Genomic DNA, 228,896 nt, shown 5'->3' with positions numbered 1-228,896 from the left:
ACCGAGCGGCCGATGCGGTCGACGTTCGTCACGACGAAGACGTCGCCCTCGCGCAGGCTGCCGATGGCCTTGGCGAACTCGGGGCGGGACTGCCTCGTGCCGGTGGAGTGGTCGACGAAGATCTGCTCGCATCCGCCGACCCGGAGGCGCTCCGTCTGCCGGTCGGACGACGGGTCGTCTCGCGAGATGCGGGCGTACCCGACGACGGTCACGGGCGGCCTTCCGACGAGAGGGGGCGGGCAGAGAGGTGAGGCCCCGCCGACGGCGAGGCCTCGAGGACGGTCGCCCGAGGGCATCCGTCAGTGGATCGTCGTGCTCAACTGTAGGTGAGCGCGATGACCGCGACGTCGAGCGTGCGGTACGAACCCTCACGCCGGACGGCGGTGCGGACGCGACCCCGCAGGACCTCGAACAGCCCGTCGGTCTCGTGCACGAACCCGATCACTCCGGCGGTCGGCGTCGACACACGGTGGAACCCGTCGCCCAGCGGGACGACCTCCGCTCGGGACGTGCGCTCCAAGACAGCACCCATGATGTCTCCTTCATCGTTCTCCGGCCCGTCTGGTGGGCCGTGATCGCAGCGTACCCCGCGAGTGGGGTACACGACCCTGCGGAGTCGTCAGGTTCGCCGTCTCGTTCGCACCGCGGACAGCCGACGGATGCATCGCCGTGCGATCAGGCCGTCGGGGCCTCGGGCAGGGCCCCGCGACGCCGCCGACGTCCGGCCGCGATGGTCACCCCGACGCTCGCGGTGGTCACGCAGGCCAGGGCCACGACTTCGCGCACCCCGAGCGCCTCGCCCAGCACGACGAGCCCGGCCAGCGCGGCCACCGCCGGCCCCAAGCTGGACAGCACCCCGAACACCCGGGTCGGCAGTCGCCGCAGCGCCACCGATTCGAGGGCGTACGGGATCGCCGAGGTCAGCGCCGCCACCACCAGGAAGACCAGCAGGAGGCGCGGGTCGGCCCGGACGGCCACCGTCGCGTCGTGTGCTCCGAACGGCACCACGACGACCGCAGCGACGAGCATGGCGGTCGAGAGGGCACCCATCGGGTCGCGTCCCCGCCCCAAGGCCGCGTTCGCCAGGATGTAACAGGCCCAGAACGCCCCGGCACCGAGGGCGAGCAGCACACCAGCGATCGGGATCGAGCCGGTCGAATCGGAGCCGAGCAGCACGACCCCGGCGAGGGCGAGCAGGGCCCAAGCCGCGTCCCACCACCGCCTGGTCTGCACAAGGGCGACGACGAGCGGACCGAGGAACTCGAGGGTGACCGCCACCCCGAGCGGCACGACGTCGATCGCCAGGTAGATGAGAGAGTTCATCCCGGCCAGGGCGAGACCCAGCACGAGCACTCCGAGCCAGGTGCGGCGCGGCCACCGCCACGGGCGCGGGCGGAAGACCAGCACCAGGAGGGTGGCGCCGAACGCGAGGCGGAGTGCAGCGGCGCCCAGGGGCCCCAGGGCCTCGAAATGTGTCTTGGCGAGGGCCGCCCCGAACTGCACCGAGACGATCGCCGCGACGGCGAGCAGGGGCGACGGCACACGGCCGAGGGGGCTGGGGTTCACGGGGCTCCGGGTTCGTCACGGGGTGCGCGGCGGCACAGTACGATCGTGGCATGAGCGACGCCTTCTCCGTCATCTCGCCGGTGGTGGAGCTCTTCGGCTGGTTCGGGTTCATCGTCGGCACGCCCTTCCTCCTGGCCGGCTGGGTGCTGCGGCGCCGTGCGACCCGTCTCGAGAGCACCGTCGGCGTGGTCATCCCGCCGCCCGACTGGGCCCGGGCCGCGACCGCCCGGTGGATGGACGTCGACGGGCAGCTGCACGAGACGCAGTTCGGCGACGTCCCGGTGACGACGCCGCTCGAGACCGAGCTCACCGTGCACTACGACCCGGACCGCCCGCACCGTGCCCGCGTCCATCCGCCGCACGACGACGGACGGGCGCCCCGCACCGTGGGGGTCGTGCTCTACGCGGTCGGGGCGGTCTGCGCCGTCGCGTCGGTCGGTCTGCTCTTCGTCTCCTGACCCGTCCCGTGACCGGGTCGTCGCCGCCCGATCCGTGCGCACCACGACGCGGGCAGTCTGACGGGGGCCGTCGATAGACTCCCCCGCAACGAGCGAGGGGAGCGTCGTGAGCACGAGCGCAACGACCGGCCGACGATCGACGATCCGAGCGGTCACCGCCGTGACCACGGCGATCCTGACCCTGGTCGGCGCGGTCGCCCTCGGCGCGGTCCCCGCCCACGCGGTGGAACCGGTCGACCTCTCGGGCGCCTATGTGGTCGACCAGGCCGACGTGCTGTCGAGCGCGGACGAGACCGAGGTCACCGACGCACTCGACCGGCTCTCGACCGACACCGGCGTCAACCTCTTCGTCGTCTACGTCGACTCGTTCTCCTCCCCCGCCGACCGCACGGCCTGGGGTGAGGCCACGGCGTCCCTGAACCAGCTCGGCACGAACGACGTCCTACTCTCGGTGGCGGTCGACGACCAGCTCTACGACCTCTCGGCCGACACGTCCGTGATCTCGGAATCCGACCGACAGGCGCTCCAGACCGACGTCGTCGTCCCCGAGCTGCGTGACGGCGACTGGGCCGGCGCCGCCGTCGCCCTGGCCGACGGCATCCGCAGCGACGAGGCCGGCCCCGACCTCAGCTGGGTGCTCTGGGCGCTGCTCGTGCTGGTCCTCGTCGCGGTGGCCCTCGCCTTCGTGTTCGTGGTCCGCCGGGCACGACGTCGACGCCGCGAGTTCGACGCCCAGAAGGCCGATCAGGACGAACTCGACAAGCGCGCGGCACGCGTGCTGGTCGCCCTCGACGACGAGTTGACCGCGGGCGAACACGAGGTCGGCTTCGCCGCCGCACAGTTCGGCGACGACGCGGCCCGGCCGTTCGCCGAGGCACTCGACGCGGCCCGGGTGCACGCTCGCGAGGCGTTCGCCCTGCAGCAGAAGCTGGACGACTCCGTCCCCGACTCCCCCGAGCAACGCCGCGAGTGGACCACCCGCATCATCGAGTTGTGCGAGGCGGCCGACACGTCGCTCGCCGAGCAGTCCGCCGCGTTCGACGAGCTGCGCGAGGCCGAGAGTCGCGCTCCGCGCGACGTGGCGGCCCTCCCCGGCGAGATCGAGACCCGACGGGCCCGGCTCGTGAAGGCCCGCACCGTCATCGGCGAGCTGACCACGATCTACTCGGCGCGGGCGGTCGCGTCTATCGACCAGAACGACGACCAGGCCGATCGCCTGCTCGAGTTCGCCGACGAGCGGACCCGCACGGCGGCGACCGCGGTGGCGTCGTCCTCCACCTCAGAGGCCGTCATCGCCGTCCGTGAGGCCCGTCAGGCCCTGGCGCAGGTCGACCAGTTGCTGAGCGCGGTCGACGGGGCCGCCGAGTCGCTGCGGACGGCGGGCGGCACGATCTCGGCGATGACCCTCGACCTGCGGCGAGACATCGCCACCGCCGAAGGCCTGCCCGACGGCTCGGCCCCGCAGGGCGTCGACGTCGCCGGCTCCGTCTCGGCCGCACGGGCCTCCGTCGCGCGGGCCGAGACGACGACCGACGACCCGCTCGCCGTCGTCGCGTCGCTCGGTGCCGCCAACGACCGCATCGACCAGGTGCTCGCCGCCGTGCGCGAAGACACCGAGAAACAGCGACGGGCCCAGGCGGCGCTCGACCAGGCGCTGCTGACCGCCCGCAGCCAGATCAGCGCCACCCGCGACTTCATCGAGACGCGTCGTGGCGGCATCGGCCCGCAGCCGCGCACCCGGTTGTCCGAGGCCGAACGCCACCTGGCCACCGCGGTGTCGCTCGCGACGTCCGACCGCGACGCCGCCTTGTTCGAGGCCCACCAGGCCGTCCAGCTGTCGCAGGCTGCGGCGGCCGGCGCCGAGGCCGAGGTCTCGTCCTACCAGCAGGCGAGCCCGTTCGGAGGCGGCATGGGCACCCGCGGGTCGGCCGGGGCCGACCTCGGCGGCATCGTCACCGGCATGCTGCTTGGTGGACTCTTCAGCGGGGGTGGCGGCGGCTTCGGCGGTGGAGGCGGCGGCTTCGGCGGGGGCGGCGGAGGCGGCGGCTTCGGCGGTGGCGGCGGCGGAGGCGGCGGCCGCAGCTCCGGCGGCGGCCGGTTCTAGATCCGCCCGTCACGGTCCACGCCCCGCCGCGCCCCGCCCGCACGAGCAGCACCACGAGTACGACGAGCACCACCCCACGGCACCACCTCTCGAAAGGACGCACCATGGCAAAGCAGTCGATCTTCGGACGCATCGCGCAACTGACCCGCGCGAACATCAACAGCCTGCTCGACCAGGCCGAGGACCCCAGCAAGATGCTGGACCAGATGGTCCGCGACTACACCAACAGCATCGCCGAGGCAGAAGAGGCCGTCGCGACCACGATCGGCAACCTGCGCCTGCTCGAGCAGGACCACGCCGAGGACGTCGCCGCCGCCGCCGACTGGGAGCGCAAGGCACTGGCCGCGAGCAACAAGGCCGACGAACTGCGCTCGTCGGGCAACACGGTCGACGCCGACAAGTTCGACGCCCTCGCCCGCGTGGCCCTCGGCAAGCAGCTGCAGAGCGAGAAGGAGGCGAAGACCGCCGAACCGCAGATCGCCTCCCAGACCGATGTCGTCGACAAGCTCAAGACGGGGCTCACGGGCATGCGGTCCAAGCTCGACCAGCTCGCCGCCAAGCGCGACGAACTCAACGCGCGCTCGAAGACCGTCGAGGCGCAGACCAAGGTCGCCGACGCCGTCCAGAGCATCGACATCCTCGACCCGACGAGCGAGATCAGCCGCTTCGAGGACAAGGTCCGACGCGAAGAGGCCAAGATGCTCGGTCGTCAAGAGCTCGCCGCCTCGAGCCTCGACGCGCAGTTCGAGAGCCTGGACGACCTCGGCGAGCAGACCGAGGTCGACGCCCGCCTCGCCGCCCTCAAGCTCGGCGCGCTCGACAAGTGAGCCAGCCGCTGCCCCGCACGCCGGCACCGGTGGAGTTCCCGCCGGTGCCGGCGCGCCGGGCGGCACCCCGCCTGATGGGCGTCGACGTCGCCCGCGGCCTCGCTGTGATCGGCATGTTCGCGGCCCACATGTGGCCTCGGCTGCTGCTCGACGAGCGCGTCTTCGACGGGCGGTCGGCGATCCTCTTCGCCACCCTCGCGGGGGTCTCGCTCGGGCTCGTGTCGGGAGGCGCCCGGCCGACGGCCCGCGGCGGTCGAGGGCGGGTCGTCGGCGGCATCGCCATCCGGGCCGGCCTGCTCATCGTGCTGGGCCTCGCGCTGCAGGCCTGGAACCCCTACCTCCTGGTGATCCTGCCGTACTACGGCGTCATGTTCGTCCTGGCGCTGGGGCTGCTCTTCGCCCCCCGGGCCGTGCTGCTGGCGGCCGCCGCGCTGCTCGCCGTCGTGGCCCCGTGGCTGGCCTCGTCCGTCCCGGTCGACGCCTACGGCGACACCGCCCTGACCGGCGCCGCCGGGCTCGCGACCCAGGCCCTGCTGGTCGGCGCCTATCCGGCCCTGGTCTGGACGCCCTTCCTGCTCGTCGGTCTCGCCGCGGCGCGCTCCGACCTGACCCGCACCCGCACCCAGGTCACGCTGCTCGTCGTCGGGACGTCGGCCGCGATCGTGGGGTACTCGGCGCGCTTCCTGCCCGGCGCCTCCTCGGTCCCCTGGCTCGACCCGGCCGACCACGAGGGCATGCCGGCCGAGATCGTGGGCTCGGGCGGCGTCGCCGCCGCCGTGCTCGGGCTGCTGTTGCTCGCCACCACCGCGCGCCGTGCCGTGACGCCCGAGGGGCAGGGACGAGGAGGCGCGGCTGCGGTCGTCCGCACCGTTCTGCGACCCGTCGCGGCCACGGGCGCGCAACCGCTCACCGTCTACACGGCACACGTGCTGATCACCGCGCCGTTGTTCACCGTGTACCGGTTGTCCGACCCGACCGCCGCCTACGGCCTGCCCCTCGGCCACCTGGTCGTCGCCGTCGTCCTCACGCTCGTCTACGCCACCCTCTGGCAGCGGTTCGTCGGGCGCGGGCCCCTCGAGCGAGCGATCGGCGCGCTGAGTCGCCCCTGGACCTGGAGCACGGGCACCCGCCCGTGACAGACTGACGCCCGTGAGGTTCGTCGTGGTTCCACAGTGGCAGGGTTCTCCGTCGTCGCGCGCGATGCGGCTCGCCGAGGGCGCCTACGCGATCCTCGGCGACCTCCCGTCGACGGCCACCACCATGGTCGAGGTCCCGGTGGGTGCGGGTGACTCGCTCGGCACGCGGGTGCACCGGCTCTCGTCGGTGCTCACCATCGCCGAGTCGGTCGGACGCGAGCTGCGGACCGACGACTCCCCCGCGATCGTGGTGGGCGGCGACTGCGGCGTCGAGTTCGCGGCCGTCCGTCATGCCGTCACCCCTCGCACCGCCGTCGTCTGGTTCGACGCCCACCCCGATCTCCACAGCCCGCGCAGCAGCGAGAGCGGTGCCTTCAGCGGCATGGTGCTGCGGGCCCTGATCGGCGACGCCACCGAAGACCTCCCGACCATCGGCCCCGGCCCGACGCCCGAGCCGCTCGACCCTGCCCGGGTCGTGCTCGCGGGGGCGCGCAGCTACGACGACGCCGAAGACCGCTACATCGAGAGCCGTCACGTCCGCACGGTGTCGTCGCTCGACTTCGACCCCGCCGAGGTGGTCGCCGCCGTCGAGGCCTCGGGGGCCACCGAGGTCTACCTGCACGTCGACCTCGACGTGCTCGACCCGGGAGTGATCGAGGGCCTGCTCGACCCCCAGCCGTTCGGCCTCGAGCTGAGCGTCCTGATCGAGACGATCACGGCCCTGAAGGAGCGCTTCACCCTCGTCGGCGCCGGCCTGTGCTCGTTCGCGCCGGTCGACGCCGAGGCGGCCTCCGACGACCTGGGCGCGATCCTGCGCATCCTCGGGGCCCTGTCGCGATGAGCGCCGACCCGATGAGCGCCGACCGGACGAGCGCCGACCCGGTGGACCCCGCCGCCTCGGGCGACGACCGTCCGCGCGTGACGGTCGAGCGCGACGGCCACGTGCTGCTCATCGGCCTCGACCGGCCAGAGAAGCGCAACGCGGCCGACCTGCGGATGCTGCGCGAGCTGGCCCTGGCCTACGGCGAGCTCGACCACGACCCCGACCTGCGCGTCGGGCTGCTCTTCGCCCACGGCGACCACTTCACCGCCGGCCTCGACCTCGGCGACGTCGTGCCCGCGGTGACCGCCGAGGGCCTCGACGTCGTCCCCGAGGGGGGCCTCGATCCGTGGCAGGTGCACGGTCGCCAGGTGAGCAAGCCCGTGGTCATGGCCGTGCAGGGCACCTGCCTGACGCTGGGCGTCGAACTCGCCCTGGCGAGCGACGTCGTGGTGGCGAGCCGCGACGCCCGCTTCGGCCAGATCGAGGTGAGCCGGGCCATCCTGCCGTTCGGCGGCGCGACCATCCGCCTCCCCCGCCGGGTCGGCTGGGGCGACGCGATGCGCTACCTGATGACCGGCGACCTCCTCGACGCCGAGGAGGCGCGGCGAATCGGGGTCGTGCAAGACCTGGTCGACGTCGGGTCGGCTTTCGACCACGCCCTCGACCTCGCCCGGCGGATCGCGGCGCAGGCTCCCCTGGCCGTGCAGGCGACGCTGGCGAACGCCCGGCTCGCGGTGCGCGAGGGCGATGCCGCGGCCGAGGCCCGACTGCAACCCGAGCTCGTGCGGCTGCTCGCCTCGGACGACGCCCGGATCGGGTTCGAGGCCTTCGTCTCGCGGACCGCCGCCGAGTTCACGGGACGCTGACCGCGCCTCCTCGGCCGTGGGCACACGAAAGAGCCCGCCCACCCCGAAGGGTGGACGGGCTCGAGAACGAGGCGGATCGGCCTACTTGAAGACGTCTTTGACGTCTTCGCCGACCTTCTTGGCGGAGGCACCGGCCTGGTCCTTCTGACCTTCGGCCTTCAGCTCGTCGTCGCCCTTGCGGTCGCCGAGAGCTTCTTTCGCCTTGCCGGCGATGTCCTGAGCGGCGTTCTTGATCTTGTCGTCGAGTCCCATGTGTGCCTCCTCGTAGGTTGACGCGCTCCACCGCAAGGATCGCGGTGGTGCGCTGATGTGAGGGACGTTACCCGCGCCTCCCGGATCTCGCTCAGGCCGTTCAGGAAAGACCCAGGAGGGTTTCACGAAACGGCCATGTCCCCCGGGGAACCCGCCTGAGAACACAGGACCCGGGGAGACTAGCGTCGGGGCCATGACGACTTATGACCTCATCGTGATCGGAGCCGGCGCTGTCGGCGAGAACGTGGCCGACTACGCCACCCGCAACGGCCTCAAGGTGGGCCTCGTCGAAGCCGAGCTCGTCGGTGGCGAGTGCTCGTACTGGGCGTGCATGCCCTCGAAGGCGCTGCTGCGGTCCAGCGCCGTCGTCCGCGCCGCCAAGTCGCTCGACGGGGCCAAGCAGGCCGTGACCGGCGACGTCGACGTCGCCGCCGTGCTACGTCGCCGTGACTCGTTCACCAGCAACTGGGACGACTCGGGCCAGGCCGACTGGGTCGAGGGGGCCGGGATCGACCTGATCCGCGGGCACGCCACGATCACCGGCGTGAAGGAGGTCACGGTGAACGGCGAGGTGCACCAGGCGAAATACGCCGTCGCCGCGGTGACCGGATCGTCGGCGCTGCTGCCCGACATCCCCGGCCTCGCCGAGGCGAAGCCCTGGACCAGCCGCGAGGCCACCAGCGTGAAGTCGATGCCGCAGAGCGTCGTCATCGTCGGCGGCGGCGTCGTCGCGGCCGAGATGGCCACGGCGTACCAGCAGCTCGGCTCGACCGTCACCCTGATCGCGCGCAGCGGTCTGCTCGGCGGTCAGGAGCCCTTCGCCGGCGAACTCGTCGCCGACTCGCTCCGCGGCCTCGGCGTCGACGTGCGCCTCGGCGTCTCGCCCTCGAACGTGCTGCGCACCGAGCACGACACGGTCGAGGTCACCCTCGACGACGACTCGACGGTGATCGCCGACGAGATCGTCGTCGCGACCGGACGCGTGCCCCGCACCTCCGACCTCGGCCTCGAGAACGTCGGGCTGACCCCCGGCGAGTGGCTCGACGTCGACGACACCATGCTCGTCAAGGGCACCGACTGGCTCTACGGCGTGGGCGACGTCAACCACCGCGCACTGTTGACCCACCAGGGCAAGTACCAGGCCCGCGCCGCCGGCGAGGTCATCGCCGCCCGCGCGTTCGGCAAGCCCGTGCAGGCCGAGCCGTGGGGCGCCCACGTCGCCACGGCCGACGACGCGGCCGTGCCGCAGGTCACCTTCACCGACCCCGAGGTCGCGAGCGTCGGCCTCACCGCCGACGCCGCCGGCAAGCGCGGCATCGACGTCAAGGTCGTCGACTACGACCTCGCGGCCGTCGCCGGCTCGGCGATCCACTCCGACGAGTACAAGGGTCAGGCGCGCCTGGTCGTCGACGAGTCCCGCAAGGTGATCGTCGGTGCGACCTTCGTCGGCCCGGACGTCAGCGACCTGTTGCACGCCGCCACGATCGCCGTCGTCGGCGAGGTGCCGATCGACCGGCTCTGGCACGCCGTCCCCTCGTACCCCACGGTCAGCGAGGTCTGGCTGCGACTGCTGGACACCTACGGCCGTCCGTGAGGAACCCGCTGATCGACTCCCCGATCTCGAGACTCGGCTGCGCCTGGGCGACGGCCGTCGGTCTCGCGGTCGGGGTACCCCTCAGCGTCGGGCGCGTCCGCGTGGTCGGTGACCTGATCGTGTGCCGCGGACTGCCCCGCTGGGCGTTCAAGCGCGGCGGCACCTGCGTCGGTCGGGTGTACCTCACCCGGGACAACGACGGGCCGCGCGTCCTCGAACACGAGGCCGTGCACGTCCGTCAGTGGCAGACCTACGGCATGCTGATGCCCGTACTGTACTTCCTGGCCGGCAGCGACCCGCTGTCGAACAGATTCGAGATCGAGGCCGGCCTCGAGAAGGGCGGATATCGATGACCCGCACCGTGATCATCACCGGGGCGAGCAGCGGCATCGGCCGCGAAGCCGCCCGCGAACTCGCGAAGGGCGGTGCCGAGATCGGCGTCGTCGGACGCAACCCCGAGCGCACGCAGGCCGTGGCCGACGAGGTGGGCGGAACGGCCTTCCTGGTCGACTACGACCGGCTTGACGACGTCCGGTCGCTCGCCGACCGGTTGCTCGACCGCTACCCGCGGATCGACGCCCTCGCGAACAACGCCGGCGGTCTCGTCAGCGAACGGGGCGTCACGGCGGACGGCTTCGAGCGCACCCTGCAGTCGAACCACCTCGCGCCGTTCCTCCTGACCCGGTTGCTCCTGCCGCGCCTCGTCGAGAGCGGGGGCCGCGTCGTCTCGACGGCGAGCACGGCCAACCTGCTCGGCCACGTGCGGCTGGACGACCTCAACTGGTCGAAGCGTCGCTGGGGCGGTGGGTGGCGCCAGTACGGCACGACCAAGATCGAGACGGTCCTCTTCATCCGCGAGCTGGCGAAGCGCACCGGGCTCGAGGCGTTCTCGTTCCACCCGGGCATCGTGGTCACCGGGTTCGGTTCGGACTCGCGCTCCATGCGGGTCGCGAACGTGCTGACCAACGGCAACTACGGCATCTCGGCCTCGGCCGGTGCCGTGCCGCTGGTCCAGCTCGCCGGGCCCACGACGATCGCGGTCGAGAGCGGCACCTACTTCGACCAGCTGAAGCCGCACGGCCGCCTGCACCGCCAGGCGACCGACCCGCTGCTCGCCGAGGCCCTGTGGGAACGCACCTCCGAGCTCGTCGGTCTGCCCGCCGAGGTCTAGGCGCAACCCGGGGACCAGACGCAGGAGGCGCGACCGACGTGGTCGCGCCTCCTGCGTTCTCGGGGGCCTCGCGTCAGGACTCGGACTTGCCGACCCGCCAGTAGCCCATGAAGGCGACCTGGCGCCGGTCGATGCCGACCTCGCTGACGAGGAAGCGACGGAGCGTCTTGATCGCCCCCGCCTCGCCCGCGAACCAGGCGTAGAGGTCGGAGCTGACGGCGGCACCGCGCGGGTAGTCGCCCTGCGGGACGTCCCAGAGGATGTCGTGGTCGACGTCGACCTCGCTCACCTCGACGCCGTGGTGCCAGGCGGTCACGTAGCGGGCCGTCCAGCGACGGACGGCGATGACCAGGGCCTCGCCGTGGCCGGACGTGGCGTCGCGACGGGGCAGCCAGTGGACGTCGACCCCGGGAGGCGCGACGAGGTCGAGCTCGTCGGCCGCGGTCGGGATCTCGATGAAGACGCACCCCTTGGCGTCCGCCGGCAACGCCTCGACGATGGAGCAGATCGCCGGGGCCGCCGTCTCGTCGCCGGCCAACAGCACGGTGCGCGCGTCGCCAGGTGACCACTCGACCCCGCTGCCCGTGACGCCGCTCGTCGCGTCGGGACCGATCAACATGAGTTCGTCGCCGACCCGCGCACGACCGGCCCAGGCCGAGGCGGGGCCGGTGTCGCCGTGGCAGACGAAGTCGACGTCCACCTCGCGCAGCGCGGGGCGGGCGGCTCGCGCGGTGTAGGTGCGGAAGGCGTTCTGCTGCTCGGGCGGCAGGGCGCGCCACGAGGCGTACCAGTCGTTCGTGGGGAACGTGTCGTAGCCGGTGGCCTCGAGGGGCAGCACGACCTTGATGCGCTGGTCGAGGCCGTCGACGCCGAAGTCGCCCAGGTCGTCGCCGGTGAACGTGATGCGCACGAACGACGGGGCCAGGCGACGGACGGCCGCGACCCGGACGCGGTAGGGACGGTGGGCCGGCTTCGTCGAGCGTTCGACGGTGGCGGTTGCGGTGGATGTGATCGTCATCGAGGGTCGCCGCTCAGGCGTCGGCGGGGGTGCCGACGTGGAAGAGCTCGTGCAGGTCGTGCCGCAGATCGTAGGCGAACGACGGCGGGCCACCGATCCAGACGACGTGGTCACCCGTCGCGACGGTCTCGGGTTCGACGTACATCTCGCCGAGCCAGGCCCGGACCGCCCGCTCGACGGCCTGGCCGGGGGCACAGGCGGTGCTGGTGCCGGGGACGCCCGAGCGACGGTCACGGGCGAGCCAGGTGACCGTGACGCGACCCGGCGAGGTGAGCGGCACGACGTCGTCGGCGCTCTCGACCTCGACGAAGACCTGGCCCCGGGCGCAGATCGGCAGGACCGAGAGCATCTCTCGCAGGACGGGGATCGACGTCGCGTCTGCGGCGAACAGGACGCGCAGGGCGTCGTGCGGCAGGGGCGGGTTCTGGTCTACGAGAAGCATGTCCCCCTCAATATAGGTAAGGCTTGCCTCATCCGCCACACGGGTCTCTCGATTGACAGCGACCTCGCTGCCGTGATGGTAAGTTCTGTCGGGTTCGGGAGTCCGTCAGCGACGCCCGGCACAAGGGGCCGTGCCGTGTCCGACAGCAACACGGTGGCGGATCGCGTGGACCGGTTCAGCAGCGACCGGGACTCCCCCGCCGAACGACCGAGGGGCTCTCCCGCGCCCCCGGTCCCTCGTCGCCGTGGACGATCCGCCACGGCCATCCCCGGAAGGCCCCACCAGGTGCGCACCCTCCCCCTCTCCGCCGCCGTCGCCGCGCTGTTGCTCGTCGTGACGGGCTGCTCGTCCGCCTCGTCCCCCGACGGGTCGGGCACCCCCGACCCCGACGCGACCGTCACGGTCGGTCTCGTGCTCGAGCCGAGCGACCTCGACATCCGCACCACGGCCGGCATCGCCCTCGACCAGGTGCTGATCGACAACGTCTACCAGGGCCTCGTGGGCCGCACGCAGGACAACGAGATCCGCGACGTGCTGGCCGCCAGCCACACGGTCAGCGACGACGGCCTCACCTACACGTTCACGCTGCACGACGGCGTGACCTTCCACGACGGTGCCGCGATGACGGCCGACGACGTCGTCTGGTCGCTGTCGCAGGTCAAGGACGACGCCTCGCTCGCGAACCACGCCGACCTCGCCGCCGTCTCGACCGTCACGGCGCCCGCCGCCGACACCGTCGTGCTCACGCTCTCGCGACCCGACTCCTCCCTGCTGTTCAATCTCACGGGGCGGGCCGGTCTCGTGCTGCAGCAGTCGGCGACGAACGACCTGTCGACCACGGCGAACGGCACCGGTCCCTTCGAACTGACGAGCTGGCGACAGGGCGACAACCTGCAGCTCGGGCGCTTCGACGACTACTGGGGCACCCCGGCGAAGGTCGCGGGTGTCACCTTCCGCTACGTGACCGACCCGTCCGCGGCGATCAACGCCTCGATCTCGGGCGACGTCGACGTGCAGACCGCGGTCGACGCGACCCTGTCGAGCCAGCTCGACGGCGTGGACGGCATCACGCTCGAGAAGGGCAGGACGACCGACAAGTACACGCTCGCGTTCAACAACGCCGTCGCACCGTTCACCGACGCGAAGGTCCGCAAGGCCCTGCGCCTCGCGATCGACAACGACGCGCTGATCGCCGCCGTCGGCGGGTCGGCCGTCGACCAGGGCGGCCCGATCCCCGAGCTCGACCCCGGCTACGCGGACCTCACGAGCGTCGACGCCTACGACCCCGACGAGGCGAAGAGCCTGCTCGCCGAGGCCGGCCACGACGGCGACCTGTCGCTGACCCTCGAGTACCCCAACGTCTACCCGACCGCGATCGGTGACGTGCTGACGACGCAGCTCAAGGCCGTCGGCGTCACGTTGACGGTGCAGCAGGTCGACTTCAGCACCTGGCTCGACGACGTCTACGTCGACAAGGACTTCGAGCTCAGCATGGTGAACCATGCCGAGACCCACGACTTCTCGAACTGGGCGAACCCGGACTACTACTGGGGCTACGACAGTGCGCCCGTCCAGCAGCTCTACGCCGAGTCGATCGCGGCCACCGACCCGCAGGTCGCCGACGAGAAGTTGGCCGAGGCGGCGAAGATCGTCTCCGAGGACGCCCCCGCCGAGTGGCTCTACACGGCCACCACGTTGACGGCGATCCACGACGGCGTCACCGGGTTCCCGACGAGCTCGACCACGACCCGCCTCGACCTGGCTGACCTGGCCACGGCGGAGTGACCCGCTTCGTCGTCGGCCGCCTGCTCCTCTTCGTCGGGGGGCTGGCCGTCGCGAGCGTGCTGATCTTCGCGACGCTGCGGTTGCTGCCGGGCGACGTCGCCCAGGCGATCGCCGGGACGACCGGCTCTCCCGAGCAGGTGGCCGCCCTGCGTCAGCAGCTCGGCCTCGACCGGCCCGTCGTGGTGCAGTACCTCGACTGGGCCGGAGGGCTGGTGCGACTCGACCTGGGCGAGTCGCTCGTCACCGGCACGCCGGTGATCGACGAGGTGCTCGACAAGCTGGCCGTCACCCTCCCGCTGGCGGCGCTCTCCCTGGTCTTCGGGCTGCTGATCGGCATCCCGCTGGGCGTGACGAGCGCACTCCGCCGCGGCCGCGCCTCCGGGGTCGTCCTCGGCACGGGGGCCCAGCTGCTGGCGGCCGTCCCGGTCGTCTGGGCGGGGATGCTGCTGATCGGCGTCTTCGCCGTCACGCTGCGCCTCCTGCCGACGCAGGGGTTCCCGGCTGACGGGTGGAGCGAGCCCGGGCGGGCTCTGCGCTCGCTCGTGCTGCCGGCCCTGACCATCGGCATCGTCGAGGGGGCCGTGCTGCTGCGCTTCACGCGCTCGGCGGCGCTCGGGGCCCTCGACCAGGATTACGTGCGGACGGCCGCCGCCAACGGCATGACCCGGTCGCGTGCCCTCGTGAAGCACGGACTGCCGAACGTCATGCTCAGCGTGGTGTCGATCCTCGGCCTGCAGGTGGCCGGGCTGATCGTGTCGGCCGTCGTCATCGAGCAGCTCTTCACGCTGCCGGGGCTCGGCCGCATGTTGGTGACGGATGTCGGTCGCCGCGACCTGACCAAGGTGCAGGGTGAACTGATGACGCTGACCACGCTCGTGCTGTTCATCGGCCTCGTGATCGACGTCGTGCACCGGCGGCTCGACCCGCGCCTCCGCGAGGGCGACCGATGAGGCGCGGTGCGTTCGTCCGTGAGCTGTTGCGTCGACCGCAGGGCGCGTTCGGCGTCGGCTGGTTGACCCTGATCGTCGCGTCCGCCCTGGTCAGCCGGTTCTGGACCCCGCTCGACCCGTTCGACACCGACCCGTACTCGGCCTGGCTGACGCCCTCGGTCGGGCACCCCTTCGGCACCGACTCGGTCGGCCGGGACATCTTCAGCTACGTCTTCGCCGCGACCGGCACGACCGTCGTGGTCGCCGTCGCCTCGGGCGTCGTCGCCACCGTGGTCGGGGTCGGTCTGGCCGCCCTCGGCTCGTTGACGGCCCGCTGGGTGCGCGAGTCGGTCGCCGTGCTGATCGACGTGCTCGTGGCGTTCCCGACGCTCCTGATCGCCATGGCCCTCGCCGCGGCGTTCGGCGGGTCGCTCACCGTCGTGGTCGTCGCCGTGGGCGTCGGCTACGGGGTGACGATCGCCCGGGTCAGCCGGTCCGAGATCCGCCAGGTCGCGCGGACAGACTACGTGCTCGCGGCCCGGGCGAACGGGCTCGGCACCGGGGCCGTGCTGCGTCGCCACGTGCTGCCGAACATCGCACCCGTCTTCGTCGTCCAGCTCTCGCTGTCGATGGCGACGAGCGTGCTCGCCGAGGCGGGACTGTCGTTCCTCGGCTACGGCGCCCCCGCCGACACCGCCTCGTGGGGGCGTCTGCTGAGCGACCTGCAGAAGTTCATCGGCGTGCACCCCGGCTCGGTGGTCTGGCCCGGGCTGGCCATCACGCTGACCGTCCTGGCGCTCAACCTGCTGGGCGACGCCGTGCGCGACGCCTCCGACCCGCGGCTGCGGTCCCGCCGGGCGGGACGCGGCGCCCCGATCGACCCGTCGACGCCGGCCCCACCCGCCGCTCCCCCGCGCACCACCGCCGCGGGCGTCCCGACCACCCCGGGGGTCGTCTCGTGAGCCTCGTGATCGACGACCTGACCGTGGCCGTCGGCGACCGCCGCGTCGTCGACGGCCTCTCGCTCGACGTGCCCGACGGTGCGCGGGTCGGACTGATCGGCGAGTCCGGCTCGGGCAAGTCGATGACGACGCTGGCCGTCCTCGGCCTGCTGCCCGACGGTGCCCGCGCCACGGGCAGCATCCGGTTGGACGGGCGCGAACTGCTCGGGGCATCCGAGCGCGAGCTGGCCGGCCTGCGCGGCCGCGTCGTCGGCACGGTCTTCCAGGACCCCCGCACGGCCCTCGACCCCGTCGTCACCGTCGGGCGGCAGATCGCCGAGCCCCTCCGCCTGCACGGCCGCGTCGGTCGCCGCGACGCCCGCGCCCGGGCGGTGGCCGCCGCCGCCGAGGTCGGCCTGCCCGACCCCGAGACCGTCGTCGACCTCTACCCGCACCAGCTCTCGGGCGGTCAGCGGCAGCGCGTCGGCATCGCCATGGCCCTGATCAACCGCCCGGGGCTCGTGCTGGCTGACGAGCCGACCACGGCCCTCGACGTCACGACGCAGGCCGAGGTGCTCGCGCTCTTCCAGCGCCTGGTCGACGAGCAGCGGACGTCGCTGCTCTTCGTCACGCACGACCTCGCGGTGCTCTCGCGCATCACCGACCACGCGGCGGTGCTGTCGCACGGGCGCGTCGTCGAGCGCGGCCCCGTCGAGCAGCTGCTGCACCGCCCCGAGCACGAGATCACCCGCGGACTCGTCGAGGCCACGAGGGCGACGACCTGGAGAGCCTCGTGAGCGACCCGACCACCGCCCCCGCGCCTCCTCTGCTCGTCGCCCGGGGCCTCACCCGCACCTTCACGCTGCCGCGCCGGTCGCCCTTCCAACCGGGGCCGGTGCGCCACGCGCTGGTCGACGCCGACCTCGAGGTCGCGGCCGGCGAGAGCGTCGCCCTGATCGGCGAGTCGGGCTCGGGCAAGTCCACGCTCGTGCGCCTGCTGCTCGCCCTCGACCGGGCGACCTCGGGCACCGTGACGTTCGACGGCCGGACGGTCGCCCCCGACCGCGCCTCACGCCTGCGCTGGCTGAGGCGGCAGACCGGGATCGTCCTGCAGGACCCCTACAGCTCGCTCGACCCCCGCATGCGCGTGGGTGACACCGTGGCCGAGCCGCTGCGCGCCCTGGGCGTCGAGGGCGACCACGACCGCCTGGTGGCCGAGATGCTCGAACGCGTGGGTCTCGCGGCGCGCGACGCCGAGGCCTGGCCGCACGAGTTCAGCGGGGGCCAGCGGCAGCGCATCGCCCTGGCCCGGGCCCTCGTGCACCGGCCGCGGCTGCTGATCGGCGACGAGCCCATGAGCGCGCTCGACGTCACCGTGCGGGCGCAGATCCTCGACCTGCTGCGCGAGCTGCGCGACGAGCGCGGACTGTCACTGCTGCTCGTGTCGCACGACATCGGACTCGTGCAGCACCTCGCCGACCGGGTCGCCGTCCTGCGCGACGGTCGCGTCGTCGAGCAGGGGGTCACCGACGACGTGCTGCGCCGGCCCCGGCACGACTACACGCGCACGCTCGTGGACTCGGTGCCGACGCTCGACTGAGGCGCCGGCTCGTCAGCGGGTGGGAGGACGGCTCACCACATCGGCGGGTGCCGACGCTGCCACCGCAGTCGCCGCTCGAGCTGGGCGCCGATCGCGAGCAGGACGTCCTCGCGTCCGGGTCGCCCGATCAGCTGCACGCCCGCGGGCACGCCGTCCACCTCGCCCACCGGGAGGCTGATCGCGGGCAGCCCGGCCACGTTGACGAACGACGTGAACGGCGAGTAGAGGCACTGCTGCTCGAAGTTGCGTTCGGCGTCCTCGGCGTCGTACCAGCCGATCGGGCGCGGCAGCATCGCGAGCGTCGGCGTCAGGACGGCGTCGAAGGCCGAGAACCGCTCGATCACGTCGCGCTCGAACGCCGCGAGCCCGACGAGCGCCGCCGACAGCTCGCGTGCCGTGACGCGTCGCCCCTGCTCGACCAGCCACCGGGTGATCGGCTCGAGCAGTGCCAGCTCGGCCTCGCTCTCGGCCGGGATGCCCGCCGCGCCCGCCTGCCAGATCGTGCGGAAGAGCGCCGGGTAGTCCGACGACGGCAGGCCTGTCTCGTCGACCCCGTGCCCCATCGTCGCGAGCAGGTCGGCGGTCTCGCCGAGGACGCCCAGGAGGCGCGGGTCGACCCGGACGTCGAACGCGTCGTCCCAGGGGCTGGTCGTCATCACCGCGACCTGGAAGCGTCCCTCGCCCCGCACGGCCGTGCCGAGGTAGGCCCCGTCGGGTGACGGCGGAGCCCAGAGCGCCTGGTGGTGGCGCGGCTCGCGCCCGTCCGGCGACACCATCGCGTCGAGCAGCAGGGCGGCGTCGGCCACCGACCGGGCCAGCGCCCCGCCGACCGGCAGGCCCGCGAGGCTGGTCAGGCCCGACTGCGCCGGCACCCGACCCCGCGAGGGCTTGAGGCCGACGAGACCCGTGGCGGCCGCCGGGATGCGGATGCTGCCGCCGCCGTCCGACCCGGGCGCGAACGGCAGGAGCCCCGCGGCGACGGCGGCCGCGGCCCCGCCACTCGACCCGCCGGCGCCCGTCCCCGGCGACCACGGGTTGCGCGTCGGCGGACCGACGAGCGTCTCGGTGTACGCGGTCAGCCCGTACTCGGGCGTGGCCGTCTTGCCCACGCTGATCGCGCCGGCCTCGTCGAGCACCTCGGTGATCTCGGACGACGACGTGGGCACCCGCCCCCGGCTGAGGCGCGACCCCGACCAGGTCGGCACGCCCGCCCGGTCGCTGAGGTCTTTGTCGGCCAGCGGCAGCCCCCAGAGGGGAGCGACCGAGGGCCCGTCGGCGGCCAGGGCGTCGGCCTGCTCGAGGGCGGCCTCGCCGGTCACCGTGACGAACGCGCCGATGTCGCCGTCGAGGCGGGCGATGCGCTCGAGGTAGTGGGTGGTCAGCTCGCGGGGCGAGACCTCGCCGCGGCGCAGCCAGTCCCACTGCTCGTGGGCGCTCAGGTGGTGGAGTTCGAACACCCGTCGAGCCTAGGCCGCGGCCCCTGCCCTGCGCGGTCTTTTCTGGTACATTTGTCCCATTCGTGCTCCCTCGGCCGCAGGTCGCCGCCGGGACCGTCGCACGACTCGACAGGACACCGTCATGGGTTACCTCTTCCTCGCGCTCGCCATCGTCGGCGAGGTCTTCGCCACGAGCTTCCTCAAGGTCACCAGCGGCCCCGACGCCAAGTGGTGGCAGTACGCGGCGGTCGTGGTCGGCTACGTCTTCGCGTTCGCGATGCTCTCGCAGTCGCTGACCAAGGGCGTGCCGCTCGGCATCGCCTACGCGATCTGGGCCGGCGTCGGCGTCGTGCTCGTCGCCCTCATCAGCTGGATCTTCTTCAAGGAGCCCCTGACCCTCGTCCAGCTCGGCGGCATCGTCCTCGTCATCGGCGGCGTGACCATGCTCGAGCTCGGCGGTCGCCACGAGGCAGCGGCCTGACCCCGGTGACCGACACGACCTCGCCTGACGGCCGGGCCCCCGGCGGCCCGATCGTCGGCCCCGGCGGCCGGTCCGTCGGCCCCGGCGGCCAGGCCCTCACCCCCAAGGGCGAGACCAGGAGGCGCGCGCTGCTCGACGGCGTCCTGGCCGTCCTCGAGGCGGGCGGCCCCTCGGCCGTCACGCACCGGGCGGTCGCCCGCGCGGCCGGCGTCCCGGTCTCGGCGGCCACGTACTACTTCGCCGGACGAGACGACCTGCTGCGCGCGGCGCTGCGCCACGCGACCACCGACTGGGTGCGGTCGTTCGACCGACTCGAGCGCGCCTCCTTGGGTGACCTGGCCGAGACCCTCGTCCGGTACGCGATCACCGAGCGCGGGTCCGCCCGGGCGCAGTACGAGCTGCTCTTCACCGCCATGCGGGACGAGTCGCTGCGCGAGGACGCCGACCTCTGGTACTCGTCACTCGAGCACGTGCTGCGGCGGGCGGGCGTGCTGACCGAGCGGGTCGACGTCGTGGCCCTCGCGGTCGACGGGTTGATCGTCCGCATGCTCTGGCGCGGCGAGCCCGCGACCGTGGACGCGACCGAACGCGTGTTGCGCGAGATCGTCGGGCCGTCGGCCTGAGGCTCAGCCGCGGCGGCGCTTCTTGAGCGACTTCTGCATCGTGATGGTGCCGAGCCAGCGGCCGAACTTGAAGCCGACCCGGCCCATGCGACCGACCTCGGTGAAGCCGAGCCGCTCGTGCAGGCCGATCGACGCCTCGGCGTTCTTGTCGGCGATGACCGCGATCATCTCGCGGATGCCGGCGTCCCGACAGGCCTCGACGAGCGCCTCGAGCAGGGCGCGGCCGAGGCCCTTGCCCGTCGACGCGGCCCGCAGGTAGATCGAGCTCTCGACGGTGTAGCGGTAGGCCGCCTTGCCACCCCACGGGGTCGCGACCGCGTAGCCGAGCGCCTCGCCGGACGGGTTCACCGCGACGAGGAAGGGCATGCCGAGCTTCGTGACGAAGGCGTACTTGCGACGCCACTCGGCGAGGGTCATGGCGTCTTCGTCGAAGGTGACCGACGAGTTCGCCACGTAGTGGTTGTAGATCTCTCGCACGTAGGGCAGGTCGGCGGGCGTCGCGGGGCGGATCGCGAACGAGAACTCGGGCTCGACCGGGGCCGGGGGCCGCAGGGCTCGGGGAAGACGCCGTCGGGGCTGGTATTCCTCTTCGAGCACGGGGCCACTCTGCCACGCCGGGCGCGGGCTCGTCGCGAACGCGGGCGTGTTCGCCGTCGACGGGCGGTCGTGACGGCCCGCTTCCGTCGAACCCGCCCGTCGTCGGCCGGACCGGGGCCGGGCCGCCAGGCCGGGAGGGGGTCAGGCGGGCGGAAGCGTCCAGTCGACGGGTTCGCCGCCCTGGGCGACGAGCAGCTCGTTTGCCCGGCTGAACGGTCGCGAGCCGAAGAACCCGCGCGACGCCGACAGGGGGCTCGGGTGGGGCGACTCGATCGAGGGGACGTCACCGAGCATCGGCTTGAGCGCCGACGCGTCGCGGCCCCACAGGATGGCCACGAGCGGCCCGCCCCGTGCGGCCAGCACCTCGATGGCGCGTTGGGTGACCGGCTCCCAGCCCTTGCCGCGGTGCGACGCCGTCTCGCCCGGACGCACCGTGAGCACCCGGTTGAGCAGCAGCACGCCGTGGCGCGACCACGAGGTCAGGTCGCCGTGTTCGACGACGGGCACGCCGAGGTCGTCGTGCAGCTCGCGGTAGATGTTCGCCAGGCTGCGCGGGACCGGTCGGACCTGCGGGTCGACGGCGAACGACAGCCCGATCGGGTGGCCGGGCGTCGGGTAGGGGTCCTGACCGACGATCAGGACGCGCACCTCGTCGAGCGGCTGACGGAAGGCACGCAGCACGTCCTCGCCGGCGGGCAGGTAACCGCGCCCGGCGCGCACCTCGGCCCGCAGGTACTCGCCCATGTCGGCGATGCGGTCGGCCACGGGCTCGAGCGCGGTCGCCCACGAGGGGTCGATCTGCTCCGAGAGCGGTCGGCGGTGGTCGTGCATCTCGACGGGGACGTCGTCGCGGCCCGGCCCGGAGCCGGTCGCGTCGGTCACTCGACCCCGAGCGTGCCGACCGAGACGCCGACGATCTCGCCGTCGTCGTCGAGCTGCGGTTCGACCCGCCAGACGCTGCCGGTGCCGAGAACCGCGAGGGCGCCCTCGCCGACGACCAGGGCGGTGTTCTCGTCGATCGCGACGCCGCCGCGGACGAGGCCGGCCTCGGTCGCGGCGATCAGCCGGGTCAGGGTGCCCCACTGGGCGGCGTGCACGTCGATGGCGAGGTCGACGAGGCCGAGTCCGTCGGCGAGGGTGACCTCGTCCAGGTCCTCGGCGGCGTCCTCGGGGCAGACCGGGACGTCGCCGATCAACCAGCCGCCGAGCACGGCGCGGTCGGCGGCGATCATGGCACCGGCCGAGAAACCGAGGTAGGGCAGTCCGTCGGCGACGAGCAGGCGCACCTGGTCGATCAGCGGCGCGACGGCGTCGAGGTAGGCGGGGGTGAGCCCGCCCGCCACGAGCAAGCCGTCGACGTCGCTGAGCACGCGGGTGTCGAACTCGTCACCCGCGGCGACGATCGTGGTGAGGGCCTCGCAGCGGCCGCCGGCGGCCAGCATGGCCGGGTAGCCGTCGCGGAACTCGGCGGACGGCGAGTCCTCGGCGACGACGATGAGCACGGCGATGCGCGGCACGCTCCGGCCGACGGCGGCACCTCGGACGGCGGCCTCGGCCACGAAGAGGTCGTACAGCTCGGTGTCGTCGGGTGACCAGCCGCCGCCCACGAGGTGGATGCTCACTCGCCGGCCCCCGATCCGACCTCGCGTGTCACGGGCGGCAGCGCGCTCCACGGGAAGGTGATCCACTGGTCGGTGCGCTTCCAGACGAAGTCGGGTTCGAGCACGGTGCGGGGCTTGCTGTACAGGCAGACGGTGCGGACCTCGGCGGCGACCTCGGCGAGCAGGTCACGCACGAGCACGAGGGTGCGCCCCGAGTCGGACACGTCGTCGACGACGAGCACCTTCTTGCCCTCGAGCGAGGGGGCGTCGAGGGTCGGCGGCAGCAGGACGGGCTCGGGCAGTCGCTCGTCGACTCCCGTGTAGAACTCGACGTTGATCGAGCCGCACATCTTGGTGTCGAGCGCGTAGGCCACGGCCCCGGCGAGCACGAGCCCCCCGCGGGCGACGGCGACGATCACGTCGGGCGTGAACCCCGCCTGGACGACGTCCGAGGCCAGGTGGCGAGCGGCCTCACCGAACTCGAGCCAGCCCAGCACCTCCCTCTCGGGAGCCTCGACCTCGGGTCGTGCGGGGGCGGCCTGGCTGTCGTCGGGTGGGGTGACCATGCCGACAACCGTAACGCGCGCAGGCCCCCACGCGTCACGCGGGGACCCAGGCACCCCCGGGAGGCGCGAAGACGGTGTCGACGCCGTCGGACCAGAGCAGCGAGTCGGGCTCACGGTCGGTGACGCCCGGCAGTCCGCCGTCGGCCACCAGCTCGTCGTCGAGGTCGACCAGCTCGGCCCGGCGCAGCGACCAGGCGTCGTGCCGGTTCGGCCAGTACCGCGTGCGTCCGCCCCGGGCGACGTGCATGCCCCAGCGGGCCGTGAGGAACTCGGCGAGCGGGTCGCCGTCGACCACCTCGTCGGTGGGTCGGACGGACAGGCGCGACGACGGGTTCGCCCCCGGCCCGAGCCTGGTGCTGCGGTACGTCACGACCCCGTCGGCCCGGGACTCGTGCATCGACGCCCACCGGTAGGGCAGACCGAGCCCGACGTTCGCGGCGAGCACCGACACGAGGCGCTGCGCCTCGAGGGTGCGGAACACCACGCCGCGACGGCCCAGGGCGTCGACCGAGTACAGCCGCACGTTCGTCTCGAGGAAGTCCCCGGCCCAGGGCACGGCGGGCAGCGGACCGAAGGCGCTGCCGGTCAGCTTGAACGGGATCAGGCCGACCCAGGTCGATCCGTCGAACACGTCGGGCCGCGTGCCGGGCGGCAACAGCGGTGCGACGCGGTCGGGCTCGACCCTCCAGTGGGCGAAGGCCAGCCCGCCCCAGTGCTGTCGGATGAACGGCGTGCGGAGCAGAGGAGGCGCGGTGCGGGTCACCGGCGCGGGCTCGGCCCCCGGCGTGGTCTGGTCCATGGAGGCCACGGTACGGACGGCCCCCTGAACGCCCCACAGCTGGGCACGGGTGTCGTCGCCGGACCCTCCGTCGACCCTCGTCACAGGTGTCGGACGAGTTCCGGGATGCGTCCGCGGAACGGGAAGAAGCCCCGCGAGGCGGACGGCCAGGCCTCGCCGTCCCAACGCCGTCGGACGGTGACGAGGTCGATCCCCTCGACCGACAGGGCGGCGCGGACGGTCTCGAGGCGTTCCTGGACCGGGCCGACCGGCGCGTACGGCGTCAGCACCGTGTCGAGACCCTCGGACCGTGCCCACTCGACGACGGTGGCGGGCAGCGCGTCGGACAGCGTCCGGGCGGGCCGACCGTCGGCGTCGGGCGTGCGCGTCGCCGCGTCGTCCACGGCGCCCGTCGTGAAGGCCACGACGGCGGCCGAGGCCCCTCGGGGGGACCGTGACCCGGGGTAGGCGACGACGGCGGTCGCCGACAGCCGTGCCACGAGACCGGGGCGTTCGGCGAGGAGGCTCTCGGGCTCGAGGTCCTCCTCGTGCAGCAGGAGTCCGACCCGGGTGCCCGGGGAACCGACGACGTCGGCCGGTTCGACGGGCGTCCGCGGGGGCAGCGGCTCCTCGTCGAGGGCCCGGGCCGTGGTGGCGAGGCCGACGGGCGAGAACCGGCCGTCGGTGAAGCGCGAGATGTTCGAGGCCGTCGCCAGGTACGTCTTGCCGGCGGTCTGCAGGCCGGCGACCCACCGCCACGACAGCGTGTTCGAGGCCGCGTCCCCGTCCAGCAGGTGCCGGTGGAAGAAGTCGGCGCCCAGCTGCCACGGCAGACCGAGCGTGAAGATCCAGATGCTGGCGAACCACATGCGCGTGTGGTTGTGGAGGTACCCGGTGTCGACGAGCTCACGCACCCAGGCGTCCATCGCGTCGATCCCGGTGCGGCCGGCGACCGCCTCCTCGTACCCCGCGGGGACGCCGGCGTCGACGGCGCGGTCGACGTCCCGGCGGTACCGCCGCCACACCTCGGGGTTCTGCTCGAGCCAGCCCTTCCAGTAGGTGCGCCAGAACACCTCCTGCACGAACTTCTCGGCGGCACCGAGCGTGTGCCGCTCGAGGACCGCGCCGACGACCTCGCGTTCCGTCACGAGGCGGTGGCGCAGGTACGGCGACAGCCCAGAGACGTTGCGCCGCGAGATCCCCGGGTCGTGGTTCCGGTCACGGGCGTAGGCGGAGCCGGCGCGGGGCAGGAACTCGTCGAGGGCCTCGAGGCCGGCGACTCTGGTCGGGATGAGCACGCCTCCATCTTGCGACCCCGCGGTCCGTGGCGACCGGCGTCGTCCCGCGGGAGGCCTGCGGTGGACGCCGGCAGCGACGACGTGCCCACCGGACCGGAGGGCGGCGCCACGCCGGTCAGTGACGGACGGTCGCCGAACGCAGCGGCTCGAGGTCCTCGAGCGGCACGCCGATGCGCGCCCCCCGCAGCCGGCCGACCAGTCGCCCGGCGACCAGTGCGATCGAGGCCACGGCGAGCATCGAGGCACCTCGGCGACGGGCGCCGAGCAGACGAAGGGCGGCCGCGGCCGTCCGGCCCGGCGTGACGCCGCGCGTGGTCTCGGTGTCGACGTCCCGACCGAACGACCGGCGCAGGGCCGTGTGCGCGACGCCGCGGTCGAAGGCCGAGGCGGCCACGGACTGCCGACGCGTCTCGTGCGCGACGACGGTGCGCGAGACGCGGGCCGACGAGGTCGAGACGATGCGCGCCTCCGGCTCGTCCGCCGCCAGGCGCAGGCACAGCTCGACGAACTCGGCGCCACGGGGCACGGCGTCACGGGCGTCGACCCCGCTGGCCAGGCCGCCGACCTGCAGCAGGTCCCAGCGGCGGAACGCGACGGTCGCCCCCGCCACGTCGTCGAGCCCCACGAGGCCGTCGGGACGCGAGCGGGGCGTGCAGTCGACGGCCCAGAGCAGGTCGTCGGGCAGGGCGGACGCGGCCGCACCGGGCCAGGTCGGCTCGGTCCGGCCGACGACGGCGATCACGTCGACCTGGTCGAACGGCGCGGCGAGCGCCCGGGCCCAGCCGGCGTGGGCGAGGGAGTCCGCCGCGAGGAACGCGACGACGTCGCCCCGCGCGGACTCGATGCCGGTGTCGCGGCTGCCGGCGAGCCCGGGTGTGCGGGTGTTGTCGACCACGACGAGGTCGTCGTAGCGGTGGCGCAGGTGGTCGCGGAGTCGCGGCGCACGGTCGACGACGACGAGGACGTCGTGCACGTCCCCGTCCCGCAGGACGGAGTCGAGTGCGGCCGTCAGACCGTCGAACGGGGTGGATTCGTCGGCGCAGACGACGACGCTGACGCGGGGGGCGGGGCGGACGGCGGGCAGGGGCGTGCGGGCGCGGAGGGTCACGGGGGTTCCTCTGGGGTCGTCGACGGTCGCCGGTCACGTCGCAGGGCGGCGCGTTCGGGTGGCGACCCTCGTCGGAGGGTGCGTTCGGGTGACGTCGTCGAGTGGGTGGCCCGACGTCGTCGGCCGGTGGTCGATTCGGGCGACCGCGGCAGAGGCACGCCCCGGATTCGGGTTCGGAGCGTCCTGACCTCGACAACGCTACGGGGCGCCTCCTGGGAACACGAGGCACGAGGGGGTCCCCCGTTCGAGGGGGCCTCGTCCGGGTGACGTCCGGGTGGGACCCGACCCACGTCGGCTCCCCCCGGGTGAGGCCCGCCCTTTTGCGCGGTTCGGCGGCCCCGGGGGCCCCGGACGGCAGGAGGCGCGGGCACCGTCGGCGGCGTCCGCCCGGTCGTCCGCCGGGTCACCCCGCGTCGGAACCACCCGCTCGTGACCCCTGCGCCGCGTCGTCCGTCCACCCGTCGCCCGGCCCACCCACCCGGCCGCCGGCCCCCTGCACGCCGGTAGGGTCGGGGCCTCACCCGTCACACCACGAGAGGACGTCGACCCGTGCCCCACGGCCCCGGAACGCGCCGCCGCGCCGAACGCACGGCGCTCGAGCGCGCCGTCGACGAGGGCCTGCTGATCGTCCGCTCCGCCCTGGTCGTCGCCGTGACCAACCAGATCATCCGCCGCGCCCTGCAGGAGCACCTGCCGTTCGACGAAGCCGTCGCCACCCGGGTCACCCGCGACGAGATCGACCGCCTGACCGCCGAGCAGGCCGCGGCCGCGGTGCGGGTGCGCCGGCTGCGGCGGATGACCGGCCGGTCGTACGGGCAGTCCCGACACCAGTTCGACTACCGCCCCGAGGACGTCGACGCGCTCAAGCTTCGCGAGGCGGCGTCGAAGGGCGTGGCCCGGGCGCTGGCCTCGCGCCGGGACGACGCCGACTTCGTGGCCGAGGTCGTGGCGGCCGCCCGGTCACGTGCCTGGGACGACGTCGGCCAGACCGTCGTGGATCGGCTCGGTTGGGCGGCGCGCCCGGACGACGACTACGACGACGGACGTCACGAGCGGTTGCGCGACCTCGTCGAGGGCGACCTCGCGGCCTTGCGCGAGGCCCGGTCCGCGGGCCCCGCCGGCCCGGTCAGTCCTGCTTGACCTTCAGCTCGCCCTTCGCGACCTTGTAGGTCGCTGCCTGCGCCACGGGCTTGATCGTCACCAGGTCGAGGTTGACGTGGGCCGGCAGCTCGACCGAGTGGACGATCGCCTCGGCGACGTCGTCGGCCGTCAGCGGCGCCTCGACGTCGCGGTAGACGGCGTCGGCCCGGTCCCGGTCGCCGCCGAAGCGCACGAGCGAGAACTCCTCGGTGTGCACCATGCCCGGGGCGATCTCGATCACCCGGATCGGCTCCCCCGCGAGCTCGAGCCGCAGCACGGCCACGAGGGCGTGCTCGGCGAACTTCGAGGCGTTGTAGCCGCCGCCGTTCTCGTACGCGACGTGACCGGCGATCGAGGTGACCGTGACGATGTCCGCGCCCCGCGCCTCCTCGGCTCCGTGGCGCAGCGAGGGCAACAAGGCGGTGACCGCACGCTTGGTGCCGAGCACGTTGACGTCGAACATGCGCTGCCAGTCGTCGATCGAACCGTTCTCGACGCTGTCGAGGCCGAAGGCGCCGCCGGCGTTGTTGACCAGCGCGTGGAGCGGGCCGGTCGCCTCGACGTGGGCGCGCAGGGCGGCCACGTCGTCGTCGTGGGTGAGGTCGGCCCGGAACCAGGTCGCCCCCGTCTCGTCGGCGAGCGCACGGAGGCGCTCCTCGCGTCGGGCGACCGCGACGACCTCCCAGCCGCGCGAGCGGAACAACCGCACCGTCGCCGCTCCGATGCCCGAGCTGGCTCCCGTCACCACGACCCGCTTCGCCACGTGTGCCTCCTGCTGCCTCGTTCGTCGTCGTCCGTTGCGGACGCACCCGGCCCACGCTAGTGGCCCCGTTACGTCGCGTGTCCGGCGTCGTGGACGGTCGGGGGCACGGTCCGTACCGTGGCTGTCACCGCAGACCCCGCCGACCACCCCGGCCCACGCACCCCGACCGCAGGAGCAGACCATGACCGACGCCCAGCCCGCCTGGAAGTTCGAGACGCAGCAGATCCACGCCGGAGCCCAGCCCGACCCGACGACCCACGCCCGTGCGACCCCGATCTACAAGACGACGTCGTACGTCTTCCGGGACGCGCAGCACGCGCAGGACCTCTTCGCCCTGGCCGAGAACGGCAACATCTACTCGCGCATCATGAACCCCACCCACGACGTCGTGGAGAAGCGCATCGCCGCGCTCGAGGGCGGCACGGGTGCACTGTTGGTGGCGTCGGGTCAGGCCGCGTCGACCTTCGCCGTGCTGAACATCGCCGAGGCGGGCGACCACATCGTGTCGTCGTCGTCGATCTACGGCGGCACGTACAACCTCTTCAAGTACACGCTCGCGAAGCTCGGCATCGAGACGACCTTCGTCGAGAACCAGGACGACGCCGACGAGTGGCGCCGCGCCGTGCGCCCGAACACGAAGCTGTTCTTCGCCGAGACCATCGGCAACCCCAAGATCAACATCCTCGACCTCGAGAAGGTGTCGGACGTCGCGCACGCCGAGGGCGTGCCGCTGATCGTCGACAACACGATCGCCACGCCGTACCTGATCCGGCCGCTCGAGCACGGCGCCGACATCGTCGTGCACTCGGCGACGAAGTTCCTCGGCGGACACGGCACGGTCATCGGCGGCTTCATCGTCGACGGCGGCACGTTCCCGTGGTCGGCGAACGCGGAGCGCTTCCCCGGCCTGACGCAGCCCGACCCGTCGTACCACGGAGCCGTCTACACGCAGGCCGTCGGCGACGCGCTCGCGTACGTGATCAAGGCCCGGGTGCAGCTGCTGCGCGACCTGGGGGCCTCGAACAGCCCCGACACGGCGTTCTCGCTGATCCAGGGCATCGAGACGCTCAGCCTGCGCATCGAGCGGCACGTCCAGAACGCCCAGGAGATCGCCGAGTGGCTCGACTCGCGTGACGACGTGGCCGCGGTGTACTACGCGGGTCTGCCCACCAGCCCGTGGTACGCGGCGGCCAACAAGTACGCGCCCCGGGGCGTCGGGGCCGTCCTCTCGTTCGAGCTCAAGGGCGGCGTCGACGCCGGTCGGGCGCTCGTCGACGCGCTGGAGTTGTTCAGCCACCTCGCGAACATCGGCGACGTGAGGAGCCTCGTCATCCACCCCGCGTCGACGACCCACTCGCAGCTCACCCCCGAGCAGCAGCTGACGACCGGCGTCACCCCGGGGCTCGTCCGCCTCTCGGTCGGCCTCGAGAACGTCGACGACCTGAAGGCCGACCTCGACGCAGGCTTCGCGGCGGCACGCGCCGTCACCCGGGAGGCGCTCCGCAGCAGCTAGGACGACGCCGAGGCCGCACAGGTCGCGGCAGCCCCGAGGAGGCGCGGTGCGCGTAACAAACGCACCGCGCCTCCTCGGCTCGTCCAGGATGGACGTCACATGGACTGGCAGAGCACACCCGAGGACACCATCCCGTCGAGCGTCATCAGCGAGCGCACACGCCTGGCGATGCTCGGCCGCCCGCCGGTCACCGGCGCCTGGCGCGACGGCGACGACCCCGGCGGAAGGTCGTTCGAGGCCCTGGACGACCTCGTGCTCGAGAGCGGCGCCACGCTGCCCCGACCACGGATCGCCTACGAGACCTGGGGCGAGCTCGACGCCGACCGCGGCAACGCCGTGCTCGTCTCGCACGCCCTGACCGGCGACAGCCACGTCGTCGGTGCGGCCGGCCCCGGCCACCCCACGGCCGGCTGGTGGAACGGCGTCGTCGGCCCCGGGCTCGCGATCGACACCGACCGCTGGTTCGTCGTCGCACCGAACGTGCTCGGGGGCTGCCAGGGCAGCACCGGCCCCTCGTCGTTCGCGCCGGACGCCGTCGAGTGGGGGTCGAGGTTCCCCCACCTGACGATCCGCGACCAGGTCGCCGCCCAGGCGGCGCTGGCCGACCGCCTCGGCATCGAGCGGTGGGCCGCGGTCGTCGGCGGGTCGATGGGCGGCATGCACGCCCTCGAGTGGGCGATCACGCACCCGGCGCGCGTCGCCCGGCTCGCCGTGCTGGCCGCGCCGCCGGTCGTGAGCGCCGACCAGATCGCCTTGAACACGGTGCAGTACGAGGCGATCCGGATGGACGCCGCCTTCGACGGCGGCGACTACTACGACTCCGTCGACGGCCCGTACCGCGGCCTCGCGCTCGCCCGGCGGATGGCCCTGCTCAACTACCGCTCGCCCGACGAGCTGAACGCCCGGTTCGGTCGCAGCTGGCAGAGCGAGATCTCGCCGCTGGGCGGTCCGGGGCGCTTCCAGGTCGAGAGCTACCTCGACTTCCACGGCAACAAGTTCACCCGACGCTTCGACGCGGGCAGCTACGTGACCCTGCTGGGCGCGATGAACTCGCACGACGTCGGGCGCGACCGGGGTGGCGTGGCGGCGGCCCTCAACCGCATCACGGCCCGGACGCTCGTGCTCGGCGTCGACAGCGACCGGCTCTTCCCCGTGTCCGACCAGCGGGTGATCGCACGACACCTGCGGCACGGGCTGGACGGCGACGACGTGGCCGTCGTCGAGAGCCCCAACGGGCACGACGGATTCCTCATCGAGGGCGATGCCGTGGGCGCCCAGCTTCGTCGCCTGCTCGACTGACCCCAGTTCGGTGGACACCACGGGGTACAGTTCGGCGTCGCGACCGGATCGTTACCTCGCCGATCGGCGATTCGGGCCCTGCACGACCCCCTGAGAGGGGGCTGGGTGTGAAAACATGAGGAGTCACCAGCCACCCGGCAACCGTGACGCCACCGTCGGAAGCCACTCACGAATCATGGACATCTTCGCCCAAGAGCGCGATCGTCTGCTCAGCAGCACGACCAGCACCCTGGGTCTCGCCTGCGCGGCGGTCTCGATCGTGTCCCTGGCGATCCCCGGCGTGACCGACCCCCTGCACCTCGCGGCCATCGCGCCGCTCGTCGCGTTGCTCGTCGTGTCGCTGCTCTTCGTCACCGGGCCCCGCGCCCGTGTCTGGGTCCCGGTGGGGCTGGCCTCGGGCATCGCGGCGACCGTGGTGGCCCTGCTGCCCGCCGGCGGGCCGGACGACGGCCCGCTCGCCACCGCGATCATCCCCCTGGCCGGCGGTGCGACCGCCGCCTTCAGCCTGATGCTCTCGTCGAGCCGTCCGCGACTGACCACGGCGATCGTGGCCTTCGTCGTCGAACTGGCCCTGGTGGCCCTGGCCACCGGCTCGCTCTTCACCTTCCCGGTCGCGGCCGTGTTGCTCGGCTGGGTCTCCTGCTTCGTCACGGGCCTCTGGCTCGGACGCGCCGTGCCCCTGGCGGCCCGTCGCATCTACAGCATCGGCAACGCCCACCGGGCCGAACGCCAGGCCAGCGAGACCGAGGCGCAACGACGACAGGGCGCGCGCCTGCTGCACGACACCGTGCTGGCCACGTTGACCCTGCTCGCCCACTCCGGCTTCGGCGTCACGCCCCAGGCCCTGCAGGACCAGGCCGCCGAGGACGCCCGCCTGCTGCGCCACCTGCGTCTCGGCGGCACCCCCCAGCCGCAGGCCTCGGGCGACTACAGCCTCGAGACGGTCGAGGAGTCCCCGCTCGGCCAGACCCTCGAGTCGGTCAAACAGCGCTTCGGCCGCATGGGCCTCGAGGTGAGCTGGCACGGCACCGGCCAGGTGCTGCTGCCCACGCACGTGCTCGACGCCTTCCTGCTGGCCCTCGCCGAGTGCCTCGAGAACGTGCGACGTCACGCCGGGGTGACCGAGGCGCACGTCACGATCATCCACGACGACTCGATGGTGCGCGCCATGGTCACCGACGCCGGTGTCGGCTTCGACCTGGCCGGCATCAGCGAAGAACGCCTGGGCTTCAAGGAGTCCGTCGTCGGCCGGCTGCACGAGGTGGGCGGCAGCGCTCGCCTGTTCTCGTCCCCCGGCTCGGGCACCACCGTCGTCCTGGAGGCCCCGCGATGAGCATCGACGAGAACACCCTCGGAGTCCTCCGGGGCCGCCGGGCCGCCCGCGGCCTGCCGATCAGTTCGACCGGCGCGCGCTCGCTGCGCCAGGCGCGAGCGGCCGGCGCGACCCTCGGCACCGGCTACCTCGGCGTCGGCGCGGCCGTGGTCGCGGCACTCCAGGCCGTGTACGGCCTCGCGTTCTTCCTCAGCCACCTGTCGGACTATCCCGACGTCGCCCCCGTCCTGATCTCGTGGCTGCTGTACGTGGCGACCTTCATCGGCACGGCCGTGCTCGTCACCGTGCGGGGCGAGAGGCTCACGACGGGGGTGTTCGCGGTGATCGGGGTCGTCCTCGCCGTCGTCGTCGCGCTCGACTTCGTCGCCATCTGGCCGCTGCACGACGTGGGCGCGTACGCCACCTCGAGCGTGGCCGTCGGCTTCGGCCTGCTGCCGATCGTCACCCTCAGGCCCGTGCGCGAGGTCGTCATCGCCACCGCCCTGCTGTTCGTGGCGCTCGTCGTCATGGTGGCGCTCTCGACCCCCGTCACCAGCGACTCGGGCCCGCAGCAGATCACCGTCGTGGCCCTGGCCGTCCTGCCGAGCGCCATCGCCACCTTCGCGGTGCACCGCTTCCGCCGCATGGTGCAGGTCGAGCTCGACCGGGTGCTCGTGCAGAGCAACGTGTCTCAACCCCGCTTCGCGGTGGGCATGCTCGCGAGCGACGAACTGGCGCGGCTCGACCTCGCGGCCGAGAAGCTGCTCGACGGCGTCGCCAACGGCGACGTGCCGCTGCCCCTCTCGCCCAAGGTCGCCTCGCAGGCCGCGTCGCTCGCCACCGAACTGCGCCTGCACCTCATCGAGGGTCGGCGCGAGACCTGGCTGCACCACGCGGTCACCGAGTCCGAGTACCTCGGCCGGTCGGTCACGCTGGTCGACCCGTCGTCGCTGGCCGGCCTCCTCGCCCCGGCACAGCGCGACGGCTTGCTGCAGGGCGTCTGGCTGCTGCTCGGCGACTCGAAGAGCCGCGCACCGGGCACGACCATCCAGCTGGCCCTCGGCCCGGTGACCGCCGCGTCCCAGTCGTTCGCCGGTCGCAGCGTGTGCGTGCCCGTCGTGCTCTCGACGACGGGCATCCGCCGCAACCGCGTCACGCCCGCCACCTGGAACGCCCTCGAGCGCGCCGGGGAGTACGTCGTGTCGTCCCACGAATCGAGCGTCAAGATCTCGGTCAGCTGCATCGTGGACAACCCCGCCGAGGCCTGAGCCGCCGAGCATCCCGCGTGGTCCGGCCCGATCACCACCCCCGCCCGTAGCATGAACCCCACACCGTCCTGAAAGAAGGTCCCGACGTGTCAGATCACGACGACCGCATCCGCCTCGCCCTCGTAGACGACCACAAGATGCTCCTGGGCGCCCTCAGCGAGTGGATCCGTGGTGCCGCGAGCGACATCTCGATGGTCGCCGCGGTCGCGTCCTGGCCCGAGCTGCTCACGCACCCCGAGTTCCCCGTCGACGTCGTGCTGCTCGACCTCGACCTCAAGGACAACATCCCGATCTCGCTGAAGATCAACACGCTCAAGACGACGGGCGTCAAGACCGTCCTGATGAGCACCTACTCCGAGCCCAACGTGGTGCGCGAGGCCCTCGCCGCCGGCGCCCTGGGCTACCTCGTCAAGAGCGAGGACGCCGAGATGATCGTCGAGGCGATCCGCTCGGCCGCCAAGGGCGAGTCGTACATCTCGGCCGAACTCGACCTGGCCCTGAACGCCGCCGAGGTCGGCGGCGTGCCGAAGCTCAGCGCACAAGAACGTCGCGTGATGGCGCTCTACGGCGGTGGCGAGCCGGTGAAGGCCGTCGCCTACCAGCTGGGCATCAGCGAAGAGACCGCGAAGAGCTACCTGAAGCGCATCCGCGAGAAGTACCGCGTGGCCGGCTATGACGTGGGCACGAAGGTCGCCCTGCGGAAGCGCGCCATCCAGGACGGCATCCTGCTGCAGACCGACACGCCGGCCCAGACCAGCTTCTGACGCCGGGCGCCACCGCGCGCGACGGCCCGGCCCCCTCGTGGGCCGGGCCGTTCGTCTTCCACGCCACCCGCGCCTCCTGACCTGCCGCTCCCCCGCCGCTCCCGCGCCGCTCCCGCCCCGCCCTGCCCAGCCCGGCCCTGTGCTGTTCAATTCGCGACAAGTCAGCGCCCGACACGGTGTCGAGCCAGGACGTGAGCGGCGTGTCGGACACGTTCTGTCGGGTTCGGCACGCCCGACGGCCCGAGACGAGTCGGGTTCGGCACGCCCGACGGCCCGAGACGAGTCGGGTTCGGCACGCCTGACGGCCCGAGACGAGTCGGGTTCGGCACGCCCGACGGCCCGAGACGAGTCGGGTTCGGCACGCCCGACGGCCCGAGACGAGTCGGATCGGGCCGCACGAGATCGGGTTCGGCACGGCGACGGGTCCTCACTGTCACGGCGGAGCCGGCCGTCCGCCCCGCACCCGCAAGCGGACGCGCGGGACCCGAGGAGGCGCGGGCCGGCGACCCGAGGACGCCTACGCCGAGACCGACTCGCGTTCGGCGGCCGTGGCCCGGGCCGCACCGCGTCGGTCGTCGACCCGCTGCAGGCCGAAGCTGATCATGGTGAGGACGACTCCGGCGAGGGCGAGCACGACGCCGACCCAGCCGGGTGCCGAGAAGCCGAGGCCGGCCGCGATGACCGCGCCGCCCAGGTACGCGCCGAAGCTGTTGCCGAGGTTCATGGCCGAGTGGTTCAGGGCGGCGCCGATGACCTGGCTCTCGCCTGCGACCTCCATCAGGCGGGACTGCACCGACGGGCCCACACTCGACCCGACGAGGCCGACGAAGAACGTGCTGACGAAGATGCCGACGATCGAGCTCGAGGTGAGCGCGTAGGCCGAGAGGGCGGCGATGAGGCCGACGAAGCCGAGGTACATGGCGAGCTTGAGCGAGCGGTCGGCGAGCCAGCCGCCGAGCAGGTTGCCGATGGTCATGCCGACGCCGACCGTGACGAGCACCCACGGCACGATGCCCTCGGAGACGCCCGCCCCCTCGGTGACGGCGTTGGCGATGTAGCTGTAGACCGCGAAGAACCCGCCGAAGCCGATGGCCCCGATGCCCATCACGAGCCACACCTGGGGCTGCTTGAACGCCCGCAGCTCGCGCTTCATCGAGGCGGACGCGTCGCCGTCCTGGTGCGGCACGGCGAAGGCGACGGCGACGAAGGTCAGCGCGAAGATGAGTGCGACGGCGAGGTAGGCGACCCGCCAGCCGGACTGCTGGCCGAGCCAGGTGATCGACGGCACGCCGATGACGTTCGCGATCGTCAGGCCGCTGAGCACGAGCGCGACGCCCTTGCCCCGGTTGCCCGGGCCCATGATCGACGCGGCGACGATGGACGCGATGCCGAAGTAGGCGCCGTGCGGCAGGCCCGCGGCGAAGCGGGCGGCGAGCACCCAGCCGAACGACGGCAGCAGGGCCGAGGCGATCGTGCCGACCGTGAAGGCGGCGAGCAGGGCGAGCAACAGCTTCTTCTTCGGGAAGTGCGACGACATCGCGGCGATGGTCGGGGCCCCGACGACGACGCCGAGGGCGTAGGCGCTGATCAACCAGCCGGCCTGGGCGATGCCGGCGTCCGCCGACCGCGAGTAGAGGTCGGGAAGCAGGTCGCCCGCCATGTTCGGCAGCAGGCCCATGGCGACGAACTCGGTCGAGCCGATGCCGAAACCACCCAGGGCGAGGGCGATCAGGGCGGCCGTGCGACGACGGCGGGAGAGGTGGGTCACGAGCGAAAGGCCTTCGGGTTCGAGGGGTGTCAGCGAGGGAGCCTGCCACGGCTCGCCGTCGAGCTGGGAGGGGCGCGGGCCCGAGGGCGGCGTCGTCACCCGGGCAGGTGCTCGACGCCGGGTCGTATCGATTCGACCGCGCGATGCAGGGACCAGTCTACGACCCGAGAGGTCGAACTCAAGGGCCGATCGGCGTCAGGCGTCGCCGAGGGCCGCTTCGAGTCGTTCGACCTTGCCGGTGAGCTCGCCGGTGCGCCCCGGTCGGATGTCGGCCTTGAGCACGAGCGACACGCGCGAGCCGAAGGCCCCCACGGCCTCGGTGGCGGCCTTGACGACGGCCATGACCTCGTCCCATTCGCCCTCGATCTCGGTGAACATCGACGAGGTGTGGTTCGGCAGGCCGGACGCCCGCACGACCGCGACGGCGGCCGCCACGGCCGAGTGGACCGAATCGGGCTCGGAGCCGGAGGACGGCCCGCCCTCGGGGGCGGCACCACTGGGCGAGACGGAGAACGCGACGATCATGCGTCCATCCTCGCGGGTGCCGGGCGCACGCGCCAGAGCGTGACGACGGTCCACGCCAGCAGCGCGAGCTCGAGCACGGCCCGCACGGTGACCACGGCCACCAGGTCGGGTCGTGCGGCGAGCAGGGCGTCGTACTCGAGCGGGTAGACCACCTGCGTCAGCCCCGCCACCACCACGGCCAGCACCGCCGGCACGACGAACCGCGGCCCGCCCGAGCGCGCGAGTACGAGCCCGACGACGACGGGCACCGCCAGCCACGCCACGAACTGCGGCGAACCGACCTTGTTGGTCACGATCAGGGCGACGACGACGGCCAGCGACAACGGACCCAGGAGGCGCGTGGCCGTCACCCCGCGGCGCACCGCCCGCAGACCCAACAGCCCGACGCCCAGCACGACCGCGGCCATCACGAGACTCATCGCCTTCGCGGCGAACCCGACCCCGTCGCCGGCGATCTGGTAGGTGAGGATCTCACGGTCGTAGTAGACGAAGGTGCCGGGGACCCCGGCGGCGGCGCGCCAGAGCCAGAGCACCGCGGCGGGCGACTCGACCTGCAGCCCGCGACCGGCCTGCTGGCCGACGAAGCCGACCACGTTCCACCCGCTGCCGAGCACGAGCGAGATCGAGACCACGACCGCGCTCGTCACCGCGGCGGCCACGACGACCTCGACCCGACGACGCACGGCGAGGACGGCGACCACCACGAGGGCGGCGGGCCAGACCTTGACCCACGCCGCGATCGTCAGCAGGGCGGATGCCAACGAGGGCCGGGTCGAGACGAGCAGCAGCCCCACCAGCGCGACGGCGACCGTGACGGCGTCGATGCGGCCGAGGGCGATCGGCCCGAGGGCGACGAGGAACGCGAGCCACCACCAGGCAGCGACCACGGACCCGGCGCGCCGCCGCGCCACGAGCACGACGAAGGCTGCGGCGTTCAACAGCGACACGAGCACGAGCCACACCGCCCCGTAGCCCGAGTCGCCACCGAGCCGGGCGACCAGCATCGGCACCGCGGCGAGCAGCGGGTAGACCCACGGTCGGTCGACGCCCACCCAGTCGCCGCCCCCGATGCCCTGCTGCATCCAGGTGCGGTAGACGACGTCGACGTCGCCCAGCGTGCGGTTGCCGCCGACGAGGTTGAGCCGGACGAGCCAGGCGTGCACGAGCACGAAGGCGATGCAGAGCACGACGGGTGACGCCGCGAGCGACCTCGCCCGCTCGACGAGCGCGGCGCGACCGTCGGCCACGGACCGGGTGCCCGACGACCGCGCGTCGCGGACGGCCGGTGCCCCGGGGTCGGCCGACGCGGAGGGCACGGGGGTCGGCATGCCCACAGGCTAGCCGTCGGTCCCGACACCGGGCGTCATGCGTCGGCCGACGTCGGCGGTCGCGGCTACGATCCCACTCATGCGCAGACCCGCCTCCCTCCGACTCGTCGCGACCGCCGCCGCCCTCGTGCTGGCCGGATCGCTCGCCGCCTGCTCGTCCGACGGGGGCTCGGGTGCCGACGCCGCGGCCGTCGGCCCCGTCACCGAGGGCGAGCTCACGGTCGCCACGGGCGAACCGGCCTACGGCCCGTGGGTCGAGGACGACGACCCGACCTCGGGCAAGGGCTACGAGGCCGCCGTCGCCTACGCCGTCGCCGAGAAGCTCGGCTACGACGACTCCGACGTCGTCTGGGTGCGAACCACGTTCGACGAGGCCATCGCGCCGGGGCCGAAGACCTTCGACCTCAACCTGCAGCAGTTCTCGATCACCGACCAGCGCAAGAAGGCCGTCGACTTCTCGCCCGCCTACTACGAGACGCGCCAGGCGGTCGTGACCCTGCCCGGCACCGCCGCGGCCGACGCCACCTCGATCGCCGACCTGAAGGGCCTCGCGATCGGTGCCCAGAGCGGCACGACGAGCTTCACCGCCGCCGAGAACGCCATCGACCCCGAGGGCGGTGTGCAGGCCTACAACTCGAACGACGACGCCAAGGCGGCGCTCGAGGCCGGTCAGGTCGACGCCATCGTCCTCGACGTCCCGACCGCCACCTACTTCGTCGAGGACGGCGTCGTGCTCGGCCAGCTGCCCGCGACCGACGGGGCGAGCGACCAGCTCGGCATCGTCCTGCCGCTCGGCAGCTCCTTGACCGCCGACGTCACGAAGGCCGTCGACGACCTCCAGGCCGACGGCACGCTCGCCGAACTGCAGCAGCAGTGGCTGGCCGACTACGATGTGAAAGAGCTGTCGTAGCGCCTCGCACGGTCGCGGCCGACCCGCTGGCGGTCAGCGACCTCGAACTCGACCGGCGCGCGTTCCGTCGACGACAGTCGACCCGCTCCGTCGTCATCGCCGGCGTCAGCACGGTCGCCTTCGCCGCTCTCGCCTGGTGGGCGGTGACCAGCACGCCCGGCTGGTCCCGCGTCCAGTTCAGCTTCCTCGACGGGGCCACCTTCGCCTCGGCCTGGCCCCGCGTCGTCGAGGGCCTCTGGCTGAACGTGCGGGTGCTGCTGGTCGCCGCCGTCGGCGTGGCCGTCGTCAGCACCGTCCTGTCGGCGCTGCGCACCCTGAGGGGGCCGGTCTTCTTCCCCGTCCGGGCGCTGGTGCGGGGCTACACCGACCTGTTCCGCGGCATGCCGCTGATCATCGTGCTCTACCTCGTCGGCTTCGGCGTGCCGGGCCTCGGCCTCGGCATCCCGCGGCTGCCCGCCGAGTTCTGGGGCACGATCGCGCTGATCCTCACCTACTCGGCCTACGTGTCCGAGGTCATCCGTGCCGGCATCGACGCCGTCCACCCGTCGCAGCGCCTCGCCGCCCGGTCGCTCGGCCTCAGCCACGCCAAGACCCTGCGTCTCGTCGTGTTCCCGCAGGCCCTGCGGAAGGTGACGCCCGCCCTCATGAACGACTTCGTCTCGATGCAGAAGGACGTGGGGCTCATCTCGGTGCTCGGGGCGGTCGACGCCGTCCGCGCCGCACAGATCGAGACGGCGACCGCGGCGAACTTCACGCCCTACGTGCTCGCCGGGCTGCTCTTCGTGCTGCTGGCCCTGCCCACCATCTGGCTGACCGACTGGCTGTCGGCGCGCCTCCGTCGTCGGGAACAGGCGGGCAGCGTCGTATGAGCACCCCCACCCCCGAACCCACCGCCGGAGGCGCGGTGCCCGGCACCCCCGCCGCCCACGGCCCCGAGACGGTGCTGCGCCTCGAGGGCGTGCGCAAGTCGTTCGGCGACACGGTCGTGCTCGACGGCATCGACCTGGACGTCGCGCGCGACGAGGTCGTGGCGCTGATCGGGGCCAGCGGCTCGGGCAAGTCGACCCTGCTCCGCACCGTGAACCTGCTCGAACAGGTCGACGACGGCCGCATCGTGCTCGGCGACGACGACATCACCGACCCCCGGGTGCGCGTCGACGCCGTCCGTGCCCGGATCGGCGTCGTCTTCCAACACTTCAACCTGTTCCCGCACCTGACCGTGCTCGACAACGTCGCGCTCGCCAGTCGCCACGTGTTGCGCCAGCCCAAGGCCGCCGCGAACGAGCGCGCCCTCGAGGTCCTCACGCGCGTGGGCCTCGGCGACAAGGCCGGCGCCTACCCCGACCGCCTCTCGGGCGGGCAGCAGCAGCGGGTCGCCATCGCCCGAGCCCTGGCCCCGCGCCCCGCCGTGCTGCTGCTCGACGAGATCACGAGCGCACTCGACCCCGAGCTGGTGGGCGAGGTGCTCGACCTCGTGCGCACGCTGAAGGACGTCGGCACGACGATCCTCATGGCGACGCACGAGATGGCCTTCGCCCGCGACGTCGCCGACCGGGTCGTCTTCCTCGACCGGGGCCGCATCGCCGAGCAGGGCCCGCCCGCGCAGCTCTTCACGGCCCCGCGCGAGGCCCGCACCCGCGAGTTCCTGACCCGCTTCACCGCCTGACCCGAGCCGGGTCGACCCGAGCCGGGCCGCCGCCGCGCCACCCGCGCCGTCACGCGTTCCTCCGCCACCCGCGCCGTCACGCGTTCCTCCGCCACCCGCGCCCACCGTCTTCACCCGCGCCTCCCAGGTTCTTGCAAAAGAGGCACGCCACCATCGGACCCAGCCCCGTGGACTCGCCGCGCGTCACGCCGACCCCTCCGAAGGACGAAGAAACCATGAAGAAGAAGACCAAGATCGGGCTCGGCATCGCCGCAGCCGTCGTCGTCGTCCTGGGGGCCACCGCGGCCTTCGCCGGGCCGGCCTTCTACCGCGACGTGATCGTCGGTGAACCCGACGCCGCGCCCACCGCCTCGCTCACCCCCGGCTCGAGCACGCTCGACGCCAGCCAGCTGACGGGCGACTGGAGCATCGGCGACGGCAGCACGGCCGGCTACCGCGTCGACGAGGTGCTGAACGGCACCGACGTCACCGTCGTCGGCAAGACCGACCAGGTCTCCGGCACCATCACCGTCGACGGCACGACCATCTCGGCCGCGACCATCGACGTCGACGTCGCCTCGATCGCGACCGACAGCAGCAACCGCGACGACTACTTCAAGGGCACCGCCATGCAGGTGAACCAGTACCCCAAGGCCACCTTCACGCTGACCCAGCCGATCGAGGCGGCCGTCCCGTCCGACGGCGAGGTGGCCAAGGTCGAGGCGACCGGCGAGCTGACCATGCACGGCGTCACGAAGACCGTCACCGTGCCCCTGCAGGCGGCGCTCTCGGGCGACGGCGTGCAGGTGAGCGGGTCGATCCCCGTGACCTTCTCGGACTACGGCGTCGACGCGCCGAGCCTCGGCTTCGTCAAGGTCGAGGACCAGGGCACGGTCGAGTTCCTCGTGGCGGCCACCCCCGCCTCCTGACCCCCCGGGCGCTCGCGCCGGGCCCCCGCCCGTCGAGCGCCGCACCACGACCTGAGCGTCGCACCACCCACACCGGTGGCGCGACGCTCAGTTCGTGGTGCCGGGCGCCACGGCCGGGCTCGGCGCGGCAGGGCTCGGCACGGCAGGGCTCGCCACCTCCGGGCCCAGCACGTCCGGGCTCAGCTCCGGCGCAGCAGCTCCGCGATCGTGGCGGGCAGGGCGTCGACCAGGCCGAGCACGGTGAACGGTCCCCCGACACTCGCCCGGGACGCCGCGAGGCCGTGGACGACCGCAGCCGTCGCGGCCAACCGGGCCAGCGCCTCCTCGTCCGCGGCGATCTCGTCCGCGTGCGTCGCGACCAGGGCGCCCAGGACTCCCCCGAGGGCGTCGCCCGCGCCGGCGGTCGCGAGCCACGTCGGAGCGCTGGCCGCGACGAGGCGCGTGCCGCCGGGCGACGCGACGTACGTGCGGTGCCCCTTGACGAGCACCGTGCAGCCCCACTCCCCCGCCGCACGTTCGGCGGCGCCCGCCGGATCGGCGGCGACGTCGTCGACCTCACGACCGGAGGCCTTCGCGAGCTCGCGGAAGTGCGGCGTCAGCACGACCGGCCCGGTCGCCTGCTCACGCAGCGACAGCGCCCCGGCGTCGAGGACGAGCGGCACCCCCGAGGAGGCGCCGGTCGCGAACCCGTCGCGCGTCTCGTCGTCGAGGTGGTCCGGGTCGACCCCCGAGCCGAGCAACCACGCCTGCACGCGACCCGGGCTCGTCACGGCCTCGGGCCGACGGTGCAGCACGAAGTCGGACGCGCGAGCGGGGCCGAGGTAGCGCAGCATGCCGACGCCGGTGTGCAGCGCGGCCTCGACGCCGAGCACGGCGGCGCCCGGGTACGAGCTCGAGCCGGTCACGACGCCGAGCACGCCGCGGCTGTACTTGTCGTCGTCGACCGCGGGGACGGCGATCCGGTCGGCGGCGTCGGAGGGGGTCCAGTCGGTGAAGCGGGTGTCGGAGGTCACGCCCCGACGGTAGTCGGCCCTGACCGGGCCGTGTCCGCCCGGCCCGACCGTGCCCGCCCGGCCCGCGCCCGCCCGCGCCCGGCCCGGCCCGCGCCCGCCCACGCCCGACCCGACCCGCGCCCGCCGATACGGTGGGTCGATGAGCATCTCACTCCCCGGCCGCACCGTCGTCTTCGACTACGGCGAGGTGATCGCGCGGTTCCCCGACGACGCGTCGCGCCGCCGCATCGAGGAACTCGCGGGCGTCGATCCCGGCGTGCTCTGGCCCAGCTACGGCCGCCACCGCCACGCCCTCGACCGCGGCACCCTCGGTTCCGGCGCGTACTGGCGTGCGATCGAGGCCGACACCGGCGCCTCCTGGACCCGCACCCGCGTGCACGAGCTCTGGGCCGCCGACTTCCCGTCGTGGTTCGTCCCCGAGCCCGGCACCCTCGACGTCATCGCCGACCTGGCCGACGGCGGCACGCGCCTGGCCGTCCTCTCGAACGCCGGTCTCGACTTCGCGTCGCCGTTCCGGCACTCACCCCTCGGCGAGCTGTTCGAGCGCGTCTTCGTCAGCGCAGAACTCGACGACCTCAAGCCATCGGCCTCGATCTTCGAGCACGTCCTGTCCGAACTCGGAACAACGGCCGCCGACACGGTGTTCATCGACAACAGGTCCGACAACGTCGAGGCCGCCCAGGCGCTCGGCATCACCGGGCACCTCTACACCGGGCCCGAGCCGCTCCGACGCTTCGTCGACGAGCTCGCGGCCCTCCCCACCGAAAGGCGATGACCCCACTCGTGACCCAGACGGACGCAGTCCCCACGACCACCCCCGACGCCACCGCGACGCCCTCCGGCGCGAGCGTCGGCCTCTTCGACCCCATCACCCTGCGCGGCCAGGCCTTCCGCAACCGCCTCTGGGTCGCCCCCATGTGCCAGTACTCGGCCGAGCTCGAGGACGGCGTCCCCACCGACTGGCACCTCGTGCACCTGGGCTCGCTCGCCCGAGGAGGCGCGGGTGCGGTCATCGCCGAGGCCACGTCGGTCACGCCCGAGGGCCGCATCTCGCCGCAGGACCTCGGGCTCTGGAACGACGCGCAGGTCGAGGCGTTCCGCCCGATCACGGCCTTCATCCGCTCGCAGGGCTCCGTGCCCGGCGTGCAGCTCGCCCACGCGGGCCGCAAGGCCTCGACCTTCCGCCCGTGGAGCGAGACGCAGGGCACCGTCCCCGCCGAACAGGGCGGCTGGACCACCGTCGCCCCGTCGGCCGTCGCCTTCGAGGGTTACGACGAGCCCGTCGCCCTGACCACCGAGGCGGTGGGCGACCTCGTCGAGGCGTTCCGTGTCGCCGCGCGCCGCTCGGTCGACGCCGGCTTCGAACTGATCGAGCTGCACGCCGCCCACGGCTACCTGCTGCACCAGTTCCTGTCGCCGCTGAGCAACGAGCGCGACGACCGGTACGGCGGGTCGCTCGAGAACCGTGCGCGGTTCCTGCTCGAGGTCGTCGCAGCCGTCCGCGCCGAGGTCGGCGACGAGTACCCGCTGCTCGTCCGCTTCTCGGCGACCGACTGGGCCGACGGCGGCTGGAACGAGGACGACACCGCCACCGTCGCCGCCTGGGCGCACGAGGCCGGCGCCGACCTGTTCGACATCTCGACCGGCGGCCTCGTCGCCGGCGTGAGCATCCCGGTCGGCCTCGGCTACCAGGTGCGCTTCGCCGAGCACGTCCGTCGCCAGGGCCGCGTCGAGACCGGTGCCGTCGGCCTCATCGTCGGCGCCGAGCAGGCGAACGAGGTCGTGGCCAGCGGTCGCGCCGACGTCGTGCTCATGGCGCGCGAGTTCCTGCGCGACCCGCACTTCCCGCTGCGCGCCGCGGCCGAGCTCGGGGTCGAGCTCGACTACACGCCGCCGCAGTACCAGCGCGCACCGTTCCGCGTGCGCTGAGCCGCCCGGGGCCGCGGCGGTCCCGCACGACGCGACCCGCGCCTCCTCACCCTCTCGGGGTCAGGAGGCGCGGGTCGCGTCGTCCGCGCGGGCTCGCTCAGCGACGCCGGGTCGCGTCCTGCACCTCGCCGATCAGCTCTTCGAGGATGTCCTCGAGGAAGAGCACACCGCGCGTGGCGCCGGTCTCGTCGAAGGACCGCGCGACGTGGACCCCGCTGCGACGCATCGTCGCCAGGGCGTCCTCGAGCTCGGTGCCCTGGAAGATCGAGATCAGCTGGCGGATGCGCTTCGGCGGCACCGGGTCGGCGAACTCGTCCTCGTCGAGGTCGATCACGTCCTTGAGGTGCAGGTACCCCGTGGGGTCGCCGCCGTCGTCGACCAGCACGTACCGCGAGAAGCCGCGCTGGGCGACCGCCCGCTCGACGTCGTGCGGCGTGGCGTCCTCGGGCAAGGTGACGAGCTCGTCCATCGGGACGGCCGTCTGCGCGACGGTCTTCTCGGTGAACTCGAACGCCGCGCGCACCGTGCCGGTGGCGTCGGTGATCATGCCCTCGCGCTGCGACTGGGCCACGATGGTCGCGACCTCGTCGACCGTGTAGGCGCTGGTCGCCTCGTCCTTCGGCTCGACCTTGAAGGCCCGCAGCACGGCGTTGGCCGAGTGGTTGAGGGCCAGCACGACCACGTGCAGCACGCGGGCGATGGCGACGAGGGGCGGGGCCAGCAGCAGGGCGGCACGGTCCGGCAGCGAGAACGAGATGTTCTTCGGCACCATCTCGCCGAACACGACGTGCAAGAACGACACGAGCACGAGGGTGATGACGAAGCCGACGACGCTGACCAGCTCGGGGCTGAGCCCGGTCCACCCGAGCGGCCCCTCGAGCAGGTGGTGGATCGACGGCTCGGACACGTTGAGGATCAGCAACGAGCAGATCGTGATGCCGAGCTGCGTCGTCGCGAGCATCATCGTCGCGTGCTCCATGGCCCAGAGCGTGGTCTTGGCCGCACGGCTGCCGGCCTCGGCCTTGGGCTCGATCTGCGACCGGCGAGCCGAGATCACGGCGAACTCGGCCGCCACGAAGAACGCGTTGCCGGCCAGCAGCACCACGAGCCAGACGATGCCCCACCAGTCGCTGCTCATCGGGTCACCTCTTTCGTGCGGACCGCGCGACGGTCGTCCTCGACGCCCGTGCGCGCCTTCTCGGGCAGCGCCTTCTCGGGCAGCGTCTTCTCGGATCGCGCCTTCTCGGGCCGCACCTTCGGGTCGCGTCGACCGGACCGGTCGCGATCGTCGCGTCCGCGGCCGTCGCGTCGGCCCGGCTCGGTCGCCGTGACCTCGGGCACGTCGTCGGGCGTGGGCGTGAAGCGGATGCGGTCGATGCGTCGCCCGTCGAGCCGTTCGACGCGGAACACGCCGTCGTCGGTCTCGACCACGTCGCCGACCTTGGGCAGGCGGCCGAGCTCGCTCATCAGCCAGCCGCCGACGGTCTCGTAGGGGCCGTCCTCGGGCACCTTTACCGAGGCACGCTCGAGCAGCTCGTCGGGTCGCAGCAGACCGGGGAAGGTCAGCCAGTTGCGCGATCGCACGACGTCGACCCGGCTGCGGTCGTGCTCGTCGCTGACCTCGCCGACCAGCTCTTCGATGAGGTCCTCGAGTGTGACGACCCCGGCGGTCCCGCCGTACTCGTCGACGACGACGGCCATCTGGTAGCCGCGACCGCGCACCTCGCTCAGCAGGTTGTCGAGGGTCATCGTCTCGGGCACGCGGACCGCATCGGTCAGCAGCGCGGAGACGGGCACGTCGGCCCGCTTCTCACGCGGCACCGAGACGGCCTGCTTGACGTGGACGAGGCCCACGACGTCGTCGATGCCGTCGTCGGTCACCGGGAACCGCGAGTAGCCGGTGCGTCGAGCCAACTCGAGGACGGTCTCGGCCGAGTCGCCGCGCGCGACGGTCGACAGACGGGGCCGCGGGGTCATGACGTCGGAGGCGGTGTGGTCGCTGAAGACGAGCGTGCGGGCGAGCAGGGTCGCCGTGTCGCGGTCGAGGCTGCCCTCGGTCGCCGAGCGGCGCACGAGCGACGAGAGCTCTTCGGCCGTGCGGGCACCCGACAGCTCTTCCTTCGGCTCGATGCCCATGGCGCGCAGCACGGCGTTGGCCGTGTTGTTGAGCAAAGCCACCGCGGGCTTGAACACCGTGGTGAACAGCACCTGGAACGGGATGACCAGCTTCGCCGTCTTGAGGGGCAACGCCAGCGCGAAGTTCTTGGGCACGAGCTCGCCGATGATCATCGACAGCAGGGTGGCGACGACGATCGAGACGATCGGGGCACCGACCGCGACGACCCCCTCGGGCACGCCGACCGCGGTGAGCGGCGGCGAGATGAGCCGCGAGATCGCGGGCTCCATCGTGTAGCCGGTCAGCAGGGTCGTCAGCGTGATGCCGAGCTGGGCGCTCGACAGGTGGGTCGACGTGATGCGCAGAGCGCCGATTGTCGGGGCGAGCCCCTTCTCACCCCGGGACTGACGGGCCTCGAGGTCGGACCGGTCGAGGTTGACCAGCGAGAACTCGCTGGCCACGAAGAGGCCGGTGCCGACGGTGAGCAACAGGCCGAAGGCGAGCAATATCCACTCGTTCACCGGGCGGACTCACCCCGCTCGGTGGCCGAAGGGCCCGTGGTCAGGAGGCGCGGCGTGCGATGGTGCGAGGGTGCGGTCGTCTGAGACGGAGGGTCATCCATAGACGGGCGATCTTACGGCACCCGGACGATTCCCGCCGCGCGACTCCGGCCCCGTCTCACCAGCTGACGGGGAGCGCCTTGCCCTCTTCGTAACCGGCCGCGGACTGGACGCCGACGAGCGCGCGCTCGGCGAACTCGGGAACGGAAGTCGCCCCGGCGTAGGTGAACGAACTGCGGACGCCCGAGGTGATCATGTCGAGGAGGTCCTCGACACCGGGACGCAGCGGGTCGAGGTAGATCTTCGACGACGAGATGCCCTCGGCGAAGAGCGTCTTGCGGGCCAGCTCGTACGGGTCGAGGCGCTCGAAGCGACCGCGCACGGCCTTGGTCGAGGCCATGCCCCAGCTCTCTTTGTAGAGGCCGCGCTCGTCGCTCGCCAGCTCGCCCGGAGCCTCGATGGTGCCGGCGAACCAGGAGCCGATCATCACCGACGACGCACCCGCCGCGAGGGCGAGCGCCACGTCGCGCGGGTAGCGCACGCCGCCGTCGGCCCAGACGTGCGCCCCGAGGGCACGAGCGGTGGCCGCCGTCTCGAGCACGGCGGAGAACTGGGGACGACCGACGGCGGTCATCATGCGGGTGGTGCACATGGCGCCCGGTCCGACGCCCACCTTGACGATGGACGCGCCGGCCGCGACGAGGTGTCGGACGGCTTCTTCGGTGACGACGTTGCCCGCGACGATCGGCAGGCCCAGGTCGAGGGCGGACACCGCCTGGACGGCCCGGATCATGCCGTCCTGGTCGCCGTGCGCGGTGTCGATCACGAGCACGTCGACGCCCGCCGCGGCGAGGGCCTTCGCCTTGCCCGCGACGTCGCCGTTGATGCCGATCGCCGCGGCGACGCGCAGCCGACCGTCGGCGTCGACGGCGGGCTGGTAGATCGTCGACCGCAGCGCGCTCTTGCGGCTCACCGTGCCGACGACCTGACCGTGCCGCAGCACCGGGGCGAAGTGGATGTCGGCCGCCACCATGCGGTCGAACGCGTCGCGCGGGCTGTCGACGTCGTCGGCGTCGAGCGAGGTCAGGGCGCCGTGCAGCAGGTCGCCGAGCACCGCGTCCCGCGGGGCCGTGGCCAGGCGGGAGGTGGCGATGCAGCCGAGGTACGCCCCCGTGCCGTCGTGCAGCACGATGCCGTGGCCCTCGACGGCCGGGACGACGGAGAGCGCCTGCTCGACGGTCTGGCCCGCGTCGAGCGAGTAGGGCGTGTCGTAGTCGACGGGCTGGGCCTTGACCCAGCGGATGGCGGCGTCGAGGTCTTGCAGGTGCATGTCCTGCGGCAGCACGCCGAGGCCGCCGCGACGGGCCAGGGTCGCCGCCAGGCGAGGGCCCGTGACCGAGTTCATGTTGGCCGACACGATCGGGATCGTGGCCCCCGTGCCGTCGCCCGGGGCGAGGGACACGTCGAGCCTGCTGGTGATCGACGACCGGCTCGGGACGAGGAACACGTCGGAGTAGGTCAGATCGTGCGTGGGGGTCGTCTCGTAGAACCGCATGGGTCCACGGTAATCCCTGTGAGTCGTCCCGCCGAGGACCAGCCGTTTGCGCTTAAGCTGGCAGAGGTGGGCCTCGCAGCCCACGCACTGATCAACAATCAACGGAGAGTGGGCGATCGGCTGTGTCAAGCCACGTGACCGGTACAACTGACGACGGCGCTGCAGCCGAGTTCGGGGCCAACGAGTGGCTCGTCGACGAGCTCTACGAGCAGTGGGTGGTCGACAAGAACTCGGTCGACGAGTCGTGGTGGCCGATCCTCGAGGCCTACACGCCGCCCGAAGGTGGGTCCGCGCCCACGTCGCCCGCCGCACCGTCCGTCGAGACCGCACCCGCGCCTCCTTCGTCGTCCGCTGCCGTTCCGGCAGCCGAGGCCCCTGCACCAGTGGCCGCTGCATCCGCAGGCCAGAAGGCCGCCGCGCGCACGACCTCGGTCGAGCCGGCGGCGAAGCCGATCCCGGCCCAGGTGCCCGACAAGGCCAAGGCGAAGCCCGCGACGCCCGGCGAGCAGCCCACGCCCGAGGCCGAGAACGTCGTCTCGCCGCTGCGCGGCATGGCCAAGTCGCTCGCCACGAACATGGACGCCAGCCTCACCGTGCCCACCGCGACGAGCGTCCGCACGATCCCGGCGAAGCTGATGATCGACAACCGCATCGTCATCAACAACCACCTCAAGCGCGCCCGCGGCGGCAAGGTGTCGTTCACCCACCTCATCGGCTGGGCCCTGGTGCAGGCCCTCAAAGAGTTCCCCAGCCAGAACGTCTTCTACGACGAGGTCGACGGCAAGCCGTCGGTGGTCACCCCCGCGCACATCAACCTCGGCCTCGCGATCGACATCCCGAAGCCCGACGGCACCCGCGCCCTGCTCGTGCCCGGCATCAAGAAGGCCGAGGAGATGCACTTCGGCGAGTTCCTCACGGCGTACGAAGACATCGTCAAGCGGGCCCGCGACAACAAGCTCGCGGCGGCAGACTTCCAGGGCAACACGATTTCGCTGACCAACCCCGGCGGCATCGGCACCGTGCACAGCGTGCCCCGCCTGATGAAGGGCGCAGGCGCCATCATCGGCGCCGGCGCGCTCGACTACCCGGCCGAGTTCCAGGGCTCCGCCTCGAAGACACTCGTCGAGCTGGGCATCGGCAAGACCATCACGCTGACCAGCACCTACGACCACCGGGTCATCCAGGGGGCGGGCTCGGGCGAGTTCCTCAAGAAGGTGCACGAGCTGCTGATCGGGCAGCGCGGCTTCTACGAGGACATCTTCGCGGCGCTGCGCATCCCGTACGAGCCGATCCACTGGAACGCCGACATCAACGTCAACCTGGCCGAGCGCGTCAGCAAGACGGCCCGCGTCCAAGAGCTGATCAACAGCTATCGCGTGCGGGGCCACCTGATGGCCGACATCGACCCGCTCGAGTACCGCCAGCGCACGCACCCCGACCTGGCGATCGAGAGCCACGGGCTCACCTTCTGGGACCTCGACCGCGAGTTCGTCACCGGCGGTCTGGGCGGGCGCACCCACGCCCTGCTGCGCGACATCCTCGGCATCCTGCGCGACTCGTACTGCCGCACCATCGGCGTCGAGTACATGCACATCCAGGACCCGGCACAGCGCAAGTGGATCCAGGACCACCTCGAGGTGCCCTACACGAAGCCCTCGCACGACGAGCAGATGCGCATCCTCGCGAAGCTCAACGAGGCCGAGGCCTTCGAGACCTTCCTGCAGACGAAGTACGTCGGCCAGAAGCGCTTCAGCCTCGAGGGCGGCGAGTCCACCATCTCGCTGCTCGACACCGTCATGCAGCACGCCGCCCGCGAGGGCCTCGACGAGGTCGCGATCGGCATGGCCCACCGTGGCCGCCTCAACGTGCTGACGAACATCGCCGGCAAGACCTACGGCCAGATCTTCCGCGAGTTCGAGGGCACGCAAGACCCCAAGACCGTCCAGGGATCCGGCGACGTCAAGTACCACCTCGGCACCGAGGGCGAGTTCACGAGTGCCGTCGGCGAGACCATCCCTGTGTACCTGGCCGCGAACCCGTCGCACCTCGAGGCCGGTGACGGCGTGCTCGAGGGCATCGTGCGCGCCAAGCAAGACCGCGGGACGACCGGGGCCTTCAGCACGCTGCCCATCCTGATCCACGGCGACGCGGCCATGGCCGGTCAGGGCGTCGTGGTCGAGACGCTGCAGATGTCGCAGCTGCGTGGCTACCGCGTGGGCGGCACCATCCACATCGTGATCAACAACCAGGTGGGCTTCACGACACCCCCGTCCGAGTCGCGCACGTCCGTGTACTCCACCGACGTCGCCAAGACGATCCAGGCGCCGATCTTCCACGTGAACGGTGACGACCCCGAGGCCGTGGCCCGCGTCGCCGAGTTGGCGTTCTCGTACCGCCAGCAGTTCAAGCGCGACATCGTCATCGACCTCGTCTGCTACCGCCGACGCGGCCACAACGAGGGCGACGACCCCTCGATGACCCAGCCGCTGATGTACAACCTCATCGAGCAGAAGCGCTCGGTGCGCACCCTCTACACCGAGGCCCTCGTCGGTCGAGGCGACATCACGCAGGACGAGTACGACGGTGCCCACCGTGACTTCCAGGAGCGCCTCGAGCGCGCGTTCGCGGAGACGCACGCCGCGCAGACCGGGTCGATCCCGGTCGTCACGAGCGACGACGGTGACGTCGCCGACCTCGAGCGACCCGTCGCCCAGCAGGACGACGCCCGGGGCGAGCCCGAGACCACGGGGGTCTCCCTCGAGCTCGTGCACGACATCGGGGACGCACACGACAACCCGCCGGCCGGGTTCTCGGTGCACCCCAAGCTGCAGCAGCTGCTGAAGAAGCGCGTCGACATGAGCCGCAACGGCGGCATCGACTGGGCCTTCGGCGAGTTGCTCGCCTTCGGGTCGCTGTTGACCGAGGGCACACCCGTGCGCCTCGCGGGTCAGGACAGCCGACGCGGCACCTTCGTGCAGCGGCACTCGGTGCTGCACGACCGCGAGAACGGCCAGGAGTGGCTGCCGCTGCAGAACATCGCCGACAACCAGGCGAAGCTCTGGATCTACGACTCGCTGCTCAGCGAGTACGCGGCCATGGCGTTCGAGTACGGCTACTCGGTCGAGCGGGCCGACGCGCTCGTGCTGTGGGAAGCCCAGTTCGGCGACTTCAGCAACGGCGCCCAGACGGTCATCGACGAGTTCATCTCGTCGGCCGAGCAGAAGTGGGGCCAGCGCTCGAGCGTCGTGCTGTTGCTGCCGCACGGTTACGAGGGTCAGGGCCCCGACCACTCGTCCGCCCGCATGGAGCGCTTCCTGCAGCTCTGTGCCGAGGACAACATGACGATCGCCCGGCCGTCGACGCCCGCGTCGTACTTCCACCTGCTGCGCCGTCAGGCCTACGCCCGCCCTCGTCGTCCGCTCGTGGTCTTCACCCCGAAGGCCATGCTGCGGCTGCGCGGAGCGACCAGCGGGGTCGACGCGTTCACCTCGGGTCGCTTCGAGCCGGTGCTCGACTGCACGCGGGTGTCCGAGCCCGAGTCGACGAAGCGCGTCGTGCTGCACAGCGGCAAGATCCACTACGACCTCTCGACCGAGCTCGACAAGCGAGGCGTCCAGAACGACGTCGCGCTGGTCCGCCTCGAGCAGCTCTACCCGCTGCCGCTCGACGAGATCCGTCGCGTGCTCGACCGCTACCCGTCCGCCGAACTGGTCTGGGCGCAAGAAGAGCCCGAGAACCAGGGCGCCTGGCCGTTCGTCGTGCTCGAGTTGCAGAAGCACCTCGACCGACAGATCCGCGTCGCGTCACGTCCCGCGTCGGCCTCGCCGGCCGCCGGGTCGAACAAGGCGAGCGCGCTGCAGCAAGCGGCCCTGATCGCCGAGGCGCTCGACCTCTAGCCGGTCGCCTGACCGCTCGACCGTGGCCGCGCCTCCTGCCGGGGGCGCGGCCACGGTCGTCTCGCCTGTCCCGTCGTCCACCCTCGCCTCTTGCCCCCGTCGCCGGCGTCGCGCGTCGCGCGTCGCGCGTCGGCAACTCAGGACTCCTGTGGCCGCGTCGCCCGTCGACCGCCCGATTCGCGACCGTTCTCCTGAGTTGCCGACACTGGCCCGCCCACACCTCACCCTGTCGGCCCCCACCCCCGCACTCGAGTAGAACTCGGACCCCGCCGCTCCGGCCCCGGCCCGCTGTCGGCAACTCAGGAGTTTTGTCGCCTCACCGCGCGCCAGCCGCCCGATTCGCAACCGTTCTCCTGAGTTGCCGACACTGGCCCGCCCACACCTCACCCTGTCGGCCCCACCCCCGCACTCGAACAGGACTCGGACCCCGCCGCTCCGTCCCCGGCCCGCTGTCGGCAACTCAGGACTCCTGTGCGCTCAGCACCGCTCAGACCGCTGCACGACGACAGCAGCCAGGAGTTGCCGACCGCGGACGGCCGATCCAGCCCACGGTGACGCCGCCGTCGCGGCGGCAGGATGCCCCGGCGGTCAGATGAGCTTCGAGTAGCGGACGCCGGCCTCGTGGTAGCCGCGCTTGCGGTAGAAGCGGTTCGCCGAGTCGGTGGCAGCGGCCGAGACGGCGTTGAGCACGCGTGCCTGGTGGCCCCGGGCCCACGATTCGAAATGGCCGAGCAGGTACGAGCCGACGCCGTCCCGGCGAGCGTCGGCGGACACGACGAGCAACAGCAGCTCGGCGGTCGGGGCGTCGTCGTTGTAGGCCCACACGACGTGTCCTCCGGCGACCGCCGTGATGCGCCCGTCGTCGCCGCGGACGACCCAGGTCTCGTGCCCCGCGGCGGTCGTCAGGCGGGCCAGCCGGGCCGAGAGGACCTCGGAGTCGAGCGTGTAGCCGAGCAGGCCGATCAACGACACGAGGTCGTCGAGGTCGCTGGTGGTCGGGATGCCGAGGGGCTGCACCGTTGCGGTCATGCGACGACGCTAGCGCAGCCGCTCGTCGTATGACGACCGGGCCGGCCCGGGGGCCGCGACTAGCGGTGTGCGGACTGCAGCTCGCGCAACCGTGCCAGCACGGTCGCCCGCAGGTCTTCGGGTGCCGTCTCGCGGCAGGCGCGCTGGACGGCCTCGGTCAGCACGACGCCGACCTTGTGTTCACCCGAGCAGTCGCCGCAGTTCGCCATGTGCTCGCGGATGTCGGCCGCGTCCTCGCGGCACAACTCGTTGTGCAGGTAGTCCTCGAGTTCGGCCTTGGCCTTGGTGCAACCACAGTCGGTCATTTCTTTGCGCCCTTCGACGAGCCGACGGGGACGGCGATGCCACGATCGCGTGCGTAGTCGGCGAGGAGTTCACGGAGCAGGCGACGGCCACGGTGCAGGCGGCTCATCACGGTGCCCACGGGGGTCTTCATGATGTCGGCGATCTCTTGGTACGAGAAGCCTTCGACGTCCGCGAAGTACACGGCCATGCGGAAGTCTTCGGGGACCTTCTGCAGGGCGTCCTTCACGGCGCTGTCGGGGAGGTGGTCGATCGCCTCGGCCTCGGCCGAGCGGGTCGAGCCGGAGGCGCGGGTCGCCGACTCGGCGCCGCCCATCTGCCAGTCTTCCAACTCGTCGATCGTGCCCTGGTACGGGTCACGCTGCTTCTTGCGGTACGTGTTGATGAACGTGTTGGTCTGGATGCGGTAGAGCCAGGCCTTCAGGTTGGTGCCCTGCTGGAACTGCGCGAACGCCGCGTAGGCCTTGACGAACGTCTCTTGCACGAGGTCGCTGGCGTCGGCCGGGTTGCGCGTCATGCGCATGCCCGCGGCGTAGAGCTGGTCCATGAACGGAAGCGCCTGCTCTTCGAACAGGGCGCGCTTCTCGGCGTCGGCGTCGACGGCCTCGAGGGCGGCGTCGACGTCGGCCTCGGTCGGTTCGACGGCGGCAACGGTCGGTGTGGGCTCGTGGCCCTCGGGGGTGCTCATCAGGGCCGATTCTAGTTCGGCGACGGTGATTTCCCTCGGTGCTAGTGCGACAGGCACAGGTCCTCCAGGTTCTTGCTGCATTACTGTGGTGAACCGATGCAGGTGTACAGGTATTCCGGGCCCGAGTTCTCTCCCTACGGCGACGGAAAGGTTCCCGAGGTCGACGAGGGGCGCTGGGTGGCGCCCACCGCCTCCGGGCCGTTGCGCGCCTCCTCGTCCCTGCCCGGGTCGAAGTCGCTGACGAACCGCGAGCTGGTGCTCTCGGCGCTGGCGTCGTCACCGTCGACGCTGCGCCTGCCGCTGCACTCCCGTGACACGGCGCTCATGATCGAGGCACTGAAGGCGCTGGGCACGACGATCACCGAGTTCCCGAACGACTCCCCCTTCGGGCCCGACCTGGTCGTCACGCCCGCCGAGCTGCAGGGCGGGGCGACGATCGACTGCGGCCTGGCCGGCACGGTCATGCGGTTCCTGCCCCCGGTCGCGGCGCTCGCCCTCGGCCCGGTCACGTTCGACGGTGACGCCAGCGCCCGCAAGCGACCCATGCGCACGACGATCGAGGCCCTGCGCGCCCTCGGCGTCGAGGTGAACGACGACGGCCGGGGCGCCCTGCCCTTCAGCCTCTACGGCACCGGCGAGGTCGAGGGCGGCGACGTCGAGATCGACGCGTCGGCCTCCAGCCAGTTCGTCTCGGGCCTGCTGCTCTCGGCCGCCGGCTTCGAGCGCGGCCTCACCCTGACCCACACGGGCGAACGCCTGCCGAGCCTGCCGCACATCGAGATGACGATCGACGCGCTCGCCCAGCGCGGGGTCGAGGTCGAGTCGCCCGCCGTCGGCACCTGGATCGTGCCGCCGACGCCGATCGAGGGGCGCGAGGTCGTCATCGAACCCGATCTGTCGAACGCGGCACCGTTCCTCGTGGCCGCCCTGGTCGCGGGCGGAACCGTCTCGGTCGCGCACTGGCCCGCCGACACGACCCAGGTCGGGGCCGACCTGATCGACCTGCTGCCACTTTGGGGCGCGACCGTCACGCTCGACGGCGACACCCTCACCGTCGACGGCGGCGTGGGCCTCGTCGGAGGCGGCTCGCTGCCCGGCGTCGACGTCGACCTGTCCCGCGGCGGCGAACTCGCCCCCGCACTGGTCGCCCTCGCCGCCCTCGCCTCTGGCCCGAGCACGATCACCGGCATCGGCCACCTGCGCGGTCACGAGACCGACCGCCTCGCGGCCCTCGCGGCCGAGATCAACGCCCTCGGAGGCGCGGTGACCGAACTCGAGGACGGCCTGCGCATCGAGCCGTCCCCGCTCCACGCTGGCCAATGGCGCACCTATGAGGACCACCGCATGGCGACCGCCGCGGCGATCATCGGCCTGGCCGTCGAGGGCGTCGAGCTCGACGACGTCCGCGTCGTCGCCAAGACGCTGCCGCAGTTCGTCGAGCTGTGGGACGAGATGCTCGGCCGGGCCGTTCGGCAGAGCCCCGCCGACATCGACCTGCTCGGGTTCCTCTAGGCGCCGGGCCGACGACGATGAGCGGGGCACGGCACGGGACGAGCGAGGCACGGTCGACGATGAGCGAGGCACGATGAGCTGGTGGAGCGACGGCGACGACGACGCCGACGACGAGCGCGAGTACGGCCAGTACGACGAGAGCTCGGTGCGGGTGCGCCCGAACCCCAAGGGCAACAAGCCCCGCACCAAGCAGCGTCCGGCCTACGCGAACGCCGAAGAGGGGGTCGTCTGGACGGTCGACCGTGGCCGCTACGGCGTGCTCATGGACGCCGGCACCCCCGACGAACGCGAGATCACGACGGCCAGGGCTCGCGAGCTCGGCAAGAAGAGCGTCGTGACCGGTGACCGCGTCGGCGTCGTCGGCGACACGAGCGGCTCCGAGGGGTCGCTCGCCCGGATCGTCAAGGTGCACGACCGCTCGACCCTGCTGCGGCGCAGTGCCGACGACAGTGACGCCGTCGAGCGCGTCATCGTCGCCAACGCCGACCAGATGCTGATCGTCGTGGCGGCCGCCGACCCCGAGCCCCGGCCCCGTCTGGTCGACCGCTACATGGTCGCGGCGTTCGACGCCGGGGTCGAGCCGATCCTCTGCATCACCAAGACCGACCTCGCCGACCCGGCGCCGTTCGCGGCGCACTTCTCGTGCTTCGACCTGCGCATCGTCACGACCACGTCGACCTCGTTCGACGAGGTCGCGCCCGGCGGGCAGGTCTCCCCCGCGCTCGACGAGTTGCGCGGCGTCCTCGACGGCCACGTGACGGTCACGGTCGGCCACTCGGGTGTCGGCAAGTCCACCCTCGTCAACGCCCTGACCGGGTCGCGGCGCGAGGTGGGCGTGGTCAACGCCGTCACCGGACGCGGGCGGCACACGTCGTCGTCGACGGTGTCGTTCAAGGTGCCGACCGGCGGCTGGATCGTCGACACCCCCGGTGTGCGGTCGTTCGGGCTGGGCCACGTCGACCCCGAGAACATCCTCAAGTCCTTCGCGGCGCACGCGATCCCGGCCGAGGGCGAGCCGGTCGACGGCATCCCGCTGGCCGAGGCCCACGACTGGGAGATCGTCGACCGCATCGAGGCCGGCGAGCTCGGCGACGTCGGCCGCGAACGGCTCGAGTCGCTGCAGTCGCTGCTCGCGTCCAAGGGCGGCGTGAGCGCGCGTGACCTCGCGGCGGCTGCCGACGACGCGCGCAGCGACGAGCTCGGCTAGGGCACACCGCATGCCCGCGGCTGGCCGGGTTCGGCGCGAAGCGGGCGAGTCCGTGCTCGACGGGCGGCCGCGCAGGCCCGTCGTCGACGAACACGCCCGCTTCGGCGACGCCAGCCCAGGAGGCGCGGGCCGGGCCGGCGGGCAGCGCGCGGACGAGCAGGGCGGGCTGGGTACGCTGACGGGGTGACCGATGCTGCCGAGCCGACCCGCGCCTCCTCGTCCGACCGATCGACCGGGACGCCGTGGGCGGACGACCTGGCGCTCGCGCTCGAGCTGGCCGACCTGGCCGACGCGATCAGCACCGAGCGGTACCGGTCGGCCGATCTGCACGTGTCGCTCAAGCCCGACCGGTCGCACGTGACCGACGCCGACCAGGCCGTCGAGCGAGCCATCCGCGAGCGGGTCGCCGCCGCCCGCCCCGACGACACCTTCTACGGCGAGGAGTACGGCCACGACGCTCCCTCGCACCGCCAGTGGGTGGTCGACCCGATCGACGGCACGGCGAACTTCCTGCGCGGGGTGCCGGTCTGGGCGGCGCTCGTCTCGCTCGTCGTGGACGGCGTGCCCGTGGTGGGTGTGGTGAGTGCTCCGGCCCTCGGGCGGCGCTGGTGGGCGACGCAGGGCGGCGGGGCGTTCTCGTCCGAGCACGAGGGGCCGTTGCGGGTGTCGGGCGTGCGCGAGCTGGCCGACGCGTCGCTGAGCTTCAACGGGCTCGAATACTGGATCGACGCCGGGCGCCTGCCGCAACTGCTCGAGCTGACGAGCCAGGTCTGGCGGACGCGAGCGTACGGCGACTTCTGGTCGTACATGCTCGTCGCCGAGGGCGCACTCGACATTTCGGGCGAGTTCGACCTGCAGCCCTACGACATGGCCGCCGTGGCCGTCGTCGTCGAGGAGGCCGGCGGACGCTTCACCAGCGCCGACGGACGACCGGGCCCGTGGCACGGCACCGCGATGGCGACGAACGGACTGCTGCACGAGAGCGTCCTCGAGGTCGTGGCCGCGCCTCCTGCCTGAGCGCTGTGGGGCCCACGCCACCACGAAGTACACGAGCCGCCACGTTTTTGCGTGGCGGCTTGTCTACTTCGTGGCGGGATGACGGCGGCCGAGGTTCATCCCTGCGACGGAGGGCGACTCAGCCCTCCGCTCATGTTCACGCAACGTCCGGGCCGCTTGACTGGTCGCACGACGTCACCGGCTCCAGCAGGAGCACCGAGCATCTCGGGCAGGGACGTCAGGGGCTCCGCCGCCCGTCTCCCTGCACGGGCGGCCGGGCCCCGTCAACCGCCCCACCAGCCGACCGAAAGGCCCATCATGTTCGTCACGCCCGCCGTCTCCGTCTCCGCCACCACCAGCACCGCCGCCGGTTCGGTCGACCCTGCGTCGATCGCCCTGCCGGGCACGCGCCAGGTCGACGTCACGAGCTACGTCGTCGAGGCCTTCGCCCGCCTCTGACCGGCAGCGGCGGGACCACCCCAGGAGGCGCGTCCCACCCCGGAGGCGCGTCCCACCGAGGAGGCACCCCTCACCGAGGAGGCGCGTCTCACCCCGACGACGCGGGTCACCGACTACGCAGCAGCAGCAGCCTCGGCCCCGTCGCCCACGCGCCCCTTCTTGCGGGCGCGCAGGTCCATCAGCCCGAGCACGAGCGCCACGGACACCAGGGCGATCGTGACGAAGAAGCCGTTGCGGTAGGCCTCGTGGTAGATGTCGAGGTCGGCGCCCTCGGCGCCCCCGGCCCCGGCGATGACCGAGTAGAACGTCGAGACCGCGGCCGCCGTGCCGATGGCCGTGCCGGCGCGCTGACCGACCTGCCCCATCGAGCCGGCGACGCCGCCCATCTGGACGGGCACCTCGGCCAGCGTGAGCGTCTGGTTCGGCGAGATGACGAAACCACCGCCCGTGCCGGCGATCAGCATGCCGATGCCCATGGCGTACGGCGTGATGTCGCGCGGGGTGAGCACGGCCGCGAGCAGCAGGGCGACGAAGCCCACCGCGACCAGGATCAGCCCGAGCACGACCAGGCTGCGACCGAAACGGTCGACGAGGCGTCCACCGTAGAACGCCGCGACGGCGCTGGTCAGCGCGAACGGGATGGTGACCATGCCGGCGTAGACGGGCTCGAGGCCGAGCCCCTGCTGCAGGTACAGCGTCGTCAGCAGGAAGGTCGCGGGCAGGGCGCAGAAGTAGACCGTGGCGATCAGGGTGCCGTTGCGGTACGAGGCGAGCGAGAACAGGCTGAAGTGCACGACCGGTGACTTGCCTCGTGCCTTGTAGCGCTGCTCCCACCAGACGAAGGCGGCGCCGAACCCGACGAAGCCGACCAAGAAGAGCCAGCGCAGCGGGTCGTCGCCCTGGCCCGTGGTCAGCACGAACGGCAGCATGAGGGTGAAGATCGTCAGGCCGAGCAGCACGATGCCGAACAGGTCGAGCTCGTTGTGGCCGTTCGAGGCCGTGCGGGTCTTCGGCAGCAGCTTGAGGGCGAAGAAGATGGCGATCAGGCCGAGCGGGATGTTCATCCAGAACAGCAGGCGCCAGCCGTCCTCCGGGCCGCCGATCGCGATGAGCAGGCCGCCGAGGGTCGGTCCGAACGCCGTGCTGACGCCGATGATGGCGCCGAAGAAGCCGAAGGCGCGGCCGCGCTCCTTGCCCTGGAAGAGCTGCTGGATGAGTCCGAGCACCTGCGGCATCTGAATGCCGGCCGCGACGCCCTGCAGGATGCGGGCGGCGACGAGCAGCTCGATGGTCGGCGCGAGGGCGCAGAGCAGGCTGGCGACGGTGAACGAGGTCAGGCCGATGACGAACATCATGCGGCGCGACTTGAGGTCGCCGAGGCGGCCGGACGGCACGAGCGACAGGCCGAAGGCGAGTGCGTAGCCGGCGACGATCAGCTGCAGGGCGGTGGGCCCGGCGCCGAGCGACGCCTCGATGCTGGGCAGGCCGACGTTGACCTTCGACAGGTCGAGGATCGTCAGGGCGGCGACGCCGACGCACACGGCGAACGCGCGCCACTTCTGGCGTTCCTCGTCGGAGCGGGCGGCGCGGCCGTGGACGGAGGCGGGGCGGGCGGCGTCGGCGCCTCCCGGGGCAGGGGTGTCGGATGTCTTCGTCATGGGATCGTTCCGTCATACACCGTGCACAGCCTGCAACGACGCGAGTGGCTGCGGAACGCGGGGGGCCCGGTGGGCCGACCCGCGCCTCCTGGGCTCTGTCGGTCGAGGGACCGAGAGCCGAGGAGGCGCGGGTGGCGACGACCGCTAGGCCGCCTTGATCAGGTCGTTCGGGTTGAGGACGTACTTCGTGGCGGCACCCTTGTCGAACTCGGCGTAGCCGCGCGGGGCGTCCGCGAGGCTGATCGCCTGGGCGTGGACGTTCTTCGCGATGCTCGTGCGGTCGTGGAGGATCGCCATCATCAGCTGTCGGTTGTACTTCATCACCGGGCACTGGCCCGTGGTGAACGACAGCGACTTGGCCCAGCCGGTGCCGAGACTGAGCGACAGCGACCCCTTCTGGGCGGCCTCGTCGACTCCGCCCGGGTCGCCGGTGACGTAGAGCCCCGGGATGCCGAGGGCGCCGCCCGCCGCGGTGATGTCCATCAGCGAGTTGAGCACGGTGGCGGGCGCCTCGTCGCCCGATCCGCCGCCGTGACCCTTGGCCTCGAAGCCGACCGCGTCGATGCCGCAGTCGACGAGGGGCTCCCCGAGGATCTGGTCGATCTGGTCGGCCGGGTCGCCCTTGGTCAGGTCGACGGTCTCGCAACCGAAGCTGCGGGCCTGCGCGAGGCGGTCGGCGTTCATGTCGCCGACGATGACGACGCTGGCACCGAGCAGCAGGGCTCCGGTGGCGGCGGCGAGGCCGACGGGGCCGGCTCCGGCGACGTAGACGGTCGAGCCGACCTCGACGCCGGCGGTGACGGCGCCGTGGAAGCCGGTCGGGAAGATGTCGGAGAGCATCGCCAGGTCGAGGATCTTCTCCATGGCCTGGTCGGCGTCGGGGAACTTCAGGAGGTTCCAGTCGGCGTAGGGCACGAGCACGTACTCGGCCTGGCCGCCGACCCAGCCGCCCATGTCGACGTAGCCGTAGGCGCTGCCGGGGCGGTCGGGGTTGACGTTGAGGCAGATGCCGGTCTTGCGTTCCTTGCAGTTGCGGCAACGGCCGCAGGCGATGTTGAACGGCACCGAGACGATGTCGCCGACCTTGATGAACTCGACGTCGGGGCCGACCTCGACGACCTCGCCGGTGATCTCGTGACCGAGCACGAGGTTCGTCGGGGCGGTGGTGCGGCCGCGGACCATGTGCTGGTCGGAGCCGCAGATGTTGGTGGCGACCGTGCGCAGGATCGCGCCGTGGTTGACCTTGCGACCGACGTTGGCCGGGTTGACGCCGGGGCCGTCCTTCAGCTCGAAGGTCGGGTAGTCGACGTCGATGACCTCGACCTGGCCGGGGCCCTTGTAGGCGACCGCGTGATTCGTTGCCATGGTGATCCTCCTTGATCACGTGCGAGCACGGGACGTGCCCGATCTCCCGCAGGCTATTGCCCGGGTCAGACGGTGCGCCCGAATCACAGCGAGCGTTCAGGCGGACGATTCGCGACAGGTGTCGCGCATACCCCCCTTCGGGGGCCACTTCACCGGATCGGACAACATATGTACCCCATCCGGGCGTCCCGTGTGTGAGTATTGGTCACGGCGCAGAGCCGCGGGGAGCCATCAGGGTGCCGGGAGGCATGGTCCACGCGACGACTGCCCGGGTGCCTTCCACGGTGCTCGTACCCGATCAGGACAGGACCTCAGCCACGTGGAACTCCGTGACTACATCCGCATTCTCCGCAAGGGCTGGATCTTCATCGCCGCCCTCACGCTCGTCGGCCTCGCCGCCGGAGCGCTCAGCTCGATCCTGGCCACGCCGACCTACGTGTCGTCGACCCGGCTCTTCGTGTCCGTCCAAGCGCAGGATTCGTCCACAACGGGTGATGCGGTGCAGGGCAGCAGCGCAGCACAGCAGAAGGTGCAGTCCTACGTCGACGTCGTGACCAGTGACGCCGTGCTCGCCCCGGTCATCGACCAGCTCGGTCTCGACACCACGCCCGCCGGCCTCGCCTCGAAGATCGCGGCCGAGTCGCCCCTGAACACCGTGCTGATCAACATCACGGTGACCGACACCGACGCCCAGCGCGCCGCCGACATCGCCAACGCGGTGGGCGCCTCCTTGACCGACGTGGTCGTCAACGAGCTCGAGACGCCGACCGGTGGAGGCGCGAGCCTGGTCAAGATCGCCACGATCGTCCCCGGGTCGGTCGCCTCGGCACCCGCGACCCCCCGCACCGCCCTGAACCTGGGCCTAGGCCTGCTGATCGGGTTGGCCCTCGGCGTGGGTGCGGCGGTGCTGCGCAGCACCCTCGACACCCGCATCCACGGCTCGCACGACGTCGAACTCGTGACCGACGCGCCCATCGTCGGCGGCATCAGCTTCGACCCCGGGGCGAAGAAGCACCCGCTGATCGTGCACGTCGACCCGCGCAACCCGCGGTCCGAGTCGTTCCGCACCCTGCGGACCAACCTGCAGTTCGTGAACGTGGAGTCGGCGAGCCGCTGCTTCGTCGTCACCTCGTCGCTACCGGGCGAGGGCAAGACGACCACGACGGCCAACCTCGCGGTGGCCCTCGCCGAGACCGGAGCCACGGTGGCCGTGGTCGACGGCGACCTGCGCCTGCCCCGCCTGGCCGACACGCTGGGCCTCGAGGGCGTCGTCGGGCTGACCGACGTGCTGATCGGTCGCGCCGACCTGCAGGACGTCCTGCAGCCCTGGGGCCGCGGCACGATGTACGTGCTGCCGGCCGGTCGCGTTCCCCCGAACCCGAGCGAACTGCTCGGGTCGAAGGCCATGTCGGCGCTGATCGAGTCGCTGACGACGTCGTTCGACTACGTGCTCATCGACGCGCCTCCCCTGCTGCCGGTGACCGACGCGGCCATCCTCAGCAAGCTGACCGGCGGGGCCATCATCGTCTCGGCGGCGGGTCGCACGACGCGCAACGAGTTGCAATCCGCCCTGCGCAACCTCGAGCAGATCGGCAGCAAGGTGCACGGCATCGTGCTCACCATGCTGCCGACGAAGGGGCCCGACGCCTACGGCTACGGCAACTACGGCGCGTACTACGGCATGGAGCAGGACACCCCCGAGGCAGGCGTCGGCGACCTGCCGGCCGCCCCGAAGACGAGTTCCCGCTCGGCGAAGTAGGCGCGAGATGTCGTTCGTGATCCCCCAGCCCACGTCGTCCACCTTCTCGCTGCTCACCGTCTGCACCGGCAACATCTGCCGGTCGCCCCTGGCCGAGCTCTACCTGCGCCGCGGTCTCTCGCCCCTCGACGACGTCACCGTGTCGAGCGCGGGCACCATGGCCGTCGACGACGACGTGATGCCCGAACAGGCCCGGGCCCTGGCCCGGTCCTTCGACCTCGATCCCGACGAGCACCGGGCGCGCTTCCTCTTCGAACGCGACGTCCGCGGCGCCGACCTCGTCATCGCCCTGGCCCGTGAACACCGCCGTGCCGTGGTCTCGATGCACCCCCGGGCCAGCCGCTACACGTTCACCCTGCGCGAGGCCGCCCGTCTGGCCCGCGACGTGACCGACGTCCAGCTGGCCGACGCCCTGCCGACGGGCGCCTCGTCCGTGGCCGACCGGCTGCGGGCCACCGTCGCCCTCCTCGCCTCGCGGCGTGGCGCTGTCGAGGCTGCGAACGATCCGCTGGACGACGACGTGGTCGACCCGTACCGCCGGTCGGACGAGACGTTCGCCGAGTCGGGTCGCCAACTGGTGCCCGCGGCCGACGTGCTCGTCGACCTGTTGACCCGCGCCGCCGCCCTCGACGGGGGTGACCGCTGATGCCGGACGCCCGACGCAAGCGGGGCTCGCGAGCCCGGACCCGCCGCCGACTCGCCCTGATCGGCATCGGCGCCTTCGTCCTCGTCGACCTCGGTCTCGTCGCGCTCGCGCTGACCCGCGAACCGTCTGGTCTGGCTGCCGACGCCGAGCCCGCCGTCACGTCGACGCCCCTGCCCGTCGAGACCACGGCCGCGCCGGAGCCCACCGAGACGCCGACGCCCGTGGCCGAGGCCGTCACCCCGACACGGCTGCTGTCGGCGGTCGACGCCGTCACCGCGTGGCGGGCCGAGTCCGGCACGTGCACGCCCGGGACGGCGGGCCCGTCCCCCACGCTCGAATTGACGACGTCGGCCGGGGCGACCTGGTCGCCGCTGTCGGTGTCCACGAGCGGTGACCCGGCTGCCATCGACCGGGTGCAGGCCACGGACGCGGCCTCGGCGTTCGTCGTCGGCCCGGCCGGCACGACCTGCGCCACGGCGTTCGCGCAGACCTTCTCGGGCGGGGCCGAGTTCCGGGACTACCCCGAGCGACTGGCCGCCTCGTGGTTCGTCGCGCGGTCCGCCCCGGGCACCGTGCACTCCCCCGCGGGTGACCTCCCGGCTCCGTGCGCGGCGGTCGTCGACCTCGCGGTCGTCAGCGACACCGAAGCCGGCGTGCTGTGCAGCGACCGCCGGTTCTTCCGCACGCTCGACGGTGCCGGCACCTGGGACGCGGGCACCGCCGTCGACGGAGCCGTCGCCATCACGGCCGACAACGGTGAGTACCTCGTCGCCGCGCTCGGAGCGGCCGACTGCGAAGGGACGGCCCTCGAAGCGCCGTCCGCCACGCCGGGCACCGTCGCGTCCCGCGTGGGTTGCGCTCCCGTGTCGTCCGAGACGCCGGGTTCGGTCGCCCTCTCCGGTGGCGGCGGCTCGGTCTGGTTGTGGGCCGGCGACGACGTGCTCGTGTCGTCCGACGGTGGAGTGACCTGGTGATCGACCGGTTCATGGCCTCACCGGGCCGGCGCACCGGTCTGCAGGTCGTGCTCGACGCCCTGGTCTGGGTCGTCGCGATCGTCTTCGCGGTGTCGCTGCGCTACGACTTCTCGTACGAGGCGGTCGCGTGGAGCACGGTCCTCGGCGTGGCCGCCGTGACCGTCGTGCTCGGTGCAGCGCTCGGCTACGCGACCGGTCTCTACCGACGCCGGTTCGTGCCGGGCAGCTTCGCCGAGGTGCGCACCATCATGCGGGTCGTGGTCGTGACCGGGATCGCCGTGGGCGTCCCGGTGCTGGTGGTCGGCACGGAGATCATGCTGGCGCGCAGCACGATGTTGATCGCCCTGCCGGTCGCGTTCGTCTTCATGGGGGCCTTGCGCTACGTCGCGAGGCTCTACGTGGAGGGCCGGCGCCGTCCGGGCGAGGGAGCCCAGCCGACGCTGATCTTCGGCGCGGGTCGTCTCGCGAACCACCTCATCCGCCGCATGCTGACGGACCCCGACTCGCCGTACCTCCCCGTGGGCCTGATCGAAGACGACCCTACGCGGGCGGGTTTGCGCATCGAGGGGGTCCGCGTCCTGGGCACGCGTCACGACCTCGTTGCCGCGGCGGAGCGCAGTGGGGCCAAGGCGATCATCGTCGGCATCGCCAAGGCCGATGCACCCCTGCTGCAGGACGTCACCGACCGAGCCGCCGAGGCCGGCCTCCGGGTGATGGTGCTGCCGCTGCTCGACGAGATCCTCGAGGGCAAGTCGCGACTCGGGGACGTTCGCGACATCGCGATCGAGGACATCATCGGTCGGCACCCCGTCGACACGCAGGTCGAATCGATCGCGGGCTACCTGGCGGGCAAGCGCGTGCTCGTGACCGGCGCCGGCGGCTCGATCGGCAGCGAGCTGTGCCGTCAGATCGCCAAGTTCGGCCCGGCCGAGCTGATCATGCTCGACCGCGACGAGACCGGTCTGCAGCAATCGCAGCTGTCGATCTCGGGCAACGGCCTGCTCGACACGAAAGAGGTCGTGCTGGCCGACATCAGGGACCCGGAGGCGCTACGAGCGATCTTCGCGGACCGTCGACCCGAGGTGGTCTTCCATGCGGCGGCGCTGAAGCACCTGCCGATGCTCGAGCAGTACCCGGACGAGGCCTGGAAGACCAACGTGCTGGGCACGCAGAACGTGCTGGACGCGAGCAAGGCGGTCGGGGTGACGACGTTCGTCAACATCTCGACCGACAAGGCCGCGAACCCGACGAGCGTGCTGGGGCACTCCAAGCGACTGGCCGAGCGGTTGACCGCGTGGGCCGCGGACGAGACCGGTGCCCGCTACCTGTCGGTGCGGTTCGGCAACGTGCTCGGCAGCCGTGGGTCGATGCTGCCCGTGTTCACCTCGCTCATCGAGGCCGGTGGCCCGCTGACCATCACGCACCCCGACGTGACGCGGTTCTTCATGACCATCCCCGAGGCGTGCCACCTCGTGGTGCAGGCCGGCGGCATCGGGGCGCCCAGCGAGGTGCTCATCCTCGACATGGGTGAGCCCGTGCGCATCCTCGACATCGCCGAGCGGATGATCGCCATGTCGGGCAGGGACATCGGCATCGTCTACACGGGCCTACGTGACGGCGAGAAGATGCACGAAGAACTCGTCGGCCTCGGCGAGAGCGACAACCGTCCTGTCCACCCCAAGATCTCGCACACCACCGTGCCCGCCCTGCACCCGTCGCAACTGGACGGCGTTCACGCCGATACAGGTCCGTGGACGGCGGAGCTCACCCTCGACCCGAAACTGGAAGTCCCAGAGTGACCCAACGGATCTACATGAGCTCGCCCGATGTGGGCGAGCTGGAGGAGCAGGCCGTCCTCAACGCCATGCGTGGCGGGTGGATCGCCCCGCTCGGTCCCGACGTCGACGGCTTCGAGCGCGACGTCGCCGCGCGCGTGGGAGTCGACCACGGTGTCGCACTCAGCTCGGGCACCGCAGCGCTGCACGTCGCCCTGGTCGCCTGGGGTGTCGGGCCGGGCGACGTGGTCCCGACGTCCACGATGACCTTCGCGGCCACGGCCAACGCCATCGCCTACACGGGTGCGACGCCCTACTTCGTCGACTGCGACCCCGAGACCGGCAACATGGACCCCGGCCTCCTCGGTGAGGTCCTCGACGAACTCCAGGCCGAGGGGACTCGTGTTCCCGTCGTCGTGCCCGTCGACCTGCTGGGCAAAGCCGTGGACTACACGAGCATCCTCGAACTCGCGGACGCGCACGGATCGAGGGTCCTGTCCGACGCGGCAGAATCACTCGGCGCGACCCACGCCGGACATGCGGCCGGAGCGTTCGGTGACGCGTCGGTGGTGTCCTTCAACGGCAACAAGATCATGACGACCTCCGGCGGGGGCATGTTGCTCACCGACGACGAGGACCTCGCGACACGGGTGCGCTACCTGTCGACCCAGGCACGGCAGCCCGTCACCCACTACGAGCACACCGAGATCGGGTACAACTACCGCCTCAGCAACCTGCTCGCGGCACTGGGCCGGGCCCAGCTCTCCCGTCTGGATGACATGATCGCTCGCCGACGCGCGGTCCGCGACCGCTACCGGGCCTTCTTCGCCGACGTCGACGGCGTCGAGCTGTTCGGAGCCATCGACGACGCAGGTGACAACTGCTGGTTGACCTCGATCCTCGTCGACGAGTCCACGACCGGTTACAGCACCACCGAGATGTCGAGAGTCCTCGCCGAAGACCAGATCGAGTCACGACCGCTCTGGAAGCCCATGCACCTCCAGCCCGTCTTCGATGGCGCCCGGCAGCGAATCACAGGCGCGTCCGAGTCCTTGTTCCGGAGGGGGCTCACCCTTCCGAGTGGATCGGCGCTCTCCGACGCCGAGATGGATCGCGTCCTCGCCGCGCTCTCGATCGTCACGGGAACGGCCGGCGGGCGTGCCTGAGCTCGCATCCTTCGAAGTCCTCGACCGTCGCGAGCCCGATCAACTCGCGGCCTGGCTGAGCGGCTGGGCCGCGAGTGACGACGCCGACCCGTTCGCCCACCCCACTCACGTCGATCTCTTCACCGGCCAGGGCGACGCGGCACACTGCGCCGTGCTCACCTGGGACGGCGGCTCGATCTTGCTGCCCTTCGTCCTCCGTGCCATCGATGGCACCAGGCGTCACGACGTGACGTCCGCCTACGGTTACGGCGGCCCGTTCGCGAGCGGCGAGGTCACAGTGCACCGCTGGCGCGACTTCTGGGCCGCCTTCGCCGCATGGTGCGCCGGTCAGGGCGTCGTGTCGGAATTCCTTCGGTTCAGCACGTTCCCGGACCCGCACGACATCGCCTACCCCGGGCAGTTGCACCACAGGTCCACCACGATCGTCCGTTCGCTCGACCTCGAGCCCGAGGCCCTCTGGATGGACGTCGAACACAAGGTGCGGAAGAGCGTCAACAAGGCCCGTCGATCGGGAGTCGAGATCAGCGTCGACACCGAGGGAGAACGCCTCGACGAGTTTCTCGCCATCTACGAGGGCACGATGGAGCGTCGCGGCGCGCACGAGCGTTACCTTTTCGGACGGCCCTTCTTCGAACGCATCCGCGCCGAGATGCTCGGCTCCTTCGCGTTCTTCCACGCCGACGCCGACGGCGTCATGGTCTCGACCGAACTCGTGCTGACGGGACGACGCACGATGTACTCGTACCTCGGGGGCACCGACGACTCCGCATTCGCGCTCCGTCCGAACGATCTCTTGAAGCACAGCGTCATGCTGTGGGGCGCCGAGACCGGCAGGACCGCTTTCGTGCTCGGAGGCGGCGCTTCTCCCGGTGACGGCATCGAGCGCTACAAGCTGTCGTTCGCGCCCGCAGGTGCTCGTCCGTTCTCCACGGGAGAACGAGTCGTCGACGCCGGGATGTACACCGCGCTGTCCGGCGACGTCGACCCCGACAACCAGTTCTTCCCCGCCTACCGGAGGCCGCGGCCGTGAAGATCCTCATCATCTCCCAGTGGTACGACCCCGAGCCGACCTTCAAGGGCCAGCTCTTCGCCGAGGAACTCGTTCGGCGTGGCCACGACGTCCAGGTGCTGACCGGATTCCCGAACTACCCGACCGGCACGCTCTACCCCGGCTGGACGATGCGGATCTTCCACCGCGAGGTCGTGCGTGGTGTGCGCGTGCTGCGGGTACCGCTCTTCCCGAGTCACGACTCGTCGGCCCGCAATCGCGTGCTCAACTACGCGTCCTTCGCGCTCAGCGCCGCCGTGGGTGCGTTGTTCCTGCCCCGACCCGACGTGGCCTACGTCTACCACCCACCGGCGACCGCGGCACTGCCGGCTCTCGTGCTCGCCCTCGTGAAGGACGTCCCCTTCGTCTACGACGTGCAGGACCTCTGGCCCGACTCCCTCGAGGCGACCGGCATGGTGTCCGACCATCGCGTGCTCGGAGCAGTCGCCTGGGGAATGCGCCGCCTGTACGCCGCGGCGACACGCGTCGTCGTCCTCTCCCCCGGCATGCGCACCCTGCTCGGCGGGCGTGGCACCCCCGAGGGCAAGACCGACGTGATCTACAACTGGGCGTACGAGAGCGACCTCGGGACAAACCGGGACTCGACCGGCGTGGCCGTCACGACCAGACCGGCCGAACTGCCCGATGCCTTCACGGTCACGTTCGCCGGGAACCTCGGCACCGCGCAGGGGCTGGACGTCGTGCTCGACGCCGCGGAGATCCTCCGCGACGACCCCGGCGTCGCCTTCGTCATCGTCGGCACGGGCCTGGAGGAAGCGCGGCTGAAGCAGTCCGCCGTCGATCGCGGCCTCGAGGGCGTCACCTTCCTCCCCCGTCGACCGGTCACCGAGATCGGACCGATCCTCGACGCCTCAGACGCCCTCCTCGTGCACCTCGTCGACGAGCCGCTCTTCCGGGTGACCATCCCGTCCAAGACCCAGGCCTATCTCTTGACGGGGCGTCCGGTGCTGATGGGCGTCGCCGGTGACGCCTCCGAACTCGTCGAAAGGGCGGGCGCGGGCCTGACGTTCCCGTCCGGCGACGCGAGCGCCTTGGCCGACCGTGTGCGTCTGCTCCGGACGATGTCCCCGGAGGCGAGGGCGGAGTTCGGCGCCCGCGGCCGCCTCTTCTACGACGAGATGCTGTCGCTCCGCTCGGGCGCCGCGGCATTCGAGCGCACCTTCGAGCGCGCCCGTCCCCTGCGGCCCTGGCGCCTCGCCGTGAAGCGTGGAGCCGACGCAGCCGGCAGCGCCGCGGCCCTGGTCGCACTCGCGCTTCCCATCGCCGGTCTGGCCGTCGCGGCCTCCCGGGCGCTGGGCACACCCGTCCTGTTCCGCCAAGAACGCCCCGGGCGCCACGGTGAGCCTTTCGAGATGGTCAAGTTCCGGACGATGAACGACGCACGGGGCCCGGACGGTGACCTGTTGCCCGACGGCGAGCGCCTCACCCGGTTCGGCAGCTTCCTGCGCTCGACGAGCCTCGACGAGCTGCCCAGCCTCGTCAACGTGCTGCGCGGCGACATGTCGTTCGTCGGACCGCGCCCGCTGCTGATGCGGTACACACGCTGGTTCACCGCGGGAGAGAGACGTCGCCTCGACGTCCGTCCCGGGGTCACCGGGCTGGCGCAGGTCAGCGGCCGCAACACGACCCCATGGGACGACCGCCTCGCCCTCGACGTGGACTACGTCCGCGGGCTGTCCCTGCGACGCGACCTGTGCCTCCTCGTCGCCACGCTCGCCCGGGTGACGCGGCGTTCCGGCGTGGTCGTCGACGCCGAATCGATCATGCAGAACCTGGACGACGAACGTCGCGATCGCGAGGCTCGCTCGTGAGCGTCGAGGTCCGGCCTGCCGTGCTCGCCGACGTTCCTCTGCTCGCCGACCTGACCGCACGGTCGTTCGATGAGTCGCTGCACCCCTACCTCACGGTCGCGCAGGCGGGGGCGGCTCGATTCCTGGCGTTGGTCGTCACGCATCCGCACCTCCACCCCGGGCGCGAGTTGCTCGTCGCCGTCTCCGAGGAGGCGGTGGTCGGCTACGCAGACCTCCGCACCTCCCCCGAGGGCGACGCGTTCCTCAGCTACCTCTGCGTCGTCGAAGAGGCCCGCGGGCGCGGCGTCGCGACGGCCTTGCTCGACGCCTTCCGGGCCGAGCGTTCTCCCCGCAGCCTGGCCCTCGACGTCTTCACCTCGAACGGGCCCGCGAATGCTCTCTACGACCGGCTGGGTTTCGGCCGCGGGCCGTTGAGCACCTGGGTCACCCGTCCTCTGCCCGCCGCAGCGAGCGTCCCGGCACCCGTCGAGGCATTCGCCACCCAGCACGCGACCCACGAGGCCTACGGCTTCTCGCAGTTCCGGACGGGCGACCTGCCCGTCGCGGGTGGGATGCGGGCTCCGTCGACCTTCGGGCGCATCGGCGAGACCGTGCTCAAGTGCCTGACTCTCGCGGATTTCGACGACGACGACGTCCTCGCCGCTCTCCGGGCGTCGTTCCCCACCACGACGGAGGCGTTCGTCATCGTCGCCGACGACAGTCGCCCGGCTTCACCCCACCGCGTCGTCGTCACGAGTGAACGACGCACCCTCGACACCCGGCAGGACGCCACACGAACCAGGAGGCACGGCAGTGCAGCGTGACATCACCAAGAAGGCCCTCGAACGCAGCACCTACGAGCGGCCGGCGTTCTTCTACTCGTCGGCCCGCGAGGGCATGCTCGACCTGCTGAGGAACGTCCTGCAACCGGGCCGTGCCGTGGCCCTCCCGGCCTTCATCGGCTGGTCGCCGAACGAAGGCAGCGGCGTCTTCGACCCCGTCGAGGAGTCCGGCGTCGAGCGCCGCTTCTACGACCTGAACAGCGATCTCACGGTCGACCTCGCCTCGCTCGGGCAGACCTTGGCCGCGGGCCACGTCGGCGTGCTCGTGGTCATCCACTACTTCGGCCGCACCGATCCCGCCTGGCAGGAGGTCCGCCGCCTCGCCACAGAGCACGACGTGTTCCTCGTCGAGGATTTGGCGCACGGCTGGTTCTCCGCCCTCGGCAGCGGCGCCTCAGGCACCTACGGTGAGGCGCAGCTCTACTCGCTGCACAAGATGTTGCCGCTGGCGGACGGCGGCATGGTGACTTACCGCTCGCCCGGACTCGTGAGTGGCCAGGCCTCCACCGACCACGCCCTTCCGGGCCGCGTGCTCAGCTATGACACCGAGGCCATCTCTGCCCATCGCCGCCTCGTCTTCGAGCGCACCGGTGCCGCCCTGGCCGAGCTCGCCCGGGATGACGACCGCTTCGCGCTGATGTGGCCGGACATGGGTGACGACGTCCCGCAGACCCTGCCTGTGCGCATCACCGGTGCCGATCGGGACCACGTCTACCGCTACATGAACGAGCACGGCGTCGGCATGGTCAGCCTGTACCACACGCTGATCCCCCAACTCCCGGCGGGCTTCGACGAGGTCCGGTCGATCTCGCGTCAGATCATCAATTTCCCTGTCCACCAGGACGTCGACCCCGCCCGTGTCGACGGGATCGTCGCCCTGTTCCGGGAGGCGCTGGACGCCGCCGCGACCGCCTCCTCCCCTTCGTCCGACGCCACCGCAGAGAGGCACGCATGAGCATCACCGACACGAACGACTACGAGGGTCGCACCGTCCTGATCACGGGAGGCACCGGTTCGTTCGGACGGACGGTCGCACAGAAGCTGCTGTCCTCGGGTGTCGCGCAGGTCCGCATCCTCAGCCGTGACGAGGCCAAGCAGGACCAGATGAGGCACGACCTGGGAGACGGACGCGCGCGGTTCTACGTCGGCGACGTGCGCGACTACCTCAGCGTCGAACGCGCTGCGCGAGACGTCGACTACGTCTTCCACGCGGCGGCCCTCAAGCAGGTACCCTCGTGCGAGTTCTTCCCGATCGAGGCCGTGAAGACGAACGTCCTCGGCAGCGAGAACGTGGTTCGCGCGAGCGAGGAGGCGGGTGTGTCATCCCTCGTCTGTCTCAGCACCGACAAGGCCGTCTACCCGGTCAATGCCATGGGCATGAGCAAGGCGATGATGGAGAAGGTGGCGCAGTCCCACGGGCTGAACAACCCGAACGCCGTCACCACCGTGTCGTGCGTGCGGTACGGCAACGTCATGTACTCACGGGGTTCGGTCATCCCTCTCTTCATCTCGCAGCTCAAGGCCGGCAAGGATCTCACCGTGACCGACCCCGCCATGACGCGGTTCATGATGTCGCTGCCGTCGTCGGTCGACCTCGTCGAGCACGCGTTCCGCAACGCCCGTCAGGGCGACCTGTTCATCAGGAAGGCCGCGGCCTGCACGATGGGCGACCTCGCCCAGGCGGTGATCAACGTGTTCCGCAGCGACCGACGGGTGACCGTGATCGGCACCCGCCACGCCGAGAAGGTGTCCGAGGCACTGGCGAACCGCGAAGAGCTCTCCCGGGCCGAGGACATGGGCGATTACTTCCGCATCTCCGCCGACAAACGTGACCTCAACTACAGCGCCTTCTTCGAGGAGGGCGATCCGCAGCAGGTCGAGTTCACCGACTACGACTCCCACACCGTCGACCGGATGACCGTGGCCGAGGTCGAGCAGATGCTCTTGTCGCTGCCCGAGGTGCGTTCGGAGCTCGCCTTGGCCGGCATCGGGGCGCCGGAACGGTCCGCATGAAGATCGCGATGACCGGGGCGGGCGGGTTCGTCGGCTGGCACACCCGGGCTTACCTCCACTCGATCGGCGAACGCGACGTGCACGCGTTCGCGGTCGGTTCGGCCTTCGACGCCAGCGCGGCCGACGTGGCTGTGTCGGGGTCGGACCGGCTGCTGCTGATCGCCGGCGTGAACCGTGGCAGCGACGACGAAGTCCGGGACGGGAACCTGCTCTTCGCCGAGCAGGCCGCAGTGGCCCTCCGAGCCGCCGAGGCCCCACCCCACCTCGTCGTGTTCGCGAGCTCGACCCAGGTCGGCAACGGCTCGGTGTACGGACAGGCGAAGCACGAGGCGTCTGAGGTCGTACGGGTCGCCGCCGAGGCCGTCGGGGCACGCTTCGTCGACCTGCGGCTGCCCAACCTGTTCGGTGAGCACGGGCGCCCCTTCTACAACTCGGTCACGGCGACGTTCTGCCATCTGCTGAGTCGGGGTGAGAGGCCGTCGGTCGAGATCGACAACACGCTGAGTCTGATGCACGTTCAGCACGCGGTAGAGGCTCTGGTGGAGGGCAGCCCGAGCAGCGTCCTCGAGCCGCACGTCACGGTGTCGTCCGTCTCGTCGCTGCTCTCGACCCTCTCGACCTTCGCCGAGGCCTATGGGCGGGGCGACGTACCCGCCTTGAGAAGCGACTTCGAGCGGGACCTGTTCAACACCTACCGATCGTTCGCCTTCGAGGTGTCGACGAGCCTCGACCTCCGGCAGAACGCCGACGATCGGGGTAGCTTCACCGAGGTGATCAGGTCGCACGGCGGCTCGGGCCAGACGTCGTTCTCGACGACGGTGCCGGGCGTCACGCGAGGTCAGCACTACCATCGGCGCAAGATGGAGCGCTTCACGGTGCTGGCCGGCTCGGCCGACATCCGCCTCCGCCGCCTGTTCTCGGACGACGTCGTGACGGTCTCGGTCGACGGTGATCGACCGTGTTCCGTCGACATGCCGACCTTTTGGGCACACTCGATCACCAACACCGGCGACGACGTGCTCTACACGATGTTCTGGTCGAACGAGATCTTCGACCCCGCAGCCCCCGACACCATCCCGGAGACCGTATGACCACCCCCGCTCCTCGACTCAAAGTCGTGACCGTCGTCGGGACGCGCCCCGAGATCATCCGCCTCTCGGCCGTGATCAAGCGCTTGGACGAACACGTCGACCACGTGCTGGTGCACACCGGCCAGAACTACGACTACGAGCTCAACGAGGTGTTCTTCGAAGACCTCGGGCTGCGTCGGCCCGATCACTTCCTCGAAGCCGACACGTCCTCGCTCGGAGCCGTGCTGGGCAGCATCCTCGTGTCGATCGAGAAGGTGCTCGTCGACGAGCGACCCGATGCCTTCCTGGTGCTCGGTGACACGAACAGCAGCATCTCGGCGGTCATCGCCAAGCGCCTGAAGATCCCGGTCTTCCACATGGAGGCCGGCAACCGTTCGTTCGATGAGAACGTGCCCGAAGAGACGAACCGGCGCCTCGTCGACCACGTGGCCGACTACAACCTCGTCTACACCGAGCACGCCCGCCGCAACTTGCTGGCCGAGGGACTACACCCGTCCCGCATCATGCTCACTGGATCCCCGATGGCAGAAGTCATCGATCAGAATCTCAGCCTCATCGATGGCAACGACGTGCTAGCGCGAGAAGGCCTCCAGGCGCAGGGGTACATCCTGGTCAGCCTTCATCGTGAAGAGAACGTCGACGACGCACACCGTCTGACGGAGGCGCTCGTGGCGATGCGCACCCTGGGCGAGATCCACGGCGCACGAGTCTTGGTCTCGACACATCCTCGGACGCGGAAGCGACTCGATGAACTCCCCGCCATGCTGACCGAGGGGTTGCAGTTCCACATCCCGTTCGGATTCCATGACTTCCTCACGCTGCAGCTGCACGCGTTGATCGTGCTGTCCGATAGCGGAACCATCAGTGAGGAGTCCAGCCTCTTGGGTTTCCCTGCTGTCACGCTCCGAGACGACATAGAGAGACCGGAGGCCCTCGACACTGGTCACATCATCACGAGTGGGGTGACCACCGACGCGATCTTGGACAGCGTGCGAATCGCACTTGACACTTTCCCGGCCCGCGGCTCGTCGGTCCTTCCCGCGGGCTACGAGATACGCGACACGTCCCTTCGGGTCCTCTCGTTCCTGCGATCGAAGGTGCACGGTCACCACGCTCGTCTCGGCATCCGCAGGACGAACTGACATGGGTGCCAGGGTCCACCTTGTAAACCTCGTCTCCGCCGTTCTTCCTCAGACCCGGTGGTTCTCGACGAGGCGGCGTCTCTATCAGTGGGCCGGGGCAGATCTCGCGCCAGGCGTGCGGATCAACGGGGGGGTTGTTCTCCAAGGTTCGAACGTAACTATCGGCGAAGGCACTTGGGTCGGAAGGCGCACCGAAATCGTCCCCGGCAGTCACGCAAAGGTGACGATCGGAGTCAGATGTGACGTCTCGCAAGACGTACTCTTCGTGACGGGAACGCATGAGATCGGCACGTCCACTCGCCGTGCCGGACCGGGCCGAAGCGACCCGATCACGGTGGGAGACGGATGCTGGATCGGGGCTCGGGCCACTCTGCTGGGTGGAACGACTTTGGGAAACGGCGTCGTCGTCGGTGCCGGTGCCGTGGTCATGGGAACTTTCCCGGATGACGTCCTGATCGTGGGCACGCCGGCACGCGTGGTCAGGGAACTATGAGTCTCGGCTCCATGAAGGAGCGCACGGCCGCGCTTGGGGGCGCAGGTGCGGCTGTAGCAGCGGCTCGAATTGTCAGCCTCCTTGCCGCAGCCGTGCAACTTCCGATCCTGACTCGAGCCCTTCCCCCCGGCGAATACGGCACCATCGCCGTCGCCATGTCCATCGCTGCGTATTTCGCGCTCGTCACGGCGGAACCTGCCACTTTGGCTTTCCAGCGTCATCCCGGGTCATATGGGCAAAGAGGTAATTACGCTCATGCACTATCTAAAATACTGCCAACGGTCGCCATAGGTGGTGTGACCGTGGTGGTTATCGGACTGCTCTCGGGCGGAGCGGAGTCGGCAATAGGGGTGGCGACGTGGGGCCTGAGCCTCGCCCTGGCAAGGTACACAGCCACGGCCTGGCTGATGTGGCACAGAAGTTGGTCGTATGCCCTGAACCTGATGGCAAGCACCGTTGCCAGGACGGCGATGCTTGTTGGTCTCGTCGTCTCCGGCGTGACCGGTCCGGTCGCCCTTATCATGGCTGGTGCTGTGTCAGCCGCTGTGAGCCTCATCCTCGCTCCGCGAGCCTCCATACGTCGCCAAGACATGCCCACGCAGCCTTGGCCACGGAGCCTGGGCTATCTCCTCGCCGCCGCGAGTCTGGGCGTAACGGTCCTTGGCAGCGCTAACGTCATCCTGCTTGAGCACAAAGTGGGCCCTGCGCCGACCGCATCTTTCGCAGCCATGTCGCAGCTTGCCTTACTTACATCTGGCGCCGTGGCGAGTACTGTGCTCACGGTCATCTATCCTTCTCTGCGCCGACAATGGGACGCAGGGGAACAGGAGCGTGTGCTCAAGTCCGTGCGGGTTACACAGCTCCTTATGGTCACGATTGCTGGGGCAAGCGTGGCTGCCTTCACCGTCTTCGACGGTGCCATCGCCGGCTTGATCGTGGAACCATCGCTAGTCGATGTCCCTACCTTGTGCGTTTTGCTCATCGCGACGACGATAGGGGCCATAGGCCAGACCGCAGGATGGTTGCTGCAGTTCCGTCTCGAACCCCGGAAGTTGGCCACGCGAACGGCTATCGCTAGCGTCGTGGCTCTAGCTCTGCTGATCGCGTCGATCTGGACGGTGCCCACGGACCCAGCCCGCATTACAGCCATCGCGACAGCAATCGGCTTCACCCTCTACGCGAGCATGTTGCGTGGTCGGGCGGTTGTGAGGGAACCCACAGTCACCATTCTCGTAATTGCCTTGATGGGTATGGCCCTGGCGGTCCTGTTCCTTCCGGTGACGGCGATTGCTGGCGCGGCTGCGGCTGTGTCCCTTGTTGCCTTAATCGCGCTCGGCCTGCAAAAGAGGAAGAAGTCATGACGAGCGATGAAACCTTCGTTTTTTGGCAGAACGCAAAGTCAATTCATCAAGCACCACTTATCCGAGCGCTTTCCGAGAGTGGTTCACGGGTGGTTGTCGTGGCACAGCAGGAGCTGAGCGACGGTCGCGAGGCTATGGGGTGGGACACGATGGACTACGGCGCGGCGGATCTGATCACGTCACCGCGACCTGACGAGCTCGACCAAATCGTCGGCGCTCAGGGGGGGCCTGAAACACACCACGTCTTTTCAGGCCTCGACGTGTATCCCATGGTCAAGGCCGCCCGCCGCCTGGTTTCGAATGAAACGCACGGACACATCTTCATGACTACCGAATCATGGGACCCGCGAGGTGCGGCTGGTGCCTTACGGTCCCTCAGATATCGCCATCGTGCGAAATACCTCAAAGGTGTTGACACGCTCCTCACGATCGGCGTCCATGCCCGAACTCAATTCACCGGCATCCTGCCTCGTGGCGTCCGGAGGGCTGACTTCGGCTACTTCGTCGATGAGCCAAGTGAAGATGTAGGTACCGCGCCACGAACAGTCTCCCCAGAATTCGAGTTCCTCTTCGTCGGCACGATGTCGCGTCTCAAGCAAGTCGACGTGCTCGTGGACAATCTTCGAGGCCTGCCCAGACGGGACTGGCGAGCCACATTCATTGGAGATGGCCCCTTAGCGGATGACGTTCGGCTGGCACAAACGGCTCTACCGGACAACATACGAGTTCTGGGAAGCTCATCGAACGCATTCGTCCGGTCTGTGATGGCATCCGCGGACGTATTAATCCTGCCCAGTGCATACGATGGCTGGGGGGCAGTGGTCAGCGAAGCCCTCATGACTGGTACCCGAGTCCTGGTCAGTGATAGAGCGGGATCTGCTGACCTCATCACGATTCCTCTGGCCGGCAGCAAGTTCGACGCTGGCTCAAATTCCGCAATCAAGGCCGCGCTTGTGAAGGCTTTGCAGCAAGGGAAACAAGAGCAAGAGGAACGCGAACGACTTGCCAAGTGGTCGGCCGCTCACCTATCACCTCACGCCGCAGCGGATTACCTGAAAGAGCTTGTTCGAGAGCCGCATAAGGCGGTCGCCGCACCTTGGCGTGAGAACGAAAACGGAGGCCTTCAAGCCACCAAAGAGGAGCGGCGATGACGTCGACCGTGCTCAGACGAGCGCGATTCACTCAAGGTTTCGCGATCGTGGGTGGGGCGAGCCTCGTCGCATTCGCCACATGGGCAGTCACCACCGGCCCAAGAATTTTGGGCCTTCTTGCCGTCGGCGCCTTCGCCCTGATCGTCATTTTTGCGGCCAAACCAGCTTGGCGTAGGCCATCGTGTTACGCCTCAGCGATACTACTCGTAATATTTTCTGCGACGACAGCAGTCACGGCGGGAGAGCTGGGCGCCATTCTGTCCGTCGCGACCAGAATCCTTGGATTTGTCATCCTGATAGGACTCTCGGCCCTGCGTAGTCCAGTAAGGCCTGCGCCCAAGCGTCTCTCGGACCATGGACGCTGGCACATTTCCCTCACTGCGTTCCTCGCGGTCTATCTTCTCGTTGCAGCAGGCTTGCACGGCCAATTCGTGCTGCTGATCCTCTACGGTATCGGTCTCGTCTTACTCCTCGTGACTGCCCATTTCCTGCAGCGCGATGACGACCCAGCTCTCGCAAAGGGCATTCTGATCGCACTCGTCATGCTGATGATCTCGTCCGTGCTGCTCGGTCTCGTCGTGCCGTCTCTTGGCACTGAAATGGGACGCCTTCGGGGTGTTCTTGAAAACGCCAACTCGCTCGGATTCTTCGCTTTCATCTTGGGAATCTCAGCGCTAACCCTCACGAAGTCCAAGTACACACGAGTCGTGTCGCTATCGCTGACGGCCGTGGTGCTCGTCTGGACGGCGAGTCGAGCGAGCACCCTAGCGCTGGCGATCGTCGTCTTGCTCCTACTCTTTCGAGGAGGCCTCCTCCGGGTCGTCTTCTTCTTCGCTATGGCGGCTGCAGTTGCGGCGGTCGTGTGGGCGCTTCAGCCGACACTCTTCGACCCTCTCCAGGGACTCCTCCGTCTCAACGATTCGAGGTCAGGTTCAACCGAAGTCGCAGTGAACGCCTTTGTCAGTAGTCCCTTGATCGGGATCGGTCTCGGCAACGAGGAAGCCATCATCGCAAGTAGCCCATTCCGAGCCCTGGCGCAGGCCGGCATTTTTGGTCTCGCCGCAGTCGTTGGCATGTGGGCGTCAGTTCTAATTGCGGGCACCAGAAGGGCCTTTGCGCTGGGCTCATTTGCATTGGCCGCAGTCGTTCATAGTGTTTTTGAAGGTTGGCTCCTCTCGCCTGTCAGCCCCTTCCTCGGAATCTTCGTCATCACATGGATCGCAATCGACCGAGGCGACGTGGTGCGGAACACTGCACAAAAGAGAGACTTTGGTCACCTCGCTGGACGGAAGGACTCTCGGCTCGGCGCATGACGGTAAAGCTTTGGCTCACCGGCACCCGCACGCTGACTCCTAGCGTGTAGCGACGGGCAGAACGAGCCTCAGGGCCTTCTTCAGATGGCCCGCATGGCGACGTGTTTCTAGACCAGCTCAGCTGGTCGATGAACGTTGCAAGAGTTCGAAGACGTGAGGCCGTGACTGACGTCCTCTCCACTCGTCGTAGGCGTCAGCTGCCAGATATCTACGCTGAGCACGGCCCTCAGCGTTGAGAGTGGCGTAATCCAGCAGGGCGGTTCGCCAATTTTCTGCTGTCCGTTCGTCGACGACCACGCCGCCACCACTCCGAAGCACACGAGTCCAGGGCGTCCTATCCGAACAGATGACGGGGCAAGCGACCGACAGGGCTTCGGCGATGACATGCCCGAAATTTTCTCCAGCTGTCGGCATCACGAGAGCGTCATGCCCTGCGAGCAGTTCACGAACCCGGTCGTGCGGCACAGCGTCGTGAAAACGAACGGTCACGTTCTCATTCAGGCTCCTGACAACTGACTTGCAACGATCTACGTAAGCTTCGTCCTCTGCGGGGCCGTAAACATCAAGGTCAATGGGACTCGAAGCATCCGCGAGCCCCTCCAGGACGAGGTGCAACCCCTTGTGGTCTACCAACCTACCCAGACTCACGAGCGAGAGGGGGCGTTCCCCGGCCGCCGCATCGATGACGCTTCGGTCGCTCAAAGCGGGAAGTAGCGTGTCGTTCTCCCTTACGACGACCTGGGTTCCCTCGCCCCAGACATGTTCGATGTCCGCTTTTTCCGCGACGGAGGATGCGTGCCAGACAACGCCACGGTGGAGGCCGAGAGCTCGGTAGAGAGCTATGAACAGCTTCTTCTTCCTCGACTTTGAGGCATAAGCGGCGGCACCGAATTCACCCCTGGGAGCAAGAAGCACTCGCTTTGCGCGTAGGTATCCGATTCGTCTCAAGAGTTGTGGGGCGATGGATAATGCAAAGTCGAAGAATGAGTTCACGTAGATCATTTCGGGCCTGTGCTGACGGGCTGACGCCATGGCCGCAGCGAAGCTACGCAATCGTGAAACGGATACGTAACGCACGCTCACGCCGTCACGCTGCGTCCACACGTCGGCCTCTACCGGCAACGGGGGCGCGGACCCTTCATCATCGTCCCGCGTGATGACCCGCACGTCGTATTCGGACGGCACAGTTCGGGCCAACGCTTCGAGGGTGCGAATTGGTCCCCCTCCCCGGAAAGCCGGCGGATAGCGCGTAGCGAAAACAACGACAGACGAAGGCATAGATCGAGTGTGACTCACTCCTCCCCAGAGAGAGGAGTGGGCGCGCCAGCCGAAGGCCCCTGGCACCCCACCGCTCCCTGTCGTTGCCAGACCGTGCTCAGCCGACACACCGTGGGTGAGACCCGGTCCAGCCGACAACGACGACTTCCGTCATTCGAGCAGACCCTTGAGATGAGCACGACCTCTAGAGCTGCACAACTCCGGGCTGCCGCAGGACGTTGCGCGTGTCGAAGATGGGGGTCGACGTGTCCGCTAGGACGTGCAGAGGCAGCTCCGGGTGTTGGGTCAGCACAATGATCACGTCGGCGGATGCTGCAGAATCCGCCGTTAGTTCAGCTCTTCGCACATCCATCGGCCATCGGTGTTCTTCAACGTGGTCATCCACAGCGGTGATCTCGGCCCCCATGGCCTGGAGGAGATCGACAATGCGGAGAGACGGTGCCTCCCGGATGTCCCCGGTGCCCGACTTGTACGCAAGTCCGACAAGGAGGACCTGACTGCCTCGGACGGACTTGGTCTGATCGTTCAGCATGGTCATCACACGTTGGACGACGTGGTCTGGCATGTGATCGTTCACGTCATTTGCGAGCTCGACGAATCGAAAGCTCTTGCCGAGTTGCTTGCGCACCTGCCACGACAGGTAGCTCGGGTCGACCGGCAAGCAGTGGCCGCCCACGCCTGGCCCTGGGGTGAACTTCATGAAGCCGAAGGGCTTTGACGAAGCTGCCTCGATGCTCTCCCAGACATCGACGCCCAGTTGGTGCGCGAAGATGGCGAGCTCGTTGACCAACGCGATGTTGACGTGGCGGAACGTATTCTCGAGAAGTTTCGTGAGTTCGGCTTCTCTGGTGCCTGACACGGGCACGGTGGTGTCGACCATTTGCTCGTAGAAGCCTTGAACCTTCAACAGAGAGGCGGCGTTCATCCCCGACACGACCTTGGGCGTCTCACGGAAGCCCCAGGTCTTGTTACCCGGGTCGATGCGCTCAGGGCTGTAACCCACGAAGAAGTCCACGCCAGCAACAAGACCCGATCCTGCCTCGAGGATGGGTACGAGCAATTCGTCGGTGGTACCCGGATACGTCGTGGACTCGAGAACGACCGTCGCCCCGCTTCGCACGTACCGCGCCAAGGATGCAGCAGACTGCTCAATGAAACTCAGGTCGGGCAGTGAGTCCCGCAGAGGGGTCGGCACCGTGATGACCGCTACATCGAATCCCACGGCGTGGGCATAATCCATCGTCGCGAGGTACCGACCGCTATTCGTCGCGTGAGCGAGTGTGTCGTCGCTGATGTCGTCGACGTAAGACGTCCTAGCCTGCAACAGTCCAATGCGGTTGCTATCGAGGTCGATGCCGACGACATCATGCCCCACCTCGACGGCTCTCATAGCGACGGGCAGTCCGACATAACCCTGGCCAACGATGACGGTCTTCATGTAACGGCTCTCTGTAGAGGCGACTGCGCGAGCGCCGTCAGGTGCAGTGTGCGGCGGTAAGCCTGGAAAGGGCGGAGACTATTGCGAGATAGGCAGGGTGTTGAGCGAGTCGTTCGCCAACGCCGCCTTGACCGCATCGACACCCGTCTGGTCCACGTTGACGATCGACTGGCCGCCGATCGAACCGGTACCAGCCGTCGGAATCGTGAAGAAGTGCATCTTCGAGCCGTCGATCGATCGGAGGCTGACACCGAGCGAGGCGATGGTCCCGACATCGAACTCTTTATCGACGGTCAAGTACGGCGACATCGCCGTGACGAAGGCCGAGATCTTGCCCGGGTCGGTCAAGGTCGACCTACTGAGGATCGTGTTAGCCAAACCTTTGACGAAGGCCTGCTGGTTCTTCACTCGAGTGAAGTCTGCATCGGCGAATGCGTGACGTTCGCGAACAAAAGCCAACGCTGCGTCGCCTTCCAACTTGTTGAGACCTGCCACGTAGGAATACGGGCCCGTCGAGAACGCCTGCGGCGAGAACACGTCCACCCCGCCCAGGGCCGTCGTCATGCCCTTGAAACCCTCGAAGTCGATGATGGCGACGTGGTCGATGCGGACGCCGAGCAGCTGCTCGACGGTCTGGACGGTCAGGGGCGAGCCGCCGTAGGCGAAGGCCGCGTTGATCTTGTTCGAGCCGTGGCCGGGGATCGGCACGTAGAGGTCACGCATGATCGACATCACGTAGACGTTCTCGCGGTCGGCGTCGACGTGTACCAGCATCATCGAGTCGGTCCGCTGGTCCGACGACGAGGCATCGTCGATGGTCGTCGCATCGGCCCGCGAGTCCGAACCCATCAACAGGATGTTCATCGCCCCGTCGGGGGCCGGCGCGGGCCGAGTGGACTCTTCGGGGAACGCCTGCTCGATCTTCGTCGCGTTGTCGTTGAACGAGTTCGCCAGCCGCGACGCGTACACGCCACCCACGACCCCGACGATCACGATGACCCCCACCAGCACCGACGCCAGCGTGATCAGAGCGATGACCGGCTTCGATCGACGCCGCCTACGCTTCTTCTGCGGCGTCGGCTCGCCACCGTCGCCCTCGTCCGGCGTCAGCGTGAAGATGTCGCTCATGCGGCTCGCTCCCCTAGCACTCGGTCACGGATCTCGGCCACAGCGCACCTGACTATAACAAGGAGCCGACGATTCCTCGCCGGACTCCCCCGCGCCGGACGACGGCCTCCCTCACCCGACCAGCTCGTTCGCGGTACGCAACACCCGTTGCGCGACGAACTCCTCCCCCACTCCCGCCACGTCGGACGTCACCGTGAACACGGCCGTCTCGCCGGGCAGCAGGGTCACGAGCATCTCGTCCACCGTCGCTGCGGGGTCGACCTTGTCGACGAGCAGCGTCAGGTCGCGCACGAGCGAACCCGCCGTCACCTCGACTCGGTAGCCCGCGCCCGACCCTTCGCCCATCACCGTCACCGACGTCGACAGCGACGCCGCGGCGAGCGCCGAGTCCCGCGGCTCGACCGGGAACCACAGCCCGTGCGTCACCCCGTCCACCGAGGCCACGAGCAGCTCCGACTCGGGCGTCCCGAACTCCGCCACCGTCGAGGGCACCGGCACGGTCACCGTGTCGCGAGCCGCCGCCGTGAGCGACACCTGCTCCGAGGCGAGGACGCGACCGTCGTACGCGACGCGCCGCAGCGTGAGCGGGCCGACCAGCGCCTCCTCGGTGTCGTTGACCACCACGGCCGCGAGGCCGCCGTCACGCGGCTGGATCGTCACCAGCCGGTCGGCGAAGGCGTGCCGCATCGCGTAGAGCAGCGGCTTGCGCTGCCCGTCGCCGTCGACCGCGGCCCACGACGTCACCGGCCAGCAGTCGTTGATCTGCCACACCACGGCCCCCATGCACCGCGGAACGTGCGACCGGAAGTGCTCGAGCGCCACCTGCACCGCGTTCGCCTGGTTCAGCTGCATCGCCCAGTGCCACGCCTCGATCTCGTCGGGCAGCCGGTAGTGCGCCAGCAGCCCGTCGGTCAGCTTGTCGTTGCCCTGCATCGCCTTCTGGTGCACGATCATGCCCGGCGACTCGGGGGTCAGCGGCTCGTCGTGGATCGCCCGTGTCATCGCCGACCAGGTCGGCGGCCCCTGCCAGCCGAACTCGGCCACGAACCGCGGCACCACGTCGCGGTAGGTCGGGTAGTCGGTGCGGTTCCACTGCTCCCACAGGTGCACCGACCCGTGGTCGGGGTCGCTCTGCGCCACGTCCAGGCTGCCCGACCAGGGGCTGCCCGCCGCGTAGGGACGCCCAGGGTCGAGCTCGTCCACCAGCGCCGGCAGCAGGTCGAGGTAGTAGCCCAGCCCCCAGGTCGCCCCGTCGAGCCGACGCTCCCAGCCCCACTCGTCGTGACCCCAGATGTTCTCGTTGTTGCCCGTCCAGAGCACCAGGCTCGGGTGCGTCATCAGCCGTGTCACGTTGTCGCGCACCTCGGCCTCGACCTCGCCGCGCAGCGGGTCCTCTTCTGCGTAGGCCGCACAGGCGAACAGGAAGTCCTGCCAGGTGAGCATGCCCCGCTCGTCGCACAGCTCGTAGAAGTCGTCGGACTCGAAGATGCCGCCACCCCACACCCGCAGCAGGTTCACGTTGCCGAACTCGGCCTGCTCGATGCGCTCCCGGTAGCGGTCACGCCCGATGCGGTGCGGGAACGCGTCGTCGGGAATCCAGTTCGCCCCCTTGATCCACAGCGGCTCACCGTTCACCACGACCCTGAAGCTCGTGCCGACCTCGTCGGGGTCGACCTGCACCTCGACCGTGCGGAACCCGATCCGCGACGACCACTCGTCGAGCACCGGGCCTGCCGAGTCCTCGCCGGTCGGCGCTTCGGCGCCCGGCGCGTCGACAGCCGAGGAGGCGCGGGTCGCGTCGACCCCGTCGCCGTCACCCCCCGAGGAGGCGCGGCTCGCGTCCCCGCCCGCTCCCCCGGTCACCGAGACCCTCACGTCGTAGAGAGGCTGCCCGCCGTGACCCCTCGGCCACCACAGCTCGGGGTCGTCGACGACCACCTGCAGGACCGCGGAGTCCGCGCCCGGCTCGACCCGCGCCTCCTGCGTGACGTCGCCGACGGTAGCCCGGACCGTCACCGGCCCGTCCGTGCCCCCGACGCCGGGCTCGGAGCCGGCCCCGGCCGACGCGACGGCACGCTCGAGGTCGACGTGCACGTCGACGACGCCCCGCGTCCCGTCGACCGTGACGACCGGTCGCACGGCCGCCAGCCGCACCGACGACCACGACTCGAGCGTCACGGGCTTCCAGATGCCCGAGGTCGCCGTGTCGAGGCCCCAGTCCCAGCCGAAGCTGCACGCCATCTTGCGGATCGCGTTGTAGGGGTGGTGGTTCACGTGCGGTCGGTAGCCGAGCGCCAGGCTCTGCGCGTCGGCGTAGGCCACCGGCGAGCCGAACCGCACCTCGAGGTCGTTCGCCCCCTCGCGCAGGAGGCCGTCGACCCCGACCCGGTAGGTGCGGTGCTGGTTGCGCGTCTCGGCCACCACCTCGCCGTTGAGCAGCACGGTGGCGACCGTGTCGAGGCCGGCGAAGACCAGCTCGTGGCGGTCGTGCCCGTCGGGCTGCCAGTCGAAGGTCGACGTGTACGACCAGTCGGCCTGCCCGATCCAGGCGAGCAGGTGCTCGTTCGCGTCGAGGTACGGGTCGACGATCAGGTCTGCCGCCAGCAGGTCGGTGTGCACCGTGCCCGGGACGGTGGCGGGCACGTCGACGGCCGCGATCTCGGGAGGCACGGGGCCGGCGGTGCTGCGCAGGCTCCAGCCGGTGTGCAGGGTGCGGGCGGTGCGCTGCGTCGCTCGGGCCGGGGTGGTGATGGTCTCGGTGGTGGTCTCGGTGGTGGTCTCGGTGGTGCTCATGTCGCTCCCAGCGATCGAGGGTGTGGCGTGGAGTCGGGCGAGGGTCAGGTGCGGGCGGCGCGTCGCTCGGCGATGCGCTTCTCGGGATCGGGCGCGGCCTCGGCGAGCTGCTGCGTGTACGGGTGCTGCGGGTTCAGGATGACGTCGTCGGGCGTTCCCCGCTCGACCACCTGTCCCTTGTACATCACGAGGATCTCGTCCGAGAAGTGTCGGGCCGTCGCCAGGTCGTGGGTGATGTAGAGCACGCCGAGGTCCTCCTGCCGCTGCAGCTCGGCCAGCAGGTTGAGCACCCCGAGCCGGATCGACACGTCGAGCATCGACACGGGCTCGTCCGCGATCAGGATGCGCGGCTCGGGCGCCAGGGCCCGCGCGATCGCCACGCGCTGCCGCTGCCCGCCCGACAGCTCGTGCGGTCGACGCGCCGCGACGTCGGCGGCCGGGCCGAGCTGGACCCGCCCGAGCAGCTCGCGCACCTTCTCGTCGACCGTCGAACGGGTCGCCTTGCCGTGCAGCAGCAGCGGCCGCGCCAGGTGGTGCCCGATCGAGTGGAACGGGTTGAGCGAGGCGAACGGGTCCTGGAAGACCATCTGCACGTCGCTGCGGTAGCGCCGCAGCGCCTCGCCGTGTCGGGGCGCGACGGCGCCGTCGAGCACGATCGACCCGCTCGTCGGCCGTTCGAGCTGCAGCAGCATCTTGGCGATCGTCGACTTGCCGCTGCCGCTCTCACCGACCAGGGCGACCGTCTTGCCGGCCTCGAGCGTGAAGCTGACGTCGTTCACCGCGCGGAGGCGACCCTTCTCACCCCGGCCCCCGCGCACCCGGTAGTCCTTGACGACGTTGCGGAACTCGAGCGTGCTCACGCCGCGCCTCCTGTGCTCGTGGCGACGGACGTCGCCTGCTCGTGCCCCGAGGAGGCGCGGGTCGCGTCGCCCCCGGCCGTCTCGTCGACCCCGCTGCGGATGAACGCCCCGCGGTCGCCGGTCAGGCTCGGGAACGACCCGAGCAGCTTCTTCGTGTAGTCGTGCTGCGGGTTCGTGTAGAGCTCGGTGGACTCGCCGATCTCGACGATCTCGCCCGCGCGCATCACCGCGATGCGGTCGCTGATCTCGAGCAGCAGCGGCAGGTCGTGCGTGATGAAGATGACCGCGAAGCCCAGCTCGTCGCGCAACCGCTTGATCTCGCGCAGGATCTCTCGCTGCACCACGACGTCGAGGGCCGTCGTCGGCTCGTCCATGATCATCATCTGCGGGCCGAGGGCGAGCGCCATCGCGATCATCACGCGCTGGCGCATGCCGCCCGACAGCTCGTGCGGGTACGACTTCAACCGACTGCGGTCGACCCCGACGGTCTCGAGCAGCTTGCCCGCCCGCTCGACGCGGTCGGCCTTCTTCCAGTAGGGCCGATGCGTCTTGAAGACGTCCTCGAGCTGCGCCTGGATCGTCGTCACCGGGTTGAGCGCGTTCATCGCCCCCTGGAACACCATCGACAACTTGTCCCAGCGGAACGCCCGCAGCGCCTTGTCGTCGAGCTCGGGCAGCAGGATGTCGGCCCCCTCGGCGTCGTGGAAGACCACCCGCCCGCCGGTGATGACGGCCGGCGACTTGAGCAGCCGGTTGATGCCGTAGGCGAGCGTCGTCTTGCCGCAGCCCGACTCCCCCGCCAGGCCGAGGATCTCGCCACGGGCCAGCTCGAAGCTGACGTTCTTGACGGCGTGCACGGGGTGCTCGACGGCGTAGTCGACGCTGAAGTCCTCGACGGTCAGGACGGTGCTCATGCGGTGGCCCCCTCGGTGGTGCCGGCGGCGGCCTCGGCCCGCGCCAGTCGCTTGCGGTCGGCCCGGCTGACGCCGGCCCGGGTCTGGTCGCGCAGCTTCGGGTTGATGATCTCGTCGATGGCGAAGTTCATCAGCGACAACGCGCAGCCGAGCAGGGCGATCATCAGCCCCGGCGGCACGAACCACCACCAGGCGCCGAGTCGCAGCGCGAGGCCGTTCTGGGCGAAGTACAGCATCGAGCCCCAGGTGAACTGCCCCGAGACGCCGAGCCCCAGGAACGACAGGCCCGCCTCGGCGAGGATCGCGAAGATCACCGCGAACAGGAACTGGCTCGCGAGCACCGGCAGCACGTTGGGCAGGATCTCGACGGCGACGATGCGCCAGGTCTTCTCGCCCGACACCCGCGATGCCGCGACGTAGTCACGCGACCGCAGGCTCAGGGTGATGGCGCGCAGCACCCGGGCGCTGGCCGCCCAGCTCGTGATGACGATCACGAAGGCGATCACCACGAGGCCCTTCTGCGGCACGTAGCTCGAGACGATGATCGCGAGCGGCAGCCCGGGGATGACCAGCACGACGTTCGAGAACAGCGAGAACGCCTCGTCGACGAACCCGCCGACGTAGGTGCCGATCACGCCGAAGACGATGGCGAGCGCCATCGCGACGACGCCGACCAGCACCCCGATCAGCAGCGAGCCGCGGGTGGCGTAGGCGAGCTGGGCGAAGACGTCCTGCCCGGTCTGGGTGGTGCCGAGCAGGTGGTCGCCGCTCGGCCCGCTGAGCCCGACGTCGCTGATCGCCTGCGGGTTCTGCACGACGAACGGGAAGATCAGGCCGAACAGGGCGATGGCGGCGATCATGCCCGCCCCCACCCAGAGCTTGGGCGTCACGTGCGGGAAGACCCGCTTCAGGCCCTTCCGGCCGGTGCCCGCGCCGCTGTCGCCGGTGGGCGAGTTCGGGTCGGCGAGCTGGCCGAGGTCGATCGTGGACATGCTCGTCGTCCTAACGCTTGGCGCGCGTGCGCGGGTCGATGAAGCCGTACATCAGGTCGACGATGAAGTTCGTCCCCAGCACGGCGAGGGTGATGACCAGGAAGATGCCCTGCATCAGCGCGTAGTCGTTGTTCTGCGTCGCCGTGAACAGCGCGTTGCCGATGCCCGGGTACGAGAACACCTGCTCGGTGACGATCGACCCCGAGACGACGAACCCGAGTGAGATCGCGAAGCCCGCGAACTGCGGCAGCACGGCGTTGCGGGCCGCGTACGACTGGCGGATGCGCATCGGCGACAAGCCCTTGGCCTCGGCCGTGACGATGTAGTCCTCGCTGAGGGTCGACACCATCATGTTGCGCATGCCGAGCAGCCAGCCGCCGACCGACGAGATGATGATCGTCAACGCCGGCAGCGTGCCGTAGAGCACCGCGCTCTGCAGGAACGTCGCGTTGAGCCCCGGAGTCGCCTCGTACACGTTGTAGCCGCCCGACAGCGGGAACACCCGCAGGACGCTGCCGAACACGTACAACAGGATGAGCGCGAGCCAGAAGTACGGCACCGCCTGGAACATCGTCGTCACCGGAATGAAGTTGTCCAGCACCGAACCGCGCTTCCACCCGGCGAGGGTCCCGAGCCCCACCCCGAAGACGAACGACAGGATCGTCGCGATGCCGATCAGGGCGATCGTCCACGGGATGGCCTGGCCGATGATGGTCGACACCCCGGCCGGGAAGTACGACACCGAGATGCCGAGGTCCCCCCGGGCCAGGTTGCCGAGGTACTGCACGTACTGCGAGAACAGCGGTTCGTCCGAGTCGGAACCCAGAAGGAGGCGCAGGCTGGTCACGGTCGCCTCGCTGACCGGGCCCTTCTGCTGCATCTTGGCCAGCAGGATGTCCACCGGGTCACCGGGCAGCAAGCGGGGGATGAAGAAGTTCAGCGTCAGCGCCGCGAACAACGCGACCGCGTAGAAGCCGACCTTCTGGGCGACGTACCTCACCCGCGCCTCCTGACCTTCGGGGTTCCGACCACGATCACTTGAGCTTCAGGGCGAGGACGGTCTGGGCGTTGTCCCAGGTCTTCCACGTCGCCGGGAAGTTCTCGGTGTCGTCGTCGCCGGTCGGCCAGCCGGTGACCTTCGAGCTGTTGAACTCGGTCAGCGTCGACTGCAGCAGCACGGGGATGTACGGCATGTCCTTCACGATCTCCTTCTGGATCGTGAAGTACTGCTCGGTCTTCGCCGCGACGTCGTCGGTCTGCTCGGCCGCGACGATCGCCGCGTCGACGGTCGGGTTCGAGTAGCGGGCGAAGTTGTTGATCGCCTGCTCGCCCACCGGCGAGGTCGTCGTCGAGTCGAAGTTGCCGTTGTAGAGGTAGTACGGGTCGGTCGAGGGGCCCTGGCCGAGCGAGTCCATGGTCAGCTGGAACTGCCCGTTGTTGCGGGCGGCCACCCATTCGTTGTACGACTTGGCGCTCTGCGTGATGTCGATGCCGACCGCGCGCAGCTGCTCGGCCAGGGCGTCGATCGCCGCGATGTAGTCCGAGTAGCCCGTGACGACCTGGATCTCGAGCTGCAGCTTCTGCCCGTCCTTGGCGTAGATGCCGTCGGAGCCCTTCGCGTAGCCGGCGGACTGCAACAGCGCGTCGGCGCCCTCGGTGTCGGCCGTCATCGGCGTCTCCTTCTCGACGTCGGGGCTGATGTAGTCGTCGTCACGACCGAGGGTCATGAACGTCGGCGAGATCTGCTTGTTCGTGCCCGAGAAGGCGAGGTCGTTCAGCTGGTCGCGGTTCATCGCCTTGTAGATCGCCTGGCGCACGGCGGGGTCGGTCTGCGGGCCGGTGCAGCCGAGGTCGGCGTTCGAGCAGGTCATCAGCGTGATCTGCTGCAGCGGGGTCGCGACGTAGCTGACGTCGGGGTTGCTGCCGAGCACCTTGTCGGCCTCGGGGATGAAGATGCTCGACCAGTCGAGGTCGCCGCCCACGATCGCGTCGGTCGCCGAGGTGTTGTTCGCCAGGGCGATGTAGCGGATGCTCTTGACCTCGGGCTTGCCCGACTGCCAGTAGTTCGGGTTCGCCTTGTAGACGTAGCTCTGCGGGGTGAAGGTGTCGAGCATGTACGGGCCGGTGCCGATGGGCTTCTCGACCGGGTCGGTCGCGATGTCGGAGAGCTTGGAGAAGACGTGCTCGGGCACGATCGCGGCCTGACCGAGGATGTCCGGGCCCTTGACGAACGACGTGTCGGCGAAGGTGAAGACCACCGTGTCGTCGTCCGTGGCCGCGACGGTGCCCTCGAAGCCGACGCGGTTCAGCTCGGGCTTGTCGAGCATCGTCTGGAACGTGTACGCGACGTCGTCGGCCGTGAAGTCCTCGCCGTCGCTCCACTGCACGCCGGTGCGCAGGTCGACGGTCAGCTCGGTGCCGTCGTCGTTCCACTCGTACTTCTCACCCAGCATCGGCTTGGGGTCGGCACCGGTGAGCACGTTGTAGTAGAAGAGCTGCTCGTAGAGCAGCCCCTGCGAGGTGCTGTCGGCCGTGGCCGAGAACGGGTTGAAGTTGGCCGTCAGGTCACCCGCGGGGCCCGTGTTGGCGGTGATGCCGCCTTCGTCGCCGCCGCTCGAGGCGGTGCAGCCGGTGAGCGCCAGGCCCGCGGCGGTCGCGAGCGCGATCGCGCCGAACCCGGCCCGTCGGCGGTTGGTCATGGAGAGAGGCATCGTCGACCCTTCGTCTGGCCAGGCGTCGTCGCCTGGTCCCGGGGTCTTTCTTAGACGACTTACGTAAGCGAGTCAAGAAAGTCGTGAGGCCGTGTCGGGATCGTGACCCGCGCCTCCTCACGCACCACACCGCGTTTCGTGGACGGCACCTCGACCAGACGCGGTGCGCTGCACGAAACGCGGCGCAGAGGCAGGTGGGCCCGCCCGAGCCGCCGAACGGACGCGGTGCAGTGCACGAGTCCCGGTGCCGAGGAGGCGCGGGCCGGGTCCGGGCACCGGCGCGGGGTCAGCGCGAGATGGCGCGTTGCACGACGAGGGCGGCCGCACCGATCGCGGCCGCGTCGCGCGGGTCCGTCGAGACCTCGACCCGGGTGGCGTGCACGCCTCGCGAGAACGCCGTGCGGGCCAGGGCCTCGACGGCGGCACGGGCGTAGATCGAGCCGGCCACGGCGACACCGGGGCCGCTCAGGACGACGCGGTCGAGGTCGAGCAGGTTGGCGAGCGTGACGACCCCCGCGGCGAGTTGGCCGGCCGCCCGGGTGACCAGGGCGTCGGACGCGACGTGACCGGCGATCGCCGCGCGGGCGAGCAAGTCGAAGTCCCGCGCGACCCCGCCCGACGCCCAGGTCAGGCCGAGGTCGTCGAACGCGGCGGCGTCGCGGTGCGCCCGGGCGACGACGGCCCCCGGCGACGCGGCGAGCTCGAGGCAGCCGCGGTTGCCGCAGTAGCAGGGCTCGCCGTCGAGGTCGATCGAGACGTGGCCGAGCTCGCCGGCGCCCGAACTGGCACCGCGGTGCAGGGCTCCGTCGAGCACGATGCCCGAGCCCACGCCCGTGCCGAGGTACACGCAGGCGAACGTCTCGGAGCGCGGCACCTGGCGGCTCCAGAACTCGCCGAGCGCTGCGGCGGCCGCGTCGTTGTCGACGATCACGGGCAGGCCGAGACGCAGGGCCAGCGCGGCGTGCAGACCGGCGTGGAGGGCGCTCTCGGTGGAGCGCGGGCCCGTGCGGACGCCGTGCGCGAGGGTCGCCCGCGGACCGACGACGGCCAGCCCGGCGACCGCGCCGCTCGCGAGACCGAGGCTGCCGACGACGTCGTGGAAGCCGTCCACGATGCGGACCGCGGCCGCCGTGACGTCGTCGGACGTGGCGGGGCCGGCGTCGACCTGCAGGCGGCCGACGACTCCCCCGCGCATGTCGGTGACGACGTAGGTGAGGGCGTCCTCCCCGATCTGGACGCCCATGCCGTAGACGGCCCGCGGGTTGATCTCGACCATCGTGCGGGGCTTGCCGCCGGTCGACGCCGCCCGACCGGTCTCGCGGACGAGTCCCTCGTCGAGCAGCCGCCGGACGATGGTCGAGATCGACGCCTGCGTCAGCCCACTGGCCTGGGCGAGCTCGACCCGGCTGATCGGGCCCGACGACCGCACGAGGTCGACGACGAGCTCGCGGCTCGTCTGCGGAGGGGTCGGGTCGGGGTCGCGGGTCACCACGGGCGTCGCTCCGACCTGTCGGGGGCTGTAGGTTCGGGCGCATGACCGACTCGATCGTCGACACCCGGGTGGCCCCTGCCGGGCCGGGCGACCGCCGTCGCGTCGGTCTCGCCCTCGTCCGCCCCGGCGAGATCTTGGGGGCGGAGCCGTTCTACCACGAACTGATCGCCGGCATCGAACGCGTGCTGCGCCCCCGGGGCCACACGCTGCTGCTGCAGGCCCTAGCCGACCGCGACGCCGAGCTGGCGGCCTACCGACGGTGGGCGACCTCGGGCGACTTCGGTGCGGTGGTGCTCGTCGACCTCACCGACGACGACCCGCGCCCCGCCCTGCTGCGCGAGCTCGGCCTGCCCGCGGTCGTGCTCGGCGACCCCGCGCTCTCGGGCGACCTGCCGGCCGTCTGGACCGGCGACGGCGTCGCCATGCGCGACACGGTGGCCGCGCTCGTGGCGGACGGGCACCGTCGACTGGCGCACGTGTCGGGCCCGGCGGCGCTGCTGCACACGCAGGTGAGGCAGGAGGCGCTGGTCGCCGCGAGTCGCGCCTCCTCGTCCGTCGTCGAGACCATCGAGGGCGACTACTCGTGGGACGCCGGCGCGGCCGCCCTCTCGCGTCTGCTCTCGGGGCCGACGCCGCCCACGGCCGTCGTCTTCGACAACGACCAGATGGCGCTCGGCGGGCTCGCCGCAGCGCAGCGACTCGGGGTCGACGTGCCGACGCAGCTGACGCTCGTCGCCTGGGACGACTCGTCGCAGTGCCAGTTGTCGACACCGTCGCTGTCGGCGGTCAGCCACGACGTGCAGCGCATCGGCGAGGTGGCGGCCGGCATGCTGCTCGCCGTGCTGGCAGGCGAGGGCGTGGCGTCGGTCGAGGCGCCGCCCGCGTCGCTCGTGCGGCGGGGGTCGTCGGGGCCCGCATCCTCCTGACCCCCGTCCGGGTGGTTCGAGGGTGGCTCGACATTCACCCTGCGCATTCTGGACAGATCGGTGGGGTTCTCTCAGCTTCTGGATAGGTTCGACGAGCGCGGGGAACCTGATCCGTGCTGCGTGTCTCACCCGGCACCGAGCCGTGGGCGGACAAGCGATGACGCTTGCACCACCGATCAAGAAAGCACTCACCACGTGATCACCAAGTTCTCATGGCGCCGTGCGGTGGCCGTCCCGGCCGTCGTCACGCTCGCCCTCGGAGGGGCCCTCCTCTCGACCACCGCCGCACAGGCCGTCGCGGGCGACCTCGTCGTCTCGAGCCCGGCCACCGGCGCCACCACGAACAGCCGCACCGTCACCGTCACCGGCAGCGCCACCCCCGGAGCGGCCATCGAGGTCTTCACCGACTCGACGGAGACCACCTCCCTCGGAACGGCCGCCGCCGACGCCACGTCCGGCGCCTACACCGCGGCGCTGACGCCCTACGCCGACGACGCGACTCCCGCGCAGTCCGTGTTCGTCGTCGAGTCGTTCCCCGACGAAGCGGACGAGACAGCGGCCGTCGACTTCTTCCTGCCCAACCTCGACGTCACGAGCCCCGAAGCCGGAGCCACGACCGCGTCCCGCACCGTCGAGGTGACCGGCACCGGCATCCCGACCGCCACGGTCAACCTGTCCCCGTCCGTCGGCGACGCCGTCATCGGCCAGATCAGCGTCGGCGCGGACCGCACCTGGACCGGGTCGGTCACCTTCCCGGCCGACGCCACCCCGGAGCAGACCATCACGGTCGACCAGGTCCTCGGCGGCAGCGGCCGCGGCCAGGTCGTCCTGCCCGTGGTCCTCCCCGCCGTCGTGACGCCCCCGACCACGCCGACCGCGCTCGACGCCCCGGTCATCACCGCGCCCACCCAGGGCTCGACCGTCACCGGCACCGAGGTCACCTTCGAGGGCACCGGCACCCCCGGCGCCGACATCGGACTCCTCGTCACTCCGACGGACACGGTCAGCACCCTCGCCGACGACCCGGCCGCGCGCATCGTCGTCGACGAGAACGGCGACTGGACCGTCACCGCGGCCCTCCAGCCCGGTGCCTACACCGCCGTCGCGCTCCAGGTCCTGCTCGACGCCGCCGGCCAACCCGTCCTCGACGAGAACGGCCTCCCCGTGGCCTCCGACGACTCGACCCCGGTCGACTTCACCCTCGAGGCCGCGGCCGTCGCCCTCGACGCCCCGGTCATCACCTCGCCCACCCAGGGTCAGGTCGTCGTCGGTGACCAGGTCACCTTCGAGGGCACCGGCACCCCCGGCTCGAACATCCTGCTCGCCGTCGTCCCGACGGACCAGCTCGACGAGCTCGAGGCCGCCGAGAACGGCCGGGCCGCCGCTGCTGCGGTCCCCGCCGACCCCGCCGACCCGATCGTCGTCGACGCCGCCGGCAACTGGACCGTCACCCTGGCCCTGACGCCAGACGACTACACGGCCGCCGCCGTGTCGTTCCTGCTCGGCGCCGACGGCCTGCCGGTGCTCGACGCCGCCGGTCAGCCGATCGTCTCGGCCCCGTCGGCCGACGTGGCGTTCAGCCTCGTCGCCGCCGTGACGCCCGCAGCCCTGCCCGCCACCCCGATCGCCGGCACCACGGGCCTGGCCTACACGGGTAGCGAGGGTACCGAGGCCGCCATCGGCATCGGCGCCGCCGTCCTGCTGCTCGGCTCGACGCTGATGGTCCTGGCTCGTCGCCGCGCGAAGCTCGCGACCAGCGACGTGGCCGGCGAGTAGCCACCCGCACCACGAGGACGGCCCCCGGCACTGCTTCGGCAGTGACGGGGGCCGTTCCGCGTCCGGCCGCACCCGCAGTCGCGGTCGCACCACCGATGTGGTGTCGAACCATCCATGTGCGTGGTTCGACACCACATCGGTGGTGCGACATGAGCGCCCGGTGTCAGGGCGCACAGGTGCGGGCGCGGGCGCGGAACGTACGGCCCGGACGCACGAACGCCCCCGCCTGATCAGGCGGGGGCGTTCGTGTTCGAGAGGGTGTGACGACGACCGGTGGTGGAGATGGGGGGAATTGAACCCCCGTCCATCGCTGAGATTGCACGCATTCTACGGGCGTAGCCAGATGAGGCGTTCTACTCGGCTCCGACCTTTGTTACTGGCTTCTAGGTCGACGAGCCCAGCCCGAGTGCAAGTCCCGTGTGACCCCCAGGCGTAGTCACACAGCAAGCCATCTTGATGACGTCAGGATCTGGTTAGAAGGCGGTCACCAGACTGACGGACTCCATGTGGCTCTACTGCTTACGCAGCGAGAGCGAAGTCAGTGCGCTTGTTATTGGCACTTATTGTTTTCCAGAGATCGTTTACGAGATAACCCTGGATCCTCGGCCCGCTTCTCGTTCGCACACAGGCGATGTCGAAACCGATCATCCCCATGAGGGGGCCGTCGTCACACGCTCTTGAATTACCAACGCACGTTTCCGTGCGGCCCATCAGTCTACGTCGTCGGACGCTCTCGCGCCACCGGTGACGACCCGACGCTCACTCCCCCAGGTGTTTGCGAGCCGACATGGCCGACTGAGCCTCGCGAGTCGCCGTGCGCTCGCGCAGCGTCTGGCGCTTGTCGTACTCGCGCTTGCCCTTCGCGAGGGCGATCTCGACCTTGGCCCGGCCGTCGCTGAAATAGATCTTGAGCGGCACGACCGTGAAGCCGCCCTCTTTGGTCTTCTGCCCGATCTTGTCGATCTCGTGGCGGTGCAGCAGCAGCTTGCGCTTGCGCCGGGGCGCGTGGTTGTTCCAGGTGCCCTCGGTGTACTCGGGGATGTGCACCGCGTCGAGCCACGCCTCGCCGGCGTCGACGAACGCGTACCCGTCGACCAGCGACGCGCGGCCCTGCCGCAACGACTTGACCTCGGTGCCGCTCAAGACGATGCCCGCCTCGTAGGTGGTGTCGATCGTGTAGTCGTGGCGCGCGCGGCGGTTCGTGGCCACGACCTTCTCACCGCGTTCTTTCGCCACGCTGGCCTCCTGGTCGTTCGGGTGGGGATGCTGCCGACAGGCAGCCGTTCAGTATACAGGAGACGTCGAATGACAAAAGCCTCGGCCGACCGCGCGGCGCCGGCGTGCACGCGGGCCATGAAGCCGCCGCCCACGATGCCGACGCGGAGGGGTTCGACCGGCACCGCGCCTCCTTCGCATGGTCAGCTCTTAGACCTTCAGGTAGCGCCTGATGGCGACGTTCGCACTGAGGGCCGCGAGCAGGATGCCGACGACGATGACGATCGGCACGACGAGGGCAGCGTCGCGCAGGCCGATGAACGGCGTGCCCTGGAAGGTCACCGCGAGGTAGCCCTTCACGAAGAAGTTCACGATCGCGATGATCGCCCCGCCGGCGAGCAACGATCCCACGAGGGCCGCGATCACCCCCTCGAGGATGAACGGCGTCTGGATGAACCGGTTGGACGCACCGACCAGGCGCATGATGCCGAGTTCTCGTCGGCGACTGAACGCGCTCAACCGGATGGTCGTGGCGATCAGCAGCACGGCCGCGATCAGCATGAGCGAGGCGATGCCGATCGCCGTGTAGCTCGCCGCATTCAGCACCGCGAAGATCGGGTCGAGGTAGCCGCGCTGGTCGACCACGCTCTGGACGCCGGCCAGGCTCGACAGACTCTCGGTGAGGACGTCGGACTGCGTGGGGTCCTTCAGGTTCACCCAGAAGGTCTCGTTGAGGTAGGCCGGCTGCACGAACTCGGTCGCCGGGCTGTCGGCGAACTGCTGCTTGAAGCGGTCGTAGGCCTGGGTCTGGTCCTCGAAGTAGAACTTGTCGACGTAGGGCGTCAGCACGTCGCTGTCGAGCTGGGCGCGGACACCGTCGATCTGGTCCTTCGTCGCCATCGCGCCGGTGCAGTTGCCGGTCGTGTCGGTGTCGGTGCAGAGGTAGACGGCGACCTGGGCCTTGTCGTACCAGTAGCCCTTCATCTGCGTGATCTGCATCTGCAAGAGGGCCGCGGTGCCGACGAAGGTCAGCGAGATGAACGTGACGAGCACGACCGAGACGACCATCGAGGCGTTGCGACGGAGGCCGCTGCCGACCTCGCTCATGACGAGTCCGAGTCTCATGCGTCGGCTCCTCTCGTGCTGAGGTCCTCGACCCCGATGGCCTGGATGGGCACCGCCTGGGTCTGGTAGCCGCCGTGGCGCTCGTCGCGGAGGATGTTGCCCGCGCTGAGCTCGATGACCCGGCGCTGCATCTGGTCGACGATGCCGGCGTCGTGCGTGGCCATGATGACCGTCGTGCCGCCGGCGTTGATGCGCTCGAGGAGGGTCATGATGCCGGCACTCGTCGAGGGGTCGAGGTTTCCGGTGGGCTCGTCGGCCAGCAGGATCGCCGGCTTGTTGACGATCGCGCGGGCGATCGCGACGCGCTGCTGCTCGCCGCCGGAGAGCTCGTGCGGCAGACGGTGCTGCTTGCCGACCAGGCCGACCATCTTGAGGACGTCGGGGACGGCCTCCTGGATGAAGCCCTTGCTCTTGCCGATGACCTGCAGGCTGAACGCGACGTTGTCGAAGACGTTCTTCTGCGGCAGCAGCCGGAAGTCCTGGAACACGACGCCGAGGTTGCGCCGGAAATACGGCACCTTGCGGCTCGAGAGGGTGCCGAGACGCTGGCCGAGGACGTGGATCTGCCCCTGCGACGGCTTCTCTTCCTTCAGCACGAGCCGCAGGAAGCTCGACTTGCCGGAGCCGCTCGCCCCGACGAGGAACACGAACTCGCCCTTGAGGATCTCGAGGGTGACGGCGTTCAGCGCGGGTCGGGGGTTGCCGACGTAGACCTTGGTGACTTCATCAAACCGAATCATGACGGGGATCACCCTAAGCGCGGTCCGCGACGATCACCGCAGCGACTCGCTGCGGCGAGGCGGCTATGGATGTGCTGGGAGCCGCCGGGCGGGCGGGGCCGGATCAGTCCTGGTCGTCGCGCTTGCGCCAGCGGATGCCCGCCGAGATGAAGCCGTCGAGGTCGCCGTCGAAGACGTTCGACGGGTTGTTGACCTCGTGCTCGCTGCGGAGGTCTTTGACCATCTGGTAGGGCGCCAGCACGTAGCTGCGGATCTGGTCGCCCCAGCTGGCGGTGATGTTGCCGGCCAGCTCTTTCTTCTTGGCGTTCTCGGCCTCTTTCTGCAGCAGCAGGAGGCGCGACTGCAGCACGCGCATGGCGGCGGCCCGGTTCTGGATCTGGCTCTTCTCGTTCTGCATCGAGACGACGGTGCCGGTGGGGATGTGCGTCAGGCGGACGGCCGAGTCGGTCGTGTTGACGCTCTGACCGCCGGGGCCCGACGACCGGAACACGTCGACGCGGATGTCGTTCTCGGGGATGTCGATCGACTCGGTCTCTTCCATCAGCGGGATGACCTCGACCGCGGCGAAGCTGGTCTGACGCTTGCCGGCGGCGCCGAACGGGCTCATGCGCACGAGCCGGTGCGTGCCGGCCTCGACGCTGAGCGTGCCGAACGCGTACGGGGCGTCGATCTCGAAGGTGGCGCTCTTGATGCCGGCCTCTTCGGCGTAGCTGGTGTCCATCACGGTGGCGGACATGCCGTGCTTCTCGGCGTAGCGCAGGTACATGCGCAGCAGCATCTCGGCGAAGTCGGCGGCGTCGACCCCGCCGGCCCCGGCGCGGATCGTGATGACGGCGGGGCGCGGGTCGTACTCGCCGTCGAGCAGCGTCTGCACCTCGAGGACGTCCATCATCTTCTGCAGCGCCTTGAGCTCGGCCTGCGCCTCGTCGGCGCTCTCTTGGTCGTCACCGTCGTTCGCCATCTCGACGAGCACCACGAGGTCGTCGAGTCGCGCCTCGGTGGTCTCGAGCTTCTCGAGCTCGGACTGCCGGTGGCTGAGCGCGCTGGTGACCTTCTGCGCGTTGTCGGTGTCGTCCCACAGGTCGGGGGCCGACGCCTGCTCGCTGAGCTCGGCGATCTCGGCGACGAGACGGTCTTGCCCGATCACCGCACGGATGTCTTCGAACGTGGCCCGGAGGGCGGCAATCTGCTCAGAGAAATCCAGTGCGATCATGGTCCCCGAGCTTACCCGGCCCGGGTGGGCCGGGCCTGCCCGTGCCTCGTACCGACAGACCGACGGTCAGCGCCGGGCGACGCCCGCTTCGCGCAGGGCCACGTCGGCGAGGCGTCGGACGACCGCGGGCTCCCCCGCACGCCAGTCGGCGACGGGGTCGGGCGACACGGCGAGGGCGGCCTTCGCGTCGCGGCCGGTCAGGGCCCGCAGCGCGAGCAGGTCCTCGCCGCCCGGCAGGGCGAGCAGCGAACGGACCGAGGAGGCGCGGCGCACGAACGCGATCCGCCCACGCAGCCAGACCCACAGCACCACGAGGCTCGGCACCCCGGCCACGACGAGTCCGGCGACCAGTGCCGCCCGGGCGACACCCTCCTGCTGCTGCCGTCCGGCGTCGGCCAGGGACTGTCCGGCGCCGCTGGCTCCGTCGAACGGTGCGCTGGCAGCACCGCCGACCAAGGGCAACCCCTCGAGTGCGCGCGACGCGTCCTGCATCGTGCCCTGGAAGCCGGCCCCCGCCTCCTCGAGCTGCCTGCCGAGGTCGGCGAACGAGCCGATGAAGGACGCGATGCTCACCCCGAGCACGACGAAGAGGACGACGAGGCCGATCGCGACCACGTCTCCGGTCACCTGGCGGGTACGGACGAGGGGCGAGGCCGAGTAGAGCTGCATGGGCCCAGTCTGACGCGACGGGGCCTGCGGGGCGCGACCCGCGCCTCGTCGGGTCCGTCGTCGCCGTCGCCGTCGCGGCGACTACCGGGGCACGGTGCTGACGGGTCCGACGCGGGAGGTCGCGAAGTCGACCGAGGTGACCGTCGTCGCGCCGGCCGACAGGGCCACCCGCAGCGCCCCCACCTGGTACGGGCTCGTCGACCACTTGTCGGCAGGCGCGGTGGTCACGACGCCACCGGGGTAGCCGGCCTGGTCGGGGCGCAGGTTGACGCGCAGCGACAGCACGGACGGCAGACGGGTGGTCAGGGTGCCCACCGCGGTCACGACCGGGGCGAGCGTGGTCGAGAGCGTGGTGCCCAGGGTCGTGATCGGGGTGACGAGGGCGCCCCGGACGAGTGTGGCGACGGACGCGAGCAGCGACCCGACCGAGCCGACGAGCGCCGAGAGCAGCGGGTTGAGCAGACCGCCGAGCAGGGTGGAGAGCGCCCCGCTCAGCACCCGCGTGTCGACCTTCGCCGTAGCGGTCGACGGGGACGCGAGCAGCTGGCCGAGCGATCCGCTCATCGTGACGTCGACGGCCAGCACGTCGACGGGCACGCCGAGCACCGTCGCCCTCAGCGTCACCGTCAACGCCACCGACAGCTGTGCCGCCGACACCGCGGACTGCAGCGCCGCCACGACCCGTTGCGTGAGGCCGTCGAGCATCGACCCGACCGTGGTCGTGACCGAGGTCATCGCCGCCGCGCTCAGCACGAGCTCGGTGTTCGGGGCGAGACCGTTCAGCCCGCCGGGCTGGCCGACCAGCTTGGCCAGGTCGACCGACACCACGCCGGTCGACGGGGTGATGGTGACCGTGCCGTCCGTGCTCGTGATCGACCCCGCGAGCACCGGGTCGACGGCCGACTGGAGGTTCAGTCCGGTCAGGGTGACCGAACCCGAGACCCCACCGAGGCTGAGCAGGTTCGTCAGGCCGTTGACCGTGGCGAGCACGCCGTCCCGGATGGTCCTCGAGATCGTGCCGTTGACGCCCGTCAACCCGGCGGCTGCCGTGTTCAGGCTCGTGACCGTGCTCGACACCTGGCCGGACAGCCCCGCCACCGCCGGGCTGCGCAGCTCGAGGCCAAGACCGGCGACGCCGTAGTCGCGGACGACCCCGGTCACGCCGCCGTCGCCCCAGATGCGGCTCTCCAGGGCCCGACACCCGTCGATCGTCGCGGTCGATGCCACCGCACCCACGGTCAGGTCGGCCCGGTCGAGCGCCGTCGTCGCGGGGAGGACCGAGGTGAGGCCGACGCGGGCCGGGCCGGGCAGTGCCGACGCGGGCGTCGTCGACGTCACGCCGAGAGCGCCCTGGTCGCTCACCAACCCCGTGGCGGCGGCCGCCGTGCCGGTCGGGGCGACCCGCGTGAACTGGTTCAGGGCTCCGGCCGACCCCGCCGGCAGGTTCGTGCCGAGCCCGGTCAGGTCGAGGCCGACGAGACCCGACCCCGCGCTCGCCGAGAGGGGATTGCGGAAGGTCGTCGTGCCTCCGGCGTCCGTGGTCGGGGCGGGCGACGTCGGCACCGCGGTGACGACGCCGGAGCGGGTGCGCGTCAGGTCCGCCCCGCGCACGGCCGCGACGGTGTCGAGGTCGGTGCCGGCCAGGCTGCCGCGCACGAAACGGCTGGACGCGGCGGCGGCGTACCCGGTGTCGGTGCCGCAGGTGAACTTCGTGGTGCCGACCAGCCCGTACGTGCGCTCGGAGTCGGTCCAGGCGGCGGTCGTCACGGGGGGCGGGGGCACGATGACGGCACCCACGACGGCGACGACGGACGCGACCGCGACGACGGCCCGGCGCGCGGTGAGGGCCGCGACGAGGCGAGCCGCACCCGTCGGGCGACGACGTCGGACGTGCACGCCGGTCACGAGGTCACCGCCCGGCGTCGTCCGCGGAGGTGCAGCGAGAGGCCGACGAGCAGGGCGCCGGCACCCGCGATCGCCGGGCCGAGCGAGAGGCCGCCGGTGAAGGCGAGGGAGCGCGGGGCGGCCACGCCGCTGAGGGTCACGCCGACGGGGCGTCCGTCGCCGGGGCGTCCGTCGTCCGAGCCGTTGATCGCGGGGCCGGGTGCCGCCTCGTCCGTCGCGTCGGGCCCGGGCTCCGCCGGGTCACCGGGCGTGGCGGTGACGGTGGGCTCGGGAGCGGGTTCAGCCGGGAGCGTCGCGACGGGGTCCAGGGCCGTCGCCGTGATGCCGACGCCCACTCGGGCGCTCCGCCCCATGGAGGAGGTGTCGTCTGCTGCGCGCCCCCCGGCGAGACCGAGACTGACGAGCACGAAGACCCGGCCCGTGCCCCCGACCGAACGCACCGGCCACGAGGGACTGCCGTCGACGAACGAGGAGGCGCGGGTCGGGGCGGTCACGATCCGCGCCCCGGTCGTGCAGAGCGGCGTCGTCTCGACCTGCTGCCACTCGACGTCGCAGGTCTCGACCCCCAACGTCAGTCCGGCCTCGTCGTCGACGAGCGAGCCCGAGCTGACGAGCTCGAGGCCGAGCGCCACCCGGTCGCCGGTCGTGACGTCGGTCGCGATCTGCCAGCGCCCGGGGGCCGCGGGGGCGATGTCCTCGGTGCCGACCAGTTCGTCGGCCAGCACGAGGTGGCCGTCGAGGCCGGTCTCGGGCACGGGCTCGAGGGCGCGGGCGGTGCCGGCCTGGACGGTGAGGGCACCGCCGAGCACGAACGCGGCCGTCCCGACGACGGCCAGCAGCGTCGGCGCGGTGCGGTGCCCGCGGGTCGCGGGTCCGCGGTGGGCACCGATCGCCGGGTCCACGGTGGTCCTCACCCTCGACGGGCGGCGCCGCGTCGTGTCGGCCAGAAGGCCAGCACGACGGCGGCACCGACGACGGCGACCGCCAGGCCTCGGGCCGGCGGGGTCGACATCGTCGTCAGGACGAAGCCGAGGCCCGGGGCCGAGGCGACGACGATCCGGGCGTCGCGCACGACGTAGGGATCGCGGTCGTCCGTGTCGTTGGCGTCGCCCCGCAGCACGAGGGATCGCGCGGCGGAGTCCCCGGGCACGGCGGTCGTCGAGACCACGCGGTGGGTCACGGGGACCTCGAAGCCGGGCCGGGGCACGGTCACCACGTCGCCTGGCCGCACGTCGGCCGCGGCGATCGCCCGCGTGACGACGGCACCGCCCGCGGGCACGGTGGGGCTCATCGAGCCGGTCAGGACGACCACGAGCGACAGGCCGAGGACCGTCGAGACGGCGAGCCAGAGCAGGCAGATCGCACCCACGAGGCCGACCACCGACAGCAGGACGGTGCTCGCGACGTCGACCGGGCGACGGCGCGGGCGACGGCCGGGGCGATCGCGACGATCTGTGCGATCGCGACGGTCCGCGCGGCGCGGCCCGGCCTCGGGGGCCGGGCGTCCCGCTCGGGGCCGGGTCACGGTGTCGACCATCGGTCGGTCCGTCACTCGACGCTGGTCGAGGCGAACTCCCACGCCGGGGCGGCGGTGCGGCCCTGCAGCGTCGAGCTCGCCGACGTCGCGGCACTCGCGGGCAGGGTCACCTCGAAGCAGTAGAACTGCGTGGTGCCGGCCGCGGCGGCGAGGCGCTGCGTCGCCGTGGCGCCCGTCGTCGAGAGCGCACCCGTGGCGATCGTCGTCGGCGCCGTGAACGCGGCGGCGGTGCAGGTCGGAGCGGCTCCCCCGGCCGTGACCTCGACCGTCGCGACCCGGACGGTCAAGGCGCTGAAGAGCGCACCCCCGGCGTCGGCCACGGTGATGCCGGTGGCCGGCACCGCGGCACGGACCTGCACGTCGGCGGGGACGGTCGTGGTGGTCGTGGTCCGCAGGGCCACGCCCGAGTAGACGCTCTCGCCCGGGCTCAGGGTCTGCGCCCCGGGCGTGAAGACGGTGCCGCGCCCCGGTGCGGTCTCGTAGTCGGAGAAGCCCGCCGTGTAGGGCGAGGTGACGCTCTGCTGGACCTCGAACGTGCCCGTGCCGATGCCGGGGCCGCCCGTGCCGTCGCCGGCGTAGACCCACTCGCTGTCGGTCCAGGCGGCGACCGTGTAACCGAGGCCGCCGACGACGAGGGCACCGCCGGCGGCGAGCGCCGCGATCTTGCGGAGACGACGTGGTCTCGGCGTGGCCCGGTCGAGCGTCGCCACGTCGTCGCGGGAGGCGTCGTCGCGAGGGGCGTCGGAGGCAGAGCTGTGCTGCGGCATGGTGGTGCTCCTGATCCGCGCTGCCTGGTGAGGGCGGCGCTCGGGTGGTGCGATGGACGCCCGTGGTGAGCGGGCGGCGTGCCGGGGTGCGGCGGCGGCGCGGGATGGTGGGGCCCTGCCGGTGAGACGTGCTCACGTGTGTTGACGACGAGTACACCACCCCCGCAAGGGGGCGACAACCCACCCGTTCGGGGGACGGGGCCGAGGTGCCCGTCCCGGGCGTCGGATCAGCGGGCGCCGAGCACCGGGGCCCGGTCGGCGTAGCCGGCCGTCGTGGCGCGCGCGACGGCCGTCGGCAGCGCCGCCAGCAGTGCGTCGACGTCGGCGTCGGTGCTCGTGTGCCCGATCGTCATGCGCAGCGCACCGCGGGCCGCGTCCGCAGGCAGGCCCATGCCGAGCAGCACGTGCGACGGCTCGGGGATGCCGGCCTGGCAGGCCGACCCGGTCGACACGCTGACGCCGGCGGCGTCGAGCAGGAACAGCAGCGAGTCGCCCTCGCAGCCGTCGAAGGTGAAGTGGGCGTTGCCGGGCAGCCGGTCGACGGGGTCGCCTCGCAGCACCGCGCCGGGCACCGTCGCCAGCACCCCGGCGATCAGTCGATCACGCAGCGGCTCGTAGGCCCCGTGCGGCTGCTCGGCCGCGACGGCGAAGGCGACGGCGGCCGGGGCGTCCTGCGTGCCCGAGCGCACCTGCCGCTGCTGGCCGCCGCCGTGGATCAGCGGCACGACGGTCGCGGAACGGGACAGCACGAGCGCGCCGATGCCGATGGGCCCGCCGATCTTGTGGGCGCTCACGCTGAGCGCCGCGAGCCCGGAGGCCGCGAAGTCGATCGGCACCTGCCCGTAGGCCGCGACGGCGTCCGAGTGCACCGGCACCCCGTGGGCCGCGGCGAGCGCCACGACCTCGTCGACGGGTTGCATCGTGCCGACCTCGTTGTTGGCCCAGAGCAGGCTGACGAGAGCCACGTCGTCGTGCTCGTCGAGGGCCGCCGCGAGGGCGTCGACGCGCAGCCGACCCTGCTCGTCGAGCGGCAGCCAGGTGACGACGGCGCCCTCGTACCGTTCGAGCCACTCGACGGTGTCGACGGTGGCGTGGTGCTCGCCGGCGGGGACGAGGAGGCGCGGGCGCGGTCGGTCGGACTGCCTCGCCCACCAGAGTCCCTTGATCGCGAGGTTGACCGCCTCGGTGCCGCCCGAGGTGAAGACGACCTCGATCGGGTCGCAGCCGAGGGTCGCGGCGACGCGTTCGCGCGCCTCTTCGAGGACGCGCTTGGCGTTCTGGCCGGCCGAGTGGATGGACGAGGGGTTGCCGACCGTGCCGAGCGCCTCGGCGTAGGCGGCGATGGCCGCCGGGTGCATCGGCGTGGTGGCCGCGTGGTCGAGGTAGACGCTCATGTTCGGGTCCTCAGGCTGGGTGGGGCGGTGAGGCTCGATGATTTCGGGGCCGACACGCGCCTCCTCTACTGTAAACGCGTGACCGACCTCGACCCCCTGCGCGATCTCGGCATCCGTCCCGGCCCCGACGGGCCGACGCTGCGCGTCTGGTCGGCGTCGGCGTCCCGCGTCGACCTCGTGATCGACGACGCCCCGCACGACCGCGTCGTGCCGATGGTCCGCGACGAGCACGACGTGTGGAGCGCCACCGACGGCGCCCTCACCCCGGGGCGGCGGTACTGGCTGCGCGCCGACGGTCCCGCCGGGGGCGGCAACGCCTTCGACCCGTCGCTCGAGCTGCTCGACCCGTACGCACGCGGCCTCGGTCGCACCGGACGCGGCACGTGGCAGTCGACCGTCGTCGACGAGTCGTTCGACTGGGGCGGGGTGGCGAAGCCCCGCACACCGCTGGACCGGGTGGTCGTCTACGAGGCGCACGTCCGCGGCCTGACCCGGCTGGCCCCCTTCGTGCCCGAAGAGCTGCGCGGCAGCTACGCCGGCCTCGCCGCCGAGTCGACCATCGCCCACCTGACGGGCCTCGGCGTCACGGCCGTGCAGCTGCTGCCGGTGCACCAACACGTCGACGAGCAGCGCCTCGTCGCACAGGGCATCGAGAACTACTGGGGCTACAACACCCTCGGCTATTTCGCCCCGCACGCCGCCTACGCCAGCCGCGACGCGCAGCTGGCCGGCGCCTCGGCGGTCCTGCGCGAGTTCAAGGGCATGGTGCGCCTGCTGCACGAGGCCGGCATCGAGGTCTACCTCGACGTGGTCTACAACCACACGGCCGAAGAGGGCGAGGTCGGCGGCCCGGTCACGAGCCTGCGCGGTCTCGACGGTTCGGCCTACTACCGGCACGACGCCGAGGGTCGGCCGGTCGACGTGACCGGCTGCGGCAACTCGCTCGACACGAGCACGCCGGCCGCCTCGCGGCTCGTGCTCGACTCCCTGCGGTACTGGGCCGACGAGGTGCAGATCGACGGGTTCCGCTTCGACCTCGCCGCCACCCTCGGTCGCGATGCGGACCACGTCTTCGACCCCGAGCACCCGCTGCTGCGCGCGATCGTCGACGACCCGGCGCTCGAGGGCGTCAAGATGATCGCCGAGCCGTGGGACGTCGGCCTGGGCGGCTGGCAGACCGGCGCCTTCCCCGAGGGCTGGATCGAGTGGAACGACCGGTTCCGCAACCGGGCCCGCGACTTCTGGCTGACCGACATCGCGGCCGCCCGCTCGCAAGGCGCTCCCCCGTCCGGGCTCGGCAGCCTGGCCTCCAAGCTCAGCGGGTCGAGCAACATCTACGCCCACGAGCGCGGCCCGCTGTCGGGCGTGAACTTCGTCACGGCACACGACGGCTTCACCCTGCTCGACCTCGTCTCGTACGACGGCAAGCACAACCTCAGCAACGGCGAGGGCAACCGCGACGGCACCGACGACAACCGGTCGTTCAACCACGGGGTCGAGGGCGAAAGCGTCAACCCCTGGATCTCGGACGCCCGCCGCCGATCGATGCGCAACCTGCTCGCCACGCTCTTCGTCTCGGCCGGCATCCCGATGCTGACCGCCGGCGACGAACGCGGTCGCACCCAGCACGGCAACAACAACGCGTACTGCACCGACAGCGAGCTCACCTGGGTCGACTGGTCCGACGAACCCTGGCACCGGGCCCTGCACGACGACGTCGCCACGCTGACCCGGCTGCGGGCCGAGAATCCCGCCCTGCGCCCGTCGCGGTTCGGCGTCGACGGCGCCTGCACGCTCAGCGCCAACGAGATGTCGTGGCACTCGGCCTCGGGCGACGAGATGCGTCCCGACGAGTGGAACGACCCCGGCGTCCGCACCCTGCAGTACCTCGCCACCTCGACACCCGAGCACGAGGCGCCCAACACGGTGCTCGTCGTGGTGCACGGGGCCGAGACCGCCGTCCCGGTGACGCTCCCCCGGCACGACGGGGTGACGGCCTACGAGGCGCTGTGGTCGAGCGACGACCGCAGCCTGCCGCAGGCGTCGGCTCCCGGCGACGACCTGCTCGTCTCGGGGCCGACCGTGGTGGTGTTCCGCGCCACGACGGTCGAGGCCGCCCCGTGAGAACGAAGCACGCAGGAGGCGCGCGCGGCCCCGCCACGCCGGCCACCGTCGCGCTCACCGCGGCCGGCATCCCGTTCACGGCCCACACGTACGAGCACCACGACACGGCCACGAACTTCGGCGAGGAGGCCGCCGCCGAGCTCGGTCTCTCCGCGGAGCGCGTCTTCAAGACCCTCGTGGTCGACGCCGACGGCACCCTCGTGGTGGGCGTCGTCCCCGTCTCGGGTCGCCTCGACCTCAAGGCGCTCGCCGCCGCCGTCGGGGCGAAGAAGGCCTCGCTGGCCGACCCCGCCCTGGTCGAACGCCGCACGGGCTACGTCGTCGGCGGCATCAGCCCGCTCGGCCAGAGGACCGCCGCGACGACCGTCGTCGACGCGAGCGCCGCCTCCTTCGCCTCGGTCTTCGTCAGCGGCGGGAGGCGCGGGTTCGACATCGAGATCGCCCCCGACGACCTCGTGCGTGCGACCGGCGGCACCTACGCGGCGATCCGTCGCGACTGACCCGCGCCGCGCCTCCTCGGATCTGCCGCCACGCCGCCACGCGATGGACACTGCACCACGTGATGGACACCGCACCAGGCAAAAAGATGGCGCCGTGTCCACCTCCTGGCGGGAAGAGGGGCGGGGCGCTCGTCATGCCAGACGCGGCGGCAGCGGTCGCCCGCCCGGAACGGCCGTGGACTCCGGGCAAGAAGGCGCACCCCGGCGACACGAGGTCCGGTCTCGGGTCCGAAACCGGTGCGGACGGTGGCGGGCACACGGGCGGCGCGGGCTAGGGTCGGGCGCATGACCGGCAGCCCGGCCCGGATCGAGGGCACGCTCACCTCGTGGGACGACGAGCGCGGCTTCGGCTTCCTCACCCCGGTCTCGGGGCGGGGCCGCGCGTTCGTCCACATCACGGCGTTCGGCCGCGGCACGGCCCGGCCCCGGGTGGGCGACGCGTTCTCGTACGAGGTCGACCGCCACGGCGACCGGGGGCCGGCCGCCGTGCGGGTGGCCGCCGTGGGCACGCGCTGGTCCGCACCGCGGGCCCGGGCACCCCGACCCACGCGGGCCGGCGGGGTCGCCCTCGTCGTCGGGCTGGTCGTCGTGCTCGGCGTCGCCGCAGCCGTCTGGGCCCTCACCCGAGACTCGACGTCGCCCCCGCTCGGCGGCCTCGCCCCCTGGCTGATCGGCGGACTCGTCGGCGTCAACGTGCTGACGGCCCTCGTCTACGCACTCGACAAATCCGCGGCCCGGCGAGGACGGCGCCGCGTGCCGGAGCGGACGCTGCTGCTGCTCGGCCTGCTCGGCGGCTGGCCCGGGGCCCTCGTCGCGCAACAACTGCTCCGCCACAAGACGAGCAAGCGCTCGTTCCAGTTCGCCTTCTGGGCCACGGTCGCCGTGGACGTGCTCGTGGTCGCCCTCTCGCTCGCGCTCGTCCGCCAGCGCTGACCCGCGGCGAGCTCAGACCCCAGGAACTCGCCGAAACCCTCCTGCGCGCGCCGGGGTCTCGGCGAGTTCCTGGGGTCTCACGGCGTCAGACGAGCTGCTTCTCGCGGGCGAAGTGGCACGCGGCCGTGTGGTCGGCGCCGTCGCGGCCGTGCGGCAGCATCGTGGGCACCTCGTCCTCGCAGCGCGACCGCTGCGCCTCGGGCAGCATCGCGTAGAGCGGGCAGCGGCTGCGGAACCGGCAGCCGGTCTGCTTGACGGTCGGCGTCGGCGGGTCGCCCGGCAGCACGATGTGCTCGCGTGCCCGCTCCTTGACCGGGTCGGGCACCGGCACGGCCGACAGCAGCGCCTGCGTGTACGGGTGCAGCGGGTGCTCGAACACCTCGTCGACCGGGCCCGTCTCGACGGTCCGGCCGAGGTACATCACCGTGACCCGGTCGGCCACGTGCCGGATCACCGAGAGGTCGTGCGACACGAACAGGTACGACAGGTCGAGCGTCGCCTTGAGCTCGGCCAGCAGGTTCAGCACGCCGGCCTGGATCGACACGTCGAGCGCCGACACCGGCTCGTCGAGCACGATCAGCTTCGGATCGGCGGCCAGCGCCCGCGCGATCGAGATGCGTTGCCGCTGTCCGCCCGAGAACTCGTGCGGGTAGCGCGTCGCCGCGGCGGGCTCGAGCCCCACGAGGCGCATCAGCTCGGGCACCCGACGCGACACCTCGTCGCGGGGTCGACCGATCGCGAGCAACGGCTCGGCGATGATGTCGCTGACCGGCTGGCGGGGGTCGAGGCTGGCCATCGGGTCCTGGAAGACCATCGAGACAGCGCCCCGCAGCCGCTTCACCGTGGACCCGTCGAGCTTGCGGTCGAGGGCCGTGCCCAGCAGTTCGATGGTGCCGGCCTCGGGCACGCGGAGGTCCATGATCTCGTGCAGCGTCGTGCTCTTGCCCGAGCCGGACTCGCCGACGAGCCCGAGCGTCTCGCCCTCGCGCACGTCGAGGTCGACCCCGTCGACCGCCCACACGCTGCCGACCCGGCGCTTGAACACCGACCCCTTCGTCAGCGGGAACGTCTTGACCAGTCCGTCGACGTGCAGCACCCGGTCCCTCGACGCCCGCGGCACGGACGCCAGCTCCGAGGTGGGAGCGGGCGGCAGGTCGTAGACGTCCTCGGGGTCGGTGCCCTCACCCACGAGCTGGTCCGCGTGCAGGCAGGCGGCCCGGTGGCCGGCCTCGACCGCGGGAGCCTGCTCGAGCGCGGGCTCGTCGACGCGGCACTCGGCCGTCACGAGCGGGCACCGGGCCGCGAACGGGCAGCCCGGGGCCAGCGACAGCAGCGACGGCGGCGTCCCGGGGATCGGCACCAGCGGCTGGTCCGACCGCTGGTCGAGCCGCGGTAGCGCCCCGATCAGTCCGACCGTGTACGGCATGCGCGGGTGGGCGAACAGGTCGTCGGCCGTCGCCGTCTCGACGACGCGGCCGGCGTACATCACGGCGATCCGGTCGGCGAAGCCGGCGATGACGCCCAGGTCGTGGCTGACGAACAGCAGCGCGGCCCCGGTCTCGCGCTGCGCCGTGCGCAGCACCGAGATGACCTGCGCCTGGATCGTCACGTCGAGGGCCGTGGTCGGCTCGTCGGCGAGGATCACGTCGGGGTCGTTGGCGATCGCCATGGCGATCATCGCGCGCTGCCGCATGCCGCCCGAGAACTCGTGCGGGAACGAGTCGACGCGACGCTCGGGCTCGGGGATGCCGACGAGCCCCAGCAGCTCGATCGCCCGTTCGCGCGCCTGCTTCTTCGTGCCGCCGCGGTGGATCAGCACGGTCTCGGCGATCTGCTGACCCACCGTGTAGACCGGCGTGAAGGCCGACAGAGGGTCCTGGAAGACCATGGCGATCCGTTTGCCGCGGATCGCCGACATCGCCTTGTCGCCGCGACCGATCAGCTCTTCGCCGTCGAGGGTGATCGAGCCCGTCACCTTGGCCGTCGCGGGCAGCAGACCGAGCACGGCGAGGCTCGTGACCGACTTGCCCGAGCCCGACTCGCCGACGATGCCGAGCACCTCGCCGCGGCGGAGCGTCAGGTCGACGCCCCGCACGGCACGCACGTCGCCGTCCGGGGTCGGGAAGGTCACGGTGAGGTCGTGCACCTCGAGCACAGGAGCCGAGGAGGCGCGGGTGCGGTCGACCGGTTCGGTGAGCGTCATGCGCGCTCCCCCTTCTCGTCGTTCGTGCGGGTCGGTGCCGGGGAGCCGACGTCGGCCCCGGGGGCGCGGCTCGCCGCCTCGGAGACGCCGCCGGTGCGTCCGAGCGGCGCCGCGCCTCCTCGGCTCTCGGCCGTCCGGCCGCGGGTGCGACGGCGACGGCCGGTGCGCCCGGCGGTCGAGGTCGGGTCGAGTGCGTCGCGCAGGCCGTCCCCGAGCAGGTTGCTCGCGAGGGCGAACACGATCAGTGCGCCGGCCGCGAAGAAGAACAGCCACGGCTTGGTGGTCGCCGCGCTCTGGTTCTGGGCGATCAGCGTGCCGAGCGACACGTCGGGCGGCTGCACGCCGAAGCCGAAGTAGGACAGCCCCGACTCGGTGAGCACGGCCGCGCCGATCGCGATGGTGGCGTCGATCACGAGGAACGACGCGACGTTCGGCAGGATGTGCCGGACGATGATCGTGAAGTGGCCGATGCCCATGTAGCGGGCGGCGCGGATGAACTCCCTCTCCTTGATGCTGAGGGTGAGCGAGCGCACCACGCGGGCCGTGATCATCCAGCCGAACAGGGCGAGCAGGGCCACGAGGATCAACCAGCCGTACTGCTTGAGGCGCGGCGAGAGGATCGCGATGATAAGGAACGACGGCAGCACGAGCAGCAGGTCGACGAAGACCATCACGGCCCGGTCGATCCAGCCGCCGAAGTAGCCCGCCATCGCGCCGAGCATGCCGGCGATCACCGTCGAGAACAGGGCGACGAGCAGACCGATCAGCAGCGACTTCTGCAGGCCACGGGCGGTCTGGGCGAAGACGTCCTGACCGATGTTGTTCGTGCCGAACCAGTGCGCGCCGCTCGGTGGCGACGACAGGGCCGTGTAGTCGATGTAGTTGTAGGCGTACGGCGAGACCACCGGGCCGACGAACGCGAAGACGAAGAGCAGCACGATCGTCACGAGGCCGACGGTGGCGCCGCGGTTCGCGAAGAGGCGCCGGAAGGTCAGCGCGAAGCGGTTCGGCGACGTCGCCGCGACCTCTTCTCGCGACTCGGGCGCGACCGCGTCGGACGGCCCTTCGAGCAGGTCGGGTGTGAACCGGGTCATGGGGCGGCCCTACTTCTGCGCTCGGACGCGCGGGTCGAGCACCGCGTTGAGCACGTCCGACACGAAGCCGGCGAGCAGCACGACGACGGCGCTGTAGAGGGTGTACGTGACGACCACGTTGACGTCGTTGGCCTGCACGGCGTCGATGAACCATGCGCCGAGGCCGTTCCAGGCGAAGATCTTCTCGGTGAAGGTGGCCCCGGTCAGCACGCCGAGGAACGCGAAGGCGAACAGCGTCGTCATCGGGATCAACGCCGTGCGCAGCCCGTGCTTGAAGATCGCGGGGCGGCGACGGAGCCCTTTCGCGCGGGCGGTGCGGATGTAGTCGGCCTGCAGCACGTCGAGCATCGTCGCCCGCTGGTACCGGCTGTAGACGGCGATGAGGCCGATGCCGATCGAGATGGTGGGCAGCAGCAGGTGGGCGATGCGGTCCCACGCGATCGTGCCGAACCCGCCGGTCAGGTTGGGGGTCGCCTCGCCGGTGAAGGTGATCAGCTGGTAGCCCAGGACGTCGTTGAGCTTCGTCGCCCCGATCTTGAGCAGCACGGCGGTGAGGAACACCGGCGTCGAGATCAAGACGAACGACAGCACCGACGACACCCGGTCCGAGAACTTGTACTGCCTGATGGCGTTCCACGTGCCGACCACGACCGCGAGCACGATGCCGAGGATCGACCCCACCAGCAGGAGGCGCAGGCTGACCCCCAGCTTCGGCCCGAATTCCGCCGCGACCGGCTTGTCCTGGATGGTCTGCCCGAGATCGCCGGTGACCGCTCCGCCGAGCCAATGGACGTAGCGCTCGCCGAGAGGGTCCTTGTCGTTGACCCCGATCGAGGTGAGCTTCGCGTCGACGACCTCGGAGGACGGACGCGGGTTGCGGTCGGCGTAGACGGAGCGCGGGTTGAGGGTCGCCGAGGCGAGGAAGTAGGTGAGCGACGTCGCGATGAAGACCAGGGCGACGTAGTACACCAGCCGGCGGGCGAGGAATCGGGCCATGGAGATCGACACTAGACGTACCCCGAGCCGCGACCAGCTGGCTAGGTTTCGAGCGTGTAACAAATTCACATGAAAGTTTGCGTGGATTCAAGGCGTCCGTACATTTGGGCTCACGCGGTCAGCTCTCGGGAGGCGTCGCCATCCGCGCCCTCACGGGTCGACAGCGACGCAAATCGGGGTTTGATCAGCACTTTTCACCACCCTTCAGTTCGGAGTGCCATGAAGATCACGAAGAAGATCGGCCTCGCGGCCGGCCTCGTCAGCATCGCTCTCGTCGTCACGGCGTGCAGCGGCGGCGGCGGCAACGACGGCGACGGAGCCGCGAAGAACGGCCAGTTGTCCCCCGACGGCGACATCAACGCCACCGCGGCAGCCGACGTCGAGCAGGGCGGCACGCTGACGCTGCCCCTCAGCCAGCTGCCCTCGCAGTGGAACTACGGCCAGCTCGACGGCGCCCTGGCCGACGCCTCGCTGATCGAGAGCGCCGTGCTGCCCCAACCGTTCCGCATCGACGAGAAGGGCGTCGCGCAGATCGACGAGAACCTCGTCACGAGCGCCGAGGCCACCAGTGAGGACCCGCTGGTCGTGACCTACGACATCAACCCCGACGCGGTGTGGAGCGACGGCACCCCGATCACGGTCGCCGACTTCCAGGCCTGGAAGACCGCACTCGACGGCTCGAACCCCGAGTACCTGGTGGGCAGCACGCTCGGCCCCGACCGCATGGCCTCCGTCGAGGCGGGCTCGAGCGACAAGCAGGTCGTCGTGACCTACGCCGAGCCCTTCTCGGACTGGAAGAGCATGTTCGCCCCGCTCTACCCGGCCAGCCTCTACAACGACCCGAACGCCTTCAACACGGCCTACGTCGACACCCTCCCGGTCTCGGGTGGCCCCTACAAGGTCCAGAAGATCGACACGACCGCCCAGACCGTGACGATCGTGCCCAACGAGGCCTGGTGGGGCGACGCACCGAAGCTGGACTCCGTGGTCTTCCGCGCTCTCGACAGCGACGCCGACGTCGACGCCTACCTGAACGGCGAGATCGACTTCGTCACGGGCAACTCGTCGGAGCGCTACGACCGCCTCAAGGACGCGAAGAACACCGACATCCGGGCGGCACCCTCGGCTCGGTACACCCACGTCGACTTCAGCACCAAGGGCATCCTCGCCGACGAGAAGATCCGTCAGGCGATCCAGCACGCGGTCGACCGTGAGGCGCTCGGCAAGGTCATCACGGGCACCCTGCCCTACGAGCTGACCACGCTGAACAACCACCTCTTCCTCAGCACCGACGGCGCGTACCAGGACAACGCGAAGGAGGCCGGGAACTACGACGTCGACGAGGCGAAGAAGATCCTGGCCGACGACGGGTGGGAGCTGAACGGCGACGTGCTCGAGAAGGACGGGAAGCAGCTCGAGATCGCCGTGACGATCCCGTCCGGCACGCCCATCTCGCAGCAGCTGTCCGAGGTCATGCAGAGCCAGCTCGCCGCGGTCGGCATCAAGCTGACGATCAACGCCGTCAGCGTCGACTCGTTCTTCGAGGACAACGTGACCCCGGGCAACTACGACATGACGATCTTCGTCTGGGCCGGCACCGGCTACCAGGCGTCCGGCGTCAGCATCTACAACTCGGACGAGCAGGGTCAGAACTACGGTCGTGTCTCGAGCCCCGAGATCGACGACCTGCTCAGCCAGGCCGTCGCCGAGGGTGACCCCGAGAAGGCCGCCGACCTGTACAACCAGGCCGACGAGAAGATCTGGGAGATCGGGCACTCGATGCCGATCATCCAGGCGCCGTACATCTCGTTCCAGAGCCCGAAGCTCGCGAACTTCGGCGCCCGCGCCGGTGCGAGCGACGTGGACTGGACGGTCGTCGGCTTCACGAAGTAGGAGCACCGCCCGAGGCCCGTCCGGCCCCTCGCTCAGCGCGGGGCCGGGCGGGCCTTCCGCGTCCGCGCCCGCCGACGCTGCGCCTCCACCAGGCCGGTGGCCAGGGAGTAGCCCGCGTAGCCGAGCAGCGCGATCGCCAACAGCGGCACGATCCACGACCGGGCGTCGCCGTTCACGACCTGGTTGACGAACCCGAGCCACGGCACCGAGTACCACAGCGTGCCGCGCACCTGCTCGGGCAGCACGGCGGCCTCGTCGGGCTCGGAGTTGTTGTCGCCCTTGGTCACGAACGCGGTGCCGCCGTCCGACGACGACACGATCTCGATCACCCGGTGACTGATCACCTCGGGCCGGCCGCTCTCGATCTGGTAGGTCACGACGTCGCCGATCCGGATCTCGTCGGCCGGGGTCGGCTTCACCACGATGAGGGTGCCCGGGGGCAGCCGCGGCTCCATCGAACTGGTCAGCACGGTCAGCGGGGTGGCCCCCGCGGCCTTCGGCACGACGATCAGCACCGTCGCGAGCCCGAGCACGAGGACGAACAGCCCCGCACTGAGGCCGAGGCCGAGCGCGTGCAGCAGGCCCTTCTCCCGCACGGCGGCGCGGCGGCCGCTCACGGCTGCTCCCCCACGGTCTCGTCGTCGTCCGGGCGGCGGCGTCCGACCGCCACGAACGCGCCCGCCAGCACGGCGATCGCGGCGATGAGCAGCGGCAGCCAGCTGCCGCGCAACGGCACGGGCACGAAGTCGTCGAGCACGTCGAGGGCGTGGACGGGCAGCTCGGTGTCCGTGCCCGACGCGTCGGTGGTCCCGCCCGAGGAGTCGTCGCCGACGGAGGACGCCGCCCCGCCGGCCTCACCAGCCGAGGAGGCGCGGGTCGTCACCGCCTCGATCGTCGCGCTCGAGACGCGGTCGCCCCCCGCGCCTCCTGCGCTCGTGTCCGCATTCGCCTCCGTGTCCGCGCCCGCGTCCGCCGCACCGGCGGTCCCGGCCGACGCGCACCCCGCCGGCACGGCCGCCCCGGCCAGCCCGGTGAGCGTGACGAGCACGCCGAAGTCGAGGGTCTGGTCGCCGGTGCCGTCGGCAGCGGAACCGTCGAGGGCGACCGAGACGGTGACCGGCACCTCCTGCCCCGCGGCGAGCCGGACGGGCGCGAGCACGGGGGTGCAGCCGTCACCGGCCAGGGTGACAGGCGGCAGGTCGCCGACGTCGAGGTCGGAGTGCGAGCTGACCGTGACCGCCTCGGCGAAGGCGGGCGACGAGGTCGTGAGGTCGACGAGGCGGGCGCTGAGCGCGGCCGGCTCGCTCGAGAGGTTCTTCACCCAGAAGGTGCCCGTCGTACTCGCCCCGGGGACGAGCCGCAGGTCGTCGCCGAACAGCGCCGAGTCGAGGCGGCCCTGCCAGTGCTCGCCGTCGCCGCTGACCATCAGGCGGGGTGCGGCGGCGGCCGTGGCGGGAGCCGCGGCCGACAGGACGCCGGCGGTGGCGACGAGCACCGCGACGGTGGCGACGACGACGACCGCGACCGCCCGGCCGCCGGTCACCCGCACTGGATGTTCCTCGTCCCGTACTGGTCGTAGACCACCTTGAGCGTGCCCACGGCCATGAGGTCGGTCGGCTGGCCGTCGACCATCACTCGGATGTCGACGCTGATCAGGCCGTCGCCGAAGGGGTCCTTCGGCACGTTGTCGCGGGTGAACGCGAAGTGCGGGTAGTCGCCGGTCTGCTCGTTGTTCGAGACCCGGGTGCTGCCGACGTAGGTCGCGTAGCGGGTCGCGGTCGCGCGGGTCGAGGGGTCGAAGTCGAGCCACGCGTAGGCCTCGCCGTCGGTGCGGCAGACCGCGGTCTGCGCGGGGACGATCGTGTTGTTCTGCACGATGCGGCGGTCCTGCGGGGTCGCGGTCCACGATCCGGCGGCCAGCGACACGGTGAGGACCGGGTTGACGCGTCCGGTGGGCGACGAGGTCGCGATCGAGGTGCGGAGACACCAGGTCGCGCTGGCCTTGCTCGCGAGCGTGCCCGACAGGTTCGGCACGGCCGACCAGGTGCCGCTGACGCTCCCCGAGCCGACGGCCGCCGTCGAGGTGCAAGCGGACGCCGCGGACACCGGCCAGCCGACGACGGCGATCGACGCGGCGAGGTCGGCGGAGCTGCCCGAGCTCAGGCTGCCGCGCGTCGAGTACGTGGCCGCGACCGTGCCCGAGTTCGTGAAGGTCCACGGCGCCGTGAGCGACCGGGTCGATCCGGAGTAGTCGGCCTGCAGACCGTCGACGGTTCCGGCCGTGAGCCCGACGGCGCCGGTCGCGACCTTCTCGGTGAGGGTGGCGGACGCCGTCCAGAGCGCCGAGGCCGCCCCTCCGGAGGCCAGCGCGACGCCGACGATCACGCCGACGACGACGACGGCCAGGGCCGATCGCACACCGGACCGGGGCCGTGGGCCCGTCACGACGCGGCGCCCGGTCACGGGGCCACCTGCGTCCCGGTCAGGACGAGCCCGATCGACGAGGTCTGGTTCTGCAGGGTCGCGGGGACGTCCGAGTCGAGGGTGACGACGACGCACCCGGTCGCGGTGGCACCGGCCGGCAGCGTGAAGTAGCCGCTGCCGGTGTCGAACGCCGAGGGTCGAGCGGAGTACCCGCCGACGCCGGCGACGCAGTCCGCCGACTTCGTGACGGCCGCGAGCTTCACGGTCAGCTCACCGGGCAGGGCGGTCGCCGATGCCGTGGTGGTCCCCGCCGCGACCCGCATGGACAGGCCGACCGACCCCGTGTTGGTCGCGGTGAACGTGCCCGCGGTCGCGCCGCCGGGGCCGAGGGCGGACGTGTCGAGTGCCTTGACGCTGCCGACCGAGAGTCCCGCCGTGCCCGACGCGACCGTGACGGCCGTGGGGGCGACCGCGGAGTTCCACAGCGCGTACGTCCCGCCGGTCGCCACGAGCCCGACGGCGACCGCCCCGGCCACGACGGCCGTCCCCGCCCAGAGCGAGCGCAGCGGACGACGGGACGAGGAGGCGCGCTCGGGAGAGCGATGACGCGCGCGTCCGCCGGGCTGTCCGGTCAACGTCTCACCCCCTGGTGGTCGGTCGTGCGATGCGGTGGCCCGTGAGCCCCTGGTCGGGCGGGCGGGACGGGAGGTGGCGACCGGACCGCGTCGGGTGCGGTCCGGTCACCGGTCGGTGAGGCGGGGTGCGGCGGCCGTCGGGCCACCGGCACCCGCTACGCGATGGCGCGCTGCTTGAGCGTGAAGGTCAGCTTGCTCAGGTCGAGCGTGCCGCCCTGGCTGGCGGCGTCGGACACCGTCGAGGGCAGCTCGACGACGAAGGTCACGACGGCCGAGGTGCTCCCGGCGGACACGGGGGCGACGACGTAGCTGCCGGCCGTGCTGCCCGCGGTGACGCCGGACGGCAGGGTCGTGGCGCCGGCGGCGGTCGAGAGGGTCAGCGTGTTCGTCACGTAGGGCTTCAGGCTGCCGGTGACCGAAGCCGCGTCGTAGGTGAGGTCGGCCCGCAGGTCGTTGCCCGAGGCGGCGATGGTGATCGGCTGCGTGAACTGCAGCTTGCTGCCGGGGACGATCTTGTAGGCGGCGACCTGGGCGGTCGTCAGGGCCGTGCTCCGGCCGTTCGTGACGTCGGTCCAGCTGCCCGCCGACGACTGGGCGAGCGAGAGGGTGCCCGAGGCGACGCTGGCGGCGTTGACCTCGGTGCTGGCGTTCCAGAGGGCGAAGGTCCCGGCGCCACCGAGGAGGAGGGCGATGCCGGCGGCACCGGCGACGGCACCCTTGACGAGCTTGTTCATGTGGGTCCTGTTCCGCGCGCCGAGGCGCGCTCGAGCACCGCCGTGCACCGTCGGTCGGGTCGACGTCGGGGTGGCACACGGCGCTGCAGGGGCTGTCGGCTCCGGGTCGGGCGGCCGATCGGTGTCGTCGGGCGCCGGGCTCTCGAGGAGTTCGGGTTCTTCGGGCGGGCAGGCCGCGACGACAGATCCGACATTACGCGGTCCCCCAAAGTGCCGACAGGCCATCCATGCCGATGCATGCACCCAGTTGGGGGGACAAAACGGACCGTGACGTCTGTCGGCGACAGGGTGGACACCGGTTTGTACCCCGAAAGACGCGATCTGCACCCCGATCCGCCCCCGGCGCCCCGACCAGGGCCCGGGTCGTGTCCGGGTCGGGACCGGGCGGGCCAGACCGGGTACGGTCGACAGCGTGGCGACAGCATACGAACCCAGAGTCGGGCGGATCCCCATCACGGGCCTCACCCCGACGACACCCGACCGAGTGTTCCCGACGAAGGCCTTCTCCGGCGAGGTGGTCACCTTCGGGGCGACCGTCTTCCGCGAGGGCCACGACCTGATCGGGGCCGACCTCGTCACGATCGACCCCGAGGGCGCCGAGACCCGGCACCGCATGGTCGCCGGCATCCCCGGCACCGACCGGTGGACGGCCCAGGTGCAGCTCGAGACCGAGGGCGACTGGGCCTGGCAGGTCGAGGCCTACACCGACGACTGGGCCACGTGGCTGCACGCGGCCGAGATCAAGGTGCCGGCCGGGCTCGACGTCGAGGTCACATTCGCCCTCGGCAGTCGGCTGCTGACGGACGCCGTCGACGAGTACCCCGACACGACCCTCATCCGCGACGCGGCCAAGGCGCTCGCGAACCCCGCCCTCTCCCCCGCCTCGCGCCTCCGCGTCGCCACCGACCCGCGCCTCGCCGCGGTGCTGCTGGTGAAGCCGCTCGCGAGCCTCGTCACCCGCAGCGCCCCCGAGGCGCTCCGCGTCGAGCGGAGCCGCGCCGGCCTCGGCAGCTGGTACGAGTTCTTCCCCCGCAGCGAGGGCGCCCGCAAGCAGGCCGACGGCACGTGGAAGAGCGGGACGTTCCGCACCGCGGCCCGCCGCCTGCCGTCCATCGCCCGCATGGGCTTCGACGTCGTGTACATCCCGCCCGTGCACCCGATCGGGACGACGTTCCGCAAGGGGCCGAACAACTCGCTGACCGCCGGCCCGGCCGACCCGGGCTCGCCCTACGCCATCGGCTCGGCCGACGGCGGGCACGACGCGGTGCACCCCGACCTCGGCACCGTCGCCGACTTCCGCTGGTTCGTCGACGCCGCGAAGAACGCCGGCCTCGAGCTCGCCCTCGACCTGGCGTTGCAGTGCTCGCCCGACCACCCCTGGGTCACCGAGCACCCCGAATGGTTCACGACCCTGCCCGACGGCACGATCGCCTACGCCGAGAACCCGCCCAAGAAGTACCAGGACATCTACCCCCTGAACTTCGACAACGACTACGAGGGCGTGAGCCGCGAGGTGCTGCGCATCGTGCGGCACTGGATCGAGCTCGGCGTCACGATCTTCCGCGTCGACAACCCGCACACCAAGCCGGTGCGCTTCTGGGAGTGGCTGCTGCACGAGATCCGGCAGACGAACCCCGAGGTGGTCTTCCTCTCGGAGGCGTTCACGAAGCCGGCCATGATGCAGGCGCTGGCGCAGGTCGGGTTCCACCAGTCGTACACGTACTTCACCTGGCGCAACGAGAAGTGGGAGCTCGAGGAGTACCTCGACGAGCTGTCGAAGGAGACGAGCGCCTGGCTGCGCCCGAACTTCTTCGTCAACACGCACGACATCCTGACGCCCTACCTGCAGTTCGGTGGGCCCGCGGCCTACAAGATCCGTGCCGCGATCGCCGCGACGGCCTCGCCGACCTGGGGCGTCTACTCGGGCTACGAGCTCTTCGAGGACGTGGCGCGACCGGGCAGCGAAGAGAACATCGACAACGAGAAGTACGAGTACAAGCCCCGCGACTGGGCCGCCGCCGAAGAGGCCGGGGCATCGCTGGCGCCGTACCTGACGCAGCTCAACCGCATCCGCGCCTCCCACCCGGCCCTGCGTCAGCTGCGCAACCTCGAGATCCACTCGAGCGACGACGAGTCGATCCTCGTCTTCTCGAAGTACCTGTCCCGTGCGCACACCCGCAGCGGACGCGCCGACGGCATCATCGTCGTCGCGAACGTCGACCCGCACTCCGCGCGCGAGACGACCGTCCACCTCGACGTCACGAAGTTCGGTTTGCAGCCCGGTGGCACCTACACCGTGCGCGACCTCATCACCGGTCAGTCGTGGACCTGGGGCGACGACAACTACGTCCGACTGGACGCCTTCGTCGAACCGGTGCACGTCCTCTCCGTCGACCTCAACCGAGCCCCGTAGGAGCGACCCGATGACCACCACTCCCCCGACCGGCCCCGACGCCGGCCACGACCAGGGCACCGACACCCGGGTCGACCCCGCCGTGGCGAGCGACGCCGACGGCCTGTTCTCCCTCGGCGACGACGAGGTCTTCTCCGCCGCCACCGGCACCCACGGCCACCCGCACGCCGTCCTCGGCGCGCACCCCCGAGCCGGCCGCACGGCCGTCCGCGTCGTCCGACCGCTGGCCGAGACGGTCACCGTGACCGGCGCCTCCGGGTCGTCCCTCACGCTCGAGCACGTGGCCCACGGCCTCTGGCAGGGCGTCACGAGCGAGCCGGTCGGCGCGTACACGATCGAGGCGACCTACCAAGGAGGCGCGGCGTGGGTCTCCGACGACCCCTACCGTTTCGCCCCCACCGTCACCGAGTTCGACCTGTACCTCTTCGGCGAGGGCCGCCACGAGCAGCTCTGGAAGATGCTCGGCAGCCACGTGCGCCAGCACGAGGGCGTCACCGGCACCTCCTTCGCCGTCTGGGCGCCGCACGCCCGTGCCGTCCGCGTGAAGGGCGACCTCAACGGCTGGAACGGCGAGCGGCACGCGATGCGCCGTCTCGACGGCAACGGCGTCTGGGAGCTCTTCGTGCCCGGCGTCACGGACGGCATCTACAAGTACGAGGTGCTCACCCCCGACGACGTCTGGGTCGAGCGCGCGGACCCGATGGCGCGCACCTCCGAGGTGCCGCCGCTCACCGGCTCGGTCGTCACGAAGGCCGCCCACGCCTGGGCCGACGACGCCTGGATGGCCTCCCGCGCCGAGAACGACGTCCACGCCGGCCCGATGAGCGTCTACGAGCTGCACGTCGGCTCGTGGCGCCCGGGGCTGAACTACCGCGAACTGGCCGACCAGCTGATCGAGTACGTCGGCGAGCTCGGCTTCACCCACGTCGAGTTCATGCCGCTCGCCGAGCACCCCTTCGGCGGCTCGTGGGGCTACCAGGTCACCGGCTACTACGCCGTGACCAGCCGCTTCGGCAGCCCCGACGACCTGCGCTACCTGATCGACCGCCTCCACCAGGCCGGCATCGGCGTGATCATGGACTGGGTGCCCGGCCACTTCCCGAAGGACGAGTGGGCCCTCGCGAAGTTCGACGGCCGCGCCGTCTACGAGCACTCCGACCCGCGCCGCGGCGAACAGCCCGACTGGGGCACGCTGGTCTTCAACTTCGGCGACTCGCAGGTGCGCAACTTCCTCGTCTCGAACGCCCTCTACTGGCTCGAGGAGTTCCACATCGACGGGCTGCGCGTCGACGCCGTCGCCTCGATGCTCTACCTCGACTACAGCCGCAACGAGGGCGAGTGGCTGCCGAACGAGTTCGGCGGACGCGAGAACCTCGAGGCGATCAGCTTCCTGCAGGAGGCCAATGCCACGGCCTACAAACGCCACCCCGGCATCGTCATGATCGCCGAAGAGAGCACGAGCTGGCCCGGCGTCACCCGCCCGACCAGCGAGGGCGGCCTCGGCTTCGGCATCAAGTGGAACATGGGCTGGATGCACGACACCCTCGGCTACGTCGCCGAGGACCCGCTCTACCGCTCGCACCACCACGGCGAGATCACCTTCTCGTTCGTGTACGCGTTCAGCGAGAACTTCATGCTGCCGATCAGCCACGACGAGGTCGTGCACGGCAAGGGGTCGCTGCTCACCAAGATGCCCGGCGACCAGTGGCAGAAGCTCGCCAACCTGCGCGCCTACCTCGCGTACATGTGGGGCCACCCCGGCAAACAGCTGCTCTTCATGGGCAGCGAGTTCGGGCAGCCCGGCGAGTGGAGCGAAGAACGAGGGCTCGACTGGTGGATCCTCGACCAGCCGGCGCACCAGGGGCTGCACGGACTCGTGTCGCGCCTCAACGAGGTGTACCGCGACGAGCCGGCGCTCTGGGCGCACGACTTCGACACCGACGGCTTCGAGTGGATCGACGGCGGCGCCGCCCAGCACAGCGTCGTCGCGTTCCTCCGCAAGTCCGGCTCGGGCGACTCGGTCGCCGTCCTGGCGAACTTCTCGGGTGAACCGGTGCGCATGCGCTTCGGCCTGCCCGAGGCCGGCCGGTGGGACGAGATCCTCAACACCGACGCCGAGGTCTACGGCGGTTCGGGTGTCGGCAACTTCGGCGGCGTCACCGCGACCGACGACCCTTGGGCCGGACGCCCCGCCGCGGCCGACGTGCAGTTGCCGCCGCTCGGCGTCGTCTGGCTCAAGCTGCGCCGCTGAGCCACGGCCCCTCCACGACGGAACCCCCGCCACCCTTCCGGGTCGCGGGGGTTCCGTCGCTCACGCAGGAGGCGCGGCTCAGTACAGCAGCATCGCCAGACGACGGCGGGCGGTCGCCACCCGGGGGTCGTCCACCCCGACGATCTCGAAGTACTCGAGCAGGCGGGCCCGGGCGGCGTCACGCCCCTCGGGGTCGAGCGAAGGGAAGACGGTCAGCACACGGTCGAAGGCGTCGTCGATGTGCCCACCGCTGAGGTCGAGGTCGGCCACGTCGAGCTGGGCGCCGAGATCGGTGGGGGCGGCCGCGGCCGCCGCCCGGACGTCGGCCAGCGACGCGCCCTGCAGCCGCTCGAGCAACGACACCTGGGCGAGACCGGCCACGGCGAGCTGGTCACGAGGGTCCTGCGCGATGGCGGTCTTGTAGGCGGTGATCGCCGCGGCGTAGTCCCCCCGGTCGATCGCGTCGTAGGCGTCCTGGTGGTGCGGGGGCAGCGGCTCCGGCTCGGGCTCGACCTCGTCGGCCTCGCCCGCCGGGGCGCCGTCGACCACCGCCGTGCCGGTCACGCCGTTCTGCGCGGCGAGCTCGAGCACCTGCTCGAAGACGTCGCGCACCTGGGCCTCGGGCAAGGCCCCGACGAAGAGCTGGACGGGCCGGCCGCCGATCACCGCGGCGACCGCCGGGATCGATTGGGCCTGGAAGGCCTGCGTCAACTGGGGGTTGGCGTCGACGTCGACCTTCACGAGCAGCAGGCGGCCGGCGTACTCGCCGACCAGCTTGTCGAGGACCGGCGAGAGCTGCTTGCACGGGCCGCACCACTCCGCCCAGAGGTCGACGATCACCGGGACGGTGTTGCTGATCTCGAGGACCTGCGTGAAGGTGGCGTCGGTCGCGTCGAGCACGAGGCCCGGCACCGCGACCTGACCGGCGGCCGGGGCCGGGGCGCCACCCGCGCCTCCTGCGGTCGCGCCTTCGACGTGCGACCCGTCGGACGGGCCGGCCGGGGCCGGGGCCGGCGGGCGGTTGACGAGCGACGAGAGGTCGACGGCGCCGCGGAGACCCGCGGGGACGGGGGGAAGGTTGGTCATGGCAGCTCCTTGGCAGAGGTGAGGGCCTGGCTGAAACCGAGCAGGACGATCGGGTCGTCGCTGCCGACGGGCGGGACGGAGAACAGGAGCTCGACGCCGTAGGTCGCCTCGATGCCCTTCGACGACTCGTCGAGGCCCAGCAGGGTCTTGACGGTGCCCTCGGGGTTGACCTTGGCGCCGGTGGCCGTCGGCTTGACGGTCTCGATCTCGTTCAACGCGACCGAGACGATGGCTCCGGCGTCGTTGGTGGCGAACGCGACCGGGGTCTCGTCGTCGGCCTGCGACGTGTAGTCGATCGACGCGGTGGTCGGCAGGGCCGCACGCTTGGCGTCCTTGTAGCCCTTGCCGATCTTCTCGCGCAGGGTGTCGCCGTCGGTCTGGAACTGGGCGGCATACTGGCTCTCGTCGCCGTTGCGCAGGATGTCGCCGTAGGCCTCGGCGAGCTGGTCGGGCTGGAGCTTGAGCAGCTTGACGTCGGGCGAGAGCCTGGCGGCGCCGATCGACGCGGGGGCGACCGTCAGGGGGGTCTGCGTCTGGAGGCTGACCGCGTACTCGACCTTGTACGGGTCTCGGGCGGTCTCTTGTTCGAGCGTGAGGGCGACGGGTGCGACGCTCGTGTCGGCGTCCTGCACGACGACGAACGCCGACCGTGGCCACGAGTCGGCCTGCTGCGGCAGCGTGAGCGTGACGGTGCCGGTCGGGATGGCCAGGGGGGCGGCGGCCGCGGCGTCCTTGGAACGGATCGTGTAGTTCGCCTGGCGCTGTTCGAGGGCCGGACCTGTGAAGCGGGTGGCCGCGAGGTCGGCGTTCAGCGAGGCGTCGGCCTCGGTCGCCGTCGCCGAGATGCGTTCGACGATGCGCTTCGCCTGGGCGACGCTGATCACGGGGGGCTGCAGCGCGTTGCCCGTGTCACCTGGTTCCGTGCCGTCGGTCGAGGTGGGCGTCGGGGTCGGGGTGGCCGAGTCGGAACCCGCCGAGGGCGCTTGCTGGGGCCAGTAGTCGGCGGTGCACGCCGACAGGGCGAGCGACGAGACCAGCACGATCGGCGCGACGGCGACGAACCGACGGATGCCGCGGGCCCGACCACGGCCGGGTGCGAGCGTCTCCGTGCCGGCGGCGTCGAGCGCCTTGACCGCCTTGCGGCCGGCCCGGCGCGACAGGCGGGGTCGCTTCCCGTCGCCCGAGCGTCGACGCGGGCCGCGCGTGCGGCGGTGGTGCAGGATCGCCCAGACGTACAGGCCGATGCCGATCAGCAGGACCACGAGGCCGCCGACGATCAGCGGGCCGGCCAGGGGCGTCGCGGTGGAGAGAGGCCAAGTGATGCGGACGTCGGCCGGGGCCGGCTGCGTGCCGTCCGAGACGATGACGAGCGAGACGTCGTCGGGTGCGTCGAGCGAGAAGGTGAGGTCGCTGCCGGTGAACTGGTCGAACCAGAGGTCGGAGTCGGTCGGGTCGGGGACCTCGGCGGTGTCGCCGGCCACCGTGCGGCTGGCGAGTTCGCCGGTGGTCTCGTCGTACTCGACCTCGTTGTAGCTCGCGTCACCCACCCAGCCGAGCACGTCGGACGTGCGGCCGTAAGCGGCGAACGCGGTGTCGCCACCGGAGACCGACACCGTCTGACGCCCGTCGTGGCCGTGCAGCGCCGAGGCCGGGACGACCGTGACGGTCGCGTCGGAGTCGCTGGTGTCGACCTGGGACGACACGCTCGGCGGGGGCGCGAAGACGGTGCGTTGGGCGAAGCCCAACGCCACCATCACCGCCGCCAGGACGACGACGACGACTGCGACGATGAAACGCACGTTTCTCTCCCTCCGAGCCACCATCCCGGTCGGGGCGCCAGGAACCGTCGTGGTCGACGACGGGCCTCGCACGAGCCTGGCCAGGAGGCCGGGCGCGGCAGCAGAATTTAAGACGGCTCAGCGTATCCGACGAGACTGAGAGGCGCCTAACCCGTCGGTCGGCGTCCGTCGAGGGCCTCCCACTAGCATCGTGTCGCGGGCCGCGCTCCCCTGGCCCGAACCCTGCACCGAAGGAGACACCGTGGCCGCTGACGAAGCCGATTTCGGCATTGAACTCCGGGGCTACCGCAAGGACGAGGTCGACCGCGTGCTCGGCGACCTGCGGCGCGAGCTCATCAAGGCCAACGCCGACCGGGCCGACCGGGCGAGCGAGGTCGCGTTCCTCCAACAGCGGGTGGACGAGATCCGTGCCGAACTCGAAGAGGCCGGCACCCCCACGTACTCGGGCCTCGGCAGCAAGCTCGAGCAGACCCTCCGCCTGGCCGAACAGCAGTCCACCCTCCTGATCAGCCAGGCCGACATCGACGCCGAGGCCCTGCGCTCGTCCTCCACGTCCGAGGCGAAGCGTCTGCTCGACGACGCCACCGAGCGGGCCGCGGCCGTGCTCGACGACGCCCGGGGCCGTGCCGCGGCGCAGGTCGCCGAGTCCACCGCCGACGCCGACCGTCTGGTCGCGCGCGCCAAGGCCGAGGCACGCGACCTGCTGCAAGAGGCGCAGCGCGACGCCATCTCGATCCGCGGCTCGGCGGCGACCGAGGCCGCCCAGAACGTGTCGACGGCGCGACGTGAGGCCGCCGCGCTGCGGGCCGAGGTCGAGCACGAGGTCGCCGAACAGCGGGCCTCGGTCGCCCGCGACCTCGCCGAGGCCCGCGACGAGGCCGAGACGCTCGCCGCCGACACGCGCGAGGCCCGAGCCGTCTTCGAGAGCGACTCCGAGCGCCAGCGCGCCGACCTCGACCGCGAGGGCGTCACGGTCCGCGCCGAGCTGGCCCGGCTCGACGAGACCACCCGTGCCGACCTCGACGCCGAGGTCGGCGCCCGCCGCGCCGAGCTCGAGCGCGAGATCACGGCCGCCCGCGCCGAGCTGGCCGACGACGTCGCGGCCCAGCGCGCCGAACTCGAGCGCGACGTCGCCGCGGCCCGCGCCGAGCTCGCCCACGAGGTCGCCGAGACCAGGGCGCTCCTCGCCCGCGACGTCGACGCCACCCGTGCCGACCTCACCGACGAGGTCGAGTCCACCCGGGTCGAGCTCGAGCGCGAGATCGCCACCGGTCGCGACCGCCTCGCGGCCGAGATCGCGCAGGGCCGTGCCGAACTCGAGAAAGAGGTGGGTGACGCCCGCACCGAGCTCGACCGCGAGACCCGGCGTCGCCGCGACGATCTCGACCTCGCCGAGACCACGTCACGCGAACGCATCGAGCGGGTCACCGTCGAGACCGACGAGCGCCTCACCCGCGAGAGCGAGGCGCAGGCCGACCGTCTCGCCCGCGAGGACGCCGACCGGCGGGCCGAACTCGCGTCCGAGATCGAGCAGGCCCGCGCCGAACTCGCCGCCGAGACCGCCGAGGCCCGTGCCGCCCTGGCGGACGAGACCGAGGCCCAGCGCGCCCGGCTGGCCGCCGACGACGTCCGGGTCCGGGCCGGGCTCGAAGCCGACCGCGAGCGGGCCACGGCCGACCTGCGTCGCGACGTCGACCAGGGACGGGCCGACCTCGAGGTCGAGCTGCTCGCCCGTCGCGACGAGGCCGAGGTCGAGCTCACGCAGCGACACCAGCAAGCCGTCGCCGAGACCCAAGAGCTGCTCGACTCGGCGGCCGAACAGCTCGCCGAGGCCACCCGTCGCGCCACCGACGTGCGGCGCGAGGCCGACGAGCTCGAGCGCAGCGCGAACGAGTACGCCCGCACGACGCGGACGGACGCCGACGAGACGGCCCACGAGGTCCTCACCAACGCCGACGAACGCTCGCGGTCGATCCTGGCCGACGCCCAGCAGCGGGCCGACGACATCGTCGGCGACGCCGAGGAGCGTCTCGCCGAGATCACGCGCGAACGCGACGCCGTCGCCGACTACTTCGAGAACCTGCGTGGCATGATCGGACAAGTCGGCGGCGGTACGCCAGAGTAGGACGACAGGCCGTGTCGGGCAGTCGGTGCCGCCGTGGCCTCGACCGGCCCGCGCCGTCGACAGGAGCCCGCCCGTGAAGATCCACAACCCGTTCCGCATCGGTCTGCTCGCGGGCCTGGGCGTGCTCGTCGCCCTCGTGATCGGGGGCGCCGTCGGCCAACTCTCGACGATCCTGACCTACGTGGGCGCGGCCCTGTTCATCTCGCTGGGTCTCGACCCGATCGTCTCGTGGCTCGAGAAGCGCCGGGTGCCCCGGGGCATCGCCATCGTGATCGTCCTCGTGGCGGTGGTCGGCGCCTTCGTCGGCGTCGTCTTCGCGATCGTGCCCGTCATCGTCCAGCAGACCACGAGCCTGATCGAGGCGCTGACCTCGTACCTCCAGAGCGTCACCACCCAGCAGTTCGTCGACAACCTGCAAGAACTCGTCCCGCAGAACGTCTTCGACGTGCAGAACGCGCTCGACTCCATCGTCGACTTCCTGACCAACCCCGACAACGTCGTCACGATCGGCGGCGGAGTCCTCGCCGTCGGCGTCGCGATCGGCAACGGTCTCTTCGGCACGGTCGTCGTGGTCATCCTGACGATCTACTTCACCTCGTCGATCAACAGCGTCAAGCGCGCCCTGTACCAGCTCGTCCCGGCCTCGAAGCGTGCCACGTTCGTCGACATCTCCGAACAGATCAGCCAATCGGTGGGTCGGTACGTCATCGGGCAGTTCACGCTCGCGGCGCTCAACGGCATCCTCAGCTTCGTGTTCCTCACCATCATCGGTGCCCAACAGCCGGCCGTCTTCGCGTTCATCGCGTTCCTCGGTTCGATCATCCCCCTCGTCGGCACCATCAGCGGGTCGGCGATCATCGTGCTGGCGCAGATCGCTCTGTTGCCCCAGTCACCGGCCACCTGGGTCACCGCAGCCGTCTACTACCTCGTCTACATGCAGGTCGAGGCCTACCTGCTGAGTCCGCGCATCATGCGTCGGGCGGTCCGCGTCCCGGGCGTGATCGTGGTCATCGCCGCCCTCGTCGGGGGCACGCTGCTGGGCGTGCTCGGCGCCCTCATCGCCATCCCGGTCGCCGCGTCGATCCTGCTGATCATCCGCGAGGTCTACGTGCCGCGCCAGAACCAGCTCTGAGGCGCATCACACCCGCCCGCCGTGCTCCACGGTCGGCGACGCGGGCCGCCGTCCGGCAGCCGTGCCGTCAGGAGGCGCGGGGTGGCCAGGTGGACGGCAGCGGCAGGGCACCGGGGGCGACCCGGCCGACGATCTCGGTCAGCACGCGGCTGGTCTGCTTCTCGCCGACCCAGAGGTGCTTGCCGCCCTCGACGGCGACGACCTCGGCCTCGGGCACGAGGGCGAACCGTCGTCGCGCCTCGTCGGGCCGCAGGTAGTCGTCGAACTCGGGCACGACGGCGACCACGGGCCGCCCGGAGCCGTGCCAGGCCGCGAGCTCGGCATCGGACGTGCGGTGCAGGGGTGGAGACAGCAGGACGACGCCCGCCACCTCGACGTCGAGACCGTGCTTCAGAGCGACCTCGGTGCCGAACGACCAGCCCACCAACCACGGGGTGGGCAGACCCCGATCACACACGAAGGCCACGGCGGCGGCGAGGTCGGCCGCTTCGGCCACTCCCTCGCCGAACTCACCCTCGGACCGCCCGCGGGGGGATGACACCCCGCGGAAGTTGAACCGCAGCACGGCGAGGTCGGCCAGGGCCGGCAGGCGCGCCGCGGCCTTGCGGATGACGTGGGAGTCCATGAACCCACCGGCGGTGGGCAGGGGGTGCAGCGCGACGATCGTGCCGACGGGCTCACGGTCCGCCGGGAGGCTCAACTCGCCCACCAACGTCAGACCGTCGCCGGTGTGCAGTTCGACGTCTTCGCGGCGCGCGGGCAGCAGGACTCCCCCGCGGATGTCGAGGGCGTCGGTGTCGGGGGTCGTCACGAGATCCTCCAGCAGTGGGTGTGCCAATGGCGGCGCGCCGCCAGGTCGTCCTCGGCACCGAAGAGCCCGTCGGCGCGCCACGCCACGACGTGCGGTGTCGAGGGAGCGATGCCCAGCGAACAGCCGGGGCAGACGTATTCTTTGACGGCCGACGACGCCGAGACCGACTGCACGTTGAACGAACGCCCGTGCTTGGTCTCGACCGTCAGACCGCCGAACGAGGCACGGCTGATGTCGTACGCCTCGTCGGCCTCACGCCGGTCGCGGGAGCGACGGGAGCGGTTGCTGCGGGGCATGACCACCAGCGTAGCAACGGCCCTCGGGGTCGAGGGCCGTGCGACGGGTCAGTACCAGTTGTTGGCGACGGAATGGGCCCAGGCACCACACGGTGTGCTGTAGCGACCACCGATGTAGTTGAGCCCCCAGGTGATCTGCGTCGCCGGGTTGGTCTGCCAGTCGGCGCCGACGGAAGCCATCTTGCTGCCGGGCAGAGCCTGCGGAATGCCGTACGCACCGCTCGACCGGTTGGACGCGTAGACGTTCCAGCCGGACTCTTTCTGCCACAGGGACACGAGGCAGTCGTACTGGTCGGAACCCCAGCCACGAGCGGCCACGAGTTCTGCGGCGACGGCCTTGGCGCTGCCCGGGTCGGGCGTACCCGCCACCGGAGCAGCAGAGGACTTCTTGGCCGCGCCGGACGTCGCACTCGAGGAGGCCTCGGGCTTCTCGGTCTCGGCCACCACGACGGGCGGAGGCGGCGGCGGGACGTATTCGGTGACGCCGTACGCGTCTCGGTCGGCGACCGTGACGGCGGCACCGGCGACGGTGAGGGTCTGGCCGGGGGCGGTCAGCACGGATGCGGCGCCGGGAACGGTCGTCGCGGCCTCGGCACCGGCCAGCGGGCTGACCAGGGATGCCGACACGAAGGCGAACGACGCACAGAAACCGACGAGAGGCAGGACGACCCGTCGCGGGACGCCCGGTCGACGAGCGGCCGAGGCGGTGTCACGGGCGGGGCCGGTGAACGCGAGCGGACCGGCTGCGGGACGACGGACGACACTCTGCGAAGCCGGCACGCGGACGCGTCGACGGGTCGAGGGTCTTTCGACCGCGGCCGGGTGCTCTCGTCGAGAGGGACCGGGGGTCGGATTCGCTGCGTGCCTGCCCATGAGTTCGTCCAGGGTAACCGATGAGACGCCGGAGGGCCAGGGACGACGCGTCAGCGTGTCGGGATGCAGCCCGCCGCCGTGCGAGGCAGAGGCCGTGGACGTCAGCGGACGGCGAGCATGACGTCGACCACCGTGTCGAGCAGCAGGTCGACCTGGCTCTCTCGGTAGCCGCCGCGCTTGGCCCGGAAGACCGATGCCCGGACGTCGTCGATGCTGAGGGGGCGGCCGTCGGTGAAGTAGCCGTGCAGGCGACGGGTGAGGCGATCGACGTCTCGCGGGTGGTAGCCCGTCGTGAGGATGCCGACCCGGTCGAACCGGTGACCCTGCGGTCGCTCGAGCCGGGCCACGATGTCCTCGGCCCCGGACCGCGCCGTCGAGAACCACGTGGACTCGGCCCCCGACGAGACCGCCCGTTCACGCTCGCGACTGGCGAAGGCGTCCTCGAGACGTTCGAGCGCGGCGTCGACGTGTGCCGTCGAGTACCCGTTCTTGGTCAACCCGAAGGCCGTGCGTCGGATGCGGGCGGAGTCGATGCCGAGGCTGGTGTCGCCGGCGTAGGCCTTGCGGGCCTCGTCCAGGAACGCGTCGACCTCGTCGACGTCGTAACCCCGCTTGCCCTTGGGAACGATCGGGAATGTGCTGCTCACGGCCACCATCATGCCGCATGGCCCGATGGCAAGCCGCTGGACGCGCGGCCCGTCACCCTCGGCGGCGAGCCCCTAGGCGAAGAGCAGGTAGAGACCGTAGGCCGCGGCGGCCGACGGCAGCGTGCTGTCCAGCCGGTCGAGGAAACCGCCGTGACCGGGCAACCAGGTGCTGATGTCCTTGATGCCGAGGTCCCGCTTGATGAGCGACTCGGACAGGTCGCCGATGGTGGCCGTCACGATGATGACGCCGCCGAAGAAGAAACCGAACCACCACGGCTCGTCGAGCAGGAAGACCGACAGCAGCACGGCCGCGACGAGGCTGGCGGCCACCGAGCCGGCGAAGCCTTCCCAGGTCTTCTTCGGGCTGATGCGGGGAGCCATCGGGTGCTTGCCGAAGTTGAGCCCGGTCGCGTAGGCGCCGGTGTCGACCGCGATCACGACGATGAGCGCCGACAGCGTCCACCACTGGCCGTCGGGGCGGGCGGCCATGAGCACCATGAAGCTGCCGAGGAACGAGCAGTAGATCTGGACGAACGCCCCGGCACCCAGGTCGCGACCGAGCGAGGAGGCGCCGGCTCGGTGCGAAGGACGGGCCGTCTCGACCAGGCGCCACAGCGAGACGACGACGATGCCGCCGACGAGAGCGGCCCACTGGCCGCCGGCTCCCCCGTAGAAGGCCGCGGGGACCACCGCCACACCGGCCAGGACGCTCGGCAGGCGGGGCACGTCGCGGCCGGCGAAGCGGAGGGCGCTGGCGAGCTCGAAGCACAACGAGCCGATCAGGGCCGCGGCCACGATCATGAAGAACGCCTTGACGAAGATCAGGCTCAGCAGCACCGCCGCCCCGAGGAGCACGCCCACGGCGATGGCGGCCGGCAGATTGCGACCGGTGCGCGCCGTCAACTTCTCGTTGCGCGAGTCGAGGCGTGCCTTGCCGGCCCGTAGTTGGTTCTCGATGTCGTGCCGTGCCGCCTGCGCACGAGCGTCGAAGTCGGCACGGCGGCTGCCGAGGGTACTCTTCTGAGCCGGTGACGAGTCGTCGGGGCCGGCGCCGTCGGGTCGCTGTCTCATCAGACCTCGAGCAGCTCCGCTTCTTTCTTCTTCAGCGCGTCGTCGATGGAGTCGATGTAGCCCTTGGTGATCGACTCGAGTTCTTTCTCGGCACGAGCGACCTCGTCGTCACCGACCTCGGTCTTCTGCGCGTCGAGCGCCTCTTTCGACTTGCGACGGACGTTGCGCACCTGGACCTTGGCGTCCTCGCCCTTGCTGCGGACGAGCTTGACGAACTCTTTGCGACGCTCTTGCGTCAGTTCGGGGATCGTGACGCGGACGATGGTGCCGTCGTTCGTCGGGTTGGCCCCGAGGTTCGGGAAGGTCGCGATGGCCTTCTCGATCTCTTTGAGGGCCGTCTTGTCGTACGGCGTGACGATCATCGTGCGCGCCTCGGGCACCTGCAGCGAGGCGAGCTGGGCCAGCGGCGTCGGCGTGCCGTAGTAGTCGATCGGGATCTTCTGGAACAGAGCCGGGTTGATGCGGCCGGTCCGCACCGTGCCGAAGTCGTTCTTGGCGGCGTCGAGCGCCTTGTCCATCTTCTCGCGCGTCTCGGTGAGTACGTCGTTGATCGCCACTGGTGCTCCTTGTTCGGTTCGCGGTCGAGTTTAGTCGTCTAGTTGCTGACGATGGTTCCGATGCGTTCGCCGCGGATGGCGCGGGCGATGTTGCCCTCGCCTTCCATGCCGAACACGTGCATGGGCATGCCGTTGTCCATGCAGAGGCTGAAGGCGGTCGAGTCCACGACCTTGAGCCCCTGCATCAGTGCCTCTTGGTACGTGAGCTGGTCGAGCTTGACCGCCGACGGGTCGTGGCGGGGGTCCGCCGAGTAGACGCCGTCGACGCCGTTCTTGGCGACGAGGACCTCGGAGGCCCCGATCTCGAGGGCTCGCTGGGCCGAGACGGTGTCGGTCGAGAAGTACGGCAGACCGGCCCCGGCACCGAAGATGACGACGCGTCCCTTCTCGAGGTGCCGCTCGGCACGACGAGGGATGTAGGGCTCGGCGACCTGGGTCATCGCGATGGCGGACTGGACACGCGTCGCGGCACCGGCCTGCTCGAGGAAGTCCTGGAGGGCGAGGGCGTTCATGACGGTGCCCAGCATGCCCATGTAGTCGGCCCGGCCCCGGTCCATGCCGCGCTGACTGAGCTCGGCACCGCGGAAGAAGTTGCCGCCGCCGACCACGATGGCGATCTCGACGTCGGTCGCCGCATCGGCGATCTCGCGGGCGATGGCGCCGACCACGTCGGGGTTCACGCCGAGCTGGCCGCCGCCGAAGGCCTCGCCCGAGAGCTTCAGCAGGACGCGTCGTCGTCCGGTGGTTTCCGATGTCATGCGAGTCTCCGTCTCGTCGTGGCCGTAGCCAGGTTAGCGAGTTCGGGCTGGTCGCCGTCCGTCGCCGCTGATGCACCCGACGTCGTCACCTCGGCCGGGCACGGGAACGGGGCCCGAGACACGTTCGTCTCGGGCCCCGTCACGGTGCTGCTTAGGCGCCGACCTTGATGCGGGCGAAGCCCGTGATCGACAGTCCGGCCTCGTCGACGACCTTCGCGACCGACAACTTGTTGTCCTTCGCGTAGGCCTGGTCGAGCAGGGCGATCTCCTTGAAGAAGCCCGTGAGGCGACCCTCGATGATCTTGGGCAGGGCCGCTTCGGGCTTGCCCTCGTTCTTCGCGGTCTCCTCGACGATGGCACGCTCCTTGTCGACCTGCTCGGCCGGCACCTCGTCACGCGACAGGTACGTCGGCGCGGCGAAGGCGATGTGCTGAGCGATCGAACGAGCGGTCTCGGCGTCGTCACCCGTGTAGCCCACGACCACGCCGACCTGCGGGGGCAGGTCCTTCGAGGTCTTGTGCAGGTAGATGGCGAACTGCTCGCCCTCGATGCGGTTGACGGTGCGCAGTTCGACCTTCTCGCCCATGAGCGCGGCCTCGTCGTTGACGAAGGCCTCGACGGTCTGGCCACCGATCGCGGCGGCGTTGCCCTCGGCGGCGCTGGAGGCACCGGCCGCGTGGACGGCCTCGAGGACCTGGTCGGCCAGGGCGACGAACTTCTCGTTCTTCGCGACGAAGTCGGTCTCGCTGGCGAGCTCGATCAGCGTGGCGTAGCCCGAGCCGGGCTTCGCGGCGACGAGACCCGCGGTGGTCTGACGGCCCTCGCGCTTGGCGACGCCCTTCAGTCCCTTGACGCGGAGGATCTCGACGGCCTTCTCGATGTCGCCGTCGGCTTCTTCGAGGGCGTTCTTGCTGTCGACCATGCCCGCGCCGAGGCGGTCACGGAGGATCTTGACGTCAGCGATGGTGTAGTTGGCCATGTGTCTGACTTCCTTTCGTGGAGTCGGAAGGGTGGAGGAGGACTACTTCGAGTCGGCGTCGGCCGGCTCGGCGGCGGTGGCCTCGGTCGCCTCGGCGACGGGCTCGACGACCGGCTCGCCCAGGGGCTTCGCGGCGACCTGTGCGTCGGCGTCGTTCTCCTCGACGGGGGCCTCGGCGACCGGGGCCTCGGCGGCGGCGTCAGCGGCCTTGGCCTCGCCCTGCGCGAGCAGCTCGGCCTCCCATTCGGCCATGGGCTCGACGGGCTGGTCGGCGTCCTCGGGCTTCTGGTGACGCTGCACCAGGCCCTCGGCGGCGGCGTCGGCGACGATGCGCGTCAGCAGGCCGACGGAACGGATCGCGTCGTCGTTGCCCGGGATCGGGAAGTTGATCTCGTCGGGGTCGCAGTTCGTGTCGAGGATGCCGATGACCGGGATGCCCAGCTTCTTGGCCTCGTCGATCGCGAGGTGCTCTTTCTTGGTGTCGACGACCCAGAGGGCGGACGGCGTCTTGGTCAGGTTGCGGATTCCGCCGAGCGTCTTGTGCAGCTTGTCGAGCTCACGCTTCTTGATCAGCAGTTCCTTCTTGGTGAAGCCCTGCGTCGTGTCGTCGAAGTCGATGTCTTCGAGCTCTTTCATGCGGGCGAGGCGCTTCGAGACCGTCTGGAAGTTGGTCAGGAGACCACCGAGCCAGCGCTGGTTGACGAAGGGCTGGCCGACGCGGTTGGCCTGCTCGGCGATGGAGCCCTGGGCCTGCTTCTTGGTGCCGACGAAGAGGATGGTGCCACCGTGGGCGACCGTCTCTTTGACGAAGTCGTACGCCTTGTCGATGTACCCGAGCGACTGCTGCAGGTCGATGATGTGGATGCCCGAGCGCTCGGCGAGGATGAAGCGCTTCACCTTCGGGTTCCAGCGGCGGGTCTGGTGTCCGAAGTGGACGCCGCTGTCGAGCAGCTGGCGGATGGTGACGACGGCCATGGTCGTTCTCCTTGATTCTGGGCGCACCCGCGGGTGCGCCTGCTTGTCGGTTGTCGGGCGACCGGTCGGTCGCCACTGCCTGGTGCCCGGGCACACGTCCGCCGATCACACCGTGAGGCGCGTTCGGACCGAATGGACGTGGAGGCCGGGAGCGGCGCGAGGCGACCAGGTCGCCTCGACGTCGGTGCGTCCGAGGACGCACAGGGCACGCGAAGTCAGCCCGCTGAGCAGGCTGCATCGTTCATGTTAGCACCACCACGGACCCGAGGAGGCGGTGGTCGCCACCCGAGGACGGCGACCACCGCAGGCTCGCACCTCGGCTACGAGCGGCGGCGACCGAGGCCGAGCAGACCGCGTTTGGGGACCCGCGCCTCCTCGAGTCCGTAGTGGTCGCCGAAGTCGTCGCGCAGCTGCGTGCGACGCGCCCGCAGGACACGTCGGTGCTCGGCGTCGAAGGCCCGGAAGGTCGCGACGCAGATGCCGATCATGACGACGCTGAACGGCAGTGCCGTGATGATCGCGGCCGTCTTGAGGGCGTCGAGCCCGCCGGTGACGAGCAGGGCGATGGCGACGAGGGCCGTGACCACGGCCCAGAAGATGCGGACCCAGGTCTTCGGCTCGGTGTCGCCGCCGGTCGAGATCATGCCGAGGACGAGCGAGCCCGAGTCGGAGGACGTGATGAAGAACAGACCGATCAGCAGGATGGCCCCGAAGACCGCGATCGAGCCGCCGGGCAGGCCCTGCAGCATCTCGAAGAGCGCCCCTTCGGTGTCGACCGAGCCGTCGGCGCCCACGAGGCCGCCGCCCCCGAAGACCTCACGGTAGAGCGCGGCACCGCCCATGACGCTGAACCAGAGGAAGGTCAGCAGCGTCGGCACGACGAGCACGCCGACGACGAACTCGCGGACCGTGCGGCCCTTCGAGATGCGTGCGATGAAGATGCCGACGAACGGCGCCCAGGACATCCACCACCCCCAGTAGAAGGTCGTCCACGCCCCCTGCCAGGCCTCGCCCTCGGCCCCCGAGAAGGCGCTCACCGTGAAGGTCAGGCCGACGACGTTCTGCAGGTAGTTGCCGAGCGACTGGACGAAGTCGCGCAGCAGGAAGAGCGACGGGCCGCTGACCAGCACGAAGACGAGCAGCAGGGCGGCCAGCACGATGTTGATGTTCGAGAGCCACTTCATGCCCTTGGTGACCCCGCTGACCAGGGAGAAGATCGTGACGCCCGTGATGGCCGCGATCAGGATCACCTGGATCACCAGGGTCGGCTCGGCGATGCCCGCGGCCGAGAGTCCGGCCGAGATCTGCAGAACGCCGAGACCCAGCGACGTCGCGACGCCGAAGAGCGTGCCGACGACCGAGACCACGTCGATGACGTTGCCCCAGAGACCGTCGATGCGGCTGCCGAGCAGGGGTTCGAGGGCGTACCGGATCGACACCGGACGGCCACGACGGTGGATCGCGTAGGCCATGCCCAGCCCCACCACGATGTAGATCGCCCACGCGTGCACGCCCCAGTGCAGGTAGGTCTGGCTCAGGGCCTGGCCGGCGAGCTGGTTGTCGTCGCCGGTCACGCCCGGGCGCGGACTCGCGTAGTGGCTGAGCGGTTCGGCGACCCCGTAGAACACCAGGCCGATCCCCATGCCGGCGGCGAAGAGCATGGAGAGCCACGAGAGGCGCGAGAACTCGGGCTCGTCGTCGTCCTTGCCGAGCTTGATGTCGCCGTAACGGCTGACGCCCATCCACAGGGCGAAGACCACGAAGACGGCCGCGAGCAGCACGTAGTACCAGCCGAACGCCCCCACGATGCCGCTCTGGATCGACCCGAACAGGCCCTCGGCCACGGTCGGAAAGGCCATGGCGAAGACGACGAAGCCGAGGATCACGGCCGCTGCGGGCCAGAAGACCCACGGGGCGAAGGCCCTCCGGCGGGGCGTGACCAGCGCCTCCTGGGTGTGGTCGCGGGCGGCGCTCGTCGCGTTGCCGGGTGTCTCGTCGGCGTGCGCGACCGGTGTCGCGTCGTCGGCGTGGCTCATCGGAAGTCCTCTCAGAATGCGAACGTCCCGCCCAGGATCTGGACGGGACGTGCATCGATTCTGCCAGGCTCAGGCCTTCGCGGACCGCCCCGCGTCGGCCTGGACGGCCGACGTGCCCATCTCTTCGAGCGAGCGGCCCTTCGTCTCGGGGATCTTCGCCAGGACGAAGAAGAACGACACGAGCGCGAAGAACGCGAAGATGCCGTACGACAGCGTGAGGCTGAGGGCGGCCAGGGTCGGGAACGACACCGTCACGATGAAGTTGGCGATCCAGTTGGCCATGCTGCCCACGCCGAGCGCCGTGGCACGGATGCTGTTCGGGAACATCTCGCCGAGCAGCACCCACATGAGCGGGCCCCACGTGGCGCCGAACGACACGACGAAGAGGTTCGCGGCGACGAGCGCCACCGGCCCCCAAGCACCGGGCAGCGAGGGGTCGCCGCTTGCCGAGGTGGTGGCCTGGCTGAACGCCAGGGCGGTGACGGCGAGGCTGACGAACATGCCGATCGAGCCGGTCAGCAGCATCGGCCGGCGACCGACCTTGTCGACGAGTCCGATCGCGATGAAGGTCACCGCGACGTTGACGATGGCGGTGATGGTCGAGATGAGGAACGAGTCCTCTTCCTGGAAGCCGACGGCCTGCCACAGGGTGGTCGAGTAGTAGAAGATCACGTTGATGCCGACGAACTGCTGCAGCACGGCGAGGATGATGCCGACCCAGACGATGGGCTGCAGACCGAAGCGGGTGCCACGGATCGACGACTTCTTCTCGAGTTCGGCCTCGGTGCGGATCGAGTCGGTGATCTCTTTCAGGCTCGTCTCGACCGTCTCGGCCGGGACGATCGACCGCAGGACCTTCTTGGCCTCGGCCTCACGCCCGTCACCGGCGAGGTACCGCGGCGACTCGGGCAGACGCCAGGCGAGGATGCCGTAGACGACCGACGGGACGATGCCCACCAGGAACATCCAGCGCCAGGCGGCGAGACCGAAGAGCGACGGCTCGGAGGCGCCGCCCGCCGTGACCGCGAAGAGCTGGTCCGACAGCAGGGCGGCGAAGATGCCGAGGGTGATGGCGAGCTGCTGGAACGACGCCAGACGACCGCGGATGGCCTTGGGCGACACCTCGCTGATGTAGGCGGGGGCGATGACCGACGCGATGCCGATGCCGAGGCCGCCGATGACGCGCCAGAGCACGAGGTCCCAGACGGCGAAGGCCGCGGCGGCACCGATGGAGCTGATCAGGAACAGACCGGCACCGATCAGCATGACCTTGATGCGGCCCATCTTGTCGGCGAGACGGCCGGCGACGTAAGCACCGATGGCGCAACCGATCAGGGCCGAGGCGACCGCGAAGCCCGAGGCGAACTCGGTGAGGCCGAACTCGTCGGTGATCGACTGGACGGCGCCGTTGATGACGGACGAGTCGAAGCCGAACAGGAACCCGCCGATGGCCGCCGCCACGGCGAGCGCGGTCACCCGCCTGTTCAAGCTTTTCGTCGTTGCAGTGGTGTTCGACACCTGTACTCCTTCACGGCTCGAGGAGCAGGGCTCGTGGCCACGACTCCCCCACAAACGGTGTGCACGGGGTGTTCATGCACGGGTGAACCTTACGCCTCGCCGAGAAAGCTTGCGCGACCGGCACGGTGCCGGTATGCGTTCATTCCCTCCACGGTCGATCCGCCGCCTCGCCTCCGCCTCGACGACGATCCTGGCGATCGTCGCGGCCGGGGCGTTCGCGCCCGCCCCGGCGGTCGCGTCGCCTCGGGCGGTGGGGGCAGGAGGCGCGGTGTGGGCCTGGCCCGTCGCCTCACCCCACCCGGTGGTCCGCCCCTTCGTCGGGCCGCCGAACCCGTGGTCGCCGGGGCACCGCGGCATCGACGTCGGAACGACCGAGGGCTCGGTCGTGATCGCTCCGGACGACGGGGTGGTGCACTTCGCCGGGGTCGTGGTGGACCGGCCGGTGCTGTCGATCGCCCACTCGGGCGGAGTGCTGAGCAGCTTCGAGCCGGTGGTGGCCGACGTCGCGAAGGGCGACGTCGTCACGCGGGGGCAGACCGTCGGTGTGCTCGAGCCAGGGCACTGCGCCGACCGGCCGTGCCTGCACCTGGGGGCGCGCATCGACGGCGAGTACGTCTCGCCCCTGGTGTTCCTGGGTGGGATCGAACCGTCGGTGCTGCTGCCGACGCGGCCCCGCTGAACAGGGGCCGGGCCGGGCCGGGCCGGTGACCGTGGGTGCGCGGGGCCTCGTCGGGCAGGGTGGGCGCCGTCAGGCGCGCGGGTGCGCCGAACGGTAGCTGTCCCGCAGCCGGTCGGTCGAGACGTGCGTGTAGATCTGCGTGGTGCCGAGACTCGCGTGGCCGAGCAGCTCCTGGACGGCCCGGAGGTCGGCGCCCCCGTCGAGCAGGTGGGTGGCCGCCGTGTGCCTCAGCGCGTGCGGCCCCGCCGGTCCCCCGCCCGGGAGGTCGGCGAGCAGCCCGGCGACCAGCCTGTAGACGGCCCGCGTGCCGAGCCGGCCCCCGGTCGCCCCCACGAAGAAGGCGGCGTCCGTGGCCGGGGTGACGAGCGTCGGGCGGGCGAGTTCGAGGTACCGCCCCAGAGCCGCGGCCGCCGGCACCCCGAACGGCACGACGCGCTGCTTCGCCCCCTTGCCGGTGACCCGCACGGTCAGGCGTCCGAGGTCGACGTCACCGAGGTCGGCTCCGACGAGCTCGGACACGCGGAGGCCCGCGCCGTAGAGCAGTTCGACGACGGCGAGGTCCCGACGCGCACCGGGGTCACCCGTGTCGGCACGGACGGCGAGGGAGGCCAGCAGGCCGTCGACCTGGTCACGGGTGAGGACGCGGGGCAGACGGCTCTCGGGCTTCGGTGCACGCAGCCGCGCACCGACGTCGACCGGCGTCCGGTCGGTCTCGTCGAGCCACCGGGTGAAGGCCCGGACGCTCGCCGACCGCCTCGCGAGGGTGGCCCGGGCGAGCCCGGCCTGCGTGCCCTGCCAGAGCCAGTCGCGCAGCAGGTCGAGGTCGAGGTCGCCCACCTCGCCCGGGCGGCCGAGCCGGTTCTCGGCGAAGACGACGAGCGAGTCGAGGTCGGCCCCGTACGACCGCACCGTGTGGTCGCTGAGCCCCCGGCCGTCGTGCAGGTGGTCCGCGAACCGTTCGACCTCGCCCAGGAGGCGCGTCACGGCAGGGCCCGCCCCTCGCGTCTCGACCCCGGCCCGTGCATGCCGACAGGCTAGCCATCGCGGCGCCCCCTCACCCGTCGCCACCCCGACCCGTACCGTCGGACAGCACCCGAGAGGTCGAGTTCGGCGACCACGTCGCGGACGGTCTCGAGCGACAGACCGCTCGCGACGGCCAGTTCGTCGGTCTCGCGGGTCGCCGTCGTGCTGAGGGCGTCGAGCACCCGCATCGTCGCGGGGTCGAGACGCCGCCCCCGGTACGACGCCACGACGAGGTCGGTCGACACCCCGGCGAGTGCGACGACCTCGTCGGGACTCGTCACGCACTCGGCCAGACCGGATCGGATCAGGCCGTGACAGCCCACGGACGACGGCGAGGTCACCGGGCCGGGCACGGCCCCGACCGGACGACCGAGCGACTGGGCGTGGGCGGCCGTGTTCAGCGACCCCGAGCGCCCGCCGGCCTCGACGACGACGGTCGCGGCCGTCAGGGCCGCGATGAGTCTGTTGCGTTGCAGGAAGCGCCACCGTGACGGCTTGCCCCCGCAGGGGGCCTCGGAGATCATCAGGCCCGTCTCGATGATGCGTCGCAGCAGGCCGTCGTGCCCGGCCGGATAGAGGTGGTCGACTCCCCCGGCCATGACCGCCATCGTCGTCGCCGACGCGGCCAGGGCCGCCCGGTGGGCGGCACCGTCGATGCCGTAGGCGGCACCCGAGACGATCGCGAGGCCTCGGTCGGCCACGCCGTCGGCGAGCTCTGCCGACACCTGCTCGCCGTAGGCCGTCGCCGCCCGCGAGCCGACGATCGCGATGCTCGACGCCGGTGTCGGAACCGGCGCCGGACCTCGCGCCCAGAGGGCCACGGGCGCGTGATCGCCGAGCTCGTCGAGGACCGCGGGCCAGAGCGGGGAGCCCGGCACGAGCAGCCGCGACCCCACCGCTGTCGCCGTGTGGAACGACCGGAGGATCACGCTGGTCTCGAGTCGCGGCCGCCATCTCTTCAGCGCCCGGACGAGGTCGAGCCGCTCGACGTCGTCGAGGGTCGCCCCGGCCTCGACCAGGGCCCCCGCGAGGAGACCCGGGCGGGGTTCGTCGTGACCGACCGCCGCCTCGAGCACGACGCGGAGCCCCACGGTCGGCCCCAACGTCGACCTGACGACCCCACCCACCGCGTCCCCCGGTTCGACCACCCCCGTCCAGGCGCCCAGGGCGAAGGCCCGGACGGCCTGCGCCTCGCTGAGATCGTCGGGCCTCGGCAGGACGGGCCGCACGAGATCGGCCAGCTCGGCGGGGGTCGCCCGGAGCAGGTCGCTCACAGCGATCGCCGCATGCTCAGGGCCCGCACGACGTGACGGCGGACGGGGGCGGGTTCGTCGTCGAGGTCGGCGAGGGTCCAGGCGACGCGCAGCACGCGGTCGTAGCCCCGCATCGTCAGGGCACCGGTCTCGAGAGCTCGGTCGACGGGCTGCGAGTCCGCCACGGCCAGGCGATTCGCCGGGTCACGCAGCCAGGTGCCCGGGACCTCGCCGGACAACCGCCAGGGCGTGCCGTCGAGCCGACGGACGGCACGGTCGCGTGCCCGGTCGACGCGGTCGCGGGCCTGACGCGTCGTCGTCGGCACGACGTCGGCCGAGGCGCGGAACTGCGACGAGCTGATGCGGGCCACCCGCAACTGCAGGTCGATGCGGTCGACGAGCGGCCCGGAGAGCTTGCCGAGGTACCGACGCCGCTGGTGCGGGGAACAGCTGCAGTCGGAGTCGCGGGAACCGTACTGCCCGCAGGGGCACGGGTTGGCGGCGGCGACGAGTTGGAACCGCGCCGGGAAGCGGGCCACCGACCGCGATCGGTGGACCACGGTCTCGCCCGATTCGAGGGGCTGGCGGAGGCAGTCGAGGACCGTCTGCTGGAACTCGGGCGCCTCGTCGAGGAACAGCACGCCGCGGGTCGCCCTCGACGCGGCGCCGGGCCGGATGACCCCGCTGCCGCCGCCGACCAGGGCCGCCGCGCTGCAGGTGTGGTGAGGTGCCTCGAACGGTGGACGCCGGTCGAGGTCGCCCGTGACGGCGACCCCGGCCAACGAGCGGATCGACGCGACCTCGAGGGCCGAGTCGGCGTCGAGGTCGGGCAGCAGACCCGGCAGGCGGGCCGCCAGCATGCTCTTGCCCGCGCCGGGCGGGCCCACCATGAGGAGGTGGTGACCGCCGGCCGCGGCGACGACGAGCGCCTCGACGGCGTCGACGTTGCCGATGACGTCAGCGAGGTCGAGTTCGGCCGGCACCGCCGGTTCGGAGCGCGATCTCGTGATGGCCTCGACCGGTTCGGGTTCGAGACCCGCGCCGTGCCAGATCGCGGCCTCGCGGAGGCTCGGCACGGCCACCACGCGGATGCCGGGCACGAGGGCGGCCTCGTCGGCGTTGTCGGTCGGCACCATGACGGTGGTGGCCCCTGCCCGACGCGCACCCAGCACGGCGGGCAGGACGCCGTCGACGGGGCGGAGTCGGCCGTCGAGACCGAGCTCGCCCAGGTGGACGACGCGTTCGACGGACTCGGCGGGAACGACTTCGGCTGCGGCCAGCGCCGCGATGGCGATCCCGAGGTCGAAGGACGACCCCTGCTTGGGCAGCGAGGCCGGTGACAGGTTGACGGTCAGCTTGCGCGCCGGCAAGGCGCACCCGGAGTTCGTCGCGGCCGACCGCACCCGGTCGCGGGCCTCGCCCAGCGAGGTGTCGGGCAGACCGATGATCACGAACGCGGGCAACCCGGCACCCATGTCGGCCTCGATCTCGACCAGGGCGCCGTCGACCCCCAGCAGGGCGACCGCCCTCGTCCGCGCCACGCTCATGCTCCGGCCCCTCGGACGTGGTCGATGCGCTCGTGCCCCGCGCACCGCTCGACCGTGATGCCCACCACGTCGATGCGCAACCCCCGGGGCGTCGTGGAGGGATGCGCCTGGCACCAGGCCCCCGCCAGCCGTCGCAGACGCGCCAGCTTGGCCGGCGTCACGGCCTCGAGTGCGTGGCCGTAGCCGGTGCCCGACCGCGTCTTGACCTCGACGACGACGAGTTCGTCGCCGTCCAGGGCGACCACGTCGATCTCGCCCTCGCGACACCGCCAGTTGCGCTCGACGACCCGCATGCCCTGCGCCTCGACGTACTCGGCCGCGACGTCTTCGCCGCGCCGACCCAATTCGTCCTTCTTCGCCATGTCTGACCTCCTGCCAGCAGGCTGGCGGAGGCCTGCCCCTCGGAGGGTGGGCGGGAGATCCTCTGGGGACGCCACCGATCCGGCGACGGGTGGGGACGAGCCGTGTCAGACGGACCGCGTCCCGCTGCAACGGGACGCGTCGCGGCCGGGACTACTCGTCGAGCGCGAGTTCTTTCGGCAGCTCGAGGTCGCGGGTCGTGAGCTCTTCGACGTTCACGTCTTTGAAGGTGAGCACCCGGACCGACTTGACGAAGCGGTCGGAACGGTAGACGTCCCACACCCAGACGTCGGTCATCGACAGTTCGAAGTAGAAGTCGTGCTCGGTGTCGCGCCGGACGAGGTCGACCTCGTTGGCCAGGTAGAAGCGCCGCTCGGTCTCGACCACGTAGCGGAACTGCGACACCACGTCGCGGTACTCGCGGTACAGCGCGAGCTCGACCTCGCGGTCGTAGTCTTCGAAATCGTCCTCGTCCATCGGAGGATCATCTTACGCGGCCCCCGGGGCGGCGGACGCCCGATGGCCCGCCGGCTCTTGGCCCTGGTCCTGGCCCTCGCCCTGGCCCTGGCCCTGGCCCTGGCCCTGGCCCTGGCCCTGGCCCTGGCCCTGGCCCTGGGGTCAGTGCAACCAGGTGAGACGGTGCAGCGGCGACGGCCCCAGCTCGGACAGGGCCCCGTAGTGCGCCGACGAGCCGTAGCCCTTGTTGCCGGCCCAGCCGTAGCCCGGGTGGACGCCGTCGGCCTCGATCATCAGCCGGTCGCGCTCGACCTTGGCGATGACCGACGCCGCCGCCACCGACGCGCAGTCGCGGTCGGCCTTGACCCGGGTCGTGATGCGGGGCGGGGTGGCGAGCTGGGGCGACAGGTAGTCGTGGTTGCCGTCGAGCACCACGACGGACTGCATGATGCCGACGCCCGCGTGGTGCAGGGCGGTGAGGGCACGCTTGCCCGCCAGCCCGAGGGCGACGACGATGCCCAGCCGATCGACCTCGTGTGCCTCGGCGTAGCCCACCGCGTGGTGGGACACCCAGGCCGTCGCCAGCGGGTACAACGCCTCACGGCGCTTCTCGGACAGGAGCTTCGAGTCGCGCAGGCCCTCGGGGACGTCGAGGCACTCGACGTGGACCGCCCCGAGCCCGACGGCGACCGGCCCGGCGATGGCGCCGCGGCCGACCTCGTCGCAGCCGATGACCCAGGTCGCTCCCGAGGCGTGCAGCTCGCGTTCGACCTCGAGGGTCGGGTCGACGACGGGGCTCATTCGCCCTCTCGTTCGGTGCCGCGGAAGACGTCGGGGTAGTCGCCGAGCCACGTCCACCGGTCGGTGGGCCAGCTGATGACGAAGGCACGCCCGACGACGTCGCTCATCGGGACGAATCCCTTGCTCGGGGTGGCGCCGTTGTAGCGGCTGTCCTTCGAGTTGTAGCGGTTGTCGCCCATGACCCACAGGGAGTCGGCGGGCACCGTGACCGAGAAGTCGTCGGCCGAGACGCGGGTCTCACCCGGGGGCAGGTTCACGTAGGGCTCGTCGAGGGGGACGCCGTTGACCGACATCTGCCCGAAGTCGTTGCAGCACTCGACCGTGTCGCCCGGCAGGCCGATCACCCGCTTGATGAGGTGGTCGTTGCTGTCTTGTGCACCGAGCCCGACCTGCGTGAGGAACCACGAGATGCCGTCGGACACGGGGTTGCCGGTGGTGGTGCTGATCGGCGCCGTGCCGTCGAGCCACCCACCCGGGTCGGTGAACACGACCACGTCGCCCCGCTTGACGTCGACGAGGTCGGGCACGAGCTCGTTGACGATGATGCGGTCGTTGATCTGGAGCGTCTGTTCCATCGAACCCGAGGGGATGTAGAACGACCGGATCAGGAACGTCTTGATGAGGAACGAGATGAGGAGGGCCGCCAGGAAGATGACGAGGACGTCGCGCACGAACGTGCCGATGCCGCGCTTCTTGCCGTCGTCGCGTCGAGGACGCAGGGCGCGCCTCACTGTGTCATTCGTCATTTAACCACCCGAGCTCCCCGCCATCTTAGATGGCGGGGAGCTCGGAGGATGTCGCTGGAGGGCGTGACTAGTTGTCGCGCTTCTCCTTGATCTTGGCCTTCTTGCCGCGCAGTTCGCGCAGGTAGTAGAGCTTGGCGCGACGGACGGCACCACGGCTGACGACCTCGATGTGGTCGATGACCGGGGAGTGCACCGGGAAGGTGCGCTCGACGCCGACCTGGAAGCTCACCTTGCGGACCGTGAAGGTCTCGCGGATGCCCTCGTTCTGCTTGCCGATGACGACACCCTGGAAGACCTGGACGCGCGAGCGCGTGCCTTCGATGATGTTGACGTGCACCTTGACGGTGTCGCCGGCACGGAAGTCGGGGACGTCCGAGCGGAGGTTGGCGGAGTCAACCGCGTCGAGGATGTGCATTGTCGTTCGCTCTCTGCAACCGCCACAGGTCGACTGCGTGTCTGGGGCGCGTCACGCGCCCGTCATGATGAAGAAGGTGTGCTCTGGATCGGCAGACTCCCCTGTGGCAGAGTCGTGCGCAGGCACAAGTGTCAAGTGTGCCACAGCACGGGCCCCCGTGTCAGCCTCGCGGCGTGATGGTGATGACCGGGCCGTCGTCGCCGTAGCCGGGCCGACGCCCCGCGGCGGCCCCGGTGCCCGAGGCGACCCTCTCGAGATCGGCGAGCGACGTGGCCATGCGGGCCCGCGCCTCCTGGACGAACTGCCACAGGGCCGAGGCGAAGAGGCCGACGCCCGCCGCGATCGTCACGACGGCGCAGAGCGCGAACAGGGCGGTCGAGAGGTCGAGGGACGAGACCCCGCCGGCGACCTGCGTGAAGGCCGACGCGGACCGGGACTCGGCGGAACTGTCGACGATGAAGAACCCCAGACCGAGCTGGCCGAGCCAGGACAGGGTGAGCAGACCGACGTCGGCCCACGACACGGCCTTGGCCTGCCGGACGCTGCGGCGACCCACCACCACACCGGTGGCCACCGCCTGCCCCACGAAGAGCAGGGGCACGAGCAGCAGCTGGCCGACGAACTGCAGTCCCAGCGGGACGCCGAAGAACGCCCGGCCCAGCAGCACCCAGAGCGGCAGCACGAACACGGCCACCCAGAGGAGGCGGTAGAAGACCCGGCGCATCGTCATGCGGTCGAGGCTACGAAACGATCGTGAAGAATGGCTGCATGATCGAACTGCGCACTCCCGACGAGATCGAGCGCATGCGGCCCGCCGGAGCCTTCGTCGCCCGCGTGCTCGACGCGGCCAGAGCTGCAGCCCGACCGGGGGTCGACCTGCTCGAGATCGACGCGCTCGCGCACCGCATGATCCGCGAGGCGGGCGCCGAGAGTTGCTACGTCGACTACCACCCCTCGTTCGGCGCGAGTCCGTTCGGCAAGGTGATCTGCACGTCGGTCAACGACGCGGCCCTGCACGGCCTGCCGCACCGCTACCGCCTGCGTGACGGAGACCTGCTCAGCCTCGACTTCGCCGCCTCGGTGGACGGCTGGGTCGCCGACTCGGCCGTGTCGTTCGTCGTCGGCGAGCAGGCGTCGCCGGAGGACCTCCGCCTGATCGAGACGTGCGAGGTCGCACTCGACGCCGGCATCGCCGCCCTGAGGCCGGGTGCCAAGCTGGGCGACGTCTCGGCCGCGATCGGCCAGGTCGCGCGTGGTGCGGGCTACGGGGTCAACCTGCAGTTCGGCGGCCACGGGGTCGGACGGACGATGCACGGGGATCCCCACGTGCCGAACGACGGACGCGCGGGCCGGGGTTGGCCGGTGCGGCCCGGGCTCGTGGTCGCGATCGAGCCGTGGCTGATGCGGGGCACCGACGAGATCGTCACCGACGCCGACGGCTGGACGCTGCGCAGCGTCGACGGCTCGAGGGCGGCGCACGTCGAACACACCGTCGCCGTCACCGAGGACGGACCGCTCGTGCTCACCGCACGCGGCTGAACCGGACGGGCCGGGGCCTCGGGCCCTGGCCTGGGCCTCAGCCGGCGGACCCCGTCAGTCGAGCAGGTCGGGACGCACCCGGCGGGTGCGTTCGAGCTGCTGCTCACGACGCCAGGTCGCGATGGCCGCGTGGTTGCCGCTGAGCAGCACCGGAGGCACGTCGAGACCCCGCCAGGACGCCGGCTTGGTGTAGCTGGGGTACTCGAGCAGGCCGTCTTCGTGGCTCTCTTCGGTGAGGCTCTCGGGGTTGCCCACCACACCCGGGACGAGACGCCCGATGGCCTCGATCATCGCCGTGACGGCGACCTCGCCACCGTTCAGCACGTAGTCGCCGAGGCTGATCTCGCGAACGGTCGCCCGGGTGGCGGCGTGCTCGACGACGCGCTGGTCGATGCCCTCGTAACGGCCGCAGGTGAAGACGAGGTGGGGCGCGAACGCGAGCTCACGAGCCGTGGCCTGGGTGAACGGCGTGCCGGCCGGCGACGGGACGATCATGATCGTGTCGTCGGGCGTGGACGTCTCGCCGAAGACGTGGTCGAGCGCCTCGCCCCAGGGCTCGGGGCGCATGACCATGCCGGCGCCGCCACCGTACGGCGTGTCGTCGACGGTGCGGTGCCGGTCGTGCGTGAAGTCACGCAGGTCGTGCACCTCGACGTCGAGCAGTTTCTGCTGCCGCGCCTTGCCGAGCAACGAGATGTCGAGCACCCCGAAGAACTCGGGGAAGATCGACACGATGTCGATGCGCACGCGTCAGCGCTCGTCGTCGGAAGCGGACTCGCCGTCGGAGACGGGCTCGTCGACGCCGTCGGAGACAGGCTCGTCGACGCCGTCGGAGACAGGCTCGTCGACGCCGTCGGATGCCGACTCGTCGTCCGTGTCGTCGGCCAGCTCTTCGAAGAGCCCCTGCGGCGGGGTCACGACGACCACGCCGGCCTCGACGTCGACCTTCGGCACGAGAGCCGAGACGAACGGGACGAGCACCTCGCCCGACGCGGTGTCGACCGCGAGCAGGTCTTGGGCCGGCATGTGGTCGACCCGGGCCACGGTGCCGACGACGACGCCGTCACGTTCGACGCGGAGGCCGACCAGCTGGTGGTCGTACCAGGCGTCGTCCTCGTGCGGCAGTTCGTCGGTGTCTTGGTCGACCCAGAGGATCGCCTTGACGAGGGACTCGGCGGCAGTGCGGTCGTCGACGCCCTCGAAGAAGCCGACCGGGTGGCTGTTGTACCAGCGCAACTCGGTGAGGGTGAGGGTCTTGTCGTGCCAGGCACTGTCGGCGGGCACCTGCAGGCGGAACACGGCACCCGGCACGAAGCGCTGCTCGGGGGTGTCGGTGAAGAGTTCGAGCTTGAGGGCGCCCTTGAGGCCGTGGGCCTTGGTGAGGCGCCCCACCCGGAGTTCGGTCTTGCGGTCGGACGGCACGGTTCTAGAGATCGCCGTCGACGACGTCGACCCGGACGCGCTTGCCGTCGGCCAGAGCCGTGACCAGGGTGCGGAGGGCCTTGGCGGTGCGACCGGCACGGCCGATCACGCGACCGAGGTCGTCCGCGTGGACGTGCACCTCGAGGACGTCGCCTCGCGGGGAGTTCTTCTCCACGACCTGCACCTCGTCCGGGTGATCGACGATCCCCCGGACGAGGTGTTCGAGTGCAGGTGCGAGCACCGACTACGCCTCGGTGGTCTCGGCGTCGTCGCTGGACTCGGCGGGCGCCTCGGCCTTGACGGCGGGCTTCTCGGTCTTGGGCACGAGGACCGGCTTCTTCTTCTCGTCGGCGACGAAGGCCTCTTTCGGGGCCTTGGTCTTGACGGTGCTGACGGCGTCGGCGTCGCCCTTGAACTTGCCCCAGTCACCCGTGAGCTTCAGCAGCGCGGCGACCTGCTCGGTCGGCTGTGCGCCGACGCCGAGCCAGTACTGCGCACGCTCCGACTCGACCTCGATGAACGAGGGCTCTTCGGTCGGGTGGTACTTGCCGATCTCTTCGATGACGCGACCGTCGCGCTTGGTGCGCGAGTCGGCGACGACGATGCGGTAGTAGGGGGCGCGGATCTTGCCCATGCGCTTGAGACGGATCTTGACAGCCACAATTCTCCTGTGTGATGTGATGTGGGCGAGTTGCCAGCCGTGAGCGTGGGGGCACACTCGGCTCGAAAGCTCTGATGGGAGTCGAACGTCGCCTGATTAGAGGGTCGGACGACGGAAGACTCGACCTCCCATTGTTGCAGACGAAAGGCCATCTGCACGAATTGCGTCGCGTCGTGTCCGACACCGCGCCTCCTCGGCGTCACGGGACGACCCGGGAGGCGCCGGCCAGCCCGGCGGACGGCCCCCTCGGGCCCTCGGCTGGCAGGATGGACCCGCCCTGACGCCCACGGGAAGGCCACGCGGATGCGCATCGATTTCACGACCTCAGAGCGGTCGACCCTCGGCGTCGAGTGGGAGCTCGCCCTCGTCGACCACGAGTCGGGCGAGCTGGCACCGCACGCCCCCGCGATCCTCGCCGACCTGGCGCACGTGAACGACGGCGGTCCCGAGCGCCTGACCAACGAACTGCTCACCAACACGGTCGAGGTCGTCACGGGCGTCCACCGCCGTGTCGCCGACGCCGTCGACGACCTGAAGGGCACGATCGACCAGGTCCGCGGCCCCGCGTCGGTGCTCGGCGCCGACCTGATGTGCGCCGGGACGCACCCCTACAGCCGCTACGTCGACCAAGAGGTGACCCCCGGCAAGGAGCGCTACGCGACCCTGATCGACCGCACGCGCTGGTGGGGTCGCCAGATGATGATCTGGGGCGTCCACGTGCACGTCGGCATCGACGACCGCGACAAGGCGCTGCCGATCCTGAACGGCATGCTCACCTACCTGCCGCACTTCCAGGCCCTGACCGCGTCGAGCCCGTTCTGGGTCGGCGAAGAGACGGGATACGCCTCGAACCGCGCCCTGATGTTCCAGCAGCTGCCGACGGCGGGACTGCCGCCCCAGTTCGCGACCTGGTCCGAGTACGAGGCCATGGTGGCCGACATGACCCACACCGGCGTGATCGACGACCACAGCGAACTGCGCTGGGACCTCCGCCCCTCGCCGAAGTGGGGCACCCTCGAGACCCGCGTCTTCGACGGCATCGCGACGACCGACGAGCTCTCCGCCGTGACGGCGCTGGTGCAGTGCCTGGTCGACGACATGTCCGAGCGGCTCGACCGCGGCGAGAGCCTGCCGCAGATGCAACCGTGGTTCGTCCGCGAGAACAAGTGGCGCGCGGCCCGATACGGCATGGACGCCATCGTGATCCAGAACGCCGCCGGTGACGAACGACTGGTGACGGACGACCTGCGCGAGCTCGTGACGACGCTCGAGCCGGCGGCCGACCGCCTCGGCTGCCTCGACGAACTGCACTCGCTCGCCACGATCACCGACCGCGGGGCCAGCTACCAGCGCCAGCTCGCCGTGGCCGCCGCCCACGGCGGAGACCTCCGGCCCGTCGTGGCCTCGCTGGTCCGCGAGTTCGACGAGGGGTTGTCCGCAGCCGAGTGAGCCGCTGCGTCCGGCACCACGCACGGACGACGACGCCCGCCCCGCATCAGGCGGGACGGGCGTCGGCGACCGTCAGGAGGCGCGGGTCGGGTCAGCCGCGCCCGAGCATCTTCTGCAGCGACGCGAGCTCTTCGGGCGAGGGTGCGGTGCCGCCGGCCGTGGCTCCACCACCGCCGCCGAGCCCGAAGCCCGAACCGCCGGGAGCCGAGGACGCCGGCTTGGCGCCGGTGGCGAGGGCGGCGTTCTGGGCGGCACGCTTCGCCGGGTTGCCGGCCTTCGAGCCCTTCTTCTTGGGCTGTGACTTCTTGCCGGCGTAGGAGGCCCCGGGGATCGGGCCCATGCCGGGGACCTGGGGCACGCCACCCTTGGCGACGGTCTTCATCATCTTCGAGGCCTGCTCGAAGCGCTGGACGAGCTGGTTGACGTCGGTGACGGTCATGCCCGAGCCCCGGGCGATGCGCAGTCGACGCGAGCCGTTGAGCAGCTTGGGCATCGCGCGCTCTTGCTGGGTCATCGACTGGATGATCGCCTCGGTGCGGACGATCTCGCGCTCGTCGAAGTTCTCGAGCTGCTCGCGCATGCCCTTGGCGCCCGGCAGCATGCCGAGCATGCCCTTGATCGAGCCCATCTTGCGCAGCTGCTGCATCTGCGTGAGGAAGTCGTCGAGCGTGAAGGAGTCGGTCGCGATCTTCTGGGCGACCGCCATCGCCTCTTCTTCGTCGAAGGCCTGCTGGGCCTGCTCGATGAGCGAGAGGATGTCACCGAGGTCGAGGATGCGGCTCGCCATGCGGTCGGGGTGGAACGGCTCGAAGTCGTCGAGCGACTCGCCCGTCGACGCGAACATGATGGGGCGGCCGGTGACCGACGCGACGCTGAGGGCGGCACCACCGCGGGCGTCGCCGTCGAGCTTCGAGAGCACAACGCCGGTGAAGTCGACACCGTCCTGGAAGGCCTTGGCGGTGGCCACGGCGTCCTGACCGATCATCGCGTCGATGACGAAGAGCACCTCGTCGGGGTCGACGGCCTTGCGGATGTTCGCGGCCTGCTTCATGAGCTCGGCGTCGACGCCGAGACGACCGGCCGTGTCGACGATGACGGTGTCGTACTGCTTGTCGCGGGCGTACTTGATGGCCTGCTTGGCGACCTTGACGGGGTCGCCGACGCCGTTGCCGGGCTCGGGTGCGAAGACGTGGGCCCCGGCCTGCTCACCGACGACCTGCAGCTGCGTCACCGCGTTGGGGCGCTGGAGGTCGGCCGCGACGAGCATGGGCGTGTGGCCGTCCTTCGCGAGCCACTTGGCCAGCTTGCCCGCGAGGGTCGTCTTGCCGGCACCCTGGAGGCCCGCGAGCATGATGACGGTCGGCGGGTTCTTGGCGAACTCGAGCCGACGCTGCTGACCACCGAGGATCTGCACCAGTTCTTCGTTGACGATCTGGACGACCTGCTGCGCCGGGTTGAGGGCCTTGCTGACCTCGTCGCCGAGGGCGCGGTCGCGCACCGTGTTCGTGAACGCCTTGACGACGTCGAACGCGACGTCGGCGTCGAGCAGGGCGCGACGGATCTCGCGCACGGTGCCGTCGACGTCGGCGGGGCTCAGCTTGCCCTTGTTGCGGAGGTTCTTGAACGTTTCCGCGAGGCGGTCGGAGAGGGTTCCAAAAGTGGCCATGGTGCGCCCATCTTAACCGACCGTCGGCGTCCTGCGCTGCGTGGCCGCGCCTCCTGGGCTCGGTTTTGTTGTACTCGGTGCATCAATGCGGTTACGCTCGGGGCATGACCACGACGCGACGTGTCGGCCTGACGGGTCCGCCGCTCGACTACCGCGAGGGGCTGCGCCTGCAGCGGCAGCTGCACGCCGACGTGGTGGCCGGTCGACTCGACTCGGCCCTCGTCCTCTGCCAGCACCCGTCCGTCTACACGGCGGGTACGCGGACGCAGCCGACCGACCTGCCTCGCGACGGCTCCCCCGGCGTCCCGGTCGACCGCGGCGGACGCATCACCTGGCACGGCCCCGGCCAGCTCGTGGCGTACCCGATCGTGCGCCTGCCCGAACCGCTCGACGTCGTCGCGCACGTCCGAGCACTCGAGGCGTGCCTGATCGACGTGTGCTCGGGCGTCGGAGTGTCGGCCGTGCGCGTGGCGGGGCGCAGCGGCGCCTGGGTGCGGGGGCCCCTCGGTGACGAGAAGGTCGCGGCGGTCGGCGTGCGGGTCGCCGAGGGCGTGACGATGCACGGTGTCGCGGTCAATTGCGACGCCGACCTGTCCCCCTACGCCCAGATCGTGCCCTGCGGCATCACGGACGCCGGCGTCACCAGCCTGACCCGCGCCTCCGGGAGGCGCGTGGCCGTCACCGACGTCGCGGACGCCCTCGAGGCGACCCTGACCGCCTACCTGACCGGCCTCGAGACCGCCGACCGCCTGCCTGCCCGACCCGACCCCGTGGGAGCCCACCGATGACGACGACCGCCCCCGAGGGCCGACGCCTTCTGCGCGTCGAGGCCCGCAACGCCGAGACCCCGATCGAGAAGAAGCCGGCCTGGATCAAGACGACCGCGAGGCAGGGCCCCGAGTACCGAGCGCTGACCGAGCTCGTGGTCGACAAGAAGCTGCACACCGTCTGCCAGGAGGCCGGCTGCCCGAACATCTTCGAGTGCTGGGAGGACCGCGAGGCCACGTTCCTCATCGGCGGCTCGCAGTGCACGCGCCGCTGCGACTTCTGTCAGATCGACACGGGCAAACCGAGCCCGCTCGACCGCCGCGAGCCCCTCTCGGTCGCCGAGTCGGTGCGCGAGATGGGGCTGCGCTACGCGACCGTCACGGGCGTCGCGCGCGACGACCTCGACGACGGAGGCGCGTGGCTCTACGCCGAGACCATCTGGCGCATCCACGAGCTGAACCCGGGCACGGGCGTCGAGATCCTCGTCCCCGACTTCACCGGTCGCCCCGACCTGCTCGGGCAGGTCTTCGACGCCCGGCCCGAGGTCTTCGCCCACAACGTCGAGACGGTGCCGCGCATCTTCAAGCGCATCCGTCCCGCGTTCACCTTCGAGCGGTCCCTCGACGTCATCACGCAGGGGCACGACGCCGGGCTCGTGACGAAGTCGAACCTCATCCTCGGCATGGGCGAAGAACGGGGTGAGGTGATCGACGCCCTCGAACGCCTCCGGGAGGCGCACACCGACATCATCACGCTGACCCAGTACCTGCGCCCCAGCCCGCGGCACCTGCCGGTCGCCCGGTGGGTGCACCCGGACGAGTTCGTCGACTTCCGCGAGATCGCGGAGGACATGGGCTTCAGCGGCGTGCTCGCCGGGCCGCTCGTGCGGTCGTCGTACCGTGCGGGTCGGCTGTGGGCGCGGGCGACCGAGGCACGCGGCGGGGTCGTGCCCGAGGCGCTGCGGCACCTGCTCGAGGCGGGGGCCGGACGCCAGGCCGTGTGACGCGCGCTGGAGTGGACGCAGGAGGCGCGGGTCGCGTGACCCGCGCCTCCTGCGTTTCGGTCGACGGCAGCTAGGCGATCAGGTTCTGGACGCGCGCTGGAGCTCAGGGCGACGCGCCAGCGGCGCCGCGACGCCAGCGCCGAGGGAACCTGCGACCGAGGACCGAGTCGACAGCGTCGACGGCAGCTAGGCGATCAGGTTCTGCACGAACACGTGGGGGGTGAAGCCGGTGAGGTCGCCGATGCCCTCGCCCTGACCGACGAGCTTGATCGGGATGCCGGTCTGCTCTTGCACCGCGAGGACGAAACCGCCCCGGGCCGAGCCGTCGAGCTTCGTCAGGACGAGGCCGGTCACCCCGGCGTGCTCGATGAAGGCCTGCGCCTGGGCCAGGCCGTTCTGGCCGGTCGTCGCGTCGAGCACGAGCAGCACCTCGGCGATCTCGGTCTGCTTCTCGACGACGCGCTTGATCTTGCCGAGCTCGTCCATCAGGCCCGACTTCGTCTGCAGGCGCCCCGCCGTGTCGATGAGGACGATCTCGATGCCCTCGCGCATGGCGAGCTCGACCGTCTGGAACGCCACCGACGCCGGGTCCTGGCCCTGCTGCTGGGGGCGGACGATGCGGGCGCCGGCACGCTCGGCCCAGGTCGCGACCTGCTCGACGGCGGCCGCGCGGAAGGTGTCGGCCGCACCCACGACGACCGAGCGGTCGTAGTTGCGCAGGAACTTGGCGAACTTGCCGATGGTCGTCGTCTTGCCGACGCCGTTGACGCCGACCATGAGCACCACGGCGGGTCGGGCGCTGAGCTTGAGGGTCGAGTCGAGCTTCGAGAGCCGTTCCTCGAGCGTCTCGCGCAGCATGCGCTTGAGGTCGGCGGGGTCGGTGGTCGAGTAGCGCTGCACCTTCGCCTGCAGGTCGTCGATGATCTGCTCGGTCACGTCGGGGCCGAAGTCGGCGCCGATCAGGGCGGCCTCGAGGTCGTCCCACGTGGTCTCGTCGATCGTCTTCTTGGCGAACATGCCACGGAGGGCACCGGAGAGGGACCAGGGAGAAGCCATGCGGGCCAGCATATTCGGCCCCGGGCGAGACCGCGGACGTGCAGAGGCTGTAAGCTCGCCAGGTTGAAGGGGAGTACTCCCACGCGGTGGCGTCGTCAATACGGAAGAGACCGATCTCGACCCGGTGCACCGGTTCGCAGCCGTCCTGATCAGGACGCGACGCGAGTGGAGGAGACCTTCGGTACCCGCTGCGTACTGGAGGTACACACATGGACGTCCACTTCTTGACCTGGGCGATCACCATCGCCGGCATCATCGGCCTGCTGTTCTTCGACTTCTTCAGTCACGTCCGCACGCCGCACGAGCCGACGATCCGCGAGTCGGCCATCTGGTCGGGCGTCTACATCGGCATCGCCATCCTGTTCGGCGTCGGCGTCGGCGTCTTCTCGAACTGGACCTTCGGTGGCGAGTACTTCGCCGGCTACATCACCGAGAAGGCCCTCTCGGTCGACAACCTGTTCGTCTTCCTGATCATCATGACGAGCTTCGCGGTGCCCCGCATCTACCAGCAGAAGGTGCTGCTCGTCGGCATCGCCATCGCCCTGCTCTCGCGTGGTCTGTTCATCGCGGCCGGCGTCGTCATCATCGAGAACTTCTCGTGGGTCTTCTACCTCTTCGGCATCCTGCTCTTCTGGCTCGCCTACAGCCAGGTCAAGGGCGGCCACGGCGACGACGAGAAGGACGAGGCGGACAGCAAGCTCATCCGCGCCCTCCGCCGCGTCATCCCGACCTCCACGGACTACGACGGCCAGAAGCTGACCACCAAGGTCGACGGCAAGCGCCTCTTCACCCCGCTCTTCCTCGTGATGGTCGCGATCGGCCTGACCGACGTGCTCTTCGCCCTCGACTCGATCCCCGCCATCTTCGGCCTCACGCAAGAGGCGTACATCGTCTTCACGGCGAACGCGTTCTCGCTGCTCGGCCTGCGTCAGCTGTACTTCCTGATCTCGGGTCTGCTCGAGCGCCTCGTCTACCTGGCCCAGGGCCTGGCGGTCATCCTCGCCTTCATCGGCGTCAAGCTGCTGTTCCACGCCCTCCACGTCAACGAGGTGCCGTTCATCAACGGCGGCGAGCCGATCACGTGGATTCCCGAGATCCCGATCTGGTTCTCGCTCGGCTTCATCGTGCTGACCATCGCCGTCGCGACGGTCGCCAGCCTCGCGAAGACCCGACGGGACGCCCGTGCGAAGGCCGGCGTCACGGCGAGCACCGACGACGACCACTGATCCCCCGACGGGCGGCCTCCCTCCGGGGCCGCCCGTCGTCACTCCCCCGCGGCACCGCCGCGGCCGCACCATCGAACGGAACACCCCGATGCGCCTCGAACTCATCCGCCACGGTCAGACCGACTGGAACCTCGCCGACAAGCTCCAGGGCTCGTCCGACATCCCGCTGAACGACACGGGACGCGGCCAGGCCCTCGAGGCGGCGCGTCTGCTGGCCGGCGTCGAGTGGAGCGCCATCGTGTCGTCGCCGCTCGGGCGCGCCCGCGAGACCGCACAGATCATCGCCGCCGAACTCGGCATCGAACTCGGCGACGCCTACGCCGAGCTGATCGAGCGCGACTACGCCTCGCACGAGGGTCGCACGCCCGAGTCGCCGATCCCCGACCAGCCGAACGCCGACTACCCCGACATCGAGCCGCGCGAGTCGGTCGCCGCCCGGGGCATCGGCGCGCTCGAGATGATCCGCGACACGCGACTGCCGCTCGACGGTGACGACGCCCACATCGTCGTCGTCTGCCACGGCACGATCATCCGCTTCACCCTCGCCGAGATCCTCGGCCGCGAGGTCCCGCACATCGAGAACGCCGCGGCGAACACGGTCGAGTGGGACGGCACCGCCTGGCGCGTGCTGAGCATCAACGGCGGGGTCGTCGACACGCCGATCGACTGACACCCGGTGCCCCATGGGGCACGACGAGAACGCAGGAGGCGCGGCCACGCAGGTCGCGCCTCCTGCGTTTCTCGTCGGGTCGGGTCGGGGTCCTGCCCTGGCCTGGCCTGGCCTGGTACGAGCCGACCGACGCGAGGGCTGACCCCGTACTGAACCCGACCGCTCGGGGGGGGTCGGGACGTGCCGAACCCGACCTCTCGCATGGCTCACGGCGTGCCGAACCCGACAACTCGTGCGCGACGCGCCGCTCAGTTTTCTCTGAGCAGTCGGCTGGAGGCCTCCTGGTCGCGAATTGCACAGGAGGGGCGGGCGGGGAGGAGCGAGCGGAGCGGGCAGGGGCGGGGCGGGTGGTTCCGCTGGGGAGGGCGAGCGGGGGTCAGGAGGCGGCGGGGGCGGGGGCGGCGGTGCCGCGCTCGGCGACGACGCGCTGGCCGACGACGGCGCTGACACCGTCCTGACGCATCGAGACGCCGTAGAGGGCGTCGGCGATCTCCATCGTGCGCTTCTGGTGCGTGATGACGATGAGCTGGCTGGACTCGCGCAGGTCCTCGAAGATGGTCAGCAACCGGCCGAGGTTCGCGTCGTCGAGGGCCGCCTCGACCTCGTCCATGATGTAGAACGGGCTCGGCCGGGCCTTGAAGATCGCGATCAGCAGCGCCACGGCGGCCAGCGACCGCTCGCCGCCCGACAGCAGCGACAGCCGCTCGATCTTCTTGCCGGCCGGCTTCACCGTCACCTCGATGCCGGTCGCCAGCAGGTCGTCGGGGTCGGTCAGGTGCAGCGAGCCGCTGCCTCCCGGGAAGAGGATCGGGAACACCTGGTCGAAGGCGGCCTGGGTGTCGGCGAACGCGCTCGCGAAGATGGTCTGCATCTTGTCGTCGATCTCGTCGATGATCGTCAGCAGGTCCTTGCGGGTGCCGGTCAGGTCGGTGAGCTGTTCGGTCAGGAAGACGTGGCGCTGCTCGAGCGCCGCGAACTCCTCGAGGGCCAGCGGGTTGACCCGCCCGAGCCGCGCGAGCTTCTTCTCGGCCACGGCGAGCCGCCGCTGCTGGGCCGCCCGGTCGAAGGGCACGCCCCGAGGAGGCGCGGCGTCGGCCCCCGGGAGGGTCGCGTCGTCGAGGTCGGCGGCACCGTGGGGTGCGCGATCGGCGGCCGGGGCGGCGCGCTCCCCCGCGGCGTCGACGTCGCCCACGGCGTCGACGTCGCCCACGGCGTCGACGTCGCCCACGGTTTGCTCCTCCCCCGCGGCGTCGACGTCGACGAGGTCGACCTCGTCGTCGACGGACGGGCGGGCCACGACCTCGTCGTCGCTCGGCACGGGCACGTGCGGCCCGTACTCGGCCACGAGCACGTCCTCGACGAGGCCGAGCTCGGAGCCGGCCCGTTCGAGCAGCCCGGACAGGTGCAGCTTCTGCTCGTAGATCTCCATCTCGAGACCGTGCACGCTCTCGGTCACGGTGGCGAGCCGGTCGCGCAGCTCGCGCTCGGCCCGGCGCAGCGCCTGCAGCTCGGTGTTCTGCTCGGCCCGGGCCGCCTCGGCCTCGGCCAGCACCGCGCGCGCCTCGGCCACCGACCGGGCGACCGCGTCCAGGGTCGGCGGCAAGGCCTCGAGCACGGAGGACGTGGCGGCCATCTGGCGCTGGCGCACCACCGTCCGACGCGCCTGGAGCTCGGCGGCCGCCCGTTGCTCGTCGAGCTGGCGTTGCAGGGCCTCGGCCCGGGCGATCTCGGCCCGGACCCGTTCGCGGACGGTCTCGAGGGCGATGCGGCGCTCGGTCTCGACGGCCCGCGCGGCCTCGACCTCGGCCAGCAGGCCGTCGCGCGCCGACGCGTCGAGCAGCGGACGCGGGCGGGCAAGGTGCTCGTCGTGGGCGGCCGACGCGGCGTCGACGGCGCGGCTCGCGGCGTCGACGGCCTCGACCGACGCGTCGAGGGCGTCCGAGAGACGGTCGACCTCGGCCTCGGCGGCCTCGACCCGGGCACGCAGACGACCGAGCTGCTGCCCGTGGGAGGTGACCCGCGCCTCCTCGTCCCGGGCGGCTGCCGCCGCCTCTTTCGCACGGGTGCGCGTCGTGGCGAGCCGCTCCCGCAGCTCGGCGAGTTCGGGGGCGAGACGCTCGATCTCGGTGGCCACGCCGGTGAGCCGGTCGGCGGCCGCGTCACGCTCGGCGACGAGCTCGAGGCGCGACCGCTCGGCGCCCGACCCGCCGCGCAGCACGTAGTCGGTCAGCACCTCGCCCGCCCGCGTGATGACGGTCACGGGGACCGGATGGCCGGCGAGTGCCTGCCAGGCCGAGCGCGCGACCACGAGGTCGTCGGCCACGACGGTGGCGGCCAGCAGCCCGAGCACCCCGGGAGGCGCGGTGACGACGGCCGTGGCGGCGACGGCTCCGGTCGGGAGGTCGACGTCGAGCGTCGACAGGGGCCGCACGGGCTCGGCCACGACGACCTCGACCCGGCCGAGCTCGGCCTCGGTGGCATGCGCGACGGCGTCGACCGCGGCCTCGACGTCGTCGGCCAGAACCGAGTCGACCACGCTGCCGAGCGCCGCGGCGACGGCGGCCTCGTAACCGGGACGCACCTGCACGTGCTCGGCCACCAGGCCGCGGATGCCCGGTCGGCCCGCGGCCACGAGAGCGGCCGTGGCATCGTTCTGGTCGAGGGCGAGAGACAGGGCGCTCCGCCGGGCCGCGAGGGCGTCGCGCTCGCGTTCGGCCGCGTGCAGGCGGTCGCGCAGCTCGTCGACGCTCGCCGTGAGAGCCGTCAGTCGTTCTTCGGCCTCGGCCTGGACGGCAGCGTGATCGACCCCGTCGACGTCGGCGCGCGGCGACCGCTGCTCGAGCTCGGCGTACTCGGCCCGCCCGGCGTCACGACGCGCCTCGGCGGCCTGGAGCGCGGCGCGCTGACGCAGCTGCTCGCCACGGACGGCGGCGAGCCCCGACCGCGCCGTCTCGAGGGCGCCGCGCAAGCGGGTCGCCTCGAGGTCGTGCCGGGAGACGAGGACGCTCTGCGCCTGGATCTCGACGTCGAGGGCGTCGAGGGAGGCACGGGCCGTGGCCAGCTCGGCCCCGGCCGCCCCCACCGCCGCCTCGGCCTGCGAGACGTCGCCGCGCAGGCGCTCGGCCTCGTCGCGGGCGTCGGCGACCATGCCCGCGCTGACGGTGGTCGCCACGGCGGGCTGGTCCGCCTGCTGGGCGAGCAGCTGGAGACGCTGCTGCGCGAGGCTCGACAGGCTGCGCAGGCGCTCGTGGACCGACTCGAGTCCGAAGACCACCCGGCGGGCGTCGTCGACGGCGTCGCCGACCATGGCCTGCTCGAGGCGGTGCTCGCGCTGCTTGTTCTCGTCGAGGCGGTCCTGCAGCACGATGCGCTCGCTCTTGCGCTCGGCCTCGGTGCTCGACCGGGCCGTGAGCGACTCGCGCAGGGCGACGACCTCGTCGGCCAACAGACGGGCGCGGGCGTCCCGGACGACCGCGGCGATGGTCTGCGCCTCGCGGGCGATCTCGGCCTGGCGCCCGAGCGGCTTGAGTTGACGGCGGAGCTCGCCCGCGAGATCGCTGAGCCGCGTCAGGTTCGTCTGCATGGCCTCGAGCTTGCGGAGGGTCTTCTCCTTGCGGCGACGGTGCTTGAGGATGCCGGCGGCCTCCTCGACGAAGCCCCGGCGGTCCTCCGGGGTGGCACGCAGCACGGCGTCGAGCTGCCCCTGCCCCACGATGACGTGCATCTCGCGGCCGAGGCCGGAGTCGCTGAGCAGCTCTTGCACGTCGAGCAGCCGGCAGCCCTCGCCGTTGATGGCGTACTCGCTGCCACCGTTGCGGAAGAGGGTGCGGCTGATCGTCACCTCGGTGTAGTCGATCGGCAGGGCCCCGTCGGAGTTGTCGATCGTCAACACGACCTGCGCCCGACCGAGCGGGCCGCGGGTGGAGGTGCCGGCGAAGATGACGTCCTCCATCTTGCCGCCGCGGAGGTTCTTCGCCCCCTGCTCGCCCATCACCCAGGCGAGGGCGTCGACGACGTTGCTCTTGCCCGAACCGTTCGGGCCGACGACGCAGGTGACCCCCGGCTCGAAGGCGAACGTGGTCGCCGAGGCGAACGACTTGAAGCCCTTGAGCGTGAGGCTCTTCAGGTACATGCGCCGCGCCTCCTCGGGGCTCGTGACGGGTGGTGGACAGGGCGGACCGGGGCGCGGACGACAGGTCGTGACCCGTTCTCAAGGATACGGGTGGCGGCCCCGCCGTCCGGGGAGGCGGGCGGCGCCGGACGAGGCGGGGATCAGCGCGTGCGCACCCGCTGGCAGCGGGGGCAGAAGTGGCTCGAGCGGTTCATGAACGCCTCGCGCACGATGGGGGTGCCGCACCGCGGGCAGGGGCGTCCCTGCTGCCCGTACGCGGCGAGGCTGTGGCTGAAGTAGCCGGACTGGCCGTTGACGTTGACGTACTGGGCGTCGAAGCTCGTCCCGCCCTCGCCGAGCGCCTTGAGCAGCACGACCCGCACCTCGGCCAGCAGCACGCGCGCACGCGCCCTCGACAACGACTCGGTGGGCTGCTCGGGGTGGACCCGCGCGGCCCAGAGGCTCTCGTCGGCGTAGATGTTGCCCACCCCGCTCAGCAGACCCTGGTCGAGGAGCGCACGCTTCACCCCGGTCCGGCGGGCCAGCAGGCGGGTGATCACCCGCGACTCGTCGAAGGCCGGGTCGAGCGGGTCGCGAGCGATGTGCGAGACCTGCTGCGGGACCCGGCGCACCCACGCGGCCGGATCGGCGTCGGTCCCGGCGGCGGTGATCGTCGGGGCGTCCGTGCCGGCCTCGCCAGCAGCCTCGACATCGGACCCCAGGAGGCGCGGGCCGGCGAACCCCGCCGCCCGCCCGTCCGGCGTGGGCACGGTCTCGTCGAGGGCCATCGAGCCGAAGATGCGCTGGTCGACGAAGGCGAGTCGCACGGGGCCGAGCGACGGACTCTCGACCTCGAGCCGGATGCGCATCAGGCGGTCTGGCTCGGCGTCCCGGCTACGGAGCAGCACCTGCCCGCTCATGCCGAGGTGAGCCACGAGGGCCAGGGGGTGCTCGTGCGGCTCGGCCGGCTCGAACGGGAACCAGAGGAACTTGCCCCGGCGGACGGCCGAGTCGATCGTGCCGCCGACCAGCCGGTCGACGAAGTCGTCGCTCGGACCGCGGTGCCGCTTGAGCGACCGCTGGTCGAGGACGTCGACCGCCGTCACCACGGCACCGGCCACCACGGGGTGCAGACCGGCCCGGACGACCTCGACCTCGGGCAGTTCGGGCACGGTCAGTCGGCGGAGGCGGAGGCGGCGGCCCGACGGGCGGCGGCCACACCGGCGGCCGACGCGTTGAGCGACGTCCAGGCCCCGAGCGCGGCGGCCATCTCGGCCTGCTTCTTGCTGCTGCCCGACCCCTCGGCGACGCCCTGCTCGTCACCCAGGGCCACGACGGCGTGGAAGCGCTTGTCGTGATCGGGGCCGCTGTCGGTCACCGAGTACGAGGGCATGCCGCGCCCCAGGGTCGCGGCCAGCTCTTGCAGGCTGGTCTTGGGGTCCATCGCGGCACCGAAGCGATCGGGGTCGACGAGCAGCGGCGCCACGAGACGCAGCACGAGTGCCGTGGCGGCCTCGCCCCCGGCCTCGAGGTAGGTCGCACCGATGATGGCCTCGACGGTGTCGGCCAGGATCGAGTGCTTGTCGCGACCGCCGGTCAACTCTTCGCCGCGACCGAGGCGCAGGTGCGGGCCGAGCCCGATGATCCGCGCGACCTCGGCCAGGGCGACGGTGCTGACGAGACTGGCCCGACGCTTGGCGAGGTCGCCCTCGTCGAGGTCGGGGTTCTCGGTGAAGAGCATGACCGTGACGGCCTGGCCCAGGATGGAGTCACCGAGGAACTCGAGGCGCTCGTTGTTGCCGACGCCGCCGTGCTCGTACGAGTACGACCGGTGCGTGAGCGCCTGGTCGATCAGGTCGTCGCTGAGCTCGATCTGCAGTCGGGACAAGAGAACAGCCCGGTCGGCACCAGGGCTCGACTCGGGCTGACTCATGCGCTCACCGCGAGGGTGGACGGATTCACGTCGGTGATCAGACGTCGGCGACCTTGCGGCCCTTGTACTCCATGTACAGGGCGGTGCCGGCGCTGTCCTCGACGACCTTGGCACGGTGCGGGAGGCTGTAGGTGACCTTGCCGTTCTCGATCGTCTTGACGAGCTGGACCGGCGTGGCCTTCCACTGCGAACGACGAGCGTGCGTGTTGGAGCGTGACTGCTTGCGCTTCGGGACGGCCATGGGTTTCTCTTCTCTCTGTCGGCACCCTCACGGGTGCCTGGGTCTGACGATGGTGGGTGACGCGGTGGTGTTCAGTGCTGCTCGTCGGCCGGGCGCCGGTCGTCGTGACCGGTGCCCTGTGACGTGCCGTCGGCGGGTGCCGATTCAGCCTGGAACCCTGCCAGGGCCGACCAGCGGGGGTCGGCGATCTCGCGGGGCTGGTAGTCGGGGATGTCGTCCACGCGCTCGCCCGTTTCGGGGTCGAGGCCCGGACAATCCGGCCGACAGACCGGCTGGAAGGGCAGTGACAGAACCACTGCGTCTCTGACCACGGGTTCAAGATCCACGTGATCGTCTTGAACCTGATAGTCAAAAGCTTCGTCGACATCGTACGCGAAAAGCTCGGCGAAATCGACTTCGACGGGCTCGGAGATGTCACGGAGGCAGCGGCTGCACTCACCGACCGCCGTGCCCGAGACGTGCGCGGACACCAGGATGCCGTCGTGCAGCCCCTCGAGCTTGACGTCGATCGCGATCTCGGCACCCTTCGGCACCGAGATCTGGCCCTCGCCGAGCTTCTCGGGCACGACGACGTCGAGTTCGTGCTCGCGCATCTCGCCCGGACGGTGCACGAGGTCGAACACCGGGACGGTGTAGGGAGTCTGGGTGAAATGAGGCACGAAGAGAGAGTTTACGCCGTCGAGCCGGACGCCGCCTCCGTGCCCCCGACGAGCGATCGCGGCGCGATCGTCGCCGCGACGCGCTGCCCCACGGACGAGGAGGCGCGGAGCCCGTCGATCACGCGGCGCGCGTCCGCCTGCACCTGCCGGGCCGCCGGCTCGGCCCCGAAGCGCTCGGCCTGCAGGGCGTCCAGCAGCGCGACCGAGGCGACCCGCGCCTCCCGGACCCTGGTCGACCGGCCGGAGGACGGTGCGGTCGCCGTTCCGGTCACGGCACCGTGGCCGACGCCCCCTGCCCCGAGGCGCTGCGCCAGCAGGTCGACGACGGCCGGCGGGGTCATCGCGACCGTCACGGGGACACCCAGGTCTCGAGCCGTGTCGACCACCTCGTGCCAGGCGTGCAGCGCCAGGTCGGGCGGGGACGCCGACAGGCGACGTCGTCGACGGCCGGCGCGCAGACCCGAGGGGACGACGAGCGCGGCGAGCACGAGCGCCGCGAGCACCGCGAGGGCGATCGACGGGACGGGCCCGACGCCGGAGCCCGCACCGGAGGCGGCGGACGTCGGCGTGGCGCTCGCGCTCGGAGCCGCGCTGGTCGGGGCGGTCGAGGCCGACGGGGCCGTGCTCGCGTCGGGCGCGGTGCTCGCGTCGTCGCTGGGGACGTCGCTCGGCTCGACGCCGGTCTGCTGAAGGTACTGCTGAGGGGCGCCGAGGCCGACGGTCGGCTCGAAGGGGACCCAGCCGAGCCCGGCGAAGTACAGCTCGGGCCAGGTGTGCAGGTCGTCGCTGCTCACCCGGAACGCGGCGTCGTCGCCGACGCCCTGCAGGTCGCCCGGCAGGAAGCCCACGGCCACCCGCGAGGGGATGCCCAGCGTCCGGGCCATGACCGCCATCGCCGAGGCGAAGTGGACGCAGTACCCGCTGCGGACCTGCAGGAACGTCTCGATCGCGTCGAGGCCGCTGCCGTCGTAGCCTCGCTGGACCGGGGTGTCTTCCGAGTACGTGAAGTCGCCGTCGCGGAAGAAGTCCTGCAGCTCGACGGCCGCGTCGAACGGGTTGGCCGAGCCGGCGGTCACCTCGGCGGCGAGGTCGGTGACGGTCTGCGGCACCTCGTCGACCGAGAGGTAGGGCGCCATGTCGGGCCCCGTGTCGTCGAGCGAGGCGACGACCTGCTCGGGGCTCGGGTCGACGGGCCGACTCGTCACCTCGTACTCGAGGCCCTGCGTGCCCTCGGAGTCGCTGCGGACGGTGACGCCGCTCTCGTCGACGAACCGCCACTGGTCGTCGAGGCCCTCGATGGCGGTCGGCGGCACCGGGACGGGCAGGTACGGGCTGCGCAGCGCCCCGATCGTGACGTCGGTCGTGACGTCGCGTCGTGCGGTGCCCGGGTCGATGCCGGGAGCGTCGGGGAGGTTCTCGAGCGTGTTGAGCGGGTCGAGCGGCACGTCGGCGGGACTCCACGTGCGGCCCGAGAAGTCCACCAGGTCGACGAGCTTGAGATAGGTGCCCTGCCGGTCGTCGGTCCGGTACGACAGGACGGTGACCGGGGCACCCCGCCGCAGGTCGTCGCCGAGGTCGATGATCGGGTTCACGCCGGTCGCGAGGCCGGTACCGGTGCCCGAACCGGTCAACGGCGCCACACCTGTGAGGGGAACGACGGCCGTCAGCAGCCCGGCCACGGCGACGGACGCGGCGGCACCGACCAGACCGGCGCGCGAGGGTCGTCGCCCGGTGGAGACCATGAGCAGCACGAGGTAGGCCAGCACGGTCGCCACCACCCAGGGCCAGCTCGTGACGACGCCCGGCACGAAGGTCGGCACGGCCAGCACGAGGGCCGGGAAGACCCCGGTCACGACCGGCAGCTGCCCCACCGACGACAGCAGGTCGGTGACGACGGCGACCACGAGCACCGAGAGGGCCACCGTGACCAGCAGGCCGTCGTTGACCTCGACGGGGGCCGATCCCTCGACGATGGCCGCGTTCGCCTGAGCCGAGAGCTCGGGGATGCGCGCGAAGGTCGCCCCCGTCGGCACGACCCCGAGCAGGGCCGTCCCTCCGGAGGCGAAGGCCGTCGTGACGAGCGCGCCGAGGACCGCCCCGCCGACCACGCCCAGCCAGGAGGCGCCTCCCAGCGCCCGCACGGCGAGGGACGCACCCAGCACGACGGCGGCCACGACGGCACCCGCGACCCACCAGCCGACCCCGACGAAGACGGGGTGCAGGCTCGCCAGTGAGAGGACGAGCACGAGCCAGAGCAGGGCCGAGGTCTGCCGGCGGGCCGCGCCCGTGGGCTCGGCCCCGAAGAACCCGACGCGGGTCGACGAGTCAGTCATCGAGGACCCCCGAGGTCGTGATCAGGCGGCCGACGTCGACGCTCGAGTCGGTCTCGACGACCCGCCAGCCGGAGTCACGCAGGGCGCCGGCGACCTCGTCGGGGGCGAGCACGCGGTCGTCGCCCCGGCCCGGACCGTCGGCGAGGCGTGCGGGTCGTGAGGTCAGGCCGGCGCCGAGGGGCAGGGCGGCCGTCACGACGACGGCGACCGCCGACGACCCGGGAGCCCTCGAGGCGACGAGCAGGTCGAGGTCGAGCCGGCCCAGCCCGGAGACGACCGCCACGACGGGCTCCCGGGGAGACGGGGCGGGAGCCGGTGCCCCGAGCGCGTCGTCGAGCCGCAGGTCGGCGAGGTCGTCGAGGAACCCCGTGGTCGACTCCGGGTCGTGCCGGGCGACGAGCGTGCCGCCGGGTGTCGTCAGCACGGTCGCGGACCCCGCGTGGCCGATCTCGACCGCGATGGTGGCGGCGAACGAGACCGCCCACTCGAACGCGTCGCTGACGAGCGGGATCGCGGCGGTCGCCGGCCTCACCCGGACGCCGCTCGTCGGCGGCACCGTCGGGCGTGCGTCGGACCATCCCTCGGCCGCGACGGCGATGACGACCCGCGCGCTGGGCAGGCCGTGCTGCTCTTCTTGACGGACCATGAGCTCACCGTGCCGGGCGGTCGCCTTCCAGTGCACCCGACGCATCGGGTCACCCCGGCGGTACTCGCGCGTGACCGGATCGTCCTCGCCACCGGCCAGGCTGTGCTCGCGCTGCCTTCTCGACCCGTCACCCAGGGCACGGGACTCACGCCCGAGCCCCACCTCGACGACGTCGGGCACGACGACGAACTCGGCCACGCCGGCCGCCACGACCCGTCGCCGGGCGACGCCGTACGACTCGACGAGGTCGACGTGCAGGGGTCCGATGCGGTGCCGACCGCGCGGCAGATCGTGGTGACGGAAGACCGCCGAGGAGGCGCGGCCCGGCGCGAGCAGGACGGCCGCGGCCTCGGAGTCGGACAGTCGCCCGAACGGCAGCTGCTCGCGGACCCGCACGGTGCCGGAGGTCCGACCCCCTCGGGGAAGGACCGTGACCGTCTCGACGGCGGACCACCCCGCGACGCCGCGGTCGGGAGTGAAACGACGGGTGACCCGCACGTCGGCCGTGCGGAAGAGCAGGGAGACCGTGACGGTCACGATCAGGACGACGAGCGTCGAGCCGGCGAAGACGAGGGCCGGGGCCTGCAGCAGCCAGCCCACGAGCACGACGAGCACCCCGGCCGCGAGCACGCCGACGCCACGGCCGGTCGGCCTGGGGACCCCACCCCGTCTCACGGTCAGCGCGCGTCGGTCGCGTCGCCGAGCGGGACGGGAGTCTGCTCGACGACCTCGGCGACGAGGTCGTAGGCCGCCGAGACGGCCCCCGCCCCGGCTCGGCCGGCGAGGATGACCCGGTGGCCGAGGACGGGGCCCGTGAGGGCGTCGACGTCGTCGGGGACCACGTAACCACGGCCGTTGAGGGCGGCCCAGGACTTGGCCGCCCGCATGAGCTGCAGGGTCGCCCGGGGGCTGGCCCCGAGACGCACGTCGGGGTGGACGCGCGTCGCCTGGACGATCCGCACGGCGTATTCTTCGACCGCCTGCGCGGTGTAGACCGTGCGCACGGCGGCGATCATGCGCGTGAGCTCGTCGAGCGAGACGAGCGGGCGCAGGGTGTCGAGGGGGCTGACCCGCTCGCGCTGCTGCAGCATGCGCAGCTCGCTGCGGGCGTCGGGGTAGCCCAGCGAGATGCGCGCCATGAACCGGTCGCGCTGGGCCTCGGGCAGGTTGTAGGTGCCCTCCATCTCGACGGGGTTCTGCGTCGCCACGACGAGGAACGGCGAGGGCAGCGGGTGCGTGATGCCGTCGACCGTCACCTGGCGTTCTTCGAGGCTCTCGAGCAGCGCCGACTGCGTCTTCGGCGAGGCGCGGTTGATCTCGTCGCCGATGACGACGTTGGCGAAGACGGGACCGGGCTTGAACTCGAACCCACCGCTCTGCCGGTCGTAGACCGAGACGCCCGTGATGTCGCTCGGCAGCAGGTCGGGGGTGAACTGGATGCGGGTGACGGTCGCGTCGACCGCCTTGGCGAGCGCCCGGGCCAGCTGGGTCTTGCCGACGCCCGGGACGTCCTCGATCAACAGGTGGCCCTCGGCGAGCAGGACGGTGAGCGCCGTCGAGATGGCGCCGTCCTTGCCGTCGATCACGGTGGCCACGGCCTCGAGGATGCCCCTCGCGCGCTGCTGGACCTCGGCGAGCGACATCGTGGGCCCGGAGCCGGTCGCGCGGGCGGCGGGCTCGACGGTGGGGTCGTTGGTCGTGGTCATCGCGGCGTCCTCGTCGGGTGGGGTCGGGGTCAGGTGGTGCTGAGGTAGGCGGCGACGGCCTCGGGCACGTAGGGCGACACGTCGCCGCCGAGCGAGGCCACCTGCCGCACGAGCGAGCTCGACACGTGCGCGTGGGCCGGGTCGGGGAGCAGGAAGACGGTCTCGACACCGGCGAGGCTGCGGTTCATGATCGCCATCGGGGTCTCGTAGGCGACGTCGACCTGCGAGCGGATGCCCTTGACGAGCACGCTCGCCCCGACCTCGGTGCAGTAGTCGACGAGCAGCCCGACGCTCCAGCTGTGGACCGTGACGGTCTCGGGCAGCCCGGCCGCGCGGAGAGATTCTGTGAGCAGCGACACCCGCTGCGCGAGGGGCAGCAGCGCGCTCTTCTCGGGGTTGTGCACCACGAGGACGTGGACCTCGTCGAAGATGTTGGCGGCCCGGGCGATCACGTCCACGTGCCCGAGGGTCACCGGGTCGAACGAACCCGGCACGACGGCGATCCTGCTCATCCGGTCACTGTATCCCGCCGACCCCGGACGGACACCCAGGGCGGCGGCGGGGTCGAGGACGCGTCACGCACCACGACGCGCTCAGTTCTTGCCCATGGCCTCGCGGCCCCGGTCGTCGAGTCGGCGCGCGATGGCGGCGGCGAGGGCGGGGTGGTCGACCAGGCGGGGGTCGGCGTCGAGGACCCCGGCCGCGTGCTCACGGGCGAGGCCGATGAGGTCGCCGTCGCGGGCCACCCGCAGCAGACGCAGGGACGAGCGGCCGCCCGACTGGAGGTTGCCGAGCACGTCGCCCTCGCGACGCAGGTCGAGGTCGACCTGCGCGAGCTCGAAGCCGTCGAGCGTGGCCGCCACCGCGTCGACCCGCTCGCGGGCCACGGTGTCGGCCGCCGCGTGGGTGACGAGCAGGCAGAGCCCCGGGTGGCCACCGCGGCCGACGCGACCGCGCAACTGGTGCAGCTGCGAGACGCCGAAACGGTCGGCGTCGAGCACGACCATGGTCGAGGCGTTCGGCACGTCGACCCCCACCTCGATGACCGTCGTCGCGACGAGCACGTCGATGTCGCCGGCGGCGAAGCGACGCATGACGTCGTCCTTCTCGTCGGACGACATGCGTCCGTGCAGGGGCTCGACGCGCAGGCCCTGCAGCACGGGGATCGTGGGCACCCGCGCCATGACCCCTTCGACACTCGCGCGTTCGGGTGCCGGTGCCTCGGACGCGTCGGCCCCGGGCGCGTCGTCGCCGGGCGCGTCGTCGGCGTCGGGCGGGTCGCCGGGTTCGGCCGTGACCGCGTCGATCGCCGGGCAGACGACGAACACCTGTCGCCCCTTCGCCACCTCTTCGGCCGAGCGCTGCCAGATGCGACCGCCCCAGGTCGGGTGGTCGGCGAGGGGCACGACGAACGACTCGATCGGCTGGCGCCCCTTCGGCAGCTCGGCGATGGTGGACACGTCGAGGTCGCCGAAGACCGTCATGGCCACGGTGCGCGGGATCGGCGTCGCGGTCAGGACGAGCACGTGCGGCGGCGTGGCGCCTTTCTTGCGCAGCGCCTCACGCTGGTCGACGCCGAAGCGGTGCTGCTCGTCGACGACGACGAGGCCGAGGTCGAAGAACTCGACGGTCTCGCTGATCAGGGCGTGGGTGCCCACCACGATGTGCGCCTGGCCGCTGACGATGGACAGCAGCGCCTTCTTGCGCTGGGCGACCGTCATCTGGCCGGTCAGCAGGGTCGGGCGGAGGCGGGCCGCCAGGTCGGGCCCGAGCGTGGCCGTGATCGATCGCAGGTGCTGGGCCGCGAGCACCTCGGTCGGGGCCAGCAGGGCCGACTGGCCACCGCTCTCGGCCACCGCGAGCATCGCCCGCAGGGCGACGAGGGTCTTGCCCGAGCCGACCTCGCCCTGCACGAGGCGGTTCATCGGCACCTCGGCCTCGAGGTCGCGGGTGATCTCGTCGCCGACGAGGCGCTGGTCGCCCGTCCGCTCGAAGGGCAGGGCGGCGTCGAAGGTGGCGAGCAGGCCGTCGGGGGTGGCACGTCGGGGGGTCGCTGCCGACCGACGCACGAGCGCCCGCTGCTGGAGCAGGGCGCTCTGCAGCACGAATGCCTCGTCGAACCGCAGGGTGTCGCGGGCCGTGAGGTGGTCGCGATCGGTCTCGGGACGGTGGATGCGCTCGTACGCCTCGGACACGGGCACGAGGTCGAGCTCGGACCGGACCGACGCCGGCACCGCGTCGTCGATCGGCGGCAGGCCGTCGAGCAGCACCTCGACCGACTTCTGGACCTGCCAGGACGCCACGGAGGCGCTGGCCGGGTAGATCGGGATCGGCTGCTTCGCCCACTTCTGGGCCTGTTGGTCGCCGACCCCCGCGACGGCCTCGTGCGAGGCGTCGAACAACTCGTAGTCGGGGTGCGCCAGCTGACGGAGCCCCCGGTAGTCGCCGACCTTGCCGGCGAAGATGCCCCGGGCACCCGGCACCAGATCCTTGGCCCGCCACGCCTGGTTGAAGAAAGTGAGCGTGAGGATGCCCTGGCCGTCGCCGATGCGCACCTCGAGGATCGACCCGCGCCGGGCGCGCATCGTGCGTTCGCGCACGTCGAGCACCTGGGCCACGATCGTGACGGACTCGCCGAGGGGCAACTGGTCGAGCGCCGTGAGCTCGCCCCGCCGGGCGTAACGCCGAGGGAAGTGCGCCAGCAGGTCGCCGACCGTGCGCAGGCCGAAGGCCTTCTGCAGGGCGGTGGCCGTCCGGCCGCCGAGGGCCCCGGCCAGCGACGCGTCGAGGGGTGAGTCGGGCACGGACACCACGCTAGCGCCCGCCCCCGACAGCGCCCGCGTCGGGCGGCGCCGGACCCCGTCGGGCCGGCCCGTGGTCAGAGCGAGAAGGAGTACCCGCCGGAGGCGCGGGTCGCCTTCGCGAGGTCGGCCACGTGCCCGTCGTCGTTCACCTCGAGGGCCCGCAGCTGCCGTCCCACCCCGCGGGCGGACTGCTTGCAGAAGCCGACGGCCAGGTGACGCTCCGCGTCGGAGTCGGCCCGTGCCTCCTGGAGGGCCGTCGAGGCCCGGGAGAGGACGGCCGTCTGCGCGTAGATGCCGCTCGCCGCGTCGGCGAGGCGCTTCTGGACGAGCTGCTTCTCCTGCACCTTCTTGCCGTGCTTGCGGAGCGCCCCCTCGGTGCGCTCGCGCAGCCGCGAGACCTGGTCGCCGAGCTCGGCGGCCTGCTTGGCGAGCGCGGGGTGGACCCCGATCGGCCGCTCGGGCCGGATGCGCCGCTGCACGCGCCCCGCGACGTACGGCGCGAGCACCCCGAGCGCCCGACCGGGGTCGCCGATCCTCAGCGACGCGACGTCGGGCAGCTCCTCGCTGAGCGTCTTGAGGCCGTTCAGGGCGACGAACGCGCGCAGGACGTCGTTGGCCCCCTCGAAGATCGGGAAGATGCGGAAGTCGCGCAGGGCCTTGGACAGCGGGTGCCCCTCCATGTAGGCCTCGCCTCCGTGCAGCTGGACGGCCCGGTTGAGGGCGTACCAGCCGGTGTCGCTCGCGGCGACCTTGGTCATCGCCGACTCGAGCGCGAAGTCGGTGTCGCCGCGGTCGACGAGGCCCGTGGTCAGGTACGACATCGACTCGACGCCGTAGATCTGCTGCGTCATCCAGGCGAGCTTGTCGCCGACCATCTCGAAGTCGGCGAGCGGCCTGCCGAACTGGTGCCGCGCCTCCGTGTGTTCGAGGCTCAGCTCGAGGAACCGCTTCATGCCGCCCGCGATGGCCGTGCCCATCGACATGCGACCGTTGTTCAGCGTGTTCACCGCGATGCGGAAGCCGTCGCCGGGTTCGCCGAGGAGGTTCTCGGCGGGCACGCGGACGTCCTTGAAGTGCACGCGCTGCAGGTGGTTGGCCTTGAGGCCGTGCGTCTCGAACCGCGGGCCGGTGCTCAGCCCCTCCGTGCCCTTCTCGACGATCAGCGCGACGTGCCCGAGGTCGCTCTGCGCGAAGACCGTCAGGACGTCCTTGTCGCCGTTGCCGATCCACCGCTTCTCGCCGTTCAGCAGCCAGCTGCCGTCGCTCTGCCGCTCGGCCCGGGTCTCGAGCGCGTAGGCGTCGCTGCCCACGTTCGGCTCGGTGAGCACGAACGCCGCGAGCTTCCGGCCGCTCGCCAGGTCGGGCAGCCAGCGCGCCCTCTGGTCGTCGGTGCCGTAGAGGTGCAGGGGCTTCGTCCCGATGGACTGGTGCACCCCCATGACCGTGGCCAGGGTGCCGTCGACCCGACCGAACTCCTCGTACACGCGGCAGTACGCGCTCTGGCCGAGCCCCAGACCGCCGTACTCCTCGGAGACGAAGAGTCCCATCAGCCCCCGCTCGCCCAGCTCGCGCACGAGGTCGTCGCCGATCCACCCCTCGCGTTCGGCCTTCAGCGGGTCGTAGCCGGCGAGCACCTCGCGGGCGGATGCCGAGACCGTCTCGACCCGGGCCTTCTCGGCCGCCGTCATCTGCGGGTACGGGAAGACGAGTTCGGAGGCGATGCGCCCGGCGAACAGCGACTTCGTGAACGAGGGCCTCACAGTACGATCAACGCTGGTCATGGCACCGATGCTGCCGACGTCGGCGGGCACCGCCAACTCGGTTGTGCAGGTCCGACGACCGGGCGCGGCGGTCGACGGTGATGCGTTGTCGGGATGCTCGAACCGCGTGCGTGCCGGGTGCGTGCCCGGTGCGCGCCGGGTGTCGCGCGTCGACCTGGCATGGTTGACCCCATGTCCCGCATCATCTCCGGCTTCGCCGACAACCTCTCGCTCGTCGTCCCCAAGGTCGGGACGCGGCCCACGAGCGACCGGGTGCGCGAGGCGCTGTTCTCGTCGCTCGACGCGCGCGACGAGATCCGGGGCCGGCGCGTCCTCGACCTCTACGCCGGCACGGGCGGCCTCGGGCTCGAGGCGGCGTCGCGAGGGGCGGCCTCGGTCGTCCTCGTCGAGAAGGCCCCGGCCGCCGCGAAGGTGCTGCGCCGCAACGTCGAGTCCGTGCTGGCGCGGGCACCCCGTCCGCCGCGCGGCACTCCCCCGCGGATCGACGTGGTCGCCCAACCCGTGCGGTCGTACCTCGAGGGCGGCTCGGCGCTCGTCGACCTCGTCTTCTTCGACCCGCCCTACGAGCTGTCGGCCGCCGACCTCACCGCCGACCTCACGGCCCTGCTGCCGTCGCTCGACGAGCAGGCCCTCGTCGTCGTCGAGCGCGCCTCGCGGGACGGCGAACCGGGCTGGCCCGACGGCCTCACCCTCGACGTCAAGAAGCAGTACGGCGACACCACGGTCTGGTTCGCGCTGCGCGACTGACCCGGACCAGGAGGCGCGGGTCGGCTCGTCAGCCCTGCGCCCCCGACCACAGGCGGTACGGGTCCCACCCGCCGGACTCGCCGAGGTCGGAACCGTCGACGGTGACGCGGGGCGCGCCTCCTGCCGGATCGCCGACCGTGCCGACGGCGCGGAAACCACCGGGCAACGCGACGTCGGGCGGGAACGTGGCGAACAGGGAGTGGTCCTCGCCGCCCGAGAGGGCGAGCCGGGGGTCGTCGCCCAGCGCCCGGGCCGACAGGTCGACCACGACACCGGAGGCGCGGGCGACGCGACCGGCGTCGAGGGCGAGGCCGTCCGACAGGTCGAGCATGGCGGTCGCCCCGGCCAGCGCCGCCGAGCGGCCGTCGGCCACGGGTGGGGTTGGGGCCAGGTGCCAGCCGACGTCCGGGTCGCGCTCACGCAGGGCGGCGGCCGCGGCGGTGTCGGGCACCCCCTCGTGGTCGACGCCGAGACGGAACAGCAGATCGAGTCCACGCGCCGAACGGCCGAGCGCGCCCGACACCGCGACGACGTCGCCGGGTCGGGCTCCGTCCCGCCGCACCGGCGTGCGTCCCTCGAGGTCGCCGAACGCCGTCACCGCGACCGTGAAGGTCGGCGAGACCGAGAGGTCACCGCCGACGACACCCGTGCCCGGGGCCATCACGGAACAGCCCTCGCGGAGGCCGTCCGCGAAGGCCTCGAGCTCGGTCACGCTCGTGTCGCCGGGCACCGCGAGGGCGACGACCAGCGCCGTGGGCCGCGCGCCCATCGCCGCCACGTCGGACAGGTTCGACGCCGCGGCCTTCCAGCCGAGGTCGTACGACGTCGACCAGGCACGACGGAAGTCGGGGCCGTGCACCATGAGGTCGGTCGTCACGACGAACCGGCCGTCGGGCGCCGCGACCACGGCGGCGTCGTCACCGGGGCCGAGCAGCGTGTCGTCGCCTCGGGGCAGGCGCGGCAGGATGCGGGCCAGGGTGGCGAGCTCGCCGACGCCCTCGACGGTGTCGGCGTCGTCCGGGCGGGGGTCCGTGGAGCGTCGTTCCATGTGCTGAACGGTAGCCTGGATGCGATGTCGAACCCGTCCTCGCGCCTCGCCGCGCGCCTCCGTCCCCGTCTTCGCGTCTCGGCCCTCGTGCTCGTCGGGGCCGGTCTCGCGACGACGCTCGTCGGCTGCTCGCAAGCCGTCCCGATGCAGCCCGCCGCGGGGGCGAACGACCCGGCCTGCGCCCAGGTCACCGTCCACCTGCCCGAGGTCGTCGACGACGGGCAGGGCCGCCGCGAGACCGACGCCCAGGCGACCGGCGCCTGGGGGTCGCCGACCAGCGTGCTGCTGCACTGCGGCGTCGAGACGCCCGCCGTGTCCGACCTGCCCTGCTACGACATCCAGGGCGTCGACTGGCTCGTCGATCAAGACCCGGACGACGCCGAGACCTCGATCCTCACCACGTACGGCCGCGAACCCGGCGTCCAGGTGATCGTCGACACCACCAAGGCGAACGGCGGCAACGTCCTGCGCGACCTGGCCGACGCGGTCGGCTACCTGCCGAACGACGGCAAGAAGTGTGTCGGAGCCGGCGACCTGCCCGGGTCGGCCGGGTCGGCCGACGAGCCGTCGGCGACGCCCACGCCGACGCCGTAGGGCCGGTCGCGGAGGCGGACGGGCTGCGTCAGAGTTCGGGCTGCGTCAACGCTCGGTCTCGAGGCCGAGGGCGATGAGTTCGTCGATCAGCTCGGGGTAGCTCAGGCCGCTCGCGAGCCAGCAGGCGGGGAACATCGAGATGGGCGTGAAGCCGGGCATGGTGTTGACCTCGTTGATCACCCAGCCGTCGTCGGTCAGGAAGAAGTCGACGCGAGCCAGGCCCGTGCCGTCGATGGCCTCGAAGGCCAGCGCGGCGAGCCGCTGCATCTCGGCCAGGTCGCCCGGGGCGAGGTCGGCGGGGCAGACCAGGTCGGCCCCGGGGGCGCCGAGGTACTTCGACTCGAAGTCGTAGAAGGTGTCGCTCGCGAGGACGATCTCGCCCGCGACCGAGGTGCGGGGCGCCGCCCCGTCGCGTCCACCGAGCACGGCGCACTCGATCTCGCGGCCGACGACCGCGGACTCGACGAGGACCTTGTGGTCCTCGGCGAAGGCCTTGGCCATGGCCGTGGCGAGGTCGGCGGGCGCGTCGACGCGCGACACCCCCACGCTCGACCCGGCTCGGGCGGGCTTGACGAACATCGGGTAACCGAGCGGCTCGACGTCGGCGGTCACGCGCTCGGGCGCGGCGTCCCAGTCACGACGACGGACGGTGAGCCACGGGGCGACGGTCACGCCGGCGGCCTGCAGCACCGTCTTCGTGAAGTGCTTGTCCATGCCGAGCGACGAGGCGAGCACGCCCGCCCCGACGTAGGGCAGCCCGGTCAGTTCGAGCAGGCCCTGCACCGTGCCGTCCTCGCCGAACGGACCGTGCAAGATCGGGAACACCACGTCGACCTCGCCCAGCAGGCGCGTCGTGCCGTCGGGCTCGGTGACGGTCAGCTCGCGGGTGGTGGACGACTCGGGCCAGTGCACGCGGGTGCCGTTGTCGACGACGGTCGGCAGCGTCTCGGCGTCGAGCGCGAACCTCGCCGCGTCGTCGGGCTGGAGGGTGAACGCCCCGTCGACGGTGATGCCCACGGGCACCACGTCGTAGCGGGTGCGGTCGATCGCCGAGAGGACTCCCCCGGCCGTCGCGCAGCTGATCGAGTGCTCGCTCGAGCGGCCGCCGAAGAGGACGACCACGACGGTCTTCGCCGCCTCGGGTGCCGAGGCCAAGACCGACGAGGCGTCGACGGACGAGATGTCGGCCGCGGCGAGGCGGGTGGTCGCGGTGGGCTCGGTGCTCGCCATGGAGGGCCTTTCGTCGGTGTCACGGCCCGCGGGCCGACCCGCGGTGAGCGGGCTCTGGTCGTCGCACGCCCCCGGCATGGACGACCTGCGGTCACTCGCCCTGGGGCTCGTCCGTCTCGGTGAGGTGTGGGGCGATGTTGCGCGGGTCGAGTGTACCGGCGAGCACCTCGGCCACCTGCTGGACGATGGGCATGTCGACGCCGCGCGACCGCGCGAGTTCGAGGATCGGCGCGACGGAGGCCAGCCCCTCGGCGGTCTGGTTCATCTGGCGCACGACGTCGCCGAAGGCGTAACCCTGCCCGAGCAGCCGACCCGCGGTGTTGTTGCGCGAGAGCGGCGACTCGCAGGTGGCGATGAGGTCGCCCAGCCCGGCGAGACCGGCGAGGGTCTCGGCCTTGGCCCCGAACGACACGGCGAACGCGGTCATCTCGGCCAGTCCGCGCGTGATGATCGACGCCTTGGTGTTCTCGCCGTACCCCACGCCGTCGACGATGCCGATCGCGACGGCGATCAGGTTCTTGAGGACGCCCCCGAACTCGGTGCCGATCACGTCGGTGTTCACGAACGAGCGGAAGTACGGGTTGGTGGCGGTGGCCGCCACCAGGGTCGCCGTGTCGAGGCTGTACGACGACACGACGGCGGCCGTGGGCTGCCGCTTCGCGATCTCGAGGGCGAGGTTGGGCCCCGACGCGACGGCGATCAGGTCGCGGTCGATGCCGAGCTCGGCCTCGATCACCTCGCTCATGCGCAACCCGGTGGCCTTCTCGACGCCCTTCATCAGACTGACGACCGGCACCCCGGACGGGACCATGCCGCGGATGGCCGTCAGGTTGTCGCGCAATGTCTGGCTGGGGACCGACAGGTAGACCTGCTCGGCACCCGCGAGGGCCTGCTCGACCGACGGGGTCGCGACGAGGGTGCGGGGCAGGTTGATGCCCGGGAGGTAGTCGCTGTTGCGCTTGCTCTCGGTGATCTCGCGGGCCACCTCGGGCCGACGCGCCCAGAGGGTGACGTCGGCGCCGCCCTCGGCGAGGACCTTGGCGAAGGTGGTGCCCCAGCTGCCCGATCCCAGGACGGCCACCCGACGCGGGATCGAGTCGCGCATGACGATCGAGATCGCCTCGGTCGTGACCGCCCCTTCTCCGAGAGCCTCGATGGCGCCTTCGCGTGACTCGGAGCTACTCAAAGCGGCCTGTCTCCTTCTGGTGGTTCTTGGCGGGGTTCCACCGCTCGGCCGGGGCCTTCTCGGCTCGCAGCCGTTCGACGAGCTCGGTCACGGCGTCCATCACCACGGCGGTGGCGGCGGTGACGGAGGCCTGGTCGAGCGGACGATCGCGGTAGGCCGAGAGGTCGACCGGATCGCCGATCACGACGGTGATGCGCTTGCGCGGGAAGGCGTGGAGGCGGCTCGAGTAGCGGCCCATGAGGTGCTGGCTGCCCCAGTGCGCCATTGGGATGAGCGGGACGCCGGCGGCGAGGGCGAGGCGGACGGCGCCGCTCTTGCCCTTCATCGGCCAGAGGTCGGGGTCGCGGGTGAGGGTGCCCTCGGGGTAGACGATCACGCCGCCGCCCCGGGCGACGAGCAGGCGACCGGCCGCCAGCGGGTCGTGGTCGTGGGTGCGCCCCGCCCGCTCGACGGGGATGTGCCCCATGGCGTGCATCATGCGGCCGAACACCGGCACCCGGAACAGCGACGCCTTCGCGAGGAAGCGCGGCACCCGCCCGAGTGCCCACATGACACGACCGACGACCACGGGGTCGATGTTCGTGTAGTGGTTCGGCGTGAGGACGAAGGCGCCCTCGGCCGGCAGCTTGTCGCCGTCGACGATGTCGATCCGGGCCATCAGGTCGAAGAGCGGTGCGGCGGGCGTCGCGAGGACGCGGAAGAACGCGCCCTTCTCCTTGCGACGCCTGCGCGCCGGGACCGGGACGACGGGGGCGTCGGGGTCGGCTGTCGACACCGGTCGATCAGCCCTTGAAGTCGAAGTCGGCACCGAGCTTGCGCAGCTTCGCGATGAAGTGCTCGTAGCCGCGGCTGATGATGCCGACGTTGCTGATCTTCGACTCGCCCTCGGCGGTCAGCGCCGCGATGAGGTGGCTGAACCCGCCACGCAGGTCGGGCACGCGGATGTCGGCACCGTGCAGGGCCGTCGGGCCGTTGATCACCGCGGCCTGCTCGAACTCGCGACGCGCGACACGGCGGTCGTGGTCGGGCAGTCCGTCTTTGTGGACCGTGATGTCGGCACCCATGTCGTTGAGGGCCTCGGTGAACTGGAAGCGGTTCTCGTAGACCGTCTCGTGGACGACCGAGGTGCCCTGCGCCTGGGTGAGGGCGACGATGAGCGGCTGCTGCCAGTCGGTCATGAAGCCGGGGTGGACGTCGGTCTCGACGACGACGGGCTTGAGCTCGCCACCCGGGTGGAAGAAGCGGATGCCGTCCTCGTGGACGTCGAAGTCGCCGCCGACCTTGCGGAAGACGTTGAGGAACGTCATCAGGTCTTTCTGGTCGGCGCCCTCGACGAAGATGTCGCCCTTGGTCGCGAGTGCGGCCGAGGCCCAGCTCGCGGCCTCGTTGCGGTCGTTGATCGCCCGGTGCGTGTAGCCGCGGAGCTTCTCGACGCCCTCGATGAAGATGACGCGGTTCGGCTCGACCGAGACGACGGCGCCCATCTTCTGCAGGATGGCGATGAGGTCCATGATCTCGGGCTCGATCGCGGCGTTGCGCAGTTCGGTGACGCCCTTGGCGAGCACCGCGGTCAGCAGCACCTGCTCGGTGGCGCCGACGCTCGGGTAGGGCAGCTCGATGTTGGCGCCGGTGAGGCCGTTGGGCGCGGTGAGGTGGATGCCGTTGTACGACTTGTCGACGACGGCACCGAAGGCACGCAAGGCATCGAGGTGGAAGTCGATGGGCCGGTCGCCGATGCGGCAGCCGCCGAGGTCGGGGATGAACGCCTCGCCCAGGCGGTGCAGCAGCGGACCGCAGAAGAGGATCGGGATGCGGCTCGAGCCGGCGTGGGCGTCGATCTCGGCGAAGTGGGCGGACTCGACGTTGGAGGGGTCGAGGATCATCTCGCCGCGAGCCGGGTCGGTGATGCGCACGCCGTGCACCGACAGCAGACCGCGGACGACGTTGACGTCGCTGATGTCCGGGACGTCCTTCAGGATGCTGGGGGTGTCGCCCAGGAGGGCCGCGACCATGGCCTTCGTGGCCAGGTTCTTGGCACCACGCACCTCGATGCGACCGATCAGCGGTTTGCCGCCCCGGATGACGATCTCATCGGAGGTCAGCCCCACACGGGCACCTGCTGCTGCTGCGTCTTGGACGAGAGAGTTCACTTACTTCACCGGCAATGTCTTCGGGCGCCAGGCGGCGCGGCGGGATTCGAATTCTGTGATGGCCGCTTCGTCGCGGAGGGTCAGGCCGATGTCGTCGAGGCCTTCGAGGAGTCGCCACTTAGTGTAGGCATCGACTTCGAATCCGACGGTGAGGCTGCCGATCGTGGCGGTCTGCGCCACGAGGTCGACCGTGATCTCGGCGCCCGGCCGGCGGTCGATCTCGTCCCAGATGCGCTCGACGTCCTCCTCGGCGACGGCCGCGGCGAGCAGCCCCTGCTTGCCGGAGTTGCCCCGGAAGATGTCGCCGAAGCGCGAGCTGATGATGACGTCGAAGCCGAAGTCGCGCAGCGCCCACACGGCGTGCTCACGACTGGAACCGGTGCCGAAGTCTGGGCCGGCGACGAGGACGCGCGCTCCCTGGAACTCGGGCCGGTTCAGAACGAACTCGGGGTCGTTGCGCCACCCGAAGAACAGGGCGTCCTCGAAGCCGGTCTTGGTGACCCGCTTGAGGAACTGCGCCGGGATGATCTGATCGGTGTCGACGTTCGAACGCTTCAGCGGGGCGGCGACACCGGTGACGGTGGTGAACTTCTGCATCAGAGGGCCCTTGCTCGATCGGTGCCGTCGGCGAGGACGGGTTCGTCGGTCGCCCGGACGTCGGAGGCCGCCGCGGCGGCGTGGTCGTCGTCGGCCTGGAGGTCCCACGGCGAGGACAGGGTCCCGCGCACCGCGGTTGCCGCGGCGACGAGGGGCGACACGAGGTGCGTGCGACCGCCCTTGCCCTGGCGACCCTCGAAGTTGCGGTTCGAGGTCGACGCGCACCGCTCGCCCGGCGCGAGCTGGTCGGGGTTCATGCCCAGGCACATCGAGCACCCGGCGAAGCGCCACTCGGCGCCGAAGTCGGTGAAGACCTGGTCGAGCCCCTCGGCCTCGGCCTCGAGGCGGACGCGAGCCGACCCCGGCACGACCATGACGCGCACGCCCTCGGCCTTGGTGCGGCCGCGGATGATCGACGCGAACGCGCGGAGGTCTTCGATGCGGCTGTTGGTGCACGACCCCATGAACACGGCGTCGACCGGGATGGCCTTCATGGGCGTGCCGGCCTCGAGGGCCATGTACTCGAGCGCACGCGTCGCCGCGGCCTTCTCGTTGGGGTCGACGACCGACTCGGGGTCGGGCACGGAGTCGCTGAGCGACACGCCCTGGCCCGGGTTGGTGCCCCACGTGACGAACGGCTCGAGCGTGTCGGCGTCGAGGAAGATCTCGGCGTCGAAGACGGCGTCGTCGTCGGTCGGCAGGGTGTCCCAGTAGGCGACGGCTTCGTCCCAGTCGGCCCCCGTGGGAGCGTGCGGCCGACCCTGCAGGTAGTCGTACGTGGTCTGGTCGGGCGCGACCATGCCCGCCCGGGCACCCGCCTCGATCGACATGTTGCAGATCGTCATGCGCCCCTCCATCGAGAGGGCGCGGATCGCGCTGCCGCGGTACTCGAGCACGTAGCCCTGCCCGCCGCCGGTGCCGATCTGGGCGATGACGGCGAGGATGATGTCCTTCGCGGTGACGCCGGGGCGGAGCGTGCCCTCGACGGTGACCGCCATGGTCTTGAACGGCTTGAGCGGCAGCGTCTGCGTCGCCATGACGTGCTCGACCTCGCTCGTGCCGATGCCGAACGCCATGGCCCCGAACGCCCCGTGGGTCGAGGTGTGCGAGTCGCCGCAGACGACGGTGATGCCCGGCATGGTCAGGCCGAGCTGCGGGCCGACCACGTGCACGATGCCCTGCTCGGCGTCGCCCAGCGGGTGGAGGCGGACGCCGAACTCGGCCGTGTTGCGGCGGAGCGTCTCGATCTGCGTGCGACTGGTGAGGTCGGCGATCGGCTTGTCGATCGCCAGGGTCGGCGTGTTGTGGTCTTCGGTCGCGATCGTCAGGTCGGTCCGGCGCAGCGGCCGGTCGGCCTGACGCAGTCCGTCGAACGCCTGGGGGCTGGTGACCTCGTGCACGAGGTGGAGGTCGATGTAGAGAAGGTCGGGGGCGCCGTCTTCGCCCTTGACGACGACGTGGTCGTCCCACACTTTCTCGGCCAGCGTCCTACCCACGGGCACGCCCCTTCTCCTGTATCGACGTCGAGTTGATCCGTGGAGTCTACGCCAGTGTCTCCGGCGGGCCTCTCGACGGTCACGGGGTGAACCGCGCCCCGGGGACGGCCATTCCCGGCGCACCCGGGGGCTGCGGCGAGCGCGCGGGACGAGGGCTCCGAATAGCATGACGACACCCGTCGGGCGGACGACGGGCACGCTCGACGAGGAGGCCGACCATGAGCCACCCCGAGCGCGCACGCGACCACCCCCGGGAGGCGCGGGTCGCCGGTCGCTGGCACCGCGCCTCCCCGGGTCGTCGCCTCGTCGGCGTGCTGGGCGCCCTGGTCGTGGCGTCCACGCTCGTGGCCGCCGGGGCGGTCTCGGTGGCGCCGCACTACGGCGACGGCCGCCCCTGGACGGGGCTCGCGGTCGACGACCTCAGGCGGTCGCCGGACGCGACCGGCTGGACGCTCGACCTGGCGGCCACGCTCGCGCCGGACGCCCCGCGTCGGTGCCTGAACTTCTGGGCGTCCCCGGCGGTCGACGGACTCGTCGCGGTCGGCACCTCGGTCGACCTGGACTTCGGCGACGCGTTGGGCGCGCCGGCCTGCCGCTCGTACGCGTCCGAGGCGGACTCGAGCCTGATCGGACTGGTGGAGACGGCCACGGGCACGGTCCGCTGGGTGCACGACCTGGCCCGTGACGTCCCCGACACCGACGCGCTGAGCATCCCCGCGACGCAGGTCGTCCCCTCGGCCGGTCGCGTGCTGGTGCAGACCCAGACCACGGGGGCGACCGTGCTGGCCGCCCTCGACCTGCGGGACGGCTCGCTCGTCGAGTCGACCCGCGGCCGGCGCGACCTGCCCAGCGTCAGCGTCGACTCGCGGGGCCCCCTGCAGCTGCGCACGTTCTCGGGCATCGCCGGGTCGGGCGACCGCTACCAACTGGTGGAGGCCTCGCGTCTCGCCGACCCGGTGTGGGAGGGAGGGGTCGACTCGGGCAGTTCGCCGGCGCTCCTGAACGACGGCGCCCTCGTGTCGCGGGGCGGCGAGACCGTGTTCGTCGACGCCGCCACGGGCCGGGAACGACCGTTCGCGGCGTCACCGGACGAGATCGCCGTGCCGCCCGTCGGCTCGTCCGTGACGACGGACGACGGGCGCCGCGTCGTCGCCTTCGGCATCGAGCGCACCCGCGCGAACGGCACCGTCGAGGCCCTCGACGAGGACGGCGAGTCCGTCTGGAGCCGACCGACCGGTGGACGCCGCCTGGCCGTCACGCCGTCCTGCGTGGTCGTCGTCACCGGCGGCGACACGGCCGCGGAGTGCCTCGACCCCCGAGACGGCACGGTCCGCTGGACGACCGACCTGGGCGCCCCGTTCGCGGTCGAGGCCGTGCCGGGTCAGCGCGCGGCCGACGTGTTCGTCGTCGTGCAGCGATCGGGTGGGTCACGCCTGCTCGCCCTCGACGGCGCCGACGGGCACACCCGCTTCAGCTCGTCCGTCGGACTGCTCGACGACCTCGCGGCGGCGGGCCGGTCGGTGCTCTACCTGCAGACGGACGACGGTCGCTCGTCGGGGCGGAACGTGGCGGCGCTCGACCTGGACGACGGCCGGCCGCTCTGGTCGACCTCGACGTCGGGCACCGTGGCGTTCTGGGGTGGTCATCTCGTGCGGATCGACGAGCAAGGGGTTGCCCGGCGGCTCGTCGACACAGCCCGCGTCGGGGCGACGTCGTGAGGCCGGGACGCCGGCTCGTCGTGACCTACGCCGCCGTGGCCCTGGCCGCGCTCGCGACCACGGTGCTCGTCGCGCCGACGCAGCCCGAGTACGGGGCCGACCCGCCCTGGCAGGGCGTCGCGGTCGACGACCTCCGGCAGGAACCCGGCACGACCGGGTGGCGGGTCGACCTGCGGACCGCCCTCGCGCCCGAGGCCCCCGCCGAGTGCCTCCGCTACCGGGCCACGCCCGTCGAGCAGGGGCTCGCGCTCGTGAGCGCCGCCGGGGCCTGGACCTACGGATTCGCCAACGACGGCGACTGCGCCACCCCGACCCAGGGAGTCGGCACGCGCATCGGCGCGCTCGACGTCGACCGTGGCACCTTCCGCTGGCTGCACGACGTCGCCGGCGACCTCGACGGGCTCGGCCTGACCGGCCCGGCCCTCGTGTCGTCCGTGACGGCGGTGCCCGAGGCGGGGCTCGTGCTCGTCCGGGCGGCGGTGGACGGCGAGCAGGTGCTGGCGACGCTGTCCCTCGAGACCGGGCGTCCCGTCGAGGTGGTCGAGACCGGCTCGGCCGGCGACGGCGACCAGTTCCAGACCGTCGGAGCCGTGGTGGTCACCGGACGGCAGCAGGGCGTCGGAGGCGTCTACCGCTACGACCTGCGCGACGCCCGCGACCTCGACCGGGTGGTGTGGAGCGGGCCCGCCTCGACCACGGGCGTCGCCCTCGCCCTGAGCGACCGGCTCGTCGTGGCCCGGGCGGCCGGCTCGGTCCAGGTCGACCTCGCCACCGGCGTCGAACGCCCCTGGGGCGCCCGACTCGACCGGCTGATCGGCTACGTCGTGCACGACGACGTCGTGTACGCCCCCCGAGGAGGCGCGGCCACGGGACGCGGGGACGCGGGCTTCGTCGCGTTGACCGCCGACGGCGAGCGCCTCTGGAGCTCGGACCGGGACGTCCGGGGCGGCTACTCGGTGACGCGGTCGTGCCTCGCCGTCACCGACGTGCGCTCGCGGACGGTGACGTGCCTCGACCTCGCGACGGGCGACGTGCGGTGGACCGACCCGGCGTCGAGCTCGTCCGCCCTCGAGGGCCTGCCCGGCCAGACCGACGACCGCGTGTTCGCGACGTCGACCGCCGCGGGCCCCGGCCCGGTCGTGGTCCGCGCGCTCGACGGGTCCACCGGCTCGGCCGGTGCCCGGGTGTCGCTGCCCGACGGAGCCGTCCTCGCCGCGGCGGGCCGCACGGTCGGCTACGCCCTGGCGTACGGCAGCTCGGGCGGGCGATCGACCCTCGTGGCGTTCGACCTCTCGAGTGGGCGAACCCTCTGGCAGCACGCCGCGCAGCTCCAGGTCTACGCGTGGGCGGGGCGGCTGGTCGACGTGGACGTCGACGGGATCGCGCGCGAGCTCGTCTCGCCCGAGCGCCTCGCGGTCCCGACGGGCTCGGGCGGTGGGTGACGCCACCACCAGCCGCCACTCGAACAGGTGTTCGAATCTGACGTAAGGTGTCGGCATGAGCATCCCCTTCACCGCCTCGCTGCTCGACGGCCTGTCCGACGGTCCCGACCTCGCGCCGCTCGTCGGGCGCGTCGACCACCTCGACCTGGGCGAGGGCGCCTGGCTCGACGTCGTCCCGGGCTGGGCGTCGAGTTCCGACGCCCTCTTCGAACGTCTCGTGACCGACGTGCCGTGGCGGGCCGACCGGCGACAGATGTACGACCGGGTGGTCGAGGTGCCGCGGCTGGTCTCGTCCTACGGCGCGGGCGACCGACTGCCCGACCCCGTGCTGGCCCGGGCACGGGACGACCTCAACGACTACTACGCGCACGAGCGCGGGGCCCCCGTCGAGCAGCGCTTCGACCGGGCGGGGCTGTGCTTCTACCGGACGGGCGACGACAGCATCGCCTGGCACGGCGACAGCGTCGGGCGCACGATCGACCGCGACACGATGGTGGGCATCCTCTCGCTCGGGGCGCCGCGCACGCTCGCGGTCCGGTCCCGGTCGACCGGCACGACCCGGCGGTTCCCGCTCGGCCACGGCGACCTGCTCGTCATGGGCGGCAGCTGCCAACGGACCCACGAACACGCCGTCGCGAAGACCAAGAAGGCCGTCGGTCCCCGCATCAGCGTGCAGTTCCGACCGGTGTGGCCCACCTGACCCACCCCTGACGCGCCCCTCCGCCGCGCGGACCGCGGGGCGGTCGCTCGTATGCTGTGCACACGATCGACGACGAGGTGGACGAGAATGCCGGCAACCCGTGACGACGTGGCGCGTCTGGCAGGCGTCTCGTCGAGCACCGTGTCGTACGCCATCAGCGGGCGACGGACCATCTCGGCCGCCACGCGCCGCCGCGTCGAAGCCGCGATGGCCGAGTTGAACTACACGCCCAACGCGTTCGCCCGAGGTCTCGCCGGTGCGCGGGGCGGCATCCTCGCCCTGCACTACCCGTACGGGCGCCGCGGAGTCACGTCGTCCGAGTTCGAGTACGTGGCGGCGGCCACCGACCGGGCGAGACGCCGGGGTTACCACCTGCTGCTGTGGTCGAACCCCATCGACGACGTCGAGGGACTCGGCAGCCTCGTGAGCGAGGGCCTGGTCGACGGGGTGATCCTGATGGAGCTCACGGCGCGCGACGACCGCGTCGCCGTGCTCTCGCGGTCCCGCCTGCCGTTCACGAACATCGGGCGCCCCGACGACGTCGACGGGCTCTGGTTCGTCGACGCCGACTACGACTCGCTGGCTCGTCAGGCGGTCGACCACCTCGCCGACCTCGGTCACCGGCGTGTGTTCTTCCTCGGACAGAGCATCCGGGCCCCCGAGCGCGGGTCCGGTCCGCTCGACCGGACGACGAGGGCGCTGGTCCGCCCCGCCGGCGAGAGGGGTCTGACGCTCGAGACGCATGCGGCCGACGACTCCGTCCCGGGTGGCCGCCGGGCCTTCGACGCCTTCGTCGGCTCGGCGGCCCGGCCGACGGCGGTGCTCGCCTTCAACGAGATGGCGCTCGCCGGCTTCGTGCAGGCCGCGGCGGCGGCCGGCCGGTCGATCCCGGACGACCTCACGGTGGTCGCGCTGAGCATCGGCGACCTGGCCGCCGAGATGACCTCACCGCCGCTCACCACCGTCAACCCGCCCGGCGCCGACATCGCGGCCGCCGCGGTCGACGACCTCGTCGATCTCATCGAGGGTCGACGCCACGACGCCCCCCACGTCCTCGTGGCCCCACGTCTCGTGGTGCGGGGCACCTCGGCGGCCGCGCCCCTCGACCGGACGACGTAGCAGACCCGGTTGCGCGCCTCCTGCGAGTATGTGACACTCATCGTCGACGCGCGTCGACGACGACGTGCGGCGGACGATCACCCCGACAGCACGGGCCGTCCGTTCTTGCGACTCAATGAGGAGACACCAATGCGAGCATCCCTGCACCGCCGCTTCACGGGCCCCCTGGCCATCCTGGCGGCGTCGAGCTTCCTGTTGGCCGGATGCTCCGGCACGGCCGACCCCAACGACCCGAACGCCGGAGGCGCGGGTGCCGGCGACGTCGGAACCGCCGACGGCGTCGTGAACGTCTACGGCACCATCAACGGCGACGAGGCCACGCTCCTCGAGCAGTCCTGGGCCGACTGGGAAAAAGCGAACGACATCGAGATCAAGTACACGGGCGACAAAGAGTTCGAGAAGCAGATCGGCATCAAGGTCCAGGGTGGCGACACCCCCGACCTGGCGATCTTCCCCCAGCCCGGCCTGCTGGCCGACACGGTCGCGTCCGGCAAGGTGCAAGAACTGCCCGAAGACGCTCTGGCCAACGTCAAGGAGGGCTGGTCCGAGGACTGGCAGAAGTACGGCCAGGTCGACGGCAAGCAGTACGGCGCCCCCCTGATGGCCAGCGTCAAGGGCTACGTCTGGTACTCCCCCGCCAAGTTCGAGGAGTGGGGCGTCGAGGTCCCCAAGACCTACGACGAGCTCATCGCCCTGTCGAAGACCATCCAGGAGAAGACCGGCGGCCCCTCCTGGTGCGCCGGCTTCAACTCGGGCGAGGCCTCGGGCTGGCCCGGCACGGACTGGGTCGAGGACCTCGTCCTGCGCGAGGCCGGTCCCGACGCCTACGACTCGTGGGTCGCGGGTGACACGAAGTTCACCGACCCCGAGATCAAGGCCGCCTTCGACTCGGTGGGCGACATCCTGCTCGACCCGAGCCTCGTGAACGCCGGTTACGGCGACGTCAAGTCGATCAACTCGACCGCCTTCGGCGACGTCGCGACGAACGTGGCGAACGGCAGCTGCGCCCTGACCCACCAGGCCTCGTTCTTCGAGGGCTTCCTGACGGCCGCGAACAACGCGTCCGGTCAGCCGGCCACGGTCGCCGAGGACGGCGACGTCTGGGCCTTCCTCACCCCGCCGATGAAGGAGGACGACCCGGCAGCCGTCACCGGTGGTGGTGAGTTCGTCGCCGCGTTCTCGAACGACGACGACACCGCCAAGGTGCAGGCGTACCTCGCCAGCGCCGACTGGGCCAACAGCCGCGTCTCCCTCGGTGGCGTCATCTCCGCGAACAAGGGCCTCGACCCCGAGAACGCCGGCAGCGACCTGCTCAAGGGCGCCGTCGAGATCCTCCAGGGCACCGACACCACCTTCCGCTTCGACGGTTCCGACCTGATGCCCAAGTCGGTCGGCTCCGACAGCTTCTGGAAGGGCATGGTCGACTGGATCGACGGCACCGACACCGACACGGTGCTCGACGAGATCCAGGCCGGCTACACCTCGTAACACCCGCGCCGCAGGGGCCACCGCACGTCGGTGGCCCCTGACCCCGCGCCCGCTCGCCGCCCCGCTCGCCGCCCCGGGCGACAGCGACGGGCGCCGTCCTGCTCGGACCCGAACGTGAAAGGACAGAGATGTCCAGTTTCTTCCAGTGGCTGGCGGGAATCCCGCCCCTGGCGCAGATCCCCTTGATCCTCGTCGCCTTCACCGCCCTCGTGGCCGTGGTGCTCGTCTTCGTCGAGTTCGCCCCCCGCCGAGGCCCGCAGTACACGATCATCCGACTGGCCGTCTGCGTGGTCGTCCCGGTCGTCGTGCTGCTGGCGTTCGGCCTCTACAACTCGGTCATCTGGGTCGCCGCCATCGCGGCCGTCCTGGGCGGCGGCCTGTTCCTGCTCGACTACCGCTCGAAGCGCGGTGCCGGGTACTCGCTGCAATTGATCGCCTTCATGGCACCCGCGGTCTTCTTCTTGATCATCGGGCTCATCTACCCGACGATCACGACCGCCGGCCAGGCCTTCATGAAGAACGACGGCTCCGGCTTCGCCGGCCTCGACAACTTCGTCTGGGTCTTCACGAGCCCCGACGGCCTCACGGCCTTCGGCAACACGCTGATCTGGGTGCTGCTCGCCCCGATCACCGCGACGGCCATCGGCCTCGCCTACGCCGTGTTCATCGACAAGAGCCGCGGCGAGAAGTTCCTCAAGCTGCTCGTCTTCATGCCGATGGCCATCTCGTTCGTCGGCGCCTCGATCATCTTCAAGTTCTTCTACGACATCCGCCAGGGCGAGCAGATCGGTCTGCTCAACGGCATCCTCGTCGCCTTCGGCGGCCAGCCGGTCGACTGGCTCGGTCTCGAGCCGTGGAACACCTTGCTGCTCGTCATCGTGCTCATCTGGACGCAGGCCGGCTTCGCGATGACGGTGCTGTCGGCCGCCATCAAGGGCGTGCCCGCCGAGCAGCTCGAGGCGGCCTCGCTCGACGGCACCAACGGGTTCCAGGCGTTCCGTCACATCACGGTGCCGGGCATCCGGACGACCATCATCGTCGTGCTGACGACGATCTCGATCGCGTCGCTCAAGGTCTACGACATCGTCTCGGCCATGACCGGCGGTCGCAACGACACGACCATCCTCGCGTTCGAGATGGTGCGTCAGTTCCAGCTCGGCAGCCGCACCGGCTACAGCTCGGCGCTCGCCGTCATCCTGTTCGTGCTGGTGCTGCCGATCGTGATCTACAACGCCCGTCAGATCCAGAAACAGAGGGAGATCCGATGACCGCCACGCCCACCCCGGTCGGGGTCGCCGTCACCCCGCGCACCGAGAGCCAGCTGAAGCGCGGCGTCGCGAAGATCGAGAACTCGAGCGGCAAGCTGAAGAAGGGCTCGACGAGCCGCGGCGCGACCATCGCCGCGCTGATCATCGCCGTCATCTGGACCCTGCCCACGGCCGGCCTGTTCATCTCGTCGTTCCGCCCCGCGAACGACATCAAGACCACCGGCTGGTGGACCGTCTTCGCCAACCCGGGGTTCACGCTCGACAACTACGTGAACGCCCTGAACTCGGGCGACAGCCTCACGCTCGGCAAGGCGTTCCTGAACTCGCTGGTGATCACGCTGCCCGCGGCGCTGATCCCGATCACGATCGCGAGTCTGGCGGCGTACGCGTTCGCCTGGATCGACTTCAAGGGACGCAACACGATGTTCGTGCTGGTGTTCGCCCTGCAGATCGTCCCGATCCAGATGGCACTCGTGCCGTTGCTCCGCCTGTTCTCGGACGGCCTGCGCATCGGCGGCCTGTACATCTTGCCGGGGCTCGGCGTGAACGGCCTCGACGGGTCGTTCGCGAAGGTCTGGATCGCGCACACGATCTTCGCCCTGCCGCTGGCGATCTTCATGCTGCACAACTTCATCTCGGAGATCCCGGCCGAGGTGATCGAGGCCGCCCGCATGGACGGCGCCGGTCACGGGCAGGTGTTCTTCCGCATCGTGCTGCCGCTGTCGATGCCCGCGATCGCCTCGTTCGGCATCTTCCAGTTCCTGTGGGTCTGGAACGACCTGCTCGTGGCCACCGTCTTCACGTCCGGGCAGGGACTGCCGATCACGAAGGCCCTGCAAGACCTCTCGGGGTCGTACGGCCAGTCGTGGGAGCTGCTGACGGCCGGGGCGTTCATCTCGATCATCGTGCCGCTGATCGTGTTCTTCGCCCTGCAGCGATTCTTCGTGCGCGGCCTGCTGGCAGGAGCCACGAAGGGCTGACCCGTCACGCAGGACACGAGACCGCCCGGCGAGAGCCCGGCGGTCTCGTGCCGTGTCGGGTCGTCTCGTGCAGTGGCCGGAAACGAAAAAACCGCCAGGCGAGAGCCTGGCGGTTTCTTGTCGGTGCTGGTGGTGACCCCAACGGGATTCGAACCCGTGTTACCGCCGTGAGAGGGCGACGTACTAGGCCGCTATACGATGGGGCCGTATTTGCAACTCGTCGAGTATGCCACACCCCGCGAGTCCGTCACAAATCGAGCCACCGGCGCGTCGAGATCGACCCACCCGACGCGCGTACAGTCGCTCTCATGCGCCTCACGAAGCTCGAACACGCCTGCCTGATCCTCGAGAAGGACGGGCGCAAGCTCGTCGTCGACCCCGGGTCGTTCACGGCCCCCCTGATCGACCTGCACGACGTCGACGCCGTCGTGGTCACCCACGAGCACGCCGACCACTGGACCCCCGACCAGCTGACCCACCTGCTCGCCACGAACCCCGACGCGACCGTCTACGGCCCGGCGGGCGTGGCCACGGCCGCCGAGGGCTTCGACGTGCACGTCGTCGCCGACGGCGACACCGTCGAGGTCGGTCCGTTCACGCTCGGTTTCCACGGCTCGCGCCACGCGGTCATCCACGAGAGCATCCCGGTCATCGACAACGTCGGCGTCCTCGTCGACGGCTCGCTGTTCTACCCGGGCGACCAGTTCACGGTGCCGCCGGTGCCGGTGGACGTCCTCGCGACCCCCGTCGGAGCACCGTGGCTCAAGGTGGCCGAGGTGATCGACTACGTCGCGGCGGTCAAGCCCCGACTGGCCTTCCCGACCCACGAGCAGACCCTCTCCGCGCCCGGACTCGCCATGCACTTCGACCGCATGAAGGCCTCCGCGCAGTCGGTCGGCGGTGACGCCGTGAAGCTCGAGGCGCACGAGTCGCTCGACCTCTAGGCCCACCGATGACGGGCACTCCCCCGACGACGAACCGCCCCTCTCCGGTCTGACCGGAGGAGGGGCGGTTCGTCGTCGCGCGCCGCGACTAGAGCGTGACGTCGATCTCGCGCAGCGTCTTCGCGTCGATGGCGACACGCACCTTCTCGACGAGTTCGTCGGGCGCGGGGCTGTCGATGGTCAGGACGCTGAGGGCCTGACCGCCGGCGCTCTGGCGGGCGATCTGCATGCCCGCGATGTTGATGCCGGCGTCGCCGAACTCGCGACCGTAGACCGCGACGATGCCGGGGCGGTCGGTGTAGACCATGACGAGGTGGTGGGCCGCGATGGGGACCTCGACGTCGTAGCCGTTGATCTCGACGATCTTCTCGACCTGCTTCGTCCCGGTGAGGGTGCCCGAGACCGAGATCTGCGAACCGTCGCTCAACGAGCCGCGCAGGGTGATGACGTTGCGGTACTCGTCGCTGGTCGGGTCGGTGAGCAGACGCACGGTGATGCCGCGCTGCTCGGCCAGCAACGGTGCGTTCACGTAGCTGACCGACTCGCTGACGATGTTCGTGAAGATGCCCTTCAGGGCCGCCAGCTTCAGCACGCTGACGTCGTACTCGACCAGGTCGCCTCGAACCTCGACGTCGACGCTCGTCAACGGGCTGTCGGCGAGGCCCGAGAACACCTGGCCGATCTTCTCGACCAGCGGGATGCCGGGACGCACGTAGGGGTCGATGACGCCGCCGGCGACGTTGACCGCATCGGGCACGAGCTCGCCGCCGAGTGCGAGCCGCACCGATCGGGCGACCGAGACGCCGGCCTTCTCTTGCGCCTCGTCCGTCGAGGCACCGAGGTGCGGGGTGACCACGACGTTCTCGAGACCGAGCAGCTTCTGGTCGACCGGGGGCTCCTTCACGAACACGTCGAGCCCGGCGCCGGCGATCTCGCCGGTCGTGAGGGCCTCGTACAGTCCGTCCTCGTCGATGAGGCCACCGCGGGCGACGTTGACGACGAACGCCGACTTCTTCATGGCCTTCATCTGCTCGAGGCCGATCATGCCGGTGGTCTCGGGGGTCTTGGGCATGTGGATCGTCACGAAGTCGCTCGTGGCGAGCAGTTCGTCGAGCGACAGCAGCGTGACCCCGAGCTGCTGCGCGCGGGCCGGCGTGACGTAGGGGTCGTAGGCCACGACGTTCACACCGAAGGCCTGCAGGCGCGCCGTGATCAGGGCGCCGATGCGGCCCAGGCCGACGATGCCGACCGTCTTCTCGTACAGCTCGACGCCGGTGTACTTCGACCGCTTCCACTGCCCCTGCGCCAGGGCGGAGTGCGCCGCCGGGATGTGCCGCGCGAGGCTGAGGATGTGCCCGACCGTGAGCTCGGCGGCCGAGATGATGTTCGACGTCGGGGCGTTGACGACCATCACGCCGGCCGTGGTGGCCGCCTTGATGTCGACGTTGTCGAGCCCGACGCCGGCGCGCGCGACGACCTTGAGCGACGGGGCGGCGGCGATGGCCTCGGCGTCGACCTGCGTCGCGGACCGCACGAGGATGGCGTCGGCGTCGGCCAGGGCGGCCAGCAGCGCGGGGCGGTCGGTGCCGTCCACCGATCGCACGTCGAAGTCGGGCCCGAGGGCGTCGACGGTGGCGGGTGACAGTTCTTCTGCGATCAACACGACGGGCTTGGCCACGGGGCGGACGTCCTTCTCTGGGTGGTGTTCGGTGAGGGGCCGCGACGCGCCGTGGGCGCGGCTGCTGACGACTCTATCGACTCGCGCGGATCGTTACGTCCGGATGACGCCGTCCCCGGTGGACGGCGTCGAGGACCCGACCCGCGCCTCCTCGGCTCGCTCAGACGGTGGTGACGTACGCCGTCAGGGTCAGCGACACGGCCGCCACGAGACCCAGGGCCGCGAACAGCGCCAGCGTGAACTTCCACAGTTCGCGACGGCGGCCCACCACGATCGCGGCGACGAACGCCAGCGGCGGCACGACGACCCCGACGATCAGCGGCACCCAGGGCGGCGACACCACGAGGCCGTCGAGGCCGTTCTCGCGGTAGAAGTCGTTGTTCTGCGTGAAGACCTGCGGCACGAGCACGAGGTTCGAGATCGCCTCGAACAGGTCGAAGGCGAAGAAGACGGCGAAGACGATCGCGACCGCGAGGTAGAAGAAGAAGGAGGCGCGGCCCGGTTCGCTCGCGTCACCGGCCGTCACCGAGACGGCGTCGTGCTCGTGGTCGCTCATGCGGAGCCTCCGATCACGAGGGGCCAGGGGGCGACGAGGAGCGCCCCGAGGGCCATCCAGGCGAGACGGCGCCCGGTGCGATCGACGGGGACGAGCACGATGACCGCCACGAACCACGCGATCGGGGCCACCACGGCGAACAGCTCGCCGAGGTTCCACATGAGCGACGAGATCGCGTCGGTGAACGGGTTCGTGAAGTCGCCCACGGCGACGATCCAGCCCGCCGCCCAGAGGAGGAACACGCCGCCGAGCACGCCGTGCACGACCAGCGACGCCGAGCTCATGACGGCCGGACCGTCGTCGACGTCGTCCTCGTCGTCGTCGTCGTCCGGGTCGCCCGATTCGTCGGCGAGGTCGGCGCCGAGCTCGTCGCCGGTCGAGTCGGACCGTCTGCCCCGCCGCCGACGACCCGTGGGCGTGGGCCCCTCGACGTGACTGCTGTCGGCCTCGTCACCCCAGGTCAGGGCGTCGTCGGCGTCGCCGCCGGCCGGCGCCTGCGGCTCGGCTGGCGTCATGCGGTGAGCTTGGACGAGACCGCCGCGAGCAACGCGGGGAACAACGGGTGGTCGTCCTGGACGCCCGTCAGCGTGCGCGTGAGCTCGTCGGCCCCGAGGCCCGAGGTCAGCAGCGACTGCAGCTCGACGCTCTCGACGTCGTCGGTCACCGAGAAGTCGAGGGCGGCACGCACGGCGCGCACGAGGGCGTCGTAGGGCAGCCCGCGCTCGGCGGCCTGGGCCGCCGGTCCGACGAACCGCTCGTGGCGGCTGAGCTTGCGCAGCGGGTTCCGGCCGACGCGTTCGGTGGTGTCGGGGAGGTGCGGATTGGCGATGCGGACGAGGTTCTTCTCGATGTAGGCCTGCTGCTCGTCGGCGTCGAGCTCGTGCTTGGCCACGAGCAGACCCTTGGTCTCGGCGAGGACGCCGCGGACCTCGGCCATCACCTCGGCGTCGTCGAGGGCCTCGCGGATGCTCGCGAGCCCCTTGCGGAACCCGTGGTAGGCGGCCGCGGCGTGCGCGGTGTTGACCGTGAAGAGCTTGCGCTCGATGAAGGGCTCGAGGTCGGCGACCCACGTGACGCCCTCGATGTCGGGGCGGTGCTCGCCGAACGGCGTGCTCTCGACGACCCACTCGAAGAACGACTCGATGGTGACGTCGAGCGTGCCGCCGGCCTGCTCGGGCACGATGCGGTCGATGGCGCAGTTCGCGAAGACGGCGTTCTCGGCCGGGTCGTGCTCACGCACGGCGGCCGCGAGAGAGTCGGTCGCGTTGATGGCGTTCTCGCACGCGATGACGGAGAGCGGCGCCAGATCGGCGGAACGCTGGGCCAGGCCCTTGGCGATGACCGGTGCGACGAACGGCAGGATGCGGGCGCCGACCGCGGTGGTCACGACGTCGGCGGTCGCGATCTCGGCGACGAGGGCCGCCTCGTCGGTGCGGCTGTTGATCGCGCGGTAGCCGTCGACGACCGTCGTCCGGCTGTCTTCGCCGACCTCGTGGACCTCGAACGACGACTGCGACTGCAGCGCCCCGATCAGGTCGTCGTTCACATCGGCGAAGACGACCTCGTAGCCGCTCGCGTGGAGGAACTGGGCGACGAAGCCGCGGCCGATGTTGCCGGCGCCGAAGTGCACTGCTTTCTTGCTCTGAGCCATGCCTTAGATCATGCCACGAGGTCACCCGGCCGACGGACGGCGAGAGGGCCCCGCACCGGGTGGTGCGGGGCCCTCTCGGGTGGTTCGGTGACGACGTCGGGTCAGCGAGCAGCGCTGCCGTCGACGTAGTCGGAGTCCTGCTGCTTCCAGGCGAACAGGGCACGCAGCTCTTGGCCGGTGGCCTCGATCGGGTGCTCCTCGCCCTTCTTGCGGAGCTCCTTGAACTCGGGGGCGCCGGCGTCCTGGTCGTCGATGAAGCGCTTCGCGAAGGCACCCGACTGGATGTCGGCGAGGACGGCCTTCATGTTGTCCTTGACGTCGGGGGTGATGACGCGGGGGCCCGAGACGTAGTCGCCGTATTCGGCCGTGTCGGAGACGCTCCAGCGCTGCTTGGCCAGGCCGCCCTCCCAGATCAGGTCGACGATCAGCTTCAGCTCGTGGAGCACCTCGAAGTAGGCGATCTGCGGCTGGTAGCCGGCCTCGGTCAGGGTCTCGAAACCGTACTGGATCAGCTGCGAGGTGCCGCCGCAGAGCACGGCCTGCTCGCCGAAGAGGTCGGTCTCGGTCTCTTCGGTGAAGGTGGTCTTGATGCCGCCGGCGCGCAGTCCGCCGATGCCCTTCGAGTACGACCAGGCGAGATCCCAGGCCGAACCCGAGGCGTCCTTCTCGACGGCGACGATGACGGGCACCCCGCGGCCGGCCTCGAACTCGCGACGGACGGTGTGGCCGGGGCCCTTGGGGGCGACGAGCACCACGTCGACGCCCTCGGGCGCCTCGATGTAGCCGAAGCGGATGTTGAAGCCGTGTCCGAAGACGAGGGCCTTGCCGTCGGCGAGGTTGGGGGCGATGTCGTCGGCGTACACGTGACGCTGCACCTGGTCGGGAGCGAGGATGACGATGACGTCGCCCCAGGCCGAGGCCTCGGCGGGCGTCTGCACGGTGAAGCCCGCTTCTTGGGCCTTGGCGCGGCTCTTCGAGCCCTCCTTCAGTCCGACGACGACCTCGACGCCGGAGTCGCGGAGGTTCAGCGCGTGGGCGTGGCCCTGCGAGCCGTAGCCGATGACGGCGACCTTCTTGCCCTGGATGATCGACAGGTCGGCGTCGTTGTCGTAGACGATTTCAGTCACGGTATGGGTTCTCCTTGGGTGGTGACGGTGGGGTGTCGGGGCGAGGAGGCGCGGTGCGCGACCCCTCGCGGGGTCAGTTCTTGAAGACGCGGTCGGTGATCGACTTCGCGCCGCGGCCGATGGCCAGCAGGCCCGACTGCGAGATCTCCTTGATGCCGTAGGGCTCGAGCACCCGGAGCAGCGCGGTCGTCTTGCCGGTGTCGCCCGTGACCTCGATGACGAGGGCGTCGGTCGACACGTCGACGACCGAGGCGCGGAAGAGGGTGACGGCCTCGAGCACCTGGGAGCGGGTCGTGTTGTCGACGCGCACCTTGATCAACAGGTGCTCGCGCTGGACGGACTGCGAGTAGTCGAGCTCGACGATCTTGATCACGTTGATGAGCTTGTTCAGCTGCTTGGTGACCTGCTCGAGCGGCAGTTCTTCGACGTCGACGACGACCGTGATGCGGCTCAGCCCCTCGACCTCGCTCTTGCCGACGGCGAGGCTCTCGATGTTGAACCCGCGTCGGGCGAAGAGCCCGGCGACTCGGGTCAGCAGACCCGGCTTGTCTTCGACGAGCAGGGACAGGACGTGGCTCATGCGTGTTCTCCGGTCATGTCGCCGTCACGGGTGGTGTCGGAGGCGCTCGTGCCGGGCGCCTCGTCGTCCCACTCGGGAGCGAGGGCACGGGCGTGCTGGATCTCGGAGTTCGAGACCCCTTGCGGCACCATCGGCCAGACCATCGCGTCGCGGCTGACGACGAAGTCGATGACGACCGGTCGGTCGTTGGTCGCGAGGGCGAGCTCGATGGCCGCGTCGACCTCGTCCTCGGTGCGGACCCGGATGCCGAGGGCGCCGTAGGCGTCGGCGAGCTTGACGAAGTCCGGCACCATGCGCGTCTCGTGACCGGTGTTGAGGTCGGTGAACGAGTGGCGCCCCTCGTAGAAGAGCGTCTGCCACTGCCGCACCATGCCGAGCGACGAGTTGTTGATGATCGCGACCTTGATCGGGATGTCGTTGATGACGCAGGTCGCCAGCTCTTGGTTGGTCATCTGGAAGCAACCGTCGCCGTCGATCGCCCACACCACACGGTCGGGCTGGGCGACCTTGGCCCCCATGGCGGCCGGGACCGAGTAGCCCATCGTGCCCGCGCCTCCGGAGTTGAGCCAGGCGTGCGGTCGCTCGTACTCGATGAACTGGGCCGCCCACATCTGGTGCTGGCCGACGCCGGAGGCGTAGATCGCCTCGGGGCCGGAGAGCTGTCCGATGCGCTGGATGATCGCCTGCGGGGACAGCAGGCCGTCGTCGGGCTGGGTGTAGCCGAGCGGGAACTGCTCGCGCAGCCCGTCGAGGTGCTCCCACCAGGCCGCGATGTCGGGCTTCACGCCGCCCGTGACCTCGGCGAACGCGCTCGTGAGGTCGGGGATGACGATCTTGGCGTCACCCACGATCGGCACGTCGGCGATGCGGATCTTCGAGATCTCGGCCGGGTCGATGTCGACGTGGACGACCTTCGCGCCCGGCGCGAACAGCTCGGCCTTGCCGGTGACCCGGTCGTCGAACCGCGCACCCAGGGCGATGATGAGGTCGCTCTCTTGCAGGCCGAGCACGGCCGGGACCGTGCCGTGCATGCCGGGCATCCCGAGGTGCTGCGGGTGGGTGTCCGGGAACGCACCACGGGCCATCAGGGTGGTGACGACGGGAGCACCGGTGAGCTCGACGAGGGCCTTCAGCTCGGCCGACGCCCCGGCGCGGATCACACCGCCGCCGACGTAGAAGACCGGCTGCTTCGCGTCGGCGATCATCTGGGCCGCGGCGGTGATCTGCTTGCCGTGTGCCCTCGTGACCGGCCGGTAGCCCGGCAGGTCGACGACGGGTGGCCAGATGAAGGGGGCGCTGTTCTGCTGCGCGTCCTTCGTGATGTCGACGAGGACGGGGCCGGGACGACCCGTGCTCGCGATCTGGTACGCCGCGGCGAGCGTCGCCGGGATGTCCTCGGGCTTCGTCACCAGGAACGAGTGCTTCGTGATCGGCATCGTGATGCCGACGATGTCGGCCTCCTGGAAGGCATCGGTGCCCATGAGGGTCGAGAAGACCTGCCCGGTGATGGCCAGCAGCGGCATGCTGTCCATGTAGGCGTCGGCGATGGCCGTGACGAGGTTGGTCGCACCGGGGCCGGACGTCGCGATCGCGACGCCGACGCGGCCCGACGCGGCCGCGTAGCCCTCGGCGGCGTGGCCGGCGCCCTGCTCGTGGCGGACCAGGATGTGCCGGATCGCGGTCGAGGCCATCAATTCGTCGTAGAACGGGATGATGGCACCACCGGGCAACCCGAAGACGTCGGTGACGCCGAGGTGCTCGAGCGACTTGAGGATGGCACCCGACCCGGTCAGCACGGGAGGCGCGGGGGGCGACCCGACGGACGCGCCGGCGCTCGGCCGGGCCGTCCGTGTCGCGGTGCCGGGCGTGGGGGTGGACTCTGCAGGCATCAGTGCCGGTTCCCTGTTCGTGGTCGGTGATCGATGGTGACGGTGCGGGACGCGGCCGTGCACGTGGGTGCGGCGACGCGTCGGCTCGGCCCGGGGGCGGGAGGCGTCAGTAGGTGACGGCGCCCTCGGCCGCGGAGCGGACCTGGCGTGCGTACTTCGCGAGGACACCGCGGGTGTAGCGCGGGGGAAGCGGTGCCCAGCCGTCTCGGCGGGCGTCCAGCTCTGCGGCGTCGACGAGTAGGTCGATCGAGCGAGCGGCGATGTCGACCCGAATCAAGTCACCATCGCGCACGAAGGCGATCGGACCGGAGTCGACCGCTTCGGGTGCTATGTGGCCGATGCACAGGCCGGTTGTGCCGCCTGAGAATCGTCCGTCCGTCAAGAGTAGTACATCTTTGCCGAGCCCAGCGCCCTTGATGGCCGCCGTGATGGCGAGCATCTCGCGCATGCCCGGGCCGCCCTTCGGGCCCTCGTAGCGGATCACGACCACGTCGCCGGCCTCGATGCGCCCCTCGGTGAGGGCGTCCATCGCGCCACGCTCGCGTTCGAAGACCTTCGCCGGGCCCTCGAACACCGAGGCGTCGAAGCCGGCCGTCTTGACGACGGCGCCCTCGGGTGCCATCGAGCCGCTGAGGACGGTGAGACCGCCGGTCGCGTGGATCGGGTTGTCGAGCGTGCGCAACACCTCGCCGTCGAGCGGCTTCGGCTTGATCGACTCGAGGTTCTCGGCCACGGTCTTGCCCGTGACGGTCAGGCAGTCGCCGTGCAGCAGACCCGCGTCGAGCAGGGCCTTCATGACGACGGGGACACCGCCCATGCGGTCGACGTCGTTCATGACGTACTTGCCGAAGGGCTTGAGGTCGCCGATGTGCGGCACCTTGTCGCCGATGCGGTTGAAGTCGTCGATGGTGAGGTCGACCTCGGCCTCGTACGCGATGGCGAGCAGGTGCAACACGACGTTGGTCGAGCCGCCGAAGGCCATCGCCACGGCGATGGCGTTCTCGAACGCCTTCTTCGTGAGGATGTCGCGCGTCGTGATGCCCAGGCGGAGCATCTCGACGACGGCCTCGCCCGAGCGGTGGGCGAAGTAGTCGCGGCGACGGTCGGCCGACGGCGGGGCCGCGGAACCGGGGAGGCTCATGCCGAGGGCCTCGGCCACGCTGGCCATGGTGTTGGCGGTGTACATGCCGCCGCAGGCTCCTTCGCCCGGGACGATGGCGCACTCGATGGCCTTGAGGTCTTCGTCGCTCATGTTGCCGGCCTTGTGGGCGCCGACAGCCTCGAACGAGTCGATGATGGTGACGTTCTTCTCGGTGCCGTCGCTCAGCTTGACCCAACCGGGGGCGACGCTGCCGGCGTAGAGGAAGACGCTGGCAAGGTCGAGCCGGGCCGCGGCCATCAGCATGCCGGGCAGCGATTTGTCGCAGCCGGCGAGCAGCACCGAACCGTCGAGTCGCTCGGCGTTCATGACGACCTCGACGCTGTCGGCGATCACCTCGCGCGAGACGAGCGAGAAGTGCATGCCCTCGTGGCCCATCGAGATGCCGTCGGACACCGAGACGGTGCCGAACTGGAGCGGGTAGCCGCCGCCGGCGTGGACGCCCTCTTTGGCGCCCTGGGCCAGTCGGTCGAGCGACAGGTTGCAGGGGGTGATCTCGTTCCAGCTGCTGGCGATGCCGATCTGGGGCTTGCTCCAGTCCTCGTCGCCCATGCCGACGGCACGGAGCATGCCTCGCGACGTGGTGGCCTCGACGCCGTCGGTGACGACGCGGCTGCGGGGTTTGATGTCGATCCCGTCCGGGGTGGGCTTCTCTGGCATGGGTCGAGTTTAGGCCGTGACCGGGCGCGCGCCGTCCACCGTGGCCGGAGGCCTCAGAGCTCGCCCGGCTCCCCCGCCGCGGCGTCGCGTGACCGGGTGCGCCGGCCCTCGTGGTCGCGGGCCTCGTCGTCGCCCTCGCTGTCGTCCAACCCGGAGGAGTCGCCCACCCGGTCCATCTCGACGGCCAGGGCGTCGGCCGACCCGACGGGCAGGTCGGACACGTCGAGATCGGCGACGTCACCCTCGGTGGTCTCGGCGATCTCGCCGGCGGCCCGGGCCACGGCGTCGTCGAGTTCGTCGACGACCAGCTGGTCCCGCAACAGGTCGCCGTTGCGGTACCCCGCTCGCCCGATCATGTGCGCCGAGATGGGGGCGGTGAGCATCTGGAAGACGAGGACGACGAGCAGGGACGCGATCGTCCCGATGGTGTGCTGGTCGAGCGCGATCGCCGCCAGCACGAGGATGAGCCCGAAGATCTGCGGCTTGGTCGCGGCGTGCATGCGCGACAGGGCGTCGGGGAACCGCAGGAGCCCGATGCCGGCCGCGAGGGACAGCAGGGCCCCCGCGATCAGCATGACCGAGGCGGCCACGTCGTAGACCATCTCGGGGATCACGACGGGTCCTGCTTCGAGACGTAGCGCGCCACCGTGATCGAACCGAGGACCGCCGTCAGCGCGAGGCCGAGGATGACCGGGATGGTCCGGGTGTGGCCGTTGAACACCATGTCGGCGGCGAGGACGCAGATCAGGGTGGTCAAGAGCATGTCGGACGCGATCATGCGGTCGAGGATCGACGGCCCCCGCACGATGCGGATGACCGACGCGAGTCCGGCGAACGCGAAGAGCGCACCGACGACGTAGGCGACGACGGTCACGAGGGACCTCCTTCGTGGGACGAGGACGGGCTGACCGGTTCGTGGACCTCGGCCGCGGCCGGGGTGCCGTCGGCGATGCGACGTCGGTCGTCGTCGCTGCCGAGCACCCGGACGAGACGGGCCTCGACGACCAGGACGCCGTCGCGGACGTCCTCGACTCCGGCGAGGTCCTCGACGGCGAGGGCGTGCAGGTAGAGGATCGACCGCTCGCGGTCGGCCTCGACCACGAGCGACCCGGGCACGAGCGAGATGGCCTCGGCGACCAGCGTCATGATGAAGTCCGACCTCGTGTGCAGCTGGACGGCGACGATGGCGTTCGAGGTCACCCCCCGAGGACGCACGGCCTGCCAGGCGACGATGACGGAGGCGCGGACCAGGTCGACCACGAAGTGCGCGAGGAAGACCACGGCGTACCAGAGGTTGAACCGGCCGCTCAGTTCGACCGGCGGCAGGAAGAACACCCGGGTCACGAGCAGCGCCACCGCGACGCCGGTGACGAAGGCCAGGACGGTGAACTGGTTCCACAGGGCCATCCAGAGGACGACCAGTCCGACGAGCAGGGGCAGCTGACGGGCGAGGCTGCGGCCGACCTCGCCACGGGTGGGACGACCGGTCACGGCGTGCTCCCCTCGTCGGCGGAGTCGGAGGCGGGTTCGGGCTCGGGCGACGACGGGTCGGATGTCGTCTCGCCCTGGCCGTCGGGGAAGACCGTCTGCACGTAGTCGTTCGACCCGTAGACCCGACCGGCCGCGCGCTCGGCGACGCCGTAGAGCGGGCCGGCGGCGAAGGTGAGGGCGAGCGAGACGAGCACCATGCCCGCGGTCGCGCCCACCATGGTGCGGGGGTTGGTGCGACGCTGTTGGACGGCCACCCGACCCGGGGCCTCCTCGAGGTGCTCGGTGAACGGCGACTCGTGGTCGTCGACATCGGCCTTGGGACGCCAGAACGCGAGGTTCCAGGCACGCATCAGGGCGTAGAGCGTGAGCAGGGACGTGAGCGCCCCGGCTCCGATGAGGACGTACACGAGCGGATCGTCGAGCAGGGCGCCGGCCTCGAAGAGCGCGACCTTGCCGATGAAGCCCGAGAACGGCGGGATGCCACCCAGGTTGAGCGCCGGGATGAAGAAGAGGACGGCCACGATCGGCGCCGCCTTGAGCAGACCGCCCAGACGGGTGATCGACGCCGTGCCGCCTCGTCGTTCGATCAACCCCGCCCCGAGGAAGAGCGTGGTCTGCACCGTGATGTGGTGCACGACGTAGTAGATCGTCGCCGCGAGACCCTCGACGGTGCCGAGCGCGATGCCGAAGATCATGTAGCCGATGTGGCTGACCAGGGTGAACGAGAGCAGGCGCTTGATGTCGGCCTGGGCCACCGCTCCGAGGATGCCCACGATCATCGTCAGCAACGCGATGATCAGCAGGTAGACGTTGACGTTGCTCTCGACGAACAACACCGTCTCGGTGCGGATGATGGCGTACACGCCGACCTTGGTCAGCAATCCGGCGAACACGGCGGTCACGGGGGCGGGAGCGGTCGGGTACGAGTCGGGCAGCCAGAACGACAGCGGGAAGATCGCGGCCTTGATGCCGAACGCCGTCAGCAGCATGACGTGGATGATCGTCTGCACGTCGGGCGGGATGGTGTCCATCTTCTGGGCGATGTCGGCGATGTTGACCGTGCCGAGCGCGCCGTAGATCATCGCGATGGACGCGAGGAACAGCACGGACGACACCAGGCTGACGACGATGTAGACCACGCCGGCCCGGATGCGTTGCTCGGTGCCACCGAGGGTGATCAGCACGTAGCTGGCCACCAGGAGGATCTCGAAGCCCACGTAGAGGTTGAAGAGGTCACCCGCGATGAAGGCGTTGAACACGCCCGTGGCGAGGATGAGGTAGGTCGGGTTGTAGATCGAGACCGGGGCCTCGCCGTCACCGTCGGCCTGGCCCTGCCCGACCGAGAACACGAAGACCGCCAGCAGGACGATCGACGAGATGCTGAGCATGAGCGCGGCGAGACGGTCGACGACGAGCGTGATTCCGAACGGCGCCTGCCAACCGCCCACCTGCACGGCGATCGCTCCTTGCGTGTCCACGACGACGAGCAGCACGAGGCTGATGACGACGACGAGGGCCAGGGCGACGATCGAGACGACGGCCTGCAGGCGGGGCCGCCGACCGGCGATCAGTGCCGCCGCGGCACCGAGCAGCGGGATCAGGACGACGAGCGGCACGAGGTAGCTGGTGGTCATGCTCGGTGCCCTTTCTCGTCGTGGTGGGGCCGGTCGTCGTGGGGCCGGTCGTCGTGGGGCAGCCGGTCGTCGCTCGCCCGCCGGTCGTCGGCGGGGACGGCCGCCTCGGCCCGGCTGCCGAACTCGCTGTCTCCACCGGCCTCGTCGTCACCGTCGCCCTGCTCGGACTCCTCTTCGGCCGGGACGCCTCGACGTCCGATCTCGAGGTCCTCGGCGTCGTCCGCGAGGGTGTCGCCCTGGGCGAGTCGCCACGACCGGTAGATCAGCGCGAGCATGAAGGCCGAGATGCCGAAGGTGATGACGATGGCCGTCAGCACGAAAGCCTGCGGCAGCGGGTCGGCGAAGTCGGCCGGATCGGCCTGGCCGTCGACCACGGGGGCCGCGCCGCGTCGGCCGGACATGAGCAGGATGAGGATGTTCGTGGCGTTGCCGACGAGTAGGAAGCCCAGCAGCACCCGGGTCATGCTGCGCTCGAGCAGGAGATAGACGCCGCAGGCGTACAGCGCGGCCATGACGACGATCAGGACGAGGGAGACGCTCATGCGTGCCCCCGCTCGGTCGGGGGCGTACCGGCGACGGACACGGGGAGCGGCTCCTCTTCGGGCTCGGACACCTCGCTCGGGTGGCCGAACGCGTCTTCTTCTTCTTGACGGTCGACCTCGGCTCCGAGGCTGCGGAGCACGTCGAGGACGAGCCCGACGACGACCAGGTAGACGCCGACGTCGAAGAACGTCGACGTGACGAACTCGACGTGGCCCAGCAGCGGCACCTCGGCCTCGAACCAGGTCGACGTGAGGGCGTCGACGCCGAAGAAGAGCGGGACGACTGCCGTCGCGGCGACCGTCAGGAGACCGGCGCCCAAGAGCTTGCCGGCGTCGAGGGGTGCGGCCGCGCCGAGCTCGTACCGCCCGCCGGCGAGGTAGCGCGCCACGAAGGCGAAGCCCGCGACCAGACCGCCGGCGAAGCCACCACCGGGCAGGTTGTGACCGGCGAAGAGCAGGTATATCGAGACGACGATGATGGCGTGGAAGATCAGCCGGACGACGACCTCGAGCAGGATCGACCGGTTCTGCGGAGCGAGTTTGCGCCCGGCCAACAGCCAGGCACGCCGGTCGCCCTCGGTGCTGTCGCCGATCTGCGCCGTCGCCCCGCCGACGGGCACGACCGGGGCCGGCTCGCGCACGGGTCGGACCCGTGCCAGGAAGCGCTGCGCTCGCGTGCGCCGCTCGGGCCGGGGCAGGACGTCGGCGCGGGAGGTCAGGAAGACGAGGCTCGCCACGCCCGTGGCGGCGACGATGAGGACGGCGATCTCGCCCATGGTGTCCCACCCACGGATGTCCACGAGCGTCACGTTGACGACGTTGCGGCCGTGACCACCGTCGACGGCGAGCTCGGGGAAGGCGCCGGAGATGGTGGGGATCGATCGCGCCCCGAGGGCGACGACGGCGATGGCGGCCATGACGGACCCGACCGAGATGCCGATCACGGCTCGGGCCGCCCGGTGGGTGCGCCCGTTGCGCTCGCCCAGGCGGGCCGGCAGCCGACGCAGCACGAGGACGAACGCGATGAGGGTGATGGTCTCGATGAGGGCTTGTGTCAGGGCCAGGTCGGGAGCCCCGTGCAGGGCGAAGAGCGCGGCCATGCCGTAGCCGGTCACACCGACGAGGACGACGGCCTGGAACCTCTTGTTCGACAGCGCCGACGCGATGGCGCCGATGATCATCAACGCGCCGATGGCGAGCTGGGCCGGGTAGTCCCAGAGCACGGCGGTGGTCGGCCAATCGCTGTTGAGCGCCAGCGTCACCACCGACGAGGCGATGAAGACGATGAGGATGGTGGCGAGGTAGAACGGCAGCGAGCCGCGCTGCGTCGTCGCGGTCGTCCGTGACGCCGTGCGGTCGATGGTCGCCATGATGCGCACGTACCCGTCGGAGGCGCGGGGCAGGAACGAGACGGCCTTCTGCACCTGCGACACCCGCTCGCGCTGCCAGAAGAGGAGGCCGCCGACGACGAGCGAGATCGCGGTGAAGCCGAGCGCGGGCTCGACTCCGTGCCACAAGGCCAGGTAGTAGGGCTCGTGCTCGCCCGGTGCGGCGGGAAGCGTGTCGGCGTAGCGCGCGAACACCGGGCCGACCTGGTACGAGAGCAGGCCGAGCACCACGCCGGCGACGGCGAGGACGATCGGCGACGCGAGGAAGTCCACGTGCTCGCGGACGAAGTCGACCGGCTCGACGCCCTTCTTGCGGCCGAACGCCCCCCAGAGGAAGCGCAGGCTGTACGCGGTGGTCAGGATCGAACCCACGAGGACGCCGACCAGGGCGATCACGCCCCAGGCCGACCCGGTCACGGCGTCGTCGTAGAGCGCCGTGAGCACGGCCTCTTTCGCGACGAAGCCGAAGGTCGGCGGCACGCCGGCCATGGACGCGAGGGCGAGGATCGTCACCACGAGGAGGACGGGCGCCTGTCGACCCAGACCGCAGAGCTTGCGGAGGTCACGTGTGCCGGTCCGGTGGTCGATGACGCCGACCACCAGGAAGAGCGTCGACTTGAAGAGGGCGTGGGCGACCAGGAGCGCGAGCCCGGCGAGTGCCGCGTCTCGCGTGCCGAAACCGACCACGATCGTGAGGAAGCCCAGTTGGCTCACCGTGCCGTAGGCCAGGACGAGCTTCAGGTCGTGCTGGCGGAGCGCGCGGTACCCGCCCAGGATCATCGTGACGACCCCGACGGTCACGATGGTCTCTTGCCAGCCGGGCTGGTCGTGGTAGCCGGGGGCGAGCCGGGCCACGAGGTAGATGCCCGCCTTGACCATCGCGGCGGCGTGCAGGTAGGCGCTGACCGGCGTCGGTGCGGCCATCGCGGCCGGAAGCCAGAAGTGGAACGGCACGAGGGCCGACTTCGAGAGGGCTCCGACGAGCACGAGCACGACGGCCACCGTGACGACCGCGCCGGTGGGGGGCTGCTCGACGAGCTGCGACAACGAGCTCGTGCCGCCCTGGACGGCGAGGATCACGAGGCCGACGAGCATCGCGAGCCCACCGGCGGTCGTGACGATGAGGGCCTGCAACGCGGCACCACGGCTGGCCTGCTTCGCCGTGTAGTGCCCGATCAGCAGGTACGAGAAGACGCTCGTGGCCTCCCAGAAGACGAACAGGACGAAGACGTCGTCGCTCGTCACGAGGCCGTACATGGCGCCGGCGAAGGCCACGAGCACGGCGGCGAACCGGGCGCGCCCGGCCTCGTCACGCTCGAAGTACCGGGCGCAGTAGACGAGCACGAGGCCGCCGACGCCGGTCACGACGAGCGCGAGCACCCAGGCGAGCACGTCCATGCGCAGCGTGAGCGAGATGGCGAGCTGCGGGATCCACGGCACGGCCTCGGTGGGCACCTCGCCCGACAGCACCGCGGGCCCCTGGAACGACGTGAAGACGAAGGCGGCGAAGGGCACGACGGACGCCCAGAGGAAGAGCGAGCGGCCGAGTCGCCCGCCGACGCAGGCCACGACGACGGCCGCCACGGCGAACGTTGTCAGGACTACGATCACGGGGACCTCCGTCGGCTGGCGACCTCGTCGAACCGGCTCGGCTGAGCGGCGGCGGGGAGTCGCGGCGGGGGGTCCAGACTACCTTGCAGTCGGCTGGGAATGCTCAGACCCGGGCATCACACCCGTGCAAGTCATGCGGTGTCAGGCATGCCCCAGGTGCTCGCGCAGACCGGCCAGTTCGACGAGCAGGTCGGCCATCGCGGCGGGATCGGCGACGCGGTGCATCGCCCCGGTCTCGCCCGGACCGACCTTGATCGACAGGTCGCCCTCGCCGAGCGCCCGGAAACCGTCCTCGTCCGTCACGTCGTCCCCCGCGTAGAGGACGCCCGTGGCCTCGACGGCCTCGCGGAGTCGATCGATGCCGTCGTTCTTGCCCGTCGCCCGGACGGCGAACTCGAGGACGTTCTTGCCGACTCGCTCGTGCATGCCGCCGAGCGCGCCGACGGCCTCGCGGGCCGCCGTGTGGACGGCCTCGGTCGTCGCGACGTCCGCGAGCCGTGTGTGCAGGGCGAGGCCTGCGGGCTTCTCTTCCACGAAGACGCCCTCACGCCCCTCGGCCGCACCGTGGACGGCGTCGGACAGGCGCGCGCGGGCAGCCTGCTCGTCGTCGGTCAGCGAGGTCTCGTGGCCGTCGACCCGCACCTCGATGCCGTGCGAGCCGACCAGCAGCACCTCGTCGGGGGTCTGGCTGACCTCGACCAACGACGCGAGGTCGCGTCCGGACACCAGGGCCACCGTGGTCTGGTCGAGGGCCGACAGGCGCCTGATCGCGTCCAGGGCCGCCGGCAGCGCCCGGGCCTGCAGGGGCGCGTCGACCTCGGGGGCCAGTGTGCCGTCGAAGTCGAGGGCCACGAGGAGGCGCGGGGTCGTCGCGAGGCGACCGAGCGCGTCGCTGAGAGCCAGGGAGTCGGAACCGGTCACGAGGCGTCGCCGCCCTTCGCGCCCGAGGCCGGTGCCGGCGTGATCTGCTGCCCCGGTCGCACGTTCTCGAGGGCCTGGAGGAAGGACGCCGACCACTTGGCCACGTCGTTCTCGAGCACGCGACGGCGGAGGGCCCGCATGCGCGTGGTGCGGTCCCGCTTGGGCATCTCGATGGCGCGCATGATCGTGTTCTTGAGGCCGCCGATGTCGTGCGGGTTGATCAGCAGGGCGCTCTTCAGCTCGTCGGCCGCACCGGCGAACTCGCTGAGCACGAGCACGCCGTCGTTGTCGTGACGCACCGCCACGTACTCTTTCGCGACCAGGTTCATGCCGTCGCGCAGGGCCGTGACCAGCATGATGTCGGCGGCGAGGTACAGCGCCACCATCTCTTCGCGGGGGTAGCCGTGGTGGTGGTAGCTGATGGCCGTGTGGCTCATGGTGCCGTAGTCGCCGTTCACGCGGCCGACGGTCAGCTCGATCTCGTCGCGCAGCTGCTTGTACGTCTCGACCCGCTCGCGGCTCGGGCTCGCGACCTGCACGAGCGTGGCGTCCTCGACGCTGAGCCGGCCGTCCGCGAGCAGCTCGCCGAACGCCTTCATGCGGTGCCGGATGCCCTTGGTGTAGTCGAGCCGGTCGACGCCGAGCATGATCGTCTTGGGGTTGCCGAGGCCCTCGCGGATCTCGCGGGCCCTGGCCTGGACGTCGGGTCGGGCGGCGAGCTCTTCGTAGCTGGCGGCGTCGATCGAGATCGGGAAGTGCTTCGCCAGCACGCGGCGCACCTTCGTGCCGCGGCGCGACACCGGCGCGGACTCGTCGTCGACCGGGACCTCGATGTAGGGGCGTGTCGTCGAGTAGCCGAGCAGGTGACGGACGGCGCGCGAGAAGTTCGACGCGTCGTCGGCCCGCTGGAAGCCGATGACGTCGGCGCCGAGCAGGCCCTCGACGATCTGCTGCCGCCAGGGCAGCTGCGAGAAGATGCCGAGCGGCGGGAACGGGATGTGGTTGAAGAACCCGATGGTGACGTCGGGTCGGGCCTCGCGCAGCATCTTCGGCACGAGCTGCAGCTGGTAGTCCTGCACCCAGATGGTGCCGCCCTCTTCGGTGATCTCGGCGGCCCGGTCGGCGAAGCGCTGGTTGACCTGCACGTAGGACTCCCACCAGACCCGGTGGTAGGTCGGGGCCGCGATGACGTCGTGGTACAGCGGCCACAGCGTGTCGTTGCTGAAGCCCTCGTAGTAGCGCTGCACCTCGTCGGCGCTGAGCGGCACGGGGACGATCTCGATCCCGTCCGCCTCGAAGGGCTCGAACTCGAGGTCGGGCTGCCCCGCCCAGCCCACCCACGCACCGTCGTTGGCCTTCATGACGGGCTCGAGGGCGGTGACGAGACCGCCGGGCGAGTGCTGCCACGACGCCGAGCCGTCGTCGGCGACGACCCGGTCGACGGGGAGGCGGTTGGAGACGACGACGAAGCCGTAACGTTCGGGGGTGTCAGGCATGGGGGTGGGTCAGCTCCTGTCGGATCGCCCGCACGGACGCGGGACGGCCAGATTATCAGCGGCACCCCCCGCGCCCCCGGTCGACCGGCGGTGCCCCGCCGCGGCAGCGCTCAGGCGAGGCGCAGGGTCGCCTCGGCGGCCCTGACCAGCGCCACGCCGTAGCTCGGCCCGTGACCGGCGGCGTGCACGGCCAGCGGATGCAGCTGGTGCAGCGGCACGCGGCCCCGCCACCCCTCCCCCAGCGGCGAGCGCGCCTCGTAGCCGGCCAGCACGTCCTCGAGATGCGGGCAGCCGAACAACGCCAGCATCGCCAGGTCGGTCTCGGGGTGCCCGCCGTGGGCGGCCGGGTCGATGAGCACGACCCCGCCGCCGTCGAAGAGCACGTTGCCGGCCCACAGGTCGCCGTGGAGGCGAGCCGGCGGAACGTCGTCGTCGAAGGCGCCGTCCGCGACGACGCCGCACGCACGCTCGACGACCTCGAGGCCCGCCCGGTCGAGGTTGCCCGCCTCGACGGCGACGCGGGCGTACGGCAGGACCCGCTGCTCGGCGTAGAAGACGCCCCAGGTCGCCTTCGGTCGCACGGTCATCGACCGGCTGCCGATGAAGCACGGGCCCGTCCACCCCCGAGGAGGCGCACCGAACGCGTCCGCGCCGCTCGCGTGGGTCACCGCGAGCGCCTCACCGAAGGCCCGGGCGGCCTCGGCCGTGGGGCGGACCTCGTGCACGGGATCGAGGTCGATGCGCCCCGGGGACGCGGCCTGCACGCCCACGGTGCGCGCGCCTCCTCGGGGCGTGGCCTCGGCGAGCCAGGCGAGCCCGGCCGCCTCGGCCTCGAAGAACCCTGCGGGGGCGTCGGCACGCTGCTTCGTGTACGAGGTCACGGGAATAGCATGCGCCTCATGACCGACACCCGTCCCCCGCGCACCGAGGGGCCCTGCGGCACCGCCGACGAGGGCCACGAGTCCGACACGACCATCGTCACGCGCGCCTACCGCGCGGGCGAGCTGATCGCCCACGACTTCCCGCTGCACGAGGTGAGCGACCACCTCGAGACCGACGGCTGCCACGTGTGGATCGATCTCACCGACCCGACCGCCGACGACCTCGCCGCGCTCGAGGACGAGCTCGGCCTGCACGAGCTCGCCGTCGAGGACGCCCTGCAGGACGGGCAGCGGCCCAAGATCGACCGCTACGACAACCATCTGTTCACGGCGCTCTACGACGTGCGCTTCGACCGTGCCAGCGGCGTGCTCGACACGAGCGAGGTGAAGGCGTTCATCACCGAGCGCGCCCTCGTGACGATCCACCATCCCGAGTTCGACGTCGCCCGGCTGCAGGCGACCTTCGACCAGAACCGCGACCTGGCGTCGCACGGCGTCTCGTACTTCCTCTGGGGGCTGCTCGACTGCGTGGTGGACCGGCACTTCGACGCCACGGACGCGCTCGACGACGAGATCGAGGGCATCGCCGACGACCTCTTCGACCCGACGCCCCGCACCATCGACGTGCAGAAGCGCTCGTTCGCCCTGCGCAAGAGCCTCGTCCAGCTGCGGCGGGTGGCGTCGCCGATGCGCGAGGTGCTGAACACCCTGCTGCGCCGCGACCTGAAAGAGGTCGACGCCGACATGCAGCCGTACTTCCAGGACGTCTACGACCACGTCCTGCGCGTGGCCGAGCAGAACGACTCGCTGCGTGACCTCGTCTCGACCATCCTCGACACGAACCTCAACCTGCAGTCCAACCGCATGAACCTCATCATGAAGAAGGTGACGAGCTGGGCGGCCATCATCGCCGTCCCCACGGCGATCACGGGGTTCTACGGGCAGAACGTGCCGTACCCGGGGTTCCAGTCCCCCGCGGGCTTCGTCACGTCGTGCGTGCTGATCGTGGCGATCGGCGGCCTGCTCTGGTGGCAGTTCAAGCGTCGCGACTGGCTGTAGTCCGCCGTTCCCGCACTGTTCACCGCGGGGTCGACGCCGCCCTGCCGCACCGGTCGTAGCCTGGCCGCGTGATCACGGTCGGAATGAGCACGTCCTGCGTCTTCCCGCTGTCGACCGACGAGGCCTTCCGGCTCGCTCGGCTCACCGGCTTCGACGGGGTCGAGGTGATGGTGACGGCCGACCGGGCGACCCGGCGCGCCGACCTCCTCCGTGCGGCGACCGCGCGCTGGGGCCTGCCCGTGCTCTCGGTGCACGCCCCCGTGCTGCCCGTCGCGCACTTCGCCTTCGGCCGGGACCAGGTCGACAAGCTCCGCCGGTCGGCCGAGCTGGCCCGCGAGCTGGGCGCCTCGACCGTCGTCGTCCACCCGCCGTTCGTCTGGCAGAGGTCGTTCGCGGCCCGCTTCGTGGACGTCGTCCGCGAGATCGCCGCGGAGACGGGCGTCACCCTGGCGGTCGAGAACATGTTCCCCCTCCGGTTCGGGCCGGTGGGGTTCGACGCCTACCGCCCCGGGCCCGACCCCGTGGCGACCGACGTCGACGCGGCCACCCTCGACTTCTCGCACGCAGCCGTCGCCGGTCGCGACGCACTCGACCTCGCCCTGGCGCTCGGACCCCGGTTGCGCCACGTCCACCTGACCGACGGCGTCGTGTCGTCCCGGCCGGGCGGGCTGCACGACCAGCACCTCGTGCCGGGCGACGGCACGCAGCCGGTCGCCGAGGTCCTGACCCAGCTGGCCCGGTCGGGCTGGACCGGCGTCGTCGCCGCCGAGGTGCACACCGCCGGGGACGAGGAGGCGCGGCTCGGCCAGCTGAGGCGGACTCTCGCCTTCGCGCGTCGTCACCTCGCGACCGCACCCGCGTCGGGCGCCGTCGCCCGGCCCCCTCAGACGACCAGGACCGTCGCGACGACCGCGAGCGGCACGGCGACCGCCGCCACCCCGAGCCCGGCGAGCACGAACCGTCCCCACGCGACCTCGACGCCCATCGACGACAACCGGGAGTGCCAGAGCAGCGTCGCGAGCGAGGCCCAGGGCGTGACGAGGCAGCCGATGTTCACCCCGACGAGCACGGCGACGAGCCGCAACGGTGATCCGGCCACCGGCTCGAGGGCGAGGTAGGCCGGCAGGTTGTTCGCGACGTTCGCGGCGACGGCGCTGCCGCCCGCGAGCCGCAGCAGGTCGGGCAGCTGGTCACCCGTGCCCACCACGGCGCCGAGCAGGTCGGCGAGGCCGAGCGAGTGGGCGGCTTCGACGACGAGGAAGAGCCCTCCGGCGAAGAGCAGGGTGCCCCACGGCACCAGCCCGAGCCGCAGGACCCCCCGGCGCCGCACGGCCGTGGCCACGACGAGCACGAGCGCCGCGACGGCCGCGGGGATCCACACCTCGACACCCGAGACGAGGGCCGGCACGAGCAGTCCCGTCGCGACCGCGGCGACGCCGAAGAGCACGCGATCGGCCACGGGCTCGGACGACGGCGCCTCGAACCGGCCGACCAGCTGGCGGCGGTAGCGCAGTCCGATCGCCACGACCGGGACGACGACGCCCACCACGGCGGCCGGTGCGACCAGCGCGGCGAACTGCACGGGGGCCGGCGAGCCCAGCTCGTGCAGGGCGAGCAGGTTGGTGAGGTTCGAGACGGGCAACAGCATCGAGGCGCAGTTCGCGAGCCACACCGTGGTCAGGGCGAACGGCATCGGCGGCAGGCCCGCGTGCCGGGCGACGATGACGACCACCGGGGTGAGCAGGACCGCCGTCGTGTCGAGCGAGAGGAACACCGTGCACAGCACGGCGAGCGCCACGACCAGGAGCCACAACGCGAGCACGCGGCCGCCGGCGAGTCGGGCCGAGGCGGACGCCAGCCACGCGAAGAGCCCGGCTTCCGCCGCCAGCTCGGCGACGATCGTCAGGCCGACGACGAAGCCCAGCACGGGCGCGACCCGCTCGACGAGGGCGAGGAGTTCGTCACCGGTCAGGACCCCGGTGACCACGGCCACGAGGCCGATCGCCACGAACACTCCTCCGAGCACGGCAGTGCGCACGGCATTCTCCTTCGACCGCGGGACGCACCGGCACGGGACGCCGGGCAGCTCAACCTACCCCCACCCGGACTCGTGCGACGTCACGCGGTACCGTGGTCGAAACGACCCCTGGGAGCCCCACCGTGCGCAAATTCCTCTTCAACGGCGCGATCATCAGCGCGATCTTCTCCGGCATCAGCCTCCTCAAGAGCCTGAGCGCCGGGCCGCGTGACTGGCGCCTCGCCCTCACGGCGATCAGCTGGGCGGCGTCCACCGCGATCGCCGTGGGCAACGTCATCGAGGCCGCGAACGACGACGACTGACGACCGCCGCGACACCGAGGAGGCGCGTCCCGCTCTGGCGGGGCGCGCCTCCTCGTCCGTGGGGTCGCGTCAGCGACGCTCGCCGACGCCGCGCGTCGGCCCCGCGGGATCGCCGTCGGGACGGCCTGCAGGCAGGTCGCCGGGTCGGCCCGCGACGTGCGGGTCGTGTTCCGCCTCGGCACCGAGCGAGGCCTCGTACTCGGCGATGTCGTGGATCGGGATGGCCGCCGTGAAGAGAGCGGTGCGCTCGGAGTCGGCGTTGTCGCCGCTGAACAGGCCCGAGGCGTCCGACGTCGAGCGGGGAGCCCGCCCGGTCGGCACCGGTTCGGCCTCGACCATCTGCACCCGCGTCCGCGGGATCGACTGCGGGCTCTTCGCGTGCAGCCAGGCGATGAGGTCCTCGCGGACGAGGCAGCGCAGATCGAACAGGGTCGGGGCGTCCTTCGCCGTGACCAGCACGCGGACGCGCACGTAGCCGGCCTGGGCGTCGGTGACCTGCAGCACCTTGGTGCGCCCGTCCCAGAGGTCGGTGCCCGCGAGGATCACGTCGAGCTCCTTCCGCATGGCGCCCGGGTCGACGCGCCAGTCCAGGTCGAACTCGACCGCGCCGAGCAGCTCGCTGTTGCGCCGCGTCCAGTTCTCGAACGGCGTGGTCGTGAAGTAGGTCGACGGCAGCACGAGTCGGCGGTCGTCCCAGATGTGCACGACCACGTACGAGAGCGTGATCTCCTCGATCAGGCCCCACTGCCCCTCGACCACGACGACGTCGTCGATGCGGATCGCGTCGCTGAAGGCCAGTTGGATGCCGGCGAAGACGTTGGCCAGCGTCGACTGCGCCGCGAGGCCCGCGACGACCGAGACCAGCCCCGCGCTGGCGAGGACGCTCGCGCCCACCGCCTCGACACCCGGGAACCCGAGCAGCACGGTGCCCGCGGCGAGGATCACGATGAGGGCCACGGTCAGCCGGCGCAGGATGAGCACCTGCGTCCGGACACGACGGGCCACCCGGTTGTCGGGGGTGTCGACCCGGTAGCGCGACAGCCCGAGGTCCTCGAAGAAGATCGCCAGGGCGCCCACGAACCAGGCCACGACGACGATGATGGCGCACCGGAAGGACTGCGAGACCCAGCCCTCCCCCGGGTAGTCGGCGGGCAGCAGCGAGTCGAACGACGTGGTCAGGGCGACGACGAGCAGTACGACGAGCAGCGTCGCGCGGAACGGGCGGCGCATGCGCTTCACGAACGCCTGCGCCCACTCCTTGCGCTTCGCGACCACGCCGACGACCGCACCGACGACGGCCGAGACGACGAAGGTGAGGACGACGGCGGCGACGAGCGAGATGACGAGTTGTATCCAGGGCATCCCCCGAGCCTGACGCATGACGCACGGCTCCGTCCCGGCTCGACGCTGGGACGATGGAACGGTGAGACGATCCACAGCTTCCCGTCACGAGTCCGCCACGCCCTCGACGCACCGGCGTCACCGCTCACGACGACGACGCGTGCTCAAGGGAGTGGCCCTCGGATCGTTCGCCGTCGTCGTGCTCGCCGCCACGGGGTTCTTCGTGTGGGCCAAGACGCCGATGTCGGCGACGGCCGCCTCGCTCGCCTCGGTGTCCGCCGACGAAGGGGTCGAGGTGACGAGCAGGCCCGACACGGTCGTGATGCGACCGGCCGAGACGACCGCCACCGGCCAGGGTCTCGTCTTCGTCGCCGGTGCCCGGGTCGACCCGCAGGCCTACGAGCAGACCTTCGCGGGGCTCGTCGCCACCGGCGTCACCGTCGTCGTCGAACGACCCACGCTCGGATTCGGCATCCTCGACCCCCGTCCGCTGTCGACGTTCACCGACCTCGCCCCCGAGGTCGACGAATGGGCCGTCGGCGGCCACTCGCTCGGCGGCGTGCGCGCCTGTCAGTACGCCGCCGACGACCGGACGGTGGACGCGCTGGTGCTCCTCGGCTCGTACTGCGCGACCACCGACCTCTCGGACGACGACGAGCTGGCGGTCCTCAGCCTCGGTGGTTCCGAGGACGGTCTGAGCACTCCGGCGAAGATCGCGAACTACCGCGACATGCTGCCGGGCAGCGCCTCGGTGGTCGAGATCGACGGGTCGAACCACGCACAGTTCGGCAGCTACGGCGAGCAGTCGGGCGACGGTTCGGCCACCATCTCGGACGAGGAGGCGCGCGACCGCATCACGCGCCAGCTCACGTCGTTCTTCGCCGGCGTCGGCGACTAGCCGCCCGAGCGTCCGTCAGGACCGCCCCGGGGGGCCGCTCGGGGACGACTCGGCGCAGCGGTGGTTCAGATCGAGCGCTTGCGCTGACGCAGGGCCTCGAGGGCCAGTCCCTCGGAGGGATACCGTCCGACGACCTCGCCCCAGCGGGGGTCGGCACCGCGCAGCGCGACGAACGTGCCCTGCTCGGCCCGGACGTGGCCGAGCACGCGGTCGGGAGTCGACACCTGGACGAGGTCGGACGAGACGGTGCGCGTGATGACGCGGGCCATTCTCCTCAGGACGTCGGTCGGTGCGGTGGTGCTCACGGGTGATGCCTCTCGTGGTGCAGGTGCGGGCGGTGCGGGGGCGCCTCGGTGACGTCCGCAGACGACGCTACCCGCGCCTCCCGGGGTGTGACCTCGGGGTTGGCTGTGCGTCGGGTGTCGTCCGGCTGTGCTTTCACCCGGCTCCGCGTCACCCGGCCGATCGCCCGACACGACGTCGCCCCGGACGAGCGGGGCTCGGCCGGGGCGACGTCGTGCAGGGATCGGATCAGCTGGTGAGGCCGTCGACGTAGTCCTGGTTCTCGGAGATCCACTTCTCGACGACGGGGGCGTAGTCGTCGCCGTCGACCGCGTCACCGTTGAACATGGCGTTCTCGAGCGACGACAGGGTCTCGGTGTCCATGTCGAAGCCCTGCAGCCACTCGGTCAGCTGCGGGAAGTTCGCCGTGAAGCTCTTGCCACCGAACGAGTGGATGCCCTCGGCGTCGCCCAGGGTGCCCTCGGGGTCGGCGAGGTCCTTGATCGGGAAGGCGTCGTAGGCCCAGTGCGGGCTCCAGAGCGTGACCACGATGTTCTCGCCCGCGTCGGTCGCGCTCTTCAGCTCGGTGAGCATGGCGGCGGTCGACGAGGTCTGCAGCTGCATGTCGTCCAGGCCGTAGGTGGGGATCGTCTCGTCCTGGACCGCGGCCGTGAGGCCGGCCCCCGGCTCGATGCCGACGATCTTGCCGTTAAATAGGTCGGCGTTGGCCGCCAGCTCGTCGAGCGAGTCGATCGGGGCGTCCTCGTTCACGGCGACCGCGAGCTTGGCGCCGTCGTTCCAGGCGCCGAGGTCGGTCAGGTCGTCACCGTACTGCTCGATGTACGACGCGTGGGTCGTGGGCAGCCAGGTGTCGAGCACGACGTCGTAGTCGTCGGTGGTGAGGCCGCTGTAGACGGGAGCGACGTCGGCCGGCTTGAGGTTGACCGTGTAGCCCTTCTCCTCGAGGACGGTCTTCCACAGCCACGAGGCCGCGATGCCTTCGTCCCAGCCGTTGAACACGGCGAGGTCGACGACGGCCTGGTCGCCGTTGTCGAGCGTCTCGGCGTCGGCCGACGAGCTGCTGCCGGGGGGCGAGCAGGCCGTGAGTCCGAGGACGGCGGTGGTGCCGAGGGCGATCGATGCGGCGATGGTGCGCTTCTTCATGTGGTCCTTTCGGGTGGTGCAGGAGGCGCGGGTCGGGTGGGCGAGTGCTGCTCCCGTCCCGCAGGTGGTCGGGGTCTAGGCCGAGGCCGTCGCGGGTTCGCGGCGGTCGGCGGGGGGCAGGGGCTGCTCGGCCTCTGCGCGGTCGGGCGCCGGGGTCGGCGGGACCGAACGGCGGTTCTGCGCCCGCGCCAGCCGCCGGCCGCGACGGTCGGAGCCGAGCGCCGCGGTCATGCGGTCGAGGACGATCGCCAGGATGACGACCGAGATGCCGGCCTCGGCGCCCAACCCGACGTCGATGCGGTTGAGGCTCGCGACGATGTCGCCGCCCAACCCGCCCGCGCCGACCATGCCGGCGATGACGACCATCGACAGCGAGAGCATGATGACCTGGTTGACGCCGGCCATGATGCTGGGCTTCGCGAGCGGCAGCTGGATCTGTCGCAGGATGCGCCACGGCGACGAGCCGAACGCCTGGCCGGCCTCGACCACCTCTTTGTCGACTCCGCGGATGCCGAGCTCGGTCAGGCGGACGCCGGGGGCCATGGCGAAGACGATGGTCGCGACGATGCCGGGCACGACGCCGACGCGGAACAGCAGCAGGGCCGGGATGAGGTAGACGAACGCGGGCGTCGTCTGCATGAAGTCGAGCACGGGCCGGATGATCTGCGACGCCACGGTCGACTTCGCGGCGAGCACGCCGAGCGGGATGCTCAGCGCGATCGCGAGCGTGCTGGCGACGAGCACGAGGGCGAGGCTCGACATCGCGTTGTCCCATTGGTTGACCGTGCCGATGAACAGCAGGCCGACGGCCGTGCCGACCGAGAACTTCCAGCCCTTCGCGACGAAGGCGAGGGCCGCGATCACGATGACGACCGCCCAGAACGGAGGCGCGCTCAGGAAGTACGCGACCCACTCGTAGAAGAACGTGAAGACCAGGCGGATCACGTCGAAGAAGCCGCCGAGGTTGGTGGTGATCCAGTCGACGACGTCCGAGACCCAGGAGCCGAAGGGGATGCGGAGGTACTCGTTCATCGGGTGGCTCCTTCGAGGGTGGCGTCGAGCTCGACGTCCGAGATGCGGGTGACGGGCTCGAGCACGGGGATGGGCGAGGTGGTCGTGTCGACGTTGCCGAGCGCCGCGAGCAGGGTGACGCGCGGGATGACGCCGAGCAGGCGGTCGGCGTCGTCGACGACGGCGATCGGCAGCGGGCTCTCGACGGCCAGCTCGAAGAGGTCGACGAGGGCCGCGTCGGGTCCGACCTTCGAGAACTCGGCGTTGACGATGGCCGCGAGGTCGGTGTCGTTCGCCTTGACCTGGCGCATGACGTGGCGGTCGCGCACCCAGCCGAGGAGCTTGCGGTCGCGGCCGGTGACGAACAGGGCGGCGGTCTGCAGGTCGCGCAGCGACCGCAGGGCGCCGCGGGGGCCGACCGTGAGCGGGACGACCGCCCGGGCGGGCTCCATGACGCTGGCCGCCGTGAGGACGCGCGCCCGGTCGACGTCCTGCACGAACTGGGCGACGTAGTCGTTGGCCGGGTCGGTGAGGATGTCCTCGGGCGTGCCGATCTGCACGATGCGGCCGTCGCGCATCACGGCGATGCGGTCACCGAGGAACATCGCCTCGTTCAGGTCGTGGGTGATGAAGACGATCGTCTTGCCGAGCTTCGCCTGCAGTTCGACGAGCTGCTCCTGCATCTCGCGGCGGATCAGCGGGTCGAGGGCCGAGAACGCCTCGTCCATCAGCAGGATGTCGGTCTCGGCGGCGAGGGCGCGGGCCAGGCCGACGCGCTGCTGCATGCCGCCCGAGAGCTGGCTCGGCAGCTTGTCCTCCCAGCCGGCGAGGCCGACGATCTCGGTGACCTCGCGGGCCTTGGCCAGACGGGCCGCCTTCGCGATCCCCTGCACCTCGAGGCCGTAGGCGACGTTGTCGATGACGGTGCGGTGCGGCAGCAGGGCGAAGTGCTGGAACACCATCGACACGTTCTGCCGACGCACCTCGCGGAGCCGCTTGGCCGGGACGTCCGAGATCGCGGAGCCCGCGACCTCGACCGAACCGGACGTGGGCTCGAGCAGGCCGTTCAGCATGCGGATGAGCGTCGACTTGCCCGAGCCGGACAGCCCCATCACGACGAAGATCTCGCCGGGCTGGACGTCGAACGACGCGTCGATGACGGCTGCGGTGCCGAGGCCCGCGGCCTCGGCACGTGAGGCGCCGGCCTCGAGTCGGGCGACGGCGTCCTTGGGTCGGCGGCCGAACACCTTGTACAGGTTCCGGGCACGCACGGCTGGCGTAGTGGTCACAGGTGTCTCCAGGCACGCCGAAGGGGCACCGGCCGCTCGGGCCGGCTCGCCGTCGGCGGCGATCGGGTCGGGCGGACGGGTCGACGACGCGTGCGGACCGTGTCGGCTCAAGCCCACCGTGATGTCACGGGGCGAACCTGACCTCCGCCGGGTCGGTCATGGGACCGGACCCTCGCGCCACCAGACCGTACGACGACCGGAACCCGAACTGGTCGGACCATCGGTCGGCGCGTCCTGATGATGACGGGCCCGGTCTCCCGAGCCTCCACGACCGTAGCCGACATCCGTCGTTCATCCGAATTGCGAACCCGCCCGGACGGGACCCCTGGTGTACCCCGTCCCGGCGTGTCGCCCATGCCTCCGGGCATGTCGATCGTCACCCATTCGTTATGCGGATGTGAATCGGCACCGCGCCTCCTGGGGGTTCGCCCGGCTCGCGGCGGTGATGCGGACGAAACCGATAGAGGCTACGGTCGAGCGATGACGAGTCCCACGAACGGGGGCGGCGACGCCTCCACCGAGACCCACCTCCCGCAAGACTTCTCGCACGAGCAAGAGGGCTTCCAGCACGGCCTGAAGCCCCGTCAGCTGCAGATGATCGCCATCGGCGGCGCGATCGGCACGGGGCTCTTCCTCGGTGCCGGCGGCCGGCTGGCGTCGGCCGGCCCGGCGCTCGCGATCGTGTTCGCGATCTGCGGCGTCTTCGCCTTCTTCATCCTGCGCGCCCTCGGCGAGTTGGTGCTGCACCGCCCGTCGTCGGGCTCGTTCGTCTCGTACGCCCGCGAGTTCTTCGGTGAGAAGTTCGCGTACGCGGCCGGGTGGATGTACTTCCTGAACTGGGCGATGACGGCCATCGTCGACGTCACCGCGGTGGCCCTCTACCTGCACTACTGGTCGGCGTTCACGGCGGCACCCGACTGGCTGCTGGCCCTGGTCGCCCTCGCCGTGGTGCTCTCGGTCAACCTGTTGGCCGTGAAGGTCTTCGGCGAGATGGAGTTCTGGTTCGCCATCATCAAGGTCGCCGCCCTCGTGGTGTTCCTCGTGGTCGGCGTCGTGTGGCTCGCGGCGGCGTTCCCCGTGACGCACGACGGCGCGGCGGTCGACACCGGCTGGGGCCTGGTGGCGTCGTCGGGCATCCTGCCGAACGGCCTGCTGCCGGCCGTGATCGTGGTGCAGGGCGTCGTCTTCGCCTACGCGGCGATCGAGTTGGTGGGCACGGCGTCGGGTGAGACCCAGAACCCCGAGAAGGTCGTGCCGCGGGCGATCAACACGGTCATCATCCGCATCGCGGTGTTCTACGTCGGGTCGCTGGTGCTGCTGTCGCTGCTGCTGCCCTACACGGCGTACAAGGCCGGCGAGAGCCCGTTCGTCACGTTCTTCAGCAGCATCGGCAGCCCCGAGGTGGGCGACATCGCGGGGTCGATCATGAACTTCGTGGTCGTCACGGCGGCGCTGTCGAGCCTCAACGCCGGGCTCTACTCGACCGGTCGGGTGCTGCACTCGATGGGCATGAACGGGTCGGCTCCGAAGTTCACGACGAAGATGTCGAAGGGCGGGGTGCCGTTCGGCGGCATCCTGCTGACCGCGAGCATCACCCTGTTGGGCGTGGTGCTGAACGCGATCGTCGGGGCGAACACGGCGTTCGAGATCGTGTTGAACATCGCGTCGCTGGGCATCCTGACGGCGTGGGGCACGATCATCCTCTGCCAGATGCGGCTTCGTCAGTGGGCGAAGGAGGGCAAGGCGAAGGAGCCCTCGTTCAAGTTGCCGGGTGCACCGGTGACGAGCTACCTGACGCTGGCGTTCCTGGCCGCGGTGGTCGTGCTGATGGCGATCGACTGGCCGATCGGGTCGTTCACGGTCATGTCGCTCGTCGTGATCATCCCCCTGCTGATGCTCGGTTGGCACCTGCAGCGCGACCGCATCCTGGCCGCCGCCCGCCTCCGTGAAGGCATGACCGGCCCGTACCCGGTGACCGGCCGCGACGCCGCCTCGCAGGTCCCCCGCGACGGCCAGTAGTCCCACCACCCCGGACGCAGGAGGCGCGGGCCACCCCTCGAGGTAGCCCGCGCCTCCCCCTGTCCCGCGCTGACAACCGAAGCGAAGTCACCCCGCTGCCCCCCCGTGACGAGCGAAGCGACGTCACCCCCGCACCCGCGCTGACAAGCGAAGCGACGTCACCCCCGCCTGCCCCCCGTGACGAGCGAAGCGACGTCACCCCCCGCACCCGCGCTGACAAGCGTAGCGATGTCACCCCCGCCTGCCCCCCGTGACGAGCGAAGCGACGTCACCCCCTGCACCCGTGGTGACGAGCGAAGCGACGTCACCTCCCCCGTGCAACGGCGACCTGGCGGGCCCGGCTGGCTCCCCGTGCGAGGTGGGCCGCGGTCCGCGGAGCGGACCAAACCCATACGACGAAAGAATCCCCCGGTTCTGCGAAGCAGAACACGGGGGACCCAATTCTTTCGTGCACCCCCTCGGACTTGAACCGAGAACCCACTGATTAAGAGTCAGTTGCTCTGCCAATTGAGCTAGAGGTGCGTGCTGCGATCTCTCGCAACGACGGTCAACACTAGCATGAGTTCTGACCCCTTCAGAACCACCGGCGCCGTCGTGGCGCCCGCAGATCGGAGCACCATGTCCACGAAGCTCGAGAAGGGCGCTGCCGCGCCGACGTTCACCCTCGACGACGAGAGCGGTTCGCCCGTCTCGCTCGCCGACTACGCGGGGCAGAAGGTCATCGTGTACTTCTACCCGGCGGCGTCGACGCCGGGCTGCACGACGGAGGCGTGCGACTTCCGCGACAACATCAACTCGTTGAAGTCGTCGGGTTACCAGGTGCTGGGCGTCTCGAAGGACGAGCCCGCCGCCCTGCGGAAGTTCAAGGACGAGCAGGGGCTGAATTTCCCGCTGCTCAGCGACCCCGAGCTGACGGTGCACCAGGCGTACGGCGCCTACGGCGAGAAGAACAACTACGGGCGCATCGTGACGGGCACGATCCGGTCGACGTTCGTGGTCGACGAGCAGGGCGCGGTCGAGCTGCCGCTGTACAACGTGAAGGCGACGGGGCACGTGGCGTCGCTCCGTAAGGGCGCGGTGCCGGTCCTCGGGACCGGCACCGCGCCTCCTGCGTTCGAGGGTCGTCAGTAGACGTGCGGCTCTTGGTCGCGGGCCGAGGTGGCGGCGACGACGGACGGCACGAGCAGCAGGACGACGACGACGACGGCGGGCACGAGGAGGGCGAGGCCGATGGTCGGGTTCGCGAAGACGCCTTGCAGGCTGCCGATGCCGACCGCGAACTGCAGCACCTGCCAGACGATCGCCGCGCCACGGATCCAGGCACGACCCCTCAGCGTCCCGACGACGATGGACCCGAGCCAGGCGGTCGCCAGCAGGGTGAGCACGAAGATCGCGACGGCCGAGGGGTAGGAGTCGGGGCGGGCCACGAGCAGTTCGACGAGCAGGAACACCGCCGTCGCGGCGACGAGCAGGAACTCCGCCGAGAGCAGGACGATCACGACCCAGAGCAGGGCGGGTCGACGGGTCTCGGCAGACCGACCGGTCTCGTCTCGGGGGCCGTTCGGGCCTGCTGTGGTCACGTGTGAGCCTCCGAAAAATCCTTGATTTGGCCGTACCAGTATGCGACCATATTCGAGGTCGAAGTGACGTGCACATTGCGGTGCGCGCCTCCCGCATTCTTCTCTTTCCCCATCCCGAACCAGGCGCTTCGACGTGCCTGGTTCTGCACTTTTAAGGAGTACCCATCGATGGATTGGCGCGACAAAGCCGCTTGCCTGCAGGCTGACCCGGAGCTCTTCTTCCCCGTCGGCAACACGGGTCCCGCCGTCGACCAGATCGACAAGGCCAAGGCCGTGTGCGGGCGCTGCACCGTCACCGAGACCTGCCTGCAGTACGCGCTCGAGACGTCGCAGGACTCCGGTGTCTGGGGCGGTCTGAGCGAAGACGAGCGTCGTGCGCTGAAGCGTCGCGCCGCCCGCGCCCGCCGCGCCAGTTGACCCCTCGTCGACCGCCCCCGGGCGGTCGACCTCCGGCCCTCGCGGCCGATGACGAAGCCCGGCACCTGATCGCAGGTGCCGGGCTTCGTCGCGTCCGGGGCCGCGCGGGGTCAGGGCTGGGTGAGCCAGCGGAACGGGATCTCGATGGTGACCTCGGTGCCGTTGCCGACGAGGGTGTGCCAGTCGATGGTGCCGCCGAGCTCACCCTGGATGAGCGTGCGGACGATCTGGGTGCCGAGGCCCGAGCCGACCTTGCCCTCGGGCAGCCCGACGCCGTTGTCGCGCACCTTGACCGTGAGCTCTTCGGCCCGGCGGTCGGCGACGATCTCGACCTCGCCGTCACGGCCGTCGAGACCGTGTTCGACGGCGTTCGTCACGAGTTCGGTCAGCGCGAGGGCCAGGGGCGTCGCGTACTCGCTCGGCAGGGCACCGAAGCTGCCCGTCATGGTGGGGCGGACCGTCGTGTTGTGGCTCGACGCGACCTCGGCGATGAGCATCAGCACCCGGTCGAAGACGGTGTCGAAGTCGACGTTCTGACTGAGCCCCTCGGACAGCGTGTCGTGGACGACCGCGATCGACTGCACGCGGCGCATGGCCTGGGTCAGCGCCTCGCGGGCGACGTCGGTGCGGGTGCGTCGCGCCTGGATGCGCAACAGCGAGGCGACCGTCTGCAGGTTGTTCTTGACCCGGTGGTGGATCTCGCGGATCGTGGCGTCCTTGGTGATCAGCTCGCGCTCCTGGTGACGCAGCTCGGTCACGTCGCGGCAGAGCACGATCGCCCCGACGCGCTCACCGCGATC

209 protein-coding genes, 2 tRNA genes, 1 other RNA gene and 1 pseudogene (2 of these 213 cut by a window edge) are annotated in these 228,896 nt (G+C 71.0%); 84 read left to right on the top strand and 129 right to left on the bottom strand.

What is annotated here, in order from left to right; genetic code table 11:
* The 3 genes from ASG28_RS03680 to ASG28_RS03670 all read right to left on the bottom strand — a co-directional run.
* A protein-coding gene (locus tag ASG28_RS03680) for a recombinase family protein (RefSeq protein ID WP_055972129.1) crosses the window boundary here: on the bottom strand, positions 1–212 show its 5' end (the start). Its footprint begins 373 nt before the window's first position; only the first 212 of its 585 coding nucleotides appear in the window; it begins with the start codon at positions 210–212; the stop codon falls past the left edge of the window.
* Between the two features lie 104 nt (positions 213–316).
* Positions 317–532 carry a hypothetical protein gene (locus tag ASG28_RS03675; protein ID WP_157485635.1) on the bottom strand — a complete coding sequence of 72 codons (216 nt, stop codon included), beginning with the start codon at positions 530–532 and terminating at the stop codon, positions 317–319.
* 143 nt (positions 533–675) lie between these two features.
* A complete protein-coding gene (locus ASG28_RS03670; protein WP_055972125.1) occupies positions 676–1,566 on the bottom strand; it encodes an EamA family transporter in 891 nt (296 codons plus the stop codon).
* A gap of 50 nt (positions 1,567–1,616) precedes the next feature.
* Between ASG28_RS03670 and ASG28_RS03665 the strand changes: the two genes are divergently transcribed.
* The 6 genes from ASG28_RS03665 (at position 1,617) to ASG28_RS03640 (ending at position 7,780) form a co-directional block, all read left to right on the top strand.
* Complete coding sequence (locus tag ASG28_RS03665) at positions 1,617–2,024, top strand: hypothetical protein (protein ID WP_043596924.1); 408 nt, start codon at positions 1,617–1,619, stop codon at positions 2,022–2,024.
* 106 nt (positions 2,025–2,130) lie between these two features.
* Positions 2,131–4,128 carry a TPM domain-containing protein gene (locus ASG28_RS16715; protein WP_055972121.1) on the top strand — a complete coding sequence of 666 codons (1,998 nt, stop codon included), beginning with the start codon at positions 2,131–2,133 and terminating at the stop codon, positions 4,126–4,128.
* Positions 4,129–4,232: 104 nt separating this feature from the next.
* Positions 4,233–4,955 (top strand): PspA/IM30 family protein, encoded by a 723-nt coding sequence (locus ASG28_RS03655; protein ID WP_054147486.1) that lies wholly within the window; start codon positions 4,233–4,235, stop codon positions 4,953–4,955.
* Positions 4,952–6,091: a hypothetical protein gene (locus ASG28_RS03650; RefSeq protein ID WP_055972118.1), complete on the top strand. Its 1,140-nt coding sequence runs from the start codon at positions 4,952–4,954 to the stop codon at positions 6,089–6,091. Before ASG28_RS03655 ends, ASG28_RS03650 begins: the two co-directional genes overlap by 4 nt.
* A 13-nt stretch (positions 6,092–6,104) precedes the next feature.
* On the top strand, positions 6,105–6,932 hold the full coding sequence (locus ASG28_RS03645) for an arginase family protein (RefSeq protein ID WP_326937854.1): 828 nt from the start codon (positions 6,105–6,107) through the stop codon (positions 6,930–6,932).
* An 11-nt stretch (positions 6,933–6,943) separates the two neighbouring features.
* Complete coding sequence (locus ASG28_RS03640) at positions 6,944–7,780, top strand: crotonase/enoyl-CoA hydratase family protein (protein ID WP_082454711.1); 837 nt, start codon at positions 6,944–6,946, stop codon at positions 7,778–7,780.
* Positions 7,781–7,861: 81 nt separating this feature from the next.
* Here ASG28_RS03640 and ASG28_RS03635 read toward each other — a convergent pair whose 3' ends face one another.
* Positions 7,862–8,032: a CsbD family protein gene (locus ASG28_RS03635; protein WP_043595102.1), complete on the bottom strand. Its 171-nt coding sequence runs from the start codon at positions 8,030–8,032 to the stop codon at positions 7,862–7,864.
* 193 nt (positions 8,033–8,225) lie between these two features.
* On the opposite strand from ASG28_RS03635, the gene ASG28_RS03630 reads away from it, so the two are divergent.
* Genes ASG28_RS03630 through ASG28_RS03620 form a run of 3 tightly spaced genes read left to right on the top strand, consistent with a single transcriptional unit; the run spans position 8,226 to position 10,797 of the window.
* Positions 8,226–9,626 carry a dihydrolipoyl dehydrogenase family protein gene (locus ASG28_RS03630; RefSeq protein WP_055972111.1) on the top strand — a complete coding sequence of 467 codons (1,401 nt, stop codon included), beginning with the start codon at positions 8,226–8,228 and terminating at the stop codon, positions 9,624–9,626.
* Positions 9,623–9,979, top strand: coding sequence for a Fe-S oxidoreductase (locus ASG28_RS03625; protein ID WP_200925253.1), 357 nt, complete (start codon positions 9,623–9,625; stop codon positions 9,977–9,979). The genes ASG28_RS03630 and ASG28_RS03625 overlap by 4 nt, the downstream gene beginning before the upstream one ends.
* Positions 9,976–10,797: an SDR family NAD(P)-dependent oxidoreductase gene (locus ASG28_RS03620; RefSeq protein ID WP_055972108.1), complete on the top strand. Its 822-nt coding sequence runs from the start codon at positions 9,976–9,978 to the stop codon at positions 10,795–10,797. The genes ASG28_RS03625 and ASG28_RS03620 overlap by 4 nt, the downstream gene beginning before the upstream one ends.
* Before the next feature lie 73 nt (positions 10,798–10,870).
* On the opposite strand, the gene ASG28_RS03615 is transcribed toward ASG28_RS03620, so the two are convergent.
* Together ASG28_RS03615 and ASG28_RS03610 are read right to left on the bottom strand one after the other, a co-directional pair.
* Positions 10,871–11,815, bottom strand: a complete 945-nt coding sequence (locus tag ASG28_RS03615) for a siderophore-interacting protein (RefSeq protein WP_055972106.1) — start codon at positions 11,813–11,815, stop codon at positions 10,871–10,873.
* 13 nt (positions 11,816–11,828) lie between these two features.
* Positions 11,829–12,257, bottom strand: a complete 429-nt coding sequence (locus ASG28_RS03610; RefSeq protein WP_055972102.1) for an SIP domain-containing protein — start codon at positions 12,255–12,257, stop codon at positions 11,829–11,831.
* Positions 12,258–12,542: 285 nt separating this feature from the next.
* Between ASG28_RS03610 and ASG28_RS03605 the strand changes: the two genes are divergently transcribed.
* Genes ASG28_RS03605 through ASG28_RS03585 form a run of 5 tightly spaced genes read left to right on the top strand, consistent with a single transcriptional unit; the run spans position 12,543 to position 17,512 of the window.
* Positions 12,543–14,042, top strand: coding sequence for an ABC transporter substrate-binding protein (locus ASG28_RS03605; protein WP_055972098.1), 1,500 nt, complete (start codon positions 12,543–12,545; stop codon positions 14,040–14,042).
* Positions 14,039–14,992, top strand: a complete 954-nt coding sequence (locus ASG28_RS03600) for an ABC transporter permease (protein ID WP_055972095.1) — start codon at positions 14,039–14,041, stop codon at positions 14,990–14,992. The genes ASG28_RS03605 and ASG28_RS03600 overlap by 4 nt, the downstream gene beginning before the upstream one ends.
* On the top strand, positions 14,989–15,933 hold the full coding sequence (locus ASG28_RS03595) for an ABC transporter permease (RefSeq protein ID WP_082454329.1): 945 nt from the start codon (positions 14,989–14,991) through the stop codon (positions 15,931–15,933). The genes ASG28_RS03600 and ASG28_RS03595 overlap by 4 nt, the downstream gene beginning before the upstream one ends.
* The gene (locus tag ASG28_RS03590; RefSeq protein WP_055972092.1) at positions 15,930–16,709 is read left to right on the top strand and encodes an ABC transporter ATP-binding protein; all 780 of its coding nucleotides are present in this window, start codon (positions 15,930–15,932) and stop codon (positions 16,707–16,709) included. Before ASG28_RS03595 ends, ASG28_RS03590 begins: the two co-directional genes overlap by 4 nt.
* A complete protein-coding gene (locus tag ASG28_RS03585) occupies positions 16,706–17,512 on the top strand; it encodes an ABC transporter ATP-binding protein (protein ID WP_235477511.1) in 807 nt (268 codons plus the stop codon). Before ASG28_RS03590 ends, ASG28_RS03585 begins: the two co-directional genes overlap by 4 nt.
* Positions 17,513–17,544: 32 nt before the next feature.
* Here ASG28_RS03585 and ASG28_RS03580 read toward each other — a convergent pair whose 3' ends face one another.
* Positions 17,545–18,969 carry an amidase gene (locus ASG28_RS03580; RefSeq protein ID WP_055972090.1) on the bottom strand — a complete coding sequence of 475 codons (1,425 nt, stop codon included), beginning with the start codon at positions 18,967–18,969 and terminating at the stop codon, positions 17,545–17,547.
* Between the two features lie 121 nt (positions 18,970–19,090).
* Here ASG28_RS03580 and ASG28_RS03575 point away from each other — a divergent pair, with 121 nt between their 5' ends.
* A complete protein-coding gene (locus ASG28_RS03575; RefSeq protein ID WP_043593751.1) occupies positions 19,091–19,429 on the top strand; it encodes a DMT family transporter in 339 nt (112 codons plus the stop codon).
* Positions 19,430–19,434: 5 nt separating this feature from the next.
* Positions 19,435–20,052 (top strand): TetR/AcrR family transcriptional regulator, encoded by a 618-nt coding sequence (locus ASG28_RS16710; protein WP_055972087.1) that lies wholly within the window; start codon positions 19,435–19,437, stop codon positions 20,050–20,052.
* Positions 20,053–20,055: 3 nt separating this feature from the next.
* Here the strand turns inward: ASG28_RS16710 and ASG28_RS03565 are convergent, their stop codons facing one another.
* From ASG28_RS03565 to ASG28_RS03535, 7 genes are all read right to left on the bottom strand, one after another.
* Positions 20,056–20,649, bottom strand: a complete 594-nt coding sequence (locus tag ASG28_RS03565; protein ID WP_055972084.1) for a GNAT family N-acetyltransferase — start codon at positions 20,647–20,649, stop codon at positions 20,056–20,058.
* Between the two features lie 141 nt (positions 20,650–20,790).
* Positions 20,791–21,480, bottom strand: a complete 690-nt coding sequence (locus ASG28_RS03560) for a uracil-DNA glycosylase (RefSeq protein ID WP_055976842.1) — start codon at positions 21,478–21,480, stop codon at positions 20,791–20,793.
* Positions 21,481–21,527: 47 nt separating this feature from the next.
* On the bottom strand, positions 21,528–22,271 hold the full coding sequence (locus ASG28_RS03555; RefSeq protein ID WP_235477509.1) for a Type 1 glutamine amidotransferase-like domain-containing protein: 744 nt from the start codon (positions 22,269–22,271) through the stop codon (positions 21,528–21,530).
* Positions 22,268–22,816 (bottom strand): phosphoribosyltransferase, encoded by a 549-nt coding sequence (locus tag ASG28_RS03550; protein ID WP_055972081.1) that lies wholly within the window; start codon positions 22,814–22,816, stop codon positions 22,268–22,270. The genes ASG28_RS03555 and ASG28_RS03550 overlap by 4 nt, the downstream gene beginning before the upstream one ends.
* A 34-nt stretch (positions 22,817–22,850) precedes the next feature.
* Positions 22,851–23,615, bottom strand: coding sequence for a YqjF family protein (locus ASG28_RS03545; protein WP_055976839.1), 765 nt, complete (start codon positions 23,613–23,615; stop codon positions 22,851–22,853).
* Positions 23,616–23,695: 80 nt separating this feature from the next.
* Positions 23,696–24,892, bottom strand: a complete 1,197-nt coding sequence (locus ASG28_RS03540) for an FAD-binding domain-containing protein (RefSeq protein WP_055972078.1) — start codon at positions 24,890–24,892, stop codon at positions 23,696–23,698.
* 115 nt (positions 24,893–25,007) lie between these two features.
* Positions 25,008–26,000 (bottom strand): glycosyltransferase family A protein, encoded by a 993-nt coding sequence (locus ASG28_RS03535; RefSeq protein ID WP_055972076.1) that lies wholly within the window; start codon positions 25,998–26,000, stop codon positions 25,008–25,010.
* A 549-nt stretch (positions 26,001–26,549) separates the two neighbouring features.
* Between ASG28_RS03535 and ASG28_RS03530 the strand changes: the two genes are divergently transcribed.
* Positions 26,550–27,140 carry a hypothetical protein gene (locus ASG28_RS03530; protein WP_055972071.1) on the top strand — a complete coding sequence of 197 codons (591 nt, stop codon included), beginning with the start codon at positions 26,550–26,552 and terminating at the stop codon, positions 27,138–27,140.
* Here the strand turns inward: ASG28_RS03530 and ASG28_RS03525 are convergent.
* Positions 27,127–27,903, bottom strand: coding sequence for an SDR family oxidoreductase (locus tag ASG28_RS03525; protein ID WP_055972068.1), 777 nt, complete (start codon positions 27,901–27,903; stop codon positions 27,127–27,129). The two genes, ASG28_RS03530 and ASG28_RS03525, sit on opposite strands and share 14 nt — an antisense overlap.
* A 181-nt stretch (positions 27,904–28,084) precedes the next feature.
* Between ASG28_RS03525 and ASG28_RS03520 the strand changes: the two genes are divergently transcribed.
* The 5 genes from ASG28_RS03520 (at position 28,085) to ASG28_RS03500 (ending at position 34,059) form a co-directional block, all read left to right on the top strand.
* Entirely contained in the window at positions 28,085–29,416 is a 1,332-nt protein-coding gene (locus ASG28_RS03520; RefSeq protein WP_055972065.1) for a bifunctional o-acetylhomoserine/o-acetylserine sulfhydrylase, read from the top strand.
* A gap of 99 nt (positions 29,417–29,515) precedes the next feature.
* Complete coding sequence (metX, locus tag ASG28_RS03515; protein WP_055972062.1) at positions 29,516–30,715, top strand: homoserine O-acetyltransferase MetX; 1,200 nt, start codon at positions 29,516–29,518, stop codon at positions 30,713–30,715.
* Positions 30,716–30,890: 175 nt separating this feature from the next.
* Positions 30,891–32,048 (top strand): sensor histidine kinase, encoded by a 1,158-nt coding sequence (locus ASG28_RS03510; protein WP_055972059.1) that lies wholly within the window; start codon positions 30,891–30,893, stop codon positions 32,046–32,048.
* The gene (locus ASG28_RS03505) at positions 32,045–33,295 is read left to right on the top strand and encodes a hypothetical protein (protein ID WP_055972056.1); all 1,251 of its coding nucleotides are present in this window, start codon (positions 32,045–32,047) and stop codon (positions 33,293–33,295) included. The genes ASG28_RS03510 and ASG28_RS03505 overlap by 4 nt, the downstream gene beginning before the upstream one ends.
* A gap of 86 nt (positions 33,296–33,381) precedes the next feature.
* On the top strand, positions 33,382–34,059 hold the full coding sequence (locus ASG28_RS03500; RefSeq protein WP_043593728.1) for a response regulator transcription factor: 678 nt from the start codon (positions 33,382–33,384) through the stop codon (positions 34,057–34,059).
* A 517-nt stretch (positions 34,060–34,576) separates the two neighbouring features.
* On the opposite strand, the gene ASG28_RS03495 is transcribed toward ASG28_RS03500, so the two are convergent.
* The 3 genes from ASG28_RS03495 to ASG28_RS03485 all read right to left on the bottom strand — a co-directional run bounded on the left by ASG28_RS03495 (position 34,577) and on the right by ASG28_RS03485 (position 37,680).
* A complete protein-coding gene (locus ASG28_RS03495; protein WP_157485634.1) occupies positions 34,577–35,827 on the bottom strand; it encodes an MFS transporter in 1,251 nt (416 codons plus the stop codon).
* A gap of 195 nt (positions 35,828–36,022) precedes the next feature.
* Positions 36,023–36,352, bottom strand: a complete 330-nt coding sequence (locus ASG28_RS03490; RefSeq protein WP_055972053.1) for a thiamine-binding protein — start codon at positions 36,350–36,352, stop codon at positions 36,023–36,025.
* The gene (locus tag ASG28_RS03485) at positions 36,349–37,680 is read right to left on the bottom strand and encodes a glycosyltransferase 87 family protein (RefSeq protein WP_082454709.1); all 1,332 of its coding nucleotides are present in this window, start codon (positions 37,678–37,680) and stop codon (positions 36,349–36,351) included. The genes ASG28_RS03490 and ASG28_RS03485 overlap by 4 nt, the downstream gene beginning before the upstream one ends.
* Positions 37,681–37,759: 79 nt before the next feature.
* Between ASG28_RS03485 and ASG28_RS03480 the strand changes: the two genes are divergently transcribed.
* From ASG28_RS03480 to ASG28_RS03465, 4 genes are all read left to right on the top strand, one after another.
* Positions 37,760–38,590, top strand: coding sequence for an ABC transporter substrate-binding protein (locus ASG28_RS03480; protein ID WP_055972050.1), 831 nt, complete (start codon positions 37,760–37,762; stop codon positions 38,588–38,590).
* A 26-nt stretch (positions 38,591–38,616) separates the two neighbouring features.
* Positions 38,617–39,459, top strand: a complete 843-nt coding sequence (locus ASG28_RS03475; RefSeq protein WP_369814171.1) for an amino acid ABC transporter permease — start codon at positions 38,617–38,619, stop codon at positions 39,457–39,459.
* Complete coding sequence (locus ASG28_RS03470; protein WP_082454323.1) at positions 39,456–40,256, top strand: amino acid ABC transporter ATP-binding protein; 801 nt, start codon at positions 39,456–39,458, stop codon at positions 40,254–40,256. The genes ASG28_RS03475 and ASG28_RS03470 overlap by 4 nt, the downstream gene beginning before the upstream one ends.
* 215 nt (positions 40,257–40,471) lie before the next feature.
* Positions 40,472–41,164 carry a YceI family protein gene (locus tag ASG28_RS03465; protein WP_055972044.1) on the top strand — a complete coding sequence of 231 codons (693 nt, stop codon included), beginning with the start codon at positions 40,472–40,474 and terminating at the stop codon, positions 41,162–41,164.
* Between the two features lie 179 nt (positions 41,165–41,343).
* Here the strand turns inward: ASG28_RS03465 and ASG28_RS03460 are convergent, their stop codons facing one another.
* A complete protein-coding gene (locus ASG28_RS03460; RefSeq protein WP_055972041.1) occupies positions 41,344–42,177 on the bottom strand; it encodes an ADP-dependent NAD(P)H-hydrate dehydratase in 834 nt (277 codons plus the stop codon).
* A 139-nt stretch (positions 42,178–42,316) separates the two neighbouring features.
* Between ASG28_RS03460 and ASG28_RS03455 the strand changes: the two genes are divergently transcribed.
* Together ASG28_RS03455 and ASG28_RS03450 are read left to right on the top strand one after the other, a co-directional pair.
* Positions 42,317–42,952 carry an HAD family hydrolase gene (locus ASG28_RS03455; RefSeq protein WP_055972038.1) on the top strand — a complete coding sequence of 212 codons (636 nt, stop codon included), beginning with the start codon at positions 42,317–42,319 and terminating at the stop codon, positions 42,950–42,952.
* A gap of 92 nt (positions 42,953–43,044) precedes the next feature.
* A complete protein-coding gene (locus ASG28_RS03450; RefSeq protein ID WP_055976827.1) occupies positions 43,045–44,106 on the top strand; it encodes an NADH:flavin oxidoreductase/NADH oxidase in 1,062 nt (353 codons plus the stop codon).
* A gap of 97 nt (positions 44,107–44,203) precedes the next feature.
* Here the strand turns inward: ASG28_RS03450 and ASG28_RS03445 are convergent, their stop codons facing one another.
* The 3 genes from ASG28_RS03445 to ASG28_RS03435 form a co-directional block, all read right to left on the bottom strand.
* Positions 44,204–45,244 carry a hemolysin family protein gene (locus ASG28_RS03445; RefSeq protein ID WP_043593716.1) on the bottom strand — a complete coding sequence of 347 codons (1,041 nt, stop codon included), beginning with the start codon at positions 45,242–45,244 and terminating at the stop codon, positions 44,204–44,206.
* On the bottom strand, positions 45,241–46,743 hold the full coding sequence (locus tag ASG28_RS03440; protein ID WP_082454319.1) for a hemolysin family protein: 1,503 nt from the start codon (positions 46,741–46,743) through the stop codon (positions 45,241–45,243). Before ASG28_RS03440 ends, ASG28_RS03445 begins: the two co-directional genes overlap by 4 nt.
* A 157-nt stretch (positions 46,744–46,900) precedes the next feature.
* Entirely contained in the window at positions 46,901–48,337 is a 1,437-nt protein-coding gene (locus ASG28_RS03435) for a GuaB1 family IMP dehydrogenase-related protein (RefSeq protein WP_055972035.1), read from the bottom strand.
* Positions 48,338–48,459: 122 nt separating this feature from the next.
* On the opposite strand from ASG28_RS03435, the gene ASG28_RS03430 reads away from it, so the two are divergent.
* Positions 48,460–52,233, top strand: coding sequence for a multifunctional oxoglutarate decarboxylase/oxoglutarate dehydrogenase thiamine pyrophosphate-binding subunit/dihydrolipoyllysine-residue succinyltransferase subunit (locus tag ASG28_RS03430; protein ID WP_082454317.1), 3,774 nt, complete (start codon positions 48,460–48,462; stop codon positions 52,231–52,233).
* A 588-nt stretch (positions 52,234–52,821) separates the two neighbouring features.
* Here the strand turns inward: ASG28_RS03430 and ASG28_RS03425 are convergent.
* Genes ASG28_RS03425 through ASG28_RS03415 form a run of 3 tightly spaced genes read right to left on the bottom strand, consistent with a single transcriptional unit; the run spans position 52,822 to position 54,253 of the window.
* Positions 52,822–53,262, bottom strand: a complete 441-nt coding sequence (locus tag ASG28_RS03425) for a GNAT family N-acetyltransferase (protein WP_055972029.1) — start codon at positions 53,260–53,262, stop codon at positions 52,822–52,824.
* Positions 53,263–53,321: 59 nt separating this feature from the next.
* Positions 53,322–53,567 (bottom strand): zf-HC2 domain-containing protein, encoded by a 246-nt coding sequence (locus tag ASG28_RS03420; protein ID WP_043593711.1) that lies wholly within the window; start codon positions 53,565–53,567, stop codon positions 53,322–53,324.
* Entirely contained in the window at positions 53,564–54,253 is a 690-nt protein-coding gene (locus tag ASG28_RS03415) for a sigma-70 family RNA polymerase sigma factor (protein ID WP_054147199.1), read from the bottom strand. Before ASG28_RS03415 ends, ASG28_RS03420 begins: the two co-directional genes overlap by 4 nt.
* Before the next feature lie 96 nt (positions 54,254–54,349).
* Here ASG28_RS03415 and aroA point away from each other — a divergent pair, with 96 nt between their 5' ends.
* The 5 genes from aroA to ASG28_RS16335 all read left to right on the top strand — a co-directional run bounded on the left by aroA (position 54,350) and on the right by ASG28_RS16335 (position 58,427).
* Positions 54,350–55,765: a 3-phosphoshikimate 1-carboxyvinyltransferase gene (gene aroA / locus ASG28_RS03410; RefSeq protein WP_055972027.1), complete on the top strand. Its 1,416-nt coding sequence runs from the start codon at positions 54,350–54,352 to the stop codon at positions 55,763–55,765.
* Between the two features lie 73 nt (positions 55,766–55,838).
* On the top strand, positions 55,839–56,972 hold the full coding sequence (gene rsgA, locus ASG28_RS03405) for a ribosome small subunit-dependent GTPase A (protein WP_055972024.1): 1,134 nt from the start codon (positions 55,839–55,841) through the stop codon (positions 56,970–56,972).
* A gap of 10 nt (positions 56,973–56,982) precedes the next feature.
* Positions 56,983–57,159 carry a hypothetical protein gene (locus ASG28_RS16340; RefSeq protein ID WP_157485632.1) on the top strand — a complete coding sequence of 59 codons (177 nt, stop codon included), beginning with the start codon at positions 56,983–56,985 and terminating at the stop codon, positions 57,157–57,159.
* A 68-nt stretch (positions 57,160–57,227) separates the two neighbouring features.
* The gene (locus ASG28_RS03400) at positions 57,228–57,989 is read left to right on the top strand and encodes an inositol monophosphatase family protein (RefSeq protein WP_055976824.1); all 762 of its coding nucleotides are present in this window, start codon (positions 57,228–57,230) and stop codon (positions 57,987–57,989) included.
* Between the two features lie 297 nt (positions 57,990–58,286).
* Positions 58,287–58,427 carry a hypothetical protein gene (locus ASG28_RS16335; protein ID WP_156155470.1) on the top strand — a complete coding sequence of 47 codons (141 nt, stop codon included), beginning with the start codon at positions 58,287–58,289 and terminating at the stop codon, positions 58,425–58,427.
* A 113-nt stretch (positions 58,428–58,540) separates the two neighbouring features.
* On the opposite strand, the gene ASG28_RS03395 is transcribed toward ASG28_RS16335, so the two are convergent.
* Positions 58,541–60,085 (bottom strand): MFS transporter, encoded by a 1,545-nt coding sequence (locus ASG28_RS03395; RefSeq protein WP_055972021.1) that lies wholly within the window; start codon positions 60,083–60,085, stop codon positions 58,541–58,543.
* Positions 60,086–60,229: 144 nt separating this feature from the next.
* Positions 60,230–61,450 (bottom strand): formaldehyde dehydrogenase, glutathione-independent, encoded by a 1,221-nt coding sequence (gene fdhA, locus ASG28_RS03390; protein ID WP_043593702.1) that lies wholly within the window; start codon positions 61,448–61,450, stop codon positions 60,230–60,232.
* Positions 61,451–61,769: 319 nt separating this feature from the next.
* On the opposite strand from fdhA, the gene ASG28_RS03385 reads away from it, so the two are divergent.
* The 16 genes from ASG28_RS03385 to ASG28_RS03320 are packed head-to-tail and all read left to right on the top strand — an operon-like array spanning position 61,770 to position 80,035.
* Positions 61,770–63,209, top strand: a complete 1,440-nt coding sequence (locus tag ASG28_RS03385; protein ID WP_055972018.1) for a polysaccharide biosynthesis tyrosine autokinase — start codon at positions 61,770–61,772, stop codon at positions 63,207–63,209.
* Positions 63,210–63,216: 7 nt separating this feature from the next.
* Positions 63,217–63,855, top strand: coding sequence for an arsenate reductase/protein-tyrosine-phosphatase family protein (locus ASG28_RS03380; protein WP_055972015.1), 639 nt, complete (start codon positions 63,217–63,219; stop codon positions 63,853–63,855).
* Positions 63,855–64,829: a hypothetical protein gene (locus ASG28_RS03375; RefSeq protein WP_055972012.1), complete on the top strand. Its 975-nt coding sequence runs from the start codon at positions 63,855–63,857 to the stop codon at positions 64,827–64,829. Before ASG28_RS03380 ends, ASG28_RS03375 begins: the two co-directional genes overlap by 1 nt.
* A complete protein-coding gene (locus ASG28_RS03370; protein ID WP_326937853.1) occupies positions 64,826–66,628 on the top strand; it encodes a polysaccharide biosynthesis protein in 1,803 nt (600 codons plus the stop codon). The genes ASG28_RS03375 and ASG28_RS03370 overlap by 4 nt, the downstream gene beginning before the upstream one ends.
* 14 nt (positions 66,629–66,642) lie before the next feature.
* Positions 66,643–67,770: a DegT/DnrJ/EryC1/StrS family aminotransferase gene (locus ASG28_RS03365; protein ID WP_055976815.1), complete on the top strand. Its 1,128-nt coding sequence runs from the start codon at positions 66,643–66,645 to the stop codon at positions 67,768–67,770.
* Positions 67,763–68,800, top strand: a complete 1,038-nt coding sequence (locus ASG28_RS03360) for a GNAT family N-acetyltransferase (RefSeq protein WP_055972010.1) — start codon at positions 67,763–67,765, stop codon at positions 68,798–68,800. Before ASG28_RS03365 ends, ASG28_RS03360 begins: the two co-directional genes overlap by 8 nt.
* Positions 68,797–70,650, top strand: coding sequence for a sugar transferase (locus tag ASG28_RS03355; protein WP_200925251.1), 1,854 nt, complete (start codon positions 68,797–68,799; stop codon positions 70,648–70,650). Before ASG28_RS03360 ends, ASG28_RS03355 begins: the two co-directional genes overlap by 4 nt.
* On the top strand, positions 70,647–71,453 hold the full coding sequence (locus ASG28_RS03350) for a GNAT family N-acetyltransferase (RefSeq protein WP_055972007.1): 807 nt from the start codon (positions 70,647–70,649) through the stop codon (positions 71,451–71,453). Before ASG28_RS03355 ends, ASG28_RS03350 begins: the two co-directional genes overlap by 4 nt.
* Positions 71,443–72,426, top strand: a complete 984-nt coding sequence (locus ASG28_RS03345) for a DegT/DnrJ/EryC1/StrS family aminotransferase (RefSeq protein ID WP_055972004.1) — start codon at positions 71,443–71,445, stop codon at positions 72,424–72,426. The genes ASG28_RS03350 and ASG28_RS03345 overlap by 11 nt, the downstream gene beginning before the upstream one ends.
* Positions 72,423–73,484, top strand: a complete 1,062-nt coding sequence (locus ASG28_RS03340; protein WP_055972002.1) for an SDR family NAD(P)-dependent oxidoreductase — start codon at positions 72,423–72,425, stop codon at positions 73,482–73,484. Before ASG28_RS03345 ends, ASG28_RS03340 begins: the two co-directional genes overlap by 4 nt.
* Complete coding sequence (locus ASG28_RS03335; RefSeq protein ID WP_055971998.1) at positions 73,481–74,575, top strand: polysaccharide biosynthesis C-terminal domain-containing protein; 1,095 nt, start codon at positions 73,481–73,483, stop codon at positions 74,573–74,575. Before ASG28_RS03340 ends, ASG28_RS03335 begins: the two co-directional genes overlap by 4 nt.
* Positions 74,572–75,717, top strand: a complete 1,146-nt coding sequence (gene wecB / locus ASG28_RS03330; protein ID WP_055971995.1) for a non-hydrolyzing UDP-N-acetylglucosamine 2-epimerase — start codon at positions 74,572–74,574, stop codon at positions 75,715–75,717. Before ASG28_RS03335 ends, wecB begins: the two co-directional genes overlap by 4 nt.
* Position 75,718: 1 nt before the next feature.
* Positions 75,719–76,210 (top strand): acyltransferase, encoded by a 492-nt coding sequence (locus tag ASG28_RS17080; RefSeq protein ID WP_082454311.1) that lies wholly within the window; start codon positions 75,719–75,721, stop codon positions 76,208–76,210.
* A gap of 11 nt (positions 76,211–76,221) precedes the next feature.
* The gene (locus ASG28_RS03325; RefSeq protein ID WP_157485630.1) at positions 76,222–77,571 is read left to right on the top strand and encodes a lipopolysaccharide biosynthesis protein; all 1,350 of its coding nucleotides are present in this window, start codon (positions 76,222–76,224) and stop codon (positions 77,569–77,571) included.
* A complete protein-coding gene (locus ASG28_RS15975; protein WP_082454309.1) occupies positions 77,568–78,722 on the top strand; it encodes a glycosyltransferase family 4 protein in 1,155 nt (384 codons plus the stop codon). The genes ASG28_RS03325 and ASG28_RS15975 overlap by 4 nt, the downstream gene beginning before the upstream one ends.
* The gene (locus ASG28_RS03320) at positions 78,719–80,035 is read left to right on the top strand and encodes an O-antigen ligase family protein (protein WP_157485629.1); all 1,317 of its coding nucleotides are present in this window, start codon (positions 78,719–78,721) and stop codon (positions 80,033–80,035) included. Before ASG28_RS15975 ends, ASG28_RS03320 begins: the two co-directional genes overlap by 4 nt.
* Positions 80,036–80,152: 117 nt before the next feature.
* Here ASG28_RS03320 and ASG28_RS15970 read toward each other — a convergent pair whose 3' ends face one another.
* The 10 genes from ASG28_RS15970 to ASG28_RS03275 all read right to left on the bottom strand — a co-directional run bounded on the left by ASG28_RS15970 (position 80,153) and on the right by ASG28_RS03275 (position 93,641).
* A complete protein-coding gene (locus ASG28_RS15970; protein ID WP_235497082.1) occupies positions 80,153–81,028 on the bottom strand; it encodes a glycosyltransferase family 4 protein in 876 nt (291 codons plus the stop codon).
* A 469-nt stretch (positions 81,029–81,497) separates the two neighbouring features.
* On the bottom strand, positions 81,498–82,751 hold the full coding sequence (locus tag ASG28_RS03315) for a nucleotide sugar dehydrogenase (protein WP_055971986.1): 1,254 nt from the start codon (positions 82,749–82,751) through the stop codon (positions 81,498–81,500).
* Positions 82,752–82,829: 78 nt separating this feature from the next.
* Positions 82,830–83,744 (bottom strand): LCP family protein, encoded by a 915-nt coding sequence (locus tag ASG28_RS03310; protein ID WP_162235696.1) that lies wholly within the window; start codon positions 83,742–83,744, stop codon positions 82,830–82,832.
* A 246-nt stretch (positions 83,745–83,990) separates the two neighbouring features.
* Positions 83,991–86,672: a glycoside hydrolase family 2 protein gene (locus ASG28_RS03305; protein ID WP_157485628.1), complete on the bottom strand. Its 2,682-nt coding sequence runs from the start codon at positions 86,670–86,672 to the stop codon at positions 83,991–83,993.
* A 44-nt stretch (positions 86,673–86,716) separates the two neighbouring features.
* Positions 86,717–87,532 (bottom strand): ABC transporter ATP-binding protein, encoded by an 816-nt coding sequence (locus tag ASG28_RS03300; RefSeq protein ID WP_055971980.1) that lies wholly within the window; start codon positions 87,530–87,532, stop codon positions 86,717–86,719.
* Positions 87,529–88,446 (bottom strand): ABC transporter ATP-binding protein, encoded by a 918-nt coding sequence (locus ASG28_RS03295; protein WP_055971977.1) that lies wholly within the window; start codon positions 88,444–88,446, stop codon positions 87,529–87,531. The genes ASG28_RS03300 and ASG28_RS03295 overlap by 4 nt, the downstream gene beginning before the upstream one ends.
* The gene (locus ASG28_RS03290; protein WP_071254141.1) at positions 88,443–89,438 is read right to left on the bottom strand and encodes an ABC transporter permease; all 996 of its coding nucleotides are present in this window, start codon (positions 89,436–89,438) and stop codon (positions 88,443–88,445) included. Before ASG28_RS03290 ends, ASG28_RS03295 begins: the two co-directional genes overlap by 4 nt.
* Positions 89,439–89,448: 10 nt before the next feature.
* Positions 89,449–90,438 carry an ABC transporter permease gene (locus tag ASG28_RS03285; RefSeq protein WP_055971974.1) on the bottom strand — a complete coding sequence of 330 codons (990 nt, stop codon included), beginning with the start codon at positions 90,436–90,438 and terminating at the stop codon, positions 89,449–89,451.
* A gap of 34 nt (positions 90,439–90,472) precedes the next feature.
* Positions 90,473–92,149 carry an ABC transporter substrate-binding protein gene (locus ASG28_RS03280; RefSeq protein WP_200925249.1) on the bottom strand — a complete coding sequence of 559 codons (1,677 nt, stop codon included), beginning with the start codon at positions 92,147–92,149 and terminating at the stop codon, positions 90,473–90,475.
* A 286-nt stretch (positions 92,150–92,435) separates the two neighbouring features.
* Positions 92,436–93,641 (bottom strand): ROK family transcriptional regulator, encoded by a 1,206-nt coding sequence (locus ASG28_RS03275; protein ID WP_055971971.1) that lies wholly within the window; start codon positions 93,639–93,641, stop codon positions 92,436–92,438.
* A gap of 41 nt (positions 93,642–93,682) precedes the next feature.
* Between ASG28_RS03275 and ASG28_RS03270 the strand changes: the two genes are divergently transcribed.
* Positions 93,683–94,567 (top strand): LacI family DNA-binding transcriptional regulator, encoded by an 885-nt coding sequence (locus ASG28_RS03270; protein ID WP_055971968.1) that lies wholly within the window; start codon positions 93,683–93,685, stop codon positions 94,565–94,567.
* A gap of 195 nt (positions 94,568–94,762) precedes the next feature.
* The gene (locus tag ASG28_RS03265; protein ID WP_055971965.1) at positions 94,763–96,343 is read left to right on the top strand and encodes a hypothetical protein; all 1,581 of its coding nucleotides are present in this window, start codon (positions 94,763–94,765) and stop codon (positions 96,341–96,343) included.
* A gap of 274 nt (positions 96,344–96,617) precedes the next feature.
* Here the strand turns inward: ASG28_RS03265 and ssrA are convergent.
* The 11 genes from ssrA to ASG28_RS03215 form a co-directional block, all read right to left on the bottom strand.
* Positions 96,618–96,995: a transfer-messenger RNA gene (gene ssrA / locus ASG28_RS15965) on the bottom strand.
* A gap of 107 nt (positions 96,996–97,102) precedes the next feature.
* A complete protein-coding gene (smpB, locus tag ASG28_RS03260; protein ID WP_055971963.1) occupies positions 97,103–97,579 on the bottom strand; it encodes an SsrA-binding protein SmpB in 477 nt (158 codons plus the stop codon).
* Between the two features lie 189 nt (positions 97,580–97,768).
* The gene (gene ftsX, locus ASG28_RS03255) at positions 97,769–98,683 is read right to left on the bottom strand and encodes a permease-like cell division protein FtsX (RefSeq protein ID WP_043593665.1); all 915 of its coding nucleotides are present in this window, start codon (positions 98,681–98,683) and stop codon (positions 97,769–97,771) included.
* Positions 98,680–99,423: a cell division ATP-binding protein FtsE gene (ftsE, locus tag ASG28_RS03250; protein WP_043593759.1), complete on the bottom strand. Its 744-nt coding sequence runs from the start codon at positions 99,421–99,423 to the stop codon at positions 98,680–98,682. Before ftsE ends, ftsX begins: the two co-directional genes overlap by 4 nt.
* A 103-nt stretch (positions 99,424–99,526) precedes the next feature.
* Positions 99,527–100,636 carry a peptide chain release factor 2 gene (prfB, locus tag ASG28_RS03245; protein ID WP_043593664.1) on the bottom strand — a complete coding sequence of 370 codons (1,110 nt, stop codon included), beginning with the start codon at positions 100,634–100,636 and terminating at the stop codon, positions 99,527–99,529.
* A gap of 66 nt (positions 100,637–100,702) precedes the next feature.
* On the bottom strand, positions 100,703–101,305 hold the full coding sequence (locus ASG28_RS03240; protein ID WP_055971960.1) for a hypothetical protein: 603 nt from the start codon (positions 101,303–101,305) through the stop codon (positions 100,703–100,705).
* Between the two features lie 81 nt (positions 101,306–101,386).
* A complete protein-coding gene (locus ASG28_RS03235) occupies positions 101,387–103,210 on the bottom strand; it encodes a choice-of-anchor G family protein (RefSeq protein ID WP_055971956.1) in 1,824 nt (607 codons plus the stop codon).
* A complete protein-coding gene (locus ASG28_RS03230; protein WP_055971953.1) occupies positions 103,207–104,112 on the bottom strand; it encodes a hypothetical protein in 906 nt (301 codons plus the stop codon). Before ASG28_RS03230 ends, ASG28_RS03235 begins: the two co-directional genes overlap by 4 nt.
* 8 nt (positions 104,113–104,120) lie before the next feature.
* Positions 104,121–104,747 carry a signal peptidase I gene (locus ASG28_RS03225; protein WP_055971950.1) on the bottom strand — a complete coding sequence of 209 codons (627 nt, stop codon included), beginning with the start codon at positions 104,745–104,747 and terminating at the stop codon, positions 104,121–104,123.
* A gap of 11 nt (positions 104,748–104,758) precedes the next feature.
* Positions 104,759–105,514, bottom strand: coding sequence for an acyl-CoA dehydrogenase (locus tag ASG28_RS03220; RefSeq protein WP_235477501.1), 756 nt, complete (start codon positions 105,512–105,514; stop codon positions 104,759–104,761).
* A gap of 227 nt (positions 105,515–105,741) precedes the next feature.
* Positions 105,742–106,908 carry a cysteine desulfurase family protein gene (locus ASG28_RS03215; RefSeq protein WP_055971947.1) on the bottom strand — a complete coding sequence of 389 codons (1,167 nt, stop codon included), beginning with the start codon at positions 106,906–106,908 and terminating at the stop codon, positions 105,742–105,744.
* Positions 106,909–106,986: 78 nt separating this feature from the next.
* Here ASG28_RS03215 and glgX point away from each other — a divergent pair, with 78 nt between their 5' ends.
* The 3 genes from glgX (at position 106,987) to ASG28_RS03200 (ending at position 110,465) form a co-directional block, all read left to right on the top strand.
* Positions 106,987–109,032 carry a glycogen debranching protein GlgX gene (gene glgX / locus ASG28_RS03210; RefSeq protein WP_055971944.1) on the top strand — a complete coding sequence of 682 codons (2,046 nt, stop codon included), beginning with the start codon at positions 106,987–106,989 and terminating at the stop codon, positions 109,030–109,032.
* Entirely contained in the window at positions 109,029–109,532 is a 504-nt protein-coding gene (gene ybaK, locus ASG28_RS03205) for a Cys-tRNA(Pro) deacylase (RefSeq protein ID WP_055971941.1), read from the top strand. The genes glgX and ybaK overlap by 4 nt, the downstream gene beginning before the upstream one ends.
* 285 nt (positions 109,533–109,817) lie before the next feature.
* Complete coding sequence (locus tag ASG28_RS03200; RefSeq protein ID WP_055971938.1) at positions 109,818–110,465, top strand: DUF1294 domain-containing protein; 648 nt, start codon at positions 109,818–109,820, stop codon at positions 110,463–110,465.
* 85 nt (positions 110,466–110,550) lie between these two features.
* Here the strand turns inward: ASG28_RS03200 and ASG28_RS03195 are convergent, their stop codons facing one another.
* From ASG28_RS03195 to ASG28_RS03185, 3 genes are read right to left on the bottom strand one after another with little or no spacing between them, the layout of a single operon-like run.
* Positions 110,551–112,668, bottom strand: coding sequence for an ABC transporter ATP-binding protein (locus ASG28_RS03195; RefSeq protein ID WP_055971935.1), 2,118 nt, complete (start codon positions 112,666–112,668; stop codon positions 110,551–110,553).
* Positions 112,665–113,762 (bottom strand): ABC transporter permease, encoded by a 1,098-nt coding sequence (locus ASG28_RS03190; protein ID WP_082454306.1) that lies wholly within the window; start codon positions 113,760–113,762, stop codon positions 112,665–112,667. Before ASG28_RS03190 ends, ASG28_RS03195 begins: the two co-directional genes overlap by 4 nt.
* A gap of 9 nt (positions 113,763–113,771) precedes the next feature.
* Positions 113,772–114,758 (bottom strand): ABC transporter permease, encoded by a 987-nt coding sequence (locus ASG28_RS03185; RefSeq protein WP_055976798.1) that lies wholly within the window; start codon positions 114,756–114,758, stop codon positions 113,772–113,774.
* 219 nt (positions 114,759–114,977) lie between these two features.
* On the opposite strand from ASG28_RS03185, the gene ASG28_RS03180 reads away from it, so the two are divergent.
* A complete protein-coding gene (locus ASG28_RS03180) occupies positions 114,978–116,651 on the top strand; it encodes an ABC transporter family substrate-binding protein (protein ID WP_055971932.1) in 1,674 nt (557 codons plus the stop codon).
* A 32-nt stretch (positions 116,652–116,683) separates the two neighbouring features.
* Here ASG28_RS03180 and ASG28_RS03175 read toward each other — a convergent pair whose 3' ends face one another.
* The 5 genes from ASG28_RS03175 to ASG28_RS03155 form a co-directional block, all read right to left on the bottom strand.
* Positions 116,684–117,268, bottom strand: coding sequence for a signal peptidase I (locus ASG28_RS03175; protein ID WP_055971930.1), 585 nt, complete (start codon positions 117,266–117,268; stop codon positions 116,684–116,686).
* Positions 117,265–118,194: a hypothetical protein gene (locus tag ASG28_RS03170; protein WP_157485627.1), complete on the bottom strand. Its 930-nt coding sequence runs from the start codon at positions 118,192–118,194 to the stop codon at positions 117,265–117,267. The genes ASG28_RS03175 and ASG28_RS03170 overlap by 4 nt, the downstream gene beginning before the upstream one ends.
* Positions 118,191–119,114 carry a hypothetical protein gene (locus ASG28_RS03165; RefSeq protein ID WP_157485626.1) on the bottom strand — a complete coding sequence of 308 codons (924 nt, stop codon included), beginning with the start codon at positions 119,112–119,114 and terminating at the stop codon, positions 118,191–118,193. The genes ASG28_RS03170 and ASG28_RS03165 overlap by 4 nt, the downstream gene beginning before the upstream one ends.
* On the bottom strand, positions 119,111–119,710 hold the full coding sequence (locus tag ASG28_RS03160; RefSeq protein ID WP_157485625.1) for a TasA family protein: 600 nt from the start codon (positions 119,708–119,710) through the stop codon (positions 119,111–119,113). Before ASG28_RS03160 ends, ASG28_RS03165 begins: the two co-directional genes overlap by 4 nt.
* 155 nt (positions 119,711–119,865) lie before the next feature.
* Positions 119,866–120,444, bottom strand: coding sequence for an alternate-type signal peptide domain-containing protein (locus tag ASG28_RS03155; RefSeq protein WP_054145598.1), 579 nt, complete (start codon positions 120,442–120,444; stop codon positions 119,866–119,868).
* Positions 120,445–120,856: 412 nt separating this feature from the next.
* On the opposite strand from ASG28_RS03155, the gene ASG28_RS03150 reads away from it, so the two are divergent.
* Both ASG28_RS03150 and glgB read left to right on the top strand, forming a co-directional pair.
* Positions 120,857–122,857 (top strand): alpha-1,4-glucan--maltose-1-phosphate maltosyltransferase, encoded by a 2,001-nt coding sequence (locus ASG28_RS03150; protein ID WP_082454300.1) that lies wholly within the window; start codon positions 120,857–120,859, stop codon positions 122,855–122,857.
* A gap of 10 nt (positions 122,858–122,867) precedes the next feature.
* Positions 122,868–125,108 (top strand): 1,4-alpha-glucan branching protein GlgB, encoded by a 2,241-nt coding sequence (glgB, locus tag ASG28_RS03145; RefSeq protein WP_082454298.1) that lies wholly within the window; start codon positions 122,868–122,870, stop codon positions 125,106–125,108.
* A 78-nt stretch (positions 125,109–125,186) separates the two neighbouring features.
* On the opposite strand, the gene ASG28_RS03140 is transcribed toward glgB, so the two are convergent.
* Together ASG28_RS03140 and ASG28_RS03135 are read right to left on the bottom strand one after the other, a co-directional pair.
* Complete coding sequence (locus ASG28_RS03140) at positions 125,187–126,194, bottom strand: tetratricopeptide repeat protein (protein WP_055971918.1); 1,008 nt, start codon at positions 126,192–126,194, stop codon at positions 125,187–125,189.
* Positions 126,191–127,993 carry a hypothetical protein gene (locus tag ASG28_RS03135; protein WP_055971915.1) on the bottom strand — a complete coding sequence of 601 codons (1,803 nt, stop codon included), beginning with the start codon at positions 127,991–127,993 and terminating at the stop codon, positions 126,191–126,193. The genes ASG28_RS03140 and ASG28_RS03135 overlap by 4 nt, the downstream gene beginning before the upstream one ends.
* A gap of 241 nt (positions 127,994–128,234) precedes the next feature.
* Between ASG28_RS03135 and ASG28_RS03130 the strand changes: the two genes are divergently transcribed.
* Positions 128,235–130,118, top strand: coding sequence for a hypothetical protein (locus ASG28_RS03130; protein WP_157485624.1), 1,884 nt, complete (start codon positions 128,235–128,237; stop codon positions 130,116–130,118).
* A gap of 73 nt (positions 130,119–130,191) precedes the next feature.
* Entirely contained in the window at positions 130,192–131,250 is a 1,059-nt protein-coding gene (locus tag ASG28_RS03125; protein ID WP_055971909.1) for an AI-2E family transporter, read from the top strand.
* A 67-nt stretch (positions 131,251–131,317) separates the two neighbouring features.
* Here the strand turns inward: ASG28_RS03125 and ASG28_RS03120 are convergent, their stop codons facing one another.
* From ASG28_RS03120 to ASG28_RS03070, 11 genes are all read right to left on the bottom strand, one after another.
* Positions 131,318–132,061 (bottom strand): alpha/beta hydrolase, encoded by a 744-nt coding sequence (locus ASG28_RS03120; RefSeq protein ID WP_235477500.1) that lies wholly within the window; start codon positions 132,059–132,061, stop codon positions 131,318–131,320.
* Entirely contained in the window at positions 132,058–132,357 is a 300-nt protein-coding gene (locus ASG28_RS03115; RefSeq protein ID WP_043596338.1) for a hypothetical protein, read from the bottom strand. Before ASG28_RS03115 ends, ASG28_RS03120 begins: the two co-directional genes overlap by 4 nt.
* Positions 132,358–132,405: 48 nt before the next feature.
* The gene (locus tag ASG28_RS03110) at positions 132,406–133,137 is read right to left on the bottom strand and encodes a transglycosylase SLT domain-containing protein (protein WP_235477499.1); all 732 of its coding nucleotides are present in this window, start codon (positions 133,135–133,137) and stop codon (positions 132,406–132,408) included.
* Positions 133,138–133,331: 194 nt separating this feature from the next.
* Positions 133,332–133,886 (bottom strand): DivIVA domain-containing protein, encoded by a 555-nt coding sequence (locus ASG28_RS03105; protein WP_055976778.1) that lies wholly within the window; start codon positions 133,884–133,886, stop codon positions 133,332–133,334.
* Between the two features lie 63 nt (positions 133,887–133,949).
* Positions 133,950–134,948 (bottom strand): phosphatidate cytidylyltransferase, encoded by a 999-nt coding sequence (locus ASG28_RS03100; RefSeq protein WP_082454296.1) that lies wholly within the window; start codon positions 134,946–134,948, stop codon positions 133,950–133,952.
* Positions 134,948–135,466, bottom strand: coding sequence for a ribosome recycling factor (gene frr, locus ASG28_RS03095; RefSeq protein WP_054145670.1), 519 nt, complete (start codon positions 135,464–135,466; stop codon positions 134,948–134,950). Before frr ends, ASG28_RS03100 begins: the two co-directional genes overlap by 1 nt.
* Before the next feature lie 77 nt (positions 135,467–135,543).
* Positions 135,544–136,263, bottom strand: a complete 720-nt coding sequence (gene pyrH / locus ASG28_RS03090; RefSeq protein ID WP_055971906.1) for a UMP kinase — start codon at positions 136,261–136,263, stop codon at positions 135,544–135,546.
* A 151-nt stretch (positions 136,264–136,414) separates the two neighbouring features.
* On the bottom strand, positions 136,415–137,242 hold the full coding sequence (gene tsf / locus ASG28_RS03085; RefSeq protein ID WP_043596332.1) for a translation elongation factor Ts: 828 nt from the start codon (positions 137,240–137,242) through the stop codon (positions 136,415–136,417).
* Between the two features lie 42 nt (positions 137,243–137,284).
* A complete protein-coding gene (gene rpsB, locus ASG28_RS03080; protein ID WP_055971902.1) occupies positions 137,285–138,217 on the bottom strand; it encodes a 30S ribosomal protein S2 in 933 nt (310 codons plus the stop codon).
* 320 nt (positions 138,218–138,537) lie between these two features.
* Positions 138,538–140,253, bottom strand: coding sequence for a BCCT family transporter (locus tag ASG28_RS03075; RefSeq protein WP_055971899.1), 1,716 nt, complete (start codon positions 140,251–140,253; stop codon positions 138,538–138,540).
* A 69-nt stretch (positions 140,254–140,322) separates the two neighbouring features.
* Complete coding sequence (locus ASG28_RS03070; protein WP_055971896.1) at positions 140,323–141,771, bottom strand: sugar porter family MFS transporter; 1,449 nt, start codon at positions 141,769–141,771, stop codon at positions 140,323–140,325.
* A gap of 133 nt (positions 141,772–141,904) precedes the next feature.
* Between ASG28_RS03070 and ASG28_RS03065 the strand changes: the two genes are divergently transcribed.
* Positions 141,905–142,450, top strand: a complete 546-nt coding sequence (locus ASG28_RS03065; protein WP_055971894.1) for a murein hydrolase activator EnvC family protein — start codon at positions 141,905–141,907, stop codon at positions 142,448–142,450.
* A 69-nt stretch (positions 142,451–142,519) separates the two neighbouring features.
* On the opposite strand, the gene ASG28_RS03060 is transcribed toward ASG28_RS03065, so the two are convergent.
* The 9 genes from ASG28_RS03060 to ASG28_RS03020 form a co-directional block, all read right to left on the bottom strand.
* The gene (locus ASG28_RS03060; RefSeq protein ID WP_082454294.1) at positions 142,520–143,434 is read right to left on the bottom strand and encodes a tyrosine recombinase XerC; all 915 of its coding nucleotides are present in this window, start codon (positions 143,432–143,434) and stop codon (positions 142,520–142,522) included.
* A gap of 50 nt (positions 143,435–143,484) precedes the next feature.
* Complete coding sequence (dprA, locus tag ASG28_RS03055) at positions 143,485–144,747, bottom strand: DNA-processing protein DprA (RefSeq protein WP_082454292.1); 1,263 nt, start codon at positions 144,745–144,747, stop codon at positions 143,485–143,487.
* Entirely contained in the window at positions 144,744–146,273 is a 1,530-nt protein-coding gene (locus tag ASG28_RS03050; RefSeq protein ID WP_055971891.1) for a YifB family Mg chelatase-like AAA ATPase, read from the bottom strand. The genes dprA and ASG28_RS03050 overlap by 4 nt, the downstream gene beginning before the upstream one ends.
* Positions 146,270–146,635 (bottom strand): YraN family protein, encoded by a 366-nt coding sequence (locus ASG28_RS03045; protein WP_055971888.1) that lies wholly within the window; start codon positions 146,633–146,635, stop codon positions 146,270–146,272. The genes ASG28_RS03050 and ASG28_RS03045 overlap by 4 nt, the downstream gene beginning before the upstream one ends.
* 151 nt (positions 146,636–146,786) lie before the next feature.
* Positions 146,787–147,110: a DUF2469 domain-containing protein gene (locus ASG28_RS03040; protein ID WP_043596320.1), complete on the bottom strand. Its 324-nt coding sequence runs from the start codon at positions 147,108–147,110 to the stop codon at positions 146,787–146,789.
* Between the two features lie 141 nt (positions 147,111–147,251).
* Positions 147,252–147,890, bottom strand: coding sequence for a ribonuclease HII (locus ASG28_RS03035; protein ID WP_055971885.1), 639 nt, complete (start codon positions 147,888–147,890; stop codon positions 147,252–147,254).
* Positions 147,887–148,636, bottom strand: a complete 750-nt coding sequence (gene lepB, locus ASG28_RS03030; RefSeq protein WP_055971882.1) for a signal peptidase I — start codon at positions 148,634–148,636, stop codon at positions 147,887–147,889. The genes ASG28_RS03035 and lepB overlap by 4 nt, the downstream gene beginning before the upstream one ends.
* Before the next feature lie 67 nt (positions 148,637–148,703).
* Entirely contained in the window at positions 148,704–149,051 is a 348-nt protein-coding gene (rplS, locus tag ASG28_RS03025) for a 50S ribosomal protein L19 (RefSeq protein WP_043596315.1), read from the bottom strand.
* 160 nt (positions 149,052–149,211) lie between these two features.
* Positions 149,212–149,781: a hypothetical protein gene (locus tag ASG28_RS03020; RefSeq protein ID WP_055971879.1), complete on the bottom strand. Its 570-nt coding sequence runs from the start codon at positions 149,779–149,781 to the stop codon at positions 149,212–149,214.
* A gap of 38 nt (positions 149,782–149,819) precedes the next feature.
* Between ASG28_RS03020 and map the strand changes: the two genes are divergently transcribed.
* The gene (gene map, locus ASG28_RS03015; RefSeq protein WP_055971877.1) at positions 149,820–150,590 is read left to right on the top strand and encodes a type I methionyl aminopeptidase; all 771 of its coding nucleotides are present in this window, start codon (positions 149,820–149,822) and stop codon (positions 150,588–150,590) included.
* Between the two features lie 54 nt (positions 150,591–150,644).
* Here the strand turns inward: map and trmD are convergent, their stop codons facing one another.
* The 4 genes from trmD to rpsP are packed head-to-tail and all read right to left on the bottom strand — an operon-like array spanning position 150,645 to position 152,673.
* Complete coding sequence (gene trmD / locus ASG28_RS03010; RefSeq protein ID WP_054145618.1) at positions 150,645–151,337, bottom strand: tRNA (guanosine(37)-N1)-methyltransferase TrmD; 693 nt, start codon at positions 151,335–151,337, stop codon at positions 150,645–150,647.
* Between the two features lie 3 nt (positions 151,338–151,340).
* The gene (rimM, locus tag ASG28_RS03005; protein ID WP_235477495.1) at positions 151,341–152,012 is read right to left on the bottom strand and encodes a ribosome maturation factor RimM; all 672 of its coding nucleotides are present in this window, start codon (positions 152,010–152,012) and stop codon (positions 151,341–151,343) included.
* Positions 152,013–152,016: 4 nt separating this feature from the next.
* A complete protein-coding gene (locus ASG28_RS03000; protein ID WP_055971873.1) occupies positions 152,017–152,253 on the bottom strand; it encodes an RNA-binding protein in 237 nt (78 codons plus the stop codon).
* A 3-nt stretch (positions 152,254–152,256) separates the two neighbouring features.
* On the bottom strand, positions 152,257–152,673 hold the full coding sequence (gene rpsP / locus ASG28_RS02995) for a 30S ribosomal protein S16 (protein WP_055971869.1): 417 nt from the start codon (positions 152,671–152,673) through the stop codon (positions 152,257–152,259).
* A 303-nt stretch (positions 152,674–152,976) separates the two neighbouring features.
* Here rpsP and ASG28_RS02990 point away from each other — a divergent pair, with 303 nt between their 5' ends.
* Positions 152,977–154,122: a glutamate--cysteine ligase gene (locus tag ASG28_RS02990; RefSeq protein WP_055971865.1), complete on the top strand. Its 1,146-nt coding sequence runs from the start codon at positions 152,977–152,979 to the stop codon at positions 154,120–154,122.
* 91 nt (positions 154,123–154,213) lie between these two features.
* Here the strand turns inward: ASG28_RS02990 and ffh are convergent, their stop codons facing one another.
* Positions 154,214–155,788, bottom strand: a complete 1,575-nt coding sequence (gene ffh, locus ASG28_RS02985) for a signal recognition particle protein (protein ID WP_055971862.1) — start codon at positions 155,786–155,788, stop codon at positions 154,214–154,216.
* 104 nt (positions 155,789–155,892) lie between these two features.
* On the opposite strand from ffh, the gene lipB reads away from it, so the two are divergent.
* A complete protein-coding gene (lipB, locus tag ASG28_RS02980) occupies positions 155,893–156,576 on the top strand; it encodes a lipoyl(octanoyl) transferase LipB (RefSeq protein WP_055971859.1) in 684 nt (227 codons plus the stop codon).
* On the top strand, positions 156,573–157,559 hold the full coding sequence (gene lipA, locus ASG28_RS02975) for a lipoyl synthase (RefSeq protein ID WP_055971856.1): 987 nt from the start codon (positions 156,573–156,575) through the stop codon (positions 157,557–157,559). Before lipB ends, lipA begins: the two co-directional genes overlap by 4 nt.
* Before the next feature lie 186 nt (positions 157,560–157,745).
* On the opposite strand, the gene ftsY is transcribed toward lipA, so the two are convergent.
* Entirely contained in the window at positions 157,746–158,627 is an 882-nt protein-coding gene (gene ftsY, locus ASG28_RS02970) for a signal recognition particle-docking protein FtsY (RefSeq protein WP_369813588.1), read from the bottom strand.
* A gap of 197 nt (positions 158,628–158,824) precedes the next feature.
* Between ftsY and ASG28_RS02965 the strand changes: the two genes are divergently transcribed.
* Both ASG28_RS02965 and ASG28_RS02960 read left to right on the top strand, forming a co-directional pair.
* Entirely contained in the window at positions 158,825–159,841 is a 1,017-nt protein-coding gene (locus ASG28_RS02965; RefSeq protein WP_055971853.1) for a TerC family protein, read from the top strand.
* Between the two features lie 88 nt (positions 159,842–159,929).
* Positions 159,930–160,511 (top strand): histidine phosphatase family protein, encoded by a 582-nt coding sequence (locus ASG28_RS02960; RefSeq protein WP_055971849.1) that lies wholly within the window; start codon positions 159,930–159,932, stop codon positions 160,509–160,511.
* A 376-nt stretch (positions 160,512–160,887) separates the two neighbouring features.
* Here the strand turns inward: ASG28_RS02960 and ASG28_RS02955 are convergent, their stop codons facing one another.
* The 11 genes from ASG28_RS02955 to ASG28_RS02905 all read right to left on the bottom strand — a co-directional run bounded on the left by ASG28_RS02955 (position 160,888) and on the right by ASG28_RS02905 (position 176,725).
* Positions 160,888–164,643 carry a chromosome segregation SMC family protein gene (locus ASG28_RS02955; protein ID WP_055971846.1) on the bottom strand — a complete coding sequence of 1,252 codons (3,756 nt, stop codon included), beginning with the start codon at positions 164,641–164,643 and terminating at the stop codon, positions 160,888–160,890.
* Between the two features lie 140 nt (positions 164,644–164,783).
* A complete protein-coding gene (locus ASG28_RS02950) occupies positions 164,784–165,794 on the bottom strand; it encodes an Fpg/Nei family DNA glycosylase (protein WP_055971842.1) in 1,011 nt (336 codons plus the stop codon).
* A 2-nt stretch (positions 165,795–165,796) separates the two neighbouring features.
* Positions 165,797–166,555 carry a ribonuclease III gene (gene rnc, locus ASG28_RS02945; RefSeq protein ID WP_055971839.1) on the bottom strand — a complete coding sequence of 253 codons (759 nt, stop codon included), beginning with the start codon at positions 166,553–166,555 and terminating at the stop codon, positions 165,797–165,799.
* Between the two features lie 37 nt (positions 166,556–166,592).
* A complete protein-coding gene (gene rpmF, locus ASG28_RS02940) occupies positions 166,593–166,796 on the bottom strand; it encodes a 50S ribosomal protein L32 (RefSeq protein ID WP_043593937.1) in 204 nt (67 codons plus the stop codon).
* Positions 166,797–166,867: 71 nt separating this feature from the next.
* The gene (locus tag ASG28_RS02935) at positions 166,868–167,389 is read right to left on the bottom strand and encodes a YceD family protein (protein ID WP_082454705.1); all 522 of its coding nucleotides are present in this window, start codon (positions 167,387–167,389) and stop codon (positions 166,868–166,870) included.
* 77 nt (positions 167,390–167,466) lie between these two features.
* On the bottom strand, positions 167,467–169,788 hold the full coding sequence (locus tag ASG28_RS02930; protein ID WP_055971834.1) for a transglutaminaseTgpA domain-containing protein: 2,322 nt from the start codon (positions 169,786–169,788) through the stop codon (positions 167,467–167,469).
* Positions 169,781–171,109, bottom strand: coding sequence for a DUF58 domain-containing protein (locus ASG28_RS02925; RefSeq protein ID WP_157485623.1), 1,329 nt, complete (start codon positions 171,107–171,109; stop codon positions 169,781–169,783). The genes ASG28_RS02930 and ASG28_RS02925 overlap by 8 nt, the downstream gene beginning before the upstream one ends.
* A gap of 2 nt (positions 171,110–171,111) precedes the next feature.
* A complete protein-coding gene (locus ASG28_RS02920; RefSeq protein ID WP_082454290.1) occupies positions 171,112–172,140 on the bottom strand; it encodes an AAA family ATPase in 1,029 nt (342 codons plus the stop codon).
* Positions 172,141–172,169: 29 nt separating this feature from the next.
* Positions 172,170–172,652 (bottom strand): pantetheine-phosphate adenylyltransferase, encoded by a 483-nt coding sequence (gene coaD, locus ASG28_RS02915; protein ID WP_054145631.1) that lies wholly within the window; start codon positions 172,650–172,652, stop codon positions 172,170–172,172.
* Between the two features lie 81 nt (positions 172,653–172,733).
* Complete coding sequence (locus tag ASG28_RS02910; RefSeq protein WP_055976766.1) at positions 172,734–174,944, bottom strand: ATP-dependent DNA helicase RecG; 2,211 nt, start codon at positions 174,942–174,944, stop codon at positions 172,734–172,736.
* 74 nt (positions 174,945–175,018) lie between these two features.
* Complete coding sequence (locus ASG28_RS02905; RefSeq protein WP_157485622.1) at positions 175,019–176,725, bottom strand: acyl-CoA dehydrogenase family protein; 1,707 nt, start codon at positions 176,723–176,725, stop codon at positions 175,019–175,021.
* 171 nt (positions 176,726–176,896) lie between these two features.
* On the opposite strand from ASG28_RS02905, the gene rsmD reads away from it, so the two are divergent.
* Positions 176,897–177,472 (top strand): 16S rRNA (guanine(966)-N(2))-methyltransferase RsmD, encoded by a 576-nt coding sequence (rsmD, locus tag ASG28_RS02900; RefSeq protein WP_055971825.1) that lies wholly within the window; start codon positions 176,897–176,899, stop codon positions 177,470–177,472.
* A 28-nt stretch (positions 177,473–177,500) separates the two neighbouring features.
* On the opposite strand, the gene thiL is transcribed toward rsmD, so the two are convergent.
* Positions 177,501–178,520, bottom strand: a complete 1,020-nt coding sequence (gene thiL, locus ASG28_RS02895) for a thiamine-phosphate kinase (RefSeq protein WP_055971822.1) — start codon at positions 178,518–178,520, stop codon at positions 177,501–177,503.
* A gap of 24 nt (positions 178,521–178,544) precedes the next feature.
* Here thiL and ASG28_RS02890 point away from each other — a divergent pair, with 24 nt between their 5' ends.
* Positions 178,545–179,114: a DUF3515 family protein gene (locus ASG28_RS02890; RefSeq protein WP_082454288.1), complete on the top strand. Its 570-nt coding sequence runs from the start codon at positions 178,545–178,547 to the stop codon at positions 179,112–179,114.
* A gap of 45 nt (positions 179,115–179,159) precedes the next feature.
* Here ASG28_RS02890 and ASG28_RS02885 read toward each other — a convergent pair whose 3' ends face one another.
* The 6 genes from ASG28_RS02885 to leuC all read right to left on the bottom strand — a co-directional run bounded on the left by ASG28_RS02885 (position 179,160) and on the right by leuC (position 185,773).
* Positions 179,160–180,344, bottom strand: a complete 1,185-nt coding sequence (locus ASG28_RS02885; RefSeq protein ID WP_082454286.1) for a D-alanine--D-alanine ligase family protein — start codon at positions 180,342–180,344, stop codon at positions 179,160–179,162.
* A 91-nt stretch (positions 180,345–180,435) separates the two neighbouring features.
* Positions 180,436–181,449, bottom strand: a complete 1,014-nt coding sequence (locus tag ASG28_RS02880; RefSeq protein WP_043594016.1) for an NAD(P)H-dependent glycerol-3-phosphate dehydrogenase — start codon at positions 181,447–181,449, stop codon at positions 180,436–180,438.
* Between the two features lie 73 nt (positions 181,450–181,522).
* A complete protein-coding gene (locus ASG28_RS02875) occupies positions 181,523–182,305 on the bottom strand; it encodes a lysophospholipid acyltransferase family protein (protein WP_055971818.1) in 783 nt (260 codons plus the stop codon).
* Positions 182,306–182,312: 7 nt separating this feature from the next.
* Positions 182,313–183,680, bottom strand: coding sequence for a UDP-N-acetylglucosamine 1-carboxyvinyltransferase (murA, locus tag ASG28_RS02870; protein WP_055971815.1), 1,368 nt, complete (start codon positions 183,678–183,680; stop codon positions 182,313–182,315).
* Entirely contained in the window at positions 183,681–184,277 is a 597-nt protein-coding gene (leuD, locus tag ASG28_RS02865) for a 3-isopropylmalate dehydratase small subunit (protein WP_055971812.1), read from the bottom strand.
* Positions 184,277–185,773, bottom strand: coding sequence for a 3-isopropylmalate dehydratase large subunit (gene leuC / locus ASG28_RS02860; RefSeq protein WP_055971809.1), 1,497 nt, complete (start codon positions 185,771–185,773; stop codon positions 184,277–184,279). The genes leuD and leuC overlap by 1 nt, the downstream gene beginning before the upstream one ends.
* Positions 185,774–185,991: 218 nt before the next feature.
* Here leuC and ASG28_RS02855 point away from each other — a divergent pair, with 218 nt between their 5' ends.
* The 7 genes from ASG28_RS02855 (at position 185,992) to ASG28_RS02825 (ending at position 194,488) form a co-directional block, all read left to right on the top strand.
* Positions 185,992–187,491, top strand: a complete 1,500-nt coding sequence (locus ASG28_RS02855) for an outer membrane protein assembly factor BamB family protein (protein ID WP_055971806.1) — start codon at positions 185,992–185,994, stop codon at positions 187,489–187,491.
* Positions 187,488–188,933, top strand: a complete 1,446-nt coding sequence (locus ASG28_RS16330) for a PQQ-binding-like beta-propeller repeat protein (RefSeq protein ID WP_055971804.1) — start codon at positions 187,488–187,490, stop codon at positions 188,931–188,933. The genes ASG28_RS02855 and ASG28_RS16330 overlap by 4 nt, the downstream gene beginning before the upstream one ends.
* A 55-nt stretch (positions 188,934–188,988) precedes the next feature.
* Positions 188,989–189,633, top strand: coding sequence for an alpha-ketoglutarate-dependent dioxygenase AlkB (locus ASG28_RS02845; RefSeq protein ID WP_055971801.1), 645 nt, complete (start codon positions 188,989–188,991; stop codon positions 189,631–189,633).
* An 87-nt stretch (positions 189,634–189,720) separates the two neighbouring features.
* Positions 189,721–190,752, top strand: coding sequence for a LacI family DNA-binding transcriptional regulator (locus ASG28_RS02840; protein ID WP_055971798.1), 1,032 nt, complete (start codon positions 189,721–189,723; stop codon positions 190,750–190,752).
* Between the two features lie 129 nt (positions 190,753–190,881).
* Positions 190,882–192,240 (top strand): ABC transporter substrate-binding protein, encoded by a 1,359-nt coding sequence (locus ASG28_RS02835; RefSeq protein ID WP_055971795.1) that lies wholly within the window; start codon positions 190,882–190,884, stop codon positions 192,238–192,240.
* Between the two features lie 128 nt (positions 192,241–192,368).
* Positions 192,369–193,508 carry a carbohydrate ABC transporter permease gene (locus ASG28_RS02830; protein ID WP_054145643.1) on the top strand — a complete coding sequence of 380 codons (1,140 nt, stop codon included), beginning with the start codon at positions 192,369–192,371 and terminating at the stop codon, positions 193,506–193,508.
* On the top strand, positions 193,505–194,488 hold the full coding sequence (locus tag ASG28_RS02825) for a carbohydrate ABC transporter permease (RefSeq protein WP_054145644.1): 984 nt from the start codon (positions 193,505–193,507) through the stop codon (positions 194,486–194,488). Before ASG28_RS02830 ends, ASG28_RS02825 begins: the two co-directional genes overlap by 4 nt.
* A 130-nt stretch (positions 194,489–194,618) precedes the next feature.
* Here the strand turns inward: ASG28_RS02825 and ASG28_RS02820 are convergent.
* Positions 194,619–194,694 (bottom strand) — tRNA-Glu (locus ASG28_RS02820).
* 102 nt (positions 194,695–194,796) lie between these two features.
* Here ASG28_RS02820 and ASG28_RS02815 point away from each other — a divergent pair.
* Positions 194,797–195,432 (top strand): MBL fold metallo-hydrolase, encoded by a 636-nt coding sequence (locus ASG28_RS02815; RefSeq protein ID WP_055971791.1) that lies wholly within the window; start codon positions 194,797–194,799, stop codon positions 195,430–195,432.
* 88 nt (positions 195,433–195,520) lie between these two features.
* Here the strand turns inward: ASG28_RS02815 and serA are convergent, their stop codons facing one another.
* The 17 genes from serA to ASG28_RS02730 all read right to left on the bottom strand — a co-directional run bounded on the left by serA (position 195,521) and on the right by ASG28_RS02730 (position 214,696).
* Entirely contained in the window at positions 195,521–197,110 is a 1,590-nt protein-coding gene (gene serA, locus ASG28_RS02810) for a phosphoglycerate dehydrogenase (RefSeq protein WP_043593971.1), read from the bottom strand.
* 160 nt (positions 197,111–197,270) lie between these two features.
* The gene (locus tag ASG28_RS02805; protein ID WP_054145647.1) at positions 197,271–197,666 is read right to left on the bottom strand and encodes a hypothetical protein; all 396 of its coding nucleotides are present in this window, start codon (positions 197,664–197,666) and stop codon (positions 197,271–197,273) included.
* Positions 197,663–198,181, bottom strand: a complete 519-nt coding sequence (locus ASG28_RS02800; protein ID WP_055971788.1) for a hypothetical protein — start codon at positions 198,179–198,181, stop codon at positions 197,663–197,665. Before ASG28_RS02800 ends, ASG28_RS02805 begins: the two co-directional genes overlap by 4 nt.
* A complete protein-coding gene (locus ASG28_RS02795) occupies positions 198,178–199,317 on the bottom strand; it encodes a mannitol-1-phosphate 5-dehydrogenase (RefSeq protein WP_055971784.1) in 1,140 nt (379 codons plus the stop codon). The genes ASG28_RS02800 and ASG28_RS02795 overlap by 4 nt, the downstream gene beginning before the upstream one ends.
* Before the next feature lie 101 nt (positions 199,318–199,418).
* Complete coding sequence (gene ilvC / locus ASG28_RS02790) at positions 199,419–200,444, bottom strand: ketol-acid reductoisomerase (RefSeq protein ID WP_055971781.1); 1,026 nt, start codon at positions 200,442–200,444, stop codon at positions 199,419–199,421.
* Between the two features lie 73 nt (positions 200,445–200,517).
* Positions 200,518–201,024 (bottom strand): acetolactate synthase small subunit, encoded by a 507-nt coding sequence (ilvN, locus tag ASG28_RS02785; RefSeq protein ID WP_043593980.1) that lies wholly within the window; start codon positions 201,022–201,024, stop codon positions 200,518–200,520.
* A complete protein-coding gene (locus ASG28_RS02780) occupies positions 201,021–202,913 on the bottom strand; it encodes an acetolactate synthase large subunit (RefSeq protein WP_082454280.1) in 1,893 nt (630 codons plus the stop codon). The genes ilvN and ASG28_RS02780 overlap by 4 nt, the downstream gene beginning before the upstream one ends.
* Before the next feature lie 106 nt (positions 202,914–203,019).
* A complete protein-coding gene (ilvD, locus tag ASG28_RS02775) occupies positions 203,020–204,732 on the bottom strand; it encodes a dihydroxy-acid dehydratase (protein WP_054145651.1) in 1,713 nt (570 codons plus the stop codon).
* Between the two features lie 53 nt (positions 204,733–204,785).
* A complete protein-coding gene (gene mnhG, locus ASG28_RS15950) occupies positions 204,786–205,346 on the bottom strand; it encodes a monovalent cation/H(+) antiporter subunit G (protein WP_235477492.1) in 561 nt (186 codons plus the stop codon).
* Positions 205,343–205,606, bottom strand: coding sequence for a monovalent cation/H+ antiporter complex subunit F (locus ASG28_RS02765; RefSeq protein WP_043593982.1), 264 nt, complete (start codon positions 205,604–205,606; stop codon positions 205,343–205,345). Before ASG28_RS02765 ends, mnhG begins: the two co-directional genes overlap by 4 nt.
* Entirely contained in the window at positions 205,603–206,223 is a 621-nt protein-coding gene (locus ASG28_RS02760; protein ID WP_055971778.1) for a Na+/H+ antiporter subunit E, read from the bottom strand. Before ASG28_RS02760 ends, ASG28_RS02765 begins: the two co-directional genes overlap by 4 nt.
* Positions 206,220–207,857 (bottom strand): Na+/H+ antiporter subunit D, encoded by a 1,638-nt coding sequence (locus ASG28_RS02755; RefSeq protein ID WP_082454278.1) that lies wholly within the window; start codon positions 207,855–207,857, stop codon positions 206,220–206,222. Before ASG28_RS02755 ends, ASG28_RS02760 begins: the two co-directional genes overlap by 4 nt.
* Positions 207,854–208,399 carry a Na(+)/H(+) antiporter subunit C gene (locus ASG28_RS02750; protein ID WP_055971775.1) on the bottom strand — a complete coding sequence of 182 codons (546 nt, stop codon included), beginning with the start codon at positions 208,397–208,399 and terminating at the stop codon, positions 207,854–207,856. Before ASG28_RS02750 ends, ASG28_RS02755 begins: the two co-directional genes overlap by 4 nt.
* Entirely contained in the window at positions 208,396–211,398 is a 3,003-nt protein-coding gene (locus tag ASG28_RS02745; RefSeq protein ID WP_082454276.1) for a Na+/H+ antiporter subunit A, read from the bottom strand. Before ASG28_RS02745 ends, ASG28_RS02750 begins: the two co-directional genes overlap by 4 nt.
* A 141-nt stretch (positions 211,399–211,539) precedes the next feature.
* Positions 211,540–212,319: a trehalose-phosphatase gene (otsB, locus tag ASG28_RS02740; protein WP_055971772.1), complete on the bottom strand. Its 780-nt coding sequence runs from the start codon at positions 212,317–212,319 to the stop codon at positions 211,540–211,542.
* Positions 212,316–213,815, bottom strand: a complete 1,500-nt coding sequence (gene otsA / locus ASG28_RS02735; RefSeq protein ID WP_055971769.1) for an alpha,alpha-trehalose-phosphate synthase (UDP-forming) — start codon at positions 213,813–213,815, stop codon at positions 212,316–212,318. Before otsA ends, otsB begins: the two co-directional genes overlap by 4 nt.
* A gap of 110 nt (positions 213,816–213,925) precedes the next feature.
* The gene (locus tag ASG28_RS02730; protein ID WP_082454274.1) at positions 213,926–214,696 is read right to left on the bottom strand and encodes a fructosamine kinase family protein; all 771 of its coding nucleotides are present in this window, start codon (positions 214,694–214,696) and stop codon (positions 213,926–213,928) included.
* Between the two features lie 18 nt (positions 214,697–214,714).
* Between ASG28_RS02730 and ASG28_RS02725 the strand changes: the two genes are divergently transcribed.
* Positions 214,715–215,755 carry a magnesium transporter CorA family protein gene (locus tag ASG28_RS02725; protein ID WP_082454702.1) on the top strand — a complete coding sequence of 347 codons (1,041 nt, stop codon included), beginning with the start codon at positions 214,715–214,717 and terminating at the stop codon, positions 215,753–215,755.
* Positions 215,756–215,838: 83 nt separating this feature from the next.
* Positions 215,839–216,561 (top strand): annotated as a pseudogene (locus tag ASG28_RS15945) (sugar phosphate isomerase/epimerase family protein); the annotation flags it as partial.
* A gap of 77 nt (positions 216,562–216,638) precedes the next feature.
* Here the strand turns inward: ASG28_RS15945 and ASG28_RS02720 are convergent.
* Positions 216,639–217,793 carry an SLC13 family permease gene (locus ASG28_RS02720; RefSeq protein ID WP_055971767.1) on the bottom strand — a complete coding sequence of 385 codons (1,155 nt, stop codon included), beginning with the start codon at positions 217,791–217,793 and terminating at the stop codon, positions 216,639–216,641.
* A 122-nt stretch (positions 217,794–217,915) separates the two neighbouring features.
* Here ASG28_RS02720 and ASG28_RS02715 point away from each other — a divergent pair, with 122 nt between their 5' ends.
* Positions 217,916–218,095: a hypothetical protein gene (locus ASG28_RS02715; protein ID WP_055971764.1), complete on the top strand. Its 180-nt coding sequence runs from the start codon at positions 217,916–217,918 to the stop codon at positions 218,093–218,095.
* Positions 218,096–218,164: 69 nt separating this feature from the next.
* Here ASG28_RS02715 and ASG28_RS02710 read toward each other — a convergent pair whose 3' ends face one another.
* Positions 218,165–219,457, bottom strand: a complete 1,293-nt coding sequence (locus ASG28_RS02710; protein WP_082454272.1) for a mechanosensitive ion channel family protein — start codon at positions 219,455–219,457, stop codon at positions 218,165–218,167.
* Positions 219,458–219,596: 139 nt separating this feature from the next.
* On the opposite strand from ASG28_RS02710, the gene ASG28_RS02705 reads away from it, so the two are divergent.
* On the top strand, positions 219,597–220,334 hold the full coding sequence (locus tag ASG28_RS02705) for an alpha/beta hydrolase (RefSeq protein WP_235477484.1): 738 nt from the start codon (positions 219,597–219,599) through the stop codon (positions 220,332–220,334).
* A 65-nt stretch (positions 220,335–220,399) separates the two neighbouring features.
* On the opposite strand, the gene ASG28_RS02700 is transcribed toward ASG28_RS02705, so the two are convergent.
* From ASG28_RS02700 to ASG28_RS02685, 4 genes are all read right to left on the bottom strand, one after another.
* Positions 220,400–220,639, bottom strand: coding sequence for a hypothetical protein (locus tag ASG28_RS02700; protein ID WP_143048533.1), 240 nt, complete (start codon positions 220,637–220,639; stop codon positions 220,400–220,402).
* A 226-nt stretch (positions 220,640–220,865) separates the two neighbouring features.
* Entirely contained in the window at positions 220,866–221,780 is a 915-nt protein-coding gene (locus tag ASG28_RS02695; protein ID WP_055971759.1) for a glycine betaine ABC transporter substrate-binding protein, read from the bottom strand.
* Positions 221,781–221,855: 75 nt separating this feature from the next.
* Positions 221,856–222,812 carry an ABC transporter permease gene (locus ASG28_RS02690; RefSeq protein ID WP_082454268.1) on the bottom strand — a complete coding sequence of 319 codons (957 nt, stop codon included), beginning with the start codon at positions 222,810–222,812 and terminating at the stop codon, positions 221,856–221,858.
* A complete protein-coding gene (locus ASG28_RS02685; RefSeq protein ID WP_200925247.1) occupies positions 222,809–224,080 on the bottom strand; it encodes a quaternary amine ABC transporter ATP-binding protein in 1,272 nt (423 codons plus the stop codon). Before ASG28_RS02685 ends, ASG28_RS02690 begins: the two co-directional genes overlap by 4 nt.
* 480 nt (positions 224,081–224,560) lie before the next feature.
* On the opposite strand from ASG28_RS02685, the gene ASG28_RS02680 reads away from it, so the two are divergent.
* Positions 224,561–226,099, top strand: a complete 1,539-nt coding sequence (locus ASG28_RS02680; protein ID WP_055971753.1) for an amino acid permease — start codon at positions 224,561–224,563, stop codon at positions 226,097–226,099.
* Positions 226,100–226,548: 449 nt separating this feature from the next.
* On the opposite strand, the gene ASG28_RS02675 is transcribed toward ASG28_RS02680, so the two are convergent.
* Positions 226,549–226,621, bottom strand: a tRNA-Lys gene (locus ASG28_RS02675).
* Between the two features lie 96 nt (positions 226,622–226,717).
* Between ASG28_RS02675 and bcp the strand changes: the two genes are divergently transcribed.
* Positions 226,718–227,230 carry a thioredoxin-dependent thiol peroxidase gene (gene bcp / locus ASG28_RS02670; protein WP_055971750.1) on the top strand — a complete coding sequence of 171 codons (513 nt, stop codon included), beginning with the start codon at positions 226,718–226,720 and terminating at the stop codon, positions 227,228–227,230.
* Here the strand turns inward: bcp and ASG28_RS02665 are convergent.
* On the bottom strand, positions 227,224–227,679 hold the full coding sequence (locus ASG28_RS02665) for a hypothetical protein (protein ID WP_055971747.1): 456 nt from the start codon (positions 227,677–227,679) through the stop codon (positions 227,224–227,226). The genes bcp and ASG28_RS02665 overlap by 7 nt on opposite strands.
* A gap of 168 nt (positions 227,680–227,847) precedes the next feature.
* Here ASG28_RS02665 and ASG28_RS02660 point away from each other — a divergent pair, with 168 nt between their 5' ends.
* Positions 227,848–228,096, top strand: a complete 249-nt coding sequence (locus tag ASG28_RS02660) for a WhiB family transcriptional regulator (protein ID WP_043594001.1) — start codon at positions 227,848–227,850, stop codon at positions 228,094–228,096.
* Positions 228,097–228,206: 110 nt separating this feature from the next.
* On the opposite strand, the gene ASG28_RS02655 is transcribed toward ASG28_RS02660, so the two are convergent.
* On the bottom strand, positions 228,207–228,896 hold the 3' portion of the coding sequence (locus tag ASG28_RS02655) for a sensor histidine kinase (protein ID WP_055971745.1). The gene runs 804 nt beyond the window's last position; only the last 690 of its 1,494 coding nucleotides appear in the window; its start codon lies off the right edge, out of view; the stop codon is at positions 228,207–228,209.

The organism is Frigoribacterium sp. Leaf415, from assembly GCF_001424645.1.
In the GTDB taxonomy this organism is placed as follows: Bacteria; Actinomycetota; Actinomycetes; order Actinomycetales; family Microbacteriaceae; genus Frigoribacterium.
Note: the sequence above shows the minus strand (reverse complement) of the source record. Positions and strands in the feature narration are given on the sequence as shown.

Bases quoted from the DNA above. Each gene is read 5' to 3' on its own strand.
- ASG28_RS02990 (WP_055971865.1), top strand. From the start codon at position 152,977: ATGCGCATCGATTTCACGACCTCAGAGCGGTCGACCCTCGGCGTCGAG.
- ASG28_RS03270 (WP_055971968.1), top strand. From the start codon at position 93,683: ATGACCGACTCGATCGTCGACACCCGGGTGGCCCCTGCCGGGCCGGGC.
- ASG28_RS03415 (WP_054147199.1), bottom strand. From the start codon at position 54,253: ATGAGCACCCCCGAGGGCCACGAGCCCACACCGACCGTTGCCGCCGTC.
- ASG28_RS03365 (WP_055976815.1), top strand. From the start codon at position 66,643: ATGAGCTCGCCCGATGTGGGCGAGCTGGAGGAGCAGGCCGTCCTCAAC.
- ilvN (WP_043593980.1), bottom strand. From the start codon at position 201,024: ATGAGCCACGTCCTGTCCCTGCTCGTCGAAGACAAGCCGGGTCTGCTG.
- ASG28_RS16340 (WP_157485632.1), top strand. From the start codon at position 56,983: ATGCCCGCGGCTGGCCGGGTTCGGCGCGAAGCGGGCGAGTCCGTGCTC.
- ASG28_RS02845 (WP_055971801.1), top strand. From the start codon at position 188,989: ATGAGCATCCCCTTCACCGCCTCGCTGCTCGACGGCCTGTCCGACGGT.
- ASG28_RS02795 (WP_055971784.1), bottom strand. From the start codon at position 199,317: ATGGCTCAGAGCAAGAAAGCAGTGCACTTCGGCGCCGGCAACATCGGC.
- ASG28_RS03470 (WP_082454323.1), top strand. From the start codon at position 39,456: ATGAGCACCCCCACCCCCGAACCCACCGCCGGAGGCGCGGTGCCCGGC.
- ASG28_RS03185 (WP_055976798.1), bottom strand. From the start codon at position 114,758: ATGGCCCGATTCCTCGCCCGCCGGCTGGTGTACTACGTCGCCCTGGTC.
- ASG28_RS02755 (WP_082454278.1), bottom strand. From the start codon at position 207,857: ATGACCACCAGCTACCTCGTGCCGCTCGTCGTCCTGATCCCGCTGCTC.
- fdhA (WP_043593702.1), bottom strand. From the start codon at position 61,450: ATGGCAACGAATCACGCGGTCGCCTACAAGGGCCCCGGCCAGGTCGAG.
- ASG28_RS02920 (WP_082454290.1), bottom strand. From the start codon at position 172,140: ATGACCACGACCAACGACCCCACCGTCGAGCCCGCCGCCCGCGCGACC.
- ASG28_RS03380 (WP_055972015.1), top strand. From the start codon at position 63,217: ATGTCGTTCGTGATCCCCCAGCCCACGTCGTCCACCTTCTCGCTGCTC.
- ASG28_RS03315 (WP_055971986.1), bottom strand. From the start codon at position 82,751: ATGAAGACCGTCATCGTTGGCCAGGGTTATGTCGGACTGCCCGTCGCT.
- ASG28_RS03665 (WP_043596924.1), top strand. From the start codon at position 1,617: ATGAGCGACGCCTTCTCCGTCATCTCGCCGGTGGTGGAGCTCTTCGGC.
- ffh (WP_055971862.1), bottom strand. From the start codon at position 155,788: ATGGCCACTTTTGGAACCCTCTCCGACCGCCTCGCGGAAACGTTCAAG.
- ASG28_RS03050 (WP_055971891.1), bottom strand. From the start codon at position 146,273: ATGAGCGTGGCGCGGACGAGGGCGGTCGCCCTGCTGGGGGTCGACGGC.
- lipA (WP_055971856.1), top strand. From the start codon at position 156,573: ATGACGACGACCGCCCCCGAGGGCCGACGCCTTCTGCGCGTCGAGGCC.
- ftsX (WP_043593665.1), bottom strand. From the start codon at position 98,683: ATGAGACTCGGACTCGTCATGAGCGAGGTCGGCAGCGGCCTCCGTCGC.
- ASG28_RS02835 (WP_055971795.1), top strand. From the start codon at position 190,882: ATGCGAGCATCCCTGCACCGCCGCTTCACGGGCCCCCTGGCCATCCTG.
- prfB (WP_043593664.1), bottom strand. From the start codon at position 100,636: ATGATCGCACTGGATTTCTCTGAGCAGATTGCCGCCCTCCGGGCCACG.
- ASG28_RS03290 (WP_071254141.1), bottom strand. From the start codon at position 89,438: ATGTCCACGATCGACCTCGGCCAGCTCGCCGACCCGAACTCGCCCACC.
- ASG28_RS03425 (WP_055972029.1), bottom strand. From the start codon at position 53,262: ATGACCGCAACGGTGCAGCCCCTCGGCATCCCGACCACCAGCGACCTC.
- pyrH (WP_055971906.1), bottom strand. From the start codon at position 136,263: ATGACATCGGAAACCACCGGACGACGACGCGTCCTGCTGAAGCTCTCG.
- ASG28_RS03240 (WP_055971960.1), bottom strand. From the start codon at position 101,305: ATGCAGCTCTACTCGGCCTCGCCCCTCGTCCGTACCCGCCAGGTGACC.
- ASG28_RS03395 (WP_055972021.1), bottom strand. From the start codon at position 60,085: ATGACGAAGACATCCGACACCCCTGCCCCGGGAGGCGCCGACGCCGCC.
- ASG28_RS02710 (WP_082454272.1), bottom strand. From the start codon at position 219,457: ATGCCCTGGATACAACTCGTCATCTCGCTCGTCGCCGCCGTCGTCCTC.
- ASG28_RS03340 (WP_055972002.1), top strand. From the start codon at position 72,423: ATGAGCATCACCGACACGAACGACTACGAGGGTCGCACCGTCCTGATC.
- ASG28_RS03140 (WP_055971918.1), bottom strand. From the start codon at position 126,194: ATGACCAACCTTCCCCCCGTCCCCGCGGGTCTCCGCGGCGCCGTCGAC.
- lepB (WP_055971882.1), bottom strand. From the start codon at position 148,636: ATGACGAATGACACAGTGAGGCGCGCCCTGCGTCCTCGACGCGACGAC.
- ASG28_RS03190 (WP_082454306.1), bottom strand. From the start codon at position 113,762: ATGACCCGGTTCACACCCGACCTGCTCGAAGGGCCGTCCGACGCGGTC.
- aroA (WP_055972027.1), top strand. From the start codon at position 54,350: ATGCAGGTGTACAGGTATTCCGGGCCCGAGTTCTCTCCCTACGGCGAC.
- wecB (WP_055971995.1), top strand. From the start codon at position 74,572: ATGACCACCCCCGCTCCTCGACTCAAAGTCGTGACCGTCGTCGGGACG.
- ASG28_RS15975 (WP_082454309.1), top strand. From the start codon at position 77,568: ATGACGAGCGATGAAACCTTCGTTTTTTGGCAGAACGCAAAGTCAATT.
- ASG28_RS03510 (WP_055972059.1), top strand. From the start codon at position 30,891: ATGGACATCTTCGCCCAAGAGCGCGATCGTCTGCTCAGCAGCACGACC.
- ASG28_RS03560 (WP_055976842.1), bottom strand. From the start codon at position 21,480: ATGCACGACCACCGCCGACCGCTCTCGGAGCAGATCGACCCCTCGTGG.
- ASG28_RS02965 (WP_055971853.1), top strand. From the start codon at position 158,825: ATGGACGTCCACTTCTTGACCTGGGCGATCACCATCGCCGGCATCATC.
- ASG28_RS17080 (WP_082454311.1), top strand. From the start codon at position 75,719: ATGGGTGCCAGGGTCCACCTTGTAAACCTCGTCTCCGCCGTTCTTCCT.
- coaD (WP_054145631.1), bottom strand. From the start codon at position 172,652: ATGAGCAGGATCGCCGTCGTGCCGGGTTCGTTCGACCCGGTGACCCTC.
- rsgA (WP_055972024.1), top strand. From the start codon at position 55,839: ATGAGCTGGTGGAGCGACGGCGACGACGACGCCGACGACGAGCGCGAG.
- leuD (WP_055971812.1), bottom strand. From the start codon at position 184,277: ATGCAGAAGTTCACCACCGTCACCGGTGTCGCCGCCCCGCTGAAGCGT.
- ASG28_RS03155 (WP_054145598.1), bottom strand. From the start codon at position 120,444: ATGAACAAGCTCGTCAAGGGTGCCGTCGCCGGTGCCGCCGGCATCGCC.
- rplS (WP_043596315.1), bottom strand. From the start codon at position 149,051: ATGCACATCCTCGACGCGGTTGACTCCGCCAACCTCCGCTCGGACGTC.
- ASG28_RS03610 (WP_055972102.1), bottom strand. From the start codon at position 12,257: ATGCTTCTCGTAGACCAGAACCCGCCCCTGCCGCACGACGCCCTGCGC.
- ASG28_RS03035 (WP_055971885.1), bottom strand. From the start codon at position 147,890: ATGAGCCCCGTCGTCGACCCGACCCTCGAGGTCGAACGCGAGCTGCAC.
- ASG28_RS02960 (WP_055971849.1), top strand. From the start codon at position 159,930: ATGCGCCTCGAACTCATCCGCCACGGTCAGACCGACTGGAACCTCGCC.
- ASG28_RS03020 (WP_055971879.1), bottom strand. From the start codon at position 149,781: ATGACGATGCGCCGGGTCTTCTACCGCCTCCTCTGGGTGGCCGTGTTC.
- ASG28_RS03220 (WP_235477501.1), bottom strand. From the start codon at position 105,514: ATGCCGCAGCACAGCTCTGCCTCCGACGCCCCTCGCGACGACGCCTCC.
- lipB (WP_055971859.1), top strand. From the start codon at position 155,893: ATGACCACGACGCGACGTGTCGGCCTGACGGGTCCGCCGCTCGACTAC.
- ASG28_RS03075 (WP_055971899.1), bottom strand. From the start codon at position 140,253: ATGAGCCACGCCGACGACGCGACACCGGTCGCGCACGCCGACGAGACA.
- map (WP_055971877.1), top strand. From the start codon at position 149,820: ATGATCGAACTGCGCACTCCCGACGAGATCGAGCGCATGCGGCCCGCC.
- ASG28_RS03115 (WP_043596338.1), bottom strand. From the start codon at position 132,357: ATGCCCCGCAGCAACCGCTCCCGTCGCTCCCGCGACCGGCGTGAGGCC.
- ASG28_RS03105 (WP_055976778.1), bottom strand. From the start codon at position 133,886: ATGGTGGCCGTGAGCAGCACATTCCCGATCGTTCCCAAGGGCAAGCGG.
- ASG28_RS03490 (WP_055972053.1), bottom strand. From the start codon at position 36,352: ATGATCGTCGCGTTCTCCGTCTCGCCCAGTGGTGCCGCCCCCGAGGGC.
- ASG28_RS02800 (WP_055971788.1), bottom strand. From the start codon at position 198,181: ATGACGCCAGCCGAGCCGCAGGCGCCGGCCGGCGGCGACGCCGACGAC.
- ilvD (WP_054145651.1), bottom strand. From the start codon at position 204,732: ATGCCAGAGAAGCCCACCCCGGACGGGATCGACATCAAACCCCGCAGC.
- ASG28_RS02885 (WP_082454286.1), bottom strand. From the start codon at position 180,344: ATGGCGAGCACCGAGCCCACCGCGACCACCCGCCTCGCCGCGGCCGAC.
- ASG28_RS02725 (WP_082454702.1), top strand. From the start codon at position 214,715: ATGACCGACACCCGTCCCCCGCGCACCGAGGGGCCCTGCGGCACCGCC.
- ASG28_RS03215 (WP_055971947.1), bottom strand. From the start codon at position 106,908: ATGAGCGTCTACCTCGACCACGCGGCCACCACGCCGATGCACCCGGCG.
- ASG28_RS03520 (WP_055972065.1), top strand. From the start codon at position 28,085: ATGACCGACGCCCAGCCCGCCTGGAAGTTCGAGACGCAGCAGATCCAC.
- ftsE (WP_043593759.1), bottom strand. From the start codon at position 99,423: ATGATTCGGTTTGATGAAGTCACCAAGGTCTACGTCGGCAACCCCCGA.
- ASG28_RS02750 (WP_055971775.1), bottom strand. From the start codon at position 208,399: ATGAGCGTCTCCCTCGTCCTGATCGTCGTCATGGCCGCGCTGTACGCC.
- ASG28_RS02680 (WP_055971753.1), top strand. From the start codon at position 224,561: ATGACGAGTCCCACGAACGGGGGCGGCGACGCCTCCACCGAGACCCAC.
- ASG28_RS03435 (WP_055972035.1), bottom strand. From the start codon at position 48,337: ATGCGGTTCTACGAGACGACCCCCACGCACGATCTGACCTACTCCGAC.
- rpsB (WP_055971902.1), bottom strand. From the start codon at position 138,217: ATGGCCGTCGTCACCATCCGCCAGCTGCTCGACAGCGGCGTCCACTTC.
- ASG28_RS02690 (WP_082454268.1), bottom strand. From the start codon at position 222,812: ATGAACGAGTACCTCCGCATCCCCTTCGGCTCCTGGGTCTCGGACGTC.
- rpmF (WP_043593937.1), bottom strand. From the start codon at position 166,796: ATGGCCGTCCCGAAGCGCAAGCAGTCACGCTCCAACACGCACGCTCGT.
- ASG28_RS02805 (WP_054145647.1), bottom strand. From the start codon at position 197,666: ATGAGCGACCACGAGCACGACGCCGTCTCGGTGACGGCCGGTGACGCG.
- ASG28_RS03200 (WP_055971938.1), top strand. From the start codon at position 109,818: ATGACCGGCAGCCCGGCCCGGATCGAGGGCACGCTCACCTCGTGGGAC.
- ASG28_RS16335 (WP_156155470.1), top strand. From the start codon at position 58,287: ATGTTCGTCACGCCCGCCGTCTCCGTCTCCGCCACCACCAGCACCGCC.
- ASG28_RS03550 (WP_055972081.1), bottom strand. From the start codon at position 22,816: ATGGTCACCCCACCCGACGACAGCCAGGCCGCCCCCGCACGACCCGAG.
- ASG28_RS02855 (WP_055971806.1), top strand. From the start codon at position 185,992: ATGAGCCACCCCGAGCGCGCACGCGACCACCCCCGGGAGGCGCGGGTC.
- ASG28_RS03480 (WP_055972050.1), top strand. From the start codon at position 37,760: ATGCGCAGACCCGCCTCCCTCCGACTCGTCGCGACCGCCGCCGCCCTC.
- ASG28_RS03335 (WP_055971998.1), top strand. From the start codon at position 73,481: ATGAAGATCGCGATGACCGGGGCGGGCGGGTTCGTCGGCTGGCACACC.
- ASG28_RS03595 (WP_082454329.1), top strand. From the start codon at position 14,989: ATGAGGCGCGGTGCGTTCGTCCGTGAGCTGTTGCGTCGACCGCAGGGC.
- ASG28_RS03575 (WP_043593751.1), top strand. From the start codon at position 19,091: ATGGGTTACCTCTTCCTCGCGCTCGCCATCGTCGGCGAGGTCTTCGCC.
- rsmD (WP_055971825.1), top strand. From the start codon at position 176,897: ATGTCCCGCATCATCTCCGGCTTCGCCGACAACCTCTCGCTCGTCGTC.
- ASG28_RS02780 (WP_082454280.1), bottom strand. From the start codon at position 202,913: ATGCCTGCAGAGTCCACCCCCACGCCCGGCACCGCGACACGGACGGCC.
- ASG28_RS03305 (WP_157485628.1), bottom strand. From the start codon at position 86,672: ATGAGCACCACCGAGACCACCACCGAGACCACCACCGAGACCATCACC.
- ASG28_RS03280 (WP_200925249.1), bottom strand. From the start codon at position 92,149: ATGCCTCTCTCCATGACCAACCGCCGACGGGCCGGGTTCGGCGCGATC.
- ASG28_RS03620 (WP_055972108.1), top strand. From the start codon at position 9,976: ATGACCCGCACCGTGATCATCACCGGGGCGAGCAGCGGCATCGGCCGC.
- otsA (WP_055971769.1), bottom strand. From the start codon at position 213,815: ATGCCTGACACCCCCGAACGTTACGGCTTCGTCGTCGTCTCCAACCGC.
- ASG28_RS03065 (WP_055971894.1), top strand. From the start codon at position 141,905: ATGCGTTCATTCCCTCCACGGTCGATCCGCCGCCTCGCCTCCGCCTCG.
- ASG28_RS02880 (WP_043594016.1), bottom strand. From the start codon at position 181,449: ATGCGCGACTCGATCCCGCGTCGGGTGGCCGTCCTGGGATCGGGCAGC.
- ASG28_RS03375 (WP_055972012.1), top strand. From the start codon at position 63,855: ATGCCGGACGCCCGACGCAAGCGGGGCTCGCGAGCCCGGACCCGCCGC.
- ASG28_RS02840 (WP_055971798.1), top strand. From the start codon at position 189,721: ATGCCGGCAACCCGTGACGACGTGGCGCGTCTGGCAGGCGTCTCGTCG.
- ASG28_RS03615 (WP_055972106.1), bottom strand. From the start codon at position 11,815: ATGACGATCACATCCACCGCAACCGCCACCGTCGAACGCTCGACGAAG.
- ASG28_RS03630 (WP_055972111.1), top strand. From the start codon at position 8,226: ATGACGACTTATGACCTCATCGTGATCGGAGCCGGCGCTGTCGGCGAG.
- ASG28_RS03195 (WP_055971935.1), bottom strand. From the start codon at position 112,668: ATGACGCTCACCGAACCGGTCGACCGCACCCGCGCCTCCTCGGCTCCT.
- ASG28_RS03325 (WP_157485630.1), top strand. From the start codon at position 76,222: ATGAAGGAGCGCACGGCCGCGCTTGGGGGCGCAGGTGCGGCTGTAGCA.
- ASG28_RS02905 (WP_157485622.1), bottom strand. From the start codon at position 176,725: ATGACCAGCGTTGATCGTACTGTGAGGCCCTCGTTCACGAAGTCGCTG.
- ASG28_RS03180 (WP_055971932.1), top strand. From the start codon at position 114,978: ATGAAGATCACGAAGAAGATCGGCCTCGCGGCCGGCCTCGTCAGCATC.
- ASG28_RS02825 (WP_054145644.1), top strand. From the start codon at position 193,505: ATGACCGCCACGCCCACCCCGGTCGGGGTCGCCGTCACCCCGCGCACC.
- ASG28_RS02815 (WP_055971791.1), top strand. From the start codon at position 194,797: ATGCGCCTCACGAAGCTCGAACACGCCTGCCTGATCCTCGAGAAGGAC.
- ASG28_RS02830 (WP_054145643.1), top strand. From the start codon at position 192,369: ATGTCCAGTTTCTTCCAGTGGCTGGCGGGAATCCCGCCCCTGGCGCAG.
- ASG28_RS03225 (WP_055971950.1), bottom strand. From the start codon at position 104,747: ATGGTCGACACCGTGACCCGGCCCCGAGCGGGACGCCCGGCCCCCGAG.
- ASG28_RS03445 (WP_043593716.1), bottom strand. From the start codon at position 45,244: ATGAGCAGCGACTGGTGGGGCATCGTCTGGCTCGTGGTGCTGCTGGCC.
- ASG28_RS03635 (WP_043595102.1), bottom strand. From the start codon at position 8,032: ATGGGACTCGACGACAAGATCAAGAACGCCGCTCAGGACATCGCCGGC.
- ASG28_RS03485 (WP_082454709.1), bottom strand. From the start codon at position 37,680: ATGCCGACCCCCGTGCCCTCCGCGTCGGCCGACCCCGGGGCACCGGCC.
- ASG28_RS03040 (WP_043596320.1), bottom strand. From the start codon at position 147,110: ATGGACGAGGACGATTTCGAAGACTACGACCGCGAGGTCGAGCTCGCG.
- ASG28_RS03295 (WP_055971977.1), bottom strand. From the start codon at position 88,446: ATGAGCACCGTCCTGACCGTCGAGGACTTCAGCGTCGACTACGCCGTC.
- ASG28_RS03465 (WP_055972044.1), top strand. From the start codon at position 40,472: ATGAAGAAGAAGACCAAGATCGGGCTCGGCATCGCCGCAGCCGTCGTC.
- thiL (WP_055971822.1), bottom strand. From the start codon at position 178,520: ATGGAACGACGCTCCACGGACCCCCGCCCGGACGACGCCGACACCGTC.
- ASG28_RS03045 (WP_055971888.1), bottom strand. From the start codon at position 146,635: ATGGCGAAGAAGGACGAATTGGGTCGGCGCGGCGAAGACGTCGCGGCC.
- ASG28_RS03505 (WP_055972056.1), top strand. From the start codon at position 32,045: ATGAGCATCGACGAGAACACCCTCGGAGTCCTCCGGGGCCGCCGGGCC.
- frr (WP_054145670.1), bottom strand. From the start codon at position 135,466: ATGGACAAGGCGCTCGACGCCGCCAAGAACGACTTCGGCACGGTGCGG.
- ASG28_RS02660 (WP_043594001.1), top strand. From the start codon at position 227,848: ATGGATTGGCGCGACAAAGCCGCTTGCCTGCAGGCTGACCCGGAGCTC.
- tsf (WP_043596332.1), bottom strand. From the start codon at position 137,242: ATGGCCAACTACACCATCGCTGACGTCAAGATCCTCCGTGACCGCCTC.
- ASG28_RS02935 (WP_082454705.1), bottom strand. From the start codon at position 167,389: ATGCGCGAGCACGAACTCGACGTCGTCGTGCCCGAGAAGCTCGGCGAG.
- ASG28_RS03100 (WP_082454296.1), bottom strand. From the start codon at position 134,948: ATGAGACAGCGACCCGACGGCGCCGGCCCCGACGACTCGTCACCGGCT.
- ASG28_RS02955 (WP_055971846.1), bottom strand. From the start codon at position 164,643: ATGTACCTGAAGAGCCTCACGCTCAAGGGCTTCAAGTCGTTCGCCTCG.
- ASG28_RS03420 (WP_043593711.1), bottom strand. From the start codon at position 53,567: ATGACCGACTGTGGTTGCACCAAGGCCAAGGCCGAACTCGAGGACTAC.
- ASG28_RS03455 (WP_055972038.1), top strand. From the start codon at position 42,317: ATGAGCATCTCACTCCCCGGCCGCACCGTCGTCTTCGACTACGGCGAG.
- glgB (WP_082454298.1), top strand. From the start codon at position 122,868: ATGACCACCACTCCCCCGACCGGCCCCGACGCCGGCCACGACCAGGGC.
- ASG28_RS02930 (WP_055971834.1), bottom strand. From the start codon at position 169,788: ATGACTGACTCGTCGACCCGCGTCGGGTTCTTCGGGGCCGAGCCCACG.
- ASG28_RS03675 (WP_157485635.1), bottom strand. From the start codon at position 532: ATGGGTGCTGTCTTGGAGCGCACGTCCCGAGCGGAGGTCGTCCCGCTG.
- metX (WP_055972062.1), top strand. From the start codon at position 29,516: ATGGACTGGCAGAGCACACCCGAGGACACCATCCCGTCGAGCGTCATC.
- ASG28_RS03320 (WP_157485629.1), top strand. From the start codon at position 78,719: ATGACGTCGACCGTGCTCAGACGAGCGCGATTCACTCAAGGTTTCGCG.
- ASG28_RS03655 (WP_054147486.1), top strand. From the start codon at position 4,233: ATGGCAAAGCAGTCGATCTTCGGACGCATCGCGCAACTGACCCGCGCG.
- bcp (WP_055971750.1), top strand. From the start codon at position 226,718: ATGTCCACGAAGCTCGAGAAGGGCGCTGCCGCGCCGACGTTCACCCTC.
- ftsY (WP_369813588.1), bottom strand. From the start codon at position 158,627: ATGCTGGCCCGCATGGCTTCTCCCTGGTCCCTCTCCGGTGCCCTCCGT.
- ASG28_RS03640 (WP_082454711.1), top strand. From the start codon at position 6,944: ATGAGCGCCGACCGGACGAGCGCCGACCCGGTGGACCCCGCCGCCTCG.
- rnc (WP_055971839.1), bottom strand. From the start codon at position 166,555: ATGAGTCAGCCCGAGTCGAGCCCTGGTGCCGACCGGGCTGTTCTCTTG.
- ASG28_RS02695 (WP_055971759.1), bottom strand. From the start codon at position 221,780: ATGAAGAAGCGCACCATCGCCGCATCGATCGCCCTCGGCACCACCGCC.
- ASG28_RS03545 (WP_055976839.1), bottom strand. From the start codon at position 23,615: ATGGACCAGACCACGCCGGGGGCCGAGCCCGCGCCGGTGACCCGCACC.
- ASG28_RS02890 (WP_082454288.1), top strand. From the start codon at position 178,545: ATGTCGAACCCGTCCTCGCGCCTCGCCGCGCGCCTCCGTCCCCGTCTT.